The sequence below is a fragment of the Streptomyces sp. NBC_00259 genome (assembly GCF_036181745.1).
Lineage (GTDB): Bacteria > Actinomycetota > Actinomycetes > Streptomycetales > Streptomycetaceae > Streptomyces > Streptomyces pratisoli.
The window spans coordinates 4,028,908-4,254,769 of record NZ_CP108080.1; the positions used below are offsets into that span (position 1 = coordinate 4,028,908).

The following is a 225,862-nucleotide window of genomic DNA, read 5'->3' on the forward strand; positions in this document are numbered from 1 at the left end:
ACTCGCACCAGCACGGCATCGTGCACCGCGACATCAAGCCCGCGAACGTCATCATCACCAACGGCGGTGCCGTGAAGGTGATGGACTTCGGCATCGCGCGCGCCCTGCACGGCGCGCAGTCGACGATGACGCAGACCGGCATGGTCATGGGCACGCCGCAGTACCTCTCCCCCGAGCAGGCGCTCGGCAAGGCCGTCGACCACCGCTCCGACCTGTACGCCACCGGCTGCCTGCTGTACGAACTGCTGGCGCTGCGTCCGCCGTTCACCGGCGAGACACCGTTGTCGGTCGTCTACCAGCACGTCCAGGACATGCCGGTGCCGCCGTCCGAGGCCTCGGACGTGGCCCCTCCGGAGCTGGACGGGCTGGCGATGCGCGCGCTCGCCAAGGACCCGGACGACCGGTTCCAGAGCGCCGAGGAGATGCGCGGGCTGGTGCAGTACGGGCTGCAGATGCTCCAGCAGGCGGGCAGCCACACCGGTACGTGGAACACCGGCCCGGTCGAGATGCACGAGGGCGGCCACACCCCGACCCACGGAATGACCTCGACGACGGTCATGGGGCACCCGCAGCACGGCGAGACCTCGCAGGGCCCGATCCTGCCGCCACCCAATCCGAACGACGGGGCGTACACCGTCGGGCACGGCGGGGCCAAGGGCGGCGGTGGCCGCGGCAAGGTGTGGCTCTTCGTCGCGCTCGCCGTGATCGCGATCGTCGCGGGTGTGGCCTTCGCCGTGGACCGGGCGAACAACACCGGGACGAAGGAGAAGGACGACCCCGGCATCTCCAACACCCCGTCCTCGCCGGACGATTCGCCGTCGACGCCGTCGCAGAGCGAGGAGAGCGACCAGAGCGAGGAGCCGGACTCGTCGTCGGGCGGTAACCAGGATCCCTGGACGCCGTCGGACGACCCGGGGAACAACTCGCCGTCGGCGCCGTCGGACGACCCGACGGACGGTCCGACGGATCCGCCGTCGACGACGGACGGGACGAGCGAGGGTACGACGGAGGGCAACACCGACGAGGGCACGACGACGGGCCAGGACGCGGGCACGACGACCGGCCAGGACGCGGGTACGACGACGGGTCAGGACGCGGGTACGACGACGGGTCAGGACGCCGGTACGACCACGGGCCAGGACGCCGGTACGACGACCGGCCAGGACTCGGGCGCGACCGTCGGCCAGGACGCCGGCGGCACCACCCCGTAGCGACGGATTCCGCCCCCGCTCACCCCGCGAACGCCTCGCACACCGCCTCGTACTCGCGCGTCCACCACACCGCCAGGGCCGACACCGCAGGAAACTGCGGGTCGGCCCTGCGGTCGTGCAGCTGGTAGCGCCAGCGCAGTATCCAGAAGTCGTTGAGCCGCTCCCACCACACCCGTTGCACCGCGGCCGCCAGCTCCGCGCAGTCCGCCCCCGCCGCCCGACGGTAGGCGCGCGCGTAGGCCCGCACCTTCGCCAGCTCCAGCTCCCCGGCGGGCTGGACGAAGAAGATCGCCGCGGCCCGTACCGCCTCCTCGGCGCGGGGCTGCACCCCCAGCCGGTCCCAGTCGACGATCGCGGCCGGCTCCGCGCCCCGGTCGTCGCCGCGGTAGAGCACGTTCAGCGGGTGGAAGTCGCCGTGCACCCAGCCGCCGGCCTCGGCGGGCGGCGGACGGCGGTGCGCATGGCGTTCCAGCAGGGCCCGGCGCTCCAGCAGCCGGTGCTCGGCGAGGGCGTCGAAGCCGTCCCGGGGGCGCCGGCCGCGGGCGAGGTCCAGCAGTTCGTCGATGAGCGCGAAGGTCTCGTCGGGGTCGGCGCTCTCGTACGGACGGGCCGTCCCGCCGCGCTCCGCCTCCCTGCCCATGACCTGCTCCAGGCCGGTGTGCACCAGGCCGAGCAGCGCGCCGAGCCGGCGGGACTCGGCGGTGGTCAGCTGGGCGCCGTCGCGGTGCCGGCCGTCCACCCAGGGATGCAGGGCGTAGCAGCGGCCGCCGATGACGGCGACGGTGTCGCCGGTCGTGTCCTCGACGGGCGGGGCGACGGGGACGCCGAGGGACTGGAGCCGCTGGGTGGCGCGGTGCTGGCGGACGATGGTCTCGCGGTCGGCGGTCGGCGCGTCCAGATGGTGCTTGAGGAAGTAGTCGCCGCGGGTGGTGGCGAGCCGGTAGCCGCGGTTCAGGAGGCCCTGGGTGACGGGTTCGCAGGAGAGGGGTTCCCCGGCGTCCTCGTACCGGCGCAGCAGCGGACCGAGCGGGGGTGGGGCAATAGCAGATGAGCGCGGCACTCGCCAGATGTTAGATCACCCAGCGTGTCGATGATGTCGCTCCTCGAAATAGTCGAGGGTGTGCACCGTGACGAACTGGGGCCTGATGCGCATATAGACCGGTTCGAAGGGCTCCCCGTCCACATGGTGCGGGGTGGGGCCGAAGCTCTCGATCTGGGCGTCGGTCGGCTGGATGAGTTCCGCGGTGCCGGTGAACTGGACCGACCAGGGGACCGCCGCGCCGGAGTTGAAGTTGTCCGCCCCGTACGCCACCACGCTCCCGGCGCACGCCTGGTGGTAGCCGGGGCCACCGTGCAGTCGCAGCAGGACGCAGCCGTCCGAGACGACATGGCGTGCGGGTGCCACCGTCAGGATCGCGCGCATGCTGGTCGCCAGTCGGCCGTACGGGACCCGGGTGAGCAGCTCGACGGCGCGGCGTTCCTCGTGGGAGCAGGGATCCTCGGGCGACATGGATCCACTGTCCGCCGCCCGCCCGCGGCAGGAACAGAGCCGCTCGCCCCCTCCCCGCGGGCCGTTGGTCCCTTGTGCGGGCCGTTGGTCCCTCGCATGCGTCGTGTGCGCCCTCAGTGCCGCTCGGCCTGCATCCTCGCCACGTACGCGGCGGCCTGCGAGCGCCGCTCCATCCCCAGCTTGGAGAGCAGGCTGGAGACGTAGTTCTTGATGGTCTTCTCGGCCAGGTGCAGCCGCTCGCCGATGACGCGGTTGGTGAGGCCCTCGCCGATCAGGTCGAGGATCTTGCGCTCCTGCTCGGTGAGCCGCGCCAGCTTGTCGTCGCTCTTCGGGTTGTTCCCGTCGCGCAGCCGCTCCAGGACGCGCGCGGTGGCGACCGGGTCGAGCAGTGACTTGCCCGCCGCCACGTCCCGTACCGCCGACAGCAGCTCGGAGCCGCGGATCGCCTTCAGGACGTAGCCCGAGGCGCCTGCCATGATCGCGTCGAAGAGTGCCTCGTCATCCGCGTACGAGGTGAGCATCAGACATTTGACGTCCTCGTTGTTGGACCGCACCTCACGGCAGACCTCGACCCCGCTGCCGTCCGGGAGGCGTACGTCGAGCACCGCCACATCGGGGCGGGCCGCGGGGATCCTGACCAGCGCGTCGGCGGCCGTACCGGCCTCGCCGACGACCTCGATGTCGTCCTCCACGGAGAGCAGCTCGTACACGCCACGCCGAACGACCTCGTGGTCGTCAACCAGAAATACCGTGATTTTTCGTTCTTCGTGCACGGGGTAAGTCTCACATACTCACTCTTCCAATGCCCGGGGTGCCCGGGATAACGTGCCGGTGTTCCGGCAGCCTGCAGGGCTGTGACCAGTGGTTGTTCCCGAATTTCTCGATTTACTTGGAAATCCAAGCAAAATCGCAGGTCAAATGGGGTTTCGCAGTAATGCTCCCCACTGGGTAACGTGCCTTTGGCAGGCCGCTCGCCGGGGCACCTGTCACGCCTGTTCCCGGCCGAGCCGCACCCACCCCGTGCACCGTACGGATACAGGCGAGCCGCACTGGACCCCGGCGGACCCCGGGGGCCGGACAGACGGAGGAGCACGCACGTGACCGTGGAGAGCACTGCCGCGCGCAAACCGCGCCGCAGCAGTAAGCGCGTCAGCGCAGCGAAGAAGCCAGCCAGTTCCGAGCCCCAGCTCGTACAGCTGCTGACGCCGGAGGGTGAGCGGGTCGAGCACCCGGACTACGACATCGACCTCAGCCCCGAAGAGCTCCGCGGGCTCTACCGGGACATGGTCCTCACCCGTCGTTTCGACGCCGAGGCCACCGCTCTCCAGCGGCAGGGCGAGCTGGGCCTGTGGGCCTCGCTGCTCGGCCAGGAGGCCGCCCAGATCGGCTCCGGCCGCGCGCTGCGCGACGACGACTACGTCTTCCCGACGTACCGCGAGCACGGCGTCGCCTGGTGCCGCGGGGTCGACCCGACGAACCTGCTGGGCATGTTCCGTGGCGTGAACCACGGCGGCTGGGACCCCAACAGCAACAACTTCCACCTGTACACCATCGTGATCGGTTCGCAGACGCTGCACGCGACCGGCTACGCGATGGGCGTGGCCAAGGACGGCGCCGACTCCGCGGTCATCGCGTACTTCGGTGACGGTGCCTCCAGCCAGGGAGACGTCGCCGAGTCCTTCACCTTCTCCGCGGTCTACAACGCCCCGGTCGTGTTCTTCTGCCAGAACAACCAGTGGGCGATCTCCGAGCCCACCGAGCGCCAGACCCGGGTGCCGCTCTACCAGCGCGCCCAGGGCTTCGGCTTCCCCGGCGTCCGGGTCGACGGCAACGACGTGCTCGCCTGCCTCGCCGTGACCCGCTCCGCGCTGGAGCGCGCCCGCCGCGGCGAGGGCCCGACCCTGGTCGAGGCCTTCACGTACCGGATGGGTGCCCACACCACCTCCGACGACCCCACCAAGTACCGGCACGACGACGAGCGGCAGGCCTGGGAGGCCAAGGACCCGATCCTGCGTCTGCGCACGTACCTGGAGAACCAGGGCCTCGCCGACGAGGCGTTCTTCACGGAGCTCGACAAGGAGAGCGACGTGCTCGCGAAGCGCGTCCGCGAGGCCGTCCGTGCCATGCCCGACCCGGACCACATGGCGATCTTCGACAACGTCTACGCCGACGGGCACGCCCTCGTCGACGAGGAGCGCGCGCAGTTCGCCGCGTACCAGGCGTCGTTCGCCGACGCTTCCGAGGAGGGCAAGTAAGCCATGGCCGTAGAGAAGATGTCGCTCGCCAAGGCGCTCAACGAGTCGCTGCGCAAGGCCCTCGACACCGACCCCAAGGTCCTCATCATGGGTGAGGACGTCGGCAAGCTCGGTGGGGTCTTCCGCATCACCGACGGGCTCCAGAAGGACTTCGGCGAGGAGCGGGTCATCGACACCCCGCTCGCCGAGTCCGGCATCGTCGGCACCGCGATCGGTCTCGCGCTGCGCGGCTACCGCCCGGTCGTCGAGATCCAGTTCGACGGTTTCGTCTTCCCCGCGTACGACCAGATCGTCACGCAGCTCGCCAAGATGCACGCCCGTGCGCTCGGCAAGATCAAGCTGCCCGTCGTCGTCCGTATCCCGTACGGCGGCGGCATCGGCGCGGTCGAGCACCACTCCGAGTCGCCCGAGGCCCTCTTCGCGCACGTCGCGGGCCTCAAGGTTGTCTCCCCGTCGAACGCGTCCGACGGCTACTGGATGCTGCAGCAGGCCATCCAGAGCGACGACCCGGTGATCTTCTTCGAGCCGAAGCGCCGCTACTGGGACAAGGGCGAGGTCGACATCGAGTCCATCCCGGACCCGCTGCACGCCGCCCGCGTCGCCCGCACCGGCACGGACCTCACGCTCGCCGCCTACGGGCCGATGGTGAAGGTCTGCCTGGAGGCCGCCGCGGCCGCCCAGGAGGAGGGCAAGTCGGTCGAGGTCCTGGACCTGCGCTCGATGTCCCCGATCGACTTCGACGCCGTCCAGCGGTCGGTGGAGAAGACCCGCCGGCTCGTCGTCGTCCACGAGGCCCCCGTCTTCTACGGCTCCGGAGCGGAGATCGCCGCCCGCATCACGGAGCGGTGCTTCTACCACCTCGAGGCGCCGGTGCTGAGGGTCGGCGGCTTCCACGCCCCGTACCCGCCGGCGCGGCTGGAGGAGGAGTACCTTCCGGGACTTGACCGGGTGCTCGACGCCGTCGACCGCTCGCTGGCGTACTGAGGAGAACTGCTGTGATCCGTGAGTTCAAGATGCCCGACGTGGGCGAGGGTCTCACCGAGGCCGAAATCCTCAAGTGGTACGTCCAGCCCGGCGACACCGTGACCGACGGACAGGTCGTGTGCGAGGTCGAGACGGCGAAGGCGGCGGTGGAGCTGCCGATTCCGTACGACGGCGTCGTGCACGAGCTGCGCTTCGACGAGGGCACGACGGTGGACGTCGGCACCGCGATCATCGCCGTCGACGTGGCGCCGGGACCGGGCGAGGAGCCGCCGCCGGCGGCGACCGAGCCCACGCTCGCCGCCGCCGAGCCGGAGGCCGAGGCCAAGCCCGCGGGCCGCCAGCCCGTGCTCGTCGGCTACGGCGTGGCCGAGTCCTCCACCAAGCGCCGTCCCCGCAAGGGCACCTCGGTGCCGGAGCAGGCTCAGGCCGCGCAGGTCCAGGCCGCCGTACAGGCCGAGCTGAACGGACACGGGACCGCGGCGCCCGAGGCCCCCGCGGCTCCCACCGCACGGCCGCTCGCCAAGCCGCCGGTCCGCAAGCTGGCCAAGGACCTCGGCGTGGACCTCGCCATGGTCGTGCCCAGCGGCCCCGACGGGATCATCACCCGCGAGGACGTCCACGCGGCGGTGGCTCCGGCCGCGGTCCCCGCTCCCGTCCAGGCTCCCGAGCCCGTGGCGGCGGCGCCGGTGGCGGCGCCCGCCCCGGTGGCCGGCGCCCGCGAGACCCGCATCCCGATCAAGGGTGTCCGGAAGGCCACCGCGCAGGCGATGATCGGATCGGCCTTCACCGCGCCGCACGTCACCGAGTTCGTCACGGTCGACGTCACGCGCACGATGCGGCTGGTCGAGGAGCTGAAGTCCGACAAGGACATGGCCGGGCTGCGGGTGAACCCCCTGCTGCTCATCGCCAAGGCGCTGCTCGTCGCGATCCGGCGCAACCCGGAGGTCAACGCCGCCTGGGACGAGGCGAACCAGGAGATCGTGCTCAAGCACTACGTCAACCTGGGCATCGCCGCCGCCACTCCGCGCGGTCTGATCGTGCCGAACATCAAGGACGCGCACGACAAGACCCTGCCGCAGCTGGCCGAGGCCCTCGGCGAGCTGGTGGCCACGGCCCGTGAGGGGAAGACGACGCCCGCGGCCATGCAGGGCGGCACGGTCACCATCACCAACGTCGGCGTCTTCGGTGTCGACACCGGTACGCCGATCCTCAACCCCGGCGAGTCGGCGATCCTCGCGGTCGGCGCGATCAAGCTCCAGCCGTGGGTCCACAAGGGCAAGGTCAAGCCCCGTCAGGTCACCACCCTGGCGCTGTCCTTCGACCACCGACTGGTCGACGGCGAGCTGGGCTCCAAGGTCCTGGCGGATGTCGCCGCGATCCTGGAGCAGCCGAAGAGGCTCATCACCTGGGCCTAGGCCGGACACGGCGGCCCCTCAGGGGCTGCCGCACCGCCGGACGAGGACACGAGAAAGGTCCCGGGACGCCGCCGCGTCCCGGGACCTCTTCGTCTGCAAGGAGGTGCGGTGATCAGTCCCGCTGGGCGCCGGCCGGGAGCGAACGCAGCTCCATCGTGCGGGCGGTGGTGGAGGCGAAGCCGAAGTCGAGCAGCTTCGCCGCGTCCGTGAAGCGCGCGTCCCCGCTGGACGACGCCAGGATGACGCCGGTGTACGTCTTGCCGTTGCGGGTCGCCGCGAAGACGAGGCAGGGGCCGGCCGACGTGCCGGTGCCGGTCTTCACACCGATGGCACCGTTGTAGGAGCCCAGCAGCTTGTTGGTGTTGTACCAGGTGTACGTGCGGGTGGTGCCGGTGCTGGTCGTCGCGGGGGCCTTGTACGACGTCGGCTTGACGACCTCGCGGAAGACGGAGCTGCTCATCGCGTGGCGGGCGAGCTTCGCCAGGTCCCACGGGGTGGTGTAGTTGTTCCCCGTCGTCGAGATGCCGTCGAACGAGTCGAACTTGGTGTTGACCAGGCCGAGCTGCTTGGCCTTCGTGTTCATCTTGCCGATGAAGGACTTCGTGCGGGCCGCGGTCGTGGTGCCGGTGCCGAAGGTGTCGGCGAGGGCGTACGCGGCGTCGCAGCCGGACGGCAGCATCAGGCCGGACAGCAGCTGGCGGACGGTCAGCTTGTCACCGGTGCGCAGGTCCGCGGTGCTCGCGCCGTTCCTGGTGACGTAGTCCCGGTACACCTGCTTGACGGTGACCTTCTTGTTGAGGTCCACGCCGGGCTGGGTGAGGACCGTGATGGCCGTCACCAGTTTCGTCGTGCTCGCCATCTGGCGGCGCGTGTTGTTGGCCTTGCCGTATATCGGCTTGGCGTCCGCCTGGTCGAGCAGGAACCCGCCCTTGGCGGTGATGGACGGGATCGGCGTCGCCGCCTGCGCGGGGGCGGCCAGGGGCGAGGCCGTCAGCAGCAGACCACCCGCGAGAGCGACGGTGGCGGCGCGGCGCAAGCCCTTGTGGCTGTTATTCAAAGGAAACGCTCCGAATGATCGCGAATGCGTCGAAAGCCATGGCTTTCAGAGTCGATTGAGGCCACTGAGAAAGAAGGGTCCCGACACCAGACCCGCGAGTGAGGTGAATGGTTGTACGGGTGTCGTACATATCCCATCGACGCTTCCGGTGCCCAATCGGGCCGGCGCCGGGCCGGCCGCGTCCTGAATGGTGGACGGCACCTCCTGATGCACCCCTGTTGTATCTATGCTGTGCGCATGCCCGCCGCTCCCGTGAGACAGCCCCCTGCCGCCGACCGTGTCTACGCCCACATCAAGCAGGCCGTGCTCGACCGGCGCTACGAGGGCGGCACCCTCCTCACCGAGGGCGAACTCGCCGAGGCCGTCGGCGTCTCCCGGACGCCCGTGCGCGAGGCGCTCCTGAAGCTGGAGATGGAAGGGCTCCTCAAGCTCTATCCGAAGAAGGGCGCGCTCGTCCTCGCCGTCTCCGCGCAGGAGATCGCCGATGTCGTCGAAACCCGCCTGCTGGTCGAGGAGTTCGCCGTCCGCCGCGCCGTACCGGCACCGCCCCGGCTGATCGAGCGCCTGGAGGAGCTGCTGGAGGAGCAGACGCGGCGCGCCGAGTCCGGCGACCTCGCCGAGGTCGCCATCACCGACCGCAGCTTCCACGCGGAGATCGTCCGCCACGCCGGCAACGAGATCCTCTCCCGCCTCTACGACCAGCTGCGCGACCGCCAGCTGCGGATGGGCGTCGCCGTGATGCACTCGCACCCCGACCGGATCGCCAAGAACGTCACGGAGCACGCCGAGATCCTGGAAGCCATCAGGGACGGCGACACCGAGCGGGCCGCGGCCTGTGTGCGCCGGCACCTGAGCTGGGTCAAGGTGCTGGTCCGGGGTGAGGAGCGATGAGCTCGGCGTCCGTCTCCCTGCCCGGTGATCCTCCGGGCGGCCGCCGCGCCTTCCTCGTCTGGGGCATCGGCGTCGCCGTCTACTTCGTCGCCGTCATCTTCCGTACGTCCCTGGGGGTCGCCGGGCTCGACGCCGCCGACCGCTTCGACGTCAACGCCTCCGCGCTCTCGACGTTCTCCATACTCCAGTTGCTCGTCTACGCGGGCATGCAGATACCCGTCGGCCTGATGGTCGACCGGCTCGGCACCAAGAAGGTCCTCACCCTCGGCGTCGTCCTGTTCACCGCGGGACAGCTGGGCTTCGCGCTCTCGCCCTCGTACGGCATGGCCCTCGCGTCGCGTGCACTGCTCGGCTGCGGCGACGCGATGACCTTCATCAGCGTGCTGCGGCTCGGCTCACGCTGGTTCCCGGCCCGGCGCGGACCGTTCATCGCCCAGATCGCCGCCCTCTTCGGCATGGCGGGCAACCTCGTGTCGACGATCTTCATCTCCCGGCTGCTGCACGGCGTCGGCTGGACCGCGACGTTCGCCGGCAGCGCGGGGGCCGGAGTCCTCGTCCTGGTGCTGCTCGTGCTCTTCCTCAAGGACCACCCCGAGGGCCATGAACCGGCACCCGCCGAGCATGCCGGAGCCGCCTACGTCCGCCGGCAGATCGCCCGCTCCTGGCGCGAGCCCGGCACCCGGCTCGGTATGTGGGTGCACTTCACCACCCAGTTCCCGGCCATGGTGTTCCTGCTGCTGTGGGGCCTGCCGTTCCTCGTCGAGGCCCAGGGGCTGTCCCGGGAGACCGCGGGCGGGCTGCTCACCCTCGTGGTGGTCTCCAACATGATGGTCGGCCTCGTGTACGGGCAGGTCATCGCCCGGCACCATGGCGCGCGGGCGCCGCTCGCCCTCGGCACGGTCGCGGCGACGGCCACCGTATGGGCCACCACCCTGGCGTACCCGGGCGACCAGGCCCCCATGTGGCTGCTGATCACCCTGTGCGCCGTCCTCGGCGCCTGCGGCCCGGCCTCGATGATCGGCTTCGACTTCGCACGGCCCGCCAATCCGCCGGAGCGTCAGGGGACGGCGTCCGGCATCGTGAACATGGGCGGCTTCGTCGCCTCCATGACCACGCTGCTGGCGGTGGGCGTGCTGCTGGACGCGACAGGCGACAACTACCGGATCGCGTTCTCCTGCGTCTTCGTCCTGGAGGCGCTGGGCGTCGTCCAGATCCTGCGGCTGCGCTCGCGCACGGCGCGGCTGGAGCGGGAGCGGCTGGTGGCGAGCCGCGTGGAGGCGGTGCACGTCCCGGCGTGAGGTACGCGGTCGCCCGAACGACCTCTGTCCACCGCGTGACCACCGAGACGGTGCACACCGCGCGACTGTCGCATGCGGCGCACACCGCCTCGCGTTACGGCGTGACCGTGAACGACTCCAGGATCGCCGCCGCCAGGTCCGCGTCGCCCTCGACCTTGATCCGGTCGGCGACGGCCGCGGGCCTCACCCGGCCGGCCGCGAGACGCACGTACGTCTCCCAGTCCAGCGCCAGCGTCGCCGCCGGGCCCAACGAGGGCGCACCGTCTATCGAACCGCGCCCGTCGGCGTCCACCCGGACCGTCCGCAGGAACTCCACCGGACCGTGCACATCGAAGACGACGGCCGAACCGGGGGGCGCGCCCGCGTCCTTGGCGACGACCTTCGGCAGGACCGCGAGGAAGTTGTCACGGGTGACGAGCGCGCCGGGGGAGTCGAGGTTGCCCGGCCTGTTGAGCGCGACGCGGAGGTCCTGCTCGTGCAGCCAGACGTCGAACGCCCGCATCCGGTAGGCCAGTTCCAGCGTCTGCTCGGCGCCGAGCGGGGCACGGACCTTGGTGTCGGGCGTACGGCTCTCGTTCCGCAGCTGCCGGTTCCGCCGGATGATCGTGTACTCGAGCTCGGAGGTCATCTCCGGCGCCGTGTGGTGGCGGCGCACATCGACCTGCATCTCCATGTAGCGCGAGAACTCATCGCGTACGTGGTAGAGATCGCGCGGCAGCGTATGGATCGGCCGGGGGTCACCGAGCATCTCGCACTCCATGCCGATGACGTGCGACACGATGTCGCGCACCGACCACCCGGGGCACGGCGTTGCGCGGTTCCACTCACCCTCGGCGAGTGGCTGCACCAGCTCGGATATCGCTTCGATGGAGTGGGTCCAGGCGTCGGCGTAGGTCTGGAGACTGGGATGGACGGTCACGGAACCCCTCGGCGGTTGTGCGCGGGCTGGGAGCTGGGCAGCTGCCGGGGGTCCTGGGGGTGACCCCCGGGAGAGAACAGTACGCTGCCCTTGGGCACCCCGGCAGTGCTTTCGTGTGACGATCGTAGGCCCGTGTTGACGGCTCGAATGCCAGGACGGTGGTAGTGTGCGCGCCTCACTCATCCAGATCGCAGTAGACCGGGACGAATCCATCGATTCCCGTCGGAAGCGAGTGGCTGCTCTCGTACGCGAACAGCGCGGCGCCGACCTGGTCGTCCTCCCCGAACTGTGGCCCGTCGGAGCCTTCGCGTACGAGTCGTTCGAGGCGGAGGCCGAACCGCTGGACGGCCCCACGCACGACGCCATGGCCAAGGCCGCGAGCGACGCGGGCGTCTGGCTCCACGCGGGCTCCGTCGTCGAGCGCGGTCACGAGGGCCGCCTCTACAACACCTCGCTCGTCTACTCCCCCGACGGACGCCTCGTCAGCGTCTACCGGAAGATCCACCGCTTCGGCTTCGACAAGGGCGAGGCGGTGATGATGGCCGCCGGCGAGGACCTGGTGACCGTACGGCTTCCCGGCACCACGCTCGGCCTCGCCACCTGCTACGACCTGCGCTTCCCCGAACTCTTCCGCGGGCTGGTCGACGCCGGTGCGGAAGTCCTCGTCGTCCCCGCGGGCTGGCCGGAGCGCCGCCGCGCCCACTGGACCCTGCTGGCCCGCGCCCGCGCGGTCGAGAACCAGGCGTACGTCCTCGCCTGCGGCACCGCCGGCACCCACGCGGGCGTCGAGCAGGCGGGGCACAGCATCGTCGTCGACCCCTGGGGCGAGGTCCTCGTGGAGGCGGGCGCGGCGGAGGAGATCCTCACCGTCGACCTCGACCCGGCGAAGCCGTCCCTGACACGCGAGCAGTTCCCGGCCCTCAAGGACCGCCGCCTGGGCCTGGACGCCCCGCGCCACTGACTCCGCCGCTCGACACGGCCGGCCAGGAGACGGACAGGCGCCCCGTACTCGGCGTACCGCTTGCGCTCGATGACGGGGCCGGTCACGGCGATGGCATGCTTGAAGCATGGACGATTCCACCCCCGCGCCCCGCCGCCGTGCCCGTGTCCGTGCTCCCGAGCTGATCGGCAAGGGTGGCTGGCTGAACACGGGTGGCAAGGAACTGACGCTCGCCGGCCTTCGGGGACGGATCGTCGTGCTCGATTTTTGGACGTTTTGTTGCATCAATTGTCTGCACGTCCTGGACGAGCTGCGTGAGCTGGAGGAGAAGCACCGCGACACGATGGTGATCATCGGTGTCCACTCGCCGAAGTTCGTGCACGAGGCCGAGCACCAGGCCGTCGCCGACGCCGTCGAGCGGTACGAGGTGCACCACCCCGTCCTCGACGACCCCGAGCTCGCCACGTGGAAGCAGTACGCGGTACGGGCCTGGCCGACGCTCGTGGTGATCGACCCCGAGGGGTACGTCGTCGCGCAGCACGCGGGGGAGGGGCACGCGCACGCCATCGGGCGGCTCGTGGCGGAGCTGGAGGCCGAGCACGAGGCGAAGGGGACGCTGCGGCGCGGGGACGGGCCGTACGTACCGCCGGAGCCGGTCGCGACGGATCTGCGCTTCCCCGGGAAGGCGCTGCGGCTGCCGTCCGGGCACTTCCTGGTCTCGGACTCGACCCGGCACCAGTTGGTCGAGCTGGCGGCGGACGGCGAGAGCGTCGTGCGGCGGATCGGTGACGGGGAGTTCCGGGAGCCGCAGGGGCTCGCGCTGCTGCCGGACGGACGGGTGATCGTCGCCGACACCGTGAACCACGCACTGCGTACGTACGACCCGGGGACCGGCGCGATCGAGCGGGTCGCCGGGACCGGGCGGCAGTGGTGGCAGGGGTCGCCGACGTCGGGGCCCGCGCTGGAGGTGGATCTGTCGTCGCCGTGGGACGTGGCCTGGTGGCAGGGCAAGGTCTGGATCGCGATGGCCGGCGTCCACCAGCTGTGGACGTACGACCCGGAGAGCGGCACGGTCGAGGTGGCCGCCGGGACGACCAACGAGGGGCTCGTCGACGGGCCGGCCGCCGAGGCGTGGTTCGCGCAGCCGTCCGGGCTCGCCGCCACCGAGGACCGGCTGTGGATCGCCGACTCGGAGACGTCCGCGCTGCGCTGGATCGACACCGAAGGCGTCGTCCACAGCGCTGTCGGCACGGGTCTCTTCGACTTCGGGCACCGGGACGGGGACGCCGGACAGGCCCTGCTCCAGCACCCGTTGGGCGTGACCGCGCTGCCGGACGGCTCGGTGGCCGTGTCCGACACGTACAACCACGCGCTGCGTCGTTACGACCCGGCGACGGGTCAGGTGACGACCCTCGCCATGGATCTGCGTGAGCCGTCCGACGCCGTGCTGGACGGGGACGAGATCGTCGTCGTCGAGTCGGCCCGGCACCGGCTGACCCGGCTGCGGCTGCCCGAGGAGGCGGTACGGGTCGAGGCCGTCGCGCACCGTACGCAGCGCGCCGCGACCGAGGTGGCGCCCGGGACGCTGCGGCTCGACGTGATCTTCCAGGCTCCCGCGGGGCAGAAGCTCGACACCCGCTACGGGCCTTCGACGCGGCTGCTCGTCTCCTCGACGCCGCCGGAGCTGCTGGCGGGCGGTGAGGGCGCGGGTACGGATCTGTTCCGCGAGCTGGAGCTGAACCCGGCGGTGACGGAGGGCGTGCTGCACGTCTCGGCGATGGCCGCGTCGTGCGACGACGATCCTGCGAACGAGTACCCGGCCTGCCATGTGCACCAGCAGGACTGGGGTGTTCCGGTCCGGGTGACGGAAGGCGGGGCGGCGAGGCTGCCGTTGGTGCTCGCGGGCATGGACGGGTAGGTGCGGGTGGGTGCTCGGCCTCGGGCGACCGGGTGCCGGGCCTGCCGGGCGGTGCCGGGGCGACCGGGTGCCGGGCCTGCCGGGCGGTGCCGGGGCGACCGGGTGCCGGGCCTGCCGGGCACAGGAGGACGCCGGCGTCAGTGGAACAGTCCCTGCTTCGCCGATATGTGTCCCGTCGCTCCGTCGAGGCAACCGGCCACCCACAACCCCGGGTCGTGGGTGGCCCTGCGGCCGCCGAATCCCTCGGCCAGCATCCGTGCGCAGCCGCCGCTCAGCAGCTCCTTCGTCCGCTCCCCCGACACGTCGGCCTGCCGGATGCGTGTGGCGAGCAGATATCCGCCCTCGTAGGCGACGTCGTCGCCCCAGGGCGGACGGTCGTTGTACTGCCCGACGAGTACGGCGGCCAGCGCGCCGGCCAGTGCCACGATCGCGGTGAGCGTGGCGGTCAACTTCCCGCGTGACGGGCCCCGATGACGTACGAGAGCCGTCTGCTGTCCCAGCAGAACCATGCCGGACACGGTGTCAGGCGGGGGGTTTCGCGGATGTTGCCGTCGGCCGTGGTCAGGGGCGGTGTCCGGGCGTGCCTCCCTCGTCCACGTACGTCGGCGCGACCGGCGGGACGACCGCGCGCCGCCGCTTGGCGATGCTCGTGAAGGTGGCGACGCCGATGACGCCCACCGCCATCATGATCAGTCCGACCAGGTCGAGGTTGACGCTCTCGGTCTGCCAGTCGGTCGCGAAGGTGAGAATGGCCCCCGCGCCGATCAGCAGAATGCAGCCTCCCAGGCCCATGATGTCCGCCTCCTGAAAGCAGTTGGCTTCTTCGGGTACCCCGGTCCGGAACAGCCATGCCCCGACGGCGGGTTCATCCCTCCAGGAAGGCCACCAGCGCGTTGGCCAGCAGATACGGGTCCTTCGCGCCGCACAGTTCGCGGGCGCTGTGCATCGACAGGATGGCCACGCCGATGTCGACGGTCCGGATCCCGTGCCGGGCGGCGGTGATCGGGCCGATCGTCGTCCCGCACGGCATCGCGTTGTTGGAGACGAACGTCTGCCACTCCACCCCGGCACGCTCGCACGCGTCGGCGAACACGGCCCGGCCGCTGCCGTCCGTCGCGTACCGCTGGTTCACGTTGACCTTCAGGATGGGGCCGCCGCCCGCGCGGGGGTGGTGCGTCGGGTCGTGCCGCTCGGCGTAGTTGGGGTGGACGGCGTGCCCGGTGTCGGACGAGAGGCAGATCGTGCCCGCGAAGGCGCGCGCCCGGTCCTCGTACGTACCGCCGCGCGCGAACACCGAGCGCTCCAGCACCGATCCGAGCAGCGGGCCGTCGGCGCCGGTGTCCGCCTGGGAGCCGTTCTCCTCGTGGTCGAAGGCGGCGAGGACCGGGATGTACGGCAGGTCGGCCCGGCGGGACACGGCGGCGAGCGCGGCCGTTCCCGCGTGCACGGACAGCAGGTTGTCCATTCGTGGCCCGGCCACGAGTTCGCGGTCGCGCCCGAGGAACGCGGGCGCCTCCAGCGCGTGGGTCATCAGGTCCCAGCCGGTGACGTCCCCGGCGGTCAGGCCGGTCTCCTCCTCCAGGAAGGAGATCAGGTCGCGCTCGCCGACGGTGTTGCCGAGGCCCCAGATGGGCTGCATGTGCTTCTGCTTGTCGAGCTGCAGCCCCTTCTCGTAGATCGAGCGGTCCATGTGGATGGCCAGCTGGGGCACGCGCAGCAGCGGGCGGTCGATGTTGACCAGCCGGGTCGTGCCGTCCCGCAGGGAGAGCCGGCCGGCCAGGCCCAGGTCGCGGTCGAGCCAGGAGTTGAGCAGCGGCCCGCCGTAGATCTCGACGGCCACCTGGCGCCACCCGTGCGCGCCCATGTCGGGCTGCGGCTTCACCCGCAGGTTCGGCGAGTCCGTGTGTGCGCCGACGATGCGGAAGGGCGTGTGCGGCGTCGCGCCCTCCGGCACGTACCAGGCGATGATCGCGCCGCCCCGCAGCACGTACGTGCCGCCGGTTCCGCCGTCCCAGGCGTCGGTCTCCGCGACCTGCCGGAAGCCGGCCTTCTCCAGGCGCTCGGCGGCGTTCGCCACGGCGTGGTACGGCGACGGGCTCGCCGCCAGGAAGGACATCAGGTCCTCGGTGTGTGCGCGGTCGAAGCGGTCGACGCGGGAGGGTGCGCTGCTGCTCATGGTGTTCACCTTAACGACGGCCGGGGGCCCGCTCCCAGGAAGGGAAGCGGGCCCCCGGACCGAGCGCTGCTCGGGTGCGGACCTGGCGGTGGTTCTAGAACGCCGCCTCGTCCAGCTCCATCAGCTCGTTGTCGACGCCCTCGGCGATCTCGCGGGCGAGCGAGACGCCCGGCAGGACGTCGGCGGCGAAGAACTTCGCGGCCGCGATCTTGCCCTGGTAGAAGGCCTTGTCCTTGGCCGAGGCGGTCTCCAGTGCCTCGGTGGCCACGGCCGCGCCGCGCAGCAGCAGGTAGCCGACGACGACGTCGCCGGAGGCCATCAGCAGGCGGGTGGTGTTGAGGCCGACCTTGTAGATGTTCTTGACGTCCTCGCCGGTGGCGGTGAGGTCGGTCAGCATGCGGCCGACGATCGCCTCCAGGTCGACGGCGGCCTTGGCGAGCGCGTCACGGGCGCCGGCCAGCTCGTCGCCGCCGGTGCCGACGGCGAGGAACTTCTTGATCTCCTCGGCCAGCAGGTTCAGCGAGGCGCCCTGGTCGCGGACGATCTTCCGGAAGAAGAAGTCCTGGCCCTGGATCGCGGTCGTGCCCTCGTACAGGGTGTCGATCTTGGCGTCGCGGATGTACTGCTCGATCGGGTACTCCTGCAGGTACCCGGAGCCGCCGAAGGTCTGCAGCGACTGGGCGAGCTGCTCGTACGCCTTCTCGGAGCCGTAGCCCTTCACGATCGGCAGCAGCAGGTCGTTCAGGCCGTGCAGGGTCTTGGCGTCCTCGCCCGAGGCCTCCTTGACCGCGATCTCGTCCTGCACCGCGGCGGTGTAGAGGACGAGGGTGCGCATGCCCTCCGCGTACGCCTTCTGCGTCATGAGCGAGCGGCGCACGTCGGGGTGGTGGGTGATGGTGACCTTGGGCGCGGACTTGTCCATGAACTGCGACAGGTCGGAGCCCTGGACGCGCTCCTTGGCGTACTCCAGCGCGTTCAGGTAGCCCGTCGACAGGGTGGAGATCGCCTTCGTGCCGACCATCATCCGGGCGAACTCGATGATCATGAACATCTGGCGGATGCCGTCGTGCTTGTCGCCGATCAGCCAGCCCTTGGCGGGGTGCTGGTCGCCGAAGGTCATCTCGCAGGTGTTGGACGCCTTGAGGCCCATCTTGTGCTCGACGTTCGTCGCGTAGACGCCGTTGCGCTCGCCGAGCTCGCCGGTCTCCCAGTCGAAGTGGAACTTCGGCACGAGGAAGAGGGACAGGCCCTTGGTGCCGGGGCCGTGGCCCTCGGGGCGGGCCAGCACGTAGTGGAAGATGTTCTCCGACATGTCGTGCTCACCGGACGTGATGAAGCGCTTCACGCCCTCGATGTGCCAGGAGCCGTCCTCCTGCTGCACGGCCTTGGTGCGGCCGGCGCCCACGTCCGAGCCGGCGTCCGGCTCGGTGAGGACCATGGTGGAGCCCCACTGCTTCTCGACGGCGATCTGCGCGACCTTCTTCTGCGCCTCGTTGCCCTCGGTGAAGAGGATCCCGGCGAAGGCGGGACCCGAGGAGTACATCCATATCGCGGGGTTGGAGCCCAGCAGCAGCTCGGCGTAGGCCCAGATCAGGGAGCGGGGCGAGGTGGTGCCGCCGATCTCCTCGGGGAGGCCGAGGCGCCAGTACTCCGAGTCCATGAAGGCCTGGTAGCTCTTCTTGAAGGACGCGGGGACCGGCGCGGTGTTGGTCTCGGGGTCGAACACCGGCGGGTTGCGGTCGGCGTCCTCGAAGGACTCGGCGAGGTCGTTCTCCGCGAGGCGGGCGATCTCGTCGAGGATGCTCTTGGCGGTCTCGACGTCCATCTCCGCGAACGGGCCGGTGCCGTACAGCTTGTCGCGCCCGAGGACCTCGAAGAGGTTGAACTCGATGTCGCGGAGATTCGACTTGTAGTGCCCCATGGCGACGGCTCCGTAAGGATCGGGGAGGCAGGGTTCCTCGTACATCTACCAGCAAGTAGCTACGATGATGCTACCCGCCGGTAATAAGAAGCAACCCCTATGGGGCATCTGTGACGCGCCCCGCACATGACGGTGCGTCCGACCCCACGACGGGGCGCCAACCTAGCCGACCCGCCGGGCGCGCTCCAGGGAGTTGACGAGGCGGCGCTCACGCGACGGCGGGTCCGGGCCCGGAAGCCGTGACCGGCGGGTGCGCTCGGGATCGATGGCGCCCCGCTTCACCCAGTAGGCTCAGGGCTCATGTACGGCTACGACCAGAACCCTGGCGCTCAGCAGCACTACGGCGGTCCGCCGCAGCAGCCGATGCCCGGTGCGGGCTACGGTGAGCAGCCGCTGTACCCCGAGCCGTCACCCCCGTCGCTCGCCGACGCGGTGCGGGCCTTCACGACGGGGTCGCTGTCCGCGGAGGACTTCCAGCAGATCTTCGCCACGTCGAAGGTGTACTGCCCGCGGGGCGACAACCCCGGGTTCCTGGCGCTGCACAACACCCAGCAGCCCGTGATCCCGATGTTCAGCTCGCTCAAGGAGCTGCGGCGGTACGCGGGCAAGGAGTCGAAGTACTTCGTGATCACGGGCGCGGAGGTGATCGACCTGCTGCCGACCGGGTACGGCTTCGTCCTCGACATGGAGGGCGAGCACCGGATGGTCTTCGACGCGAAGGCCGTGGAGCAGATGGTCGACTTCGCGATGCGGCGCATGTACGGCTGATCGCGCACCGCGGACGCGGCGGGCAGCGTGCCCGCACGGCGGACCGCGCACCGCAGGCACCTGGCGACAGCGCCCGGGGGGAATTCCTCCCGGGCGTTTCCCGTTACGGGTGGCAGGAAGTTCAGCTTTCAACTAAAGTTGGACGCACAAGGAGGTTCCCCCATGCCTGCAGTGACTGTTGAGAACCCGCTGACCCTGCCGCGCGTCACCGCGCCCGTCGATGCCCAGCCGCGTCCCGTGCTCGCCGTGACCACGGCGCCCACCGGTTTCGAGGGGGAGGGCTTCCCGGTGCGTCGCGCCTTCGCCGGGATCAACTACAAGTACCTCGACCCGTTCATCATGATGGACCAGATGGGCGAGGTGGACTACGCGCCGGGCGAGCCCAAGGGCACGCCCTGGCACCCGCACCGCGGCTTCGAGACGGTCACCTACATCATCGACGGCATCTTCGACCACCAGGACAGCCAGGGCGGCGGCGGCACCATCACCAACGGCGACACTCAGTGGATGACGGCCGGCTCGGGCCTCCTCCACATTGAGGCGCCGCCGGAGTCGCTGGTCATGTCCGGCGGTCTCTTCCACGGCCTCCAGCTGTGGGTGAACCTGCCGGCCAAGGACAAGATGATGGCCCCGCGCTACCAGGACATCCGCGGCGGCAACGTCCAGCTGCTGACCACGCCCGATGGCGGCGCGCTGCTGCGCGTCATCGCCGGTGGGCTGGACGGACATGCCGGTCCCGGCATCACGCACACGCCGATCACGATGATCCACGCGACGGTGGCGCCGGGTGCGGAGGTGACGCTGCCGTGGCGGGAAGACTTCAACGGGCTGGCGTACGTGCTGGCGGGCAAAGGCTCGGTTGGTGCCGAGCGTCGTCCGATCCATCTGGGCCAGACTGCGGTCTTCGGCGACGGCGGTTCGCTGACCGTCCGCGCGGACGAGAAGCAGGACTCCCATACGCCGGACCTGGAGGTCGTCCTCCTCGGCGGGCAGCCGATCCGCGAGCCGATGGCGCACTACGGACCGTTCGTCATGAACACCCGCGAGGAGCTGCAGCGGGCCTTCGAGGACTTCCAGAAGGGGCGGCTGGGGACGGTCCCCGCCGTGCACGGGATGTGACCTGGAGGGCGGCCCGCCCGTGGCCGGGCCGGCCGCCCTTCGCTGACGGTATGTCACCCGTCCGGCCCGGACGGGCAGGACGACCGGGCCCCGGCGTGATCGGCTGGGGCCCGTGCCGCCGACACGGACGACCCTCCTGCCCCGGCCAGTGCAGCGCCTCGCCGCCTGGTGCCTCGTCGCGCTGCTGGTGGCCGGGGTCGGCGGCGTCGGCATCTGGCTGATCAACGTCCTGCGGACGGCCGTCGTCCCCGTGCTCCTGGCACTGCTCGGCACCGCCCTTCTCGGCCCGCTGCACCGGCGGCTCATCATGATGAAGGTGCAGCGCTCCCTCGCCGCCGGGCTGACCTGCGCCGCGGTGGTCGCCGTCGTCGGCGGGGCCGGGTACATCGTGGTCAACGCGCTGATCGAGAGCGGGGACCAGATCATCACCTCGGTGAAGCGGGCCGCGGCGGACCTCGCGAAGCACTTCGGCGCCGTCGGGACCTCGCTGGACGACCTGGCGACCAACTCCAAGGAGCTGCTGAGCAAGTTCGGCGGGACGGCCGCGTCAGGGGTGATCTCCGGGATCGGCCTGGTCGCCGAAGGCATCGCGATCGCCGTGCTCGCCCTGCTGCTGATCTTCTTCTTCCTCCGGGACTCCGACCGCGCGGTGGGCACCCTGCGCGCCCTCGTGCCGCGCTCCACGGGCGACATGGCGGAGGCGATGGGCCGCAGGGCCTTCGGAGCCGTCGAGGGCTTCATGCGCGGGACCACGTTCATCGCCCTGATCGACGCCATCTGCATCACCGTCGGACTGCTGATCCTGCGCGTGCCCGGCGCGGTCGGGCTGGGCGCGCTCGTCTTCGTCTTCGCCTACATCCCGTATCTGGGGGCGTTCATCTCGGGCTCGCTCGCCGTGCTCGTGGCGCTCGCCGACCGGGGGTTCGTGATCGCGCTGTGGGCGCTCGGCGTCGTCCTCGCCGTACAGGTTCTGGAGGGGCACGTCCTGCAACCGATGATCCAGAGCCGCACCGTCCAGATGCACCCGGCGGTCGTGATGCTCACGATCACCGCAGGTGCGGGCATCGCCGGGATCCTCGGGATGCTGCTGGCCGTGCCGCTGACCGCCGCCGCCTTCGGGGTGATCGGCGAGCTGCGGAAGCGTTACGAGGCCGTCGGCGACCCCACCGAAGGACCGGGCGGCACCGGCTCGGCCGGGCCCTGGGCGAGTCCGCCCGGTTCGTAGAGCTCGAACCAGATCGACTTGCCCTCGCCCCTCGGGTCCACGCCCCACAGGTCCGCGAGCATCTCCATCAGCACCAGCCCGCGTCCGGACGACGCCATCTCGCCGGGCCGCCGCCGGTGCGGCAGCTCGTCGCTGGTGTCCGAGACCTCCACCCGCAGCCGGCGGCCGCCGTGCTCGCCCGCCGCCTCCGCCACCATCAGCGCGTCGCCGTCGGTGTGCACGAGCACGTTGGTGACCATCTCGGAGACCATCAGCACCGCCGAATCGATCTGCTCCCCGTCCGCCCAGTCGTGCAGCAGATCGCGCAGCTGCTGCCGTGCGATCGCGATCCGCTCCGGCTCGGCCTGGGCGACGGTGAGGACCGTACGGCGCGGGGCCCGGCGGGCGGGCCTGCCGTGCCGGGAGAGCAGGACGACGGCGATGTCGTCCTCACGCCGGTCCGCGAGCGGCCCGGTCGTGTAGTGCGAGGCGGGACCGTGCACGGCCTGCACCAGGGCGTCGGCGAGCTTCTCCAGCGTGTCGCCGTCGGCCTGGTGCTCCTCCAGCACGGCACGGATGCGCTCCCAGCCGCTGTCCAGGTCGTGGCCGCCGGTCTCCAGCAGCCCGTCCGTGCAGATCATGATCGTCTCGCCGGGTTCCAGCACGATCCGGGTGGTCGGATAGTCGGTGTCCGGATCGATCCCGAGCGGCAGTCCGCCGGCCGTCGGCCGCATGATCACCGTGCCGTCGGCCAGTCTGATCGCGGGGTCGGGATGCCCGGCCCGTGCGATCTCCAGCGTGCCGGTCGCCGGATCGCACTCCAGATACAGACAGGTCGCGAAGCGCGGAGCGCTGTACGTGCCGACATGGTCGCCGTCGTCGAACGCCTCGCTCTCCGTGTAGTCGTGCAGCCCCGTCAGAAAGCGGGAGGCGCGGGACAGCACGGCGTCGGGGCGGTGCCCCTCGGCGGCGTACGCGCGCAGGGCGATCCGCAGCTGTCCCATCAGCCCGGCCGCCCGTACGTCATGGCCCTGGACGTCGCCGATGACCAGCGCGAACCGGCCGCCCCCATGGCCCGTGGCGTGGGCGGGGCCCCCGGGCAGCGGGATGATGTCGTACCAGTCGCCGCCGACCTGGAGACCACCGCCGGTCGGCACGTACCGCGCGGCCACCGACATGCCCGGGATGCCCGGCCCCAGCGTCGGCATCATCGAGCGCTGGATGCCGCGCGACAGCTCCCGCTCGCTCTCCGCGACACCGGCGCGGGCGAGCGCCTGCGCCAGCATCCGCGCCACGGTCGTCAGCACGGACCGCTCGTCGGGGGTGAAGGCGACGGGATGGCTGAAGGCCGCCATCCAGGTGCCCATCGTGCGGCCCGCGACGATCAGCGGGAGGAAGGCCCAGGAGTGCCGGCCGAAGCCCCTGACGAGCGGCCAGATCGTGGGGTACCGGCGCTGGTACTCGTCCGGGTTCGGGATGTACAGGGCCCGGCCGTTGCGGATGACCTCGGCGGCCGGGTACTCGGTGTCCAGCGGCATGTCGGCGAGCGGGCCCGCGTCGGTCGGGTCGTACCCGTGGTGGCCGAGGACCTTCAGCCGGTCCGCCGTGACGCCGAAGACGGCGAGACCGTCGGGGGAGAAGCCCGGCATGGACAGCGAAGCCGCCACCCGCAGCACCTCGGCGGTGGACCGGGCCTCGGCCAGCGCACGGCCCGCGTCCAGCAGGAAGGCCTCGCGGGAACGGCGCCAGTCGCCGGTGACGGGGGTGCGGGCGCTCGTACCGGGCTGCGGCTCCGCGACCTCCTGGATCGTGCCGATCAGGTAGTGGCTCTCCCCTTCGGCGAGGACAGGCTTGGAGCGGCTGCGTACGGTGCGCCGCACACGCCCCTCCTCGTCCACGATCCGCAGCCGGAACTCGGCGAGGGTCCCTTCGGCCACGGCGAGCCCGATGATGCCGTCGACCTCGTTCCAGTCGACCGGGTGGAAACGGGAACGCACGGCGGCCTGGGTGACGGTGCCGCCGTCGCGAGGAAGCCCGGACAGGCCGAGCAGCCGGGCCGCCTCGGCGTCGAGGGTGACGGTCCCGGAGGCGTTGTCCCAGCGCCACAGGCCGGTCGCGATCGCGGCCAGGACGTCCTCGGTGCGCATTTTCCTACTGTATTCGGGTTGCTCCCGGCTTCACCCGCTGGGTCCCGCGGCCGGACCTGCGGCCGGCGGGGGCCCGGAAGCCGCGCCCTGATACAGGAAAGGGGATCATGAGCCGGACGGTAACCTGGGTGGGTCTGCCCACATCCCCCATCGCGAAGACTGGATGAACGACGATGCATCGGTACAGGTCCCACACCTGCGGCGAGCTCCGCGCCTCTGACGTCGGCACCGACGTCCGGCTGAGCGGCTGGCTGCACAATCGCCGAGACCTGGGCGGCATCCTCTTCATCGATCTGCGCGACCACTACGGTCTGGTCCAGCTCGTCGCCCGTCCCGGCACCCCGGCCAACGAGGCCCTGAGCCATCTCTCCAAGGAGTCCGTCGTCCGCGTCGACGGCAAGGTCTCCGCCCGTGGCGCGGACAACGTCAACCCGGACCTGCCGACCGGCGAGGTCGAGATCGAGGTCACCCAGGTCGAGGTGCTCGGCGCCTCCGCCCAGGTCCCCTTCACGATCAACACGGACGACGGCGTCAACGAGGAGCGGCGACTGGAGTACCGCTTCCTGGACCTGCGCCGCGAGCGCATGCACCGCAACATCATGCTGCGCACCGCCGTCATCTCCGCCATCCGGCACAAGATGACCGCGCTCGGCTTCAACGAGATGGCCACCCCGATCCTCACCGCGACCTCCCCCGAGGGCGCCCGTGACTTCCTGGTGCCGTCCCGGCTGAACCCCGGCAAGTTCTACGCCCTGCCGCAGGCCCCGCAGCAGTTCAAGCAACTGCTGATGATCGCGGGCTTCGACCGCTACTTCCAGATCGCGCCCTGCTTCCGCGACGAGGACGCCCGCGCGGACCGCTCGCCCGGCGAGTTCTACCAGCTCGACGTGGAGATGAGCTTCGTCGAGCAGGAGGACGTCTTCCAGCCGATCGAGAAGCTGATGACGGAGCTCTTCGAGGAGTTCGGCGGCGGCCGCCACGTCACCTCCCCGTTCCCGCGGATCCCGTTCCGCGAGTCGATGCTGAAGTACGGCAACGACAAGCCCGACCTGCGCGCCCAGCTCGAGCTGGTCGACATCACCGACGTCTTCGAGGGCTCGGAGTTCAAGGCGTTCGCGGGCAAGCACGTCCGCGCCCTGCCGGTGCCGGCCGTCCAGGACCAGCCGCGGAAGTTCTTCGACCAGCTCGGCGAGTACGCGATCGAGCAGGGCGCCAAGGGCCTGGCCTGGGTCCGTGTCGGCGACGACGGCGCGCTGTCCGGCCCGATCGCCAAGTTCCTCACCGAGGAGAACGTCAAGGTCCTCACCGAGCGCCTCGGCCTCAAGGCCGGTCACGCGGTGTTCTTCGGCGCCGGCGAGTTCGACGAGGTCTCCAAGATCATGGGCGCCGTGCGGGTCGAGGCGGCACGCCGCGCGGGCCACTTCGAGGAGAACGTCTTCCGGTTCTGCTGGATCGTCGACTTCCCGATGTACGAGAAGGACCCGGAGACCGGAAAGCTCGACTTCTCGCACAACCCCTTCTCCATGCCCCAGGGCGGCCTGGAGGCCCTGGAGACCCAGGACCCGCTGGACGTCCTCGGCTGGCAGTACGACATCGTCTGCAACGGCGTCGAGCTGTCCTCCGGCGCCATCCGGAACCACGAGCCCGACATCATGTTCAAGGCCTTCGAGATCGCGGGCTACGACCGTGAGACCGTCGAGCGCGAGTTCGCCGGCATGCTCCGCGCCTTCCAGTACGGCGCCCCGCCGCACGGCGGCATCGCCCCCGGCGTCGACCGCATCGTGATGCTCCTGGCCGACGAGCCCAACATCCGCGAGACGATCGCCTTCCCGCTGAACCAGAACGCGCAGGACCTGCTGATGGGCGCGCCCGCGGAGGTCGAGGATGCCCGTCTGAAGGAGCTCCACATCGCCCTGTACAAGGGCCCGGCCAAGCCGACGCCGTACAAGCCCACCAAGTGAGGCGATGAGGCCGGCCCCCCGAGGGGCGGCACGGCCGACAGGTCATGAGGAAGGGCCCGGAACCCTCAGGTTCCGGGCCCTTCCGCGTTGTTTTCGTGCTCCTTCCGAGTCTTTCGCGGCGACGCGCCGACGACGAGCGGCAGCAACGGGAAGCACCAGCACCATGACAGGACCACGCGGAGTGCTCAGCACCCTACTGATCAGAGCAGCGCTGCCCCTGCTGGCCGCCGGACTGCTGCTCGGGGGCTGCGCGAAGCCCTCGTCGCCGCCGCCCCCGGCCGGGGGCCCCAGCCACGCGGCCGACAACGCCGCCGCCCGGCCCGGCCCGCCCGCGGCGCAGCGGGCACATCCCGGCGAGATTCCCGCGCTTGGAACCAGGACCAGGGCGCTCGTTCCCGACGGCACCGACCAGGCCCTCGTCGTGACCGGCCGGGCCACGTACTCCAGCGACTCGACGGCCACGATGTACGAACGCGATCCCGTGCGGGGCTGGATGGCGGTCGCCGGGCCCTGGAAGGCGCGCAACGCCCTGAAGGGCTGGACCGACGAGCACTGGGCCGGGGACAAGCGCTCCCCGATCGGCGTCTTCGGGCTCACCGACGCGGGCGGCCGGCTGCCCAACCCGGGCACGAAGCTGCCGTACCACCAGTCCGAGGAGTTCCTCGCCACCGGCAGGGGCTTCCGGGGCGAGACGCTCGCCGGCTCCTTCGACTACGTCATCGCGATCAACTACAACCGCGCGTCGGGGCTGTCCCCGCTCGACGAGCAGCGCCCGATGGGCTGGGACCGGGGCGGCGGTGTCTGGATCCACGTCGACCACGACGGGCCCACCCAGGCGTGTGTGTCGCTGGGACCGGACCACATGCGGGAGCTGCTGCGCCGGCTGGACCCGGCGAAGCGGCCGGTGATCGTGATGGGGGACGGTGAGTCGCTGGCGCGCTGAGACTGTCGCGCCGAAACGGGTGAAGGGCCCGGGGAACCGTGCCGGTTCCCCGGGCCCTTCGGACGCCGGGCTGCGGTGTCGGGCTCAGTGTGCGGGTGCGTCAGGCCTTCTTGGGGTCCTCCAGGCGCGGGAAGAGCACCGCGCCCTTCGTCACCGTCGAGCCGGCCGGCAGCCCGCCCCAGGCCGCCGCGTCCTGGACGCGCTGGTCCGCGAGGGCGCCGACGGACGCCTCCGCGCCGAGCGAGTCCCACAGCTTCTGCGAGGTGTCCGGCATGACCGGGTTCAGCAGGACGGCCACGGCCCGCAGCGACTCGGCCGCCGTGTACAGGATGGTCGCGAGGCGGGCCCTGCCCTGCTCGGACTCGTCCTTGGCGACCTTCCACGGCTCCTGCTCCGTGATGTAGCCGTTGACCTGCTTGACGAAGTCGAAGATCGCCAGGATGCCGCCCTGGAAGTCCAGCTCCTCGCCGATCTTCCGGTCGGCCTCGGCCACGGCCTTCGCCAGGCCCTGGTGGATCTTCTTCTCGGCCTCGCCGTTCGCCGTCGCCTCCGGCAGCGCCCCGTCGAAGTACTTGCCGACCATCGCGGCGACCCGGGACGCCAGGTTGCCGTAGTCGTTGGCGAGTTCGCTCGTGTAGCGGGCGGTGAAGTCCTCCCAGGAGAACGAACCGTCCTGGCCGAACGCGATCGCGCGCAGGAAGTACCAGCGGTAGGCGTCCACGCCGAAGTGCGAGGTCAGGTCCTGCGGCTTGATGCCCGTCAGGTTCGACTTCGACATCTTCTCGCCGCCGACCATCAGCCAGCCGTTGGCGGCGATCTTCCCCGGCACCGGCAGGCCCTGCGCCATCAGCATCGCCGGCCAGATGATCGCGTGGAAGCGGAGGATGTCCTTGCCGACGAGGTGCACGTCGGCCGGGAAGGTCTCCTCGAACTTCGCCGGGTTCTCGTTGTAGCCGACCGCCGTCGCGTAGTTCAGCAGGGCGTCGACCCACACGTAGATGACGTGCTTCTCGTCCCACGGGATCGGGATGCCCCAGTCGAACGTCGACCGCGAGATCGACAGGTCCTGCAGGCCCTGCTTCACGAAGTTCACGACCTCGTTGCGGGCGGACTCGGGCTGGATGAAGCCGGGGTTCGACGCGTAGAACTCGAGCAGCTTCGGACCGTACTCGCTGAGCTTGAAGAAGTAGTTCTCCTCCTTGAGGATCTCCACCGGCTTCTTGTGCACGGGGCACAGCTTCTGCCCGGCGTAGTCACCCTCGCCGTCCAGCAGCTCGCCGGGCAGCTTGTACTCCTCGCAGCCCACGCAGTACGGGCCTTCGTACCCGCCCTTGTAGATCTCGCCCTTGTCGTACAGGTCCTGCACGAACTCCTGGACGCGGTCGGTGTGCCGGCGCTCCGTCGTGCGGATGAAGTCGTCGTTCGCGATCTCCAGGTGCTCCCAGAGGGGCTTCCAGGCCTCCTCCACGAGCTTGTCGCACCACTCCTGCGGGCTGACGCCGTTCGCCTCTGCGGTGCGCATGATCTTCTGACCGTGCTCGTCCGTGCCGGTGAGGTACCACACCTTCTCGCCGCGCTGACGGTGCCAGCGCGTGAGCACGTCGCCTGCGACGGTCGTGTAGGCGTGGCCCAGGTGAGGAGCGTCGTTGACGTAGTAGATGGGGGTCGATACGTAAAAGGCCTTCACGCCTTCGCTCGCCCCCTGCTTCTCGGATCCAGTGGCCGCCATGGTCGAAATCCTAACGGCCGCCGGAAGATCGACTCACACGCATGAACCCGGGCCACCGGATCGGGGCATCCGGCGGAGACGCTGCGGAAACATCGTGTCCGGTAGGAAGAGGGCATGAGGGTACTGGTCGCGGAGGACGAGGAAGTGCTGGCGGAGCTGGTCGCCACCGGGCTGCGGCGGGCCGGTTTCGCCGTCGACACCGTGCACAGCGGCGACGCGGCCCTCGCGTACCTCGGGCTGCACGACTACGACGTCGTCGTCCTCGACCGCGATCTGCCGCGGATGCACGGGGACGACGTCGCGCGCGAGCTGATCACCTCGGCCTCGCGGACGCGCATCCTGATGCTGACGGCGGCCGCGTCGATGGAGGACCGGGTGGAGGGGCTCGACCTGGGCGCCGACGACTATCTGACCAAGCCCTTCGAGTTCCCCGAGCTGGTCTCGCGCGTACGGGCGCTGCGGCGGCGCACGGCCAGGCCCCCGCTGCCGCCGCTGCTGGAGCGGCACGGGATACGGCTCGACACGGTGCGGCGGACGGCGCAGCGGGACGGCCGGGACCTGGAGCTCTCCCCGAAGGAGTTCTCGGTCCTGCAGATCCTGCTGGAGGCGGACGGGGCGACGGTGTCCGCGGAGGAGCTGCTGGAGCGGGCGTGGGACGCGCACGCCGATCCGTTCACGGGGGCGGTACGGGTGTGCATGAGCAAGCTGCGCGGGAAGCTCGGGGAGCCGCCGCTGATCCGGACCGTGCAGGGTGTGGGGTACGTGCTGTGAGCCGCTCGCGCGGGCCGGGTGCGCTCGGGCCGGGCCCGCTGGGGCCCGGTTCCACCATCCGTACCCGCATCGCGCTCGTGTTCGGCGGGGTCTTCCTGGTCCTCGGGGCCTGCCTGCTCGGCATCGTGAACCTGCTGTCGCGGGCCGGCACGCGCGGCGAGGCGGCGGCGATCGCCCTGCGCGAGACGACCCTCCTGGAGCCCGGCACCGTCCACCAGGTGACCGAGACCGTCTCGGACGCGGCCTCGGAGCAGGTGCTCATCTGGTCGGCGTTCGCGCTGCTGGGGACGGCGGTGTGCGCGGTGGTCGTGGGGTGGTGGACGGCGGGCCGGGTGCTGCGTCCGGTGCACGAGATGACCGCGAAGGCGCGACGGCTCTCGGAGCACACGCTGGACCGGAGGATCGCCGTGCGCGGCCCGGACGACGAGCTGAAGGAGCTCGGCGACACGATCGACGCGCTGCTGGCGCGACTCGAGAAGGCGTTCGACAGCCAGCGGCGGTTCATCGCGAACGCGTCCCACGAGCTGCGGACGCCGCTGGCGACGCAGCGGGCGGCGATCCAGGTGGGCCTGGACGACTCGGGCGTGAAGCAGGTCCTGCTCGACACCAACCGCCGCAGTGAGCGGCTGATCGACGGTCTGCTGCTGCTGGCGCGCAGTGAGCGGGGCCTGGAGGAGAGGGACGACGTCGACCTCGGGGAGGTCGTCGAGGAGGAGTGCGAGCGGTACGGGGTCTTCGCGGAGGTCTCGCGGGGTGTCGTCGTCCGGGGGAACCGGCTGCTGCTGGGGCAGTTGGTGCGGAACCTGGTGGCGAACGCGGTGACGTACAACGTGCCGGACGGGGTGGTGGAGGTGTCCGTGGACGTCTCGGCCGGCGGGGGGCTGCTGACCGTCACGAACACCGGGCCGGTGGTGGCCGCCTCGGACGTCCCCGGGCTCTTCGAGCCGTTCCGGCGCGGGGAGGGGCGGGACCGGATGGGGCCGGGGGCCGGGCTGGGCCTCTCCATCGTGCGGTCGATCGCCGTGGCGCACGGGGGGACGGTGGAGGCGGAGCCGAGGTCGGTGACGGAGGCGGAGACGGAGACGGAGACGGAGGCGGGGCCGGGGCCGAAGAAGGGGCCGGGGCCGGAGGGCGGGCTGGTGGTGCGGGTGTTGCTGCCGGTGCCCTCCGGCCGGGCTTCGTCGTCCTAGCTGCCGCGGACAGCCTCGGCGGTCAGCCGTTGCGGCTGCTCAGCCACTTCGGGAAGGCGCCGAGCAGACCTTCGTACAGCTCCTCGTCGGTGAGCTCACGGGGGTCGGGGCCCGCGTGGAAGAACGCGGCGTTGGCCACGCTCTCGTCGGTGTGGAGCTTGCGAAGGAAGTCGAAGCCCTTGGCGTCGTACTCGCCGAACGCCACGAACTGCCAGAAGATCGGCTTCCCGGCCGCGTCCGCGAGGGCCTGCTTGGCCGGCTGCTTGGCGTCGGGCGGGCCGTCCGTCTGGAACACGACGAGGGCGGGCACGTCGTCGCCGGACTTCTCGTAGTGCTCGACGATCTCCTCGACGGCCCGGTGGTAGCTGGTCCGTCCCATGTGGCCGAGCCCCGAGTGCAGCTCGTCCACGTGGCCCTCGTAGCCGGCGAGGGTCAGCTCACCGGTGCCGTCGATGTCCGTCGAGAAGAACACGACCTGCACGGCCGCGGCCTCGTCGAGGTGGGCGGCGAGCGCGAGCGTCTGCTCGCCGAGCTGCTGGGCGCTGCCGTCCTTGTAGTACGGCCGCATCGAACCGGAGCGGTCCAGCACCAGGTAGACCCTGGCCCGCGCCCCGAGCCCGTCGGCGGCCTCGAGCGCGGCACCGGCCGCCTTGTACGCCCCGACGAGCCCGGCGGCTCGGGCCCGCACCCGAGCGAGCGACATCGCGGACTTGCCGGCCGCCGCCGGCTCCGAGGCGTCGGCCACCTCGTCGGCGACCTCGGCGACGGCGGCGGGCTCTGCGGCTGCCGGTTCTGCGGCTACGGGTTCTGCCGCGACGACGTCCTCGGCGGTGTCGGCGGCGGGCTCGTCGGCCACGCCCGACGTCTCGTCGGACTCGGCCTGTGCGGCTACGGGTTCTGCCGCCTCGGCCTGCTCGGCGTCAGCCGGGACCTCGGCCGGCTGAGCGGCGGCCTTCGGCGTCTCCTCCGCGACGGGCTCCGCGACGGGCTCGGCAGCGTCCTCCGGGGGAGCAACAGCGGTGGCGGCCTCGGCCTCGACCGCTTCGTTCTCAGCGGCTTCGGTGCTCGTCGGCTCCGCCTGTGCGGCGGTGTCCGTGGCGGCGGGCTCGGTCTCGGAGGGCTCCGGGGCGGTGTCAACCGACGCGTCGGCGGCCGGGTCGGCCGGCTGCTCCTCCGCGGCCAGGGTCTCCGTGGCCTCGGTGGCGGCCTCGGCAGCCTCCGGAGCGGTCTCGACCGCTTCGTTCTCAGCGGCTTCGGTGCTCGTCGGCTCCGCCTGTGCGGCGGTGTCCGTGGCGGCGGGCTCGGTCTCGGAGGGCTCCGGGGCGGTGTCAACCGACGCGTCGGCGGCCGGGTCGGCCGGCTGCTCCTCCGCGGCCGGGGCCTCCGTGGCCTCGGTGGCGGCCTCGGCAGCCTCCGGAGCGGTCTCGACCGCTTCGTCCTCAGCGGCTTCGGTGCTCGTCGGCTCCGCCTGTGCGGCGGTCTCCGTGGCGGCGGCCTCGGCCTCGGCAGCTTCCGGAGCGGTCTCGACCGCTTCGTCCTCAGCGGCTTCGGTGCTCGTCGGCTCCGCCTGTGCGGCGGCGTCCGTGGCGGCGGGCTCGGCGGCGGCCTCGGCCTCGGCAGCTTCCGGAGCGGTCTCGACCGCTTCGTCCTCAGCGGCTTCGGCGCTGGTCGGCTCCGCCTGTGCGGCGGCGTCCGTGGCGGCGGGCTCGGCGGCGGGCTCGGTCTCGGAGGCCTCGGGGGTGGTCTCAACCGCCGCGTCGGCGGCCGGGTTGGCCGGCTGCTCCTCCGCGGCCGGAACCGACGCGGACGGTGACGGCGTCCGCGCCGGCGGAATCGTGGGGCGCTGGGGCGGGTTGTCGAAGGCCGCGGCCACCAGATCGGCCGCGTGGTCCTGGGAGGAGGGGGCCTCTGCCTGGGGCGGGACGGAGGTGGTGGAGGCGGGTTTCGTCGTCGTGGCCGGTGAGGACGACTCCGTACGCTCGCGTCCAAACACCTTTCGCAGCAAGCTCCGAATGCCCATGGGCGAGGCCTTTCGCGTGAATTGGGTGCGATCATTGTCCGGCATTGTCCGTTCCAGGTGCGGCAACGCCGCAGCCCCGGCCAGCGCGGACACGTAAGGTTAGCGGCCGCCCGTTGTGTACCGCCGCAACCCCCTCCCGCGTCAAGACCGCCCCGGTCGCTCCGCATTCATTCCGTGTTCACTTCGTCGCTGCCGCGTTGCACATGTGTGCCCCTACCGTCACGGCCGGAGATATTCCGACACGATGTCGGCGCAGGGTGCGCCGAAGGGGGAGATGGGGACGAAGTGCGCAAACTGCTGCCACTCCTGAGCTCTAACCACGCGGGCGGCCGGTCCGCTCTCACCTGCCGCTACCGGTGTGGTGACGCCTGCTTCCACGAAGTGCCGAACACCAGCGACAACGAGTACGCGGGCGACATCATCGCCGGTGCGCTGTCCCGCCGTTCGATGATGCGCACCGCCGCGGTCGTGACCGTCGCCACCGCCGCCGGCGGCGCCGTCCTCACGCAGAACGCCCCGTCCGCCCAGGCCGCCGCCGTGCCCGCCACCGACGGCATAAGCCACGGCGGCCACGGAGGCAGCGGTTCCGCCGACGGCGCCCGCGGTCTGCGCTTCACCCCCGTCGCCCCCAACACCGCCGACCAGGTGACCGTTCCCGCCGGCTACGCCCAGAACGTGGTCATCCGCTGGGGCGAGCCCATCCTCCGTGGCGCGCCCGCCTTCAACGCCGACAAGCAGACGGCCGCGGCGCAGGCGGGCCAGTTCGGCTACAACAACGACTTCCTCAGCCTGCTCCCGCTGCGCGAGCACGGCCGTCAGGTCCTCGTGGCCAACCACGAGTACACGGACGAAGTCCTGATGTTCAAGGGCTACGATGCCGCCAACCCGACCCGCGAGCAGGTCGAGATCGCCTGGGCCGCGCACGGGCTGTCCGTCGTCGTCGTCCAGGAGGAGCGCAGGAGCGGCAAGCTCACGCCGGTCAGCCGCCACTACCTCAACCGCCGTCTGACGGCGACGAGCGTGTTCCGGCTCACGGGTCCCGCCGCGGGCAGCGATCTGCTCAAGACGTCCGCCGACCCGACCGGCACCAAGGTCCTCGGCACGCTCAACAACTGCGCCGGCGGCACCACCCCGTGGGGCACCACGCTCCACGGCGAGGAGAACTTCAACCAGTACTTCGCCAACGGCACCAGCGCCACCGACAAGCGCTACGGCCTCGGCACCGGCGCCACCGAGCGCAAGTGGGAGCGTTTCGACAAGCGTTTCGACGCCGCCCAGGAGCCCAACGAGTCGCACCGCTTCGGCTGGGTCGTCGAGCTCGACCCGTACGACCCGGACTCCACGCCCCGCAAGCGCACCGCGCTGGGCCGCTTCAAGCACGAGGCCGCGCAGCCGCGCCTCACGCGTGACGGCCGTCCGGTCGTCTACATGGGTGACGACGAGCGCTTCGACTACTTCTACAAGTTCGTCTCGTCGAAGCGGATGAAGAAGGGCAACAGCCGCTCCGTCCGCGAGCACAACCTCACCCTGCTCGACGAGGGCACGCTGTACGTCGCGAAGCTCACCGGCGACTCCCCGGCCGCCGAGATCGACGGCACCGGCAAGCTCCCGAACGACGGCGAGTTCGACGGCAGCGGCGTGTGGATCCCGCTGGCGACCGGCGATGTCTCGCACGTCGAGGGCATGACCGCCGAGGAGGTGTACGTCTTCACCCGCCTCGCCGGTGACAAGGTCGGCGCCACCAAGATGGACCGTCCCGAGGACGTCGAGCCGAGCCCCCGCACCGGCCGGGTCTACGTCGCGCTGACGAACAACACCGACCGCGGCAAGGCCGGCAAGGCCGGCGCGGACGAGGCCAACCCGCGCAACCTCAACAAGCACGGCCAGATCCTGGAGCTCGCCGAGCACTGGGACGACCCGTCGGCCGACGGCTTCGCCTGGCGGCTGTTCCTGGTCGCCGGTGACCCGGAGGACCCGGCCACCTACTTCGCCGGGTACCCGAAGGAGACGGTCAGCCCCATCTCCTGCCCGGACAACGTGGCCTTCGACCCGCACGGCAACCTGTGGATCTCCACCGACGGTGCCCAGCTGGGCTCCCACGACGGTCTGTTCGGTGTCGCCACGCTGGGCGAGCGCCGCGGTGAGCTGAAGCAGTTCCTCACCGTCCCGAAGGGTGCCGAGACCTGTGGCCCGATCATCCAGGACCGCCGGGTGATCGTGGCCGTGCAGCACCCGGGCGAGATCGACGGCGCGACCGTCGAGAAGCCCGCGTCGGTGTGGCCCGACGGGCCGGGCAAGATCGTTCGCCCGTCGGTCGTCGCCGTCTACCGCAAGGACGGCCGCGACATCGGCGTCTGACTCCGGTGACCCCTGTGGGCCCGGCAGCTCCCGCCGGGCCCACGGGGAGGGGGCCCTTCAGGCACTTCCGTGCCGGCTTCGGGCACTTCGGCGTCAGCCCTGCTCCGTCGCCGAGCGGAAGCGGACGAACTGCTCGGCCGGGTCTCCCGTGTACGACCACGGCACCCGCGCCGCCCTCGTCCCCAGCATCATGAACAGCCTGCGCGCCACTTCCATCTCCCCGGCGTAACAGGCCGCGTGCGTCAGATAGTTGAGTTCGGCGACCTCCTCCGGGAGGACCGGGCCGTTCTCCCGCCCGCCGATCCACCGCTCCCAGGTGCGCCGCACCTCGGTCACCGCCAGCTCGTGCTTCCAGTGCTGGCCGAAGTCGCGGACCGGGGCACGGCCCCGGGCGCCCTCCGCGACGTACCGGAACTCCTCGACCCGTGCGATCTGCACGAGCACCGGCAGCGGCGATCCCGGCGGTGCCGCGCCCGCCGCGTCCCGCGCGACGTCGTACATCGAGCCGTGCGTGCCGTGCCAGCGCGCCGACCAGTAGCGCAGCAGCTGCACGTGGCCCTCGATGTTGTCCGCGTCGCGACGCCGCAACTCGTCCCACCAGGTCCGCAGTTGGCGCCGACCGACGCCGCCCTCGTACAGCCGGGCCACGGTCAGCAGCGACACCCACGGCATCGGGTCGGCCGGTGCCGCCTCGGCCGCGCCGAGGCAGGCCATCACCGCCACGTCGATGCGTCCGCGGTCCATGGCCGACCCGCGGCCCTGCGCGATGGCGTGGTCGAAGACCCGGACCACCTCGGTCGCGGCCCGCAGCACGGCCGCGTCGGGGCTGGCCGGTTCGGCCGCCCGCCAGGCCTCGACCGCCGAGGAACCCGCCGCGGCGTGCGAGAGCTGGCGTACCCGGTGCGTGCGGCGCGGCCAGTCCTGGCCGGTGGTGTGCAGCAGATCCCGTACGCCCTGCCAGCGGCCGATCACGATGTCGTGGCGGGCCTCCGTGAGCGCACGGTCACCCAGGTCCGGATCGAAGACCGGCTCGAAGCGGCGGCGAGCAGCAGCCATGTCCCTGCCTGCTTTCTGCCGTCAGAAGTCCGTGGCCATGGCGTCGCGCGGGCCCGGCGCGGCACCGGCGTAGGGCACCTCCGCCTCGATCGACCGGGCCGCGTCCAGTTTCGCCGGCCGGTAGTACGTACTCCCCTGCCGCCAGTACCAGAGCATCGGCACCACACCGACGACCAGCCCGCCGAGGCCGATCGCGATCGAGGCCGTGCTCAGCTCCCCCAGCGACTCGAAGAAGATCCAGAACATGAAGGCCGAGCCGAGCAGCGGCCACGCCCCGCCGAGCAGGAAGTTCTTCACGGACGTCAGCAGCATCCGGCGGTACGCGGCGACCGCGGCGAGGCCCGCGAGCCCGTAGTAGACCGCGATCTGCAGCGAGATCGCGCTGACCGCGTCGGACAGGATGTCGCCGACCGTGCCGAGCGCGGTCGCGGCGACGAACATCACCAGCGCGACCACGCCGACCACGCCGATCGCCACCCAGGGCGTGTTCCAGCGGGGGTGCACCGAGCCGAGCGCGGCAGGCATCGTACGGTCGCGGCCCATCGCGAACAGCGAGCGCGTGACCTGGATGAGCGTGGTCTCCAGGGTGGCGACCGTCGACAGCAGCACCGCGATGATCAGCAGCTTTCCGCCGACGCCCGGCCAGATCTCGTCACCGAGCACACCGAGGACGTTTCCGCTGCCCGCCTTGATCTGCTCCGAGGTGAGGATGACGTTGACCGCGACCGTGAACGCCACGAAGAGGAGGAGGACCACGCCGACGCCGACGAGGGCGGCGAGTCCGGCGGTCCTGCGGCTGTTGCGGGTCTCCTCGCTGAGGTTGCTCGTGACGTCCCAGCCCCAGTAGTAGAACGCGGCGATCAGCGCACCCGAGGCGAATCCGGACGCCCCGTCGAAGTGGGAGAAGCCCAGCCAGGACCAGTCGAAGGAGATCGCGGAGCCCTTGTGCAGCAGGGCGGCGAGCAGGAAGAGCAGCAGGAGCAGGATCTCGACCCCGGACATGAGCAGCTGGGCCCGTACGGTCAGCCGGGCGCCGCCGAGGACCACCAGCAGCATCACCAGGAACCAGCAGGCGCCGACGGCCGTGGCGAGCGCGGTGTTGCCGGCGAGGCCCGGGTCGAAGAGGGCGAGGGTCATCGCGCCGGCCGGAAGCGAGCCCGCCACCATGAAGATCGTCGCGGAGACGACCAGCGCCCAGCCGGAGATGAAGCCCAGGAACGGGTGGAGGGTCCGGCCCACCCAGGAGTAGCTGGCTCCCGCGTTGACGTCGATCCGGCCGAGACGGCTGAAGGCCAGGACGATGCCGAGCATGGGTATCGCGCAGTACAGCAGTGCGGCGGGGGCGGCCAGGCCGACGGCCCCGACCAGGACGGCGGTGGTCGCCGCGAGCGAGTACGCGGGGGCGCTCCCGGCGACCGCCATCACGATGGTGTCGAACGTACCGAGGACGTTGGGCTGGAGCCCTCTGCCGGAGTTGCTGCTCATCGAATGTCCTTGTGTGGCAGGGCATGTGGCGATGGATCAGAGTCGTCGGCCGCGCTGAAGGGGTTGTTCCGCAACGGGAGACGGAAGCGCATCGTAGTCGTCCCCCCGTACTCTCGTCGGTATGGCGGATGAAGCAGGGACCCCGGGGGGCACGGAAGGGACCGTACGGGTCGACAGCTGGATCTGGTCCGTGCGGCTCACCAAGACACGCTCCCAGGCGGCGGCGGCCTGCCGCGCCGGTCATGTCCGGGTGAACGGCGAGCGCGTCAAGCCCGCGCACGCGCTGAAGGCGGGGGACCAGGTGCGGCTCTTCCACGCGGGCCGCGAGCGGATCGTCACCGTCTCCCGCATCATCCGCAAACGGGTCGGCGCCCCGGCGGCGGTCCAGTGCTACGTGGACAACTCGCCGCCGCCTCCGCCGCGCGAGCTCACGGCCCCCATGGGCGTCCGCGACCGCGGCACCGGCCGCCCGACGAAGCGCGAGCGCAGGGACCTGGACCGCCTCCACGGCCGCGACGCGTGACCGACGCGGCGCGTGACCGCAGCGGCGCAGGTCGGGGCGGGGCCAGTCGGTCAGGGCCGGGCGAGGCGGTCAGGGCCGGGGTGAGGCGATCGCGCGGGCCGCTGTGACCTCCTGGCGCAGGGGTTCGACGACGCTCTCGTCGTCGCCCTTCAGATCCGCGCGCACCTCGACGAGCTCCTCGCTGGAACGGATCCCGTCCGCGAGCGCCCGCAGCTCGCCCACCACCGCCGTGACCTCGGCCGCCGCCGGCGGCGGCGCCCCGTGGTCCACCCGCACCCTCGCCGCGGTCGTCGCGTCCGCGATCCGCTCGACCGCGACGACGAGCGGCCACCACGCGGCCGCCCGCGTCCCCGTCGGGGGCGGCTCGGTCAGCGCCCGCTGGAACTCCGACCGCACCGCCGACAGGTCCCGGTACAGCCGCCGCCGGGACCGCACCCGCTCGACCTGGTCGCCGTCCCGGCCGAAGGCCAGCTCCACATACCGCGCCGCCGCGTCGACGGTGTCCGCGAGCCGGTCGCCGATGCGGGTGTGCCAGCTCTCCGGCCAGAGCAGATAGCCCACGATCAGCGCGATCGCGCAGCCGATGAGACTGTCCACCAGACGCGGTCTGATCAGGCCGATGCCCTGGCGGTTCAGCAGGTCGGAGAGCAGCAGGATCACCGGTGTGATCGCCGCGGTCTGGAACGCGTACCCCTTCGCCGTGAACGCCGGGATCAGTGCCGCCAGCACCATCATCACCGGCACGTCCCACCAGCCGCGGGGCACCTCCGCCAGCACGGCCGCCGCCACCACCAGCCCCGCCGCCGTGCCCAGCCCGCGTGCCACGGCCCGGGAGAAGACCGACCCGAAGTCCGGTTTGAGGACGAAGGTGACGGTGAGCGCGATCCAGTAGGAGCGGTCCACCACGACCAGCGAGACCAGCGCCTGGGCGATGCCGATGCAGAGCGCGAGCCGCAGCCCGTACCGCCACGACGCCTCGGAGAGCAGCGCGCTGCGGGCCGTGCGGCGGATCCGGATGCGCAGCGCGGCGGGGCGGCCGAGGCGGTCGTCCACGTTGTACGGATCGGGGTCGGTCTCCTGGACGACGGTCGCCGCGTGCCGCAGGGCGTCGTCGACGGCACGCTCGGTCGGGGTGGCGGGCCGCGGCAGGTCCGGACAGGGCAGGTCGGTCCTGCCCTGCTCGACCGCGTCCGCCAGCGCCCGCACCACCGCGGGGATCGCCTCGGGCAGGGGTCTGCCGCGCTGATGGGCGGCCGGGGCGGCCTCGACGACCGGGATGACGGCGTTGAGCTGGGCCAGCAGCCGTACGAGGGTCGGATTCCGGCCGTGGTCGCGGGTGCGGCGGGCGAGAACGAGGTCGTAGGAGGTGTTGAGGGACTGGGTGACGTCCTGGCGGCGCTCGTCGTAGGCGTCACTGCCGGCCGCGGCCAGCAGATCCGCGACCGCCCGGTAGGCGCCGGCGACCGCCGCCCGCTCGGGCACCCCGCCGCGCAGCGGCCAGCCGAGGAGGGCGAGGGCGAGGACGACCATGCCGCCGAGGCCGAGCAGCAGCGGGGCCTTCCACCAGGGGCTGGGCAGCGGGAGGCCCGCCCCGACCACCGCGTTGAGCAGGAGCAGCAGTCCGGACACGGAGGCGACCGCGCCGATCGACGAGATCATGCCGGAGACGAGCGCGACGAGGGTGAGCACGCCGACCGCGAGCCACCCCTCGCCGTACACGAGCGTGCCGAGCGTGACGCCGATCGCGCCGAAGAGCTGCGGTACGGCGATGTTGAAGATCCGCATCCGGTAGGCGTCGGCGGTGTCGCCGATGACCCCGGACAGTGCGCCCATCGACACCAGTGCCCCGTACGCGGGCCGGTCCATGGCGAAGCCCACGGCCAGCGGTGCCGACATCGCGACGCAGGCGCGGGCGACGGCGGCCCAGTTGACCGGGGCGGTCTGCGGGCGCAGCCCGGACACCAGCCAGGGCGGTGGGGCCAGCCGTGATCGTTCCCTCATGTCACCCCCCGTGCAGTGCGAGGCCGACGAGCAGTGCGCGGTGGTCGGTGCCGGAGAGGTCGAGGAACCGGGCATCGCGTACGTCGAAATCATCGCTCACCAGCACATGGTCGATCTGTGTGCCGAGCGGTGCGGGTGTGGTGGCCGGCCAGGACGGGGTCCGGAACGCGCCGCCGAGCCGGGCGCTGTCGTACAGGCCGCCGGAGTCGAGGACGTCGCGGAAGGCGGCGTGGTCCTGACCGGCGTTGAAGTCGCCCGCGAGGATCGTCGGTGTCCCCCGGCCCGTCGCCGCGTAGGCCCGCACGCGGCGGAGATCCTCGCGCCAGGAGCCGAGCCCGCCGGGGACGGGCGGCAGGGGATGCGCGAGCTGCAGCCGGACCGTGCGCCCGCCGATCCTCGCCTCGGCGCCCGGCATGGCGAGGATGCCCGGGATTCCGGCGGTGTCGCTGAGCGGGTGGGCGGAGAGGATCGCGGACCCGGCGGCGAGATCGCCCTCGACGACGTTGCGGTAGGGGTAGTCGGCGCGCGGGATCGCGGCGTCGAGCGCGGCGGCGCAGGCGCGGTCGCACTCCTGGACGAAGACGAGGTCCGGCTTCTCGCGCCGGACGGCGGCGATCAGACCGGGCGTGGCCCGACCGAACTCGACGTTGGCGGTGAGCACTTCCAGCCGGGCGACGACCGGGCCGCGCGGCGGGCCGGGCTCCGGTCCGTACGGCTGGACGTACCAGCCGGTCGCGGCGAGCACGACGAGCGCCCACGCGATGAGCACGTGCCGCCGGGCGAACAGGGCGAGACCGAGGCCGAGCCCGGCGGGCACCAGCAGCCACGGCAGGAAAGCGAGCAGCTGCGGCACGGGCGTGCATCCGTCGACACCGGCGATCCGGCATCCGACGACCACGGACACCGCGCCGAGCATCAGCCCACCGGCCCACGCGGCGACGCGCCGCCATCCCGTTCCAGGCCCCATGCCAAGCCAACGCCCCAGCCGCCGGAAGAGTTCGTCGGGCCGTGCCCGCTTCCCCCGGTCGCACCGGCCGGCCCCGGTCACCGGGCGGGGGCCGGAGCTCGTCCGTGCGTCCGGCGGTGGGGACGGCCGGCGCCGGTGCCGTCAGTGCCGTACCGCTTTCCCGATGTCCGCCGCCGGAGTGCCCGTGAGGCTCCTGTTGCTGCGGGCCGTCGCCGACTTCGTGCCGCCCGCCGGGACGCCGTCGATGGAGACGACGGTCGCGTCGAGCAGATTCCCGTCGCTGTCCTTCCAGTTCACCAGGACCGTGTAGTCCGTGGCCTCCCCGGTCGGGTTCGTCGCCGTGATCTCCGAGGTGACGCGGTCGCCGTCCGGCGTCGTGGGTCCAGCCTTGACGTCCGTCGCGGCGTTGAGGCCGCCCTTGACCTTGGCCATCTCGGACGCCGCCGCGGCCGTCGCGGACTCGATGGCCGCGCCCGCCTTGGACGCCGCGGACTTGGGTGTCTCGTCAGTGTCGGAACAGCCGGTCATCCCCGCCGTGACCACCACCGCGGTCACGGCGGCCATGACGGCGTTGCGTATGCCATGGCCTGGTCTCATACGCCCAGACTGCGGTACCGCCATCCGTTCGGCCACTCGGCCGGTGGCACAGCGGGCCGGGCCCGGTTCAGTCCTGTCCCACCGGGGCGAGTTCCCGCAGCGCCGTGATCAGCAGTTCCACTCCGAAGGCGAACTCGGCCTCGTGGTCGTTCACCGCGAGGATCGGCGCGACCTTCGCCACCGCGGGGAAGCCGGAGGCCGCGAAGTACGCGCTGCGGACGCTCTCCCGCTCCGCCCCGTCCTTGTCGTCGCCGACGGGTCCCGACGTGCTGTGGAACTGCCGCAGCAGCGTGCCGACCTGGAAGGAGATGAACAGCCGCAGCGCGTGCACCGCGGTCTCCTCGTCGAAGCCGTGGTCGAGCATCATGGCGATCATCGTGTCCACGGGCGCGAGCGCCGTCGGTGTGGACAGCTGGCGCATGAGGACCAGTTCGCAGGCGCGCGGGTGGCGCAGCGACGCCTGCCGGAAGCCGTACGCGATGGAGCGGATGCCGTCCTCCCAGCTGCCCGTCATCCGCTGCGGCATGTGCATGTCCGTGGTGATGAACTCCGTGACCCCGTCGAGGATGTCGTCCTTGCTCCGCACATGGTTGTAGAGCGACATCGCCTGGACGCCGAGCCGGGCAGCGATCCGCCGCATGGACAGGGCGTCCATGCCTTCCTCGTCGATGATCACGAGTGCCGCGCCGACGATCCGGTCCCGGCTCAAGGGCTCCCGGGGGCCGGGGACTTCGGGTCTCGATCGCTGCGCCATGGACAACGGCTCCTCTTTCGGGTGGCTACGCGCGGTAACGCTTGACGACTTACAGCGTAAGTGCTTCGCTCCTGTCTCGTACTTACGGTGTAAGTGGCGCAACTGCTGTGGAGGCAGGGCGAGATGTCGGACGGATCGGCCGCGCACGACGGGGCCGTCCGCACGAGCGCCTTTCAGGACCGGAGCCACGAGCAACCGGTTCGCCGAGCACAACAGCACGGCCACCATCCTCTCCCAGCCCGGCCGTCTCGCGCCGGGTATCCCCCTGTGAGCAGGAGGCACAGATGTCTGTGCGCACGACCCCGACCCGCCAGCGACGCTCCGCCTTCACCATCCATCACCTCGACTGCGCGCCCATGCGCCCCCTGGGCGCCGAACCGCTCGTCGCCCACTGCATGCTGATCGCGACCGGCAGCGGTCTCGTCCTCGTCGACACCGGCATCGGCGCCGCCGAGGTCTCCGACCCCCGGCGCCTCGGCGCGCTCTTCCGCCACACGATGCGGCCGGTGCTCGATCTGTCCCGTACGGCGGTGCACCAGGTCCGGGCACTGGGTTACGACCCGTACGACGTACGGGACATCGTCATGACCCATCTCGACCTGGATCGCGCGGGCGGCCTCGCCGACTTCCCGCACGCACGCGTCCATGTGATGGCCGACGAGTACCGGGCCGCGATGCGCCGCGACACGCGCCTGGAGGCGAACCGCTATCTGCCCGCCCAGTGGGCGCACGGCGTCGACTGGGTCGTCCATGACGCCGCCGACTCGCACTGGCTGGGCTTCCCCGCGTCCCGGGTGCTGCGGTCCCCCGACATCATGCTGGTGCCGCTGCCCGGCCACACCCGGGGGCACAGCGCGGTCGCCGTCCAGGAGCCGGACCGCTGGCTGCTGCACGCGGGCGACGCGTACTTCTTCCACGGCGAGACCGATCTCCGCCGCCCGCGCTGCCCCCGCGCGCTCGCGCTCCACCAGCGGCTCGTCGCCGACGACCACGAACAGCGGCTGGGTCAGCTGGAGCGGCTGATGGAGCTGCGCCGCGCCCATCCGCGGCTGGTCAGGATCTTCTCGTCGCACGACGCGCACGAGTTCGACCTGCTGGCGGGCGGCGACTGACGGCGGGCGGCGCCGGCCGTCGGCCGTTGATCGCGGCCGACGGCGATCCGGTGCCGGACGCTCAGGCCGTGGTGCGGGACTCGGTGGTGATCAGTGCCCAGATGATGAACACCGAGATCGCCATCGAGAAGATCGCCCACACCGGCTGGTACGGCAGGAACAGGAACTGGACGATGATGTTGAGCGACGCCAGGGCGACACCCGTATACCGTGCCCATTCCATGTTCTTCAGGATTCCCCAGCCGGTGATCCCCACGAGGATCCCGAGGATCAGATGGACCCAGCCCCAGGCGGTCAGGTCCCAGGAGAAGACGTAGTTGCCGACCCTGGTGTAGACCTCGTCCTCGGCGATGCCGGCGATGCCCTCGAAGATGCTGATGATGCCGGTGACCATCATCAGGACGCCGGCGAAGAGCGTGCCGCCCGCCGCCCAGCCGGTGTGGGTGTTCGGGCCGGCACTCCGGGGTGCACTCGGTGCAGTGTTCTGGCTCATGGCGCCAGCATGGTTCAGACGGCGTATATCGGATATTTCAGTTGAGCCGTTCGAGGTACGCCCGCAGTGCCGCGTTGAACTCCTCGGGCCGCTCCAGGTTCGGCATATGGGCGGCCCCCTCGATGACGCGGAGCGTCGAGTCAGGGAGGGCCGCGTGCATCGCCTCGGCGTCCGCCACCGGGGTGTACGCGTCGTCCCGGCCCACGACCACCAGCGCCGGCACCGCGACCCCGGTGAGCAACGCGCGGTAGTCGGGCCGCTCGGCCCGCCCGCGCAGCGCGGCCGCCGCGCCCTCCGGCGGCGCCGCGAGCATCATCCGGTGGACGGTCTCCGAGGCCGCGGTGTTGTACGGGGCGACCATCCGGTCCCGTACCTCGTCCGCGTATCCGCGCATCCCCTCCGCGAGCAACCGGTCCGCCATGGCGTTGCGCCGCGCCCTGCCCTCGTCGGTCTCGGCGGCGGGGAAGGTGTCGGCGAGCACCAGTCCGGCGATCCGTTCCGGGAAGAGGCGGTAGCACTCCATCGCGATCTGGCCGCCCATGGAGAGGCCGCCGAGGACGAAGCGCCGGATGCCGAGGTGGTCGAGCAGCGCGGCCAGATCGGTGGCGAAGTCGCCGAGCAGGGTGACGCCGGGGACGACGGACGAGGTGCCGTAGCCGCGCAGGTCGGGAGTGACGACCCGGTGCGTGGCGGAGAAGGCCGCGAGCTGCGGCGCCCACATGGTGCGGTCGAAGGGGTGGCCGTGGACGAGGACCAGGGCGGGACCGGAACCCTTGTCCTCGTAGCCGACGACCAGGGGTTCGTGACCGGTGGCCGGGGCGTCGATGAGTGCGGAGGGCATGGTCACGAGGCTAGGCGCCCCAACTTGTCGGTGCAATAAGATCTTTGCTCTCGGTGCAATGCTGACGGGGGTGCACGGTGCAGGACTTCAGACGGCTCGCCGACGAGATCGCGGCCGACATCGCGGCCGGCCGGCTCCGGCCCGGCGACCGGCTGCCGCCGCAGCGGACGTACGCACGCGGACGCCGGATCGCTCCGTCCACGGCGATAAGGGTCTACGGCGAACTGGTGCGGCGAGGGCTCGTCGTGGGCGAGGTGGGGCGGGGGACGTTCGTCCGCGCGGCGCCCGCGGAGCACGGGGCGTCCGCGCCGCCGGGAACCGCGCTCACCGAGGCGACCGGCGGCGCGCCGGTCAACCTGGAGCTCAACTATCCGGTCGTGGCCGGTCAGTCGGAACTGATGGCGCGGGAACTCGCCGCCCTGGCCCGCCCCGACGTCCTCGCCGTGGCGACCCGGCCGACGGCTCCCGACGGCACCCCCGAAGCGCGTGCCGCCGCGGCCGCCGTGCTCGCCAGGAACGGCTGGACCCCCTGCCCCGAGCGGATCCTCTTCGCGGGCAACGGGCGCCAGGCGATCGCGGGCGCCCTCTCCGCACTGGTGCCGCCCGGCGGCCGGCTCGGCGTCGAGACACTGACGTATCCGCTGGTCAAGACGATCGCCGAACGGCTCGGTGCCGTCCTCGTCCCGATCGCGACCGACGCGGAGGGTATACGGCCCGACGCGCTCGCCACGGCGCACCGCACGGCCGCGCTCTCCGCCGTCTACGTCCAGCCGACCCTGCACAATCCGCTGGCCGTGACCGCGGGCGCGGCGCGGCGGGCCGCCGTCGCGGAGGTGCTGGAGTCGACGGGGCTCGTCGCGGTCGAGGACACCACCTGGGCGTTCCTCGCGCCGGACGCCCCGGCGCCGCTCGTCGCGCACGCGCCCGAACGCACCCTGCTGGTGGACAGCCTCTCCAAGCGGCTCGCACCCGGGCTGACCGTCGGCTACCTCGTCCCGCCCGCCGCGTACCGGGAGGCGCTGGCCCGGGCCCTGCGCTCGGGTGGCTGGAGCGCGGCCGGGTTCGCGCTGGCGGCGGCGGCGCGATGGAGCGGGACGGGCGTCGTCGAAGCGGTGGTCGCGGCCAAGCGGGCCGATGCGGCGGCGCGCCACCGGCTGGTGCGCCAGGTGCTGGGCGGCTTCGACATCAGCACCGATCCGCGGGCGTATTTCTGCTGGTGGCGGCTTCCCGCGCCATGGCGTGCCGAGACGTTCGTCGCGGCCGCGGCGGAACGCGGGGTCGCGGTGACGCCAGGATCGGCCTTCGCGTCCGGTGCGCGCTCGGCGCCGGACGCGGTCAGGATCGGGCTGGCCTCGCCACCGGAGGAGGAGCTGGCGCGGGCGCTGCGGCAGCTGGCCGCCCTGGCCTCGTAGCCGGATCAGCCTCCGGCCGCGGGTCAGGGCCTGATCCACTTGCCGCGGCGGCCGTGCGGGTGTCCGCTGGTGGATGGAGAAGTGGATGGAGCGGAAGGAGCTCTGCCATGGCCCACACGACGGTGCCCGCGCGGCACCTCGGATCCCTCGGCATCGCGCTGCCGGTCGTGATCGGAGTCCTCTACGGCCTCTACACGTCCTTCATCGCCCGTACGTCCGGAGAGTCCGCAGGCGCGCAGTTCGCGATCGGGCTCATCTCCTGCCTGGTGCTGGCAGGGCTCTGCTATGCGCTCGGCCGCTATCAGCACCTCCTGCCGCGAGGGCTTCGCGCGGTGGCGTACGCGGCGCTCGTCGGCGTCGCGGTCGGCTATCTGAACAGCCTGTCCGGGGACAGCGTCCTCACGGCGATCGTCCTGTCCGTGATCATCGCGGCGGCGACGTTCTGCGTGATGTTCTACACCTTCTACGTGCACGAGGACTGACCCCGCCGCTGTCCCCGCCCTGCCCCTGATCAGCTGTGCCCTGCGAGGCGCGGCCGCCGGATCACGGTCCGGTCGCCGTGCCTCGTCATGTCGTGACGTGCCGGGTCCGGCGTGCCATCGTGTCCTGCCATGCGGTGAGTTTTCGGGGCAGCACCAGTCTGTACCCCTTGGAAGCCCTTTTCGCGTCCGCTTCAGCGAAGGAACCGAAGGAACCGATGAGTACAGATCTGGCCATCGAGACGACCGGCCTGGTGAAGGTGTTCGGCGACAACCGGGCCGTCGACGGCGTCGACCTCCGCGTCCCCGCCGGCACCGTCTACGGCCTCCTGGGCCCGAACGGAGCGGGCAAGACGACCACGGTGAAGGTGCTGGCCACCCTGCTGAGACCGGACGGCGGTGAGGCGCGGGTCTTCGGCCACGACGTGCTGAAGGACGCCGACGCCGTACGCGGCAGGGTCAGCCTGACCGGGCAGTACGCCTCGGTCGACGAGGACCTGACCGGCACCGAGAACCTGCTGCTGCTCGGCCGGCTGCTCGGCCACGGCAAGCCGGCCGCGCGGGACCGCGCCGCCCAGCTGCTGAGCGCCTTCGGGCTGTCCGACGCCGCCGACCGCCAGGTGAAGAACTACTCGGGCGGTATGCGGCGCCGTATCGACATCGCCGCGTCCATCCTCAGCACGCCCGACCTGCTGTTCCTGGACGAGCCGACGACCGGACTCGACCCGCGCAGCCGCAACCAGGTCTGGGACATCGTGCGGGCCGTCGTGGCCCAGGGCACGACGGTGCTGCTGACCACGCAGTATCTGGACGAGGCCGACCAGCTGGCGTCCCGTATCGCCGTCATCGACCACGGCAGGGTGATCGCCGAGGGCACCAAGGGCGAGCTGAAGGCGTCGGTCGGCTCGGGCGCCGTCCACGTCCGGCTGCGCGACGCCCACCAGCGCCCGGACGCCGAGCGCGTCCTGACCGTCGCACTGAACGCGACGGTCCAGCTCGACCCGGACCCGGTCGCCCTCACGGCCCGGGTCAACGGCCACGGCACGGAGCTCGGCGCCGCGGAACAGGCCGCTTCGGCACTGGCCGAACTGGCCCGGGAGGGCATCACCGTCGACAACTTCTCGCTGGGCCAGCCCAGCCTGGACGAGGTCTTCCTCGCCCTCACCGACCGCAGGCCCGACACGGGGACCGCGGGGACCGCGGCGAACGCCGAGAACGCGGAGACCACCGAGAAGGAGCCCGCCGCATGAGCACCATGAGCACCACGGCCACGCAGGAGGCCGAGGACGTCACCTTCGCCGGCCCGAGAACCGAGGATCTGGCCGCCCTCCTCGTCGCCAAGGAGCGCCCGCCGCGGCCGAGCGCCCTCTCGGCGTCGATGACCTTCGGCTGGCGGGCCATGCTCAAGATCAAGCATGTGCCGGAGCAACTCTTCGACGTCACGGCGTTCCCGATCATGATGGTGCTGATGTACACGTACCTCTTCGGAGGGGCGCTGGCCGGCTCGGTCGACGCGTACATCCAGTTCCTGCTGCCGGGCATCCTCGTGATGAGCGTCGTGATGATCACGATGTACACGGGCGTGGCCATCAACACCGACATCGACAAGGGTGTCTTCGACCGCTTCCGTACGCTGCCGATCTGGCGGCCCGCGCCGATGGTCGGGTATCTCCTCGGCGACGTGGTCCGCTACGTCATCGCGTCCGCCGTGATGCTGACGGTCGGCGTGATCATCGGCTACCGGCCGGAGGGCGGGTTCGTCGGTGTGCTGCTCGGCGTCGCGCTGCTGCTCGTCTTCTCCTTCGCCTTCTCCTGGATCTGGACGATGTTCGGGCTGCTGCTGCGCACGGAGAAGTCCGTGATGGGCGTCAGCATGATGGTGATCTTCCCGCTGACCTTCCTGAGCAACGTCTTCGTCGACCCGAAGACGATGCCGGGCTGGCTGCAGGCCTTCGTCAACAACAGCCCGGTCACCCATCTGGCCACGGCGGTACGGGAGCTGATGGCGGGCAACTGGCCGGCGGCGGAGATCGCCTGGACGCTGGGCTGGGGCGCGCTCTTCGTGATCGGCTTCGGCGCGGTCACGATGCGGCTCTACAACCGGAAGTGAGACCGGGCGGCGGCCGGTGGCTCCCACGGGGGTGGAACCACCGGCCGCCGCCGTGCTCTCCTCGACGACGTCCGGCTGTTGACCTTCCCGGCGGGGGAAGCCCCAGCATCGGTCGTACCGGGCGAGGCGCCCGGTACGAGGAGGAACGCGGGGGGGGCGGGGACATGGGGCCGGAGACGGGTCTGCTGACGATCGGAGCGTTCGCACGCGCCTCGCGGCTGTCCGCGAAGACCCTGCGGCGCTACGACGAACACGGCCTGCTGTGTCCGGTCCACGTCGACCCGTTCACCGGCTACCGCTACTACGCCCCGGCCCAGCTGGAACACGCCCGGCTGGTGGCCTGGCTGCGCCGCATCGGCATGCCGCTCGCCCGTATCCGCTCCGTCTGCGAGCTGTACGCGACGGACGCGGACGCGGCGGCGCGGGACATCCGTGCCTACTGGGCGCGGGTGGAGGCCGAGACCGCGGCACGGCGGGACCTCGCGGCCTTCCTCGTCGACCGGCTGTCCACCGAGACAGCAGGGAAGGATGATTCGATGTCGCAGCTCAACGCCCCTCTGGGGCTGCGTTGTGCGGCCCGCTCCGACCGGGGCCTCGTCCGTGACACCAACCAGGACTCCGTGTACGCGGGCCCGCGTCTGCTCGCCGTGGCCGACGGTTACGGCGGCGGGGGCGCGCGGGCCGGCAGCGCGGCGATCGACGCGCTCCGCCCGCTGGAGAGCGTGTCCGCGGACTCCGGCGAACTGCTGAACCTCCTGACCGACGCGGTCCGGATGGCCAACCACGCGGTCCAGGACCTCCCGGACTCCGGCACCACGCTGACCGCCCTGCTGTGGACGGGCTCCCGGCTCGGCCTGGTGCACATCGGCGACACCCGCGCCTATCTGCTGCGCGGCGGGCAGCTCTTCCGTATCACCCACGACCACACGGTCGTCCAGTCGATGATCGACGACGGCAGCCTCACCGAGGACGAGGCCCGCTCCCACCCCCAACGGGCCCTGCTCCTCAAGGCACTCGACGGCGCTCCGTCCCCCGCGGTCCCCGATCTGCATCTGCACGACGCCCAGGCCGGCGACCGCTACGTCCTGTGCACCGACGGCCTCTTCACCGTCGTCCCCGAGGCGGAGCTGCGCCGTGTGTCGGCGACGGTCGCCGACCCCGACGAGGCGGCACGGGCGTTGATCGCGCTGGCCAACGAGGCGGGCGGACCGGACAACACGGGGTGTGTGGTGGCGGACGTGGTGGAGCTGTGACCCGCTGAGCCCGTGTGCGCCAAGGGCCCGGCTCCGTTGGACGCGGGGCCGTGCCCTGGCCGGGCCCTGCCGGGTCAGGGGAGTTCGCCCCGTGTTCACGGGCGACGCGCGAGCGTCAGTCGAAGCGCAGGTCCGCCAGTTGCCGCTCGTACTCCGTCAGTTCGCCGGACTCCTCAGCCCGTGCGTCGCGAGCATCCCGGGTGGTGACCATCAGCCCGGCCAGTTCACCGCCGGCCCTGCGTATCCGCGCGGGCAGGCCCTCGGTGTACTCGTCGCCGCCCGAGCCCCAGTCCTCCGACGCCGCGTACACGGCGGTCGGTACGACCAGCGCCCGCAGATACGCGAAGAGCGGCCGCAGCGCGTGGTCGAGGACGAGCGAGTGGCGGGCGGTGCCGCCGGTGGCCGCGATCAGCACCGGCTTTCCGGTCAGCGCCTGCGGGTCGATCAGGTCGAAGAACGACTTGAACAGCCCGCTGTACGAGGCCGTGAAGACCGGCGTCACGGTGATCACACCGTCCGCACCCGTCACCGCGTCGATCGCGGCCCCGAGTGCGGGCGACGGAAAGCCGGTCACCAGGTTGTTGGCGATGGCGGTGGCCAGGTCGCGGAGTTCGACGACCTCGACCTCCACCTTGCGGTCCTGCTCGGCGAGCCGCTCCTGCGCCGCGTCCGCCAGCCGGTCGGCCAGCAGCCGGGTCGACGAGGGGCTGCTCAGCCCCGCCGATACGGCGACGAGCTTCAGCTGCTCCATGGTCAGGCCTCCTTGGCGGGAGTGGCGGCAGGAGTGGCGGGAGTGGCGTCGGGGGTGGTGGCGGTCCGGCGGGCGGCGACGGCCGGGTGGACCGGCGCATCGGGGACCCCGGCGGGCCGCAGGTTGGCGAACTCCTTGCGCAGCACCGGCACGACCTCCTCGCCGAGGATGTCGAGCTGCTCCAGGACGGTCTTCAGCGGAAGGCCCGCGTGGTCCATCAGGAACAGCTGGCGCTGGTAGTCGCCCACGGACTCCCGGAAGCCGAGGGTCCGGTCGATGACCTGCTGAGGGGAGCCGACGGTCAGCGGTGTCTGCTCGATGAAGTCCTCCATCGACGGGCCGTGCCCGTAGACGGGCGCGTTGTCGAAGTACGGGCGGAACTCCCGGACCGCGTCCTGCGAGTTCTTCCGCATGAACACCTGTCCGCCGAGGCCGACGATCGCCTGCTCCGGGGTGCCGTGCCCGTAGTGCGCGTACCGCTTGCGGTACAGCTCGACCATCCGCTTCGTGTGCTCCGCGGGCCAGAAGATGTTGTTGTGGAAGAAGCCGTCGCCGTAGTACGCGGCCTGCTCGGCGATCTCCGGCGAGCGGATCGAGCCGTGCCACACGAAGGGCGGGACGCCGTCCAGCGGCCGCGGCGTGGACGTGAAGCCCTGCAACGGCGTACGGAACTTGCCCTCCCAGTCGACGACGTCCTCCCGCCACAGCCTGCGGAGAAGGGCGTAGTTCTCGATGGCGAGCGGGATGCCCTGACGGATGTCCTGACCGAACCACGGGTAGACCGGTCCGGTGTTGCCGCGGCCCATCATCAGGTCGACCCGGCCGTCCGCGAGGTGCTGGAGCATCGCGTAGTCCTCGGCGATCTTCACCGGGTCGTTGGTGGTGATCAGCGTCGTGGACGTGGACAGGATCAGGTTCTCGGTGCGCGCCGCGATGTGGCCCAGCATGGTGGTCGGCGACGACGGCACGAACGGCGGGTTGTGGTGCTCGCCGGTCGCGAAGACGTCGAGTCCGACCTCCTCGGCCTTCAGCGCGATGGCGACCATCGCCTTGATCCGCTCGTTCTCGGTCGGGGTCCGGCCGTTGGTCGGATCGGTGGTCGCGTCACCGACGGTGAAGATCCCGAACTGCATCGCGCTCGCCTCCAGGGGGTTCGATTTGGTTGAACCTTAAACTGTACGGGGGGAACGACGGCGACCCGGGGTTCTATTCCGCCCGTAGTCTGGGGCGGCGTGACCGTCCCCTCAGGAGGCCGTGAATGAGCGACAGCGAGCGCTGGAAGGAGCGCGGCGTCGCGCTGCGCGTCTTCGTGTACGTCTTCGCCACGCACGCGTTCGCGGGCTTCGTCTGGCTGCTCTTCTACGTGGGCGAGCACGCCCGGAAGTGATCAGCCGCTCCGCCGCGACGACGCGACCTCGTCCGGCGCCGCCTCGCACGCCGTGCCGTGCGGTGGCAGCGGGCTCGGCCCGTGCCGGAGCCAGGACTGGACGCGACGGACCGTGGGCTCCGTCCAGCGGGCGGTGAGCGGGCCGAGGATCACCAGGATCAGCACGTACGCGGTGGCGAGCGGCCCGATCCGTGGCTCGACGGCGACCGCGAGACCCGCGATGACGATCGAGAACTCGCCGCGGGCGACGAGCGCGCCGCCCGCCCGGAGCCGGCCGCGCGAGCCGATGCCGGCCCGCCGGGCCGCGTACCAGCCGGTGGCGATCTTGGTGACGGTGGTCGCCAGCGCCAGCAGCAGCGCGGGCAGCAGGACCGGCGGGATCGCGGTGGGATCGGTCGACAGCCCGAAGAAGACGAAGAAGACCGCCGCGAAGAGGTCCCGCAGCGGGCTGAGCAGCCGGCGCGCACCCTCCGCGACCTCGCCCGACAGCGCGATGCCGACCAGGAACGCGCCCACCGCCGCCGACACCTGCAGCTCCTGCGCCAGCCCGGCGACCAGCAGGGTGAGACCCAGCACCACCAGGAGCAGCAGCTCCGGGTTGTCGGAGGAGACGGCGCGGCTGATCATCCGGCCGTGGCGGATCGCGAGGTACAGGACGACGGAGACCGTGCCCACGGCGATCAGCAGAGTGATGCTGCCGCCGGCCAGGCCGAGGCCGGCGAGCAGCGCCGTGAGCAGGGGCAGATAGACGGCCATCGACAGGTCCTCGATGACGAGGACGCCGAGGATCACCGGGGTCTCGCGGTTGCCGAGCCGTCCCAGGTCCGTCAGGACCTTCGCGATCACGCCCGAGGAGGAGATCCAGGTGACTCCGGCGAGTGCCACGGCGCCCACCGGCCCCCAGCCGAGCAGCAGCGCCGCGCCCGCGCCGGGCAGGGCGTTGAGGACGAAGTCCACGAGGCCCGACGGGTACTGGGTGCGCAGGCTCGTCACCAGCTCGGACGCGCTGTACTCCAGGCCGAGCAGCAGAAGCAGCAGGATCACGCCGATCTCGGCGCCTGCGGCGATGAAGTCCTCGCTGGCGCTGAGCGGCAGCAGGCCGCCCGTGCCGAACGCGAGACCGGACAGCAGATAGAGCGGTACCGGGGAGAGCCCGATGCGTCCGGCGAACCGGCCGATCAGTCCGAGCGTCAGGATGATCGCGCCGAGTTCGATGAGCAGGGAGGTCGTGTTGTGCACGGTCAGCCTCCCGGCGCGGGGGTGGATCCGGGTCCGCTCCGGGGTCCGCTCTCCGGTCCGGGTCCAGGTCCAGCTTCAGGTCCACGGCCAGTTCCAGGTCCAGGTCCAGGTCCGTGTTCCGGACCGGACCCGGATGCGCACTCGGACTCGGACTCGGACTCGGGCCCGGCATCCGGTCCGTAGATGATCTCGACGAGCGAGTCCACCCCCTCCCGGGTGCCGACCACCACGAGCGTGTCCCCGAGCGCGAGCCGGAAGTCCGGCCCCGGGGACGGATGGGCGCTGGTCCGGCGCAGTACGGCGACGATCGAGGCGCCGGTGCGGGTGCGGGCACGGGTGTCGCCGAGCAGCCGCCCCGCGTAAGGGGAGCGGGCCGAGACGGGGATGTGCTCGGTGACGAGGTCGATCCCGTCGGTGCGCACGGCCTCGATGGGGGCCGGGTCGATGAGGTGGGCGAGCGCGGTCGCCTCGTCCGGTGAGAGCGGCACGGTGGCGTCGCACGCGTCGGGGTCGTCGGCCGAGTAGAACCCGAGGAAGCGGCGGCCGTCCTGGTGGATGACGACGGAGAGGTGGCGGCCGCTCTCGGTGGTGAAGTCGTACTGCGTGCCGACGCCCGGCAGGGAAGTGCGTCGTGTACCCATGGCTGCCTCCCGGGGCGGTACAGGAGTTGAGCAGTGGGCCGTACGGATGCCGAACGGATATTTCTTTACCGTACCATTACATGATCTTTGATGGCCGTGCACGCCGGTGACCGGGGTCTCATGCCCGCGCACTGGCGCCCACCTGCGCGGACAGTAGAGTCACGGTCCGTGAGTGCCGACCGTCGTCCGACCGACCCCGCCGTTTCCGTCGTCGGGATCGGTGCCGACGGCTGGGACGGGCTGAGTCCCTCGGCGCGGGCGGTCCTGCGCGACGCCGACGTCCTCATCGGGGGCGCACGACAGCTCGGACTCCTGCCCGCCGCCGAGTGCGCGGGCGAGCGGCTCACCTGGCCGTCACCGCTGAGACCCGCCGTGCCGGGTCTGCTCGCCGCGCACGCAGCACGGCGCACGGCGGTCCTCGCGAGCGGCGACCCGATGTTCTACGGCATCGGCCGCACGCTCGCCGAGATCGCGGGCGCCGGCGCGCTGCGCGTCCTGCCGCATCCGTCCTCCGTCTCGTACGCCTGCGCCCGCCTCGGCTGGCCGCTGGAGGAGACCGAGACCGTGACCCTGGTCGGCAGGCCGCCCGGCTCGCTCACCGCCGCGCTGCACGACGGGCGCCGGGTGCTGGTGCTGAGCGCGGGGGCGTCGACCCCGGGCGAGGTGGCGGCGCTGCTCACCGCGAAGGGCTTCGGTCCGAGCCGGCTGCGGGTGCTGGAACAGCTGGGTTCCGGGCGGGAGCACGAGCGGTCCGGCACCGCCGAGGGGTGGGACCACCCGCCCGGCGACCCGCTCAACGTCATCGCCGTCGAGTGCGTCCGCGCAGCGGGCGCCCTGCGCCTCGGCGCCGTCCCCGGACTGCCGGACGAGGCGTACGAGAACGACGGCCAGCTCACCAAGCGCCATGTGCGGGCCGCGACGCTCGCCGCGCTCGCGCCCGCGCCCGGGGAACTGCTGTGGGACATCGGCGGCGGATCCGGCTCGATCGCGATCGAGTGGATGCGTACGCACCGTTCGTGCCGGGCGATCACGGTCGAACGAGACGCGGGCAGGGCCGAACGCATCGCCCGTAACGCGGAGGCGCTCGGCGTGCCGGCCCTGCGGGTCGTGACCGCCGCCGCGCCTTCGGGGCTCGCGGGACTCCCCACCCCCGACGCGGTGTTCATCGGCGGCGGGCTCACCGCGCCCGGCCTGCTGGACGCCTGCTGGGACGCGCTGCCGGAGGGCGGACGGCTCGTCGCGAACACCGTGACGCTGGAGTCCGAGGCGCTGCTGGCCGACCGCTACCGGCGGCACGGCGGCGAACTGGTACGGCTCGCGGTGGCCCACGCCGTACCCGTCGGCGGCTTCACCGGCTGGCGCCAGGCGATGCCCGTCACGCAATGGACCGTCACCAAATCCCCCGATGGAGCCTCCACATGACCGTCTACTTCATCGGCGCGGGCCCCGGCGCCGCCGACCTGATCACCGTGCGCGGCGCGCGGACGCTCGCGTCCTGCCGGGTCTGCCTGTACGCGGGCTCCCTCGTCCCGCGCGAACTCCTCGCCGAATGTCCCCCGGACGCGCGCCTCGTCGACACCGCCCGGCTCGATCTCGACGCGATCACCGCGGAGTTCGTCCGTGCCCACGAGGAGGGTGACGACGTCGCCCGGCTGCACTCCGGCGACCCCTCGGTCTTCAGCGCCGTCGCGGAACAGATGCGACGGCTCGACGCGGCGGGCATCCCGTACGAGGTCGTCCCGGGCGTCCCGGCCTTCGCGGCCGCCGCGGCCGCGCTGAAGCGCGAACTCACCGTCCCGACCGTCGGCCAGACCGTCATCCTGACCCGCATCGCCCAGCAGGCCACGCCCATGCCGCCCGGCGAGGACCTGCCCACGCTCGCCCGCAGCGGCGCCCTCCTCGTCCTCCACCTCGCGGCCCGTTACGTCGACCGCGTCGTCGAGGAGCTGCTGCCGCACTACGGCGCCGACTGCCCGGCCGCGGTGGTGGCCATGGCCAGCCGCCCGGACGAGGTGGTGCTGCGGGGCACGCTGGAGGACATCGCGTCCCGGACGAAGGCGGCGGGCATCACGAAGACCGCGGTGATCATCGTGGGCCGCACGCTGGCGGCGTCCCAGTTCCGGGACAGCCACCTGTACGACCCGGCCCGCGACCGGCACGCCTGCACCGAGTGAGAGCGGTACGCCTGCACCGACTGAGAGCAGTACGCCCGCACCGGGGCCCGGCAGGGGCGGTCACACCCGCGTCGCCACCCAGGCCAGCGCCTGTGCCGGAGTCGTCGCCACCGGGACGCCCTCCGGTACCGGAGGGCGGCGGACCACGAGGACCGGGATGCCCGCCTCGCGGGCGGCGGTGAGCTTGGCGGAGGTCGCCGCCGCGCCGCTGTCCTTCGTGACCAGGACGTCGATGCGGTGGTGCCGGAGCAGTTCCCGTTCGCCGTCGAGGGTGAAGGGGCCGCGGTCCAGGAGGATCCGCATCCGGGGCGGGTGCGGGGGTTGTGGGGCGTCCACGGAGCGGACCAGGAACCAGAGGTCCTCCAGCCCGGCGAACGCCGCCAGGCCCATGCGGCCGGTGGTGAGGAAGACCCGTCGGCCCAGCCCCGGGAGGACCGGCGCCGCCTCCTCCAGGGAGTCGGCGAAGTGCCAGTCGTCGCCCGCGACCGGGGCCCACCCGGGCCGCCGCAGGGCGAGCAGGGGAACATGGGCCTGGTCCGCGGCGCGCGCCGCGTTGAAGCTGATCGTTCCGGCGAAAGGATGGGTGGCGTCGATGAGCACGTCCACCTGGTGCTCGCGCAGCCAGGCGGCGAGGCCCTCCGCCCCGCCGAAGCCGCCGATCCGGACCTCGCCCGGCGGCAGCCTCGGCGCCGCGACCCGTCCGGCCAGCGATGTCGTCACACGTGTCCCCGAACCGTCCGCGTGCAGCGATTCGGCGAGGGCGCGGGCCTCCGTCGTACCGCCGAGGACGAGGATGTGCACGGGGGACCTCCATGGGTGAGCCGACGGCCGCGGGCGGGCGCAGCGCCCAACTCAAGCACACCGGTCTCCGCTCCGGCTGGACCACCGGCGCCTGTGCGACCGCCGCGACGACCGCCGCGTACACCGCGCTGCTCACCGGCGACTTCCCCGACCCGGTGACGATCACGCTGCCGAAGGGGCAGACGCCGGCGTTCGCGCTGGCCGCGGAGGAGCTGACGGCCGAGTACGCGATGGCGGCCGTCGTGAAGGACGCCGGCGACGACCCGGACGTCACCCACGGCGCGCTGGTCCGGGCGACGGTACGGATCCTGCCGCCCGGTTCCGGTGTGGTGTTCCGGGCCGGGCCCGGCGTCGGCACCGTCACCCGCCCCGGGCTGCCCCTCGACGTCGGCGAGCCCGCGATCAACCCCGTGCCGCGCCAGATGATGCGCGACCACGTGGCGCGGGTCGCGGCCCGTCACCGCGGCACCGGGGACGCCGAGATCACCGTCTCCGTCGACCACGGCGAGGAGATCGCCCGTTCCACGTGGAACCCGCGCCTCGGCATCCTCGGCGGACTGTCCGTCCTCGGCACGACCGGGATCGTCGTCCCCTACTCCTGCTCGGCCTGGATCGACTCGATCCGCCGAGGCGTCGACGTGGCGCGGGCGGCGGGCCGTACCCATGTCGCCGGGTGCACTGGATCGACGTCGGAGAAGACGGTCGTGGGGCTCTACGGCCTCCCGGAGGACGCCCTGCTCGACATGGGCGACTTCGCCGGCGCGGTGCTCAAGTACGTACGCAGGCACCCGGTCGACCGGCTCACCGTCTGCGGCGGCTTCGCCAAGCTGTCGAAACTCGCCGCCGGGCACCTGGATCTGCACTCCGCCCGCTCCCAGGTCGACAAGGGTTTCCTCGCGGAGCTCGCACGGGCGGGCGGCGCGGACGAGGAACTGGCGGCGGAGGTGGCCACCGCCAACACCGGCCTCGCGGCACTCCAGTTGTGCGCCGCCCGCGGCGTGCCACTCGGCGACCTCGTGGCCCTGGCCGCCCGCGACCAGGCGCTCGCGGTGCTCCGAGGTGCGCCGGTCACGGTGGACGTGGTGTGCATCGACCGGGCGGGCACGATCGTGGGACGCAGCACGTCGGCGGGACCGGGGACCGCCACCCCGGACCTCACCACCCCGAAGCCCTGACGGATCTCTCCCAAGCCCGGACGAACCGGGGACTTTCGCCCCCGGCTCCGGCCCTGGACCCCGCCTCCGGCTCCTGTCCTCGGCTCCCGCCCGCTCAGTCCGGATACGTCCGCGGAGTCCAGGCCACCGTCGTGCCGTCGCCCCGCGCCACGGTCCGCGTCTGTGACGAGCCGACCAGCAGCAGCGTCCTCATGTCGACGACCGCCGGGTCGAGTTCGGCGAGGCGGACGATCCGTACGCTCTCCTCCGGACCGCCGACGTCGCGGGCGACGACGACCGGGGTGTCCGCGGCACGATGGGCCAGGAGCACCTCGCGGGCCTTCGCCACCTGCCAGTTGCGGCTGCGCGAGCCCGGGTTGTAGAGGGCGAGCACGAGATCGGCCGCGGCCGCCGCGCGCAGGCGTTCCTCGACGACCTCCCACGGCTTGAGCCGGTCGGAGAGGGAGATCGTGGCGTAGTCGTGGCCCAGCGGGGCCCCGGCCCTGGCCGCCGCCGCGTTCGCCGCGGTGACGCCCGGCAGGACACGTACGGGCACGTCCGCGTACGCCTCCTGGGAGGCGACCTCCAGCACCGCCGTGGCCATGGCGAAGACGCCGGGGTCGCCGCCCGACACCACGGCCACGCGCCGCCCCCGCCGTGCGAGGTCCAGCGCGAACTCGGCGCGTTCCGACTCCACCTTGTTGTCGGAGCCGTGGCGTCGCTGCCCGGCCCGTACCGGCACCCGGTCGAGGTAGGTCGTGTAGCCCACCAGGTCGTCGGCGCCCGCCAGCGCTCCCCGCGTCTGCGGCGTCAGCCACAGCGGCCCGGCCGGGCCGGTGCCGACGACCACGACCTCGCCCCGGGGACGCGCGGCGGGCGGCACGGCGTCGATACGGCTCGGCAGCACCGCCACCGAGAAGTACGGCACCGACTCCGGGTCCACGTCCGCCAGCCGCTCGGTGCGCTCGCCGTCCATCGTGGCGCGCTCGACGTACCGCGCGTCGTCCAGCCGCCCTGCCCGGTGCAGCGCACGCCGCACGGCGGGGAAGGTGCGCCCCAGCTTCATCACCACCGCGGAGTCGGTGGCGGCGAGGCGGGCCGTCAGCTCCTCCTCGGGCAGTGTGCCCGGGATGATCGTCAGTACTTCCTCGGCCTCGCACAGCGGCTCCCCGAGCCGTGCGGCCGCCGCGCTCACCGAGGTGACCCCGGGGATCACCTCGGTCGGATAGCGATGGGCCAGCCGCTTGTGCATGTGCTGGTACGAGCCGTAGAAGAGCGGATCGCCCTCGGCGAGCACGGCCACGGTCCGCCCGGCGTCGAGGTGCGCCGCGAGCCGCTCGGCCGCCTCCTCGTAGAAGTCGTCGAGCGCGCCGCGGTACCCGCCGGGATGGTCGGTGGTCTCGACCGTGATCGGGTACATCAGCCGCTCCTCGATGTGGTCGGAGCGCAGGTGCTTCGCCACGATGGAGCGCGCGATGGACCGGCCGTGGCGGGCGCTGTGGTACGCCACGACGTCGGCCTCGGCGATGACTTCGACCGCTCGCAGGGTCATCAGGGACGGGTCGCCGGGACCCAGCCCGACTCCGTACAGTCGGCCGACCTGCTGCGTGCTCACTCTGCCTCACTCGCTATCGCGTTGATCGCTGCCGCGGCCATGGCGCTGCCGCCGCGGCGCCCCCGTACCACCAGGTGCTCGATGCCGCCGCCGTGTCCGGCGAGGGCGTCCTTGGACTCGGCGGCGCCGATGAAGCCCACCGGGACGCCGATGACGGCCGCCGGGCGGGGCGCTCCCTCGTCGATCATCTCCAGGAGCCGGAAGAGAGCCGTGGGCGCGTTGCCGACGGCGACGACCGAGCCCTCCATCCGGTCGCGCCACAGTTCGAGGGCGGCGGCGCTGCGGGTCGTTCCGAGGTCCGCGGCGAGCGCGGGCACGGAGGGGTCCGACAGCGTGCATATCACCTCGTTGTCGGCGGGCAGCCGCTTGCGGGTGACACCGCTCGCGACCATCTGCGCGTCGCAGAGGATCGGCGCACCGGCGCGCAGGGCCGCGCGGGCGCGGGCCACGACGGCGGGCGAGTACGCGAGATCGCGGACGAGGTCGACCATGCCGCAGGCGTGGATCATCCGCACCGCGACCTGGCTGACGTCGGCGGGCAGCGCGGCGAGGTCGGCCTCGGCGCGGATCGTGGCGAAGGACTGGCGGTAGATCTCCGCGCCGTCCTTCTCGTAGTCGAACACTGTGGTCTCGCTCATTTCGTCGTACTCGTACGGTCCTGGGCCCGGGTGTCGGTCGGGTCGGTGGCGGTGGCGGAGGTCTGGGCGGCGGCGGAAGTGGAAGTGGAGGTGGTGCCGGTGCCGGTGCCGGAGAACGGCTCGGTGACGCGGTACGTGCCGTCGGCCGTGGCCACGACGTCCAGGTACGCGCCGTGGGGCCGGCCGCAGCGGCGCTCGCAGCCGGACCAGTACACGGGCGGTCCGCCGTGGCGGGCAGCAGTGCCGGCCCGGGCGCCCGCCGTCGCGTCGGCCCGTACGTCGGCCAGCGACTTGGCGCACCCGGGGCGGCCGGTGCAGGCGCCGACCCCGTACCAGGGGGAGCCGGCGTCCGTGACGAACCCCGCGTCGGCGAGCCGCCCGAGCCGGGCCCCGGCCGCGTCCCGGCTGCCGAACCCGGGCACGACGACCCCGCGCCACGGGGTGAGCCGCACCTCGCCGCCCGGAGCGGGGAGAAGGTCCCGCAGTTGTGCGACGCCGAGCCGCCCGAGCGGCGCGGCCACGGAAAGGGACCAGCCGCCGGGCCCCTTCACGATCCCCGGCAGAGGTCCCGCCCGCACGGCATCGATGGTGTCGCGGACGCCGGGGTCCGGGGGCCGGGTCTCCGCCGGGACGCCCGCTCGTTCCAGGTGCGCCCCCAGCGCGGGCTCCCGGTCCGTCGGCAGTTCCCGTACCCGCCACGCGCCCGTGTCCGACGCCGCTTCCAGGAACGCGCCCGCCGCCGCCAGCGCGGCCCGCGCCGCGTCGGCCGCGCGTACGCGGAAGGCGGCGGCGCCCACCCGCAGGACCGCCGAACCTCCCGCCTCTGCGAGCAACGTCACATCCGCGCCGAGCCCCGCCACATCCCCCCGCCCGTCGTCCAGGGCGAACAGGAAACGGCCGGAGAGCCGCGCCGCCCAGCCGTTCGCGCACAGCAGCGCGTCCAGCTCCCGCGCCCACAACTGCACGTCGCCACAGCCGAGTCCGTCGAGTCCGGCCAGTGGCGAGGCCACGACATTGCGCACCCGCTCATGGGTGTCGGACGGCAACAGGCCGGACTCCCGCAGCAGCCCCGCGAGCTCCGCCCCGCATCCGTCGGCGAGGCCGCGCAGTTCCACGTTCCCCCGGGACGTGATGCTGACCGCACCGTCGCCCAGTCGCTCCGCCGCATCGGCCAGCACCATGAGCTGATGCGACGTCAGAAGCCCTGCGGGTACGCGGAGTCGGGCCAGTCGTCCGTCGTCCGCCGCGTGCAGCCGCAGCGCGCCGGGGCAGGCGTCACCTCGGTCCCGTATGCGAGGTTCGCCCGGGTCCGCCGGGGTTGTGGGTGTGGGCGGCATGGCCGCGAGCATACCCACGGCGCAGGCAGCCTCTACTATGCAGACGGCACAGGGTCCCAGGACCCTAGGGAGGAAGCCCGGTGAGATTCCGGCGCGGTCCCGCCACTGTGAACCGGGCCTCGACACGGAGGCCGGGTGAGTCAGGAACTCCCGCCGACGACGACCACCCGGGGCGCGGAAACCCCGAGGAAGGCCTGCGCACGCGATGACGCACGCGACGACGCCCCCGGCGACGCCCACGATCCTGCTGCTGTCGACCTCCGACACGGACCTGCTCAGCGCCCGCGCGGCCGCGGGACCGGTTCCGTACCGCTTCGCGAACCCCTCCCGCCTGCGCCTCGACGAGCTGCCCGAGCTCCTCGAGGGCACCGCCCTCGTCGTCGTACGCCTCCTCGGCGGCATCCGCGCCTGGCAGGAGTGGATCGACGCGGTACTCGCCCACGACCGGCCCGTCGTCGTGCTCACCGGCGAACAGGCTCCGGACGCCCAGCTGATGGAGGCCTCCACCGTCCCCATCGGCATCGCGGCCGAGGCGCACGCCTACCTCGCACACGGCGGCCCGGACAACCTGGAGCAGCTCGCCCGGTTCCTGTCCGACACGGTCCTGCTCACCGGCCACGGCTTCGAGCCCCCGGCTCCCGCCCCCACCTGGGGCCCCCTCGACCGCGCCCCGCGCGGCACGACCGGCCCCACGATCGCCGTGCTCTACTACCGCGCCCACCACATGAGCGGCAACACCGCCTTCGTCGGCGCCCTCTGCGACGCCATCGAGGACGCGGGCGGCCAGGCCCTTCCCCTCTACGTCGCCTCGCTCCGCGCCCCCGAGCCCGAGCTGGTCGACCGGCTCGGCGGCGCCGACGCCGTCGTGACCACGGTCCTCGCCGCCGGCGGCACGAGGCCCGCCGAGGCGCAGGCCGGCGGCGACGACGAGGCATGGGACGCGGGCGCGCTCGCCGCGCTCGACGTGCCCGTGCTCCAGGCGCTGTGTCTGACCGGGTCGCGCAGCGCCTGGGAGGAGAACGACGAGGGCCTGTCCCCGCTGGACGCCGCCAGCCAGGTCGCCGTGCCCGAGTTCGACGGGCGACTGATCACCGTCCCGTTCTCCTTCAAGGAGATCGACGAGGACGGCCTCCCGGCCTATGTCGCCGACCCCGAGCGCGCGGCCCGCGTCGCCGGGATCGCGGTACGCCACGCCCGGCTCCGCCACATCCCGAACGCCGAGAAGCGCATCGCGCTCGTCCTGTCCGCGTACCCGACGAAGCACTCCCGCATCGGCAACGCGGTCGGCCTCGACACCCCCGCGTCCGCCGTCACGCTGCTGCGCCGACTCCGCGACGAGGGCTACGACTTCGGCACGGACGAGATCCCCGGCTTTGTCTCCGGCGACGGCGACGAGCTGATCCGCGCGCTCATCGAGGCCGGCGGCCACGACCAGGACTGGCTCACCGAGGAACAGCTCGCCCGCAACCCCGTCCGTATCCCGGCCGCCGACTACCGGCGCTGGTACGCGACCCTGCCCGCGGAGTTGCGCGAGCACGTCGAGGAGCACTGGGGCCCCGCGCCCGGCGAGATGTTCCTGGACCGCTCCCGCAACCCCGAGGGCGACATCGTCCTGGCGGCCCTGCGGCGCGGCAACCTGCTGATCGTCATCCAGCCGCCGCGCGGCTTCGGCGAGAACCCGATCGCGATCTACCACGACCCCGATCTGCCGCCCTCGCACCACTACCTCGCCGCCTACCGCTGGATCGCGGCCGCCGCGTCGGACAGGGGCTTCGGCGCCGACGCGATGATCCACCTCGGCAAGCACGGCAACCTGGAGTGGCTGCCCGGCAAGAACGCCGGACTGTCCGCCGCCTGCGCACCCGACGCCGCACTCGGTGATCTGCCGCTCATCTACCCCTTCCTCGTCAACGACCCGGGCGAGGGCACCCAGGCCAAGCGCCGGGTGCACGCCACCCTCATCGACCACCTCGTCCCGCCGATGGCCCGCGCCGACTCCTACGGCGACATCGCGCGCCTGGAGCAACTGCTCGACGAGTACGCGCAGATCTCCTCGATGGACCCGGCGAAGCTCCCCGCCATCCGCGCCCAGATCTGGACCTTGATCCAGGCCGCGAAGCTCGACCACGACCTCGGCCTGGACGACCGCCCCGACGACGACGGCTTCGACGACTTCCTGCTGCACGTCGACGGCTGGCTGTGCGAGGTCAAGGACGCCCAGATCCGCGACGGTCTGCATGTCCTCGGCGGCGCCCCCACCGGCCCCGAGCGGGTCAACCTGGTCCTCTCCATCCTCCGTGCCCGCCAGATCTGGGGCGGTGCGACGGCCCTGCCCGGACTGCGCGAAGCCCTCGGCCTCGACGAGTCGGCCGCGACCCGCACCACCGCCGACGAGGCGGAGGCGGCCGCCCGCGCGCTGGTCGAGGCGATGGAGGCGGCCGACTGGAATCCGGCCGCCGTCGCCTCCGTGTCCCAGGGGCACGGGCAGGCCGTCGCCGACATCCTCGACTTCGCCGCCCGTGAGGTCGTTCCGCGCCTCGCCGCGACGACCGACGAACTCGACCACGCCGTCCATGCGTTGAACGGCGGCTTCGTACCGGCCGGACCCTCAGGATCGCCGCTGCGCGGCCTCGTCAACGTCCTGCCGACGGGCCGCAACTTCTACTCCGTCGACCCCAAGGCCGTGCCCTCCCGCCTCGCCTGGGAGACCGGCCAGGCACTCGCCGAGTCCCTGCTCACCCGCTACCGCACCGACAACGGCGACTGGCCCTCCTCCGTCGGCCTCTCCCTGTGGGGTACGAGCGCGATGCGCACGGCGGGCGACGACGTGGCGGAGGCGATGGCGCTGCTCGGCGTCCGCCCGGTCTGGGACGACGCCTCGCGCCGCGTCAACGGCCTGGAGCCGATCCCGCTCGCCGAGCTGGGCCGCCCGCGCATCGACGTGACCCTCCGTATCTCCGGCTTCTTCCGGGACGCCTTCCCGCACGTCATCGGTCTCCTCGACGACGCCGTCCGGCTGGCCGCCTCGCTCGACGAGCCCGCCGCCGACAACTTCGTACGGGCCCACGCCCAGGCCGACCTCGCCGCCCACGGCGACGAACGCCGCGCCACCACCCGTATCTTCGGCTCCCGGCCGGGTACGTACGGCGCGGGACTGCTCCAGCTCATCGACTCCCGCGACTGGCGCACCGACGCCGACCTCGCCGAGGTCTACACGGTGTGGGGCGGCTATGCGTACGGCCGGGGCCTCGAAGGCCGCCCGGCCCGCGACGACATGGAGACGGCGTACAAGCGGATCGCGGTCGCGGCGAAGAACACGGACACCCGCGAGCACGACATCGCCGACTCCGACGACTACTTCCAGTACCACGGCGGCATGGTCGCCACCGTGCGTGCCCTGCGCGGGACCGCGCCCGAGGCGTACATCGGCGACTCCACCCGCCCCGAGACGGTCCGCACCCGCACCCTCGTCGAGGAGACCTCGCGCGTCTTCCGCGCCCGGGTCGTCAACCCCAAGTGGATCGAGGCGATGCGCCGCCACGGCTACAAGGGCGCCTTCGAACTCGCCGCGACCGTGGACTACTTGTTCGGCTACGACGCCACGACCGGCGTGGTCGCCGACTGGATGTACGACAAGCTCACCGAGGCGTACGTCCTGGACCCCGAGAACCGCGAGTTCCTCCAGCAGGCGAACCCCTGGGCCCTGCACGGAATCGCGGAGCGGCTGCTGGAGGCGGAGTCCCGCGGCATGTGGGAGAAGCCCGACCCGGCGGTGATCGAGGCCCTGCGCCAGGTGTTCCTGGAGACGGAAGGGGACCTGGAGGAGGGCGGCGCGTAGTCGCCGACGCGGTTGCCGAATCGGGTTGCTCTCGGCGAGCCCGGTCGGATAGGAAGCTTGCATGCTAAAGGGCGGCAAGGTAGGACTCCGGGCCAGGCACGAGGATGACATCCCGATCCTGCGGGCCGAGCTCTACGACGACGTGGTCAACTCCTCGCGGGCCGACAGCCGGCCGTGGCGGCCGATCACGCCCGGCTCGGACGACGCGCGGCTGGTCGTGGACGACACGGAGCAGGGGAACGTCCCGTTCTCCGTGGTGGAGTTGGACGGCGGCACGCTGCTCGGCACCGCGACGCTGTGGGGCATCGACCTTCACAATCGGTCCGCGCACATCGGACTGGGACTGCTGCCGTCCTCCCGCGGCAAGGGCTATGGCACCGACGTGGTCGCGGTGCTGTGCCACTACGGCTTCGTCGTGCGCGGCCTGCAGCGGCTGCAGATCGAGACGCTGTCGGACAACGCCGCGATGCTGCGCTCCGCCGAGCGCAACGGCTTCGTCCGCGAGGGCGTACTGCGCTCCTCGGCCTGGGTGCTGGGCGAGTTCATGGACGAGGTCCTGCTCGGGCTCCTCGTCCAGGACTGGAAGCCTGACTCGAAGGGCTAGCGAAGGACTAGCGAAGGGCTGGCGACGGGCCGGCGAAGGGCCGGAGGCTTTCGCCCCCCGGCCCCGTGCCCGGCCCGTCCGGGTGGTGTCAGGCCCGCCCGGTCCCGGACTCGGCCTGGATCTCCGCGAGGTCCAGGCGCTCGATGTCCTGGACGATGACGACGTAGCTGACGACCGCCATCGCCGCGCACACGCTGACGAACGCGAGCGCCAGGTCGAACGAGCCCGTCGCGTCGAGGATGTAGCCGATCACCAGCGGTGTGACGATGCCCGCCACCGCACCGAACGTGTTGAACACGCCGCCCGCGAGCCCCGCGATCTGCTTCGGGGACACGTCCGCCATCACGGCCCAGCCCAGTGCTCCGAGTCCCTTGCCGAAGAAGGAGAGGGACATGATCAGCACGACGAGCCAGTCCGCCGTGACGTAGTTGCAGACGATGATGCCGGTGGACAGCAACAGGCCCGTGACGATGGGGAGTTTGCGGGCCGCGGTGAGGCTGACACCGCGGCGGTTGAGCAGGTCGGAGAGGAAGCCGCCGAGCACTCCGCCCGCGAAGCCGCACAGCGCCGGCAGCGAGGCGACGAAGCCGGCCTCCAGGATGGTCATCCCGCGCTCCTGGACCAGGTAGACGGGGAACCAGGTGAGGAAGAACCAGGTGATCGTGTTGATGAAGTACTGACCGACGAAGACGCCGAGCATGGTGCGGTTCTTCAGCATCGCCCTGATGTGGCGCAGGTTCTGCCTGCCGGAGTCGGCGGCGCCGCTCTTCGGTGCCTCTTCGCCGCCCACGGCGGACTCGTCCATGTCGATCAGCGCGCCTCCGGCGCCGATGTGGTCGAGCTCGGCCCGTGTCATGCGCGGGTGGCTGCGCGGCGGGTGGATGACCCGGGTCCAGACCAGCGCCAGCACGACGCCGACGGCGCCGACGACGGTGAAGACGTGCTCCCAGCCCAGGGAGACCACGAGCCAGCCCATGAGCGGGGCGAAGGCCACGGTCGCGAAGTACTGCGCGGAGTTGAACAGGGCGGCGGCGAACCCGCGCTCCTTCGTGGGGAACCAGGCCGCGACGATACGGGAGTTGCCGGGGAAGGACGGCGCCTCCGCGAGGCCGACGGCGAAGCGCAGAACGAACAGCAGGGCCACGGCGGCGCCGGTGAAGAAGCCGATGGCGCCCTGGAGCATGGTGAAGACGGACCAGAGGAAGATCGCCGCGCCGTAGACCTTCTTCGAGCCGTAGCGGTCGAGCAGCCAGCCGCCGGGTATCTGGGCGATGAGGTACGACCAGGAGAACGCGGAGAAGAGGACGCCCAGTTCGCCGGCGCTGATGCCGAGGTCCTTCTGCATCGCGTCACCGGCGATCGAGAGCGTGGCCCGGTCCGCGTAGTTGATCGTGGTGACGAGGAACAGCATGGCCAGGACCACGTACCTGAGCCGGCCTGTCGCTGATGCGGTGCGGACGGCGGTGGCCGGTTCGTCCTGCCGGTCGAGTGCTGTCATGACGGTCGGTCTCCTGCGTCGTGCGGTCGGCGGCTCCCGCAGCGGTGTGGTCCGGACCACAGCACCAGCGGCTGGGTGTCGACCGTAGGTTCGCTTCCGATTCCCGTCCACATCGACTTTTGTAGGCTGCGATACCTTTCGCGCATCACCGGTGTCCGGGCGGCGGCATCACCGGCGCCCGGACCACCTCACAGATGACGCAGCAGCGCGTGCAGCGCGGGATTGTCGTTGGCCTTGCGCCACACCAGGTTCAGCTCGACCGGCTGTGGCACGGGCAGCGCGACGGCCCTGAAGGTGATGCCCGCGAACCGCATCTGCGCCGCCGCCTCGGGGACGAGCGCGACGCCCCAGCCCGCGTTGACCATCGCCAGGATGCTGTGGACCTGGCTGAGGTACTGGATGAAGACGGGCGCGACCTGCGCGGTGCGGAAGACGCTGATCAGCAACTCGTGGAAGTAGCGCGCCTCCACGGGCGAGTACATCAGGAACTCCTGCCCGTCGAAGTCCTCGACCCGCAGCGGCTCCTCGCCGCCGGTGAGCGGGTGGCCGGTGGGCAGGGCCGCGAGCAGGCCCTCCCGGATGGCCGGCCGGGTCTCCAGATCGGGACCGATCGCCGCCGGACGCACCATGCCGAGGTCGAGTGCGCCTTCGGTGAGGGCCTCCAGCTGGTCGCGGGTGACCATCTCGCGCAGCACGATCTCGGTGCCCGGCATGGTCTCGCGGGCGATGCCGAGCAGCTTGCCGAGGGTGGAGCAGGCGCTCGCCGCCGTGAAGCCGATGGCGATGGCGCCGGCCTCCCCGGCGGAGACCTGCCGTACGGCGAGGGCGGCGTGCTCCGCCTGGCGCAGGATGCGGCGCGCCTCGTTCAGGAAGGCGCGTCCCGCGGGCGTGAGCCGCACGGACCGGTTGGTGCGGTCCAGGAGCTGGACGCGCAGCTCGCTCTCCAGCAGCTGGATCTGCCGGCTCAGTGGGGGCTGGGTCATCCGGAGCCGTTCGGCGGCCCGGGTGAAGTGCAGCTCCTCTGCGACGGCGACGAAGCTCGTCAGTTGCGTCAGCGTGAACAACCATGCCCTCCCGGTATCAGTACATCCAAAACTAATGTTGGACGTGGATCAATCGCCGACCTTAGCGTCGTAGGCGTAGTCGAGTGACCGACGCAAGGACCGCCCCGCCTCACACCCAGGGACACGATGTGGTGACCACGACGCAGACGACCACGAAGACCGCGCACGCCGCGCACGGCGCGGGCGAGGCGACGCTCGACACGATCTCCTGGATCAAGCTGTCCTCGGTGACCCTGCCGCTGGCCACCCCGGTCAGCGACGCGAAGGTGCTGACCGGGCGCCAGAAGCCCATGACCGAGGTCGCGTTCCTCTTCGTGGAGCTGGCCACCGAGGCCGGTCACCAGGGCATCGGCTTCAGCTACTCCAAGCGCGCCGGCGGCCCCGGCCAGTTCGCCCACGCCCAGGAGATCGCCCCGAACCTGATCGGCGAGGACCCCAGCGACATCGGCAGGCTCTGGACCAAGCTCGTCTGGGCCGGAGCCTCGGTGGGCCGCAGCGGACTGGCCACGCAGGCCGTCGCCGCGTTCGACATCGCCCTGTGGGACCTCAAGGCCAAGCGCGCGGGCCTGCCGCTGGCCAAGCTCCTCGGCGCTCATCGGGACTCCGTGCGCTGCTACAACACCTCCGGCGGCTTTCTGCACACCCCCACCGAAGAGGTGCTGGAGAACGCCACGGCCTCGCTCGCCAGCGGCATCAGCGGCCTGAAGATCAAGGTGGGCCACCCCGACGGAAAGCAGGACCTGCGCCGGCTGACCGCCGTGCGCGAGCACGTCGGCGACGACGTGCCGCTCATGGTCGACGCCAACCAGCAGTGGGACCGGCCCACCGCCCAGCGCATGGGGCGGGCGCTGGAGGAGTTCGGCCTCGTATGGATCGAGGAGCCGCTGGACGCGTACGACGCCCAGGGCCACGCCGCGCTCGCCGCCTCCCTGGACACGCCGGTCGCCACCGGCGAGATGCTCGCCAGCGTCGCCGAGCACTGGGAGCTGATCCGCACCGGCGCCGCGGACATCATCCAGCCCGACGCCCCGCGCATCGGCGGCATCACCCAGTTCCTCAAGCTGGCCGCGCTCGCCGACCACCACCAGCTGCAGCTCGCACCGCACTTCGCCATGGAGATCCACCTCCACCTGGCCGCCGCCTACCCCTCCGAGCCGTGGGTGGAGCACTTCGACTGGCTGGAGCCGCTCTTCAATGAGCGCCTGCACATCAGCGACGGCCGTATGCACGTCCCCTCCCGCCCCGGCCTCGGCATCACCCTCAGCGACCAGGCCCGCGCCTGGACCCGGGCCACGTACGAGACCGGCACCCGAGCCTGACGCGCCGCCCACCGCGGCCCGGTTCTCCACCGGAGCGCTTCAGCCACCCGCCGCCTTCCCCTTCACCTCTGGAGCAGTACGCAGATGACGTCCTTCACCCCGGCCGAACTCGGCCGTCGCATCGGGTCCGGGCTGCTGTCCTTCCCGGTGACCCACTTCAGACCGTCCGACCTGGCCTTCGACGAGAGCGCCTACCGCGACCACATCGCCCGGCTCTCCGCGTACGAGACCGGCGGCCTGTTCGCCGCGGGCGGCACCGGCGAGTTCTTCTCGCTCACCCCCGGCGAGGTGGAGCAGGTCGTCCGCGCCGCGGCCCGGACCGCGCCCGAGTCCACCCCGGTCCTCGCCCCGGCCGGCTACGGCACCCGCACCGCGGTCGAGTTCGCCGCCGCCGCGGAGCGCGCCGGCGCCGACGGGATCCTGCTCTTCCCGCCGTATCTCACCGAGACCGGACAGGAGGGCCTGGCCCGCCATGTCGAGGCCGTCTGCCGCGCCACCTCGCTCGGCGTCATCGTCTACAGCCGTGCCAACGCCGTCTACACCGCCGACACCCTCGCCCGGCTCGCCGACAGCTGCCCGAACCTCATCGGCTACAAGGACGGCGTCGGCGACATCGACACCATGACCCGGATCTACACCCGCCTCGGCGAACGGCTCACCTACATCGGCGGCCTGCCCACCGCCGAGACCTTCGCCCTGCCGTATCTCGAACTCGGCGTCACGACCTACTCGTCCGCCATCTTCAACTTCCTGCCCGACCTCGCCCTGGACTTCCACCGCGCCGTGCGCGAGCGCCGCCACGACACCGTCGTCAAGCTGCTCGGCGACTTCGTCCTGCCCTACACCACCCTCCGCAACCGGCAGCCGGGATACGCCGTGAGCATCGTGAAGGCGGGCATGACCGTCACCGGACACGGCGCGGGACCGGTCCGCCCGCCGCTGACCGACCTCACCGCGGACGAGCACGACGAGCTCGCGGTGCTCATCGAGGGCGTCTGCGGCCCCGGCGCGCCGGCCGCGCCGGCCGCGCCGTAAGGATTCCGTCACCGGCCCGAACGCCCATGAAGCCCGTCAGCTGGACTTCAATGGACCCATGAGGAAGAAATCAGCGATCTCCGTCGGTCTGGCCGTCGGCACGCTACTCGTCGCGGCCGGGCTGTACTGGTTCCAGCCCTGGAAACTGTGGGTGGACGAGACCGTACGGGAGGAGCTTCCGGCGGCGGCCGTGTCCCCGTCCTCTCCTGCGTCCCCGGATTCCCCGGCTTCTCCCGCCGGACCGAAGGTCCTGGCCTCGGGCACCTTTATCAGCCATGAGCACCCCACCGAGGGCAAGGTCAGGATCGTCGAGCTGCCCGACGGCTCCCGCACCCTGCGGCTGGAGGGCCTGGACACCAGCAGCGGCCCCGCCCTGCGGGTCTGGCTCACCGACGCGCCCGTGAAGGAAGGCAAGGACGGCTGGCACGTCTTCGACGACGGCGCGTACGTCAGCCTCGGCGAGCTGAAGGGCAACAAGGGCGACCAGAACTACGCCCTGCCCGCCGGTGTCGACCTGAACAGGTACACCAGCGTCAGCATCTGGTGCGACCGCTTCGACGTCTCCTTCGGCGCGGCCGAGCTGTCCGGGGCGGCCGCGTAGCCTGAGAGCACGATGAACATCTTCACCACGTCATGGGGCGACCTCGGGCTCACCCGCTTCCCCGAGGACCCCCGTGACCAGCTCCGTGCCTGGGACGCCTCCGACGAGTACCTGCTGCGCCACCTGGAGGGCGAGGCCGTCGCGGGCACGGTCGTCGTCCTCGGCGACCGCTGGGGCGCCCTGGTCACGGCGCTCGCCGCCGAGCACCGGCCCGCGCAGATCAGCGACTCGTATCTGACCCAGCAGGCGACCCGCGCCAATCTCGCCCGCAACCGCACCCCCGCCGAGGCCGCCGGCGTACGGCTGCTGTCGACGCAGGACACACCGCCCGACCGGATCGACGTCCTGCTGGTCCGGGTCCCCAAGAACCTGGCGCTGCTGGAGGACCAGCTGCGGCGCCTCGCGCCGCGGCTGACCGCGGACACGCTCGTCGTCGGCACGGGCATGGTGACGGAGATCCACACCTCCACGCTGAAGCTGTTCGAGCGGATCGTCGGGCCGACCCGGACCTCGCTGGCCGTGAAGAAGGCCCGGCTGATCTTCTGCACCCCGGATCCCGCGCTGCTCGGATCCGCCCCCGCCGGCGATCCCTGGCCGCGCCGCTACGACCTGCCCACCGACATCGGGGTGATGTCGGGACGGCCGGTGACCAACCACGCGGGCATCTTCTGCGCCGAGCACCTCGACATCGGCACCCGCTTCCTCCTCCAGCACCTTCCGCACCGCCGCGGCCCGCTCCGGGTCGTGGACCTGGGCTGCGGAAACGGTGTGGTCGGTACGGCGATGGCGGTCGCGAACCCGGACGCCGAGGTGGTGTTCACGGACGAGTCGTTCCAGGCCGTCGCCTCCGCCGAGGCGACGTTCCGGGAGAACGCGGGACCGGCGGCCAAGGCCGGATTCCTGGTCGGTGACGCGCTGTCGGGAGTGGAGCGCGAGTCGGTGGACCTCGTCCTGAACAATCCGCCGTTCCACACCCATCGCGCCCTGACCGACAGCACGTCCTGGCGCATGTTCAGCGGCTCGCGCAGAGCACTGCGCCCCGGAGGTGAGCTGTGGGTGATCGGCAACCGGCACCTCGGCTACCACGTCAAGCTGCGGCGGCTCTTCGGCAACTGCGAGACCGTGGCGAGCAACCCGAAGTTCGTGGTCCTGCGCGCGGTGAAGCGGCGCTGAGCACCCACGGCGAAGGGCCCGGTCCGGCGATCGACGAGCGATCCTTCGAACCGGGCCCCTGGGCCGGGCCGTGGCAGGGCTGGCTCAGTGGTTCTCAGTGGTTGTTGACGCCGTTGCCGGACAGCACCGGGATGTCGTCCAGGACGTGCGACAGCGGCTCGTCGCCCTTGGCCTGGGTCGAGTTCTCCGCGCACTGCTGGCTCTGCGGGTTCGACAGCACGTTGACGTCCTGGACGGCCACCGGCACGAGGCCGACGAGCGAGCCGGCGTTGGCCTTGGCGGGCACACCGACGCAGAGCTTGTTCAGCGAGCCCTGAACCGCGCTGAGCTGCGGGCTCTGGTTGCCGTACGTGGCCGAGTTGCCGAAGACCTGAGAGGCGTCGTTGCCGCTCAGCGACGTGGTGCCGGCGTCGTCACCGATGGCGAGTGCCTGCGGGGCGGCAGTCAGCGAGACTCCGGCCACAGACGCGGTCACGGCCGCGGCTGCCCACAGCTTCTTCATGATGATTCCCTTCAGGGCTTCTTCAGGACGCGCACTCCACCGATGAAGTGACGCAATGATCAACAGCGCCGTCCGGGTGGCGGTTGCGGCCTGTAACCCGAACAGCGGAGCGCGGAACGGCGCCGGACGGAGCGGTTCGGTTCTTTTGCACCCAGAACAGGAGCGGTACGGGATATTGGGGGCATGGCGGAGCACAAGGGCCGTTGGGAACGGCAGGGGCTGATTCCGGCGAGCCGTAGAGAACCGGAGAGCCCCACGGCGCCGGCGGATCGTGGGAGGCCGGCGCCCAGGCCGTTCGCGGACCGTTCGGCGGAGCCCATCTACGCGTCTCTCATGACCAGTTGGTACGCCCAGGGCAGAACCCTCCCCGGCGTCCAGGACCGGGAATGGGCCGCGCTCGTCTCCTGGTCCTGGCCGCGCTGGTGAGGCGCCGCGCCCCATGACCGCACGAGGCCGGACAGCACGAGGCCGGACAGCACGAGGCCGGGCCGCCGCGGCGTACCGCGACGGCCCGGCCCTGGACTGCGCGAGAGCGGTCAGCCGTTGCCCTGGCCGTTGCCGGACAGCACCGGGATGTCGTTCAGGATGTGCGACAGGGACTCGTCGCCCTTGGCCTGGGTCGAGTTCTCCGTGCACTGCTGGTTCTGCGGGTTCGACAGGACGTTGACGTCCTGGACGGCCACCGGCACGAGGCCGACGAGCGAGCCGGCGTTGGCCTTGGCGGGCAGGCCGATGCAGGGCTTGTTCAGCGAGCCCTGGATGAGCGCCATCTGCGGGCTCTGGTTGCCGTACGTGGCCGAGTTGCCGAACACCTGCGAGGCGCCGACGCCGCTGGCCGAGGTGGTACCCGTGTCGTTGCCGATGGCCAGGGCCTGCGGTGCCGCCGCGGCCGAGACGCCGACGACGGACGCGGTGACGGCGACGGCCGCCATAGCCTTCTTGATCACGACTGATCCCTTTCTGGGGGTTCTGAGAGGGGACTGAGAGCCCGACCGAGAGCCCGTTCCCGAAGCCTCCTGACCAACTCCGGGCCCCGGACTTGGTTCTTCCGCTTCACTCCAAAGGGCTGTCCGCAACGCCCGCCCGGAGCGTGCGGAAATGATTCGCCGATCCGGTCGAGCCCATGTCGCGCAGGCGGCGCCATGAGGGCTGTTCGGGTGAAGTCCCGAAACCAAACGGCTGCCGTTCAGTTTGAGTCGGTGCGCAGACGAGCTCGTGTGTTCCTGCAGAAAGGCAATCAAGTGATGATCAAGAAGGTTATGGCTGCAGCTGCGGTCACGGCCTCCGTAATCGGTGTCTCGGCCGCCGCAGCGCCCCAGGCCCTCGCGATCGGTGACGACACCGGCACCACGTCCGCCAGCGGCGTCGGCGCCTCGCAGGTGTTCGGGAACTCCGCCACCTACGGAAACCAGAGCCCGCAGCTCGCCCTGGTCCAGGGTTCGCTGAACAAGCCCTGTGTCGGTCTGCCCGCCAAGGTCAACGCGGGTTCGCTGGTCGGCCTCGTGCCGGTGGGTGTCCAGGACGTCAACGTCCTGTCGAACCCGCAGAACCAGCAGTGCACGGAGAACTCGACCCAGGCCAAGGGCGACGAGCCGCTGTCGCACATTCTGTCCGACATCCCGGTGCTGTCCGGGAACGGCGAGGGCAACGGCTGAGGTCATCTCCACCCCCAATACCGGGAATTGCCGGACGGGCATCCGAGTGAATGCGCGGAGTCTGTATAGCCTGACGGTTTCTTCGGCGGGCACTCTTCGTTGTCAAGGCGTCAGTGGTATTGCCCCGTGCATTACCACGGCGCCGAGATGACCGCCAAACAGAAGGAACCCGAAATGAAGTTGAGGAAGACCACGACGGTGCTGGCGGGGCTGGTGTTGGCCATGGGCATGGCCGCTCCCGCCTTTGCGGACTCCGGTGCGACCGGTGTCGCAACCGGTTCGCCGGGAGTGCTGTCCGGGAACGTCATTCAGATTCCCGTACACATTCCGGTCAATGCGTGCGGCAACTCCGTCAACCTCCTCGCCCTGCTGAACCCTGCGTTCGGCAACACCTGTGTGAACGGCTGACGATCAGCCCTCGCACGCAGCCCTGAAGGGTCGTTTTCCGCCGGTCCTGGGGTGTGCCGCCCGGTGCACCCCAGGACCGGCTCGCGAAGCGGAAGCGGGAAAGAAATAAGATGCGACAGGTCATGACCAAGGGAATTCTGACGGCCGCTGCGGCCACCGGCATTCTTTCCTTGACAAGTGTGTACGCCAGCGCTGACTCCAGCGCCGACGCGGAGGCCGCGAACTCGCCCGGCGTGCTGTCGGGTAACAACGTCCAGGTACCCGTGGACGTGCCGGTCAACCTCTGCGGCAACACCGTCAACGTCGTCGGTCTGCTGAACCCGGCCGGCGGCAACGCCTGCGCCAACGGCGGGGGCGACGCGGCGGGAGGAGGGTCCGGCGCGAGCGCCGAGAGCTCCGTCACGGACTCGCCGGGTGTGGCGTCCGGCAACAGCGTCCAGGTCCCGGTCAGCGTCCCGGTCAACGCCTGCGGGAACACCGTCGACGTCGTCGGTCTGCTGAACCCGGCAGGCGGCAACGCCTGCGCCAACGGCGCGGTCGAGCCTCCGGTGACGCCGAACACCCCGGACACGCCCGACACCCCGGACACGCCTGACACCCCGGTCACTCCGAACACGCCGGAGACGCCCGACACCCCGGACACTCCGAACGTCCCCGAGGTGCCGGAGATCCCCGACCTGCCGGAGCTTCCCGAGGTGCCCGAGGTCCTGGTGCCCGTCGTGGACACCCCGGACGACGGCCAGATCGTCGACACGACCGGTACGTCCGGTCAGCTGGCGCAGACCGGCGGCGACGCCGGCATGCTGGCCACCGGTGCCGCCGCGGTCGCGCTGCTGGCCGGTGGCGCGCTGCTGTACCGGCGCGGGGCGGCTGCCGCGCGGCGCTGAGTGACCGCGATCCCCGCCTGATTCCCGGCCGGGAGAGTCCTCTCATCGGACTCTCCCGGCCGGTGCGTCGTGTACGGCCGCGCTCGTACGCGCGAGCTCGTCAGCGGGTCCTCGTACCGGGTCCTCCTGCGTGGGTCCTCGTACGCCCACCGGGCGCACCGCGCTCAGCCGCCGACGGGACTCCCGCTGCGGGACCGTACGGCCGTCACGTCGCGGTACACGTCCGCGACCGCGCCCGCGGTGTGCCGCACGTCATGCGCGCACAGGACGTGCTGATGGCCCTGGTGGCCCAGCGTGGTCCGCAGCGGGGCGTTGAGCAGCAGGTCTCCGACGGCCGTGGCCAGCGCGTAGGGATCCTGAGAAGGCGTCAGGCAGAAGAGCGCGTGCCCCGGGGGCAGGCTCTCCCTGGCCCCGTCGACATCGGTGACGACGACGGCACGGCCGCAGGCCATGGCCTCGAGCGGCGCCAGTGCCATGCTCTCCCGGCGGGACGGGAGGACCACGAGGTCGGCCGCCCGGTACCAGGGCGCCACGTCCGCCTCGGCGCCCGCGAACCGTACGGACGCGGGCGCCTCCACGCGCAGGGCCTCGGCCCCGGGTCCGTCGCCGACCAGGACGAGACAGGCGTTGGGCAGTCGGCGCAGGACGTGCTCCCAGGCCGCGAGCAGCACGTCCTGGCCCTTGCGCCGGCACAGCCGTCCCACGCACACCACGAGGGGCGCGGACTCGGGCAGATCGGCGACCAGGGGCGGCAGGGCACGCGGCCGGTCCTCCGGGGCGGGCCGGAACCGCTCGGTGTCCACGCCGTTGGGGACGACGGTCCACCGGGCGTCGATGCCCGCCCGTGCGCCGGCGTGCTGCTCCGCCTCACTGACACAGACGATCCGGTCCGTCCAGCGTGCGCCGTAGCGCTCCCAGTGGCGTGCGAGCCGGGCGCCGATGCCGTCGGCCGCCTCGAAGGCCCAGGCGTGCGGCTGGAACACGGTGGGGATCCGGCCGCGCACGGCGAGACGGGCGGCCAGTCCGGCCTTGGCGCCGTGCGCGTGAACGACCCGCGGGCGTACCCGTTCCAGGATCCCCGCGAGTTGCCCCACCTGCGGGAGCAGCAGCGGCCCGGCCGCCCGCCCGGCCCGCCACCGGTGCACGTCGGCGCCGAGCGCGCGTGCGGTGTCCCCGAGGACCCCGCCGCCGGGGCAGGCCACGGCCACCCGGAGTCCGGTGCGCACCTGGTCGGTCACCAGATCCGTGACGATCCGGGCCACCCCGCCGTCGACGGGCTGCACGACATGGAGCACTTCCGGAAAGGATTTCGGACCGTCGCGCATCGGGAATCGATCCGGCTGCTGCCGGAACTCAGCATGCTGCGCAGATCGTCGATTCCGGTTCATATCCAAGGGTATTCACATGAGCGGGCCGGTGAGCAGTTTGCTTCGTGTGCTCTTTGCCTGTGCGGGACGCGAGGCGACTCTAGCCCCTTTTTCTTTCCGGAACCGCACGGGAAGTCAGAGGCCGGATTAATCCTTTTGGCGCGCATCCGTGTCCGGAGTTCCCATGTCGTCGTTGATGGTTGCGCCTCATCGGTTACCCGGAAGGAAGAATGATGAAGCGAATCGCCAAGTCGGTCATGTTCGTGGGCACGGGTGCCGCCCTGATGATGGGCGGCGCGGGCGCGGCCGTGGCCGACAGCGGGGCCAACGGTGCCGCCACGGAGTCGCCCGGTGTCGGGTCCGGCAACGTGGTCCAGGTTCCGGTCCACGTCCCGGTCAACGTCTGCGGCAACACCGTCGACGTCGTCGCCCTGCTGAACCCCGCGTTCGGCAACGCCTGCGCCAACGACTGACGCGTGCCCAGGCGTCCGGCGGCGACCCGCCGCCGGACGCGGGGCATTCGTACCGGCCGACCGGTATTCACTCCTTCGGCCGCACAACCTGGCAGTCCCCGCTGCCGTTGAACCAAGGACCGGGCAGTCATGCACGGCCACTGAACATTTTGACCAAGGAGTGCTTCTCCATGTCGCGTACCGCGAAGGCTTTCGTTCTGTCCACCCTCGCCGCTGCCGCTGTTGCGGGCTCCACCGGCATTGCCTCTGCCGACGCCGGCGCGGAGGGCGCTGCGGCGGGCTCGCCGGGCGTGCTCTCGGGCAATGTCGTCCAGGTTCCGGTCCACGTGCCGGTCAACGTCTGCGGCAACACCGTGAACGTCATCGGCCTGCTCAACCCGGCCTTCGGCAACGCCTGCGTCAACGACTGACCGTCCGGCGCGTCGTCCCCGGGCCGCTCCCCCCGCCACGGCGGGGGGAGCGGCCTTTTCCTTGCGCCGCCGCCGTCCCCGCTTTTGATACGAACATCCGAACGGAGAACTTCATTCGGGTGGGGATAGGAGAATCCCGGGGATTCGGAGTTTCTGACCTGATGTCGGATCGTTACAGAGCATGTAACAGCACGACAGGCACGCACGACAGGCATGCTCAGCATCCGCAATGTGCCTGAAGGTACGTCACATGTGCGCGCGACACGCGTTGCCGAAGGAGAGATTCACTGATGAAGCCCATGAAGGTCGCCGCGGTCGTCGCCGGTTCCCTGGTCGCCGCGGGTGCCTCGGCCCCGGCTTTCGCCGCTTCCGAGCTCACTCCGACCAGCCTCAACGGGGCCGTGGGGACGGTCGCGAGCCAGACCACCTCCGCCGTGGAGCCGATCACGAACCGGACGCTGGACACGGAGCAGAAGGGCTCGCTGCTCAACTCCGTCCAGGGCGCCACGAACGACATCAACAAGCAGGGCAAGGGCGGCGCGGGCCAGCTCCTCGGCGGACTTCCGCTGGGCTCCTGACCGCCCCGTGGCGCGTCCTGTGCGCCGCTGCCGGGCCGCCGTGCCGGTGCGTACGAGTGAGCGGGCGCGACCCCTTCGGGGTAATCAGCGGGCCGGCTCCCCCGCGAGTGTGACATGGGCGCCCGGAGTATCCAGATAAGTCGCTAAGGTCCGACCGTGACCTCAACCCCCAGCGCTGTACGCGCCTTCCGCCCGGCCCAACTGGGCACTCTCGTCGTCATCGCCTGGAGCGGCGAACATCCCGACGACGAGCGCGACATGCCCTTCCTGCTGGCCTACGCACTCGGGGACGGCACCGGCGGCCCCGAGGCGGCGGGGGCGGCCGCCCGGCAGCTGCTCGAAGAGGTGGGGCTGCCGGTCGGGAGCGAGTACGTGGACGCCGCGGAGGCCGTCGGTCTGCCCGTCACGCTGCTCGTCGAGGCGGGCCAGGCGGTCCTGACGATGCCTCATCTCAGCGCCCAGTGCCCGGTCCCGCAGGAGTGGCTGGCCGCGGTACGCGACCGGGGTCACGTGTACTTCATCTTCGCCACCCGGCCCTGGCCGGAGGCGGCGCCCGGGGTGCCGGTCTCGGAGGACACGCTGCGGGAGTTCGTCGGCGACGAGGCGGTGCTGTCGACCGCCGCGCACTGCTTGCTGCCGGTGCGTCAGCTGCGTGGGTGACGCCGGCCCGGACGGCTCATGACGTCGGGACGGCAAAAGGCCCGGCGGGCGGCTGTATGACCGCCTGCCGGGCCTTGATTACGCCTTGCGGATCAAAGGTGCCGGGGCCCGCTCGCCGGGCGGTCGGCCGCGGGGGTCGCGACCGGCCGGATGGTCCCGGCGAGCTCGAGTGGTATCCAGGCGGCCGGGGCGGCGGCCGCCCCCGGGTGGCGAAGCGTCAGCTTCATGGTCGGTCTCCTTGTCAACAAGGGTCAGGGACATCCGCGACGCTAATCGGAATCTGACGATCCGTCGTGTTGAGCGGGACGGCGATTACTGCGTGTGCGCATCGGCCCAGGTGACGACGGGCCGGGGGTACGGACCCGCGGAACCGGTCGGCGGAAAGGAAACAGGGGAGAGACATGGGGACACGAGCAAGGACGCGCGTCCCGCGCCCGGCGACGGCAGCGGACGACACCACGGCGGTGGAGGCCGGCGGCAGCCGGGGCTTCGCCCTGCTGCTCGTCCTCGCGGGGGCGGCGGGACTGCTCGCCTCCTGGGTCATCACGATGGACAAGTTCAGACTGCTGGAGGATCCGGGCTTCACCCCGGGGTGCAGCCTCAACCCGGTGGTGTCCTGCGGCAACATCATGAAGAGCGAGCAGGCCGCGGCCTTCGGATTCCCCAACCCGATGCTGGGCCTCGTGTCGTACGCCGTCGTGATCGGCGTCGGGGCCGGGCTGCTGGCGGGCGCCCGCTACCGCCGCTGGTTCTGGCTCGCCCTCAACGCGGGCACCCTCTTCGGCGTCGTGTTCTGCACCTGGCTCCAGTTCCAGTCGCTGTACCGCATCGGCGCGCTGTGCCTGTGGTGCTGTCTCGCCTGGGCCGCCACGATCCTGCTGTTCTGCTACGTCACCCGGCACACCGTGGAACACCGGATGCTCCCGGCGCCGGCCGGCCTGCGCAGAGGTCTGCGCGAATTCGGCTGGGTGCCGCCGGTGCTCTGGGCCGGGATCATCGGAATGCTGATCATGACGCGCTGGTGGGACTTCTGGACGAGCTGACGCCGCACTCCGTCCTCACACCTCCGGGACTGCGTCCTCACACCTCCGGGACACGGGCGAAGCGGCCCGCGACATGGAGGTCGGACTCGATGTGGGCCGCGGTGGCCCGGAGTTGGGGCAGCAGCTGGGCCAGGCACTCGTCGGCGGTGCGCCGTGTGGTGTGCATGGCGACGTTGAGAGCCGCGACGGTCCGGCCCGTGTGGTCGCGGACGGGGACCGCCAGCGAGCGCAGCCCCTCTTCGAGTTCCTCGTCGACCAGCGCGAAGCCGTCGTCGCGGACCCCGTCGAGGAGTGCGGCGAGATGGGCGGGGTCGATGACGGTACGACGGGTCAGGGGCCGCAGCTCGGTACGGCCGATCCGGTCCTCGCGCTCCTCGGCGGGCAGGCCGGCGAGCAGGACCCGGCCCATGGACGCGGCGTACGCGGGGAAGCGGGTGCCGATGGTGATGTTGACGCTCATGATCCGCTCGGTGGCGACGCGCGCCGTGTAGCGGATGTCGTCGCCGTCGAGGACCGCGAGGGAGGCGGAGTCGTGGACCCGGCCGACCAGTTCCGCCATGTGCGGTACGGCGATGTCGGGGAGCGGCGTCCGGGAGAGCGCGGGGCAGCCGAGGGAGAGGACGCCGGGGGTGAGCCGGAAGAGGCGCTCCCGTGAGGTGACGTAGCCGAGGTGCTCCAGGGTGATGAGCGCGCGTCGGGCGGTGGCGCGGGCCAGGCCGGTGGCCTCGGCGACGGAGGTGAGGGGGAGTTCCGCGCGGCCCTCGCCGAAGGCGGTGACGACGGTCAGGCCGCGGGCCAGGGACTCCACGAAGCCGGCGCCGAGTTCCCGCTTGGACGCCGTGGTCCAGTGGGCGAGGCCGCTCGGGACGGGCCTCTCGCCGGCCGGCCGGGGCCGGGCAAGCTCCGCCTCCATCGCGGCGACGGTCTCCCGTAGCCGGGGCAGCACGGCCTCACCCAGCGACCGCGCCGTGTGGCGGCTGGTGTGGCTGACCACGCTCACCGCGCAGACCACCGCGCCCTGCGGGTCGCGTACGGGCATGGCGACGGCGACCAGCCCGGGCTCCATCAGCTGGTCGTCGACGGCCCAGCCGGCCTCCCGGGCCCGTGCCGTCCGCTGCCGGAAGGCGTCGTCGGCGTGAGCGCCGTGAGCGCCGTGAGCGGCCCGTCCGGTGTCCCCGGCGGAGGCGTCACGACCGCGCCGGGCCGCCCATTCCTCATCCGTCCAGGTGGTCGCGAACACCGCGCCCGCCGCCGTGCGTTCGTACGGCAGCAGATCGCCGATCCGGAAGGTCAGCGACATGGCGCGGCGCCGGGTCGTCTGGTGCACGAAGCGGATGCCGTCGCGGTCGGGTACGGCCAGCGACACCGATTCGTCCAGCTCCTCGGCGAGGCGCTCGGCGAGCGGACCGAGCCGTCCCGGGAGTCCGAGCGAGGCGAGATAGGCGTTGCCCAGTTCCATGAGCCGGGGCGCGAGCCGTGCCTCGTGGCCCTGGAGGCGTACGTAGCCCATGCGCGCGAGCGTGGCCGCGATCCGGTCGACGGTCGAGCGCGCCAGCCCCGTCGCGCGCACGAGGTCGCTGAGGTCCATCCGGCCGCCCGCGTCGGTGAGCTCGCGCAGCACGGCGATACCGCGCATCAGCGGAGCCACGGCCTCGGCGGGGGGAGCGGCCGGCATCGGTTCTCCAGGGCGTTGACATGTGTGCCAGGTGCACGCAGACTCATGGCGAGTCGTAGATGAACTGTAGTTCATCTGGCGAACGAATCGGGCGGAAGTCTCCATGGACAAAGTCGAGCGGTCCGCCGCCGAGGCGGTCGGCGGCATCGCGGATCACGCGTCGCTCGCCGTCGGCGGCTTCGGTCTCAGCGGTGTGCCGAACGTGCTGATCGAGGCGGTGCACGCGACCGGAGCGAGCGCGCTCCACGTGGTCTCCAACAACTGCGGGGTCGACGGCGGCGGACTGGGCGTCCTCCTCGCAGCGGGCCGTATCGCCCGGGTCACCGGCTCCTACATCGGCGACAACAAGGAGTTCGCCCGCCAGTACCTCGCCGGTGAGATCGAGGTGGAGCTCGTCCCCCAGGGCACGCTCGCCGAACGCCTGCGTGCCGGAGGCTGCGGCATCCCCGCCTTCTACACCCCGGCCGGGGTCGGCACCCAGGTCGCCGACGGCGGACTGCCCCGGCGCCACGGGCCGGGAGGCACGGTCGTCGTGGCCTCGCCCGCCAAGGAGATCCGGACCTTCGACGGCCGCGACCACGTGCTCGAACACGGCATCACCACCGACTTCGCGCTCGTACGCGCCGCCCGCGGCGACCGCCTCGGAAACCTCGTCCTGAACAAGGCCGCCCGCAACTTCAACCCGCTCGCCGCGATGGCGGGCCGGGTGACGATCGCCGAGGTGGAAGAGCTGGTCGAGCCCGGCGAACTGGACCCCGACGCGGTCCATGTGCCCGGCATCTTCGTCCAGCGGGTGGTCCCGCTCACCCCCGGACAGGCGGCGGCGAAGGGGATCGAGAAGAGGACGGTACGGGGCCGATGAGCTGGACGCGCGACGAGATGGCCGCCCGCGCGGCCGCCGAGCTGGCCGACGGCTCGTACGTGAACCTCGGCATCGGTCTGCCCACGCTCGTACCGAACTTCCTCCCGCCCGGCGTGGACGTCGTCCTCCACTCGGAGAACGGCATCCTCGGCGTCGGACCGTACCCGTACGAGGAAGACGTCGACCCGGACCTGGTCAACGCGGGCAAGGAGACCGTCACCACGCTTCCCGGTGCCGCGTTCTTCGACTCCGCCCTCTCCTTCGGCATGATCCGCGGCGGCCACATCGACATCGCCGTCCTGGGAGCCATGCAGGTCTCCGCGGGCGGCGACCTCGCCAACTGGTCCGTCCCGGGGAGGACGGTCAAGGGCATGGGAGGCGCCATGGACCTCGTCCACGGTGCCCGCCGGGTCGTCGTCCTGACCGAGCACACCACCAGGGACGGCTCCCCGAAGCTCGTCCAGGAGTGCACGCTGCCGCTCACGGGCAAGGCGTGTGTGCACCGCGTCATCACCGATCTCGGGGTGCTCGACGTGACCGCCGACGGGTTCGTGCTCGTCGAGACGGCACCGGGCGTCACCCCCGCCGAGGTACGAGAGAAAACAGGAGCTGAGCCGGTATGACCGACCGCCTTCGTGACGTCTATGTCGTGGACGCCGTCCGCACCCCCATCGGCAAGTACGGCGGCGCCCTTTCCGGGGTGCGTCCCGACGACCTCGCCGCCGGAGTGCTCGGCGCCCTCGTCTCCCGGACGCCCGACCTCGACCCGGCCCGTATCGACGACGTCTTCTTCGGCGACGCCAACGGCGCCGGCGAGGACAACCGCGACGTGGCCCGGATGGCCGTGCTGCTCGCCGGGCTGCCGGTGACCGTGCCGGGCACGACGGTGAACCGGCTGTGCGGCTCCGGTATGGAGGCCGTCATCCAGGCCGCCCGCGCCATCGCCGTCGGCGACGCGTCGATCGCCGTCGCCGGCGGCGTCGAGTCGATGAGCCGGGCGCCCTGGGTGCTGCAGAAGCCGGCGCGCGGCTTTCCTGCCGGGCACCAGCAGATGTACTCGACGACGCTCGGCTGGCGCATGGTCAATCCGCGGCTGCCCGACGAGTGGACGGTCGGACTCGGCGAGGGCGCCGAGCTGCTCGCCGACCGGTACGGGATCGGGCGGGACGAGCAGGACGCGTTCGCCCTCGCCAGCCACCGGAACGCGGCCCGGGCCTGGGCCGAGGGGCTGTACGACGGAGAGGTCGTGCCCGTCGACGGCGTGGACCTGGCGCGGGACGAGTGCATCCGCGACAGCACGTCCACGGAGGCCCTGGCCAAGCTGAAGCCGGTCTTCCGCAAGGACGGGACGGTCACCGCGGGCAACTCCTCCCCGCTCAACGACGGCGCCGCCGCGCTGCTGCTCGTCGACGAGGACGGGCTGCGCGCCACCGGCCGCGAACCCCTCGCCCGCATCGGCGCCTCCGCCGTCACCGGCATCGAGCCGCAGTACTTCGGCGCCGGGCCGGTCGAGGCCGTCCACCGCGCCCTGAAGAAGGCCGGTCGGGAGCTCGGCGACCTGCGCACCGTCGAGCTCAACGAGGCCTTCGCCGCCCAGTCGTTGGCGTGTCTGCGCCAATGGCCGGGACTCGATCCGGCCGTCGTCAACCCGCGCGGCGGCGCCATCGCCATCGGTCATCCGCTCGGCGCCTCCGGAGCGCGGCTCACCGGCGCCGTCGCCCACCAGCTCGCCGCCGCGGGTTCCGGCACCGGCCTGGCCACGCTGTGCATCGGCGTCGGGCAGGGGCTGGCCCTGGTCCTGGAGAGGTGACGGGGCCGATGACGGCCGGGGGGATTCCGGGTCAGGAGCGGATCAGCGCGGAGATCGCCGCGGCGCACGAGGAGGCGGTGAAGCCCGCGCACCATCCGCGGCGCGACTTCGCCCCGTACCGCAGCACCGTCCTGCGGCATCCGCGCCTGCCTCTCGTCCCCGTCGGCGACCCGGAGGCCGCCGAACGGCACGGGCCGGTCCTCGGCGCCCGGAGCGCGGGCGCAGGGGACGCGGATCTGACGCGGCAGCACACGGGGGAGCCGCTGGGCGAGCGGATCACCGTCACCGGGCGGGTGCTCGACCGGGCCGGACGGCCGGTGCGCGGCCAGCTCGTGGAGGTCTGGCAGGCCAACGCGGCGGGCCGTTACGCACACGAGCGCGACCGGCATCCGGCGCCGCTCGACCCGAACTTCACCGGGGTGGGCCGCTGCGTGACGGACGACGAGGGACGGTACGCGTTCACGACGATCCGGCCCGGCGCGTACCCGTGGCGGAACCACGTGGGCGCCTGGCGGCCCGCGCACATCCACTTCTCGCTGTTCGGGACGGCGTTCACCCAGCGCCTGGTGACCCAGATGTACTTCCCGGGCGACCCGCTCTTCCCGTACGACCCGATCCTCCAGTCGGTGACCCACCCGGCGGCCCGCGAACGGCTCGTCGCCGCCTACGACCACGGGCTGTCGCGGCCGGAGTGGTCGCTCGGCTATCGCTGGGACATCGTGCTGGACGGCCCTGCGGCGACGCTTCCGGATCCCGGGGAGGACGTGTGACGCCGCCGCCCGGCCTTCCTCCCACGCCCTCCCAGACCGTGGGCCCGTTCTTCGGCCACGCACTGCCGTACGAGGGCGGAGGCGACATCGCCCCGGCCGGGCATCCCGAGGCGATCACCGTGCACGGCCACGTACGCGACGGGAACGGCGATCCGGTGCCCGACGCGCTGCTGGAGTTCTGGCAGCCCGGTACCGGGTTCGGGCGGGTCGCGACCGGCCCGGACGGGCGGTGGTCGCTGCGGACGCTGCCGCCGGCCGCCTCGAGGCCGTACCTGTCGGTGTGCGTGTTCGCCCGCGGGCTGACGCACCATCTGTTCACCCGGGTGTACGTGGGCGAGGCCGGGGACGACGCGCTGCTCTCCGCGGTGCCGCAGGAGCGCCGGCCGACGCTGCTGGCCCGGCCCGACGGGGAACGGACGTACCGCTTCGACATCCATCTGCAGGGGGAGAAGGAGACGGTCTTCCTTGACTTCGACGACGCCGAAGACTCCGGCGACTCCGACGACATCGGCGGCATCGGGGATACCGGGGACTCCTCCGGGTGACGACGCGGGGCTGTTCTCGCCGGTACGGGCGGGCAGCCCCGTCGAGGCCGCGACCGGCGACGCGGCCTTCCTCCAGGCCCTGCTGGACGCCGAGGCGGCGCTGGCGCGCGTCCTCGACGCGGCGGCCGGGGGGACCGTCACGGCCGTGGCACGGGCCGAGCGGTTCGACGCCCGGTCGCTGGCGCTGCGGGCACGGGAGGGCGGGAACCCCGTGATCCCGCTGGTCGCCGACCTCACGGCGGCGGTGGCCGAACGGGATCCGGGGCATGCGGAGTTCGTGCACCGCGGCGCGACCAGCCAGGACATCCTCGACAGCGCCCTGATGCTGGTGGCCGCGCGGGCACTGGACATGATGACCGCCGATCTGGAACGGACCGCGGCGGCGCTCGGCACACTCGCCACCGCGCATCGCACGACCCCGATGCCGGGCCGCACCCTCACCCAGCACGCCGTGCCGACCACCTTCGGTCTCAAGGCGGCGGGCTGGCGGGCGCTCGTCCTGGACGCGCGCGAACGGCTGACCCGGGTACGGCACTCGCTGCCGGCCCAGCTCGGCGGCGCGGCGGGCACCCTGGCGGCGTTCGGTGCGGACGGCCTGTCCGTGGCATCGGCGTACGCGCGCGAACTCGGCCTCGCCGCACCGCAGCTGCCCTGGCATGTGCTGCGTACACCGGTCGCCGACCTGGGCGCGGCGCTGGCGTTCGGCGCGGGAGCGCTGGGGAAGCTCGCGGCGGACGTGCTGGTGCTGTCCCGCACGGAGGTGGGGGAGCTGGCGGAGGGCACGGGCGGCGGTTCGTCCGCCATGCCGCACAAGAGCAACCCGGTGCGGGCGACGCTGATCGCCTCCACGGCCCGTCAGGTCCCGGCCCTCGCGGCGGTCCTCCTCGGCTCGCTCGTCGCCGAGGACGAACGCCCGGCAGGTGCCTGGCACGCGGAGTGGCAGCCGCTGCGGGAGGCACTCCGGCTGGTGGGGGGCGCGGTGCGGGTCGCGGCCGAACTGTGCGAGGGGCTGGTGGTACGCGGTGACCGGATGCGGGAGAACCTCGAACTGACCGGCGGGCTGGTGGTCTCGGAGCGGGTGGTGGAGGAGCTCGCGCCGACGATGGGCCGGGCGGCGGCACGGCGGAGGATGACGGAGCAGGGCACGGCCCTCTTCCAGGTCCCGGCCCTGGCACCGCTCGCCGATCCGACGGCGTACCTGGGCTGCGCGCCCGCGCTGGTGGACCGGGCCCTGTCACGCGGAGCAATCCACGCCGATCCCAAGACCGGGCGTCCCACAGGAACGGACGGGGGCGAGGGGCCGGAGGGGTCCGAGGGGCTGGACGGGCAGGAGGGGCGGGCCCGGACCCACCCACCGCAGACCCACCCAGCGGGCCGCACCCGGACCACCACCACCGGTGCCGACCACCTGCTCCACCACCGTGCCGAGGGCCCGAAGGACGCCCCCGTCCTCATCCTCGGGCCGTCCCTCGGCACCTCGCTGCGCGTCTGGGAACCCCAGGCGTCCGCCCTCGCCCGCGACCACCGCGTCATCCGCTGGGACCTCCCCGGCCACGGCGGGTCCCGCCCCGGCCTGCTCCCCGCCGAAGGAGCGACCGTCGCCGACCTCGGCCGGCACGTCCTCCGGCTCGCCGACGCCGCCGGCGCCGAGACCTTCGCCTACGCCGGGGTCTCCCTCGGCGGTGCCGTCGGCACGTGGCTGGCCGCGCACCGTCCCGCCCGGGTGACGGGCCTCGCCCTGGTGTGCTCCTCCGCGCGCTTCGGCGCACCCGGCCCCTGGCTGGAGCGGGCCCGACTCGTCCGTACGCAGGGCATGGCACCGCTCGCCGAGAGCGCCCCCGCCCGCTGGTTCACCCCGGCCTTCACGGAGCACCACGCCCTCGTCGCCGATCTGCGGTCCGCCGACCCGGCCGCCTACGCGGCCTGCTGCGAGATCCTGGCGGGTCTCGATCTGCGGCCCGAGCTGCCCCGGATCAGCGCACCCACCCTCGTCGTCGCCGGCCGCGACGACCGGGCGACGCCGCCCGCCCACGCCCGTGAACTCGCCGACGGCATCAGGGACGCCCAGCTCCTCGAACTGCCACGCGCCGGACACCTCGCGGGAGTCGAGCAGCCACAATCCGTACTCACGGCCATGCAGGCCCACTTCGGGTAGTCGCCCACCCGGGCGGAGGAGCGAGGAACACTGATGCACACCACCACCGTCGGCATCATCGGCGGCGGCCCTGCCGGGCTGCTCCTGGCCCGGCTCCTGCACAACGCGGGCATCGACAGCGTGGTCCTGGAGCTCCGCGACCGCGCCTACGTCGAACAGCGCCAGCGCGCGGGGATCCTCGAACAGGCCACCGTGGACGCGCTGCGCGCCGCCGGCGCCGGGGCGCGCATGGACGCCGAGGGCATCCCGCACGACGGCATCGAGCTGCGCTTCGGCCGACGCGCGCACCGGATCGACTTCCCCTCCCTCACCGGCGGCCGGAGCGTCATGGTGTACGCGCAGACCGAGGTCGTGAAGGACCTCGTCGCCCTTCAGCTCGCCGAGGGCGACCGGCTCCTCTTCGGGGCCGAGGTCACGTCCGTCGAGGGCGCCGACAGCGACACCCCGGTCGTCCGTTTCGTACACGAAGGCCGCGAGCAGACCCTGAGCTGCGACTACGTCGTCGGCTGCGACGGATTCCATGGCGTGACCAGGGACTCCGTCCCCGAGTCCCTGCGCACCACGTACGAGCGGACGTACCCGTACTCCTGGCTGGGCGTCCTCGCCGAAGCGCCGCCCGTGTACGACGAGTTGGTCTACGCCCATTCGGAGCGCGGCTTCGCCCTCGCCAGCATGCGCTCGGCCACCGTGAGCCGCCTCTACCTCCAGGTGCCGAACGGCACCGACCCCGCCGACTGGTCGAGCGAGCGGATCTGGGACGAGCTCGACGCCCGTTTCGCCCTCGACGGCGACCCGGGCTGGAAGCTGGAGCGCGGCAGGGTGACGTCCAAGGCGGTGCTCCCGATGCGCAGCCATGTCACCGAACCGATGCGGTACGGCCGGGTCCTCCTCGCGGGCGACGCGGCGCACATCGTCCCGCCGACCGGGGCGAAGGGGCTCAACCTGGCCGTCGCCGATGTGGTCGTACTGGCCCGTGCCCTGGCCCGGTGGCGCGAGACCGGCGGGACGGAACTGCTGGACGCCTACTCGGACACGTGCCTGCGGCGGGTCTGGCGGGCGGAGCACTTCTCGTACGCCATGACGACGATGCTGCACACCGGTCCGGCTCAGTCGCCCTTCGAGACGAAGCTCCAGCTGTCGCAGCTGGAGCGGATCGCCACCTCGCCCCACGCGGCAGCCGAACTGGCCGAGAACTACACAGGGTTGCCACTGCCCCGCTGACCCGGCGGGGCGGCGGGCGCGGCGGCCGCCCGGCCCGCACTACGGCTCCTGCGGCGTCAGGTGCATCGTGAACCAGTCGCGGGCGAGCACGGAGACCTCGTCCAGGGCTCCCGGCTCCTCGAAGAGATGCGTCGCTCCCGGCACGACCTCCAGGCGGCACTCGCAGCGCAGCGCCGACCGCGCCTGGCGGTTGAGGTCCAGGACCGTGGTGTCACGGCCCCCGACGATCAGCAGCGTCGGCGCACGTACGCCGGGCAGCCGGGGCCCGGCCAGATCGGGGCGGCCTCCGCGCGAGACGACGGCGCCGACCTCCGGGCCGGCGCCCGATGCCGCCCACAGCGCGGCGGCCGCCCCGGTGGACGCCCCGAAGTAGCCGATCGGAACGGGGGTACGGGTGCGCAGCCACTGGGTGGCGTCCGCGAGCCTGCGGGCGAGGACCTCGATGTCGAAGACGTTCGCACGGTCGTCGGCCTCGGGCTCGGTGAGCAGATCGAAGAGCAGGGTGCCGAGGCCCGCCCGGTTCAGGGCGGTCGCGACCGCCCGGTTGCGCGGGCTGTGCCGGCTGCTCCCGGAGCCGTGGGCGAACATCACTACCGCGGCCGCCCCGTCCGGCAGGGCGAGTTCACCGGCGAGTACGGCCCCGCCCGCGTCCACCGCGACCTCCTCGGACTCCGCCGCCCCCGGCGGATCGGCGGCCGACCGCGCCAGCAGCGTGACGACCTCCTCGTCGGCGGTCTGCGAGAAGTCCCGGTACCACTCCCCGACCGCCGAGAAGGCGCGCGGTGTCGACAGACACACCACCTCGTCCGCCTCGGTGGCCAGCCAGGTGATCGCGTCCGGCGGGGCCACGGGCGCCGCCAGCACCACCCGGGCCGCGCCCTGCGCCCGTACGACCTCGCAGGCCGCCGCGGCCGTCGCCCCGGTCGCGATCCCGTCGTCCACGACGATCACGGTCCGGCCCTTGATGTCGATCCGCGGCCGGTCGGCCCGGAACCGCTCCGCCTGCCGCGTGAGTTCGGCCGCCTCGGCCCGCTCGACCGACGCGATGTCCTTCTCCGAGACATGCCCCCGGCGGACGATGTCGTCGCTGATGATCCGTACCCCGCCCTCGCCGATGGCCCCGAACCCGAGCTCACGGTGGTACGGGACGCCCAGCTTCCGAACGACGATCACATCCAGTGGCGCTCCGAGGGCCCGCGCCACCTGGAAGGCCACCGGCACTCCGCCCCGGGGCAGTCCGAGCACCACGGGATCGGCCTCCCGCAGATGCCGCAGTGCTTCGGCGAGGCGCTGCCCCGCGTCGACGCGATCGGTGAACAGCACGATGGCTCACCCCCAACAGGGGCTCTCCTTCGAACCAACCCCATGGGGGGCGGCTTCGCAACTCGGGAAGATCGGGGAGGCCAGATCGGGAGGGAGGATCGGGAGGATCGGAGGTGCCCCGGCCGCAGCCGGTCTCAGCCGGCTTCCGGCACGCACAGCACGGGCACCCGCTGGACCAGGTTGTTCCCGAAGCCGCCCCGGTTCCACGGCTGCTCGACGGGCTGGGTGCGGCCGTCGCCGTCGGTGGCGCGGGCCACCAGCACATGGTTTCCGGGGGTGGCCGTCCAGGCCGTGTGCCAGTGGCGCCAGGCCCAGGGGTGGCCCTCGGGCGCGGCGAGTGCGGCGTCGTGCCAGGTGCGGCCGTCGTCGGTGCTGACCTCCACCCGTACGACCGGAGCGTGGCCGGACCAGGCCCGCCCCTCCAGCCCGATCCGGCCGGGGCGTACGGCGCGGGCGCGGGTCATGAAGTCGGGAAAGCCCGGCGGGATCATGAGGGCGCGGGGCGCGATGCGTGTGACGGGCTCACCGGGGTCGTCGGCGGACTGCTTGTAGCGGTAGGCGACCGACTGCTGGAAGCCGGTGAAGGGGGTGCTGGTCAGGCTGATGTCCCGCAGCCATTTCACGTGGGCCATGCCGTACCAGCCGGGTACGACCAGCCGCACGGGGTGGCCGTGCTGCGGCGGCAGGGGCGCGCCGTTCATCGCGTACGCCACCAGCACCTCCGGATCGTCACCGGTGGCCACCGGCAGCGGCAGGCTGCGCCGGTAGTCCTGCTCGACGCCGCGCTCCACTCCGTGGTCGGCGCCCGTGAGGACCGCTTCGACGGCGTCCGGCTCCACCTCGGCCTCCTCGAGCAGCACGCGCAGCGGCACACCGGTCCACTCCGCCGTGCCGACCGCCTCCACCAGCCAGGGCTGGCTCACCGGCCGCGGGGTGAGACGGGCGCGGCCGTTGCCGGCGCACTCCATCGTGACGCGATGGGTGACGGAGGGGTACGACCTCAGGGCGACCACGTCCAGCCGCAGCGGTGTCCGCACACGCCCGCCGACGGTGAGGCGCCAGTCGGCGGCCTCGGCCGCGGGAATGTCGTAGTGGACGAGGACGTAGTGCAGTCCCGCGGGCGTCAGCTCGTACCGCAGCGCCTCCAGCGGCATTCCGTGGTTGCGGGCCGCGAGCGCCAGCTCCTCCATGCTGATGCCCTCGCCGGGTTCGGCGACGCGCCCCGGGGCGCTGAAGCCCTCGATGTCCCGGGCCGTGCCCCTGTCCACGTCCATGCCTTCATGGTGCGCCGCCGGGACGTGCGCGGCAGAAGTCATGACCAGGACGCGGTGGAGAACAGGCCACCCAGGCCGAACGATCCCGTGTCGGAGAACTCCATCGGTTCGTCGTTGCGGCGGTGGCGGCCCGAGTACTCGCGGGTGCCGCCCACGTACTCCCGGGAAGACGCCCCCGCGTACTCCCTGGAAGGGGTCGGGTAGTCCCTCGACGTGGTCGTGTAGTCCCTCGGGGTCACCTGGTCGGCCTTCGCCAGCTGGCCCTCCGCCGCGAGGGTCTGCACGCGCTGGAGAACCGTTCTCAGCTCAAGACCCAGTTCGTTCGCGACGACCTGCAGATCCAGGCCCGAGTGCCAGCTCCACACCAGGACCGAGTCCATCGAGGGCGACCAGACGGGACCTGTCGTCTGAGCCGGCTCGGCCCAGATCGGCTCCTCGGGGGGCGCGGCGGGATACGAGGTGGTGGACGTGGGATATGAACTGCTCGGCTGGGAATATGAACTGCCCGTCGGGGAATAGGAACTGCCTGTCTGAGAATAGGAAGTGCCCATCTGGGGCGGCGGTGCGGGGTAGGGAGGCGACGCCGGCGCCGGATTCGGGTCGGTCCGGGGAAACGGCACCTGAACCTCCGGGACCGGCTGCCCGGGCTCACCGTTCATATCGGCAGACGAGTCCGACATTCGCGTCAGCAGATTAGCCGCCACGGTGCGCGCTCCTTCCCGGCCGACCGTTCTGCGGGCAACCCTGACCTCGCGTTCGGCCAGGCCCATCATGCCGGCGACGGTGCCGTCGTCGCCGACGACCACGGCGAATGCGGCCAGCATCCTCGTACGGTCGGCCTGGGCCTCGTCGAGTGCGCTCTGCGCCAGTCGCACCCGGTCGTCGCTGGTGCAGAAGGCATTCGCAAGGACTGTATTTCTTTCCCACAACTCACGCGGTTCCACATACGCACAAACGCTCCTCCTACCCCCGGGACTCGCGGTTGCGCCAGAATTCACACGAAGAGCTCCAATGGCTCAAGTTTTCGCGATTCCGTGCCGTAGACAGGAGCCGGCGCACTACCGGGGCCTCGGGAGGCGCCCGACGGCGTTCGGCGGGACCGGCCGTCCGCGCCTGCCCGACCCCATCTCCGCCTCGTCCCCGGGCACCGGCGGCGCGGGGTCCCGTTCGAGTCGCAGCATGCACAGGGTCCGCTGGGTGTCCTCCTCGAAGGCCCTGCTGGAGGCGAGCCTGTCCCACTGCAGATCGCGGGCGCCGGGCAGCATGGCTCCGCGCGCCCGCCATTCGGCCACCAGCTGTACGTACAGCGGTGTCTGCGTGAGTTCGCCCGGGCTGTAGGGGCGAGGCAGGGAGGCTTCCGGGTGGACCGGGCGGCGTTCCCAGACGCGCACCCCCGTCTGAGGAGCGGGCGGGGCGAGGGGATTCGGGCCGTCGGAAGAGACCGGTGAAGTGCTGGAAGAATTCATCAATGACGAAACGATTTCCCGTGCCGATGGACACGTCGGCCCCCTGAGCACAGCATAGGGTGGTCGTTGGCGAGGCCAGTTGATAGGGAAAGCAGATCGCGCGGCGGGGCCGAAAGGAACTGCCCGGACGTCACCCGTTTGGATCGAACCCGGGTGCAGTTCACCGCACTTTTGCGGTAGTTGTAGAGCGGCATTTGGGCGCATACCGCGAAGGGGTGCAATAGTGTGAACGTTGCGGAATCGGTAGCGGTGCATTCAGGTCCGACCGATCCTGGCCGATGCGGCGCGCCCGACCGGCGGAACGGCCTGCCGGCGATCTCCGACTGCCGGACGATCGACCGCACGCTCGTCATTGCCCTGCGAGGCGTGATCGACGAGGACAGCGTGTACCCCTTGCGGCTGATGCTGACGGTCGGCGTGAAGTCCGGCTACACGCGTCTCGTGGTGGATTGCGCGGACATCACGGAATGCGACAAGGAGCTGCTCGAACTATTTCTGTCCTGGAAGCGCAACGGGCGGAATATCGTCCTCGTCCATCCGTCCCGCTCGGTGTGCAATCTGATTGCGACCGAGATTTCTCGGCGGCTTTTCATCTGTGCGCTTTCGGTCAAACAGGCGCTGGATCTGATGGGGCGATGAAGGGGAATTCCGGGCCGTAGTGCGTGGCGGTCCCTTATACGGCAGCAGTGGACCTATGGTGACGCCATGCGCGGAATTCTGTTGGCCGGCGGCACCGGCTCGCGACTGTGGCCGTTGACCCGCTCGGTGTCCAAGCAGCTGCTGCCGGTCTTCGACAAACCCATGGTCTATTATCCGCTTTCCACACTGGTGATGGCCGGGATCAGCGAGATCCTGATCATCACCACCCCCGAGGACCAGCATCAGTTCCGGCTGCTTCTCGGGGACGGCGACCAACTGGGTCTGCGACTCTCCTATCTGACGCAGGAACGCCCGGAGGGCATCGCCCAGGCGTTCCTGCTGGGCGCGGACTTCATCGGTGACGAGTCGGTCGCCCTGATCCTGGGCGACAACATCTTCCACGGCAGCGGCCTGGGCACGCGGCTGGCCCACCACGAGGGGATGACGGGCGGCAGGGTGTTCGCCTATCAGGTCGCCAATCCCTCCGCCTATGGAGTGGTGGAGTTCGACGAGCTGGGCCGGGCGCTGTCCATCGAGGAGAAGCCGGCCCGGCCGAAATCCCGCTACGCCGTGCCCGGACTCTATTTCTATGACAATCATGTCGTGGACATCGCCCGGAGCCTGCGTCCCAGCGCACGGGGCGAGTTGGAGATCACCGACCTCAACCAGGTCTATCTGAGGTCAGGAACCCTGCAGGTCACCCGGCTGGACCGGGGCACCGCCTGGCTCGACACCGGAACCTTCGCGTCGATGGTGCAGGCCTCGGAGTTCGTCCGGGTGATCGAGGAGCGTCAGGGCTTCAAGGTCGGCTGTGTCGAGGAAGCGGTCTGGCGGGCCGGCCTGATCGACGACGACCGGCTCCGGGCACTGGCCGAGCCACTGCTCAAGAGCGGGTACGGACAGTACCTGCTGGGTCTGCTGGACGACTCCTGGTCCACGGTCACGCCCCAGCGGGGAAGCGGTTCGCCGCGCCACCTGTGGAAGGAGCCCGTCTCGTGAGACCGCTCGGCATCGAGGGCGCCTGGGTGGACACACCCAGAGTCTTCCCCGACCACAGGGGCCGCTTCCACGAGTGGTTCAGGATCGACCGGTTCCGTGAGGTCACCGGCCAGGAACTCCGGCTGGAGCAGGCGAACTGCTCCCGCTCCGTGCGCGGCACTCTGCGGGGCATTCACTACGCCTCGGTCCCGCCCGGGCAGGCCAAATACGTCACCTGCGTCAGCGGCGCCGTCCTCGACGTGATCGTCGACATCCGTACCGGCTCCCCAACCTTCGGCGCCTGGGAGGCGGTTCGCCTCGACGATGCGGACCACCGTTCCGTCTACCTCTCGGAGGGACTGGGCCACGCCTTCATGGCTCTGGAGGAGCACTCCACCGTCGTCTATCTGTGTTCCCGGGGATATGCGCCGCAGCGTGAGTTCGGGATTCACCCGTTCGATCCGACGCTGGCCATCGACTGGCCCGACGGACTTGTGCCCGAGCTCTCGGAGAAGGACGCCGCGGCGCCCACGCTCGTGGAGGCCGAGCGACAGGGATTGTTGCCCTCCTACGAGGAGTGCGTCGCCCATCGCCGGGATCTGCGGGCCGGTGGATCGACGGGACGATCGGCGGCGGTGACGCCGGCGTAGCGCATGTGCGGCGTTCTTTCTTTCATTCTGCAACTGCAATTTCACCGACGAGTCTTGAGTTCGCCCGGGCAATCGCCGCCGCTCGGGTGATCTCTACTGCGACACGGGCTCGGCTCGTAATCATGAAATCGCGGAGAGTGAAGAATGAGCCTTGTCCGTGGCTATGGGCGACGTGACCCGCATGCGAATTGAACGCGCTTGATGGAGCGCGTGCGCCTGCGCTGTGGTCACTCCAAGTTCCGTGAGGAAAGGTTCTCTGGTGAGCCGTAAAACCATCCGTAGTTCCCGCATGAAATCCGCAACGCTGGTTTCGGCGGGCGTCCTTGCCGTTGCGCTCAACGTTGTCCCGAGCACGGTGGCCATCGCCGACGCGATCGACCGGTCCGGTACCGGGCACAGTATGGGTCTGCCGGGCCCGAACGGTGTCACGACCGCGGACCGCGACAGGGACCGCGACCGCGGACCGCAGGGCAGGCCGGGTGTCCAGGGCCCCCAGGGTGTTCCGGGTGCGCCGGGCGTCCAGGGCCCGCAGGGGGATGACGGCGTCGGTACGCCGGGTCCGCAGGGCCCGCAGGGTGCGTTCGGCGGCCCGCAGGGGCCCCAGGGCGCCCCGGGTCTTGACGGCGACGACGGTGCCCAGGGCCCGCAGGGTACCGCGGGTCTTGACGGCGACGACGGTGCCCAGGGCCCGCAGGGTACCTCGGGCGTTGACGGCGACGACGGTGCCCAGGGCCCGCAGGGTACCTCGGGCGTTGACGGCCTCGACGGTGCCCAGGGCCCGCAGGGTACCTCGGGCGTTGACGGCCTCGACGGTGCCCAGGGTCCGCAGGGCGCACTGGGCCCGCAGGGTGTCCAGGGCGGGGCCGAGCTCGACACCTACGTGGTCACCGCGACGGAGGACCTCCCCCTCGTGAGCGTTCCGGCCACGGCGACCGTTGACTGCATCGGCAACGACGTCGCCCTCGGCGGCGGGCACAGCATCGACTACGTCCTCGGCCTCGGCGTCAACGTCGAGCAGAGCGCTCCGGTGGTGGCCGGCGACGTTGCCACGGGCTGGCAGACCCGCGTCACCGGCGCGGCCGGTGTGCAGGGCACCTTCACCGTCCACGCGATCTGCCACGACGTGTAGTGACCGTGTGAGCGGCGGTGCGGTTCCGGCCGCCCGCCTCGTACCGGAACGATTGACGGTGCCCCGGGGCTTCGGCTTCGGGGCACCGTCGCCGTTTTCCCGTTCCAGCGGGAAAAGGCAGAAGACGACAGAGAATTCGGAGAACCATGCGCATCCTCGTGACCGGCGGCGCCGGCTTCATCGGTTCGGAATTCGTCCGCCGGCAGCTGAATTCGGACCCGGCGGTGCGGATCACGGTCCTCGACAAACTCACCTATTCCGGGGTCGAGGCCAATCTGGCACCGGTGTCGGGGCACCCGGGATACCGCTTCGTACGGGGTGACATCTGCGACCCCGACATGGTCGACCACGTCATGGCGGGCCAGGATGCGGTGGTGCATTTCGCGGCCGAGTCGCACGTGGACCGGTCGATCGAGGGAGCCGGCCCCTTCGTCCGCACCAATGTGCTCGGTACCCAGGTGCTGCTCGACGCGGCCCACCGCCACGGCGTCGGACGCTTCGTGCACGTCTCCACCGACGAGGTGTACGGCTCGATCAGCGAGGGCTCGTGGACCGAGGAGTGGCCGCTCGCGCCGAACTCGCCGTACTCCGCGTCCAAGGGCGGGGCCGATCTGCTGGCGCTCGCCTGCCACCGCACCCACGGCCTGGACGTCGTGGTCACCCGCTGCTCCAACAACTACGGGCCGTACCAGTTCCCGGAAAAGGTCATTCCGCTCTTCATCACCAACCTGATCGACGGCAGCACGGTCCCCCTGTACGGGGACGGCCGCAACATCCGTGACTGGCTGCACGTCTCCGACCACTGCCGGGGCATCGAACTGGTCCTGCGTGGCGGGAAGCCCGGGGAGGTCTACAACATCGGCGGCGGGACCGAGGTGAGCAACCACAAGCTGACCGGCCTGCTGCTGGACGCGGTGGGCGCGGGCTGGGACCGGGTCGAGTACGTGGCCGACCGCAAGGGCCACGACCTGCGCTACTCACTCGACGACAGCAAGATCCGTGAACAGCTCGGCTACGCCCCGCAGGTCGACTTCGCGGAGGGCCTGGCCGCCACCGTCGCCTGGTACCGCGAGCACCGCTCGTGGTGGGAGCCGCTCAAGGGGACGGCGTCGCGCGGATGACGACGAGCTGGCTGGTGACGGGCGCGGGCGGAATGCTCGGCCGGGACGTGCTGGCGGAACTCGCCGCCGATCCGGACGCGATGGCGACGGGAGCGGGCCGCGACCGGCTCGACATCACCGACCCGGTGGCCGCGCACGCCGCCGTCGCCGGTCACCATGTGGTCGTCAACTGCGCGGCCTGGACGGACGTCGACGGCGCCGAGTCGGCCGAGGCGGCGGCCACCGCCGTGAACGGCACCGGCGTGCGCCATCTCGCACGGGCCTGCGCCGGAGGCGGCGCCGTCCTGGTACACGTTTCCACCGACTACGTCTTCCCCGGCGATGCCCGGCAGCCGTACGTCGAGGACGCGCCGACCGGCCCCGTCAACGCCTACGGGCGAGGCAAGCTGGCGGGGGAGCGGGCGGTGGCCGAGCTGCTGCCCCGCACCGGCTACACCGTGCGCACCGCCTGGCTCTACGGCGCGCACGGCCGCAACTTCGTGAGCACCATGCTGCAGCTCGCCGCCCGGCGCGAGACCCTGGACGTGGTGGCCGACCAGTACGGCCAGCCGACCTGGTCCCGCGCGCTCGCCCGGCAACTGGTCGCGCTCGGCCGTGCCGCGCTGGCGGGCCGGGCACCGGCAGGCGTCTATCACGGCACCGCGGCGGGCCGCACCACGTGGTACGGCCTGGCCCGGGAGACCTTCCGGCTGAGCGGCCTCGATCCCGAGCGGATCCGCCCGGTGGGCTCCGGGGCTTTCCCGCGCCCCGCCACCCGCCCGGCGTTCGGCGTCCTCGGCCACGAAAGCTGGTCGCGTACCGGGCTCGCGCCCCTGCCGCAGTGGGACGAGCAGCTGACAGCGGCCCTGGACACCCCGGCCTTCGCCGCTCTGGCCGCCACGGCACGCATCGGCGGCTGACCCGGCGGCGGCCAGGCCCACGACGACAAGCAGAGGCGCCCGGTGGAAGCTGTCAGCTTCCGCCGGGCTCCTCTGCGTCAGGCATCGGGGATCAGACCCGCAGCGGGCCGCCGCAGCGGGCCGCGCCCTCCTTCATCGCGATGAGGTTCGCCACCACGTAGGAGATGTTGTTCTTGGAGTGCCAGTCGGTCGGGTAGTAGGTGACCAGCCGGGAGTTCTGGAACCTCGCCTCGATCTCGGGGACGAAGGTCCGGTACTGGTTGTCCGTGTAGTACCAGAAGGAGTTCTCGTTGTAGAACGCGACGTGCGTCGGGTCCTGGTACGCGCCGCGGCCGTCCGCGCTGGGCGTCATGGTGAGGAGCATGCCGCCGGGCGCCAGCAGCCGGTACAGCTCGTTGATCAGCGGCACCTTGGCGGGCACGTGCTCCAGGAAGTCCACCGCCCGCATCAGCCCGACCGAGTTGTCGGGCAGGTCCAGCTGGTCGGGCAGGGTCGCGACGATGTCGACGCCCTCTCCCGGGTACTGGTCCACGCCCAGGTAGCCCGGCGGCTTGCGGTGGGCCGCACCGAGGTCCAGCGCGAGCAGGCCGCGGCGCTGGGTCCAGGCGAGTGCGTTGGCCTCGATGTACTTGTCGTAGAGGGCGACCGTCTCGCGCTGGATGTGCGCGTTGATCTCCGGATCGCGCTGGGTGTTGGCGGGGTGGATCCGCTGCAGGTAGAGGCAGCGCGGGATGTGGTGGAAGTCGCCTGCCTGGAAGAGCCGGCACATCAGGTCCTGGTCGTCCAGGACCGTGCGGGTGGCGTCGTAGCCGCCGACCTTCTCGTAGGCGTCCTTGCGGAACGCCCGTACGTGGTTGGGCGCGTACCAGATGTAGGAGACGTTGTGCGGCGTCGGGGCCATGGACATCGCGGCCAGCAGCTTGCGGCCGTCGACCGTCACCTCTTCGTACTGCCAGCCGTGCGACTCGTTGAAGCGGGAGTCGTCCCGGTCCCCGTCCTCGGTGATCTGCGCGGTGTTGCTGTAGACGAAGACGGTGTCCGGGTGCTCGTCGAACGCCTCGGCGAGCTCCGCCAGGCAGTCCTTCGCCAGGAGGTCGTCGTGGTCGAGTTCCACGAGGATCTCGCCGCGAGCGATCTCACAGGCCCGCCGCTTGGCGGCCCCGACGCCGCGGACGTCGTCCGCGATCTCCACACGGACCCGGTCGTCGGGTTGCTCCGGCCGCCAGCGGGCGCCGTTGTTGAGCAGGACGATCCACTCCCAGTCCGAACAGGTCTGTGCCTGCAAGGTCGTCAGGCACTCGTCGAGAAAACGCGGCCGGTGACTGGGGGTGAAGACGGAGAACCTCGGTGTCGCAGTCGACGTCATCTGGTGCTACCTGCTTGGCTCGTGGAGGGTGATGGGCTGGCGGAATCCTTGAACGGTTCCGGTACTTGGGAGTGCAGCGACGGATCGAGCGCGACGGCGCGGCGGAACGAGTCCCGCGCGTCGTCGTCCTGGTCCTTCTTCGCCAGTGCCAGCCCGAGGCGCAGATGGGCCGTGGAGGCCTTCGGGTTGACGGCAATGGCGCGCCTCAGAAGCTGGACGGCCCGTTCGGGCTCGCTCGATTCGAGCAGCACCGCCTCGTTGAACAGGGCGGATGTGTACGCGGGGTCGATCTTCAACGCCTTGTCGTAGGCGTCGCGGGCGTCGGTCGCCTTGCCGTCCTGGTGAGCCAGGACGCCCAGGTTGTACCAGGCGATCTTGTTCCGGGGATCCAGCTTCAGCACGCGTCTGAAGGTCCTCTCCGCGCCTTCGCGGTCCTGGTACCGGGACTGGGCGAGACCGGTCTCCAGGAGCACGTTCACCCGCGTCGCCTTCCCGGTCGGCGCCGAGTCGGATCCGGAGAGCGAGGTCGCGTCCGGCCGGGACTGGACCGCCCAGACGGAAGCTCCGCCGGCAATCACGGCCGCTGCGCCGAGCCCTGCCCACAATCGCCTACGTTTCACTGGGTCACATCTCAGGGGTCGGGAGGGACGGTGAACCGGAGTCCGAACCACCGCCATTGCCGCCAAAGTTACGAGGTGACCGTTATGTCGTCACCTGTCGCCCGGGAGTTGGGCCGTACATACCACCCGAACGTACGCATCCCGGATGTGGTGTCCCGTGAATTTCGGGGTATCTGTGGCTTCTTGGCTACTCGCCGATGCGGACCAGCGCGAGGGTGATGTTGTCCGGGCCCCCGGCCTCGATCGCCGCCTTCCACAGCTCGTAGGCGGCCCGGCCGTCGTCGTGCACCCGCAGCAGGCTGTGGATGTCCTCGTCCGGCACCGGATCGGTCAGGCCGTCCGTGCACACCAGATAGCGGTCACCCGTGTTCAGCGCGGTGGCCGAGACATGGGGGGTGACGGCCGTGTACGCGGTGCTGCCGCCGAGCGTCTGGGTGACCGCCGACGTGGTGCGGTGTCCCGGTCGTGGCGGCGGGCTGTCGTCCACGCTCACCTGACGCAGGTCGTCCTTCGACGTGTGGAAGACCTTGCTGTCGCCGACGTTGAACGTCAGCATCGAGTCCCCCAGGACGACGGTGCCGGCGATCGTCGTGCCCATCGTGACCAGGTCCGGATCGCCCTCGGCGGCCGAGTACACGAGGCGGTTGCACAGGGTCAGGGCCTCGCGGACCGCCTCCTCGCCGGTCAGTGAGGCGCCGAGCGAGGCCAGCCGGCGGACGACCAGCGCGCTCGCCACCTCCCCGGCCGGCTGTCCGCCGAGCCCGTCGGCGACCGCGACGACGAGAGGTGTGCCGAGAGGGAACAGCAGCGTCTGCGGGTTCTCGGTCACGGTGCCGCACAGCGTCCAGGGGCCGATGACCAGGCTGTCCTCGTTGTGCTCGCGGATCAGCCCGACATCGCTGAGGGCGGTGACGGCTACGTACGGCATCGCGGGCCCCGTCTCACAGCCAGTCCCGGTGCTTGAAGACCACGTACAGGCTGATGCACACGAGGATCATCAGCGCGAGGGCGAACGGGTAGCCGAACCGCCAGTCCAGCTCGGGCATGTTGACGAAGTTCATGCCGTAGACGGTGCCGATGAGGGTGGGCGCGAAGAGGATGGCCGCCCAGCTGGAGATCTTCTTGATCTCGTTGTTCTGCGCGTGGCCGGCCTCCGCCAGCATCTTCATCTCCTCGTTCTGCGCCTGGGAGACCAGCGTGGCGTTGACGGTGAGGATGTCGCCGAGCATCTGCCGGAAGCCGTTCACCCGCTCCACCACGGTCGTGGCGTGGTCGGCCACGTCCCGCAGATAGCGCTGCAGTTCCTCGTCGGTGCGGTACTTCTGGAAGCCCGCCTGAAGCCCGTTCATGATCGTCAGGAGTGGCCGGGTGGCGCGCTGGAAGTCGACGACCTCGCGCGACAGCTCGTAGATCCGGCGGGACACCTTCGGGTCGCCGCCGAACACCTCGGTCTCGATCTCGTCGATGTCGTGCTGGAGACCGGCGACGACGGGCGCGTATCCGTCGACCACCGCGTCCAGGATCGCGTAGAGCACGGCCTCGGGGCCGAGTGCCAGCAGCTCCGGATCGCCCTCCAGGCGGTGGCGGACGTCCGCGAGGTCCGGGGCCTGGCTGTGCCGTACGGTCAGCACGAACTCCGGGCCGACGAAGATGTGGATCTCCCCGAAGTCCACCTCCTCGACCTCGTCCATGTAGCGGGCCGAGCGCAGCACCACGAAGAGCGTCTTGCCGTACCGCTCCAGCTTGGGGCGCTGATGGGCCACGATGGCGTCCTCGACGGCCAGCTCGTGCAGTCCGAACTGCTCCGCGGCTTCCCACAGCTGCGCGGGCGACGGGCGGAACAGTCCGATCCAGGCCATGGTGCCCGGCTCACCCGGAAGCCGGTCGTAGATCTCGGCCAGCGAGGAGGGCGTCTCCACCCGCTGCCCGTCGCGGTAGATCGCGGCGTCCACGACGCTGCGTTCCAGCGGTACGGGCTCCTGGGGGCCGTGCTCCGTCCATGGATCCATCGAGTGCTCGGGGGCCGGGTCGGTCTGCTGCCCGGTCCCGTGAGCGGGCGGGCGGAGCGGCCATCTGCCCGCCCGTGCCGCGCGTGCACGCCAGTCGGACATCACCTGCACCTCGCTACTTCAGCGCCAGCACGATGACGGCGCCGACGACTCCGGCGACCAGGGCGAATCCCGCCGGGAGCCAGCCGCCGTCCCGCCATGGGAAGCGGGCGTCGAGCGAGAGGCGGCGCGGGCCCACGGCAGCGATGGTGAGCGCGCCGACGGCCAGGGTCATCGGGTACGAGAAGGCGGGGCCGGCGGCGGACCACAGCGCGATGGCGGGAGCCACCGACATCGCGTTGATCATGACGCCGACCGCGGCCGCCGCGGCGAGCGGGGTCAGGAAACCCACGGCCAGTCCCAGGCCGCCGAGGAACTCGGAGATCCCGGCCAGCGCGGCGAAGAAGATGCCGGGGTCGTAGCCGATCTGGTCGAATCCCTTGGCCGTGGCGTCCAGGCCCGGCCCGCCGAACCAGCCGAAGAGTTTCTGGGCGCCGTGGCCTGCCAGGATCACGCCGACGGTGAGCCGGAGCAGGAGCATCCCGACGTCGGTGGCGCTCAGCGCCGCCGGTGCGGCGCCCGTGCCGGGGCCGCCGGAGTGACGGGCACGCTCGGTGGGGGGTTTCATGGTGGTGTCACCTCCTGAGCCGGGACCGCGGGTCCCGGCGATCGTGCTCCGGCGGTCGTGCGCCAGGTGTCGGAGCCTCACCACCGATACTGCCCCCCTCGACGGAAGTGGGCCAAGTTCACGACGTGCACACGCGGTCACCGTGTGCCGGACGCCGGGCGGTCACCTCCCGCTTCCACGCTCACCGGGAAGTCGTCATGTTCCCGACATGGAGGAGTGCTCTGTGAGCAGGCCCCATCCCGCCCGGGCGGTCACCGTCGCCCTGGGCCTGGTTCTCGTGGCGTCCGGTGCGGCCATGCCGGCCGTGGCGGGTACCCCCGCTCCACTGCCGGCCGTCACCCCCCGGGCCGAGGCGCCCACGCTGTACGACGACGAGGCGGGCGGCAACGCCAACGCGGACGACCCCGCGATCTGGCGCAACACCGCCGACCCGGGCCGCAGCCTGGTGATCGCGACGGCCAAGGAAGGCGGACTGCGCGTCTACGACCTCGACGCCCGCCAGGTGCAGTCGATCCCGGCGCCCCCGTCCGCCCGTCCGGGTGACGCGCCCGGTCGCTTCAACAACGTGGATCTGGTGCACCGGCTGCGGCTTCCGTCCGGACGGGCGGACATCGCCGTGACCACCGACCGCGGCCACGACCGCCTGCGCTTCCACCGCATCGACCGCGGGCGCCCCGGCGGGCCGCTCACCGACATCACCGACCCCGCCGCGCCCCCAGTCTTCTCAGCCGGTCAGGACGAGATCAACGAGCAGCGGACCGCCTACGGCCTGGCCACCTGGACCGACCCGGCGAGCGGCCGCGCGTACGCCCTGGTCAGCCGCCGCAACCGCACCGGCCTCGCCCTGCTGGAGCTGCGTCCCACGGCCGCCGGCACGGTCACGTACCGCACGGTCCGCACCCTGGACCTCCCGGCCTCCTTCCGGCTGCCGAACGGCACCACGTGGGCGCCGTGCGGCGAACCCGGCGAGCAGGCCCAGGTCGAGGGCATGGTCGTCGACCCGGCCAACGGCATGCTCTACGCGGGTCAGGAGGACGTCGGTATCTGGCGCGTACGGGCCGATCTCACCGGCACGCCGAAGCTCGTCGACAAGGTGCGTGAGTACGGCGTCCCGGGTGTCTACGACGAGGCGACCGAGGAGTGCGTCCCCGGCGCCGACCCGGGCTTCGGCGGCGCGCGCCTGTCGGCCGACGTCGAGGGGCTGACCCTGCTCACCGAGCCCGAGGGCGACGGCTACCTCCTGGCCTCCAGCCAGGGCGACGACACCTTCGCCGTGTACGACCGCGACCCGCGCGACGGCAACGACTACGAGGGCGGCTTCCGCGTCACCGCCGCCTCGGCCGCCCTCGACGGCTCCGAGGAGTCCGACGGCGCGGCCGTGCTCAACGCGCCCCTCGGCGCGAAGTACCCGAAGGGGCTGCTCGTCGTCCAGGACGGGCACGACACCCCGGGCGACGGCGACCGTGAGGCCACGGGCTTCAAGTTCGTCGACCTCGGCGAGGTCGTGAAGCGCATCGACGACTGACGTCACGACGGCCGTCCGTGACGGTACGGCGAGGGCGCCCCGGCCGGTGGGCCGGGGCGCCCGTTCCGTACCGCTAGCGCGCCACGAACTGCGTGAGGATGGCCTGCACCTCGTAGATGTCGACGCCCTTGGTGAAGGTCTTCTGGATCGGCGCGGGGCTGCCCGAGATCCAGATCTTGAGCTCCGCGTCCATGTCGAACGTGCCCGCGGTCTCCACCGCGAAGTGCGTGATGCTCCGGTACGGCACCGAGTGGTACTCCACCTTCTTGCCGGTGATCCCCTGCTTGTCCACGAGGATGAGCCGGCGGTCGGTGAACAGGATGGTGTCGCGGATCAGCAGGAACGCGGCGTGCACCTGCTCCCCCTGCCCCAGCAGCCGCGAGAAGTCCTGCTGTGCCTTTGCCGGATCGACGGTGTGCGCGTTTCCGAACAGTGCCATGAGAGGCCCCCCACTCATTGAAGTTGCACGATCTTCGCACTGTAGTACGGAAGGTCAGGTAGGGGGCGTACGGGTCACCGTTCGGCCCGCCGTGGCCGCGGCCCGCGCGAAGGCCACGGCGTCCACGACGGCCGCACCGCCCACGTCGTTGTTGAAGTACACGTGCACGTCGGCCTCGTCGGGCCAGGCCTCGGCGATGCGCCCGACCCAGGACGTCAGGGCCTGGCGGCCGTAGCGCGGCGGGGGCTGGGCGAGGCCCCCGTGGAAGCGCACGTATCCCCAGGGCGCGGTACGCCAGAGCGGTGCCACGGGACGCGACCCCCGGTCCGCCCAGCACAGCGCGCTGCCGTGCCGTTCGAGCACCGAACGCAACTCCCGCTCGGCGTCCCACCAGGAGGGGTGGCGCAGCTCGACGGCGACCCGGACGCGGCCGGGGAAGCAGCGGAGGCATGCGTCCAGAGCGGCGGTGTCCTCGCGGAAGTTCGGCGGCAGTTGCAGCAGGACGGGTCCCAGGCGGCCGCCGAGGCCCTCGGCCCGGTCCATCAGCCGGCCCACCGGCTCCTCGGGGTCGTGCAGCCGTTTCAGATGCGTCAGATAGCGGCTGGCCTTGACCGCCATGACGAATCCGTCCGGCGTGCGCTCCCGCCAGGAGGCGAAGACCTCCCTGGTGGGGAGCCGGTAGAAGGCGTTGTTGTTCTCCACCGTGGCGAACCGGTGTGCGTACTCCTCCAGCCACAGCCGTTGCGGCTGCCGGGGCGGATAGAGAACGCCGCGCCAGTCCTTGTACTGCCACCCCGAGGTTCCGACGAGCAAGGGCATGGCCGGATCCGTGCCCGGGGGGCGACGGGACGTACCGCGGTGGCGGTCCGGTGGCACCCGTACGCGGCGCCGCCGGATCTCAGGGCGCCGTGAAGAGCGTGGGGAACCGGGGCGCGAGCCAGGGCTTGCGGCCCCAGGCCAGAATCCGGCCGGAGGCGATCGCGCCCCACGGCTCGCGGCGGCCGAGCGCCATGAGCAGGAACGTGACCGGCTCGATGAGGATGGTGCAGTCCGGGCGGCCGGGCGGCGTACCCACGGTCGGCGTACCGACCGTCGGCGTCCCTACGGTCGGTGTGCCGTCGGCGAAGGCGACGCCGAACGCGGCGCCGCCCCGGAGCCTGATCGTGTAACGGGCCGTCAGTCCGGCGGCGGCCGGGGCGCTGACGACGCGTGGCATGGCCGTGGTCATGAAGGGCAGGGTCAGCTCGACCCTGCCGCGGTCGATCATGTGCGGCCGGCGCAGCGCGCGGGCCAGGTCGTAGCCGTGGCCGAGCATGTGCGTGAGCAGGTACGAACCGAGCGTCGCGTGATCCATGGGGCCCAGCGGGGTGCTGAGCGTTCCCCGCGCCGTGGTCCCGTTCACCGCGTCGAGGAACGCGCCGGCCCGATCCGTGATCATCTGCGCCAGCGGGCCGGCCCCGCGCTCCCCGAACTCGGCGAGCACCCGCTCGTTCGCGGCGGCCAGGCTCTGCGCGGTGCCGTCTCCGTGGGGGCGCTCGATCCCGGCAGCGAGGTCGGCCATCAGCGCGTTGGCCTGCGCCAGATGAGCCGCCGCCTCACCCAGGGTCCAGCGCGACCCGGGCACCGGGACACCCGTGTCGGCGCTCCCGTGCAGCAGCGCGGCGATCTCCTCGGCCGTGTCGCGTATCGCGTCACCGAGACCTTCGGGCAGAGTGCCCTCTGTCTCCTGCCTCTCCTGCCCTGCGGCCGCTGTCATGTCGCTCCCTGCTCGTCCTCGGGTCCGCGGTACCCAACCAGGTGGCGGGAGGCCGTGGCAAGAGCGAAGCGACGAGGAGTGTGATCGGCCGTGCCCCACGACGAGGAACGGATCAGGACCCTGATCGAGGACTGGGCCGCCGCGGTGCACGCGGCCGAGCTCGAAGGCGTCCTGGCGCACCACTCCGACGACATCGTGATGTTCGACGTGCCGCCGCCCTTCGAAGGCGTCCGCGGCATCGACGCCTACCGCGCGTCATGGCCGCCGTTCTTCGCGTGGCAGCGGCAGGGCGCCTCGTTCGAGATCGTGTCGCTGGACATCACCGCCGGCGACGACGTCGCCTACGCCCACGCCCTGCTGCGCTGCGGTACCCCTCGGGAACTCGCGGAACAGCCGGACCTGCGCCTGCGGCTCACGCTCGGCCTGCGCAAGGAGCGGGGCGGCTGGGTCGTCGCGCACGAGCACCACTCGTTCCCCGACACCTCCGTCGGGACGTGAGTCGTCTCTGACGAACGACGAACGACGAACAGCGGATCCCGGAACGGGAAGCCGCTCCGTACGCCGTCACGGGGGATGCCACTCCGCCAGGACGATCGTGGCGTCGTCGTCCAGGCGCCCGTGCTGGTGCTCGAGGATCGTGTGGATCAGACGGCGCAGCGCCTCGGGCGACTTCTCGCCCGCCGCCGTCGCGCGCACGATGTGGTCGGCCAGACGCTGCTCCCCGAAGTAGTCGCCGTCCGGCGAGTGGGCCTCGGTGACACCGTCGGTGTGGATCAGCACCCGGTCGCCCGGCTCCAGATGCGCGGTGTGCACGGTGCGCGGGGCGTCCGCGTGCGCGGGCCCGAGGCCCAGCGGCAGCTCGGACTCCCGCTGGAGGGCGCCGGCGATGACGTGCTGACCCCGGATCAGCAGGGGCGGCGGGTGCCCGCAGTTGATCCACGTGAACACGCCCCCGTCCAGATCGAGATCGGCGAAGACGGCGGTCAGCAGCCGGTCCGGGATCCACCGGCCGAGCGCCTCGTCGACCGTGACCGCGATGCCGTCCAGCGACTGCCCGGCCCGGCGGGCACAGCGGCAGCCGGCCATGGCGACGGCGGACGCCAGCCCCGAGGCCAGGTCGTGGCCCATGGCGTCGACCACGGACAGATGGAGACGGCCGTCCATGAGGCTGTGGTCGAAGGCGTCCCCGCCGATCTCGTACGCGGGCTCCAGCACCGCGCTGGACGTCACCCGGCCGGTGCCCAGCGTGCGGGGCGGCAGGAACGCCCACACCATCTCGGCGGCCAGGCTCATCGGGCGGCTGCGCACGGTCTGCAGGATGGCGTCGCTGTACTCCGTCCTGGAGACCACGACGAGGGCACTGAGATCGGCCAGGGCCTTACAGCGCTCCAGAAGGGCCGGGTCCAGGGAGTCGGAGACGATCTCCAGGACACCGATGCGCTCGATGCCGTCGACGAGGGGCAGCCACACCTTCAGCGCCCCCTCCGACTGGCTGAGCCGCATCGACACCGTCCGGTACGCCCATCCGGCCAGGGTCCCGTCCACGGCCAGGGCGCCGTCCTCCGGTTCGTGGTGCCGGTCGTCCCGCTCGTCCGTCCGGCCCGGCGGTATCAGCGGTACGAGCCGGTGCTGCTGGATGTCCGAGAGGAGGATCCGGGCACTGCGCAGGCCCAGCGCCGCCGCGGCCCGTTCGACGAGCACCGGCAGCTGACCCGGTTCGGTCTGATGGGACTCCTCCAGGATCCTGGCCAGCAGCGACCCGTACTCGGCATCCTTCACCACCCACCACCGCCCTGCGTGCGGCCTGCCGCCGTGCGCGGTACAACGACCGGCCTGCGCGGCCGGCTCTCGCTTTCTCAGTATGCGGCCGCCCGGCGGCCCGCACGCGCCGGGCTTCCCGCCACGGTGGCCGGGCCGCGCTCACGTGGCGGACGGCCGTACGTCGACTGATGTTCGCCTCGGCGTCACCCGTCTCCCCGAAACATTGACGAGCATCTGTGCCAGCGGACGTGGTGAAGGGAATGACGGTGCAGCGCAGAGGCAGCAGAGGTACGAGACGCACACGACGCGTCAACCGTTGGACCCGGTGGACCGGCCCGGTCGTGGCCATGGTCACGGGCGCGCTGCTGCTGACCGCGTGCGGAGGGGAAGAGCCGCAGGACGACAAGCCCGAGCCCAAGCCCGTCGCGATGAACATCGACTGCGCCGCCGCCGGCATGGTGCAGGGCTCCGGATCGACCGCCCAGCAGAACGCGATGAAGCGCTGGATCGACCAGTACCAGCGGGCGTGCCCCGGAGTGCGGATCGCCTACAACCCGATCGGATCCGGCGCCGGTGTCGCGCAGTTCCTGCGGGGAGCCACCGCCTTCGGCGGAACGGACAGTGCCCTGGGCGAGCAGGACGTCGAGATCTCCCGGACGTTCTGTCCCGGCGGGCGGGCCATCGACCTGCCGATGGTCGGTGGCCCCGTGGCCGTCGGCTACAGCCTTTCCGGCATCAACGACCTGGTCCTCGACGCGCCCACCCTCGCCAAGATCTTCGACACGCGCATCACCATGTGGAACCACCGCGACATCCAGCGCCTCAACCCCGGGATCAAGCTGCCCGATCTGGCGATCACCGCGGTGCACCGCTCGGACGACTCGGGCACGACGCAGAACCTGAACGCCTATCTGTCGGGTGCGGCGGCCGACGAGTGGCCGTACGAGGCGAAGAAGGCGTGGCAGGCCAAGGGCGGTCACTCGGCGTCCGGTTCGGACGGTGTCTCGTCGGCCGTGGCGGGGACGCAGGGTTCGATCGGCTACTTCGAGCTGTCCTTCGCGGCCACCCAGAAGATCGACACGGTCCGGATCGCGACCGGCGCGTCCGAGCCCGTCGAGCCCAGCGCCGAGAGCGCCTCGCGCGGCATCGCCCAGGCCAAGGACGTCGGCAAGGGCAACGACATGAAGCTGAAGTTCAACTACAGGACGTCCGCCGACGGCGCGTACCCGATCGTCCTCGTGACGTACGAGGTCGTGTGCGACACGGGAAACCAGCCGTCGAGCCTGAGGGCGCTGAAGTCGTTCCTGACGTACACCGCCGGCGAGGAGGGGCAGAAGCTGCTGCCCTCGATCCACTACGCGCCGCTGCCGGACGGCGTGGCCGCCAAGGTGCGGAAGGTCATCGCCGCCCTGTCCTGAGGGCGCTCAGCCGAACCTGCCCGAGATGTAGTCCTCGGTGCGCTGGTCGGACGGGTTGCTGAAGAGGTTGCCCGTCTCGTCGTACTCGACCAGACGCCCGTGCCGTACGCCGTTCTTGTCGACGTCGGCGGAGAAGAAGGCGGTGCGCTCGGACACCCGGGCCGCCTGCTGCATGTTGTGCGTGACCACGATGATCGTGAACTCCTGGGCCAGGTTCTCCATCAGGTCCTCGATCTTCGCGGTGGCGATCGGGTCGAGGGACGAGCACGGCTCGTCCATGAGGATCACCTCGGGCTTGACCGCGATGGTGCGCGCGATGCACAGGCGTTGCTGCTGGCCGCCGGAGAGGGCGAGCGCGGAGGCCTTGAGCTTGTCCTTGACCTCGTCCCACAGGGCGGCGTGGGTGAGGGTCTCCTCGACCAGGTCGTCGATGTCGCCCTTGAAGCCGCCCACCCGGGGGCCGTAGGCGATGTTGTCGTAGATGGACTTCGGGAACGGGTTGGGCTTCTGGAAGACCATGCCGATGCGCCGGCGGACCTCGATGGGGTCGACGTCGCGGCCGTAGAGGTCTTCGTTGTGGTAGCGGATCTTGCCGACCACCCGGGCGTCGGGCAGCAGGTCGTTCATCCGGTTGAAGCAGCGCAGCACGGTGGACTTGCCGCAGCCCGAGGGGCCGATCATCGCCGTGATCTGGCGGGCCCCGATGTTCATGTTGACGTCGCGCACGGCCTCGTGGTCGCCGTAGAAGACGGACAGGCTGCCGACCTCGAAGACCGGGCCGGCCAGCGGCGGCGCGGCGTCGCGGTGGGCGACGTCCGGCGGCCGGGTGCCGCCGGAGGCGTGGCTGGGGGGAGGGGTCATCGCGTTCTCCACCTCGGGGACCTCGGGGTCGGTAGCGGTGCCACGGCGCTCACCAGTGGCGGGAGAAGTGGTTGCGCAGCCAGATCGCGAGCGAGTTCATGGCCAGCAGGATCACCAGCAGGATGACGATCGCCGCGGAGGCGAGCGCGGTGAACTCGGCGCGGGACTGGCTGATCCAGTTGAAGATCTGGATCGGCAGGACGGTGAACTGGCTGTGCACCCCGGTCGGGTTGAACGTGATGAACGTCAGCCCGCCGAGCAGCAGCAACGGCGCGGCCTCCCCGATGGCGCGGGACAGCGCGAGGATCGACCCGGTGGCCATGCCGGGCACGGCCGCCGGGAGCACCTGGCGCCATACGGTCTGCCACCGGGTGGCGCCGAGGGCGAGGGAAGCCTGCCGGATGGACTGCGGAACGGCCCGGATCGCCTCGCGGGACGAGATGATCACGATGGGCAGCACCAGCAGGGACAGCGTGAGCGACGCGGTCAGCACGGTCTGGCCGAAGCCCAGGCCGCGGGAGATCACGCCCAGGCCGAGGATGCCGTAGACGATCGAGGGGACCGCTGCCAGGTTCTGGATGTTGATCTCGATGGCCCGGTTCCACCAGCGGTCGCGGTCGGCGTACTCCTCCAGGTAGATCGCGGTGAGGACGCCGGTGGGCAGACAGTAGAGCGCCGTGAAGGCGATGACCCAGATCGTGCCCGTGATCGCCGACTGGGCGCCGGCGTTCGAGGGGTCGATGATGTCGGGGAAGTTGGTCCACAGCTTCGGGGTGAGCCGGGACCAGCCTTCGACGACCACGTAGGTGAGCAGACCGACGAGGAAGACGACCCCGATGGCCAGCGAGGCCCACAGGCCGGCCCGGAAGAGCCGCTCCCGCAGGGGCGTGCCGCGGCCCTTGAGCCGGGGGGCGCCGGGCGTGGCCGTCGGGAGGGCGGTGCCGGTGGTCATTCGTACACCTCCCGGTATCTGCGCACCAGACGGATGCTGATCAGGTTCATCACCAGCGTGATGGCGAAGAGCAGCAGGCCCACCGCGAAGATCGTCTGGTAGCCGGTGGAGCCGGTGGGCAGATCGCCGATACCGGCCGCGGCGATGAACGCGGTCATCGTCTGCATGCCTTCGAGGGGGTTGAAGGTCAGGTTCGGCCGGCCGCCGGCCGCGATGGCCACGATCATCGTCTCGCCGATCGCGCGGGAGATGCCGAGCACGATGGCGGCGACGATGCCGGACAGCGCGGCGGGGAACACGACCTTGGTGGAGACCTGCATGCGCGAGGAGCCGAGGGCGTACGCACCGTCGCGCAGGGAGCGGGGCACCGCGGTCATGGAGTCCTCGGCGAGCGAGGCGATCGTCGGGATGATCATGATGCCCATGACGAAGCCCGCCGAGAGGGCGTTGAAGACCTGCGGGGGGTCGTTGCCGGGCCAGATCTGCTGGAGGAACGGCGTGATGGCCTTGAGGGCGAAGAATCCGTAGACCACCGTCGGGATGCCGGCGAGGACCTCCAGCACGGGCTTGAAGACGCTGCGTGCCCGGCGGCTCGCGTACTCGCTCAGATACACGGCCGCCCCCAGGCCGAGCGGGACCGCCACCAACAGAGCGATGCATGTGACCACCAGCGTGGCCGTCACCAGCGGGATGACACCGAAGTGCGGTGGCTCGAACAGCGGTGACCAGTCGGTTCCGGTGATGAACTCCCCGAAGCTCACCTTGCCGAAGAACGCGACGACCGGCGGGATCAGCGCGATGACGATGCCGACCGTGGTCAGCAGCGAGACCAGCGAGGCGATCACCAGGAGGGCCTTGACGGCCTTCTCCCCGTAGCGGGGCTGGGACCGCCTCAGGAAGCCGGGGCTTCCCGGTGCGGCTCGCTTCCGAGGCGCCGGGGAACTCATGGCTTGTGCTGCTCGCGCAGTCTCTGGAGGGCCTTGTCCAGCTCGGCCTCCTGCTGGGCGTTGAGCGGGACGAACTGGGCGGCCTCGGCGATGTCGGCGTTGTTCTCGACGTAGTACTCGACGAACGCCTCGACTTCCCTCCGGTCGAGCGCGGCGGCGTTCGGGTAGATGAACAGCGGACGCGACAGGGGCTTGTACGTGCCGTTCTGGACGGTGGTCCGGCTGGGCGCGACGCAGCCGTCGCCGCCGTCGATCTTCAGGACCTTCAGCTTGTCCTGGTTCTCCTCGTAGTACGACAGACCGAAGTAGCCCATGCCGCCCTTGGAGCCGGCGACGCCCTGGACGGTGACGTTGTCGTCCTCGCTGGGTGTGTAGTCGGTGCGGGAGCGGCCCTCTTCACCGTTGACGGCCTGGGTGAAGTAGTCGAAGGTGCCCGAGTCGGTGCCGGCGCCGAACAGCTCCAGCTCGACGTCGGGGAAGGCGGGGTCGACCTGGTTCCAGTTGGTGACCTCGGAGCCGGGCTCCCAGATCTTCCTCAGCTGCTCGACGGTCAGGCACTCGGCGAAGTCGTTGTCCTTGTCGACCACCACGGACAGGCCGTCGTTGGCGACCTGGAACTCCTCGAACCTCACGCCGTTCCTGTCGCAGCGGGCCTTCTCCTCGGGCTGTATCGGGCGTGAGGCGTCGGAGATCTCCGTCTCGCCGTTGCAGAACTTCTCGAAGCCGCCGCCCGTCCCGGAGGTGCCGACCGTGACCCGGACGCCGGGATTCTGCTGCTGGAAGAGCTGGGCCGCCGCCGTGGAGAGCGGGGCCACCGTGCTGGAGCCGTCCACCCTGATCGTGCCGGAGAGCTTGTCGCCGCCGCCCTGGGAGCCCGCGTCCGCACCGCCGCACCCGCCGGCGGCCAGCACGACGGCCGCCGCCAGGGCCGCGGGGGCGATGGCCCGGCGCGGTGAGGGGAGGATGTTCACGTCAACTCTCGATCCTCATGTGCGCACTCGCCTCATAGATTGACAAAGTACCCCATAAGGTCATCGGGAGTGGTGCGGCCGCCGGGCGTTCGGCCGCCGGAGTGATCATCGACGGCGGCCCCGTGCCGCCGCTGGTGTCGCCGCCCGTGCCGCCGAACCGTTCGCCGCGGCGGCCCGCCCGGCGCGACGGGCGGCGCCGCACCGGCTCACGACTGGTCGGCGGCGCGGTCCAGGTGCGGCAGGTGATGGCCCAGGCGCTCCCGCTTGGCCCGCAGATAGAAGATGTTCTCCTCGCGCGGCTGCGTCAGCAGCGGAACCTGTTCGGTGACCTTGATGCCGTGCTGCTGCAGCGCCTCACGCTTGCGCGGATTGTTCGACATCAGCCGCACGGACCGCACACCCAGGTCGTGCAGGATGTCCGCCGCCACCCCGTAGTCGCGGGCGTCGACCGGCAACCCGAGCGCGAGGTTGGCCTCCACGGTGTCCAGCCCCTCCGCCTGCAGCTGCATCGCCCGGAGCTTGGCCAGCAGGCCGATCCCCCGGCCCTCGTGGCCCTGGAGGTAGACGAGGACGCCGCGTCCCTCGCTCACGATGGCCCGCAGCGCGGCGGACAGCTGGTCCCCGCACTCGCAGTGCCGGGAGCCGAAAGCGTCCCCGGTCAGGCACTCCGAATGCAGGCGGGTAAGCGCGTCGTCACCCTCGATGTCGCCGTACACCAACGCTATTTGTTCGTCACCGCGAATGCGATCCAGGTAGCCGATGGCAAGGAAAACACCGTATTTGGTGGAGAGTTGGACAGTTGCCATGCGTTCGGTGTCTTTTGAACTCACGCCTACGCGGAGCGTGCCATCGCTGTCTGTCATGACCGGATCCTATCGGGTAGCCTCTGGTGGGGAACTCGGAATCGGTGAGGAGATCTCAACCGGTGTGTTGATTCAGCCGGTTAGGACCGGCCGTATCTCGTGGAACGAATAAAGAGCGAAGAAGGAAAGGGGCGGGAACATGAGCGGCCCGCATGTGCGACCGCCGGAGCCGGGACTGCTGCCGTGGGACACGACGGCGGACGCCGGTTCGCGGCGTGCCGATGTCGCCGTCCTGCCCATCGGCAGTTTCGAGCAACACGGTCCCTACCTCCCTCTGTTGACGGATACGGTCATCGCCTGCGCGATCGCCAGGGAGGTCGCCGCCGCGTACCCGGTCCTGCGACTGCCCCCGGTGACGATGTCCTGCTCGCACGAGCACGCGGCCTGGCCGGGCACCGTCAGCATTTCCGCCACGACGCTCCATGCTGTCGTACGGGACATCGCCGAATCCCTTCGCCGCTCCGGAATCGGCAATCTGATTCTGATCAACGGACATGGTGGAAACTACGTGCTGCGCAACGTGGTTCAGGAATCCGCCGGCAGCGGCACCCGAATGGCGCTCTTTCCCGGTTCGGCCGACTGGAGTGCGGCGCGGGACCGGGCCGGTGTACGGACGCCGTCGCACAGCGATATGCATGCGGGTGAAGTGGAGACGTCGATCCTGCTGCACGAGCAGCCGGAACTCGTTCGCCCCGGACATATGACCTCCGATTTCCTCGCCGACGACCGGGAGCATTTGCTCACCCTCGGTCTGCGGGCCTACACGGAGACCGGCGTGGTCGGCCGTCCGTCCCTGGCATCGGCCGAGAAGGGTAAGGAATTGCTGGCAGGACTCGTGGATTCCTTCGCCGGGTATTTCTCGCTCATGGTTCCGGCGGACTCCTCGGGCGCGTTCGCGGCGGAGCCTGCCGCCGCGGCCGACTCCCCGGCTCCCGCCCGGCAGGTGACCCGATGACCGGCCGTGCCGCCGGGCACGGTGCCGGCGCCGGACCGCTGGACGCGCCGGGCGCCTGGGAGCAGTTGCTCGGCATACGGTCCCAGGAGCGGGCCGACGCCGCCGGACTGCACCGCGACGCGGACGGCAGGCACGTGTGGCGGAACGCCTCCCCCGAGGCGGACGTCCTCGCCGACCGCTATCTGTCGCTGTGCCTGGCCGGCCCCCGCTTCACCTTCGCCCAGCTGGGCCAGAGCCTGGACGGCTTCATCGCGACCCGGAAGGGCGACGCCGACTACGTCACGGGAGCCGAGGACCGCGAGCATCTGCACCGGCTGCGCGCGCTCGCCGACGCGGTGGTCGTCGGTGCCGGTACCGCCGTCGCGGACGATCCCCGGCTGACGGTGCGCGCCTGTACCGGCCCCAACCCGGTGCGCGTCGTCCTCGACCCGCACGGCCGGGTGCCGCTGCGGCGGCAGGTGTTCACCGACGGCGCGGCCCCCACCCTGTGGGTGGTGGGCGCCGACTGCGAGCGCGGGCAGGCCGGTCCGGACGCCGAGCGGATGCCCGGAGTCGACGTACTGACCCTCCCCGACAGGGCCGCGTTCGCCCCCGGCCGCCTGGTGCACGAGCTCGCGCGGCGCGGCCTCGGCCGGGTGCTGGTCGAGGGCGGCGGCGTCACCGTGTCGCGTTTCCTCCACGAGGGCGCGCTGGACCGGCTCTACGTCACCGTCGCACCGGTCCTGATCGGCGACGGCGTCCCGGGACTGGGCTTCCCCGGCCCCGAACTGATGCGGGACGCGCTCCGTCCGCCGACGCGCCGCGCCTTCCTCGGCGAGGACACCCTCTTCGAGTTCGATCTGCGGACGCCGCATCCCGGCGAACCACTGGACGGCGAGAACCCCGATGCCGGGCAGGCTCGCGGCGAAGGCCAGTAGCCCGTACACGACGGCGGTCGTCAGCCCCTGGGCCGCGCCCAGGCCCGCGGCTCCGAAGGCCCAGGCGGTGACGCCCTCCCTGGGCCCCCAGCCGCCGACGTTCAGCGGCAGCGCCATGGCCAGCAGTGCCAGCAGCATCAGGGGCAGCAGGTCGGCCGCGGGCGCCGTCGATCCGGCGGCCCTGGCGGCGAGGAGGAACATGGCGAGATGGCCGGCGAGTACCGCCACGGACGAGACCAGCACCCCCGGCCAGCTGCGCCGGCCGAGCAGCCCGAGCCGTGCCTCGGTCAGCGTGGTGCGGACCGCCCGGCGCCAGCGCGAGGTGTCCCGCCTCCCGCGGAGGCGGACGACGGCCGCGGCCGCCGCGCCGCACAGCACGGTGAGGACCGCCGCGGTGGCCGGTGTCGTGACGAGGTGCCGAGCGAAGCGGCCGGCCTCCACCAGGGGCCGGGACGGGTGCGCGACGAGCAGCGCCACGCCGGCCGCGACGAGGACCCCCTGGCCCGCGATCCGTTCGAGCAGGACCGCGCGGACGCCCCGGCCCACGGCACCGGTGCTCCGGCCGTGCCGAACGGCACGGTGCACATCGCCGAGGACGCCGCCGGGCAGCGCCGCGTTCAGGAACAGGGCACGGTAGTAGTCCGCGACGGCCCGGCCCAGCGGCAGCCGCATGCTCAGGGCCCGTGACACCAGGCACCAGCGCCAGGCGCTGAGCACGGTGGTGAACAGACCGAGCCCGAGGGCCGCCAGGAGCGTGGGGCCGTCGATGCCGTGCAGGCCGTCCAGGAAGGCGCCGGTGCCCTGCCACCACAGCATCGCCGCGAGGATGGCCGCCCCGGCCAGCATGCCGAGCCGCGCGCGCAGCGCCCGTACGGCCCGGACCGCGCCGTCCGCCCGGATCACGAGGCGCCGCCCGCCGGCCGGGGCAGGGCCAGCACATCGCTGTGGTGCAGCGTGACCCGCAACTCGCCCGCCTCGCACTGCTCCAGACGGCGTCGCAGGTACGCGTCGGCGCGCGACGCGAGGTCGGGCCGGTGCTCGACGGCGGCGCCGACCCAGCCCCGGAGCCACTCCGCCGTCAGCGGCGCCGTTCCGGGCCCCAGCCGCCACGGGCTCGCCTGCACCTGTACGGTCATGCCGCGCCGCGCGAAGGCCACGGAGGCCGCCGCGACGGCGTCGGGTCCGAGGAGCCGGCGGCCCTGGTCCACCCGGCGCTGGTGTGCGTTGAACGCGTCGGCGATCTCGGCGTCCATCGGGTGCGCCGGGGCGAGATCGACCCGTCCCACCACGGACAGCGCCAGCAGGGCCGGGCAGCCGGCCCCGGCGCAGGCCGCGACGAGACCGTCCAGCTCCTCGCGGGTGAGCAGGTCCAGCAGGGCGGAGGCCGTCACCAGCGACGTGCCGGCGAGACCCTCCGCGGTCAGCCGGGCGACGTCACCGCGGTCCGTCGACACGGTCACGGGGCTGCCGTCGTCGGCCGTACGGGGCAGCCGTGTCGCGGCGAGTTCGAGCAGCGCCGGGTCGTGGTCGTGCAGGATCCAGTGCTGAGGGCCGGGCAGCCGGGGAGCGAGCCAGCGCCCCATGGAACCGGTGCCGCAGCCGAGGTCGCGGATCACCAGCGTCGCGTCCTCGTCCGGCAGCCGCGAAGCGTCCGCGGGAACCCGCAGACCGTGCCGCAGCGGATCGAGGAGCTCGGCGGCGCGGGCGGCGGCGTCGGCGGCCTCCCGCAGCGCCAGCCATTCGGGGGCGAAACGGGTGACATCGGTCGCGCTCACACGGCCTCCAGGGGGTTCAGCCGGACTTGTTCCAGCGCCTTGGCCAGGCTCCGCGCCGTCGTCTCCCAGCCGGCCAGGGCTGTGCGCCGCCGGCGCGCGGCCGCTTTCGAACGGCGGCGTTCGCCGGGCTCGGCGAGCCAGTGACGCAGTGCCGCCACGAGGGCCTGCGGGTCCTGCGGCGGTACGAGGACGCCCGGCACGCTGCCGTCGGGTGTCCGCCCGACCGCTTCCGGGAGTCCGCCGACGGCCGTCGCGAGTACGGGAACGCCCCGCGCGAGCGCCTCGGTCGCGACCATGCCGTACGTCTCGTTGTGCGAGGCGAGCACGAGGAGGTCGGCGGCGGCGTAGCTCGCGTTCAGCTCGGGGCCGGTCCGGGGGCCGGCGAGGTGCACCCGGTCGCCGAGGCCGTGTTCCTCGACCAGCTCCCGCAACCGGGCGACGTAGTCGGGGGCTTGGCCCAGGCTGCCGACGAGGACGCAGCTCCACGGCAGGCCGGCGACGGCCGCCAGGGCCTCCACCAGTTCGTGCTGTCCCTTGCGCGGGGTCACCGAGGCGACGCACAGCAGACGTGGGGCGGCGCTGTCCGTGTCGTCGTACGCGGCACCGGCCGGATCGCCGTTCGCGATGCTGTTCGCGGTGCTGTTCGCGGTGCTGTTCGCCAGGGGCGCGACATCGGCTCCCGGGGCGGCGACATGGACCCGGCCGGGGGCGAGCCCGTGGAGCTCCACGAGCCGGCGCGCCGCCCATTCGCTGGTCGCCACGACCGCCGCAGCGGCCCGCAGCGTCCTGCGTTCCCCGGCCTCCAGCGCCGCGGCCGCCTCCGGGGCGAGCCCGGTCTCGTCGCCCAGCGGCAGATGCACCAGCACCGTCAGGCGCAGCCGTTCGGCCTCGGGGACGACGATGTCGGGCGCCGCGCAGGCGACCAGTCCGTCGAGAAGGACGAGGCTGCCGTCCGCCGACTCACGGAGCACCCGGGCCAGTTCGGCGCGCGCGCCGTCTCCGGGCCGCGGCCAGTCGCCCGTGACGGTGTGCTCGTGGAGCTGCCAGCCGAGCTGGGGCAGCTCCCGGCACACCCTGCGGTCGTAGGTGTTGCCTCCGCTCGGCGCGGCCGGGTCGTCGACGGTGCCGGGCATCACGATCCGGACCGAACGCTCGGGCACCGGTGTGCCGGCCGCCTCGTTCACAGAGTCCGCTCGTAACTGGCCCAGGCGATGTGGGACTCGTGCAGCGTGACCGTGATGCCGGTCAGGCCGCGTGCTCCCTCGCCCAGCGCCCCCTCGTGCACCCGGTCGGCCAGGCGGTCGGCGATGACCTTCGCCAGGTACTCGGTCGAGGTGTTGACGCCGGCGAAGGCGGGTTCGTCGTCGAGATTGCGGTAGTTGAACGCGCCCACCACGCCGTTCAGTTCACTGGTGGCCAGTCCGATGTCGACCACGATGTTGTCGGCGTCCAGCTCGGGACGGCGGAAGGTGGCGTCCACCAGAAACGTCGCTCCGTGCAGTCGCTGCGCGGGTCCGAAGACCTCGCCGCGGAAGCTGTGAGCGATCATGAGGTGTTCGCGGACTGTGACGCTGAACAACGGCTGTGACCTCCGGGTCCGATGGATCTGGCCTGCGGTTCCTGCCCTTCACTACGGCTGGAGCATGCCGCGTGTTCATCCGCGTGTCAGGCGTGATCCACGGCGGCGTGTCGGACCCGATCCGCGGTGGAGCGTCAGGCGTGACCGCCGGTGGGCGTCAGGCGCGATCCCCGGTGGCGGGCGTGTCGTACAGCACGCGGTGGCACAGCCCGGGAAGCTCGCCCGCGGCGATCCTGGCCATGGCCTTCGGCAGGTCCTCGAAGGCGCACTCGCCGGTGACCAGGGCGTCGAAGGCGGGGTCGGCGAGCAGTTCGAGCGACAGCGCCAGCCGGTCGGCGAAGCTGCGGCGCGAGCGGCGGGCCTCGGACACCCTGCCCACCTGGCTGCCGCGGAGCACCAGCCGCCCGGAGTGGAAGGCCTCCCCGAGCGGCACGCTGATCCGGCGGTCGCCGTACCAGCTCAGCTCCAGGACGGTGCCCTCCGGGGCGAGGAGCTCCAGTGCACGCGTGAGCCCGGCCTCGGTGGCGCTCGCGTGGACGACGAGGTCGCAGTCGCCCAGGGCGTCCTCGGGCAGCGCGAAGTCGACGCCCAGCGCGGCGGCCACGGCGGCGCGCGCGGGTTCGGCGTCGACCAGCTGGACGCGGACGCCGGGGAACCTGGCCAGCAGCGCGGCGACGGAAGCGCCGATCATGCCGGCCCCGACGACGGCGATCCGGTCGCCGACCAGCGGTGCGGCGTCCCACAGGGCGTTCACCGCGGTCTCCACCGTCCCGGCCAGCACGGCCCGCCCGGCGGGGACGGTGTCCGGCACCGGGGTCACGGCGCTCGCCGGCACGACGTACCGGCTCTGGTGCGGATAGAGGCAGAAGACCGTACGGCCGACGAGATGTTGCGGCCCCTCCTCGACGATGCCCACATTGAGGTAGCCGTACTTGACGGGCCCGGGGAACTCGCCGTCCTGGAACGGCGCCCGCATGGCCGAGTGCTGACTCTCCGGTACGCCGCCGCGGAAGACGAGGCTTTCCGTGCCCCGGCTCACCCCGGAACAGAGCGTGCGCACCACCACGTCGTCATCGCCCGGCTCGGGCAGGACGACGTCCCGGATCACGCCGTGACCCGGGGAACTGAGCCAGAAGGCGCGGGCGGTGAGCTCCATCGGCGTCCTCCTGCTGAACGCTCGGGTGTCGATTTACGTTCTGAAAATCATGAGACCGCGCACACGCTACGCGGCGGTCATGGACTCTGTCACTCAGCCGGAGGGTGGTACACGGTGGCCCTGAGCAGCGCTTTCGAAACACGGGTGTGGCGCACGGAGACGGCTGCGGGGGCCGGCGCCCAGGCCCTGCTGCTGCTCCTTCTGGGCGCGTCGGCCGGACTGGGGGCCGTGGGCTGGCTCACGGGGCTGGCGTTCACCGTGGGCACCTGGGCGTTGCTCACGCGTGCGCTGCACCGGTCGTGGCCGCCCCGGCCGTTCGGTCCCGCCAACGGCGTGACCCTGGCCCGTACGACCCTCGTCGGCGGTGTGACCGCGCTGGTCGCGGACTCCTTCGTCGGCGCGCCCCCGGTCGCGACGCTGGTCGCGCTGACCACCGTGGCGCTGGTCCTCGACGCGGTCGACGGCCAGGTCGCCCGGCGCACCGGGACGGAGTCCTCCCTGGGCGCACGCTTCGACATGGAGGCGGACGCCTTCCTCATCCTGGTGCTGAGCGTGCACGTCGCCATGTCGCTGGGCGTCTGGGTGCTGTTGATCGGCGCCATGCGGTACGTCTTCGTGGCGGCGGCCCGGGCCCTGCCGTGGCTCAACGGGCCGCTGCCGCCGAGCATGGCCCGTAAGACGGTGGCCGCGGTGCAGGGGATCGTCCTGCTGGTGGCCACCGCCGGGATCCTCCCGATGCCGGCCGCCTACGCGGTGGTCGGCATGGCGCTGGCGTCACTCGTCTGGTCCTTCGGGCGGGACATCAGGGGGCTGTGGTGCCTCAGGGTCCGTGAGGGGGCACCGCTGGTCCGGCCGGCCGTGGCCCGGGCCGTGACGCACGAGCGGGTGTGACCCCGGAGCCGGTGGCGCCGCCCGGGCCGTACGCGGTCAGGAAGCGGTCGCGGAAGGTGTCCATCCGCCAGACCGGGGCGTCCGGGCCGGGCTCCAGGCCGTCGTGCCAGCCCCATCCGGCGATCCGGTCCAGCACGGCCGGGTCGCGCGCGAGGATCGAGACCGGTACGTCCCGCCCGAGCCTGCCGCCGGTGACGGTCGTGACGGGCTGGTGGTCGCCGAGGAAGACGAGGACGGTGTTCTCGTCGCCGTACTTCTCCACGTAGGAGATGAGGCTGTTCAGCGAGTACTCGATGGAGCGCCGGTACTCGGTGCGCACCTGCGCGTCGTCCTTCCACACCTCCGTGGGGTCCTTGCCCTCCTCCTTGATGGAGTCGTAGACGGAGCCGTCCCCGAGTTCGTCCCAGCCGATCATCCTGGGGATCGGCGCCCAGGGGTTGTGGCTGGAGGTGAGGATGACCTCGGCCATCAGCGGCCGGTGTCCCGGCTTGCCGTGCTCAAGCCGCTCGAACGCCGCCAGGCTGAACTGGTCGGGTACGGGTGTCCAGCTGAACTTGGGGCCCTCGTACCCGAGCTGCCGGGAGTCGTAGACGTTGTCGAGGCCGTAGAACTTCCCCTCGGGCCAGGACTGGGTCACACCCGGCATGATGCCGACCGTCCGCCAGGCGCCCGTGTGCCGGAAGGCGCTCGTGAGGGTGAGGCGGTCGCTGGAGGTCAGGGTGCGGTAGCGCTGCTGGTTGCTTATCCACAGGCCCGAGTTGAAGGTGGAGTGGGCCAGCCAGCTGTGACCCCCGTACGTGGGGGAGGTGAGGAAGGCGCTCCGGGAGGAGAACCCGGCCGAGCGCAGCCGGCGCGTCCCGTCCGCGAGCACCGCGTCGACCTCCGGCGCCATCTCCGGGTCCTCGATCGCGCTGCGGCCGTAGCTCTCGACGAAGGCGAAGATGACGTCCTTGCCGCGCAGCCCGGTCAGCAGCCGGTCGGGCGGGGTGTCGCGGAAGGCGTCGGCGGAGGACTCCTCGGCGAACTCCTGTGTGTCCCGCAGGCCCGCCCGTACCTGGTGCACACGGTCCTGGACCTGGCCGGCCGTGCTCCCGGAGGCGATCGGCAGCCCGACCGCCGTGTGGAGCCCGAGTGCGGCCAAAGCCATCCAGACGGTTCCGAGTACGAGCGTGCCCCCGGCCGCGACGGCACTGTGCCGGACGACGAGATCGCTCACCCGGACGACCGCCAGCACGACGAGGACGAGCAGGGCGAGGACGAGGACCACGACCCCGATCTCGGCGCCGATCGCGCCGGCCGGGCCGATGGCGTCCTCGAGGAACGACTCGGCGTCGTCGAGCAGCGCCCAGTCGAGCACCAGGTCGAACGGCCGGCCGAGGACGGAGAAGAAGCCCATGTCGAGGAACTTCAGGACGGTCACCACGCCCAGCCCCGCGCCGGCGAGCACCGCCACGACGCGCCGCGCCCGCGGTGGCAGGACGAGCAGGAGGGCGGTGCCGAAGAGCGCTTCCACGGGGATGCGCGTGAAGACGCCGGGCGTGATGTAGGGGAGCTTGTTCGGCAGGAGGAGGGCGAGCAGCACCAGCAGCACGGCCAGCGCCGTGGTCACGCTCCTCACCGTGAGGCGGCGCCGCGGCGGTGGGCTCTCCTTCCCGGCCTCCGTGTCCCTGTCCGTATCGGTGTCCAGTACCTGGCGAGAGCGTGTCAAGAGCGACACCCGAAGGTCCTTCCGCGCGGGGCCCGGTGGTTGGCGCGGGCGGCTCGGGACGCCGGGGCCGCGGTTACCTGTACGGCTCACAGGCGGTTTCAGTTCAAGCGCCGGGAAACGCCTCCCAGCTTCCCTCACTCCAGCGGGAGTTGCGGAAACCGTACGGGGATCCGGCGCACGGTCGACGGCTGGTCCGGCGGCCGGTTGGGCGCCGGTTCGGCGGAACACCGGCACTTAACATGGCTATTCGTCCCGGTATCAAGGAGAGCAGCGCGGCGCCGCCGCGGAGGCGGCGGGCCGGCTGCGCGGGCGCGGGCTCAATGTGGAGCTGTACCACCAGCCGGACAAGGTGGCGAAGCAGGTGCGGTACGCCTCGCGCAAGGGCATTCCGTTCGTGTGGTTCCCTCCGTTCGCGCCGGGCCGCCCGCACGAGGTGAAGGACCTCGCGACCGGCGAACAGGTCGTGTCCGACGTCGAGACCTGGCGGCGCCCCTGGCGGCGCCCCTGACGGTGGTCCCGGCGGTGGCCGCCGGAACGGATGTGCGCCGGGCCCGTGCGCTCGCGTCGGCGTGCGCACGGGCCCGGGCTTCCCCCGTCCCACCCCCGTATGTCCGTCCCCCGGGCTCCCCGTTCCCGTTCCCCGTGGGGCCGGACTAGCCGGTGATCTCGATCGACCCGTTCGCGCTCGCCGAGGGCGAAGCGGCGGCCTTGCCGCCCGACCGTGCGGTCAGGCCCTTCAGCAACTCGGCGAGATCGACACCGGTGGTCGCGCCGAGCAGTTCCATGCCCTGGGCGACGTTGTCGGCGACCGTGCGCGGCAGTTGGCCGGCGCCGTCGGTGGAGATGACGGTCAGCTTGTCGATCGCGGCGAGCGGCTCGGCCGCCTTCCCGACGACCTGCGGCAGGACCTCGACCAGCATCTGGAGGACGGCCGCGTCGCCGTACCGCTCGAAGGCGTCGGCCTTCTTCTGCATGGCCTCGGCCTCGGCGGAGCCCTTGGCGGCGATGGCGGAGGCCTGCGCCTCGCCCTCGATGCGTACGGCGTCGGCGAGCGCGGCACGGTGGGCCTTCTCGCCCTCACCGGTCAGACGGGCGCGCTGGGCGTCCGCCTCCGCCTCCTTGACCAGGGCGATACGACGGGCCTCCGCCTCCTGCTCCGCCTGGTAGCGGGCGGCGTCGGCGGGCTTGCGCACCTGGGTGTCCAGCTCCCGGTCCGTCAGCGCGGCCTGCCGCTCGGCGACCTTCTCCTGCTGGCTCAGGATCTCCTGCCGGCGGTCGGCCTCGGCGAGCGGACCGGCGGCGGCGGCCCTCGCGGCCGCCTCGTCCGTCTCGGCCTTGATCTCGGCCTGCTTGAGCGCGAACGTCCGCTGCGCGATCGCGATCTCCTCCTCGGCCTTCAGCCGCGCCTGTTCCGAGGCCCGCCGCGCGACGGCCTCGGCGATGTCCGCCTCCTGCTTGGCGCGGGCGGCCTCGGGCCGGCCGAGGTCCTCGAGGTAGGAGCCCTCGGTGGTGATGTCCTGGATCTGGAAGGCGTCGAGCACCAGGCCCTGCCCGGACAGGCTCGCCTCGGCCTCTTCCGCGACCTGTCCGGCGAACGCCGCACGGTCACGGATGATGTCCTCGACCGACATCCGGCCGACGATCGACCGGAGCGCGCCGGAGAGCACTTCCTGGGTGAAGCCGACGATGCCGTTCTGCTGCATCAGGAAGCGCTGGGCGGCGGCCCGGATGGAGTCCTCGGTCCCGCCGACCTTGACGATCGCCACGCCCTCCAGATTCGCCTTCACACCGCGCAGGGTGACCGCTCCCCGCACGGCGACGGGGATGTGCCGGCTGGACAGGTCGAGCGTGAACTTCTGCTGGACGAAGGGGACGACGAAGACACCTCCGCCGACGACGACCTTCTGGCCGCTGTTGTCGGTGAAGACCCGGCCCGTCGCCGGATCGGTGGCCTTCTTGCCGCGGCGTCCGGTGATGATGAACGCCTCGCTGGGGCCTGCGACCTTGTAGCGGGTGACGACGACGAGGGCGAGCAGTACGGCGAGTACGACGATGCCCACCACGGCGGCGAGAACTGGGCTCATGCAAATCCCCTAGCGTGAAGAACGGTTCGGACAGAAGGCCAGAAGGTCAGAAGGCCGCAGTGGCCGGGTCGGCCGGGCCGGGCCGCTGGCCCAGGCCCTTGAGCCGGGTCGAAGCCGGCTCCTGGGGCGGGTCCGGCGGCGGGGCCTGAGGCGGTTTCGGAGGCGGGTTCGGAGCCGGTCAGTGTTCGACGGGTCGCACCACGACGGACGTCGCCGACGGAGTCGACTCGACCCACACCTCGGCGCCGCGGGCCACCGGGGCCGAGCTTCTGGCCGCGTACTTCGTGGGCCGGCCCCCGTGGTACAGCAGCACCTCGCCGTATCCGTCGGCAGGGATGCCCGTGACCACCGTGCCCGTGCTGCCCACGAGGTCTTCGCCACGTGGCGCGTCGGCGCCACGGTCGCTCATCAGCGCCCGGCTGAACCGCCACGTCGCCCAGCCGGCCCCCGCTCCGGCCACGGCCCCGATCCCTGACGCGGCGGCCGTCCCCAGGCTCGTGGTGCCGAGCGTGAGGGCGCCGGCGAAACCGAGCATCGACACGAACCCGGCGATCACGGGCAGCGACAGCAGCCCGTCGAGACCGGCCGGCGCGTCGAAGATCCCGTCGAGCACCCCGTCGAAGATCAGCGCGAGCACCAGCAGGACGAGACCGGCGATGCCGAGACCAAGAAACCAGCCCACTTCCCCCGCCTCCCCGTACTCGTGGACTCCCGAGGCCATCTCGATGCTGACACAGAAGGGATGGTTCAGACATTGCCTGGTTCCGGCAATCTTTACGCGTTCTTGATGCCGCAGTCGCACCGGGGACCCGCCTCCGCCCGTCTGACACCCTGGTGAAACCTCGCGCCAGGAACTCGTCATCGGCGCATCACGATTCAGGGGGACGCGTGACACGGCAGTCCGTTCCGGAGGACTATCTCGTCGGCTATGCCCGGATCCTGGCCGAGGTGGCCGCAACGGGCCGCCGACTCAACCGGGATGAGGTGCAGTCCCGCCGAGCGCTCGGTGAGAAGGCCGCGGAGGCCGGACACAGCCTGCGAACCCTCGTCGGCGAACACCTCGCCGCCACCCGCGCCGCCTGGCCGAACACCGCCGCCGACACGGTCCTCGTGGCAGTGGAACAGGCCATCGACGCCTTCGCCGAAGGCTACGAACGTGCCCAGCGTCTCGCCGTACGCCAGGAAGAGGCCGCCCGGCGCGAGTTCATCGACGACCTCCTCTACGGCGGCAGCGACCTGGGCCGCCTCGCCGAGCGCGCGGAGCGCTTCGGACTGTGGCTCTCCCACGCCCACGCCGTCGCGGTGGCCGGCGACCCGGCCTCCTACGACGAGACCGGTTCCGTCCTGCGCCGGGTGGAGCAGGCCGTCTTCACCCGCTTCGCCGACCGCCGCATACTGCTCACCACCAAGGACGGTAGGCTGGTCTGCATCGCCCCGGGCGACCAGGACGAGATCCTGGCCTTCTTCGCCAAGCACGCGCACGCCGCCACGGACGGCGGCCAGGTCGCCATCGGCCGGCCCCACCCCGGCCCCGGCGGCGTGGTCCACTCGTACGAGGAAGCTCTCAACGCCCTCGACCTGGCCGCCCGCATGAACCTGGACTCACCCGTGCTGCGCGCCGCCGACCTGCTCGTCTTCCCCGTCCTCGCCCGCGACCGGGCGGCGATGACCGATCTCATAGGCAGCGTCCTCGGGCCTCTCCAGCGGGCCCGCGGCGGCGCCGGTCCGCTGCTCGACACGCTGAACGTCTACTTCGACGCCGGCTGTGTCGCGGCGGAGGCGGCCCGCAGACTCAACCTCAGCGTCAGGGCGTTGACGTACCGCCTCGCGCGCATCCACAGCCTCACCGGCTCCGATCCGGCCGACCCGATGCAGCGCTACACCCTGCAGACCGCGGTCATCGGCGCCCGCTTCCTCGACTGGCCGGCTCAGGGCCTAGGCCAGGACTGACCGGGGCGGGCGCGGAGGGCGTTGCTCCCACCGGCCGTGACGCCTGGTGGAGCGCGGGCGACCGCTCCGGGTTCAGCTCGTGGTGGATGGCCTTCGCCACGCGCTCGATCGTCCTCGTGCCGTATTCGTATCCGACGTCCGGCGACTCGCCTTCAGGGACCCTGTTGTTCTCGGTGAGGATCACGAGGCCGTAGTCGTACGAGGAGCCGGTGACCGCGCTCATGCTGTGGACTTTCCAGTCCCCGCGGTCCCAGGGGTTCTTGATCCCGCTTTCGGAACGCTGAAGCCATCCGTTCTTGACCTGGACGACGGCGTCCGTCGGCGCCCCCGCCGGAGTCCCCCACCGCTGGTCGTCCTGCACATCACGCATGAGGCGCAGGATGTAGGCGCGCTCTTCGGCATCCAGTACCGAGTCGTCGTCACCGGTGAGCAGGCGAAGCAGTTTCGCGTGGTCCCTCGCGGTGATCTGAGTCAGTCCCATGACGCCCGCCCTGTTCAGGTCGGTGTCGTCCATTCCCGCCTCGTCCAGGAATTCCTGGATGTGGTGGCGCCCCAGTACCTTCCACAGGAGGTACGTCGCGTCGTTGTCCGAGCTCACGATCATTTCCCTGGCGAGCTTCCGCTCGCTCTTGGTCAGGCGGGTTCCTCTGGCCAGGAGCAGAGCTCCCAGGACGATCGGCTTGACCGTGCTCGCGGAGTCGTAGTGCGCGTCGGCGCGGTAGCTGCACGACGTACGGGTGGTCCGGTCGTACAGCGTGATCGAGGACCGACTCTCCCGATTCTTCAACGACTTCGCCATGCTCCGCACGAGGGACCCGGCCAGGCCGGTCTTTCCGGAGGTGCATTCGATGAGCCGGCCCTTGAGCCGCTGCGTCGCGGTCTCGATTCTGCGGGCATGGTCGGGATTGGCCTTGACCGCGACCGGGAGCACGGGGTTGACGAAGATCGCCAGGGCAACTACCCCAGAAGTCGCCGCGGAAGTCGCCCTGTTGAGTGTCAACTCTCTCCCCTTCCGCTTCCGGTCCACAGGCTGTGGACACCGCAGCACGTCCGGGTCGTTCCGATCCGTTGCCGGTCGGGTGGCCACCGACTGGAGAATTCGATCGTTCACCGCTTGTGGCCCGACGCTACAAGCCGGGTACGCGCCGTGCCTGCCGGGCCAGCCAATAGGTGTACCGGCCCTTTCCAAGGCGGCCGATCAGGCGAATGTCAGGCACCGGGGCGGCGGATCGCGACGCCCGGCCGGTGTCGGACGGCCGGGTGTGGAGGGGGTGCCGCTGTTCCGGGCTTCCGGGGCTTCCGGGTTTCCGGGCTTCCAGGTTTCCCGGGCCTCGCACCGAAGGCCCGGAACAGCGACGGGAGACCGGTGTCAGAGCCGGTCGAGGATGCTCCGCAACTGCTCGACCTCGGCGGACTGGGCCTTCACGACAGCGCCGGCGAGTTCCCTGGCGTCGGCATTGCGGCCGTCGGCCTGCTCGGTCCTCGCCATCTCGATGGCGCCGTTGTGGTGGTCGATCATCATCCGGGCGAACGTGCGGTCGAAGTCCGTGCCCTTGGCGGCGGTGAGGTCCGTCATGTCCTGCTCGGACATCATCCCGGCCGTGCCTCCGCCGCCGTGGTCCCCGTGCTCCGTGCCGGACGACTCGGGCTCACCCCAGGCGCCGAGCCAGGACCGCATGGTCCTGATCTCGGGGTCCTGGGCCTTCTCGACCGCCCGGGCCAGTGTCCTGATCTCCTGGTCGGACGCGCGGCCGGCGGCCAGTTCGGCCATCTCCAGGGCCTGCTGGTGGTGCGGGATCATCCCCTGCGCGAACGCGACGTCCGCGTCGTTGAACGCGCCGACGGCGGTCGGCGCGGTGGCCTTCGGAGCGGCGGCGCGGGAGTCCGTGGTCCCGTCCCCGCCGCAGCCGGCGAGGAGCAGGGCCCCGGCGGCGACGGCTGCCGTCACCACCATGCGGCGGTGCGGTGGCCGAAGGTGGGCGCGGCAGGACAGAGGGGCGTGCTTGAACGCGGTCATGACTGTGTACCTCGTGGTCGATTCCGAACGAGTTGAGGGAAAGGCGTCTCGGCGGGCGGTCCGCAAGGGACCGCCCGCGCAGGGAGACCGGCCTATGTCCGCAGAATCGACAGTTGTGCGAGGTCAGGGGCGCGCGGCGGTGGATCGGCCCGTACGTGGGCGACGACCGCGGAGGCGAGCCCGGCGAGCCGGTCGCGCCGGCCCGCGAACGCGGCGTGCAGCAGGGCGGCGAGAGCCCAGGCGCCGAGGACGGCCAGACACAGCGAGGCCATGTCCATGGCCATGCCGCCGGGCTCATGCCGCGGCGCGTCGGTGACGGGATTCGTGACGGGACCGGTGCCGGGACCCATGACGGCGACGCCCAGGGCGTCCGCAGGGTGCCCGTGCGCCGGCACCGCACCAGTGCCGGCCGTGTGCGAAGTCGTGTGCGTGGTCGTGTGCGTGGTGGAGGACATCCCCGAGCCGGAGCCTTCGCCGGGGTGGCCGACGGTGTGCATGACGAACACGCCGAGAACGAGCACGACGACCAGCAGGAGGCGCGTCGTCACGCCCACCGCTCGCCCGTACCGCCGCACCGTCACGCTCACCTCCGCTGCCTGCCTGACCGCCTGACCGCCTGACCGCCTGCGTGCCTGCGTGCGTGGATGCAGGCCTCCGCCGACGATAACCGACGCCGCTCGTCGTGCTGCTGTGTGCCGGTCAGCCGACGTGGACGCGGGGTCGGTTCGCGCGGTCCGGCTCGGCCTCGCGGAGTACCTCGCGGGTGACGGGGGCGACCTCGCCCTGGCCGAAGAGGAAGAAGCGGAGGAAGTTGGTGAACGGGTTGCCCTCGGACCATTCGAAGTAGATGTGCGGACGCCGCCCGGTGGCGTCGCGTACGTGCAGGAGGAGCGCGGCCAGGGCGTTGGGGATGGAGGAGCTCTCCAGGGTGAGGACGCGGTAGCGGCCGTGGAGCACCTCTCCGCGTACGGCCAGATGCGCCTCGAACTCCGAGGGGTCGACGACGGTGACCTCGACGAAGACGAGGTCGTCCTCGGCCGGGATGTCGTTGTCGGCGCGGATCTGGCGGATCTTGTCCCGGTACTCGGCGATGTCGCGCGGGCCGGGCTCGTTGGCGATGAAGCGTGCGGTGCGATTCGAGACGTCGCGGACGAACCGCTCGGCCATGGGGTCCAGCGTCATGCCCGTGACCCGCAGTTCGAAGGCGCGTGCGAGCCGCGACGCCAGGGAGAGCAGGATGATGCCGGCGATGAAGCAGGCGCCGATCTTCACGCCGTCGGGGCGTTCGACGATGTTGAGTGCGGTGGTGTAGAGGAAGACCGCCGAGATGACGGCGAAGGCGATCGTCCAGTTGCGCTGCCCGGCGCGGTGGGCGGCGATGGTCACCGCGATCGACGCGGAGCAGATCAGCACGAGCACACCGGTGGCGTACGCGCCGCCCTGGGCGTCGACGTCGGCGTCGAAGATCCAGGTGACGAGGAACGCCACCAGGATGAAGACGATCACCATGGGGCGCACGGCGCGCGCCCAGTGCGGGGCCATGCCGTAACGGGGCAGGTACTGGGGCATCAGGTTCAGCAGCCCGGCCATGGCGGAGGCGCCGGCGAACCAGAGGATGGCGATGGTGGCGACGTCGTAGACGGTGCCGAAGGCGCTGCCGAGGTAGTCGTGCGCCAGATACGCGAGCGCACGTCCGTTGGCCTGGCCGCCCGGCTCGAACTCCTTCGCCGGGATGAGCAGGGTGGTGATGAAGCTGGTGGCGATCAGGAACACGCTCATGATCAGCGCGGCGGTGGTCAGCAGCTTCTTCGTGCCCCGGATACGTCCCGCGGGTTTCTCCTCGGTGTCGCCGGGCTCGCCCTCGACGTGCGGCATGACCGCCACACCGGTCTCGAAGCCGGAAAGGCCCAGCGCCAGCTTGGGGAAGACGATCAGCGCCACTCCGATCATGGCCAGAACGTTTCCGTGCTGGGTGGTCAGGGCGGTGGACCAGTCGGTGACGACATGGGACTCGGTGGCGATGTGCCACAGGCCCACCACCACGATGACCGCGTTCAGGGCCAGATAGGCCCCGACCAGCGCGACGGCGACGCCGATCGCCTCCAGGAAGCCCTTGAGGAACACCGCCCCGAGCAGCGCGATCAGCAGCAGGGTGACGAGCAGTTGCTGCCCGTGCAGAAAGCCGGGCACATGCGGGTTCTCCACCAGGTGGATGGAGGAGTCGGCGGCCGACAGGGTGATGGTGATGAGGAAGTCGGTGGCGGCGAAGCCGAGCAGGGTCAGGACGAACAGCTTGCCCTTCCAGAACGACAGCAGCCGCTCCAGCATGGCGATCGAGCCCTGGCCGTGCGGGCTTTCCTCGGCCACCCGCCGGTACACCGGCAGTGCGCCCGCCAGGGTGACGATGACCAGGACGATGGTGGCGATCGGCGACAGCAGGCCCGCGGCGAGCGCGGCGATGCCTGGCTGGTAGCCGAGCGTGGAGAAGTAGTCGACGCCGGTCAGGCACATGACCCGCCACCAGCGCTGCCCCTTGTGCGCGGCCGGCGGCCCGGCGGGCACTCCCTTCTGGTGCCTGGCCATGTCGGACAGGCCTTCCAGCATCCACGCACGAAAGCGGCTCGTACGAGTGGGGAGGGGCGTGGCCATCGGTGCTCCTGACCTACGACGGATGTTTTCGGCCATCGCGGGAGACGGCCCGATCAGCGTAGGCAGGGATGGCCCCGCCGACCCACGTGAGCCCGCGTGGGTCGAGGGGCGGATGCGGGGCGCCCGCGAGGGGCCGTGAGACGGCGCAGAAGGGCGAGGAGGAGGGCTGCGCGGCCGCTGAATCGCCTCAACTTCGGGCATAGCGCCGCCTCGCGGCTGCCGGTGATCGGCGCGTGTGTGGCTGCGCCGTACGCCCGATCCCGCGATTCGGGAAGGTGTCAAGAAAGCGTTAGGGATTCCCGCGGGGGCGCACATATGGCGCAGTCGCGCCCATAGCTCCCCCGGCGGTTCCGTTCCGACGTCCTGCCGACCGCGGAAGCCCGAGCATGCTGGATCATCGGCCCTGACCGGCCCGCACCGAACCGAACAGCCCGCTCAGGACGTCGAAGGGGAGTTGCCGCGTGAGTGATCAGCCGAAGAAGCCGTTCCTGTACGTCGTGGTGTGCGCGGCCGGTATCGCCGGGGACGTCGGCACGCTCATCACCGCCGCGCAGGAGCAGGGCTGGGACGTCGGCGTGGTCGCCACCCCGCAGGGTCTCGGCTTCCTCGACCGGACCGCCGTCGAGGAGCGGACGGGTTACCCGATCCGTTCCGCCTGGCGCAGGCCAGGCGACCCGCGGCCGCTGCCGCCGGCGGACGCCATCGCGGTGGCACCGGCCACGTTCAACACCATCAACAAGTGGGCGGCCGGCATCTCCGACACCCTCGCGCTGGGCATCCTGTGCGAGGCGTACGGCGTCGGCATCCCCATCGCCGCGCTGCCGAGCCTGAACGCGGCGCAGGCGGCCCACCCCGCGTACCGGCGGAGCCTGGACGGGCTGCGCGAGATGGGCGTCCTGATCGGCGACCATGAGCCCGGCCTGACCGAGGCAGGTGGCGGCGTCGGCCACTTCCGCTGGGAGCAGGCGCTGGAACTGCTGGCACCGCACGTCCGGTCCGGTCGTCCGGCGCCGGCCGGCCCGACGGACCTCGGTTCAGCCGATGCACACACCGATCAGGCACACCTGCACCGGTGAGGACGGCTGCCCCGGCGGCGATGTCGGCAGGATGCCCAGGATCGGTGTGCCGCTGCCGCTGCCGGTGCTGGGAGCGTCGTTGGACGCCGGTGCCGTCGTCGCGGGAGCCGGGGGCGTGACGGCCGCCGGGGCCTCGGCGTCGCCGGCGTGCGTTCCCTGTGCCGGCGGGGGTGTGGTGTGCTGCCCGGTGCTCGCCGGCGCCGTGGACCGGACCGTGGCGCCGGTGTCCTGCTGACGGCTCGTCGCCGCGGCGGAAGGCGAGGTGGTGCCGGTGGCGTTCTGCTGTCGGCCGGTCGTCGTCGGCGGCCGACTGCCGGGGTGCCGCGCCCCCGTGGTGTCCGGCTGCTCCGTCGACGAGCCGGTGGGCACGGTCCGGGGCATCTCCGCGGTCACCGGCTCCGGCGGCGGAGCCGCGTGCGCGTGGCTGGTGGACGGCTTGCCGGACGGCAGTGCGGCCACGGTCAGGCCGCCGCCGACGAGGGCGACGGCCGTCGCCGCCAGGGCCCGGCGCCGGTTCTTCTTCCAACGGGCCAGCTGCCGGCGCCGAGCCGCCCGGCCCTGCCCGGTGGACGCGGTGCCTTCGAGGCCGTCGGACGCGTCGGTGCCCGCTGCCTCCGCCCCGGCTTCCGTCCCCGCCTCCGGCTCCATGTCGACGAACGCGCTGCCGCCGATCGGTGCGGAGCCGGAACGGCGAGTGCCGGCGTAGGGCCCCGGAGCGGGGAACTCGTTCGCGGCGGGGAACTCCTCCGCACGCCATGCCTGCCGCGCCGTTCCGGTGGCGGCGAACCCGCCGTGGGGGCGAGCGCCGGCAGGGGCGATGTCCGGAGCGTATGCGCCGCACCCCGGACACACGAGTGCCCCGTTGAGGTTCCGTCGGCACGTGGAGCAGTAGTCCATCTGCGAATCCTTCTGGTCCGACTGCGTCGCCAGGGACGCCGACGACCTGTTTCGCGTTCGCACGCGGGATCGAGTGGGCAGTAACGCTACTGGCGGCCCCCGGCGTTGTTGCGCAGCGCTTGTGACGCTGCTGCGAAGGTTTGCCGTCCGTGGCATCCCGTACTCCCGGACATGTCGTCACGAATGCCGGGATGGGACACCGGACGTGGCGGTGCGGCGTCCGTGGGCCCCTCACACTTCGGTCATGACTCCGGTCTCCGGCCGGGAGCGGCGCCCGGCAGCGCCTGTTCGGCCCAGATGGTCTTGCCGCGGCGGCCGGGACGGATGCCCCAGCGGTCGGTGAGCTGCGCGGTGATGTAGAGGCCGCGTCCGCCCTCGTCGCTGTCCAGGGCGCGGCGCAGATGCGGGGCGGTGCTGCTGTCGTCGGTGACCTCGCAGGTCAGTGCCCGGTCGCGGATGAGTCTCAGCTCGATGGGGCAGTCGGCGTACCGGACGGCGTTGGTGACCAGTTCGCTGACGATCAGTGCGGTGGTGTCCGCCCGGTCCGCGAGGCCCCACCGGCCGAGTTGGCCGACGGTGAGTCTGCGTGCCGTGGCGACGACTTCGGGAGTGTTGGGCAGCGACCAGGAGGCGGTGTGGTCGGCGTCGAGCGCCCGGGTGCGGGCCAGGAGCAGGAAGGCGTCCTGCCGGGGGTGCGCAGCGGCCACCTCGTCGAAGATCGCGTCGCAGGTCTGCTGCAGTGACTCCCGGGGTGCCGTGGAACGGACGGCGTGGCGTACCCGGTCCAGCGGAAGCCGGGCACCGTTAGGGCCTGCCGGGAGCATGGCCTCGTTGTAGAGGACCAGGGTGCTGCCTTCCGGGAGGGCGCACTCGGCGACGGTGTACTGGGCGAGCCCCTCACCCAGGGGCGGGCCTTCGGGGACGTCGGCGAGTTCCACGCCGCCGGGGTGGACGACGGTCGGTGAAGGGTGCCCGGCCCGGGCCATCGCACAGCGACGGGTCGCCGGATCGTAGACCGCGTACAGACAGGTGAGGAGACGCGGGGCCCGGTCGTCGGGATCGCCCCCGGATCCCCGCGTCGGTCTGCTCACCAGGTCGTGCAGCCGCTCCAGAAGCTCGTCCGGCGGCAGTTCCAGGTCGGACAGCGCCGTGATCACGGCACGGAGTTCCGCCGTGGCCGCGACGGCCTCGATGCCGTGCTCGGCGGTGCCGCCCGTGGCGAGTGCGACCCGGGCTCCGGACAGCGGGATCACGTCCGCCCAGGTGCTGCCCGCCCCGGCCGGCAGGGAGTTCTGCGCGGTCTCCACGGCCGTGCACATCTCGAGCTCCGAGGGCCGCCGGCCCCGCTGGAGGAATCCCGCCACCGAGCGTTCGCGGCTGTAGAGGCGGGCGTTGTCCAGGCACAGCGCGGTGCCGGCGGCCAGCTGCCGTGCGAGCGCCAGGTCCTGCTCGTCGAACGGCGTCGCGTTGCGCCATCGGTAGAAGCAGGCGAGCCCGAGCACCACCCCGCGGGCGCACATCGGCACCACCATCATCGAGTGGGCGCGCGCCGCGAGCAGCCGTGCGTCGCGGTCGCGCTTCGGATCCAGCCAGGGGGCGTCCGCATCGAGGTGGCGGTCGAGGTGCGGCCGCAGACTCGACATGGCGTCACGGAACGGGCTGCCGACGGGGTAGGCGCTCACCTCTCCGACCTTGGGCACCCCGTGCCGGGCCTTGTCGGCGCAGGAGCGGAAGCCCGCGCGCCGCAGCGTGAGGTTCCCGGGCACCGTGCCGGGAGTCGGGGCCTGGCCGTGCAGGACGGAGTCCAGCACGTCCACGGCGACCGAGTCGGCCAGCTCCGGCACGGCCACCTCGCACAGTTCCGCGGCGGTGCGGAAGACGTCCAGGCTCGTCCCGATCGAGGTTCCGGCGCGGTTCAGCAGCTTCAGCCGCCCCTCGGCCCTGGTCCGCGTGGTGATGTCGGTGATGGCGTTGGCCAGACCGAGCACGGTGCCGTCGGTGTCCTGGATGCGGAAGCAGTGCGCGCAGACCATGCGCTCGACGGCCGGGACCCGGGGGCTTCGTACCCGGAACCGCAGATCGAGCAGGGGCATTCCGGTCTCCAGCACGATGCGGGCGCGGCTCTCGATGTCCTGGGCGTTCTCGACGCCGAAGGCGTCCAGTACGTCCCGCAGCGGCCGGCCGAGCATCCGGTCGAGGGGAAAGTCCCGGATGAGCCGTGCGGCCGCGTTGACCCGTACGAGCCGCAGCCCGGTGTCCATGATGTGCAGGCCGATCGGCGACTGCGAGAAGAGCGCCGCCAGCACGGCCTCGTCCAGGCGCGGCCCTGCGGGACCCGACGAGTGCTGCGGAGTACTCACGACGTACGCCTGCTCTCCCTCACGGACGCCGGTGCCGGACATCCGTCCCGACCAGTACGAGCAAACCACCGCATCGCCGTCGATCGCCACCGGCGCCGACCGTCGGAGTTACCCGGCTTCGCCGTCGAGGAGGTGCCCGTCCCGGCCCCCGGCCCCCGGGCGACGTCCTTCACACCCTGAGAGCCGTTGATCAGAGCCGTACGACGACGAGAGCGGTGTCGTCGTCAGGGCCTTCGGCGACGGGAGAGAGGTCGACGAGCAGGGCGTCGGCGAGGCTTTCCGGCGCGAGGCCGTCGTGCCGGGCGAGGCTTCGGGCGAGGCGCTCCAGTCCCGCGTCGATGTCCTCGTCGCGGCGTTCGATCAGGCCGTCCGTGTACAGCACGAGGGTGGCGCCGGGCTCGTAGCAGTGGGTGGCCTCGGACCTGGCGCTGTCGTCGTCCAGGGCGCCGAGGGGCGGATCCGCTGCTTCGTCCAGGACGTCGACGGTGCGGCCGTCGGGGCGAAGCAGCATCGGGGGCGGGTGGCCGGCGCGGCTGTAGGTGATGGTGCGGGCTCGCTGATCGATGACCGTCTGGACGGCGGTCGTCGCCAGGGCGCCCTCGACGGTGAGGGCGTACAGGGCGAGGGCCTTGAGCGCGGTGGCGGGCTGTCCGGTGGCACGGATGGCCGTGCTGAGGGCGCTGCGGAGCTGGCCCATGAGACTGGCGGCCTCCAGACCGTGGCCGACCACGTCGCCGACCGCGACCATCAGCCGGTCAGGGGGGACGTCGATGAAGTCGTACCAGTCACCGCAGACGTTGAGGGCACTGGTCGCCGGGCGGTAGCGCACCGCGACATTGCTGTGTCCCAGCGGGGCGGTCGGGAGCATGGCGCGCTGCAGGCCGACGGCGATCTCGCGATCGCGGCGGTGGGCACGGCGCAGCTGTTCGTTCAGCTCCTGCAGGCCCTGGAAGCGTGCGAGCAGGGCGGCCGTCGTGGACTCCTCGTCGCTGAGCGCCTCTTCGGACTCCTGCAGCGCCGTACGGGCCCGGACCATGTCGGTGACGTCGTCGACCCGGGAAAGGATCAGCACCACCTGCCCGTCCGGACCGAGTACGGGTGCGTTGACGGGACTCCAGTACCGCTTCTCGACCGCTTCCGACGGCATCGCGAAGTCGTACCTCTGCAGCGCCATGCTGTCCGGTTCCCCGGTGGCGAGCACCCGGTCGACGGACGCGCGCAGCCGGGTACCGGGCGCCTCCTGGTCGGCAGGGTTGGTGGGAAACACCTCGAACACCGAACGGCCCACGAACTCGTCCCGACCGCGCCGGGACAGCGTCAGGAGTGCCTGGTTGGCGTCCACGATGACCAGGCCGGGGGTGAGCAGCAGCGCGGGTCCGGGGGACGCGCGGAAGACCGCCTCGTAGTCGACCGCGCGTCGCGGAGCCTCACCGCCGGCCTCGGGTTCGCTCACCCTCAGACGTCTACCGCGCGACCGGACCGCACGCCGCTCCGACACTCCCACAGGACCGACGAAAGCATCGCGTCGTCCGTACCGGCAGCTTTCTCAACGGGGGTACCGCGTGGCCCGCCCCACGCCCATGTGGGTGAAGCCCGCCGACAGGAGGACGGAGGGGTCGAGCAGGTTGCGGCCGTCGAGGAGCAGAGGGTTCCGCATCCGGCGGGCGGCGGCCGGCCAGTCGACGTCGGTCAGCTCGGGCCACTCGGTGACCAGGATCGCCGCATCCGCGTCGGTCATCGCCCCGAGGGGGTCCGGCAGGCGGGTGGTGGAGGACCAGGGCTCCTGGTGGCCGTCGGCGCCCGGCGCCATCGGGTCCCAGCAGGTGACCGTGGCGCCCTCGGCGAGAAGGCGGGAGGCGATGATCGCGCTCGGGGCCTCGCGCATGTCGTCCGTGCCCGGCTTGAAGGTCATGCCCAGCAGCGCGATCCGACGGCCCTTCAGGCCGTCGAGCTCGGTCTTGAGCCGCTGGATGGCGCGCCTCGGCTGGAGCTCGTTCACCTCGATGACGGCGTTGAGCAACTGGAAGGGGTAGCCGGAGTTGCTGGCCATGGCACGCAGCGCGCGTGAGTCCTTCGGGAAGCACGATCCGCCGTAGCCGAGCCCCGCCTTCAGGAAGTGGGGCCCGAGGCGGTGGTCGAGGCCCACGGCGCGGGACACGTGCCCGATGTCCGCGCCGGTCGCCTCGCAGACGGTCGCGATCTCGTTGATGAAGGTGATCCGCGTGGCGAGCAGGGCGTTGGAGGCGAGTTTGACCATCTCCGCCGAGGCGACGTCCATCAGCTCCACCGGGGAGTCCACCGCGCCGTAGAGGTCCGCCACCCACCGGGCCACGCCGGCGTCCGAGGCACCGATCACCACGCGGTCGGGGCGCAGGAAGTCCTCGACCGCCCTGCCCTCCGCGGTGAACTCGGGGTTCGCGGCGTATCCCACGTGGCCGAGGCCCCGCTCGTCGAGGGCGGCCCGCACGCGCGCACCCGTACCGACCGGCACGGTGCTCTTGACGACGACCGCGACGAGATGGGACGCGTCACGGAGGGCGTCGACGACCGCCCAGACGCGCGAGAGGTCGGCGTCACCGGAGGCGGTGGGCGGGGTGTCGACACAGACGAAGACCACCTCGGCGTCGCGTACGGCTTCGTGCACGTCCAGCGTGAACGCCAGCCGCTCCTTGTTCTGGCTGATCAGGTCGCCCAGGCCCGGTTCGAAGAAGGGCACTTCGCCGGAGTTGAGCAGCCCGATCCGCTCGGGCCGGATGTCACGTACGACGACACGGTGACCCAGCTCCGCGAAGCACGCTCCCGTGACCAGGCCGATGTAGCCCGCACCGAAGACGGCGATTCTGCGGGACGTGCCAGTCATCAATCGATTCCATTCTCTTGTTCCGGTGGGACATCGCTGTCCGAGTGGGACCGCCCGCGCCGCCGGGGGCGGTTCAGGCGCGACGTCCCTTGTTCCTGGGGTGGTTGCGGGCGGTGCGCTCGTTGCCGAACTTGTACGAGCCCGTCCAGCGCGCCATCACCTCCTGCGCGTCGCCGGACTCCACCTCCGCGGCGAACTGCTCGGCACGGTCGCCGCGCAGTGTCGTGGCCTTACGGCCGCGATGGGTGATGACGATGGTGCCGTCGGCGCGGGTTTCGTAGCTGAAACCGGAAGGGCGTGGCATGAGCGGACCTGCCTCGTTTCTCGGGGGTTCTTCGGTGGGCTCGCGGACCGGACGTCAGGCCGTGTCGCCTGTTCTGGCCAGTGCCCAGGAGGAGCGCACCGGCAACACGTGGGGGACGGCGCCTTCCTCATCGGCCAGCATGTCGCGGGCGAAGAGCCGGACCAGCGGGTGCAGCCGGTACGCGTAGCCGCCGGGCTGCCGGACCACCTCGGCCCAGTGGGCGGCCGCGAGGTCGGCGAGCAGTTCCTCGGCCTCCTCGTGGCCGGTCCCCAGGGCGCGGGCGGCCGTGCGGGCCTGCACCGGATGCGGGCCCAGCTCGGAATGGAAGCGCAGGGCCCGGCGCGCGGAGGGCGTGAGGCGGCGGTACGCCTCCATGAGACGGTCGCGCAACGACAGGTCGGAGAAGGCCAGTTCCGCCAGCGTCCGGCCGGGGTCGGTGAGCCGGTCGGCGTGCCGGGACAGGGGCCAGTGCCCCCGGGCCGCGACCTTCGCGCCGGCGATGCGCAGGGCGAGCGGCAACCCGGCGCAGGCGTCGACGACGGCGGCCGCGGAGGCGGGTTCGGCGCCCGTGCGCAGGCGCCCCGCCAGCTTGTCGAAAAGGCTCCCGGACTCGGGCGGCGAGAGCGGCCCCAGTACCGTGCGGCTCACACCCTCCAGCGCGTAGAGCCCCGATCGGCTGGTGATGAGCACCGCGCACCCGTCGGTGACGGGCAGCAGCGGGCGCAGCGTGCGTTCGTCGGCCGCGTCGTCGAGCACCAGCAGCACCCGCCTGTCCGCGGTACGGGTGCGCCAGGCGCGCATGCGCTCGTCGAGGGTGCCCGGTATCCGGGCCGCGGGAACGCCGAGCAGCCGCAGCAGTTCGGCGAGCGCGTCCGCCGTGTCCAGCGGCCGCGGGCCGGAGCCGCGCAGATCGAGGTGGATCTGCCCGTCCGGGTAGGAGGGTTTGACGCGGTGTGCCGTCTGGAGCACGACGGCCGTCTTGCCGATGCCGGGCATTCCGGTCACCACGTGGACCGCCTGATCGGGGCGGCGCGGACGGCGGGTGGTCAACGCGGTGCCCAGCCGCATCACTTCCTGGTCGCGTCCGGTGAAATCGGCGGGTGGGGGCGGCAGTTCGGCCGGCCTGAGGGGGCGCTCCCCGTGCGGCGCCGACGCCGGGGCCGTGGCCGTCACCGGCCCTGCCGGAGCGGACGCTCGCCCGGCCGCCGCCGCCACCGCCGCTCCCACCGCGACCGGCTCCCGCGCCGTCGGTGCCACGGCGGGAGCCGGCTTCGCGGACGCCTTCGGCACCGCGCCCCGCGAGGCCCGCGGGACTCGCGGCAGCAGGGCCGGATCGCCGGACAGCAACGCCTGGTGCAGGCGGCGCAGTGCGGCCGAGGGCTCCAGGCCCAACTCGTCGGCGAGCGTGGCCCGGGCGGCCCGGTAGGCGGCGAGCGCGTCGGCCTGCCGTCCCGACCGGTACAGCGCCGTCATCAGCTGGCCGCGCAGTCCCTCACGCAGGGGGTCGGCGGCGATGAGCGCGATGAGTTCGGGGATGAGCGCGGCGTGCCGACCCAGCTCCAGATCGGCGTCGATACGCCGCTCCAGGGTGACGAGGCGCTCCTCCTCCAGCCGGTCGCGCTCGACATCGGCGAGCGCGTCGCAGACCCCGCCCAGTGCCACGCCCCGCCAGACGGCGAGGGCGCGGCGCAGTTCGTCGGCCGCGGTCGCCGCACGGCCCGCGGCCAGGGCCTCGGCGCCGCGCGCCGCCCGCTCCTGGAACTCCAGGAGGTCGACGCGTACGCCCCGGTCGGGCAGTCCGAGGAGATAGCCCGGGCGGCGGCGCTCCACCTCGACGCCGGGGCCGAGCAGATGCCGGACCCGGGAGGCGTAGGTGTGGAGCTGGGCCGGGCAGGTCGTGGGCGGGCGCTCGTCCCAGAGCAGGGCGGTCAGTCTGCTGTCGCTCACCACCCGGCCCCGGGCGAGGAGCAGCGCGGCCAGCATCGTGCGGGGCTTGGGCCCGCCCAGCTTGACCGGAGTGCCGCCGCGGTGGGCCTCGACCGGCCCGAGGAGGTTCAGATGAAGCGTCTCCGCGGAACCCACCGCGGTCACGGGCCCCATATGTTGCCGTTCCTCGACTCGTGAGCCGGCTTGCCGTGCTTGCCGTGCGTGCCGTGCGTGCCGTCGGCCACGATCGTGCCCGGGTGCCCCGCGGGTCCTCCGTGGGCGCCGGCAGCCGTGGTGGCGACCGCCCCGGCCACCGTCCCGGTCCCCACGAGGACGGCGGCGAGCGTGGCGGCCGCGAACGCCGTCTTGCGCTTGGCACGGATGGAAGTCTGCATGGGTCCCCCTGGAAGCATCGGCTGAGCGGAGTCATCCGGGTCCCCCGGCCGACCGCATCGGCCAGGTTTGCGCGCCTTCACCCCTTGACCGGCGCTCTGTCCCGGTGAGACCACTCTGCTCGGGACCGGAAGCTTTGCCCAGGGGTTTCCCATGTCAGGGACCTGCAATGGCAGGACGAGGACACGCCCGCCGGCCCGGGCGCACCCGAGGCGCACCCCGGGCGCCCCTCGTCAGCCCTCCAGGGCCAGCAGGTCCACGAGCAGCGTCAGCGGCATCGTGGAGAGCCTTCTGAACCGCAGGCCCCGGACCGTGCAGCGCCTCAGCACCGCGTCCGCGGCCCGTTCCGACTCGGTCAGCGTGCGATGGGAGAGGAAGAGCACCACGTCGAGGGACGGCGCGGCGCCCCGGGGGAGCGGTCCCGTGGGCGACGGCGCCGGCTGGACGTAGATGTGCTCCACCCCGTCGTCCGGACGGGCCGCCTCCGACAGCAGGATGCGGACGTCCGACGGGGAGAGGCGCGCGGTGGACTCCAGCCGGACGTCTACGAGATACATGACCGCCCCGCCGTGCCGCGCCGGACCGGTTCCCCGAACTCCGCGCCGCCCGTGGTTCCGTCATCGGCACCGGCGGTAACAACCGTGTCGCCGAGGCCGGAAACAGCTCCGTCCGGATTCCGCCATCGCGTATCGTGTGCGGCCGCGTCCCCGACCACGGACGCGGGCGCGGGAATGATGTGCGGTGCGACCCACCGCCGCCCTGGGGGAGGGGAATCATGCTTGGTCGATTGGGGATCGGCCCGGATGAGGAAGCGGTGTATCGCGTCATGCTCAAGGACGGGCCGGGGGCGGTTTCCGGCCTTGCCGAGGCTTTGGGGTGGACCGAGGAGCGTGCGCGTTCGGCCCTGGACCGGCTGGCCGCACTGTCGCTCGTACGGCCTTCGGCGGACGGCGGCCCGGACCGTCCCGTCGACCCCGAGCTGGGCCTGACGTCGCTCCTCGCCAGCCAGGAGACCGAACTCCTGGAGCGCGAGAGACAGATCAGGGCGAGCCGGGTCGCGGTGGCGGGCATGCTCGCCGACATCCGTGCCACCGGCGGACATGACGTCACCGAGGTGCAGAAGCTGCGGTCCATGGACCAGATCCAGTCGAAGATCGAGCATCTGGCCGAAACCTGTACCACCGAGATAGCGGCGTTCGTTCCGGGCGGAGGCCAGAGCGAGGAGCATCTGGAGGCCGCCCGGCCGCTGGACACCTCGACCAGCGACCGAGGCGTACGCCTTCGGTACATCTTCCTCGACAGTTGTCGTAACTCTCCTGCGACCAGGGAGTACGTGGCCTGGCTGGGGGAGCGCGGTGGTCTGGTGCGCACCGTGCCCCGGCTGCCGCTGCGGATGCTCATCTACGACCGCAGCAGGGCGATCGTGCCGATGGACCCGGCCGCGGCCGACATGGGGGCGCTGGTGCTGGACGGCACCGGCGCGCTGACCGCGCTGCTCGCCCTCTTCGATCTGACCTGGCAGCAGGCGCAGCCGCTCGGTGAGAGCGCGGCCGAGGCCGCGGCCGACACCGGCAACGATCTGACCCCGCCGGAGCGGGCCGTGCTCGATCTGCTCACGGAGGGGATGACGGACGAGGCGATCGCCCGCCAACTGGGCGTTTCCGTACGGACGATACGGCGCGTCACCGCCGATCTGTCGCAACGCCTGGGAGCGCGCAGCCGGTTCGAGGCGGGGGTGCTCGCCACCAGCAAGGGCTGGGTGAACCTCTGACCGCTGCCGTCCCACGACCGCCGACGTCCGACGCACCACGCCTGCCCCCGATCCGGTTGGCCCTCGGCCGAACGGTGCCAGCGGGTTCTACATTTCCTCTGCACCGGCGAGCTGCAGGCCCTGAAGGCCGGTGTCCAGCCGGGTGCGGAACCAGTCGATCGTCTCGGTCAGACCGCGCTCCGTCGTGAACCGCGCCGTCCAGCCGAGCTCTTCGCGCGCCTTCGCGGTGTCGGGCCGGCGCAGCGACGGATCGTCCGTGGGGCGCGGCACATGCACGATGTCGGAGGTGGATCCGGTGAGTTCCCGGATCCACTCGGCGAGCCTGAGGACCGATATCTCCTCCTGGTTCCCGAGGTTGACCGGTCCCGCCACCTCCGACTCCGCCATCCGCACGATGCCGTCGATCAGGTCGGGCACGTAGCACAGCGAGCGCGTCTGCGAGCCGTCGCCGGCCACGGTGATCGGCTGCTGGTCGAGTGCCTGCCGGATGAAGGTGGGCACGGCGCGGCCGTCGTGGGCGCGCATCCTCGGCCCGTACGTGTTGAAGATCCGGACGATGCCCGTGTCGACGCCGTGCGTGCGGCGGTACGCCATCGTGATCGCCTCGGCGTAGCGCTTGGCCTCGTCGTACACCGAACGCGGCCCGACCGGGTTGACGTTGCCCCAGTAGGTCTCCGGCTGGGGGTGCACCAGGGGGTCGCCGTACGTCTCCGAGGTGGAGGCGAGGACGAACCGAGCGCCCTTCTCGCGGGCCAGGTCGAGCAGATGCCGGGTGCCTTCCGAGCCCACCCGCAGGGTCTCCAGGGGCAGTTCGAGGTAGTCGGCCGGCGAGGCCGGTGAGGCCAGGTTCAGCACGGCGTCGACCTGGCCCTCGATCGCCGGTGGTCCCGCCGTGACATCGGCCTCGACCAGCCGGAAGGCGTCGCCGACGAGATGAGCCACGTTCTCGGGGGACCCGGTGACGAAATTGTCCACGCAGAAGACCTGCCAGCCGTCCGCGAGCAGCCGTTCGCACAGATGTGAGCCGAGGAACCCCGCACCTCCGGCCACCACCGCTGTTCTCGTCATCGTTGTTTTCCTCTCCGGATTTGCACGCCATTTTCCGTGGCGGAGTTCCATGAGTCCCCCGCCTCTTTTGGGATTTGACAGCAACAAGCCAACTCCTGCAAGCGTGTGTATTTCATGGCGGAGCGGCCCATGAGTTCCTCATACGGCAGGTGAGATCTTCATGTCCGGGTGGGCGCATGGCTTCCTCATGCGCAATCGGTGAGGCCGGCACTACCGGACCGCGGGGGCGTTCACAAGAATCGAGGAGTCAACAGCGGAGAACCGGTCCGGTGCAGAGCCGCAGCGATGCCGGGGATTCCGCAGCTCCTATTCGAGGGGAAGTTCACCGTGTCCGAGAAGACCATCACCGCCGCGAATGTCGAAGAGCTGATCGCGAAGAACATCACGGAACGGTTCGCCGACGACCACGAGGTGCTCGGGCTCTCCCAGCAGTTCCGCCGCGAGGGCTACGTCAAGCTCCCCGGCCTGGTCTCGCCCGAGATCTTCGCCGCGGTCGCCGAGGAGACCCACCAGCTGAGCGACACCCACCAGAAGCGCATCGACATCCGTCTCAAGGAGACCGGCGACTCCCCGCGCTACATGTCCACGGTCGGCCAGAAGGCGATCGCCACGGACGGCTCGCTGATCCCGGCCGTGTACGAGTCCCCCGCGCTCAAGGCCTTCCTGTCCCGCCTGGCCAAGGAAGAGGTCATGGGCTGCCCGTGGGACGAGGAGAAGTACATCATCACCCGCCAGCACCAGAAGGGTGACACCCACGGCTGGCACTGGGGCGACTTCAGCTTCACCGTCATCTGGCTGATCGAGGCCCCGTCGCTGGAGTACGGCGGCATGCTGCAGTGCATCCCGCACACCGACTGGGACAAGGACGCCCCGCGCGTCGAGGAGTACCTGCAGAAGCACCCGATCCGCAGCTACGGCCACGCCAAGGGCGACCTGTACTTCCTGCGTTCGGACACCACGCTGCACCGCACCGTCCCGCTGAACGCCGACAAGACCCGCATCATCCTCAACACCTGCTGGGCCAGCCGCGCGGACCAGGAGAAGGCCGCCACGCACGAGACGATGAATGCGATGTTCGACTGACCCGGACCGGGTTGCGGACAGAAAGGCGACGGACGATGGCCAGGATGCCTGCCACGCTTTCGATCACCGCGATGGTGCCCTGTTTCAACGAGGAGGAATGCATAGAGCAGGCATACCTGCGCATCAAGGAGGAGGTGTACCAGTACGAGGATTCCGAAATCCTCTTCGTCGACGACGGCAGCACGGACGGAACCCTCGGCATCATCAAGCGGATCGCCCGCGAGGATCCGCGCGTCAGCTACATCTCGTTCGCCCGCAATTTCGGACTCGAATCGGCCTTCACCGCCGGGTTCTCGTACGCGTCGAAGGAGTGGACCGTACAACTCGACGCCGATCTGCAGTCCCCGCCCCCCGAGCTCCACAAGCTGGCCCGGCGGGCCGTGGAGGGGGACTACGACGCGGTGTTCGCGGTCCGCACCAGCCGGCAGGACCCCTGGTACCGCCGGCTGGGCACGGTCGCCCACCAGGCCATCGCCACCCGCATCCTCGGCATCGAACTGCCGGTCCACGCCTCGGTGTTCCGGGTGGTGCGCACCTCGGTGGCCCGCAAGGTCGCCGCATGCAAGGTCAGCACCCCCTACTTCATCGCCACCCTGCCGCTGATCGGCGCGCGCTACACCACGGTGGAGACGGCGCACTCGCCGCGCACGGCGGGACGGGCCAAATGGTCGCTGGGAAAGCTGTTCCGGCACGCCGCCGATCTCTTCGTCGGCTTCTCCTACCGGCCGCTCGCCCTCATCTACCTCGCGGCGCTCGGGGCCGCGGCGGCGGCCGTGACGCTGGCGGCGGCGGGCAGCGGCGTCCGGCCGCTGGCCCTGGCCTCCGTCGTGCTGCACACGGCAGGACTGGGCTCGCTCGCCCTGCTCGCCCGCTACATGGTGCGGATCATGCGGGGCAGCGCCGGGCTGCCCCGCTACCAGATCCGCGAGGCCAACGTGCCCGTCCGGCCGCAGGACGACCTCTACGCCTACCGAAACGAGTCCACCGGCCGGGCGGCGCCCGCGCCGCTGCTCCAGACAGGGAACCTGCCATGACAAAGCCTCACATCCTCGTGCTGGGCGGAGGCGAGGACCAGCTGCCCGCCTACCACGAGGCGCGCCGCCTCGGGTACGGAGTCGTCGGCGTCGACCAGCGCCAGGACGCCCTCGGTGCCTCGGCCGCCGATCTGTTCCTGTGCATGACCACCCGGGCCCCGGAGCGGATCGCCGCCATGGTCGGCCACCTCGACATCGCCGCGGTGATCTCACCGGCGAGCGACGCGGCCCAGGAGTCGGTGGCCGAGCTGAGCCGGCTGCTTCAGACCCCGTACCAGCCGGCACCCGACGCGGTCCGGGCCTCGGTCGACAAGGGGTACTTCCACGAGGTGCTGGAGCGGCTCGGGCTGCCCACGTACGCCTACGTCCAGTCCGCCGACCCGGTGGAGCTGCGGCTCGCCGCGGCGGCGTTGCCGCTGCCCGTCATCGTGAAGCCGAGCGACTCCTCCGGCAGCAAGGGCGTCCAGGTCGTCGCCGACCAGGCCGCGCTGTCGGGAGCCGTCGCCGAGGCCCGCACGTACTCCTTCTCGGGCGAGGTGATCGTCGAGGAGATGCTGCTCGGCCGGCATCTCTCCGCCGAGGCGTTCCTGCGCGACGGCAAGCTGGGGACCATCGCGGTCACCGAGCGCGGCACCACCGGGGCGCCCCACATGATCACGACCGGCCACATGGTCCCGGCCGAGCTGGCGCCGGCCACCGAGATCGCCCTGCGCTCCATGGTCATGGACATCTGCGGCGCGCTCGGACACACGGACGGCCCGGTCAACTTCGACTTCGTGGTGGACCGCACCGAGGAGATCCGCTTCATCGAGATGGGTGCCCGGCTCGGCGGCAACGGAATGCCGCTGCTCGTCCGGCACGCCTACGGCATCAACACCTACGAGGCCGCGCTCCGCCTCGCCCTCGGGCTCCCCTTCGACCTGCAGGCCCGCCACGACAAGAAGACGGCGCTGCAGATCCTGACCACGGACACCGACGGCATCCTCCGCGCCGTCGAGGGCGCCGACGAGGTCCGCGCCCTGCCGCAGACCGCCGAGCTGAAGCTCTTCGCGGGCCCCGGCAACCGGGTGCGGCGCTACACCCAGGCGGGTCACAAGCTCGGCTACCTGCTGCTGGTCGCCGACAGCTACGGCGAGCTCCGGGAGGCGCAGGCCAGGGCGAGGTCCCTGCTCCGCTTCGACGTGGAGCCCGACGCTCCGCGCAACCCCGCACCGCCGGCGGCCGCGACCGCGACCCCCGTTCGACCCCGACTGCTTACGGAGAAGCGTTGACCACGCTCCGGCGCCATGCGCCCTTCCTGATACTCACCGCGCTCAGCCTCGCCTTCGCCGGCGTCGTCTGGTTCGCGATGCCGCACGACCGCGAGGTCAAGAGCCTCGCCGTCATGCTCTTCAAGCTGGTGCCCTTCGTCCTCGCCGCCGAGGCGATCGCCCAGCTCGACCCGGAGTGGGCCAAGAAGCTGAGACTGCACCTCTTCGTGCCGCTGTGCTTCCTGATCTACTTCATCTACTTCGTACCGAAGATCTTCTTCTACGCGGAGAACCACCCCGAGCTGTACTACTACGTCCTGACGCTGACGCCGTTCCTGATCCTGACCTTCGCCTTCTGCTTCCGGATCGGCGGCGGTGCGGCCCACCTGGTGCGCCGGCTCGCCTACGCGATGCTCCTGCTCATGCTCTCGGGCCTGGAGGACCTCGCGTATCTCACGGTCAACGACCACACCGACCCGCAGTGGCAGACCATCCCCGAGGTGTGGACCTGGGCCTCCCACATGACGGTCCGGCTCGGTCACCCGGCCAGCAAGTACGAGGCGTTCGCGCTGATCATCACGCACGTCGTGCTCGCCCTCTTCGTGCTGCTCGCCCCGACCCGCTGGTTCAGCGCGCTGGGCCGGTTCGTCCCGCGCCGCTCCGCCGTGTCCCGCACCGCCGCCTGACGGCCCGCCCCCCGAAGGGGAGTTGACGAGATGTTCCTCCGAGAGGCCTGGTACGTGCCCGTCACGTTCGCCCGGCAGTACGGTTCCCGGCGCTCACTGCGCCGGCGCCAGCTCTCCTCGCTGAACCGGATGCTGGCACACGCCCGGGCGCGGGTCCCGTACTACCGGGACGAGCCCGACTACCGCACCGGACCGCTGCGCTCCCTCGACGAGGTGGCGAAGCTGCCGGTCATCGACAAGGAGGTCCTGCGGGGCCGGCCTCTGGAGGAACTCCTCGCGGACGGGGTGGTGCCGGGCACCGTACCGACCTTCCGCACCAGCGGCTCCACCGGACGCCGGGTCACCGTCGTCCACGACCAGCACAGCCACGACTACCACATGGCCTCGTGCGTACGCCGGTTCCTGGCGACCGGCCGCTATCGGCCCACGGACCGGCTCTCGCACATCAGGCCGTTCGCGCCGCCCTCGCGCGGCTTCCAGAAGGCCGGGCTCTTCCGCCGCCACGTGCTGCTCACCGACCGGCCGATGGACGAGATCAAGGCCGAACTGCTCGCCGCGGCACCCCAGGTGATCATCGGGTACCCGGTGCATCTGCGTGCCCTGCTCAGGGCCCTGACCCCGGCCGAACTCACCGCGCTGCGGGGCATGCTGAAGCTGGTGATGACGGAGTCCGAACTCCTCGTCCCGGAGCACCGTGCGCTGCTGGAGCGGGAGTTCGGGGCACCCGTGCACGACGAGTACTCGGCGTTCGAGGTGCTCAACATCGCGTACGAGTGCGTCCACCAGCGGGCCCATCTCGCCGAGGACCGGCTGCTCGTGGAGATCCTCGGACCGGACGGGCAGCCGGTGCCGGACGGCACCGAGGGGCGGGTGGTGGTGACCGCGTTCATGGAGCGCGCGATGCCGCTGATCCGCTACGACCTGGGCGACGTGGGCCGGATCGACACCGACCCGTGCCCCTGCGGCCGTCGCTTCAGGACCCTGCGGCTGACCGCGGGCCGCGTCAACGACGCGGTGCTGCTGCCCACCGGCCGCCAGCTGTACCCGGACACCTTCCTGCATCTGGCCGCGACCTTCCCCGGCATCGCCGAGTGCAGCGTCGTGCAGAGCCGCGAGGGCGCGGTCCGGCTGAACGTGGTCCCGTCCACGCCGCTGTCCCGCACCGCATGGGACGAACTGACCGCAGCGGTACGGGAACGCCTGCTCACCGTGGCCGGCTGCGACTTCCCCCTGGAGGTCGTCCGCACGGACAGCATCGAGATCACCGGAGGCGGCAAGGGCCGCTTCGTCACCTCCGACGCGGTGGTCCCCCGGCCGGCCCACTCCGCGCCGGCATGACGGCGCCGTCCGGCGGGCCGGGCCGGCGCCCCACCGCCCGGTCGCTGGCCTCCCTGCTCGCCGGACGCACCGCCTTCCGGCTGGCGCTGCTCGGGACCAACGCCGCACTGCTGGCGAGCTGGGGGGAGGGGACGTACGAGCCCTACGCCGCGGCCATGGGCACGGCACAGGTGCTCACGACCCTCACCACGCTCGGCATCGAGAAGTCCGCGCTGAAACTCGTGCCCAGGGCACGGCGCACCGGGCCCCAGCTCATCACCGTCCTGCTGGTGTCCGCGCTGCTGCTCGCCGGCGCGGCCGTGCTCTGGCTGGGCTGCGCGGCGCTGTTCCTCCCGGCCGGGGACACGGGCATGCTGAGGCTGCTCGCAGGTCTCTACGCCGCGCTCCTCGGACTGAACACCGTGCTGGTCGGGCTCTGCCGGGCACTGGACAGGAACCGTGCCGACGTCCTGAACTTCGCGATCCTGTCGCTGGTCATCGCCACCGGTGCCGGGGGAGCGAGCCTGCTGGGCTGGGGGCCCGTGGCCTTCACCGGCTGGATACTCGCCGGCACCGCCCTGCTCAACCTGGCCCACCTGCCGGCCCTGTACCGGGCCACCCGCCGGCCGGTGCGCCGCGGGATCACCCGGCCCGTGGTGTCCACCTCCGTGCTGATGGCCTGCGGTGACATCGCGGCCGCCGGCACGGTCAGCCTCCTCTTCGCGATGCTCGGCGCCTCACGGCACCACGAACAGACCGGCCATCTGTATCTGATGGTCCTCGCCTCGTCCGTGCTGCTGAACGGCTTCGGCTATCTGATGCGGCTCTTCCAGCCGCATGTGTCCCTGACCCTCCGGTCGGTGGACCCCGCCTCGCTGGACCGCCGGGTGGTACGGCGTCTGCTGCCCGTCGCCGCCGTCGGAGCGGTGTGGACCGCACTGGCCCTGTGGCTGGCACGGTCGGCCGAACAGGCCGCGCTCGTACCGTCGTCGGTGGCCGTCCTGCTGCTGTACGTGCTGTGCGTCCCGCTGTTCTTCGCCGTCGGCAGCCTCAACTACCTGCTGGAGAACGCGACCTCCCGCACCCTGCGGGCCACCGCGGTGAGCGCGCTGGGCGGACTGGTCTGCGCCGTCCTGCTCGGCCTGGTTCTCGTACCGGCCCTGGGCGCGCTCGGCGCGGTGACCGCCCTCGCCTCGGGAGAGGTGGCCCACGCCGTGCTGGCGCGCCTCCTGCTCCGGAGCCGTCTTCGCGGCCCCGCGACGCCGTCCGCGGGCGCTTGCGCGTCCCGTACGACCGCGTCCCGTACGACCGCGTCCCGTACGACCGTCTCTCGCGCGACCGCGTCCACCACCCCCGCACCCACCATGCCCACCGCGCCGACCGCGGTGCCGACCGACCTTGGAGCCTCATGATGAACGACCTTCCGCCGCGCCCCGCGGGAACGCCCGCCTGGCGCGGCATCGTCTATCCCCTGCTGATCTCCGCCGTGGCCGTCGGTGTGCTCGTCGCCGTCCTGGGGTTCGGCCTCGGGGTGCCGGATCCCGGCGGGGCGGGTGGTGCGGGCGGCGGGCCGCCCTCCGGAGGCACGCACGTCAGCGAAACGGTGCTGCGGGTCGTCGCCGCACTCGCCGCGGTGGCCGCGGTCGCCACCGCGGGCGGCTGGCTGGCCCGCAAGCTGGGCCAGCCCCCGGTCATCGGGGAGATCGCCACGGGCCTGCTGCTCGGACCGTCCTTCCTGGCCGGACTGCTCCCCGGCTCGGTCGAACTGTTCTTCCCCACGGCGGCGAAGCCGCTCCTCGGGCTGCTCGCCCAGGTCGGCCTGATCCTCTTCATGTTCGCCGTCGGTTCCGAGTTCGACGCCTCCCAACTGCGCCGCAGCGGCCGGATCGTGGGCGCGGTCAGCCAGGGCAGCATGATCATTCCCTTTGTGCTGGGCGTGCTGTCCGCGGCCCTGGTGTACCGGGAGTTCGCCGCGGGCGGCATCGGGTTCGTCCCCTTCGCACTCTTCCTCGGGACGGCGATGAGCATCACCGCCTTCCCCGTGCTCGCCCGCATCGTCCAGGAGTCGGGCCTCGCCCGCCATCCGCTGGGCACCATGGCCATGACCTGCGCCGCCGCCTGCGACGTGATCGCCTGGGGCGCCCTCGCCACCGCCATGGCCGTGGCGAGCGCGGGCAGCATCTGGGGTGCGGGCGGCACCGTGCTGCTCGCCGCGGGGTTCGCCGCCGTCGTGCTGATCGCCGGTCGCCCCCTGGTGCGCGCCGCCGACCAGTGGGCGGACCGGGCCCGGGTGTCGTCCGCGGCCCGGCTGCTCGCCCTGCTGCTGCTCGCCTTCTCGCTGGCCTGGCTCACCGACCTGATCGGCGTCCACTCGATATTCGGCGCCTTCCTGGCCGGAACGCTGGTACCGCACCGCAAGGGATCCGCGCTCACCGCCGTGCAGACCCGGCTCGACTCCGTGAACCGCAGGCTGCTGCTGCCGCTGTTCTTCGTGTCCGTCGGCATGACCGTGGACCTCACCCAGGTGACCGGACACGCCGGTCTGCTGCTGGCCGGGGCCGTCGCGGTCGTCACCGCCGTCGTGGGCAAGCTCGCCGGGACCACCGTCACCGCGCGGGCGGCGGGGCTGCCCTGGCGGCTGTCGCTCGGACTCGGCGTGCTGCTGAACGCCCGCGGTGTGACCGAGATCGTCGTGCTCCGTGCCGGTCTGGACGCCGGGCTCATCAACCAGAACGCGTTCACCGTGCTGGTCGTGATGGCGGTGCTGACCACGGTGATGACCGGACCCGCGTTGCATCTGCTGAAGCTCTCCCGCCGGCCCGGCGCCGGCTCCGTCCACGAAGGCACCACACCCGCGTCCCCCGCCCCGGCGGACACCGCCTCCGCCACCCCCGCCAAGGAAATGGAACCCGCATGAACCTCGACTCCCCCGCCCCCGTCTCCCTCGTCACCGGAGGCGCCGGCTTCATCGGATCCCATGTGGCGCGTGAACTGCTCGCCGCCGGCCACCGGGTGATCGTCCTCGACGACCTCAGCGGAGGCGTGCACGGCAATGTCCCCGACGGCGCCGAGTTCCGGCACGGCAGCGTCTGCGATCCCGAGGTGGTCGACGCCGTCTTCGCCGCCCATCGCGTCGACTACGTCTTCCACCTCGCCGCGTACGCCGCCGAGGGACTGAGCCACTTCATCAAGCGCTTCAACTACATGAACAACGTGGTCGGCAGCGTCAACCTCATCAACGCGGCCGTCAACGCGGGCACGGTCAAGTGCTTCGTCTTCACCTCGTCCATCGCGGTCTACGGCGCCAACCAGCTGCCGATGAGCGAGGACCTCGTACCCGCGCCCGAGGACCCGTACGGCATCGCGAAGTTCTCCGTCGAACAGGAACTCCGCGTCACGCACGAGATGTTCGGCATGCCCTACATCATCTTCAGGCCGCACAACGTCTACGGCGAGTACCAGAACATCGGCGACCGCTACCGCAACGTCATCGGCATCTTCATGAACCAGGCGCTGCGCGGCGAGCCCTTCACGGTCTTCGGCGACGGCGAACAGACCCGCGCCTTCAGCTACATCAAGGACGTGGCGCCCGCCATCGCCCGCTCCGTGGAGACGCCCGAGGCGTACAACGAGGTCTTCAACGTCGGTGGCGACCAGGTGTACAGCGTCAACCGCATCGCGGCCGCCGTCTGCGACGCCATGGACGTGGAGCTGCGCGTCAACCACCTGCCGGAGCGCAACGAGGTGCGCGACGCCTACGCCACCCACGAGAAGGCCCACAAGGTCCTGGGCACCCCCGAGCAGCCCGTCGGCCTCGAGGAGGGCATCGGCCGCATGGCCGCATGGGTCAAGGAGGTCGGCCCGCAGGAGCCCTCGGTCTTCTCCGGTATCGAGGTGGTCCGGAACCTGCCGCCGTCCTGGCGGGCGGCGCTGGAGGAGCGCCGCGCCATCTGAAGCGGAACGCCGCCCGACGGCGAGGACAGGAATGAAGGGGACAAGGAAAACCGGGAGGAGGGACGGCTCGTGACGGCGGTCCCTCCTCCTGTTCAGCCGACCGGACCCTCCCGGTCAGTCGGCCGCTCCGGCCGGCAGTACCTTCACGACCCTGATCTTGCCGTTGGCCTCGGGTGCGATGGAGGACACCTGCTCGACGACCACGTCGAAGCCGGGAACCGCCTCCCGCACCGCCGACCCGATCCGCTCCGTCACCGAGGCGCAGGACCCGGGCGCGAGGACCACACGGACGGTGACCTGCGCCGGCCGCTCCTGAACCAGCTGCATCCGGGAGACCTCGGGGAAGTCCTGCACTCGGCTGGTGAGGAAGTCGGCATAGAACTCACGGCCGTCCTGGCCGCGGAAACGGTCCTGGCTGCGCCCCTGCACCCGGAGCACGACGGGGGTGCGCCGCCCGCAGGCGCAGTCCGCGGGCCCCACGGCCACCCGGTCGCCGAGCCGGTAGCGGATCAGCGGCATCGCCTCGCTGTGCAGCCGGGTCACCAGGATCTCGCCCTCCGCCGCGCGGATCCCGTCGACCGGCACGACGGAGCCGTCCTCCTGCTCCAGCTCGACCACGACGTCCGCGGACCGCAGATGCAGCGAGCCCAGGCGGCACGTGCGGGCGATGGTGAACACCTCGACGGACGCGTACACCTCGTGGCAGCGCGCGCCCAGATGTCCGACCACCCGCGCCCGCGCGGTCGGCGTCAGCCGCTCCCCGCCGAACAGCACCCGGCGGGCGCCCCGGTAGCGCAGGCCCCGTCGCTCCAGCTCCTCCACCACGGAGGCGATCACATGCGGGAAGCCGACCAGGAAGGTCGGCCGGGCCGCCAGGAACGCCTCGACCTGTTCGTCCAGCGTCCTGCTGGTGTCGATGTGGAAGGTGCGCAGCAGACCGAACCGCTCCAGCGGGTGCCGCAGGAAGGGAGCGACCCGGAAGTACGCGATCCGGTCCCATGGGCGCAGCCCCGTGGCCAGCATGTCGTACAGGTACGACGCCCGCAGATAGCCCAGATCGCGCTCGGAGTTGCGGATGGTGATCGGGATACCGGAGGAGCCGCTGGTGGTGCCCGCCTTGGTGTTCGCCGTGGTGAAACCGTCCGCGAGCAGGTCCTCGGGCGCCCGGTCGTGGAGTTCGGCGCGGTCCAGCGTCGGCAGCGACGGAAGGTCCTCCGGCCCCCGGAAGGCGGCCGCGGTCTCCGGCGCGATCAGCTCCCGGTAGCGCGGCACACCGGCCTGCGCGTGCCGGACCAGCCGGACCAGCCGGCGCCGCCGCTCGGGTTCGAGACGGGCCGGGTCGGCCCGCTCCAGCCGGTGGGTCCGTACGAGATTGCGCAGCACCGGCACGAGCCGCATGACGGGTGAGACGGCCGCGGTCACAGGGGTCTCCGGAGGATGGGTACGCCGTGCAGGGGGCACCGCCCGGGACCGAAGAACTCGGCACCCTCGGGCCGGACATGGACGAGCGTGGGACGGCGTCGGCGCAGCAGCGTCAGCACCGTTTCCCCGTCGAGCAGCCGCGCATGAACGCGGGACGGGTTGAGATGCAGCTCCCCGCAGGCGCCGGGGACCCCGCCGAGGTGGCCGAGCCAGGGCTCGTACCAGACCGAACCGGCGGCCGGGCGGGTCCGGGCGGCCGCCGCCAGGGTGACGCGTTCCACGGTCACCGGACCCGCCGCCACGCCCGCGAGCTGCCCGGCGTCGCCGACCACGAGCGCGTGCCCGTCCGGCACCGGGCGGCCGGTGCCGGGCCGTTCGGCGCCGGAGCGTTCGGTGCCGGAGCGTTCGGTGCCGGAGCGATCGGTACCGGACCGTTCGGCGTACCGCTCCGCGTACCGTCCGGCGTCCGCCGTGGTCGCGAGCAGCACCCGCCAGTTCGTGCCGTACGCCCGCACGGGATCGCGCAGCGCGGAGGCGATCTCGTACACGTCCCTGCCGCCGTCGGTCCGGTGTCCGGCGAGCCGCAGCGCCTCGTGCAGTTCGGCGATGTGCTCGCCGGCCGGCCGGCCGGGGTCGCGCCGCGCGAGCAGGGCCGAGCCGAGCGGCATCAGCAGATGCCGCCGCAGCTCGGCCTCGTCGCGGGTGAGCGGCGGCAGGGTCCCGGTCGCCGCGTACCGCTCCCTGTAGTGCGGCACCGTGGCCACGGCACGGCGCACGGTCCGTGCGTAGCGCTGTCGGCCGCGCATCTCAGCAGTGGGTGTTCTGGTCGTGGACGAGCATCCAGTTCCCGTCGGTGCGGGCGAAGACCAGGCTGAGCAGATAGCGCAGCTCGTACGGCTTGCCGTGCTGGTCCAGGTCCCGGTAGTCGACGGTCAGCACGGCCACCGCCGTGTCCTGGTGCACCACCGTGCGGCTGGTCTCGGTCTCCATCGTCCAGTCGGGGTCCTCGAACCAGCCCTTGTGGAAGGCCCGGATGGCGTCGGCGCCCTCCACGGTCTTCCCGTTCGGCAGGATGATCGTCGCCTCGTCGTGGACGGTGGCCATGTAGGCGTCCAGGTCGCGGGTGCGGACGGCCGCGAGATGCTGGTCGAGCGCGGTGGTGAAGTCCATGGGATCTGCTTTCGTGGTCGGTGGTCGGTGGTCGGTGGTCGGTGGTCGGTGGTCGGTGGTCGGTGGTCGGTGGTCTTGGTCGGTAGTTGATCGTGTTCGTGCGCGGGTCAGAAGGGGACGGCCACCGCGTGGCGCGGTATCGCCGTGGCGCCGAAGGACTCCTTCAGCTGCCGCATGCCGGGGCCGAGTTCGACGGCAGGCACTCCCGTGTCGATCATCCTGCTGATCTCCCTCAGGTACAGGTCGAGATAGAGATCCCGGCCGCCCGCGGATCCGGTCACCGTGGTCACCCAGCCGCCGGGCACGTCCAGCACCAGGTCGAAGGACACGGGCCGGCCGGAGCTCTTGTCGCGGTGGACGAAGTACGAGGCGCCGGAGGACCGGTTGAGCCGCTCGAAGTAGGAGGGCAGCAGCGGCACGACCCCGCCCGGGCGGCTCGTGTGCTTCATCCGGGTCAGTTGGTCCAGCCGGCTGGCGTGCACCGGGTCGATCGTCGGAACCGCCACGTCCACGACCAGATCCGGGTCGGCGCCGATCCGTTCGTGGAGCGCCGACAGTCTGCGTCGCCGGCCCCGCGGCAGCCCGGCGAAGTACGCGTCCATGCTCTCCCAGCCGTTGTGCAGCACGGCGTTGGAGGCGGTGTCCCTCTTCAGCCGCAACGCGCCGTCGAGATACGCGAGGTCGGGTGACTCGACGTCGAGGTGCAGGATCCCCAGACAGCGCGGGCCCAGCCGGCGGCGCACCGCCCGCTCGAAGGCGCGCGTGGCGGCCCGGCGCCCGGCGGTTGCGAGACCGGGGGCGTACAGCCGTCCGGCGCTGAAACTGTTCGGCAGATGGACCTGGAACCAGCCAGGTACGGCCGCCCGGCCGGGCGGGCGGAACCGCTGGGCGAGCGGCCGAACCCCGAGCCGCCCGCAGAATGCCGCCACCGGTTCGCCCGCGTCCCGGACCAGTCCGGCGAACAGCGGCCGCCGGTTCCCCCGGCCGGCCGCCTCCAGCAGGTCTTCCTCCCACAGGACGCAGGCGCGCCGGTCCCGGACGAAGGCGTCCCAGCCGTCGGGCGCCGGCCCGCCACCGGGGGTGAAGATCTCAGCTCGCACGGCTCAGGGCCTCCTGACGGGATCGGTCGGATCCGCCGGACAGCCGTGCGCGCAGAGGGCGTTCACCGCGGTCGCGGTAGGCGGCCAGCGCGTCGGCGACCAGGGCGGGGGTGAAGACGTCGGCGAGGGTGTCCAGCCGGGGACCGTGCGCGGTGCCGAACAGCGCCCCGTAGATCTCCCGGAAGTCCTCCCGGGTGCGGCCGGCCCGCGGCGCGCCGGCTCCGGTGTGCTGCCTCAACTGCTCGATCAGCAGGTCGACCGCGGGGCCGGCCGGTGTGTCACCGGTCGGCGCCCAGTAGTGGTCCCGGCCGTGCTCCGTGAGCCAGGCGAGCGCGTGGCCGAGCCGTTCGTCGAGCAACGCCCGGTCGGCGCCCGGGTGCAGGGCGACGAGGTGCCGCCGCGCCGCGTCCGCCGAGGAGCCGTGCGCGTACAGCGCCCCCAGGACCGAGCGCATCCGGGGCAGGGTCGCGTATCCGCCGGGCTCCTCGTCGGTCAGCAGCTCCCAGAGGATCCGGGCGCGCTCGTCCCGGCCGACGGCCCGGACGAACCGGTCGAACTCGTCGTACGCGCCCAGGAACGGGCCCGGGCCGAAGCCCAGCCGCAGATCCGACAGGCAGTTGCGGCGGGCGTACAGCCACAGCACCAGCGGCGCGGGATGGACGGCGAGCAGATCGCGTACGAACGGGCCGCCGCCGAGCGACCCGGAGATCTTGCCGCCGCCCCGCTCGCCGCGGACCAGCCCGTACGGGACGATGACCGGCTGCGGGGAGCCGAGATAGCCGTCGTACACCGGCCGCGTCCGGTCCATGGTGCTGCCCGCGCTGCAGTGGTCCTGACCCGCCGGCTCGCAGTCGATGCCCTCGTACGCGACGCGCAGCGTCCAGTCCAGCGCCCAGGACGGTTTGACGTCCGCGGGGTCGTGGGCGGTCAGTTCGGCACCGCAGGACAGGCACCGGTAGCGCGCGGCATGACCGTCCAGCCGGTGGATCTCCGTGGTGTTGCGGCCGCACTGCAGGCAGTAGACGGCGAAGAGGTCCCGCCCGTCGCCCTTGCCGAGCAGCGTCGCGAGCCGTTCGGCGTCGCGCTGGTAGCGGCGCTGGATCTCCCTGTACGCACCGGCCCGGTAGCGCTCGTACTGGTAGTGCGTCTCCCAGTCGCCGCCGGGCGGCGTCCGCCCGTCGTCGTCGGCCTCCGCGGGCAGGATGCCCACTGCCCGGAGCTCCGCGAGGTAGGCGCGGCAGATGCGGGCGGCACGCTCCCGGCGTTCGGCGAGCGGCCGCCCTCCGCAGTCCGCGAGCTCCGGGTCCCGGGCGGCCTGGCTCTCCCGTACGGGGTCGTAGTCGTCGAAGCTGAGCAGGATCGCGGAGCGGCGGCCCATGCGGGCGAGGGCACGGTGCACCAGGTGGGCGCAGACGGTGTCCCGGAAGTTCCCGATGTGGAAGTAGCCGGTCGGCGACATGCTGGTCTGGATCAGGATGCGGTGGGCCGGCGGATGGCGGTCGGCGAGCCGGCGCGCGTAGTCGAGGGCCCAGTGCGCCGCGGTGCGGTCCTGTGCGTGCAGCCCGCCGGAGCGGGCCTCCTCCCGCGGCTCCGGGCTCTGCTTCCGCGCACGTCGTCTCCTTGGCATGGCAGGAGTACAGCGCGCGCTCCGATAAAGGCCCTATACGTCGCACGGCGACGTCGGACCGCCCGGGGCGCTCAGGGCAGCCAGCCGTTCTCCTTCGCGGTGCGCAGGGCGTCGATGCGGTTGCGTGCGCCGAGTTTGTTCACGATCGTCGTGAGGTAGTTGCGGACCGTCCCGACGGACAGGTTCGTGGTGGTGGCGATCTGCGCGGTCTCCGCGCCCGCCGCGATGAGGCCCAGCACCTCGACCTCGCGCCTGGTGAGCGGATTGTCACCGATCTCCCAGGCGGACATGGCCAGTTCGGGGTCGATGACCCGGCGGCCCGCACCCACCCTGCGCACCCCCTCGACGAGTTCGTCCGGTGAGGCGTGTTTGGGGAGGAAGCCGCTCACCTGCGCGTCGAGCGCCCGCCACAACTGCCCGGGCAGTGCGACGCCCGTGAGGATCAGAGTGCGGCAGTCGGGGACCTGGTCGCGCAGCAGTCCGGCGGCGGTGATGCCGTCCATGCCGGGCATGTCGATGTCGAGCACCGCGGTGTCCGCCTCCGTCCGGATGACCGCCGGTACGACCTCGCTGCCGCTCGCGACCTGTGCGACCACCTCCATGTCCGGCTCCAGTTCCAGGAGCGCGGCCAGCGCCACCCGGATCATGTGCATGTCCTCGGCCAGCACGATCCTCTGCATCGGTTCCCCCGTCGTCCGTCCGGGGCCCGCCCTGTGTCCCGCCGGACTGGTCCGACGACGGGCCCTCTGCGAGTCAAGGCGCCCTGTGTACCACCGGGGAGGGTCGCAGCAGCGGGGCTCGTATAGCGGAGTGATAGCGGGACCGGTGACGCTCTCGCGGTACCAGACGCAGAATGGGGGCGACATGTCACAGGCTCTGCCCGCACCGTCCGCGCTGTGCTCACGGGCCAAGGCCGGTGCCGGCACCGCCACGACGGCCGACACCGCCACGACCGTGTCCGCCGTCGTGACCGACACCGCCCAGCGCCGTGTCGTCGTACGGGAGCGGCTGCGCTTCGCCCGCGATCTGCACGATCTGCTCGGGCCGCGGCTCCTGGCGATCACGCTCCAGTGCGAGCTGGCGCTGCGTCTGATGGACCGCACACCGGACTCGGCCCGGAGCCGGCTGGCCGAGGCGCTCTCCGGGATGCGCGAGATCCACGAGGAGGCCCGGCGGGTGGCGCACGGCTACCACTGCCTGTCTCTCGACACGGAGATCGAGTCCGTCCGGAACCTGCTGGAGTCGGCCGGGATCCGCACCGAGGCGGGACCGGTGAGCGCGCCGCTTCCCGCGCCGCTCCAGACGGTCCTGGCGACGACGGTCCGGGAGGCGGCCGCCAATGTGCTGAGACACAGCCGCGCCCGCACCTGCCGGGTGGCGGTGGACACGCTGCCGGGCGAGGTGCTGCTGACGGTGGCAAACGACGGTGTCCGCGCCCCGAACCAACCGTCCCCTCCCGAGGCTGCCGGGGAGCCGGGCCTGGGACTGCGCAGCCTCGCCGAACGCATCACGGCCGCCGGCGGCCGACTGACCCACGGCCCGTACCCTTCCGGGCACTACACACTGGAGGCCCGTTTCCCGCTCCCCGACCGCGGACCTCAACCTCCGTACACGCGGACCTCAACCTCCGTAGCGGTTTCGTAGGTCCGTCGTGATCCGCGACATGATGCCCATTGCCTGCTGCGGAGGCGTATCCGCCAACGGCATCTCCACCTGGGGATCATAGGCAGTCAGGCCGGTCTCCTTCTCCACGATCGCGGAGAGAGCAAAGAGCGTGCCGAGCACTGTTGCAGCACCGTCGCCGACGTGCCAGTAGGGCACCGTGACGCTGACCTCGTCACCGAACACTGACAGGTTGATACCGGTGCCGGAGTGGCTCAGGTCCCGCGACTCCTGCTCGTACTCCGTGATGTCCACATCGCCGAGCAGGGTTCGGGCCTGTGGCTCTATTCGCTGCCACGCTTCGAGGAGCTCGTCGGGGATCGGCTCGCTGTCTTCGGCAGCCGCGTCCTCCATGGCCTCCAGGACCTCATCCCAGGACTGGCCCTCGCGTCGGCTCAGAAAGTAGATGTCGTAGCTCACCGCGAGATCGTAGAACCACCCGGTTCGCGTTGTCGGCAGCGGTCGCGAAGGCCGTCGTTGCAGTGATGGCACCGTGGGTTCGAATCCCACACCCACCGCAGGTGAACGTTCCCGGGCCAGCCGATTCGGACAGGGGTCGTCGTGCCAGTAACGCAAGGGGGTCGCCTCCTTTCCGTCGTCGGCGGCGCCAAGATCACCACAGCTGTGGCCGCTCAGTCGGTGGCCGTCACCTGAGCGCTGCCGATGAGGTATGTCACCCAACTATCGGTAAAGAGCGATCAGTTGGGAGATGTCAATGCAACTTGCGGTGGACTTCACTCGTCTCCCGGTAGGACGCAACCCGTGATCACGCCTGGATATCTTCACCTGTTGGAAGATCCGTTCCAACGGGGAGAGTGCATGACCAGCACACTGAAGAAGTTCGGGACGACCGCCTCGGCGATAGGCCTGCTGACCGCGGGCATGACGTTCGGCATCGCGCCGTCGGCCCAGGCCGCCGTCGGGCCGACCGGCTGCACGGCATACGTGTCGCACACCAACGACCATGTCGCCGTGGGCGCCTGCAGGTCCGGCAACGGCACCTGGAACGTCCAGGCCTGGTGCGGCGGCCCGGGAGGCGCGAGGGGCCCCTACAAGGGCACCCCCGGCTACCGAACCCGTGGCGTGGAGAAGATGGCGACGATCAACTGCGGCTCCTCCGGCTACCCGTACAACATGAAGGTTGTCGACATCAAGTCCTGATCCGACTACCGGAAGGCCGGCCTCGGGCCCGGAACGCCTGCGCGACGACCGTCAGGCCCCGGCCCGGGGTTCCGGCCGGTCGGCCCACGCCTGCAAGGGACGATCGCGACCGCGCCTACGGGAGTCGCTCCGCAGGCGCCACACCGCGCCCCCGCATCACTCGCAGTCTTCGGGGCGCCCTGTCCCCGGCCCGGCTCGGCGGCGACACCGCTGGGTCGTAGAACGCCCCGATGCCTGAACTCGTGGCGCGAGGGAGCGCTCTGCCCTTCACGTGGATGCGTGCGTACGCGTGCGCCGCGACGAAGCGGGCAACGTCCTCGGCAACGACCAGGCGGGGCACCACAAGGCCCCCCGCTCGGGCTCAGCTCGCCTTGCGTCAGACCGAGCGCGAGGCTCACGAGGAGACGTCGGTCAGCCGTCTCCTCGTCTGGAAGGGGCAGGCCTGCACGGTCGGAGTCTGAAGTCGCTGGTCAGATACGGTGACGAGATGACCGAGAGCCTGCCTGCCGACGTAGCCGACGTGCTTGCGGCAGTCCTGAACGGGGACACTCCGGTTCATATCGCACGCCAAAGGCGGGTTGCACACCTCAGCGTGCGAGCCCGCTGCACATGTGGTGTGGCACCGTCTCCTTCGAGCTCGACACCAGCAAGGCGGACCCTGCACCCACCGGCTCCAGCACGGTCGTGGCGGCCGAAGCGCAGCTCGTCACCGAAGCCGGCGAGTGCCCAGGTGAGGTCCTGGTCTTCACCCAGGGCGGCTACCTGTCCTGGCTGGAAGTCTGTTCATGGAGCGACGACATAGAAGTGACACTGGCTGCCGCGCGTCGCTGGTTGCAGACACACTCGTGATCCCGAACGACGAGTGCCCAGCGGGCGTGGCTGCCGATTGCGCCGCCGTCCGTGGTCGTTGATGTCAAAGTTGATGTCAGCGGAACAGCTCCGGGACCGGGCAGACCTCCAATGACTCATCCGTCCGGTCTGCCCAGCGCCACCAGACATGCCGATCGGCACACCTCCACAGCGACCGGCAGGTTCGCAGGTCGTCGTCTTCCCGCCTGGAGAGCACGAAGCCGCCAGACTTCATGGGCCGGCTGTACTCGGGACAGGCCAGGGCATCGTCGGGCATGCGGCGCGCCTTAACGGAGCGACCGCTACGCGGTGCCGGCGCTTTGGGCCTCGGAGCACGAGATTGGAAGACGGCGTACGCGGATGGCGGCTGATCTGGCAACTCCTTGCCCCGGGCCGGAGCACGGTCGGCGCCCCGGTTCTCCGGTCCCGAAGGATTGCGCACACAACGGGCACGGCTAGGCTGCAGCTCATGCCTGACGTCGAGCCGACAGATCCGGAAGCCGAGAGGGCCAGGGGGCGTGTCTCACTGTGGCTGGACGCCGAGGATCTTCGTCGGCTCGCGTCCCACTGCTGCTGCTCTGAGGACACTTCGCAGGAAGATCGTGAGCAGGCCCCAGCCACAGCGGGTTGCCGTCCACTGCATCTGGTGTGCTCGCTCTAGCCGCGCGGTCGGCGGCGAGCGGAGCTGCCCGTCCATGTCTCCGCACTCTTCGGCGAGCCGAATCTGGTCGCGGATGCGGACCCGTGCCCCACACCACCATCAGCCCTCGGCGAGAAATCGGACCTCGGAAACATAGGCCGGTGGATCCGGGCTGAGTGCTCCGTTTCTCCGTCTCTCCGTTCCCTCAAGTCAAGTCTTGCGCATTCCTTGCGGTCGGCCGGGAAACGCCGAGGTCGGGGGATCGCTGGGTCGCCGTAAGAAGTCCGTAAGGCACTCGGACCGGTATTCGCGGCCATATGGCCAGTAGCGTCGTCAACTGGCAGGCGGCATCCCTGTGTTGGGGACGCGGATTACGCCTGGACGAAGGGGACGGCCGGGCAATGAGGAATGCAACGGGTGGAGCCGCGCCGCGAAAGGGGCGGGTCAAGCGCGCCATGGTGGCCGCGTGCGCCATGGCCGCAGTGGCGGGTGGCGGGCTGATAGCCGCCCCGGCGGTACACGCCGACGGCGCGGGCGGCGATCAGCGGGCGAATCCTGGGCAGGTGTTCGACGGCACGTTCCGTGCGGGCGACAACCAGACCCAGTTCATCGGCAGCTGCTTCACCGCGCGGGGCAGTGCCACCTTCGGCGGTCCACGGCACACCGACTGCGGGGTGGACCGCGTGACGTACAACGTCACCGGTGAGGCGTTCCGGACCAATCGCGCCCAGCACACGTACATCGGCAACGTGATCGATGTACGCGGCGGCTCGGTCACCCTGGCCGGTGGCGTCTACGAGGGGAATCGCATCATCGCGGACCGGATCCTCATCCTCGGGAACGCCGTACTCGTGGGCGGCAATCAGCTCGAAGGAGAGGTCGAGGTCGCCAATCCCGACTCGGTGGCCGGTGAGCTCTATACCGACCGTGTGGTGACCGACGATATCCAGCGGATCGCGGACGGTCTCAACGAGGCGGAGCGTGCCACGGGCTGGTTCCTTTCCGAAGCGGAATTCAATCGCCTTGACACCGAAGGGGAAATCGGTGGCCAAGGCCCGGACGGCCGGGTCGGACTGCACAATGTGCTGGCGGCCACGGGCAGTCAGGACGAATACGGCAACCAGGCCCGGGTCCTCGCCCGAAACGACTCCTCGCTCTTCAGCGCGGTCGTGACCGCGAACGGGCCGCGCGACCCGGACGAGGAGGACCCCACGGCCACGCGCGAGGACTTCCAGCTCCTCAACAGCCACATCCGGGAGTGCCGCGAGGAGATGGAGCGCACGTTCCCGCAGGGTGCGGGGGCGGCCTTGAACGCACTCCTTGCCTGCTCGTCACGGAGCACCACGGCGGCGACGCTGGTCGACGACGTCAACGACCGGCTCGAGAGCAGCCGGCGCTGACCGACACCGGAGTGAAGGACGCCGGGGTGACCGCCGATCCGGCGGTCACCCCGGTGACGTTGGCCGACTGGCTCTCTGAGGGTCGGCTTCGCCGACGGGCTGCAACACCCATGGTGTTGCAGGCGGTTTGTGACCGGACACTGTTGAGCAGGTGGACGCCCTCGCGGACGCGATCGGGCTGCGCTGGCGCCTCATGATCTACCTCGGGGCTTACGGCCGGCTGCGTCCAGAGGAGCAGGCAGAGCTACGGCGCAACGACGTCGACCTGGCCATGACGATCCGCGTTCTCAAGGCGGCTCCAGAGCTGAGCACGGGGAAGCGTGCCGAGGGCCCGACCCAGTCCGAGGCGGGCAAGCGGGTCCTCCTGCTGCCGGGGTTCGTCCACGCGGACCTTGAGTGCCACTTGGATTGGTTCGCGGAGAAGGGGCCGGACGGGCTGCTGTTCGTGGGGGAGCGGGGTAAGCCGTTCCGGCGGTCGACCTTCGGGCGGAAGTGGCGCAAGGCCCGGACCAAGGCCGCTGACGTGCCCGACGATCAGGCATCGGGCACGGAACGGGCACGCGACGCCCAGGCCGGTCCAGACAACAAAGAAGCCCCGGGCTGTCTGCCTGGGGCCTTTACTGGAGCGGGTGACGGGAATCGAACCCGCGCTCTGAGCTTGGGAATCAACCAGTACTCCTCGTCGTAGGTGGCCTTGACCAGCGAGAATGCTGCGCTGGTGCGATGTCGGCCAGTGGTCGGGCGGTGCCACTGGTAACCGCTGTTTGCCCATACGGATGGCACGTAGTGGCACGGCGTACTGTAAAAGGCGCCGCGTCGGCGGCAGTCGGGCGGTTGCGCGCGAGGTGTGGGCCGCGCGCTGCTGTCATCGATCGCCCCGCCGAGCCTCACCGCGGTGTCGCTGGGCGGCCCCGGAGTTTCCGGCAGAGACCGAGGCGCTCCGCTGCGGTAGCAGCCCAGGTCCTGGACCCAGCCCGCAGGTCGTGTCAGTCGCGGTCCTCCTCTTCGGACTCCATGAGCCGGATTCCCTGATGCGTCAGCGTGACCGTTGCGGGCGTGTTGCGGGTTGTCCAGTCGACCAGGACCAGTCCCTCGCCCGCCAGGTAGGCGCAGGCAGCGGCCAGGTCCTGTTCGGGCATGCCGAGGTCGTCGCGAAGCTTGGCCCCTGTCATGCCTGGACGATTGCCTTCCATGGCGTTGTACAGGGCCCTCATGATCGTCATGCGGTAGTTCTGTCGCTCGTGCAGTGTTGCCATGACTGCCGCTCTCTCGTTCCGGTACCGATACGGTGCGAAGTGTCGGAGAGGCACCTGCTCTCCCGGCCGTACGTGGGCGCCTGCGGCATGGCTCCTCACACCTCGTCGGCCTGCGCGCTGTCGTCCCGGGTGGACTCGCTGGCCAGTAGCCATGACCGCGCCGCCTCGGACGTATTGGTGGTGTCCACCGTGAGATGGAGGCGGGTCCCGCCGTCAGGAGTGGCCGGGTAGCTGCGCTGCTCGGAGGCGGCGAAGCAACGACGGAGCACCTCCGCGACCCGGCGGGCGATCTCGGGATCCGCCGCGACAATACGCACCTCGGCGTGTCCGGCAGAGGGCATGTGATGCGGGGAATTCATCCTGGGGTCTCCGTGTGCTCGTGGACATGGACTGCGGCCGGGCGCGACGCCTCAAGATCCCGTCCGCCTCTCGCGACCACGGACCTGACCCTTGTAGCTGTAGCTGTAGCTGTAGCTGTAGCTGTAGCTGTAGCTGTAGCTGTGCATGCGATGCGCATGGATGCCGGGCGGACCGGTGAGGCCGACTGCTGGCTGCCGGCGCTGGAGGTCGTTCCAACGGTGATCACGGCAATGATCACGGTCACAGCGATGACGCTCTCGACGACGACTTCACCTCTGCATGCCCTTGCGCACTTCGATCGGCACCCCCGTCGCCGATGCGGCCCCACCGTCGGTCTCCCACTCCTCTTCTCGGTTCAGCATCTCCCTTGCGTCGTGAGTGGTGTCCTCGCTCGTCATCAGACCGCTGGCGGTGAGGCTCGCGGGGGTGGCCGTGGTGGACAGCAGCCGGGCGCCGGCAGCACCCGTTTCCGGCGGGATGATCAGCAAGTCCCAGCAGCCTGCGGCGTACGAGAGCAGGATCAGCTTTTGCGGGTCCTGCTCATCCTTGAACGAGCCCACGTGCGAGGGCGGGGAGTTCATCGGCAAGAACGTGGGAGCGAGGCCACCAGGCGTCGTCCAGGAGGTCGCGATCATGGCGGGGGATCTGTCCCCGGGCGCATCTTCATGTCCCGGTGTTGTCGCTCGCCGAGAACGACACCGGCGTGGGAGCCGGTGTGCGACGTGCTCCCGGTAGCTCCACCCTACTCCGGTTGGCGTACCTGGGATGTGCGTGTGACCAGGAGCTTTTCGGGTCCGGAACGTCCGGAGCGGGAAGCTCGCGGGTCGGATGCACGGAGTACGGTTGAGCTGGCGAGGTCACTTCCTATCGCGGGTGTACTGCCCCGCGGACGGGCGGACGTCATGGCCGACTCCGACACCCCCGACACCCCCAGGCTCCTGCCTGACGCGATCCACCAGTCCGTGAGACCGGGGACGGCCCTGCTCAGGCTGGAGACGAGGCATGCCCGCGAGGGAATTCTGGACGGCGCGTGGTGGCCTCGATCCAGGGACATCGGTGCCGAGCTTCCCTCACTGGTCAGCGCGCTGACCGATCACGTCGGACCGGTCACCCGCGTCGGACTGGACGCCACTGCCTGGGAGGGACTGCCGACACGGCTGACTGTCGACGACCGGGTCGTGCACATCGACTCCTTTCCGGTCGGTGACGACACCGTCCTGATCACCCGGGGCGATCGGGACTACTTCACCCTGCTGGTGATCCCGCCGGACACGACTCCTGACGCGGCACGCGCAGCCATGGCCAGGGCGGTCCGCGCCGACAACATCACCGACGCCCACCAGATCCTCATCGAAACCACCACCGATCCGGTACGTCGCCCGACGTGACCCCTGTCGGCGGCCGGACGCTCCCGGCGCGGCTGACGCTCCCGGACGCGGCTGACGTTCCGGGGTAGGGCGTCAGATACGGGCGAACCTCTCGCTCTGGTCGGCGAACTCCTGGGCCATGGCGCTGCTGACCGTGGGCTGGGTCTCATGGATGGTGCCCAGGTAGTCGGCCGTGGTGGGGCGGGCCCGGGTTCCGGTGTCGAAGGTACGCTCGAACTGATCCTGCGAGACGGTACGAGCGACGTGAGCGATGTCGGCGGGGGTGAACCCCTCACTGGCTGACGCGAGTGCCGTGCTGTCGGCCTCCGCGCCCGCTCGGGCAAGGTAGCTCTCCCACAGCGCGGTCCTGGCGCTGTGGTCGGGAGGGCCGATGGGCAGTACGTAGTCGAACCGGCCGTGGCGCAGGAATGCCGAGTCCAGTGTGGTCACATTGTTGGTGGCGCAGACGAGCAGCCGGCCGTCCTGGCTCCGGAACCGGACGATCGCCTTGAGCAACTCGTTGACGACGCCGACCGCGGCCGCGTCCGCGCCGCTCCGGGTGCCCGCGACTTCCTCGACCTCGTCGATAAAGACCAGGACGTGGTCGAGCCGGGCGATCTCGTCGAAGCGCCGGTTCAGCCCGGCCGCCAGCCCGTACTCGGCAGCCAGGCGTGCGGGGAACAGTTCGAGAAAGGGCCACCCCAGACGGCTGGCGATCGCATGGGCGAAGGTGCTCTTGCCTGTTCCGGGCGGACCGAACAGCATGACCGCGCGCGGCAGCTCCACTCCGTGCTGGGCGGCCATTTCGGGGTGGGCCAGCGGCAGGACCAGTCGGCGCTCGATGAGCTGTTTCTCCTGTTGCATGCCCGCGACTTTCTGCCACAGCCCTCCAGGCGGCAGCTCCGCGCCGAGCGAGGACAGCATGCTGATCGCCTGAGGGGTCACCGGCCCGCGTTTTTCGAAGAAGTCCAGGCCCGAGCGGGCGTCGAAGTCGCAGTTGCGCAGCGCGGCGGCACCGGTCTCCCCCTGGGGCAGGACCGCGTACACCGTGTGCACGCCGCCGGCGAACAGCCGGTGCTCAAGAGCCGTGATCAGGGCACTGCCCAGTCCCATGTGCCGCCAGGCCGGTGCCATGCAGATCCGCAGGATCCACGCCCCTTCGCCCTCGACTCTGCTCACCGCGGCCCCGACCACCACATCGTCCGCCACCGCCACCACGGCCGGATGGGCGGCCTGGAGGGCTGCCACGGCGTCGGAGAGCGGGAAGACCGGAGGCTCTCCGGTCGTGCCGCTCTCCGTATCGACGCGGATCACCGCCTCGAGATCGTCCTGGGAGTAGTCCCTGACAAGCCAACCCGTCATGATCAGCTCCGCGCGCTCGGCCGTAGTCCCATCATCAACCGCTGCCTGCGGTGCTACGACCGGGCCACGGGCACCTGGGCCACGGGCACCCGGCCGTGCACGCGGGAGCTCGCTTCACAGGACAGCCAAGTGATCAGCGGCGCCCCCTCGCCACTCGATCAGGAAGAGGGTCGCGTCGTCACTGGTGCTTCCGCCCCGTTCCTGTTTCAGGGTGTGGGAGAGGGAGCGCACCACCGCCCGCACTCCCTTCTCTGTCTGCTCGATGCGGTCGACCCAGTGGATGAGTTGTTCCTCGCCGAACTGCTCTTCGCCGGCTTCGTGCTCCTCGATCAGGCCGTCGGTGAAGCACAGCACCCGGTCGCCGCGCTGGAGCATTTGCTCGCTGACCTGGGGCTCTTCACCTCCGAAGCCGACCGGCAAAGTGGTCGGGCTTTCCAGCTGCCGCAGGACCTGGTGGTTGCGGATCAGCAGTGGTGCGGGGTGGCCCGCGTTGACCCACTGCAGGTGGCCCGTTGTGATGTTCAGGCGCATCATCTGCGCGGTGACGAAGTGTTCGGGCCCGAACTGCTCGGCGATGGCCCGGTCCATGAACGCGTAGATCTCGGACAGGCCGATGCCGGCACGTCTGGAGTGCCGGTAGGCGCCGACGGCGACAGTGGCCATCGTGGCGGCATTCAGGCCGTGACCCATCGCATCGACCACGGCCACGTGCAGGATGTCGTCGTTGAGCGCGTAGTCGAAGCTGTCACCGGCGACGCTGTAGGCGGGCTCCAGGATTCCCGCCACAGCGACCTGCGGGACGGACATCGCCAGCGGCGGCAGCAGAGACCACTGGATCTCCGCGGCCACGCTCATGGGTTCGCGGCGCCGGGCGAGGAAGAACTGGTCGGTGTAGCTGTGCTTGGTGACCAGTATGTCGGCGATCAGGCCGGCGAGCCTGCGCAGCAGGCGCCGGTCGTCGTCGTCGACGGATTCCAGGGTGAGGGCCAACACTCCCACCTGGTCGCTGCCGTCCAGCAACGGCAGATACATCCGGACGCCGTCGGCCTGCGACACCTCGACCGGGGTCGCGTTCAGGAAGGCCGTGCCGGCGTGGGAGTCACCGATCGGCTCGGGTTCACCGACGTCCAGCCCCCTGCCCGGCAGTGGCACGAGCAGGAGCTGTGCGTAGTCCTGCAGGAGGATCGAGATACCCCAGCCACCGACCCTGGCCACCTCTTCCGCGATCAGCGGGGCGATCAGCTGCGGCGGCATCTCGTGCGCCCGGTCCAGCAGCACCCCCAGCAGCCGCTCACCGAACCCCTCCGACCGGTCCACCGCATCGTTGCCGGACGGCCGATCACCCTCCGCCATATCCGTGCCTTTCACAGCCGCCAAACGCATCGGCATCCGGTCGATTCCTGCCGTCACGCGCCGATGGCGCGCAACGGCTCCGGTGTGTAGACACCGGAGCCGCCCTTCCGGGTCGGTCGCACGTGAGAGTGCACCGGCCCACTGACCATGCTATGCCGGTGCCGCGTTTCTGGCATAAGGGACTTTTGAGTGGCGTGCGATTGCCGCCCACTCGTGCCGGGCGTCGTCGAGAGCCTCACCTTGGACCTCGCCCGTCGGTGCGCCGTGGTTCTGTACGGCGTGCCGCCTGGCTCCCCGTAACAACAGCGTGCGGGCTCGCTGTCGCTGTCGACGTGGGTACTGCGTCTTTCGGTGGTGCGAAGCGACGGCGGAGCACCTCTGCGACCCGACGGGCGGCCTCGGGGGACGATACGGATCTCGGCACGCCCGAGCGAAGGCGGCTGCGGTGGCTTCATGGGGACCTCGCTCATCGGGAGGACGTGCCGGTGGGCGGGGCGCCGTAGCACCACACCCACCGCCCCCGGTCAGGAGAAGGTCAGCGTCATCCGGGGCCCTCGTCGGAGTGCTTGCGGTGAGGTGCGGCGACGGGTGCTCCGGCCGGTCGTGCAGTACGTCGACTCTTCCGGCTCCGTCGGCCGATTCCCGGCCTGGTGTCGCCGTAGTGGAATGCGGCGATCCGTTCGTCGTGCTGCCCATTGAGCAGATGGATCATCAGCACTCCGATGATGATCATGGCGATGATCACGGACACCGTGATGGCGATCTCCACGTCCTCACATCCCTGGGGCGGAACTCAGGGGACCGGCCGGGTCCGGACGTTCGGCGGTCGGGGCGTCCGTGCTCTCGGCGGTCGCTGAGGCGTGTCCGCCGTCGGTCTCCCACTCCTCTTCCCGGCTCAGGGTCTCCGTTGCGTCACGTGTGGTGTCTTCGCCCGCCATGAGGCCGCTGGCGGTGAGGAGGCCGCCGGGGGTGGCTGCGGCGGACATGAGCCGGGCGGCGGCGTCCGCGCCGGTCTCGGGTGGGATGACCAGCAGATCCCAGCGGCCGGCGGTGTAGGAGAGCAGGATCAGCTTGTGCGGGTCCTGCTCGTGGGCGAACCAGCCCACGTGCACCATCCGCCCCGGTACAGACACTTTGTGCGGGATCACGGGCCAGTGGGCAGGGTTCACGGTGACACGCGTGATCCGGCCCCAGCGTGCGTCCAGTACGTCGACGAGGGCGGGGAGTTCGCGGGACAGGTCGCGGGAGCGGGGCCACCAGGCGCCGTCCAGGAGACCCGGGGCGGACCCCGGCGGGGTCAGGGACAGGCGGGCGGGTGGTGAAAGCGCGCGTTCTTTGATGATCGTGGGGTCAATGGTCGCGGTCATGGCGCGGACCCGTCTCGGGCTCTGTCTTCGACGTCCCGGTGTTTTTGCTCGCCGAGAACGAATCCGGCGGTGTGCCGGAGTGCGAAGTACTCCCGGTGATTTCAGCCTACTCCGCTGGTGGTCCACGGGATGTACATGTGACCACCCATTTTTCCGACGTGCAGGGACGTCGCACCATCTGTCCATTCCGAGGCTGGTTCCGGGACTCGGGCGAGTCGGAGAAACTCGGCACCCTGACGTGCTCGTGATCCGGCCGGTGGGGCGAATGGGCGAATGGCAGACCATTCCTCACTCCTTCAGCCTCCTGTGATTCGTTTTGTCTTGATATGAGTCATTTCTCTGGTTAAGTGACGGGGTGTCACTGCCTCTAGCTGTCGGTCGTTTCCTGGCCCTGCGCTCGGGTGGGGACGTGAGATCTCGTTGGCGGCGGTGCCGACCGAGGTCGATGGCGAAAGAAAGGACTCGTCCCATGGCAGTGAATGCCACCCCCTCCGCCCCACCGGGCAGGCGAAAAGCCAGATTCAGAACGACTCTCTTCTTGCTGCCCGCAGCCGCGCTGGTGATGGCGATCACCATGGTCTCCAACCTCGCGCGCGCAGCTGAGGCCCCTGTGGGGCTGGGAACTGCGACGAGTTACGCGGTGCTTGCCGGTTCAGGGGTCACCAATACGGGTCCCACGGTCATCAATGGCGACCTGGGAGTCAGCCCTGGGTCCTCGGTGACGGGCTTTCCGCCCGGAATCGTCAACGGAGTGCAGCACGTAGCCGATGTGCCTGCCGCTCAGGCCCAGTCCGACCTGACCATTGCCTACAACGATGCGGCCGGCCGGGCACCCACCGCCAGCCTGACCTCTCCGGGCGACCTCGGCGGACTGACGCTGACGCCCGGCGTCTACAACGCTTCGTCGTCGCAGAATCTCACCGGGACCGTCACCCTCGACGCCCAGGGCGACCCCAATGCCGTCTTCATCTTCCAGATCGGCTCCACGCTGATCACCGCTCCGGGGAGCAATGTCCTGCTCGTCAACGGAGCGCAGGCGTGCAACGTGTTCTGGCAGGTGGGAAGCTCCGCCACCCTGGACGTCAATTCCTTCTTCAAGGGCAACATCCTCGCCCTGACGTCCATCACGGTGAACACCAACACGGCCGTCGAGGGCCGGACGCTGGCGCGTAATGGTGCGGTCACGCTGGACAGCAACGTGATCACGAGGGCGGTCTGCATGACAGGCCCGCCCGGGCCTCCTGGACCCACCGGGCCGACGGGGCCTGCTGGACCCACTGGTTCCACCGGGCCGTCCGGGCCTGCCGGACCGTCTGGTTCCACCGGGCCGTCCGGGCCGTCCGGGCCTGCCGGACCGTCTGGGCCTGCCGGGCCGTCCGGACCTGCCGGAGGGCCGTCCGGGCCTCCCGGACCTACCGGGCCGACGGGGCCTGCTGGACCCATCGGTTCCACCGGGCCGTCCGGGCCTGCCGGACCGTCTGGGCCTGCCGGGCCGTCCGGACCTGCCGGAGGGCCGTCCGGGCCTCCCGGACCTACCGGGCCGACGGGGCCTGCTGGACCATCCGGACCCGCTGGACCGTCGGGACCTGCTGGACCGTCCGGTAAGCCAGGCCGTGACCACGACCACGGCCCGAAGAAGGATGGCCCCAAGAAGGGCGGCCCGAAGAAGGGCGGTCCCAAGAAGGGCGGTCCCAAGGACTGACAACAAGGTCGTTCTCGTGGCTGTACCGCAGCGCCGTAACTCCTGAGAAGCGCGGAGCCTCACGTTCGCCAAGAGAGCCCTGTTCCGCCCGCAGTGCGGCGGACTGCGCCGCTGGACAACCCGTCCAGCGGCGCAGTTGCGTCCCAGGTCGGCCGGAGCGCTCAACGGTCGCCTTTTCGGCCGATGATGCCGCCGACCCTGAACGAACGGGGGAGCCTGACCCTGTGGCCAGGCCCCACACATTGCAACCTTCTGATCCGTAGCGCTGCAGAGTTCGTCAACGAGGGTTGGTGATGGAGCAGTGCTGGGCCTGGGCCGCTGATGGGGCCGCTCAGGCCGCAGGGATCACCGGCAGCAGCAGGTACGACGGATGCTCGTCGCCGCTGACGAGGGTCGTCCTGCCGTCGTACACATCGGGGTCGCGGTCCCGCTCGTCCGTGTGGACGGAGATGCCGTTGCCGCGCATGGTGACCCGTGCGATATGACGACCACGCCCGATGGATGCCGGACCATCGCGCAGGAGCGGGTCGCGGAGATCCTCGGCCGCTACGGGCGCGAGAGCATCGTCGGGCGGTTCATCCGTCGAGCATCGCCGGAAATCGCCGCCGCCGTGGAACGGGTGGAGGCGGCGTTGGCGGCTCAGCCCAGATAGGGGTAGGCGGTAGGCGGTAGGCGCCGGCGAGGTAGTCGTCGATCTGCTGGCGCATGCTGGGGTGGATGTCGTACTCATCGAGGCTGGCCGGCTGGATGAAGCGGACGCCGTCGGCCTCGTCGTTGATGGTGGGTTCGCCGCCGACGGGGCGGCCGATGTAGGTGTTCTCGTACTGCTGGCGGATCTCGCCGTCGGTGTAGGCGACGATGTGGTTCGGGTTGGTGTAGACGCCGAGGAATCCGGTGATCTCGGCGACGATGCCGGTCTCTTCCAGGCACTCCCGCACCGCGCACTGTGCCGCGGTCTCGCCGATGTCCTGGGCGCCGCCCGGGAGAGCCCACTGGCCGGTGTCGCGGCGGCGCTGAAGCAGGATGGCGCCGCTGTCGTCGACGACGAGCAGGTTGCTGGCGGGGATGAGGGTGTTCGCCTTCGGTGCGGCCGAGCCCGACGGCCGGCTGCGCGTCGCTTGCGGCAACCGCCGTGCGTCCCGCTGCCCTGCCTGCGCCTGGATGTACGCGGCCGACACCTACCACCTGATCCGCGCCGGACTCGCGGGAGACCAGGACAAGGACGTCCCCGCCACCGTCCGCGACCACCCCCGGGTCTTCGCCACGCTCACCGCACCGTCGTTCGGCCGCGTCCACAACCGCCCCGACTCCGGCCGCTGCCGCTGCGGCCTCCAGCACCCGGCGGACGACGACGCACTCGGCACGCCGATCGACCCGGCCACGTACGACTACGCCGCCGCCGTCCTCTTCAACAACCACGCCGGGGAGCTCTGGCAGCGCTTCACCAACCGGCTCCGCCGCGAGATCGCCGCCCGCGCCGGCATCACGCAACGCGAACTCAAGGAATGCGCCCGGGTCTCCTACGGCAAAGTCGCCGAGTTCCAGAAGCGCGGCGCCGTCCACTTCCATGCCGTCATACGCCTCGACGGACCGGACGGCCCCGAATCCCCGCCGCCGTCGTGGGCCACCGTGCAGCTGCTCACCGATGCCATCCGCGCCGCCGCCGCGCACTCCTACACGACCATCACCGTCCCGGCTGCCGCCGACCACCCCGCCCGCACACTGCGCTGGGGCACTCAACTCGACATCCGGCCCGTCCGCGCCTTCGAGGCCGGCACCGCCATCACCGAACAGGGCGTCGCCTCCCACGTCGCCAAGTACGCGACCAAAGCGGCCGAGACGACCGGCACCGTGGACCGCCGCGTCGGCAACCGCGAGGTCCTGGTGCTCCTCGACGTACCCGACCATCCGCGCCGACTCATCGAAGCCTGCTTCGACCTCGATGCCGTCTACCCCGACCGGCGGCTGAGGGCCTGGGCCCACATGCTCGGCTTCCGCGGCCACTTCTCCAGCAAGTCCCGCCGCTACTCCACCACGCTCGGCGCCCTCCGCCAGGTCCGCGCCGACTACCGCGCCGCCCAGCAACGCGACGAACTCGGTCTGCCCGACCCGGACCAGGACCCGACCGTCCTCGTCCTGGCCGACTGGCGGTTCGCCGGACAGGGGCGCAGCCCCGGCGAGTCCGTCCTCGCCGCGTGCATCGCCAGAGACATCCAGCTCAACCGCCAAACCGCCCGTGAAGCACTCGCCTTGGAAGGAGACCGGTCTTGAGTGACCTCCTGCTGACCGTCGAGCAAGCCGCCGAACGCCTCGGCACCACCGCCCGCTTCCCGCGGCGGCTCATCGCCGAACGCCGGATCGCCTTCGTCAAGATCGGGCGCCACGTACGGATCCCGGAGAGCGCGCTGAACGCCTACGTCGACGGCAACACCGTCCAGGCCCTCCGCCGGCGGCGCGTTCGGTACGGGAGGGCTGCCTGATGCCTCCGACGAAGAAGCGCCGCTTCGGCCGAATTCGCAAGCTCCCATCCGGCCGCTATCAGGCCCGCTACCGCCGGGCAGTCCTTCGAGCGGGCGGCACTGATCTACCAGCACTCCGACCTGGAGCGGCAGAGGGAAGTAGCCGGCGGTATCGACGCCCGCGTTCGCGCCGAGCGGGAGAAGGCCGCTGACGTGCCCGACGATCAGGCATCGGGCACGGAACGGGCACGAGACGCCCAGGCCGGTCTGGACAACAACAAAGCCCCGGGCCTTCGGCCTGGGGCTTTCGCGTGGAGCGGGTGACGGGAATCGAACCCGCGCTCTGAGCTTGGGGATCATCTGGCACTTGGGGCCGCACATAGCCGCTGAGCTGCGGGAACGCCAGTTCAGAGCCGCTCACTCGCCGCCTGCCCTGCTGCTGTCCGCTGTTGACCGCCTCTACTGGCACGTAGTGGCACGGGCTCTCGCAACCGGCCGTCGGTCACGAGGGCCGGATCAGGCGCCGGACAGCGTCGTCGCCACTGACTGGAGCCAGGCGCCGTAGGAGAAAGGCTCGGGCGGGCCGACCTCCACGCCGAGTTCGGCGGCGGCCAGGGCGTAGTCGCCCTCGTCCAGGGGGAGCGCGAGCAGCTCGTGGAGCTCGCCCACGAGGCGTGCGACCAGCTGGGGGTGGGTGGTGGCGGCATAGTCGGCGAGGGCGGCGTCGTGGTCGGGGAACTCGTCGACGATGTCCTGGGAGAACCAGCCGCCGAGCAGTTGCGCGGTCTCCGGGAAGCGGGCGTGCCACTCCCAGTGCGTCTGGGGGGACGACGGTTCCGGTACGTCGCCCTCCTCGATGCTCTTCTTCAGGTGGTCGGCCAACACCATCAGCCAGCCGCCGATCTCCGACTGGTGTATCCCGGTGTCCGGGATCGCGTAGAACTCGCCCAGGCCATGCCGGATGCGGCCCGGAGGGTTGCGGCTGTACTCGCGCAGCTGGCGTTCCGCCTCCGCGATGGCCGAGGGGCGGGTGTGCCAGGTGTGCCGGAGGTAGGCGTCCAGCGCGCGACTGCGCCGTTCCGGGGTGTCGTCGGCCGGCTGCCCCAGGTACGCGCGCATCACCTGGTCCAGCTCGCCGTACCGGCGGTCGTGTTCGAGGGGCTTCATGGACATGTGCGTGCGGCCCCTACAGGTAGAACGGGATGGTCGTGTGCACGACGAAGCCGTGCGGGCTCGACGGCTCGCGGCGCAGCACCACGCGCGCCGCGCGGACGTCGACGGGGCCGCGCCCGGCCAGCAGCTCGGCTTCCAGCTGGACCCGGCCGACGGCGTCGCGGGACGGCCAGGCGGTCTCGATCGTGAGGCGGGCACGGGTGCCCTGCGCGAGCCAGCGGTGGATGGCCTGCTCGTTGGCGGTCACCACCTGCTGGGTGGCCCAGTGGGCGGTCTCCCGGTCGGGATACGTCGCAGATCGCGTCAGCATGGTCACCATCCTCCAGGATGCCGGGAACGGTTGATCACCGGCGCCTTGTGCGTGTGCTCAGTTCGCGTTGAACGACCAGAAGACCCCGACCTCGTCCGCGCTCACGGCGATCAGTCCGAGGTCCATCAGGTGGTCGGTGAAGGCCCGGCCGCCGGCGAGTTCGCCGGCGAGGAAGTCCGGCGAGGAGGACGTCCGCGCCAGGTCGGAGGAGGTACGGAAGACGGCGTCGGCACCGAACCGGCCGAGCAGCGTCCAGGCGTCGGCCAGCACATCGTCCCGGTCGGCGCGTGCCCGGACGGGGCGGACTTCGAAGAACCACTCCTGGGTCATGGAGGCGAGCAGCTCAGCAGCAGCGGGGGCCGTGACGGGATACGTCCACGCGTGTACCTCCTCGACCGTGAGCGGCAGGAACGGGTAGGAGGGACGGACGTTCTCGCGCCCCTCCTTGTCGATCTGCCACTCCAGTGTCCGCCAGCCCCGGGGGTCGGTGACCGTCCGGTCCATGACGGCCAGGACATCCCGTCCCCAGTCGTCGTGCCGTCGGGGCCCGGTCATCGCAAAGGTGTAGACGTCGTCGAGGAGCCGCTCCAGCGCGGCGTCCCAGGCAGTGCCTGCAGTGCTGTCGTCGGGATGCATTCGGCTTCCGGTCGGTCGGTCATGGGGCGGGCATGGACGTGTAGATGATGTAAGGCGGATCGAGCCTGGAATCGTACTTCAGGATCGTTTTCACGTTCTTGACGTCGACCGCCTTCGCGTCGAGCCCGTGATCCCTGTACCCGGTCCCCGGGATGTTCTTGCTCGGATCGTTCGGATCGGGAGTGGGCTGCTTACCCACGTACTTGCCGCTGGCCTCGCCGTTGGGGGCCGGGCTGGTGAACGCTTCGGTCTTCCCTTCCGGCGGATTGGTGGCCAGCCACGCGTCGATCTCGGACTGTTTGGCCCGCAGATTGTGTTCCGTCAGTCGCTGCGCGCTGGCCATGTCCTTGAAGGACGACGAGCCGCCGATCGTGGGCCTGCGCTGCTCCGGCCAGTTGCTGTGGTCCTGGGCCTGGTCGCGCAGGCGTTGGGCGAGCTGCTCGTCGGTCTTGCCCACGTGCTTGTCCAGGGTGTGGCCCCCACCCAGGTACTCGTTGCTCGCCAGGTCGAAGGCGTGATTGCCGGTGGCGCCCGCTTCGGTCCACCGCTGCTCGTGCTTGAACTCGTCCAGGGCCCGGGCGCCGAAACCGTGGGCACGGGCGACGCCGGCTTCGAACTTGGGGGCGCTCCGATGTGCCTCGTCCAGCGGCCCCTTCAGTGCCTCCATGCGGGTGGTCAGACCGCCCAGGATGCCGGTGTACGTGTTGACGATCCGGTTGAGCTTAGCCGTGTTGATGTTGAGCACGGTCTTGACGTCGAACGAGAGGATCAGGCCCGCACCCTTGCCGATGGCGGACGTGACGGTGCCGAGCAGGCTCTTGGGGCCCTTCGGTTTGGCCAGGTCTTCGATGATCTCCTTGGCGGCCTGCAGCATGGCGCGGTGGATCTCGTCCTCGACGTCGCGGTTCAGGTCGACGGCGGCTTCCGCGTACTCGCGCAGGATGGTGGCGATGTTGTCGGCCGTGTCCTTCAGCACGGCCAGCACAGGCTCGCTGCCCGTGGGGACGCGGGGCGTGCCCGGGCCGGAGTTCGCGGTCTGCCCCCACTGGTAGCCGCTTTGCTGCCGCCCCCAGGCCGTCCCGCCCCACAGCGCGCTGCAGAAGGTCCGCATGGCGGCTTCCCAGTCGGCCTGATGGTGGTTGGTGATGGTGCCGACTGCCTGGGTGAGCTGGTCCGCCCCCAGCGACGCCGTGATGGAGACGTTCATCCAGCTGTGGCAGAGGGAGTTGAGGTAGTGCTGCTGTGGGAAGGGGTGGACGTCCGCCACCCTTCCGACCCGGAACACGTGCTTGCACAGCGGCTGGAGCACGTCCCGGACGATCTCGGGGATGGCCTCCATCGCGCCGCGCATGATGTCGTCGCCACCGTCGTCGTCGCCCCACTTGATGTCGGGTATCGAGTCGAACTTCGGGGCCTTGTCGACGACCGCGGGCCGCGGGCGCTGCTCGGCCGTTTTCCCCGGCTTGGGGTTGGCCGCCGCGTCCGCCTGGGTGTAGGCGTTGGCAGTCTCGGTGAATCCGACGGCTACGCCGCCGACGCTGAGTACGGACTTGCCCCAGACCTCCAGCCAGCGGTCGCCGATCTTCTTGTACGCCTGGGCGAACTGCTGGGCCTCGGTGCCGGCGCCTCCGGCGTCGGGGTATTCGCGCAACTCCTCCAGGAGCTTGTTGGCGCCGCGTATCAGGAAGTCCTGCTGCGTAGCGACCCGGCCGGAGACCGACCAGAGGTCGCTCGGTTTGACGTCGATGGTGCCGTTGCCGCCCGGTGACTGGGTCGGGGTGGACGGTCCGGCCATCAGGCGCCGCCTCCCCAGCCTTCGAGTACCGACCTGTTGGCCGCGGCGTAGTTGAGGTGTCCCGTGACCACGACCTCGTGGAGCCAGGCCTGGGCGGCCTTGAGGTCGTCGGCGGAGCGGCTCCACTTGTCCAGTTCGTCGATGAATGCCTCGCGGGCCTCGCCGTCCCAGGTCAGCACGACCTTGGTGGCCCGCCCGTACAGCGTGTCCAGCTTCTCGTTGAGGGTGCGGAGGATGTCCTCCAGGTCCCCCGAAAGCCGCTGCAGGGTAGCGAAGTCGACGGTGATCCGGTCTTCGTCCGGCATAGTGCTGATCCCCCGTGGTTCAGACGTCCAGAATGCGGCTCTTCGGCTGACCCGCGTCCGGCGCGGGCGCCGGGTCGGGCACGGTGAGGGCGCGGGCGGCGGCCGACACGTCCTCGCCCTCCTGCATCCGCCTGATGCGGGCCAGGGTGTCGAGCTCCTGCTCGGTGAAGCCGTCGCGCGAGGCGCGCATGGCCGCTTCGAGAAGGATCACCACCTGGCGGATGCGGACGGCGTCCTCGGCGACACCGCGGTGCAGGGAGCGGTACGCGGTGGCGGTGGGTTCTTGCCAGCCCGCGGCGATCTGTCGACGACCACGTCCATGGCGCGGGTTTGCTGTTCCGGATAGCGCTGCATCTCGTCGAGATCGTTCGCCAGCCTGGTGAGGCCGTCCTCCGAGACGTCCAGATCGGCGTTCCGCATCCTGAGCCCCCGCTCGTCGCGCCTTTCGTACGCCTATTGCATGTACGGGTGTTCACCCTAGCGAGTGGGAGCCTGTCGATCAGGGCTGGGGTGTGGAGGGCCGGGACGACGAAGGGCCCCGGGCAGTCCTCCGAGCGGGCAGCGCTGATCTGCCAGCACTCGAACCTGGAGCGGCAGAGGGAAGTGGCCGGCGGGATCGACGCCCGCGTCCGGGCCGAGCGTGACAAGGCCGCGAACGTGCCCGACGATCAGGCATCGGGCACGGAACGGGCACGAGACGCCCAGGCCGGTCTGGACAACAACAAAGCCCCGGGCCTTCGGCCTGGGGCTTTCGCGTGGAGCGGGTGACGGGAATCGAACCCGCGCTCTGAGCTTGGGAAGCTCATGTTCTACCATTAAACTACACCCGCGTAGCGGCTCGGTGATCAATGCCGCAGCGTTGCACACTGTACCCCATCGAAGGCCCCCGGTGTATTGCGCCGAGGGTCTTCCGTGCGTTTCGGGGAGGGTTCCGGCGGAAGGTGGTGGGTGGCCAACCGGGGCTCCGGTGAGGGGGCGTGGGGTGGGGGATGTGGGTGCGGGGTGGAGGGGTTGGGGCGTACCTTTGGCGGCGGAGTGCCGCGTGGAGTGGTGTCCTGTTCATCCCCTAATGTGGCTATCTCGTCCGTGCTTGTTGGGGAAGGGACTTGATGGACCCGATGAACTCGAAGAACTTGATGGATCAAGGGGATTCACTGGGACGCACCGTCGTCCGGTGTGCCGAAGGACATGTCTTCACCACCCCGTCGTTCCCGATGCAGCAGCTCGGCAGCGGCCGGATCGGCCCCGGGCGGCTCATCCGGTGCCCCAGGTGCGCGCGGCTGCGGCAGGCCGTGCCTGTGGAGCTGCAGAACCGCTAGGGCGGTGCCGGAGAAGCGGCGGCGAAGAGCGGAGAAGGCAGGGGAGTGAGGCGCGCGGGATCCGCCCGATTGGGGTGGGCCCGCGCGCTCTGCGTATCCTCGGGGCGTGCTTCTCTCAGACAAGGACATCCGGACCGAGATCGACGCGGGACGGGTCCGTATCGACCCGTTCGACGATTCGATGGTGCAGCCCTCGAGCATCGACGTGCGGCTCGACCGCTACTTCCGGGTGTTCGAGAACCACCGCTATCCGCACATCGACCCCGCGGTCGAGCAGGCGGATCTGACGCGGCTGGTCGAGCCGGAGGGTGACGAGGCGTTCATCCTGCACCCCGGCGAGTTCGTGCTCGCATCGACGTACGAGGTCATCACGCTGCCCGACGACCTCGCCTCCCGCCTGGAGGGCAAGAGCTCCCTGGGCCGGCTCGGGCTGGTCACGCACTCCACCGCGGGCTTCATCGACCCGGGCTTCTCCGGGCACGTCACGCTGGAGCTGTCGAACCTGGCGACGCTCCCGATCAAGCTGTGGCCGGGGATGAAGATCGGGCAGCTGTGCATGTTCCGGCTGAGCTCGCCGGCGGAGCACCCGTACGGATCCGAGAAGTACGGATCGCGCTATCAGGGCCAGCGAGGGCCGACGGCCTCGCGGTCCTTCACGAATTTCCATCGGACGCAGGTGTGAGGACCGGTACGCGATGAGTGAGGTACGCGAGAACCTGACGTACGAGAGGTTCGGCGGCGCGATCCGTGAGCTCGCGCAGAGCATCGCCGACGACGGGTACGAGCCCGACATCGTCCTGTCCATCGCCCGCGGCGGTGTCTTCGTCGCCGGCGGCCTGGCGTACGCCCTGGACTGCAAGAACATCCACCTCGTGAATGTGGAGTTCTACACCGGGGTGGGGACCACCCTGGAGATGCCGGTCATGCTCGCGCCCGTGCCGAACGCGATCGACTTCTCCGACAAGAAGGTCCTGATCGCCGACGACGTCGCCGACACCGGCAAGACCCTGAAGCTCGTCCACGACTTCTGCGTCGACCATGTCGCCGAGGTGCGGTCCGCCGTGATCTACGAGAAGTCGCAGTCGCTCGTGAAGTGCGAGTACGTCTGGAAGCGCACCGACGACTGGATCAACTTCCCCTGGAGCGTCGAGAAGGCCGTCGTGCAGCGCAGTGGGCAGGTTCTGGACGCCTGAACCCTCTGCCCCGTTCGCAGGCAGCAGAAGGCCCCCGCCGGTGTCCGGCGGGGGCCTTCTCGCGTACGGGGCGTACGGGTGTATCGGGCGTATGGGGCTAGGGGATCAGATCGTGCCGAGCTTGATGATCGCCAGCAGCGCGATCAGCTGGAGCGCCGACGCGCCCAGCGCCTTCGGCCAGGGCAGGTCGTGCGACTTGCTCACCATCGAGGTGAACAGCGCACCGGCCGCCAGCCAGGTCAGCCAGCCCACCACCTGCACCAGCGAGTTCTCGCCGCCCAGGAAGAGGGCGAAGACGAGCCGTGGGGCGTCCGTGAGCGACATGATCAGCATGGAGAGGCCGACGGTCGGCTGCCAGGCGCCGTCGCCGCCGAGCTGGCGGGCCAGGGTGTGGGTGACCGCGCCGAGGATCAGGCCGCCGATGACGAAGACCACGCCCGTGATGACGACCGACATGAGGGCGCTCATGAACGGGGCGTTGAGCGCCTCGTCGCGGGTCTGGTCGAAGCCGAAGATCGCGAGCAGGCCGTAGAGGAAGGTGACGCCCAGGGCCGGGCCCCAGACCGGATAGTCCCGCATCTGCAGGAACGTCGGGCCGGGGCGCAGCACTATGCCGCTCAGCAGCTGCTTCCAGTGCAGGCGCGGGCCCGCGGGGGCGGGGGCGGTGCCTGCGCGGTACATGGAGCCGTCGCCGTACGGGTCGTCGCCGACGGTGAAGGCCTGGGTGTGGCCGGGGTTGTTGGCGTACGGGTCACCCGGCGCGTACCCACCCGGTGGCTGCTGCGGGTGCTGCTGGTGGTGGTACGGGTCGCCGAAGTACTCCGGCTCGCCGTGTGCGTGCGGTGCCTGCTGCCCCGGAGGGTACGAAGGCGTCGCCTGACCACCCCCGTACGGGCCGTACGACTGTCCGTACGGCGGGGGCGCCTGCTGCGGTTGTTGTTGCGGGGTGCGGTTGTTGTCCCGGCCGCGTCCGATCCTGAATCCAGCCACGCATTCGAACGTACCCGGTCGCGCTGTGTCCGGCGTCCTCGGTCCGGGAACAGGAGGGCCTTTGCTGCCGACCTGTGACATCCCCTACGGGATCTCCAGGAAGATCGACGTGCTGAAGGTGATCAAGGGGCGGATACGGTCCCCACCGCCCGTACCTGCGCCCGTACCTGCGCCTGTACCTGCGCCTGTGCCGGTGTCCGCTCCCGAGTAGACCGCGATGACGTCCGCGCTCTCGCCCCTGTGCGTGCGCGTCACGGTGTCGGCGCGCTTGTCGCCGTCGAAGTCCGCGTACCGCAGCAGCTCGGTGACGGGTGCGGTCTCGCCGGCCGGGAGCGGCGGCGCGGGCGGCAGGGGGACGGCCTTGAAGGTGTACGTGCCGCCGGGGCGTCCCGGGCCGTCGGGGCCGCCCCGCAGGAGCCTGCCCTTGGCCGCGGTGCCGGGCGTGAGGGCGCGGGTGGCGTGGACGAGGTCGTCGTAGCCGTCGCCGTCCGTGTCGGCCCGGGGTGAGGGGGCGGCCAGTACCGGGCCGGCGCCCTGGACCGGTGCCCCGGCGGCGCGGGGGGCACCGGTGCGGGCGAAGGGGCCGCGCAGGAAGCTGACCCGGCCGCCGCTCGCGGTCACGGCGAGGTCCTGGGCGCCGTCACCGTCGTGGTCGCCGCACACCGGGTGGTCGGGCCACTCGTTGCCGTACCTGGCCTGCTCGGGGATCCGCAGGACGACCGCCTTGCCGGTGAGGCCGGCGGGACCGCCGAAGAGCAGCTGGAGGGGGACGGGTGGCCGCCCGATGCCGTCGTACGGGGGGTCGGTGGTGACGACGAGATCGCTGAAGCCGTCCTTGTCGAGGTCGCAGGCGGCCGCGGCGTCGAAGGCGGAGGGGAGGGCGCCGGCGACGCGTGCGCCGTTCGCCCGCGGGGTCAGGAGCCGGCGTACGGAGGGGGCCAGGGAGCTGGTCGCGGTGCCGTAGACGATGCCTATGCCCGCGTCGTCGTCATGGCCGGCGCCCGGCGCCTTCACCAGGTCGTTGAGGACGAGGTCGCGATGGCCGTCCCCGTTGAAGTCCTCCGGGACCCCGCTGCCGTCGCCGTGCGGTACGGGGAGGGCGCGCGGCGCGGCCTTGCCTGCCAGGGCGGAGGTGGCGGGCGTGGGGCGGTCGGGCGCGGGCGTGGAGTCCCCGATGAGCCCGCAGCCCGCCAGCGGGGCCAGCAGCAGCGCGGCCACGCAGGCCGGCGTGGTTGTGCGCAGTCGACGCATCACCGGCGGCACCCACCCCATCCGTCTCTCGGCGGGCCGGTCCATCGGCCTCATCCGTCTCCCGGGCCGCCCGAGGGCGTCTCCGGGGCCCGTTCCGTCGCTCGGGAACCAGCCGCCTCATCATGCTCTTGTCAGGCGCACGGGCCAATGGCCGGGCACTGAGTAATGGACCACTCGGCGGAGATCCGCACGGAGGCGCATGAGGACGCCACAGAGGCGCGTGCGGATGCACGGAAACGCCTGGGCCCGCTGACAGAAGCGGCCGGTCCTGCCCCCGAGGCAGGTCCGGCCGCTTGCTGCTCGTCTATTCAGACGGCTGAGTCACTTCACCGGTTCCGGCTCCGGAGCGTCCGCCGTCGCCGCCTCACCCGCGTCGCCGGGGTCCGCCGGCGTCTTCACGGAGTCGAGCAGCAGCTGGGCGACGTCCACGACCTGGAGCGACTCCTTGGCCTTGCCCTCGCCCTTCTTGCCGTTGACCGAGTCGGAGAGCATGACGAGGCAGAACGGGCAGGCGGTGGACACGATGTCCGGGTTCAGCGACAGCGCCTCGTCCACCCGCTCGGTGTTGATGCGCTTGCCGATCCGCTCCTCCATCCACATGCGGGCACCACCGGCGCCGCAGCAGAAGCCGCGCTCCTTGTGGCGGTGCATCTCCTGCTGGCGCAGGCCCGGGACGGCCGACATGATCTCGCGCGGCGGCGTGTAGACCTTGTTGTGACGGCCCAGGTAGCAGGGGTCGTGGTACGTGATCAGACCCTCGACCGGCGTGACCGGGATCAGCCTGCCCTCGTCGATGAGGTGCTGGAGCAGCTGGGTGTGATGGATGACCTCGTACTCGCCGCCGAGCTGCGGGTACTCGTTCGCGATGGTGTTGAAGCAGTGCGGGCAGGTCGCGACGATCTTCTTGGAAGCCTTCGGCTTCTTCGTCGACTCGTCCTCGTCGTCCTCGCCGAACGCCATGTTCAGCATCGCGACGTTCTCCTGGCCGAGCTGCTGGAACAGCGGCTCGTTGCCCAGGCGGCGGGCGGAGTCACCGGTGCACTTCTCGTCGCCGCCCATGATCGCGAACGAGACGCCCGCCGTGTGCAGCAGCTCCGCGAAGGCCTTGGTGGTCTTCTTGGCCCGGTCCTCCAGGGCGCCGGCGCAGCCGACCCAGTACAGGTAGTCGACTTCGCTGAGGTCCTCGACGTCCTTGCCGACGACCGGGACCTCGAAGTCGACCTCCTTGGTCCACTCCAGGCGCTGCTTCTTCGCCAGGCCCCAGGGGTTGCCCTTCTTCTCCAGGTTCTTGAGCATCGTGCCCGCCTCCGACGGGAACGAGGACTCGATCATCACCTGGTAGCGGCGCATGTCGACGATGTGGTCGATGTGCTCGATGTCGACCGGGCACTGCTCCACGCACGCACCGCAGGTGGTGCAGGACCACAGGACGTCCGGGTCGATGACGCCGTTCTCCTCGGCGGTGCCGATCAGCGGGCGCTCGGCCTCGGCCAGAGCCGCCGCGGGCACGCCGGCGAGCTGCTCCTCGGACGCCTTCTCCTCGCCCTCCATGGTCTTGCCGCCGCCGGCCAGCAGGTACGGGGCCTTGGCGTGCGCGTGGTCGCGCAGCGACATGATGAGGAGCTTCGGCGAGAGCGGCTTCCCGGTGTTCCAGGCGGGGCACTGCGACTGGCAGCGGCCGCACTCCGTGCACGTCGAGAAGTCGAGGATGCCCTTCCAGGAGAACTGCTCGACCTGGCTGACGCCGAAGACGTCGTCCTCGCCCGGGTCCTCGAAGTCGATCTCCTTGCCGCCGCTCGTCATCGGCTGCAGGGCGCCGAGCGCGGTCGAACCGTCCGCGTTGCGCTTGAACCAGATGTTCGGGAAGCCGAGGAAGCGGTGCCAGGCGACACCCATGTTGGTGTTCAGCGAGACCGTGATCATCCAGATCAGCGACGTGCCGATCTTGATCATCGCGACGAGGTAGACCAGCGTCTGGAGGGTCGGGACGCTGAGCCCCTTGAAGGCCAGGACCAGCGGGTACGAGGCGAAGTACGCCGCCTCGTAGTGCTCCACGTGGTGGAGCGCGCCCTCCAGGCCGCGCAGCACGTAGATCGCCAGGCCGATGGTGAGGATGACGTACTCGACGAAGTACGCCTGCCAGGCCTTGGAGCCCGCGAACCGCGACTTGCGGCCGGCGCGCGAGGGGAGGTTGAGCAGCCGGATCGCCATGAGGACGACGATGCCGACGATCGTCATCACACCGATGAACTCGATGTACATCTCGAACGGCAGGAAGCCGCCCAGGATGGGCAGGGTCCAGTCGGCCTGGAAGAGCTGGCCGTACGCCTGTGCGAGCGTCGGCGGAAGCGTCAGGAAGCCGATCGCGACGAACCAGTGGGCGAAGCCCACGATGCCCCAGCGGTTCATCCGGGTGTGGCCGAGGAATTCCTTGACCAGGGTGACCGTACGGGCCTTGGGGTCGTCGGTGCGGCTGCCCGCAGGCACGGGCTGACCGAGCTTCACGAACCGGTAGATCTGCGCGACGGCTCGGGCGATGAGCGCAACGCCGACCACGGTCAGGACCAGCGACACGATGATCGCGGCGAGTTGCATGGAAGGCTCCTCGGGCCTGCGAGGGATCAGGTGGTGAATCAGCACTTACTAAGCGGTAACTTATGCAGTCCGTGCTGAGAGTACCCACTTATTCCGTCGCACTGTAGCCAGGCAGGCGGTGATCTGCGTCGCTCAGGTGACCCTGAGTACGAGGCGGGCGCAGGGCCGGAATCGTGCGCACCAGGACGGCCAGATCCAGCCCGATCCAATGGTGCTCCACGTAATCCTGGTCGAGCAGCTCGGGCTCGTCCCACGGGAGCGACGAATGCCTGCGCAGCTGTGCCGGGCCCGTCAGTCCCGGTCGTACGGTCTGCCGCCAGGGTACGGCCGCGCGCGGGTCGTCGGGCGCCAGGGCCGCCGGGCCGACGAGGGACATCTCACCCCGCAGCACATGGGGCAGCCTGGAGAGCAGGTCCAGCCGCCAGCGCCGGGTGCGCAGGGAGCGGACGGTGAACGGGTAGCCGTGCAGTCCGGTCTTGAGTTCGCGTACGAAGACGCCGCCGGGCGGGCGGCCGAGCGCCGTGGAGCAGGCGGCCGCGGCCAGTAGCGGGGCGGCGAGAAGCAGCAGGAGTGTGCCGAGGGTCAGATCGAGAAGGCGCTTGGGCTGCACGGAGTGCACGGCTCTCACCTGACCGTTCTGTCGGTTCTCTATCGATCTCTGCTGTTTTCTGTCCAGTGCGTCGCGTCTGTGAACCTTTCGCGTGCTTTGCAGAACGATGGCACGGTGGAAGCGGGCGAGGGTGCAGGCCGCGCCGGACCGTGCGCGCAGGGGGGCGCGCACCATAGTTGAGTCACCCCGACTCAGGTCTGTTGACTCTGTGGGACGGGTGGTGCATCCTTGAGCCAGTTCCGCTCAAGTTCACTGGAGGAATCGAAATGGCACGTGCGGTCGGCATCGACCTGGGCACGACTAACTCCGTCGTCAGCGTTCTGGAGGGCGGTGAGCCCACCGTCATCACCAACGCCGAGGGCGCCAGGACCACGCCGTCCGTCGTCGCCTTCGCCAAGAACGGTGAGGTGCTCGTCGGAGAGGTCGCGAAGCGTCAGGCGGTCACGAACGTCGACCGGACCATCCGGTCCGTGAAGCGTCACATGGGTACCGACTGGAAGATCGAGCTGGACGGGAAGACCTTCAACCCCCAGCAGATGTCCGCCTTCATCCTGCAGAAGCTGAAGCGGGACGCCGAGTCCTACCTCGGTGAGAAGGTCACGGACGCGGTGATCACCGTCCCGGCGTACTTCAACGACTCCGAGCGCCAGGCCACCAAGGAGGCCGGCGAGATCGCGGGACTGAACGTCCTGCGCATCGTCAACGAGCCGACGGCCGCCGCTCTGGCGTACGGCCTCGACAAGGACGACCAGACGATCCTCGTCTTCGACCTCGGTGGCGGCACCTTCGACGTCTCGCTGCTGGAGATCGGCGACGGCGTCGTCGAGGTGAAGGCCACCAACGGTGACAACCACCTCGGTGGTGACGACTGGGATCAGCGCGTCGTCGACTACCTGGTGAAGCAGTTCGCCAACGGTCACGGCGTGGACCTGTCGAAGGACAAGATGGCTCTCCAGCGTCTCCGCGAGGCCGCGGAGAAGGCGAAGATCGAGCTGTCGTCCTCGACCGAGACGACGATCAACCTGCCGTACATCACGGCGTCCGCCGAGGGCCCGCTGCACCTGGACGAGAAGCTCACGCGCGCCCAGTTCCAGCAGCTGACCTCGGACCTGCTGGACCGCTGCAAGACCCCGTTCCACAACGTCATCAAGGACGCGGGCATCCAGCTCTCCGAGATCGACCACGTCGTTCTCGTCGGTGGCTCCACCCGTATGCCGGCCGTCGCCGAGCTCGTCAAGGAGCTGACCGGCGGCAAGGAGGCCAACAAGGGTGTGAACCCGGACGAGGTCGTCGCCATCGGCGCCACGCTCCAGGCCGGTGTCCTCAAGGGTGAGGTCAAGGACGTCCTGCTCCTCGACGTGACCCCGCTGTCCCTCGGTATCGAGACCAAGGGCGGCATCATGACCAAGCTCATCGAGCGCAACACGACGATCCCGACGAAGCGCTCGGAGATCTTCACGACGGCCGAGGACAACCAGCCGTCCGTGCAGATCCAGGTCTACCAGGGCGAGCGCGAGATCGCGGCGTACAACAAGAAGCTCGGCATGTTCGAGCTGACCGGCCTTCCGCCGGCCCCGCGCGGCGTCCCGCAGATCGAGGTCTCCTTCGACATCGACGCCAACGGCATCATGCACGTGACCGCGAAGGACCTGGGCACGGGCAAGGAGCAGAAGATGACCGTCACCGGCGGCTCCTCGCTCGCCAAGGACGAGGTCGACCGGATGCGTCAGGAGGCCGAGCAGTACGCGGAGGAGGACCACCGCCGCCGCGAGGCCGCCGAGACCCGCAACCAGGCCGAGCAGCTCGTCTACCAGACGGACAAGTTCCTCAAGGACAACGAGGACAAGGTCCCCGGCGACGTCAAGACCGAGGTCGAGACGGCGGTGACCGAGCTCAAGGAGAAGCTGAAGGGCGAGGACACCGCGGAGATCCGCACCGCCACCGAGAAGGTCGCGGCCGTATCCCAGAAGCTCGGCCAGGCCATGTACGCCGACGCCCAGGCCCAGCAGGCCGCGGGCGGCGACGGTGACGCCGGTGCCTCGCAGGCGAAGGCCGACGACGACGTCGTCGACGCCGAGATCGTCGACGACGAGAAGCCGAACGACGCGAAGGGCGGCGCTGCCTGATGACGGAGGAGACCCCGGGTTTCGAGGAGAAGCCCGACGTCCCCTCCGGCGCCACTCCCGACGAAGCGGCGCAGGCCGCCTCCCCCTCCGCGGAGGAGGGGGCGGCCCCGGCCGGGGACGCAGCACAGAACGCGGTTCAGGCCGGCCTGACGGCCCAGCTGGACCAGGTCCGCACCGCGCTCAACGAGCGCACGCTGGACCTCCAGCGGCTTCAGGCCGAGTACCAGAACTACCGTCGTCGCGTGGAGCGGGACCGGATCACGGTCAAGGAGATCGCCGTCGCGCAGCTCCTGACCGAGCTCCTGCCCATCCTCGACGACATCGGCCGGGCCCGTGAGCACGGCGAACTGGTGGGCGGCTTCAAGTCGGTGGCCGAATCGCTGGAGACGGTCGCCGCCAAGATGGGTCTGCAGCAGTTCGGCAAGGAGGGCGAGCCCTTCGACCCGACGATCCACGAAGCCCTGATGCACAGCTACGCGCCGGACGTCACGGAGACGACCTGCGTGGCGATCCTGCAGCCGGGCTACCGGATCGGCGAGCGGACCATCCGCCCCGCGCGCGTCGCGGTGGCCGAGCCCCAGCCGGGGGCCCAGCCGAAGGACCAGGCGGAGCAGGCGACGGACGAGGAGAGCGGTGGCCCGGACGAGGGCTGACGCAGGGACCGGTGCGGTGACGTACGGGAAGGAGGGACGTCGATGAGCACGAAGGACTTCGTCGAGAAGGACTACTACAAGGTTCTCGGCGTCCCCAAGGACGCCACCGACGCGGAGATCAAGAAGGCGTACCGGAAGCTCGCCCGGGAGAACCACCCGGACGCCAACAAGGGCGACGCCAAGGCCGAGGAGCGCTTCAAGGAGATCTCCGAGGCCAACGACGTGCTCGGCGACCCCAAGCGGCGCAAGGAGTACGACGAGGCCCGCGCCCTCTTCGGCAACGGTGGTTTCCGGTCAGGACCCGGGGCAGGCGGAACGTTCAACTTCGACCTGGGTGACCTCTTCGGAGGCACCCAGGCCGGGGGTGGCGGCGCCGCCGGAGCCGGCGGCTTCGGCGGCGGGCTCGGAGACGTCTTCGGCGGGCTGTTCAACCGCGGCACCGGACCCGGTCCGCGGACGCAGCCGCGCCGCGGCCAGGACATCGAGTCCGAGGTGACGCTCAGCTTCACCGAGGCGGTGGACGGGGCCACGGTCCCGCTGCGGATGTCCAGCCAGCAGCCCTGCAAGGCCTGTTCGGGCACCGGCGACAAGAACGGCACGCCGCGGGTGTGCCCGACCTGCGTCGGCACCGGCCAGGTCTCGCGCGGCGGCAGCGGGTCCTTCTCGCTGACCGACCCGTGCGTGGACTGCAAGGGCCGCGGCCTCATCGCGGAGAACCCGTGCGAGGTCTGCCACGGCAGCGGGCGCGCCAAGTCGTCCCGGACCATGCAGGTCCGCATCCCCGCGGGGGTGAGCGACGGCCAGCGCATCCGGCTGCGCGGCAAGGGCGCACCGGGCGAGCGCGGTGGCCCGGCCGGCGATCTGTACGTCGTGGTCCGTGTCGGCGAGCACCCGGTGTTCGGCCGCAAGGGCGACAACCTCACCGTCACCGTGCCGGTCACCTTCACGGAGGCCGCGCTCGGCGGCGAGGTGAAGGTCCCGACGCTCGGCGGGCCGCCGGTCACGCTGAAACTGCCCGCCGGCACGCCCAACGGCCGTACGATGCGGGCCCGCGGAAAGGGTGCGGTCCGCAAGGACGGCACCCGCGGCGATCTGCTGGTCACCGTGGAGGTCGCGGTGCCGAAGGACCTCGGCGACGAGGCCCGTGAGGCCCTGGAGGCGTACCGGAAGGCGACTGAGGACGTCGATCCGCGGGCAGAACTGTTCCAGGCCGCGAAGGGAGCATGATGCGATGGACGGCCGACGTCGACAGCCTGGATTCGGTGGCAGGGCTTACGAACTGACCGACGAGACGCCGGTGTACGTCATCTCGGTGGCGGCCCAGCTGTCCGGTCTGCACCCGCAGACGCTGCGGCAGTACGACCGCCTCGGCCTGGTCTCCCCGGACCGGACCGCCGGCCGCGGCCGGCGGTACTCGGCCCGTGACATCGACCTGCTCCGCCAGGTGCAGGCCCTGTCGCAGGACGAGGGCATCAACCTGGCCGGTATCAAGCGCATCATCGAGCTGGAGAACCAGGTCGCGGCCCTGCAGTCCCGGGTCGCCGAGCTTTCGGCGGCGGTCGAGGGCGCGGCGGTCGCGATGCAGCAGCGCGAGGCGCAGGTGCACGCGTCGTACCGGCGCGACCTGGTGCCGTACCAGGACGTGCAGCAGGGCAGCGCGCTGGTGGTCTGGCGGCCCAAGCGGGACGGCTGACCCCGTCCGCCGGGGAACGCTCTGGAACGAACGGCGAAGGCCCCCACCCGGGAGACCGGGCGGGGGCCTTTGGCCGTGCCTGTCCGCGTCACGGCCGGCGAGGCGGACCGTTCGCGGCCCTGCGGACCGTCGTCACTCCTCGGGCTCCGGCTCGCCGGGCTCGGTCACGGTGACGTAGCCGCCGGGGATCTCCTGCCAGGGCAGCGCGTTGCCGTACACGTCGACGGCCACCACGAAGAAGGCCCAGGTCTCGCCGTCCGGTACGGGCTCGTAGAGGAACTCCGAGGTCTCGGCGCCGAAGTATTCGGTCGTCACGACCTCCAGGACGATGCCGTCCTCGGTCTCGTGGACCCGGGCGCGGCGCAGCTCGTAGCGACGGAGGTCCGCCTCGGGGCTGTCGTTCCAGTCCACCGCGATGGCGCCGGTGTCCGTGAGGGCGGCCGTCAGGCCGGTGACGGCGGCCGGCGGGTCGGAGTCGCCGGGCCGGGTGAAGGTCACCTCGTTGGACCGCTTCGACTCCACGCCGTCCACGTTCACCTGCGTGACGACGTAGTGGTACGTCTCCCCGCGCTTCAGGTCGCCCTCGTCGCTGCACGAGTGGCTCAGGTGGTCCACCCGGCAGGTGGTGACCGGGGTGGCGCCGGCCGGGACGGGCGACACGGTGGAGCGGTAGACGCGGACGTCCCTGCCGCTGTCCCCGGCGGGCACGGTCCACGCCAGTCGCACACCGTCCCAGTACCCGTAGGGCGCCGCCGTGAGGGTGGGTGCGGACGGTACGCGGTGGTCGCCCCGCCGGATCTCCCGGACGCTGCTGCGGGCGGACTCGTTGCCGTGTCCGTCGAGGGCCTGCACCGCGTAGAAGTACACGGTGTTGTCCTTGGCCGTGACGTCCGTGTACGTGGGCGCGGTGCCGGTGCCGATCGGCTGCAGGAAGGCCTGGTCGGTGCCGCGGAGCACGCGGTAGGTGGTCGCGCGGGCGGAGGCCGTCCAGCCGAGGGTGACGCCCTTGGCGGTGTCGGTGGCCGTCAGTCCGGCGGGCACGGCGGGGTCGGGCAGGTCGGTCGTCGTCACGGACGCGGCGCCGCCCAGGGGCGATTCGTTGCCCGCCTTGTCGACGGCGGCGACGGCGTAGGCGTACCTGCGTCCGTTCGCCAGCGGCACGTCGGTGAACGAGGCGCCGGTCAGCAGGGCGGTTCCGCTCACCGTCTGCCAACTGCAGGGATCCGTGCACCGCTTGACGCGGTATCCGGCGAGGTCCATCTCGCGGTTGCGGGTCCAGCTGACGGTGGGCCGGTAGGTCGTCGTCGAGTACGCCGTCCAGCCGCCGGCCGGGGCGAGCGGCTTGACCTTGTCGGCCGCGGCGGTGGTGACCGGGGTGTAGGCGAAGCCGATGTTGGCGGCGCCCGTCCACGCGGCGAAGTCCACCCGCAGCGTGTGGCGGCCCTTGGGGATGGTGAGGTTCAGCTTCCTGGTCTGGGTTGAGCTGACGTTCCGCCAGGAGTCGATCTTCCGGACGCCGTCGACGTAGACACGGACTCCGTCCTGTGCGACGGCGGTGAGGGTGAACGGCCCGCCGAGCCGAAGTCGCGGGCGGTGGTCCAGCGCACGGAGAAGTTGTCCTTGGGCAGGGTGGTGCCGGCCGGGGCGCCCGTGCCGTAGTTCTCGCTGATGGCCGCGTCGCACACGGTCCGGCGCGGCGTGCCGGTGAGGGTGGTGTTGGCGTGGTACGTCGCCTTCCACACCCCGTCCGCGCAGGTGACGGTGGCGGCGTGGGCGGGGGAGGACAGGCCGGGTACGGAGGCGGCCATGAGGGCCGCGACGGTGGCGCAGGCAGCGCGGAAACGCTGGGGCATGGGCTGGGGGTGGTCGCTCTCGGTCCGAAGGAGGCGTGGGGAGGGCACCGGAGGGTGTGGGGGGAGCGCCGGGCGGGATGATCGCACATCCTGTCGAGCCCTGTCACCCGACCGGAGCGGTGCCCGGCTGCTCCGAGGTCAGTGATCCTGTTCCAGGATGCCGGACTGGGCGATCAGGTAGCCGAGTTGGGCGCGTGAGCCGCTGCCGAGGGCGGAGGCGAGCTTGGCGATATGGGCGCGGCAGGTGCGGACGTTCATCCCGAGACGGCGGGCGATCGCCTCGTCGACGTGGCCCTCGATGAGGAGCTTGGCGATGGAGCGCTGCACACCGCTGATGCCGTCCATCTCCGGGGCGTAGGCGACGACTTGGTCGTCCCAGGGCACGCCGTGGAGCCAGAACTGCTCGAAGACGCCGACCAGGTACTGCACCAGGCCCTCGTGACGCAGCTCCAGGGCGACCCGCCGGTCGCTGCGCGCCGGGATGAAGGCGACCTTGCGGTCGACGATGATGAGCCTGTCGATGATCTCCTCGAGGGTGCGGACCTCCGCGCCGTAGGGGGCGACGCGCTCCACGTACGCCATCGTCGCGGGGTGGTGGCGCGAGGTGTGCTGGTACAGCGTTCGCATGACCACGCCCCGGTCGACGAGCATCTCGACGCGGCGCAGCCCGTCCTCGAGGGTCGCCGGTCTGCGCCCGCTGCCGGGCTGCACCGTCAGGAGCTCCTCCGTGCAGTCGGCGATGACCCGGTCCAGCGTCGTGTTGATCAGGCTCAGGCCTTCGAGCACGGTGATCGCGTGTGTGGCCGACGAGCTGTGCGCGTTGATCGACATGAATGGCTCAAAGGCGTCCGCCAGGGAGGCCGTGAGACGCCTTCGTTCCTGGATCTCCCGCTCTATGGGGTGTATCAGCTGGTGCAGAGCGACGGACGGTGGAACCGGACGCAACCATTCACTGTCGTCGGGATCCGGGCGCAGCATGGCCAGGTCGATGAGACACGGAGTGTCGGCCACCTCGGCGCGGGCTATGCGGCCACTGCGCAGCGCGGACGCATAGAGGTTTCTCCCGGCCTCGCACAGCTCGTCGTGACTGTGCTTGTCTCCCGAATCGCTCCCTTTCGCCTGCATTTGCACCCCCCTCAGGGTCCTGAATTACAGGAACATGATGCCTGGACTCGCTGGTGGAAGCGTTCGGAGTGAGCCATCGTCTTATGCGCGGGGGAGGAGGTAGTGATTAAAAGAGGTGGAGATCGGCCATGACCAGGATGGTTCGTGCACTTTGCGCTATAGCCGTTGCGGCTGCTCTCGGCGGTCTCGCGGGGAGTGGTGAGCCCACGTGGGAGTCGACCCCCGGGTCGGTGACCGCGTCCCCGGGTGAGCCCACCTGGGAATCCGCATCCACGACGGTGATCGCGTCGCCGGGTGAGCCAACCTGGGAGAGCGGGCCGGCGGACGTCGACGCATGAGCGCTCCCCCGGACGACCGCGTCTTCCGACGGGAGATGGCGACGGCGTACCGATCCGGGTGGCACTTCATCGATCTCGTCACGGCCATCCCCCACCGTGGCGACTCGCTGATGGTCACTCTCTTCGGGGAACCGATCGTCGTCGCCCGAGAGGACGACGAGGACGTCCGTGCCTACCGGTGCCTTCGTCGGCCTCGTGGGGCCCCACGCCCCGTTCGCTGTGCCATCAGGTACGGCATGATCTTCGTCAATCTCGACCGGCGGGACCACCAGCTGGTCGAGCCCGAGACCACCACCGCCACCCCCCGCAGTGCCTGAGCGGTTCCCCCGTCGTTCAAAGATCGCTCAGGCGCTTCCCCCACACAGCGGCGCCATCGTGGACCTGAAACACGATGGCGCCGCTGTGCTTTGCCCTGTCCCGGATGCCGACGCCCTCGCTCCCTGTCCTGACGCCCTCGCTCCCCGGATGCCTAGGCCCGGCCCATCGCCCGTGTCAGGGCGATCTCGATGACCACGCGGTCCGGGTTCGGGGCCGGGGTGCGCTCGTAGCGCGCCGCGTAACGGGCCACCGCGTCCGCCACGACGTCCGGCTCCGTGCGGATCGTGGCGCGGCCCTCCAGCGTCGCCCAGCGGCCCTTGTCCACCTGGCAGACCGCGACCCGTGCCCCCTCCGGGCCGGCTGCCAGGACGTTCGCGACCTTGCGGCTGTGCTTGTTGGTGATCACTCGTGCGACGCCCCGCTCGCCGCCCTCCGGGTCGTACGTGACGCCGACCGCGACGACGTGCGGACTGCCGTCCGGGCGCGGGGTCGTGAGCGTGCACATGTGGTACTCGCGCCAGAAGCTGAGATAGGACGCGTCGGGGTGTCGTGGGTCGATGGCCATGCCCAAAAACCTACCGGGGGCGCCGGTCCCGGACTACTCTGGTCAGTGCCTTGAGTGGAATAGACTCAACTTTGTGTACCTTGGAAGAGTCATAGCGAAGTCATCGCCGAGGACGAGGAGGAGAGACCGCACGTGGACGCCGAGCTGACCAACAGGAGCCGGGACGCGCTGAACGCCGCGAGCACCCGGGCCGTGTCCGACGGGCACCCCGATCTGACGCCCGCCCATCTGCTGCTGGCGCTGCTCGCGGGCCAGGACAACGAGAACATCACCGATCTGCTGGCAGCCGTCGACGCCGACCAGGCCGCGGTACGGTCCGGTGCGGAGCGGGTGCTCTCGGACCAGCCCAGCGTGACCGGGTCGACCGTCGCGCCGCCGCAGCCCAACCGTGAGCTGCTCGCCGTCATCGCCGACGCCGCGCAGCGCGCCAAGGAGCTCGGTGACGACTACCTCTCCACCGAGCATCTGCTCGTCGGCGTCGCCGCCAAGGGCGGCCGGGCCGGCGAGGTGCTCTCCGGGCAGGGCGCCACCGCGAAGAGACTGCAGGAAGCGTTCGAGAAGGCACGAGGAGGGCGCCGGGTGAGCACACCCGACCCCGAGGGTCAGTACAAGGCCCTGGAGAAGTTCGGCACCGACTTCACGGCGGCGGCCAGGGAGGGCAAGCTCGACCCCGTCATCGGCCGTGACCAGGAGATCCGCCGCGTTGTCCAGGTGCTCTCCCGCCGCACCAAGAACAACCCCGTGCTGATCGGTGAGCCCGGCGTCGGCAAGACCGCCGTCGTGGAGGGCCTCGCCCAGCGCATCGTGAAGGGCGACGTCCCCGAGTCGCTGCGCGACAAGCGGCTGGTCGCGCTCGACCTCGGTGCCATGGTCGCCGGCGCGAAGTACCGCGGTGAGTTCGAGGAGCGCCTGAAGACCGTCCTGTCCGAGATCAAGGAGAGCGACGGCCGGATCATCACCTTCATCGACGAGCTGCACACCGTCGTGGGCGCGGGCGCCGGCGGCGACTCCGCCATGGACGCGGGCAACATGCTGAAGCCGATGCTCGCGCGCGGCGAGCTGCGCATGGTCGGCGCCACCACCCTCGACGAGTACCGCGAGCGGATCGAGAAGGACCCGGCGCTGGAGCGCCGCTTCCAGCAGGTCCTGGTCGCCGAGCCGACCGTCGAGGACAGCATCGCGATCCTCCGCGGGCTCAAGGGCCGCTACGAGGCCCACCACAAGGTGCAGATCGCGGACAGCGCGCTGGTCGCCGCCGCGACCCTCTCCGACCGGTACATCACCTCCCGCTTCCTCCCCGACAAGGCCATCGACCTCGTCGACGAGTCCGCCTCCCGGCTCCGGATGGAGATCGACTCCTCACCGGTCGAGATCGACGAGCTCCAGCGCTCCGTCGACCGGCTCAAGATGGAGGAGCTCGCGCTCTCCAAGGAGACCGACGAGGCCAGCAAGCAGCGTCTTGAGAAGCTGCGCCGCGACCTCGCCGACAAGGAGGAGGAGCTGCGCGGCCTCACCGCCCGCTGGGAGAAGGAGAAGGAGTCCCTCAACCGCGTCGGTGAGCTGAAGGAGAAGGTCGACGACCTGCGCGGCCAGGCCGAGCGGGCCCAGCGCGACGGCGACTTCGACACCGCTTCCAAGCTGCTCTACGGGGAGATCCCGGCGCTGGAGCGGGAGCTGGAGGCCGCCAGCGAGGAGGAGGCCCAGCAGGAGGCCGCCAAGGACACCATGGTCAAGGAGGAGGTCGGCCCCGACGACATCGCCGACGTCGTCGCCGCCTGGACCGGGATCCCGGCCGGCCGGCTGCTGGAGGGCGAGACCCAGAAGCTCCTGCGGATGGAGGACGAGCTGGGCAAGCGCCTGATCGGTCAGACCGAGGCGGTGCGGGCCGTGTCCGACGCGGTGCGCCGCTCGCGGGCCGGGATCGCCGACCCCGACCGGCCGACGGGCTCGTTCCTCTTCCTCGGACCGACCGGCGTCGGCAAGACCGAGCTGGCGAAGGCCCTCGCGGACTTCCTCTTCGACGACGAGCGGGCGATGGTCCGCATCGACATGTCGGAGTACGGCGAGAAGCACAGCGTCGCGCGGCTCGTCGGAGCCCCGCCCGGATACGTGGGCTACGAGGAGGGCGGCCAGCTCACCGAGGCGGTCCGCCGACGCCCGTACAGCGTGGTCCTGCTCGACGAGGTGGAGAAGGCGCACCCCGAGGTCTTCGACATCCTGCTGCAGGTCCTCGACGACGGCCGGCTGACCGACGGACAGGGCCGGACCGTCGACTTCCGCAACACCATCCTGATCCTGACCTCCAACCTCGGCAGCCAGTTCCTCGTGGAGCCCCTGACGAGCGAGGAGGAGAAGAAGCAGCAGGTCCTGGAGGTCGTACGGGCCTCGTTCAAGCCGGAGTTCCTCAACCGGCTCGACGATCTCGTCGTCTTCTCGGCCCTGTCCAAGGACGAGCTGGCGCACATCGCCGAGCTCCAGATCGCCCGCCTCGCCCAGCGGCTCGCCGAGCGCCGGCTCTCCCTGGACGTCACCCCGCCGGCCCTGGAGTGGCTGGCCGACGAGGGCAACGACCCGGCCTACGGTGCCCGGCCGCTGCGCCGCCTCGTCCAGACCGCGATCGGCGACCGGCTCGCCAGGGAGATCCTCTCCGGCGAGGTGAAGGACGGCGACACGATCCGCGTCGACCGCTTCGACGGCGGCCTGATCGTGGGACCGGTGCAGTAAGCCACGCCCGGGTGGGGGTTGCCAGCCCCCGCCCGGGATGGGAGAGGATGGCCGCATCCGTACGAAGGGAAACACCCGGTGAGCATCGACCCGTCCTCGATTCCGAATTTCGGGGGCCAGCCCCAGCCTCAGTCCGCACCCCCCGCGGGCCCGGTCATCCCCGACCAGGACCTGGTCAAGCAGCTCCTCGACCAGATGGAACTGAAGTACGTCGTCGACGACGAGGGTGACCTCGCGGCGCCGTGGGAGGAGTTCCGTACGTACTTCATGTTCCGCGGCGAGGACGAGCAGCAGGTCTTCTCGGTGCGGACGTTCTACGACCGCCCGCACGCGTTCGGCGACAAGGCGAAGATCCTCGACGCCATCGACGACTGGAACCGCCGCACGCTGTGGCCGAAGGTCTACACGCACACCCACGAGGAGGAGGGCGAGCCCACCACCGTCCGCCTCATCGGCGAGGCCCAGATGCTGATCGGTACCGGTGTCAGCCTGGAGCACTTCGTCTCGTCGACGGTGAGCTGGGTGCGCGCGGCCATCGAGTTCGACAAGTGGCTGGTGGAGCTGCTGGGCCTGGCCCCGGCCGCTGAGGACGCCGCGGACGAGAAGCCCTCCGACGAGGGCTGAGCGCCGCAGCGTTCCTCACAGGGCCATAGGGGCGACCGTCAGATACGTCCCATAGGCGAACGACAGCCCGGCCAGGGCGACGATCACCGTGATCGCCGCCCTCGGCCGGGCTTTCGTCAGTGCGCAGGCCAGCGGCAGCAGCAGCGGGAACGCCGGCAGCAGAAAGCGCGGCTTGGACTCGAAGTAGCCGGATCCGCCGACCGTGATCAGCACGAGCACCGCCGTGTACACGAGCAGCGCGAGGGGCGGGCGGTCCAGCACGAACAGCGCGAAGAGCAGGACACCCGCGGCCGCGATCACCAGCGCCATCGGGAAGCCGAAGAACGCCGGCGCCGTCACCATGCCGCGGATCACCCGCAGGGACCCGAGCCCCAGATCGAACCGTGACGTCCAGCCGCTCTGCACGGCGAAGTACCCGCCGAGCACATCGCCCTTGCGCGCCCCGACCCACAGCAGGTACCCGAGCCATCCGGCGGGCGCCAGCACGGCCGCCGCCCGGATCCCGGCCCGGCCGCCCTTCGTGCCCCGCCGCTTCCACAGCTCGCAGCCGGCCACCGCGCACACCGCCGCCGCGACCGCGATCCCGTTCGGCCGGGTGAGCCCGGCGAGCGCCGCCAGCACCCCCGCCCACAGCCAGCGGTGGGTGAGCACCGCGTACAGCGACCAGGCGGCGAACGCCGTCAGCAGGGGCTCGGTGTACGCCATGGACAGCACGATCGCGTGCGGCAGCAGCCCCCACAGCAGCACGACGACGGTCGCGGTCCTCCGGTCGTGCAGCCGCTCGACGACCGCGTAGATGCCCCATGCCGCCGCGCCCGCCGCGATCCAGGAGAGCACCAGCCCCGCGGTCCCGCCCGTCACGGGCAGTACGGACGTCACGGTCCGCACGAGCCCCGGGTAGAGCGGGAAGAACGCCAGGTCGGACTGGACGGCGCCGTCCGGCCAGTACAGCGTGCGGCCGTAGCCGTGCGCCGCGATGCGGACGTACCACAGGGAGTCCCAGGAAGTGGCGAGCAGCGCCCGCGGCGACCGGCCGATGTGCCAGGCCCACAGCGCCATGACGAGCATCCCGGTGAGCCTGGCGGCCGCGAACAGCCCGAGCGCGGGGGCGGCCCGGTGCAGGGCGGCACGACAGCGGGAGACGGCCCGGCCGGCGGCCGGCGATGCCTTGTCGAAGGTCTCGGCGAACAGGGGGCACCTCCGAGCGCGCGTGAGCGGTCACCCCGACCTTCCGTGGTACGCGCAGGTGGCGCGAGCGCTGGGCAGCCGCGCGGGTGGATTCCCTCCCCGAAGGACCGGCGCACGCGTGTCGCCGTGACAGCGGGCCGCCGGCGCGGTACGGGCGGTGCGGCGCGGCGTCCGTGCGGATCTGACGAGAGGTCAGTTCAGGCGGAGGAGAGCCTGCGCGGTGGCCGACAGGTGGGTGCGGACGGTGTCCCCGCCGTCGAGGTAGCCGCCCGCCAGGGCGCCGTCGCGCAGCAGCACCAGCGCCGCCGCGGCCTCATCGGGTGCGGGGTGACCGCAGGCGGCGGCCAGGTCGGCGAGCGCGCCACGGAACCACGCGCGGTGCTCCGCGATCAGCCGCCGGACCGGATGCTCCGCATCCGGGTACTCGGCGGCGGCGTTGATGAAGGGGCAGCCGCGGAAGCCCGGACCGCAGACCTCCTCGGCGAGGCCGCCCACCAGCAGCTCCACGACCGTCCGCGGCTCCTTCGCGGCGGCCGCCGCCTGCGCCGTGCGGGCGCGGATCTCCTCGTCGCGGACCCGCAGGTAGGCCAGCACCAGCTCGTCCTTGCCGCGGAAGTGCCGGTAGAAGGTCGCCTTGGTGACCGCGGCCGTGGCGATCAGCCGGTCGACGCCCACGGCCTGGATGCCCTCCGCGTAGAAGAGCTCTGCGGCCGTCTCCAGTAGGCGCTGCCGCGGGTGGGAGACCCGCGCGGTCGGTTCCGTGCTCATGGCGCCAAACGTAACCGACCGGTCTGGCCTGCTTGTTTTGACAGTGCTCCGCCGACGGTCCAGACTCCAAGCAGAAAGAACGGTCTGTCTCCCTCTCTTCGCCGTCACCTCAGGAGTTCTCGTGTCCGATCGGACCATCCTTCTCATCCACGGTCTGTGGATGACCCCGCACAGCTGGCAGCCCTGGATCGACCGCTACACCGCCCAGGGCCACACCGTCCACGCGCCCGGCTGGCCCGGCGTGTCACAGCTCGGCGAGCCGCTCGACCACGCGAAGGCTCCGGCAGGGCTCGGCGTGCAGGAGATCGCGGACCACTACGAGGCGTTCCTGCGCACCCTGCCGGAGCAGCCGGTGATCATCGGACACTCCTTCGGCGGGCTGGTGACCCAGATCCTGCTCGACCGCGGCTACGGCCGGGCGGGCGTCGCGATCCACCCCGGGCAGCCGCGCGGGGTCCTGGCGCTGTCGCTGTCCACGCTGCGTGCCGCGTGGCCGGTCCTCGGCAACCCCGCCAACCGCAGGCGCACCGTGGCCCTCACCGACCGGCAGTTCCACTACGCCTTCGCCAACACCGTCTCCGCGGAGCAGGCCGCGCGGGAGCGTGCGACCTGGGCGATTCCCGGCCCGGGGCGCCCGTTGTTCCAGGCGGGACTGGCCAACTTCACGCCCAAGGCCCGGGCCGCGACCCGCATCGACTACCGCAACGACTCCCGCTCCCCGCTGCTGCTGGTGGCCGGCGGCGCGGACCACATCGTCCCGCGGGGTGTGGTGCGCGAGAACTACCGCCGGTACGCGAAGTCTGGGGCGGTCACCGAGTTCCGCGAGTATCCCGGACGCGACCACGGCACCTGCTTCCACGACGGCTGGGAGCAGGTCGCGGACGAGTCCCTGGCCTGGGCGCTGGCCTACTGAGACCGTCGGCCGGCGGGCTCCCCCGGGCCCGCCGCGAGCCCCTTGAGCCGTGAGACGGCCTCCTCCAGGACGTCGGTGCGCTTGCAGAAGGCGAACCGGACGAAGGGTGCCCCTTCGTCCCGGTGGTCGTAGAAGACCGCGTTGGGGATCGCCACGACCCCGCAGCGTTCCGGCAGCGCGCGGCAGAAGGCGAAGCCGTCGCTCTCGCCGAGCGGGCGGATGTCGGTGGTGACGAAGTAGGTCCCGGCGGGCCGGTACACCTCGAAGCCGGCCGCGGCGAGACCGGAGCCCAGCAGGTCCCGCTTGGCCCGCAGATCGTCCCGGAGCCCGTCGAAGTACGTCCGCGGGAGCGCGAGCGCCTCGGCGACCGCGTACTGGAGCGGGCCGGACGCGACGTAGGTGAGGAACTGCTTGGCCGAGCGGACGGCGGCGACCAGCGGCGCCGCCGCCGTGACCCAGCCGACCTTCCAGCCGGTGAACGAGAACGTCTTGCCGGCCGAGCCGATGGTGACCGTGCGCTCGCGCATGCCCGGGAAGGTCACGATCGGCGTGTGCTCGCCCTCGAAGACGAGGTGCTCGTACACCTCGTCGGTGACGACCAGCAGATCCCGCTCGACGGCGAGCGCCGCGACCGCCGCCAGCTCCTCGCGGGTGAGGACGGTGCCGGTGGGATTGTGCGGGCTGTTGAGCAGGATGAGGCGGGTGCGATCGGTGACCGCGTCGCGCAGTTCGTCCAGGTCCAGTACGTAGGCGCCGTCGCGCGGATGGAGCGTGACGGGTACGCGCGTCCCGCCCGCCATCGCGATGCAGGCCGCGTAGGAGTCGTAGTAGGGCTCCAGGGCGATCACCTCGTCACCGGGCTCGACGAGGGCGAGCAGCGCGGCCGCGATCGCCTCCGTGGCGCCGGCCGTGACCAGCACCTCGGTGTCGGGGTCGTACGCGAGGCCGTACCACTCCCGCTGGTGGCGGGCGACGGCGGTACGCAGCTCGGGGACGCCGGGGCCGGGCGGGTACTGGTTGCCCCGGCCGTCGCGCAGCGCGCGCACCGCCGCCTCACGGACCTCGTCGGGGCCGTCCGTGTCCGGGAAGCCCTGGCCCAGGTTGATCGAGCCGGTCCGCACGGCCAGCGCGGACATCTCGGCGAAGATCGTCGTCCCGAACTCGGCGAGGCGGCGGTTGAGCAGCGGTCGGTGACCGGGTGCGCGTCCTGTCATGCGGGCCATCCTGCGCGCAACCTCTGGAGTAGCTCAAGTCCGCTTTGGGCCGCGAGAGCCGGGGGCATCCCCCAGGCACACCAGAAGCAGCCTCGCTTCGGGGGAAAGGACGGTGAGGTCAGTGGTCGGAGTCTGGATCGTGCTCGGGTTGATCGTGCTCGTCGTGTTCGTGGGGATCGCGTCGGGTGGTGGGCGTGGTGGCGTGAGCCGCTCGCGCCGTCGCAGGAGCTGGTGGGCCGGCGGGGACGGCGGTTCGTCCTGCGGCGGCGGCTCCTCCTGCGGCGGTTCGTCGTGCGGTGGTGGCGGGGGCGGCGGCGACTGACCGCGGCGTCGGCGGGGGGCGGCTGACACGGGGCAGCCGACCGCGCCGCGACCGAAGGCGCCCGGGGGGACGAACTCCCTCCGGGCGCCTTCCTGTTGACGCCTGATGCATGTGGGCGGCGAGATTGTGCACCCCGGAGAAGGATTTCCGTTGAACAGTTGAACAGACAGGCCCCCGGGGGGATGGAAACCACGTCATGTTGGGTAAAAGCGCTGTGAGCGTCTCCCACTTCATGATTCCCTCGCTGTTGAGAACATCCAGCCCTCGGACCTCCTGTGGACCCGAGCCGGCAGATCCCCCACCTCCTCTGTGCTGCCTCCGGGGTGCCCCGGTCCACCCGTCACGCATGTTTGCGGAGCCGATCCATGCTCACGACCCTGAAGACCTCCTACACCGACACCCGCGCGGCCGATCTGGCCTGGGCGCTGGGCCGGGAGCCGCTGCCCGCCCTCGCCGAGCTCGACCTCGAACTGTCGGGCGCGAAGCTGCAGTTGAGACTGCTGGGCGCTTCCCACCAGGTGCTGCTCGAGGAGGACCGGGGCGCCTGCTCCGAGACCGTCGCCTGCATGCCGGGCAGCAGCACCCCCCTGCCGCTGGGCGTCGAACGGCGGCTCGGTGACTGGGAGTACGAGTTCGCCGCGCGCGTCGAGACGCTGTCGCAGGACTCCTTCGCGGGCCGTGCGCAGGAGGTGATCGCGCTGGTGACCGACCATCCGCACGGGCTCGCCGGCACGTTCCCCGGCTCGCCGCACGCGTTCACGGCGATGGTCGCCCAGCGCCTGGACGGCCAGGTGGGGTGGCGGACCTGGCACGCGTACCCGCAGGAGGGCCAGCTCGTGGTGACCCGCACCCGGGTCGGCGCGCGACTGCCCGCCGGGCGCTGACTCCATGCGTCGCTACGGCATTTTGTGGCAGTTGCACCCTTGTGGGTGACCATGCGCGACAGGTGTATAACGTAGCGTGACGACATGATCGACCCGCCTCTGCCCGCACCGGTTCAGGGCGGGGTGCGGCCGCCCGTACGTCCGGGCGCGGGCCGGTTCCTCGTCCTCCTCGTGGTCTTCGTCTGCGCGGCCTGCGGACTCGTGTACGAACTCGAACTCGTCGCCCTCGCCTCGTACTTGATCGGCGACTCGGTCACCCAGGCGTCCGTCGTGCTGTCCGTCATGGTCTTCGCGATGGGCATCGGCTCCCTGCTCGCCAAGCGGCTGCGCTGCCATGCGGCCGTCGGCTTCGCCCTGGTGGAGGCGGCGCTCGCGCTCATCGGCGGCTGCTCGGCACTGGTGCTGTACGCGGCCTTCGCCTGGCTCGGCGAGGCGCGACACGCGCTGGTGGCGTTCTCGCTCGCCATCGGGGTGCTGATCGGCGCCGAGATCCCGCTGCTGATGACCCTGATCCAGCGGGCGTCACGACGCGGGGGCGCAGGCGAGGGCGACGAGGACGCCGCGGGCACCGTCGCCGACCTGTTCGCCGCGGACTACGTGGGCGCGCTCGTCGGCGGACTCGCCTTTCCCTTCCTGCTGCTGCCGTGGCTGGGCCAGCTGACGGGCGCGCTGCTCACCGGCGCGGTCAACGCGGTGGCGGGCGGCGCGCTCGTGCTGTGGCTGTTCCGGCGCGACATGTCGGCCCGGTCGCGGTGGTGGCTGCTCGTGGCGAACCTGACGGTGCTGGCCGTGCTGGCCACCGCGACGGCCCTGGTCGACGACTTCGAGTCGGCCGCGCGGCGCGCGGTGTACGGCGAGCCGGTGCGGGTCGCCGTACGGACCGGGGTGCAGGAGGTCGTGCTGACCGGGGCCGAGCACGGGCCGGTCAAGCTGTTCCTGGACGGCCGGCTGCAGGTCAGCGGGGGCCCCGAGGACCGGCACCACCGGGCGCTGGTGGACCCCGCGATGCGCCGGGGACCGCATGCGCGCGTCCTGGTCCTCGGCGGGGGCGACGGTCTCGCGGCGCGCGAAGTGCTCCGGCACCCCGGGGTGCGGTCGGTGACCGTCGTCGAGCTCGACCCCGGAATGGTGCGCCTCGCCCGCTCGGACCCGGCGCTCTCGGCGCTCAACGGGTCCGTGTACCGGGACCCGCGGCTGAAGGTCGTGTACGCGGACGCGTTCTGCTGGCTGCGGGGGCCGGTGCCGCACCACGCGTACGACGTGGTGATCTCGGACCTGCCCGATGCGGGCTTCGCGCCCAGCGCCAAGCTGTACTCCCAGGAGTTCTACGGGCTCGCGGCGGACGTCCTCGCGGACGGCGGACGGCTCGCCGTGCACGCCGGGCCCGTGACGGCGCGGTCGCACGCCTACTGGACCGTCGAGGCCACGATCCGCGCGGCCGGGTTCACGACGCGGGCGTACCGTGCGCCGGGCCGGCCCGACCGGGGCTTCGTCCTCGCCGTCGCCGCGGCGGGGGGCGCGCCGCCGGCCCCGGGACCCGGGGTGGTCGGCGTGGAGGACGAGCGGCCGCGGGGACTTCCGCCGTCGACGCTGCTGCGTCCGCGGTACGCCGAGTGAGCGCCGCCGACTGTGCCGGTTCTGCGCAGAAGGTCTCCTGGCGGGCCGGGGCTGAGTAGGCTCGGCTTCCATGGAGCATGAGGTGTTCGTTCCGGTTCCGGCAGAGACCCTCCGGCAGACGCTGGCCGACCCTGCGCGGGTCGCCCGGTGCGTCCCCGGGCTCCAACAGGACGCCGACGCGTCGGCGGGCCCGCTCGCCGGCCGGCTGAAGATCCGTGTGGGCGGCCACACGATCACCTACCGCGGTGCTCTCCGGATCACCGGGCAGGACGACGACTTCGCGGTCGAGGGCGAGGGCACGGAGGCCCGCGGTTCCGGCTCCGCCAAGCTCGCCCTGACCCTTCGCCTCACCCCCGCCGAAGGCGGCACCACCCTCACCTTCACCGGCACGGCCCACGCGGACGGCCGACTCGCGGAGGCGGACGCCGCCACGGTCGCCCAGGCGGGCACGCGCCTGCTCGACCGGTTCGCGTCGTCCCTCGCGTCCAAGGCGACGGCGGACGGCAAAGCCACGGACGTGCCGCAGGACCCGACGCGGCCGGACGACTCCACCGAGCCGGGACGGTCGGGCGGCCGCCCGGAGGACGCCGGCGCGACGCGGGCGTCCACGGAGGCGCAGGCCGGTCCGGGGAAGGCCGACGCCGATGGCACCCCCGGCGGGGAGCAGGAAGGACCTGCCGGCGCCGGGAGCACGGACGACGCGGTGACGCGGCCGTCAGGGGACGACGGCGGCACGCCCGCCGCGGATGCGGAGCCAGGGCCCGGGGAGAACGGTGCCGATGAGGCGCAGCGCGCCGACGCGGCTGACGCGCCCGGTGCCGATGCGTCCGGTGCCGACGCGTCCGTCTACGACGTGGAGGTGCCGCCCTCGGCGCTGGACCCATTGGCGGACGAGGCGTTCGGGGACGGCGAGGAGCCGCCGGCGGAGGCCGCCCACGCCCGCCGGACGATGATCGGGCGCAGCGCGGAGGAGGTCGACCACGCGCCGCCGCGGGGACGGTACGCCCCGGTGCCCGCGCCGGGGACCGGCACCGCGGGGAGCACCCTGCGGTGGGTCGCCCCGGCCGCCGCGCTCGCGCTCGCCTCCGCCGTGGTGGTCGGGCGCGCTCTGCGCCGCCGCAAGTAGCCCGCTCGGGCGCGGGCGCGCCGAGCCGCCCCCCAGTAGGGTCGGGGTGTGAGTAGCGAAGAGAGCGTCCGGCTCACCGCCGGCGACGTCGAGTTGACCGTGGCCCCGGCGAACGGGTGCCGGATCAGCAGCCTCCGCATCGCCGGGACCGAGCTGCTGCGGCAGGGAGAGCGCTACGGCTGCTTCCCGATGGTCCCGTGGTGTGGTCGCACCGAGAACGGCCGCTTCCGCAACGGCGGTGTCGAGCACCAGCTCCCCATCAACGACCCGCCGCACGCCATCCACGGCACCGCCCGCGAATCCGCCTGGCGCACCGCGCGCACCGGCCCGGCGGAGGCGGTCTTCACCTACGAACTCGCCGACCCCTGGCCGTACACCGGGCTCGTCACCCAGACGTTCGAGCTGACCGAGGACTCCCTCGCGCTGCAGCTCGGCATCGAGACGTACGACGACTCGTTTCCCGCCCAGGCCGGCTGGCACCCGTGGTTCCTGCGCAACGCCTTCCCCGAAGGCAAGGGCGCCCGGCTCGACTTCATCGCCGACTGGCAGGAGGAGCGCGGCCCGAACTACCTCCCCACCGGCCGGCGCATCGAGCCCACGCCCGGCCCCTGGGACGACTGCTTCGGCATGGAGGACGGCCTCGACGTCACCGTCACGTGGCCGGATCAGCTGGAGCTCACGGTGAAGAGCCGCACCGAGTGGGTCGTCGTCTACGACCAGGAGGACGAAGCGGTCTGCGTCGAGCCGCAGTCCGGCCCGCCGAACGGGCTGAACACCCACCCCCGTCTGGTCACCCCCATCGACCCCCTCGAAATCGCCGCGACCTGGACGTGGCGCCGCCTCGCATAAGCTCAGGGCCATGACTGACGTACGCGCTGAGCTGCTCCAGCAGATCAAGGACAAGGCCGTGGTGCACGGCAAGGTGACCCTCTCCTCGGGGATCGAGGCCGACTGGTACATCGACCTGCGCCGGATCACGCTGGACGGCCAGGCGGCACCGATGGTCGGACAGGTGATGCTCGACGCCACCGCGGAGCTGGACTACGACTGCGTGGGCGGTCTGACGCTCGGCGCCGACCCGGTCGCCACCTCGATGCTGCACGCGGCAGCGGCTCGCGGGCAGCGTCTCGACGCGTACGTCGTCCGCAAGGCGGGCAAGGCGCACGGGATGCAGCGCCGCATCGAGGGCACGGACGTGAAGGGCCGGCGCTGCCTGGTCGTCGAGGACGTCTCCACCACCGGTGGCTCCCCGCTGACCGCCGTCGAGGCGGTACGGGAGGCCGGTGGCGAGGTCGTCGCGGTCGCCGTGATCGTGGAGCGGGGCGCCGCCCCCAAGATCGCCGAGGCGGGCCTCCCGTACGTCAACGCGTACTCGCTCGACGACCTCGGTCTGGCCTGACCTGCGGTTTCGCGGCAGGGCGGGAGTTTCACGTGAAACGTCCCGCCCTTGGACCGGGAGCCCGCATGGGCGTCTGGAAAGATAGGTGCGACGATGACGTCGCCCCCAGGTCAGGGCCAAGCACGCAAACCGCACATCACAAGGAGCGGACAGATGCCCATCGCAACCCCCGAGGTCTACGCCGAGATGCTCGACCGGGCGAAGGCTGGCAAGTTCGCCTACCCGGCCATCAACGTCACCTCGTCCCAGACCCTGCACGCTGCGCTGCGCGGCTTCGCGGAGGCCGAGAGCGACGGCATCATCCAGATCTCCACGGGTGGTGCGGAGTTCCTGGGCGGCCAGTACAGCAAGGACATGGTGACCGGCGCGGTCGCGCTCGCCGAGTTCGCGCACATCGTCGCCGCGAAGTACGACGTCACCGTCGCCCTGCACACGGACCACTGCCCCAAGGACAAGCTGGACGGCTATGTCCGCCCGCTGCTCGCGATCTCCGCCGAGCGCGTCGCGAACGGCCAGAACCCGCTCTTCCAGTCGCACATGTGGGACGGCTCCGCCGAGACCCTCGCCGACAACCTGGCCATCGGCCAGGAGCTGCTGGCCCAGGCCGCCGCAGCCAAGATCATCCTTGAGGTCGAGATCACCCCGACCGGCGGTGAAGAGGACGGCGTCACCCACGAGATCAACGACGAGCTGTACACCACCGTCGAGGACGCCATCCGCACCGCCGAGGCGCTCGGCCTGGGCGAGAAGGGCCGCTACCTGCTGGCCGCGTCCTTCGGCAACGTCCACGGCGTCTACAAGCCGGGCAACGTCGTGCTCCGTCCGGAGCTGCTCAAGGACCTCCAGGCCGGTGTCGCCGCCAAGTTCGGCAAGGCCGACCCGTTCGACTTCGTCTTCCACGGTGGCTCCGGCTCCACGGCCGAGGAGATCGCCACCGCGCTGGAGAACGGCGTCGTGAAGATGAACCTCGACACCGACACCCAGTACGCCTTCACCCGCCCCGTCGCGGACCACATGTTCAAGAACTACGACGGTGTGCTGAAGGTCGACGGCGAGGTCGGCTCCAAGAAGACGTACGACCCGCGCACCTGGGGCAAGGCGGCCGAGGCCGGCATGGCCAAGCGCGTGACCGAGGCGTGCGCGGCGCTGCGCTCGACCGGTACGAAGCTGAAGTAAGCACGAAGCCCACGCAGGCACACGGCTCAGCAGGCACACGCCTCAGCAGTCACCTGGCTCAGCGGCCACCCCGCTGAGCCGGCCACAAAGCTCAGGCAGGCAGAGGCCCGGCACCGACTCGGTGCCGGGCCTTCGTCCTGCCGTCCTGCCCGAAGGGGACCCCGAGGATGACGACGTACGACTTCGACACCCCCGTCGACCGGCGCGGCACCGCGAGCGTGCAGTGGGACGGTGTCGCCGACCGCTTCGGCGTGCCCGGACTGCTGCCGTTCACCATCTCCGACATGGACTTCCCCTGCCCGCCGCAGGTGCTGGACGCCCTGCGTGAGCGCGTTGCGCACGGGGTGTTCGGGTACACCGACTGGCGGCTCGGCGAGTTCCGTGAGGCGATACGCGGGTGGTACGCGGGGCGGCACGACACCGCGCTCGATCCGGAGTGGATCGTGTACGCGCCGTCCGTGCTGAGCCTGCTGTCGCAGCTGCTGCAGATGTGGACGGAGCCGGGGGACGGGGTGGTCGTCCACACGCCCACGTACGACGGCTTCCGCAAGGCGGTGACCGGGCTCGGGCGGGAGCTTCGAGGAGTGCCGATGAGGGACGCGGCCGGGCTGGAGCGGGAGCTCGCCCGGCCGGACGCGAAGGTGCTGCTCCTGTGCTCGCCGCACAACCCGACCGGGCGGGTGTGGACGGAGACGGCGCTGGGCGAGATGGCCCGGATGGCGCGGACGCACGGCGTCGCCGTGATCGCCGACGAGATCCACGCGGACTTCGCACACGACGGGCACCGGCATCTGCCGTGGACGCGGTTCGTGACGGACCGGGGGCGTGGGCCGGGGCGCTGGGCGCTGATCACGTCCGCGTCGAAGGCGTTCAACTTCCCCGGGCTGAACGGCTCGTACGGGATCATCGGCGATCCGGAGGAGCGCGCGACGTTCGTCCGCCGGATGGAGACGGGGGAGGGCCTCGCCTCCCCGGCGGTGCTCTCCCTGACCGCGCACATCGCCGCGTACCGGGAGGGGGCCCAGTGGCTGGACGCGGCGCGAAGCTATGTCGCCGGGAACATGACGATGCTCGCGGACCGGCTGCGGTCCGCGTTCCCCGAGCTGCGCTGGGAGCCGCCACAGGCCGGATACCTGGCGTGGATCGACCTCCGCGCGCTCGGCGTGGACGATGAGGCGCTCCAGCGGGAGCTGGTGGAGCGGGAGCGGGTCGCGATCATGCGGGGCGGGGTCTACGGGGCGGAGGGCTTCGTCCGCGTGAATCTGGGCTGCCCGCGGAGCAAGGCGGAGGCCGGCGCCGACGCTCTCGTCCGCGCCCTGACCCGCCTGAGGGCGTGACCGCGTGACCGCCTGACCGGCCGACCGCCTGACCGCGTGACCGGCCGTCCGACCGCCTGACCTGACGGCGCCGGGCCGGGGGCGGTGGCTCCGTACCCGGCCGGGTCGCCAGAGGGACGAGGGGACGCGATGATCGCCCTATGGACATCAGGCTCGCGTCGGCCACCGGGCGCTGGGTGGTCCTGACGACCGTCCTCGGGTCCAGCATGGCCCTGCTCGACTCGACCGTCGTCAATGTCGCCCTGCCCCACATCGGCGACGACCTCGACGCGGACCTCGCCGACCTCCAGTGGATCGTCAACGCCTACACGCTGACCCTCGCCGGGCTGATCCTGCTCGGCGGGGCGCTCGGGGACCGGTACGGGCGGCGAAGAGTGTTCGTGATCGGGGTGGTGTGGTTCGCGCTGGCGTCGCTCGCGTGCGGGCTGGCACCCAACGACCTGGCGTTGATCATCGCCCGGGCCCTCCAGGGCGTCGGCGGCGCGCTGCTCACCCCCGGGTCGCTCGCGCTCATCGAGGCGAGTTTCCACCCGGACGACAGGGCGAAGGCCGTGGGCCTGTGGTCCGGGTTCGGTGGCGTCGGCGCGGCGATCGGGCCGTTCGTCGGCGGGTGGCTGGTCGACGGGCCCGGCTGGCGCTGGGTGTTCCTGCTGAACGTGCCGCTGGCCGCGCTGTGCGTGCCCGTGGCGCTGCGCCACGTCCCCGAGTCGCGGGACCCGGCGGCGCACGGCCGGTTCGACGTGCTGGGCGCGGCGCTCGGGGCCCTGAGCCTCGCGCTGGTGACGTACGCGCTGATCGAAACGACGTGGTGGACCGGGATCGCGGGCGTCGTCGTGGGCGTGCTGTTCGTGTGGGTCGAGCGGCACCGGCCGGATCCCATGCTCCCGTTGTCGGTCTTCCACTCCCGGCTGTTCACGTCGGTCAATCTGGTGACCATGTGCGTGTACGCCGCGTTCGGCGGGTTCTTCTTCCTCGCCGCGCTGCAACTCCAGGTCGTCCTCGGCTACTCGGCCCTGGAGGCCGGCGTCGCGCTGCTGCCCACCACGGTGCTGATGCTGCTGTTCTCCGCGCGCTCCGGCGAGCTCGGCCAGCGGATCGGCCCGCGTATCCCGCTCACCGTGGGCCCGCTGCTGTGCGCCGCCGGGATGCTGCTGATGCTGCGGGCCGAAGCGGGCGCCGCGTACGTCACGCACGTGCTGCCGGCGCTGGTGGTGATGGGCCTCGGCATGGTGACCGTGGTGGCGCCGCTGACCGCGACCGTCCTGGCGTCCGTCGAGAGCTCGCGGGCGGGGCTGGCCAGTGGCATCAACAACGCGGCGGCCCGCGCGGCGGGCCTGCTCGCGGTGGCCGCGCTGCCGCTGCTGACCGGGATGGGACCGGAGGCGTACCGGATACCGGAGGAGTTCGCGGCGACGTTCCGGCGGGCGATGCCCCTGTGCGCCGGGGTGCTCGTGGTGGGGGCGGTGCTGGCCTTCGCGACGGTGCGTACGCCGGAGAAGTACTCCCGCGCCAAGTGCAAGCTCCACTGCAGTGTCGGCGCACCGCCGCTGGAACCACAGAGGAGGACGACGGGGACGACCGGGCAGGAGCCTACGGGCGGTCGATCCGGTTGAAGATCCGGATGATGTCGTCGCCGGCCGCAGGTTCCACGGATCCCGCGCCGACCTGTGACACTGGAACCCATGGTCATCCACGAAAACCTGCTGGGGGGACCGCCCCCCACTCATCTGCCCGACGTCCCCGAGCCGCGGGAGATGCTCGCGAACGGCACGGCGCCCGCCGACGTCGCCGCGAAGTACCCGACCTCCTCGCTGGCCTGGGCCCAGCTCGCCGACGACGCGTTCGCGGGCGGCCGGGTCGTCGAGTCGTACGCGTACGCGCGTACGGGCTACCACCGGGGCCTCGACGCGCTGCGCCGCAGCGGCTGGAAGGGTCACGGCCCGGTGCCGTGGGAGCACGAGCCCAATCGTGGCTTCCTGCGTGCCCTGCACGCGCTCGCCCGTGCCGCCCGGGCGATCGGCGAGCAGGACGAGTACGAGCGCTGCACGACGTTCCTGCGGGACTCGTCCCAGACGGCGGCGGACACCCTCGGCTGATCCCCGGCCCCGGCCGCACCGGCCCTCGGGGGCGGATGTCCTTCCCGGGCATCCGCCCCTCGCGTCACCGGCGGGACCCGTGTTTATGATGCGCGCAGGGGACCGGAGCTCCGACACCACCAACGGAAAGGGGCGGACCGCTACCCGGACACCTGTGTCAGGAGACAGCGAATGTCGCAGTATCCCGATGCCTCCGGAGCCGGTTCGGTCACCCCGAACCTCGACTTCGCGGGCACGACCCCGTACGAGGACTACGTCCAGGCCGACGTGCTCACCCACCTCCAGCACCCCCTCTCCGACGATCCCGGCGAGATGGTGTTCCTGGTCACCACCCAGGTGATGGAGCTGTGGTTCACCGTCATCGTCCACGAGTGGGAGACCGCCTCCCGCGCCCTGCGCCGCGACGAAGTGCCCGTCGCGCTGGACGCGCTCAAGCGCTCCGTACGGGAGCTGGACGCGCTCAACGCCTCGTGGCGGCCGCTCGCACAGCTCACGCCCATGCAGTTCAACTCGTACCGCAGCGCCCTCGGTGAGGGCTCCGGCTTCCAGTCGGCGATGTACCGGCGGATGGAGTTCCTGCTCGGCGAGAAGTCGGCGTCGATGCTGGTGCCGCACCGCGGCGCCCCGCGCGTCCACGCCGAGCTGGAGAAGGCCCTGCACGAGCCGAGCCTCTACGACGAGGTGCTGCGGCTGCTGGCCCGGCGCGGGCTGCCCGTGCCGCAGTCCGTCCTCGACCGCGATCTGTCGCAGCGCTACGAGCCGTCGCCCGAGATCGAGCAGGTGTGGGCCGCCGTGTACCGGGACGACGACCAGCATGCCGAGCTGGTACGGCTCGGCGAGGCGCTCACCGACGTCGGCGAGCTGGTGTGGCGCTGGCGCAACGATCACCTCGTCGCGACCCGGCGGGCCATGGGCTCCAAGACCGGCACCGGTGGCTCCGCGGGCGTCGCCTGGCTGGAGAAGCGGGCGACGAAGAACGTCTTCCCCGAGCTGTGGACGGCGCGCAGCCATGTCTGATACCACACTCGCCGACACGGCGGCGGCGCTGGACGCCGCGGACGAACTGGCCGAGCGACGCGAACTGTTCGCGCTCGAAGGCTCCGTGGTGTACCTCGACGGGAACTCGCTCGGCGCGCTGCCGCGCCACGTCCCGGACCGGCTGGCCGATGTCGTCACCCGTGAATGGGGCGAGCTGCGCATCCGCTCCTGGGACGAGAGCGGCTGGTGGACGGCGCCCGAGCGGATCGGTGAGCGGATCGCCCCGCTCGTCGGCGCGGCGCCCGGCCAGGTCGTGGTCGGCGACTCGACCAGCGTCAACGTCTTCAAGGCGGTCGTCGCGGCGGTACGGATGGCCCCGGACGACCGGGACGAGATCCTCGTCGACGCGACGACGTTCCCCACGGACGGGTACATCGCTCAGTCCGCGGCCCGGCTGACCGGCCGCCGCCTCGTGCCCGTCACCCCGGCGGAGCTGCCCGCCGCGCTCGGGCCCCGTACCGCCGTCGTGCTCCTCAACCACGTCGACTACCGCACCGGCCGGCTGCACGACCTGCCGGCGCTCACCGCGGCCGTCCACGAGGCGGGCGCCCTGGCCGTGTGGGACCTGTGCCACAGCGCGGGCGCGCTGCCCGTCGGCCTCGACGAGCACGGCGTGGACCTCGCGGTGGGCTGCACGTACAAGTACCTCAACGGAGGCCCGGGTTCGCCGGCGTACCTGTACGTCGCCGAGCGCCACCAGGACCGGTTCGACTCGCCGCTGCCCGGCTGGAACTCGCACGCCGACCCGTTCGCGATGGCAGCGGGATTCGCGGCGGCTGACGGAGCGGTGCGCGGCAGGGTCGGCACGCCGGACATCCTGTCGATGCTCGCGCTGGAGGCGGCCCTCGACGTGTGGGACGGGGTCACGGTGGAGGCGGTACGGGCCAAGAGCCTCGCCCTCACGGACTTCTTCCTGGAGTGCGTCGAGGCGTACGTGCCGAAGGGCAGGGTCACCTCGCTCACCCCGGTCGCGCACGCCGAGCGCGGGAGCCAGGTCGCGCTGTCCTGCCCGGACGCCCCGGCCGTGATGGAGGAGCTGATCGCCCGCGGGGTCGTCGGCGATCTGCGCCGCCCTGACGTGCTGCGATTCGGGTTCACTCCGCTGTACGTCGGATTCGCGGACACCGAGCGCGCGGCGCGGACTCTCGCCGACGTCCTCGCCGAGGTGCCCGCCCCGCAGATCGGCTGACAGCAGGGGGCCGGGGGCCTGGTACCGTCCCCGCTGGTCAGGCCAATTCGGCCCCCTCACCGAAAGGTTGGAGCAGCATGCCGGACTCCGCCGCCGCTCGCGACGCCGCCGAGGAGGCCTCGGCCATGTCGCATCCGGCCGTTGCCCCGGACGCCTCGGCCGCGTACGGCGAACACCCCGACCAGGTCGTGGACTTCTACGCGCCGCGCGACGGCCGGGACCGGGCACCGCTGGTGGTGGTGCTGCACGGCGGGGCGTGGCGGGCGCCGTACGACCGGCAGCACATCACCCCGTTCGCGGACTTCCTGGCGCGGCGAGGTTTCGCCGTGGCCAATGTGGAGTACCGCAGGGGCCCTTCACTGCCCCAGCAGCGCGACGACGACGCGGCCGGCGACGGCCCGGTGGCGGGCCGCTGGCCGGACACGTTCGACGACGTCGCGGCAGCGCTCGACGCGCTTCCGGAGCTGGCCCGTACGACGCTGCCGCAGGCCGACCCGCGGCGCACGGTCGTCACCGGCCACTCGGCGGGCGGGCATCTCGCGCTGTGGGCGGCGGCCCGGCATGTGCTGCCGACCGGCTCGCCGTGGCGGCTGACGGCGGCACCGCTGCTGCGCGGTGTCGTCCCGCTCGCCCCGATCGCGGACCTGGGGCGGGCGGTCGAGCTGGACGTGTGCGGTGGCGCGGTGCTCCAGCTCATCGGTGGTGAGGGCGAGTTCGACAAGCGTGCCGGGTACGTGGACCCGGCGGCGCTGCTGCCCACCGGGATCGCGACGGCCGTCGTCCAGGGCCGTGAGGACACCGTCGTACCGCAGGCCGTGGCCGAGGCGTACGTCGACGCGGCCGCGAAGGCGGGCGAGACGGTGGGGCTGACGCTGCTGGAGGACGTCGGTCACTTCCCGCTGATCGATCCGGCGGCGGACGCGTGCGCGGTGGTGGCGGAGGAGATCGCCCAACTGGCCTGGTGAGCGCGGCCTGGTGAGCGCGGCCCGGTGACAGCGTTCGGCTTGGCGGCAGCGGCCTGGTGACCGCGCCCGCCGGGTGACGGCGGCCGGGCCGGACCGTGCCAGGGGAAGCTCCGCCTCGCGGACAGAAGATGTCCGCGAGGCTTCCTACGGTGAGGCCATGCCGAACCCCATGGACCCCCAGAAGATCCTTGTCACCGGAGCCACCGGCACCGTCGGCCGCCAGGTCGTCGCCGAGCTGGTCGACCGCGGCCACACGGTCCGCGCCCTCACCCGCGACCCCGCGAAGGCGAGGACGGCGCTCCCGGAGGGCGTCGAGGTCGTCCAGGGCGATCTCACCGATCCGCCGAGCCTCGTCCCGGCCCTCGACGGTGTCACCGGACTGCACCTCATCACCTTCGACGGGCCGTACATGGCCTCGCTGGAGACCGGAGCGCAGATCGTCGAACTCGCCCGCACGGCCGGGGTGCGGCGCGTCACGGTCCTGCACGGCGGCGGTCCCACGCCGCTCCAGGACGCGGTGGAGGCGAGCGATCTGGCCTGGACGGTGCTGATGCCGGTCGAGTTCATGGCGAACGCGCTGGAGTGGGCCGGGGCGATCCGGGCCGAGGACGCGGTCGGCGAGCCGTTCACCGAGCGGCTGAGCGCCATGGTGCACGAGGCCGACATCGGCGCGGTCGGCGCGGTCGCGCTCACCGAGGACGGCCACGGCGGACAGTCGTACGTGATCACCGGGCCCGAGGTGCTGAGCCTTAAGGACAAGGTGGACACGCTCGCGGACGCCCGGGGCAGGGCGATCCGGCTGGTCGGGCTCACGCCGGACGAGGCCATGGCGAAGTGGCGGGCCGGCGGTCTGCCGCAGGACGTGATCGACTTCCTGATCGAGGTCTACGGGAACACCCCGCCCGAGGGCAGGACCGTCACCGGCACCGTGCGGAGGGTCACCGGGCGCCCGGCTCGTACCTTCGCCCGGTGGGCGGCGGAGCACGCGGCCGCGTTCCGCGTCTGACCAGGGCGGACCCGTGTAGTACCTGCGACGGACGCGGAAGGATCCGCATCACAGGTGACGACCGCGTCCGTCCGCGCACGTACCTTGGCTGACGTGACCGACACGCAGCCCACGCAGCGCATACCGCGCTCACCGCGCACCGATGCCGAGAGCCGCACCCCCGAGTTCCGCCTGGCCATGGGCGCGCTCGGCGGACTGCGGCAGGACCTCTTCCACGACGCCTTCGCCTACCGCCCGCTGCAGCCGAGGCCGGCCGACGGGCCGGTGATCCGCCGGCTGCCGCAGCGGATACGCAGGTACGCGGTCTGGACCCCGCACGCGTTCGTCGCGTTCGTCGCGCTGATCGTGCTGGCCGCGAGCAGCACGACGAACGGTCTGAACGGTCTCGTGTCGATCGTCTTCGGCGCGATCCCCGCGGCCGTGGTGCTGATGACGCTGGTCCGTCCGGTGCTGGCGTTCTGGGCCTCGCTGGCCACCTCGCTCTTCTTCGGGGTCCTTGCCAACCCGTGGGGCGACTGGCCCTGGTCGGGCGCCACGATCACCTTGCACGTCGCCGTCCTGACCTTCGTCGCGGCGCGCACCCGTCCGCGCACCGCCATGTGGATGTGGCTGCTGACCGGCGCGTACGGACTTGCCGCCGAGACGCTGCTGAGCAGTGGGTACGGCGCCGGCAGCACCGGTCCGCTGATGGTCGTCTCGGCGTTCGTGCTCCTCGTGGTCGCCATGGTCCAGGTCCGTCGCGAGGCGCGTGAGGAGGTCGCCGTCCAGCAGAGCGTCACCGCGGTCGAGCGCGACCGGCGCACACTCCTGGAGGAGCGCACCACCATCGCCCGTGAGCTGCACGATGTGGTCGCCCACCACATGTCGGTCGTCGCGATCCAGGCGGAGGCCGCCCCCTACCGGGTGGAGAACCCGCCGCCCGAGCTGGAGCAGGCCTTCGTGACGATCCGGGAGAACGCGGTCGCGGCGCTGACCGAACTGCGCCGGGTCCTCGGAGTCGTACGGGCCGAGGACTACGAGGCGCCGGACGCGCCGCAGCCGACGCTCGCCGATCTCGACGGGCTGCTGGGCAATGTCCGTGACGCCGGTCTCGAGGTCGACCTCGCGATCACCGGCGCGGTGCGTGAACTGCCGCAGGGCGTCGAGCTGTCCGCGTACCGCATCGTCCAGGAGGCCCTCAGCAACGCGCTGCGCCACGCGCCCGGCGCGCCCGCGAAGGTCGAGGTCTCGTACGTCCTCGGCGGGCTGGGGCTCCGTATCGTCAACGGACCCGCGCGCGGGCTGGTCAAGCCCTCGCCGGGCGCAGGGCACGGCATCACGGGCATGCGGGAGCGGGTGACCATGCTGAACGGCGAGATGACGGCCGAGCAGACCGAGGACGGCGGCTACGAGGTCGCCGCGTTCCTCCCCGTCGTGAAGGACGAGACCGCATGAGCATCCGTGTGCTGATCGTCGACGACCAGGCGATGGTCCGCGAGGGCTTCTCCGTCCTGCTGAACGCCATGCCCGACATCGAGGTGATCGGCGAGGCGGTCAACGGCCGCGAGGCCGTCGCCCAGGTCGCCGCCCTGCGCCCCGATGTCGTCCTCATGGACATCCGCATGCCCGAGCTGAACGGCATCGAGGCCACCCGGGAGATCGTCGCGGCCGACGAGGACGCGAAGGTGCTGGTCCTGACCACCTTCGACCTCGACGAGTACGTGTACCAGGCCCTGCGCGCCGGGGCTTCCGGCTTCCTCCTGAAGGACGCCTCCGCCCGGCAGCTCGCCGACGGCGTCCGGGTCGTGGCGGCCGGCGAGGCGCTCCTCGCCCCGACGGTCACCCGCCGTCTGATCACCGAGTTCTCCCGCATCTCGGCGGCGCCCCGGCCCCCGGCGCTGGCCCAGATCGGCGATCTGACCGAACGCGAGACGGAGGTCCTCGTCCTGATCGCCCAGGGCCTGTCCAACGCGGAGATCGCCTCCCATCTCGTCGTCGCCGAGTCCACGATCAAGACCCACGTCAGCCGGATCCTGGTGAAACTGGGGCTGCGGGACCGGACGCAGGCGGCGGTGTTCGCGTACGAGGCGAGGCTGGTCACGCCGGGGTAGCCCGGCTAGCGTCCGCGTATGGATGCTCCTGTGTTCGCTCCCTGGTCGCCCGCGTTCGTCGCGGACCCGTATCCCGCGTACGCGGACCTGCGTGCGCGGGGGCGGGTGCACTGGTTCGAGCCGACGAGGCAGTGGCTCGTCCCGCACCACGCCGACGTGTCGGCCCTGCTGCGGGACCGTCGCCTCGGCCGGACGTATCTGCACCGGTTCAGCCACGAGGAGTTCGGGCGTACGCCGCCGCCGGCCGCGCACGAGCCGTTCCACACGCTGAACGACAACGGGCTGCTGGACCTGGAAGCGCCGGACCACACGCGGATCCGGCGGCTGGTGACGAAGGCGTTCACGCCCCGGACCGTGCAGGAGCTGGAGCCGACCGTGCGGCGGCTGGCCGCCGGGCTGGTGGGGAAGCTGGTCGGCAACGGCGGGGGCGATCTCCTCGCGGAGGTCGCCGAACCGCTGCCGGTCGCCGTCATCGCGGAGATGCTCGGCATCCCAGAGGCGGACCGTGACCCGCTGCGGCCCTGGTCGGCGGACATCTGCGGGATGTACGAGCTGAACCCGTCCGAGGAGACCGCGGCGCGGGCCGTCCGGGCGTCGCTCGAATTCTCCGCGTATCTGCGGGAGCTGATCGCCGAGCGGCGCAAGGAGCCCGGCCAGGACCTGATCTCGGCACTGATCGCCGCGTACGACGAGGGCGACCGCCTCAGCGAGCAGGAGATGGTCTCCACGTGTGTGCTGCTGCTGAACGCCGGGCACGAGGCGACCGTCAACACGACCGCGAACGGCTGGTGGACGCTCTTCCGGCATCCTGAGCAGCTGGCCGTCCTGCGGGCCGACCCCGCGCTGCTGCCCACGGCCGTCGAGGAGCTGATGCGGTACGACACCCCGCTCCAGCTCTTCGAACGCTGGGTCCTCGACGACATCGAGATCGGCGGCACGGTCGTCCCGCGCGGCTCCGAAGTCGCCCTGCTCTTCGGCTCGGCCAACCGCGACCCCGCCCGCTTCGCGCGCCCGGACGAACTGGACCTCGCCCGCCCCGACAACCCGCACATCACCTTCGGCGCGGGCATCCACTACTGCCTGGGCGCGCCGCTGGCGCGGGTCGAGCTGGCCGCGGTGTTCGGTGAGTTGCTGCGTCAGGCTCCGTCGATGCGGTTGGCGTCGGAGCCGCAGTGGGGGCCGGGTTTCGTGATCCGGGGGGTACGGGAGCTGCGCGTCGAGCTGTGACCGGGGTCCGGGGCGAACGGAACCCCGGACGGCGCGGGCGCGGCGCCCCCACTCCGCTACAGGTGGAGGCGCCGCGCGTCCGGGGAACGGGACGTCGGGTCCGACCGGATCGTCGGGTCCGACCGGGACGTCAGGTCTGGAGGTCACGGCGGCGCAGGCCCGCCAGACCGGCCGCCGCCAGCCCCGCCGCCAGCGCCGTCAGCAGCACCACCGGCGTCCACGACATCTCGGGACCCGGCAGCTTCGGCAGATGTCCGAAGGGGGAGAGGTCCAGCACGGACCGGGGCAGGTTCAGCGCGGGTCCGATCCAGCCGAGTGCCAGGCACAGCCCCGCCACTCCCCACGCCGCCACGGCCGCCTTGGGGAAGGCTCCGTACAGCAGCAGCGCGAGGGCTGCGAGCGTCCACACCGCGGGTACCTGGACCAGAGCGGCGCCCAGGAGCGCGGGGAGTTCGCCGCCGTGGCCGATCGCCATGCCGGCCCCGCTGAGGAGCATGACGAGCGCGGCGCCGCCGAAGGCGATGGCGAGGTGGCCCGCCGCCCACGGGAGACGGCCGACGGCGTTCGCGAGGATCGGCTCGGCGCGCTGGGACGTCTCCTCGCCGTGCATGCGCAGGACCGACGCGACCGCGTACAGCGCGGCGATCATCCCGAACATCCCGGTCATCGCGCCCAGGAAGGCGTCGGTGAGTGCCGCCTGCCCGCCCATGCGCTGGAAGATCTCCCTGGCCTGTTCGTTGTCGCCGACCAGATCGGCCGCACCGCTCGCCATGCCGCCGAAGACGATCCCCGCGAGCAGGAAGCCCGCCGCCCAGCCGAGGAGGGTGGCGCGCTGGAGCCGCCAGGCGAGGCCGCCGGCCGTCGCGATCCGGCCCTCGGCCGGACCCGGTCGGGTGGGCAGGAAGCTCATGCCGACGTCGCGTCGCCCGGCCAGGGTGAACGCGACGACGCACTGCCCGGCCACCGCCGCGGCGATCAGCAGGATCACCCACCACCGCTCGTCGGCGAAGGCCCGTACGTTCTCGGCCCAGCCGATCGGCGACAGCCACGTCAGCACGGACGACCCGTCGGCCGTGCCCGCGTCCCCGGAAGCCCGCAGGACGAAGGCCAGACCGAGGACCCCGGACGTCAGTCCCTTGGCGAGCCGGGCGCTCTCGCTCAGCTGGGCGGCGATCGCCGCCATCGTGGCGAACAGCACGCCGGTCCCGCCGATCGCGAGGCCGAGCGCGAGCGCACCGCCCGCGCCCAGCCCGGACAGACCCGCGGTGACCATCAGCGCCACCGCGGCGTTGGCGATCACCGCGGTCAGCAGCGCCGCGGTCAGCGGCGCCCGCCGGCCGACCATCGCCGACGACAGCAGTTCCTGACGGCCCGTCTCCTCCTCCTCGCGCGTGTGCCGTACGACGATGATCAGGCTCATCACCGCGGCGAGCACGGCGGCGAAGGTGCCGAACCGCCAGGCGACGAGACCGCCGATGTCGTGGTCGAAGACCGGTCCGTACATGCTGCGCATCGAGCTGTTCGCGGCCATCGACGCGGCGAGCTGCGCCCGCTCGGCCTCGGTGTCGTACAGCGTCTCGAGCGAGCCGACACCGCTGACGACCATCAGGGCGACCACGAGCACCCAGATGGGGAGCAAGAGCCGGTCACGGCGCAGGGCGAGCCTGAGCAACGCCCCCGTGCCGGCCAGCGGCCGGGAACCTCCGCCGCGCACGGCGAAGGTGCCGGCCTCCGCTACGGCGGTCATCGTGCCATCGCCTCTTCCGCGCGTACGTCGTCCTGGTAGTGGCGGAGGAACAGCTCGTCCAGCGTGGGCGGCGTGCTGGTCAGCGACCTGACGCCCGACTCGGTGAGCGAGCGCAGCACGGCGTTCAGCTTGTCCGTGTCGACCTGGAGCCTGACCCGCTTTCCCTGGATGTCGAGGTCGTGCACGCCGGGCAGCCGGGCCAGTCCGTTGGGCGCGCCGACGAGTTCCGCGCTCACGCTGGTACGGGTCAGATGGCGCAGGTCGGCGAGCGAGCCGCTCTCCACGGTGACGCCCTTGCGGATGATGCTGACCCGGTCGCAGAGGGCCTCGACCTCGCTGAGCACATGGCTGGAGAGCAGGATCGTCCTTCCGCGGTCGCGCTCCTCGGCGACGCAGCTCTGGAAGACCTCCTCCATCAGCGGGTCGAGACCGCTCGTCGGCTCGTCGAGGATGAGCACGTCGACGTCGGAGGCGAAGGCGGCGACGAGGGCGACCTTCTGCCGGTTGCCCTTGGAGTACGTACGCCCCTTCTTGGTCGGGTCGAGTTCGAACCGCTCGATGAGCCGGCCGCGCCGCGTCGTGTCGAGACCTCCGCGCAGCCGCCCGTAGAGGTCGATGACCTCGCCGCCGGAGAGGTTGCGCCAGAGCGTCACGTCGCCGGGCACGTACGCGACGCGCCGGTGCAGCTCGACCGCGTCCTTCCAGGGGTCCCTGCCGAGCAGCTGGGCGGCGCCGGAGTCGGCACGCAGCAGTCCCAGCAGGACCCGGATGGTGGTCGACTTGCCGGCGCCGTTGGGGCCGAGGAAGCCGTGGACCTCACCGGTCTCGACCGCGAGGTCGAGGCCGTCCAGTGCGTGGGTACGCCCGAACGACTTGTGCAGTCCGGCGACCGTGATTGCCTTCGTCATGATTCAGAACGTACGCTAGCTTCACAAATTTGTGAAGTTAAGGAAGCGTATAAACTGGGCGACGGGCCGTGAGCAGGGGAGATGATCCAGGGGTGACGCAGATGACCGACAAGGCGAGGGACGAAGAGGCGGTCTCGCGGTTCGTGGAGAGCTTCGCCGCGCAGCTCGTCGAAGCCGGGATGACGCGCATGCCCGCCCGGGTCTTCGCCGCGCTGCTCGCCTCCGAC

214 protein-coding genes, 1 tRNA gene, 8 pseudogenes and 1 riboswitch (2 of these 224 running past the window's edge) are annotated in these 225,862 nt (G+C 71.3%); of the genes and pseudogenes, 112 read left to right on the forward strand and 111 right to left on the reverse strand.

Going from position 1 to position 225,862, the window contains the following annotated elements; all coding sequences use genetic code 11:
- Positions 1-1,211 carry the 3' portion of a protein kinase domain-containing protein gene (locus OG766_RS18120; protein ID WP_266380498.1) on the forward strand. It extends 439 nt beyond the left edge of the window, so 1,211 of the gene's 1,650 nt are visible here — the last part of the coding sequence; its start codon lies beyond the left edge, outside the window; its stop codon occupies positions 1,209-1,211.
- 19 nt (positions 1,212-1,230) lie between these two features.
- Here OG766_RS18120 and OG766_RS18125 read toward each other — a convergent pair whose 3' ends face one another.
- From OG766_RS18125 to OG766_RS18135, 3 genes are all read right to left on the reverse strand, one after another.
- On the reverse strand, positions 1,231-2,271 hold the full coding sequence (locus tag OG766_RS18125; RefSeq protein ID WP_266380501.1) for a phosphotransferase: 1,041 nt from the start codon (positions 2,269-2,271) through the stop codon (positions 1,231-1,233).
- A gap of 15 nt (positions 2,272-2,286) precedes the next feature.
- The gene (locus OG766_RS18130; protein ID WP_266380503.1) at positions 2,287-2,721 is read right to left on the reverse strand and encodes a pyridoxamine 5'-phosphate oxidase family protein; all 435 of its coding nucleotides are present in this window, start codon (positions 2,719-2,721) and stop codon (positions 2,287-2,289) included.
- 113 nt (positions 2,722-2,834) lie between these two features.
- Positions 2,835-3,494 carry a response regulator transcription factor gene (locus OG766_RS18135; protein WP_328725771.1) on the reverse strand — a complete coding sequence of 220 codons (660 nt, stop codon included), beginning with the start codon at positions 3,492-3,494 and terminating at the stop codon, positions 2,835-2,837.
- Positions 3,495-3,818: 324 nt separating this feature from the next.
- On the opposite strand from OG766_RS18135, the gene pdhA reads away from it, so the two are divergent.
- Genes pdhA through OG766_RS18150 form a run of 3 tightly spaced genes read left to right on the forward strand, consistent with a single transcriptional unit; the run spans position 3,819 to position 7,375 of the window.
- Positions 3,819-4,976 (forward strand): pyruvate dehydrogenase (acetyl-transferring) E1 component subunit alpha, encoded by a 1,158-nt coding sequence (gene pdhA / locus OG766_RS18140; protein ID WP_266380508.1) that lies wholly within the window; start codon positions 3,819-3,821, stop codon positions 4,974-4,976.
- 3 nt (positions 4,977-4,979) lie between these two features.
- Positions 4,980-5,960, forward strand: coding sequence for an alpha-ketoacid dehydrogenase subunit beta (locus OG766_RS18145; RefSeq protein ID WP_266380511.1), 981 nt, complete (start codon positions 4,980-4,982; stop codon positions 5,958-5,960).
- Between the two features lie 29 nt (positions 5,961-5,989).
- A complete protein-coding gene (locus tag OG766_RS18150) occupies positions 5,990-7,375 on the forward strand; it encodes a dihydrolipoamide acetyltransferase family protein (protein WP_328727493.1) in 1,386 nt (461 codons plus the stop codon).
- Positions 7,376-7,487: 112 nt separating this feature from the next.
- Here OG766_RS18150 and OG766_RS18155 read toward each other — a convergent pair whose 3' ends face one another.
- On the reverse strand, positions 7,488-8,411 hold the full coding sequence (locus tag OG766_RS18155; RefSeq protein ID WP_328727494.1) for a D-alanyl-D-alanine carboxypeptidase family protein: 924 nt from the start codon (positions 8,409-8,411) through the stop codon (positions 7,488-7,490).
- A 258-nt stretch (positions 8,412-8,669) separates the two neighbouring features.
- On the opposite strand from OG766_RS18155, the gene OG766_RS18160 reads away from it, so the two are divergent.
- A complete protein-coding gene (locus OG766_RS18160; RefSeq protein ID WP_266380514.1) occupies positions 8,670-9,323 on the forward strand; it encodes a GntR family transcriptional regulator in 654 nt (217 codons plus the stop codon).
- Positions 9,320-10,621 (forward strand): MFS transporter, encoded by a 1,302-nt coding sequence (locus OG766_RS18165; protein ID WP_328725772.1) that lies wholly within the window; start codon positions 9,320-9,322, stop codon positions 10,619-10,621. The genes OG766_RS18160 and OG766_RS18165 overlap by 4 nt, the downstream gene beginning before the upstream one ends.
- A gap of 94 nt (positions 10,622-10,715) precedes the next feature.
- Here OG766_RS18165 and OG766_RS18170 read toward each other — a convergent pair whose 3' ends face one another.
- Positions 10,716-11,540: a maleylpyruvate isomerase family mycothiol-dependent enzyme gene (locus tag OG766_RS18170; RefSeq protein WP_266380519.1), complete on the reverse strand. Its 825-nt coding sequence runs from the start codon at positions 11,538-11,540 to the stop codon at positions 10,716-10,718.
- Between the two features lie 166 nt (positions 11,541-11,706).
- Between OG766_RS18170 and OG766_RS18175 the strand changes: the two genes are divergently transcribed.
- Positions 11,707-12,501 (forward strand): carbon-nitrogen family hydrolase, encoded by a 795-nt coding sequence (locus tag OG766_RS18175; RefSeq protein WP_328725773.1) that lies wholly within the window; start codon positions 11,707-11,709, stop codon positions 12,499-12,501.
- 106 nt (positions 12,502-12,607) lie between these two features.
- Positions 12,608-14,398 (forward strand): NHL domain-containing thioredoxin family protein, encoded by a 1,791-nt coding sequence (locus tag OG766_RS18180; protein WP_266380525.1) that lies wholly within the window; start codon positions 12,608-12,610, stop codon positions 14,396-14,398.
- Positions 14,399-14,535: 137 nt separating this feature from the next.
- On the opposite strand, the gene OG766_RS18185 is transcribed toward OG766_RS18180, so the two are convergent.
- From OG766_RS18185 to OG766_RS18200, 4 genes are all read right to left on the reverse strand, one after another.
- A complete protein-coding gene (locus OG766_RS18185; RefSeq protein ID WP_266380528.1) occupies positions 14,536-14,907 on the reverse strand; it encodes a hypothetical protein in 372 nt (123 codons plus the stop codon).
- Positions 14,908-14,959: 52 nt separating this feature from the next.
- Positions 14,960-15,190 carry a hypothetical protein gene (locus tag OG766_RS18190; protein ID WP_266380531.1) on the reverse strand — a complete coding sequence of 77 codons (231 nt, stop codon included), beginning with the start codon at positions 15,188-15,190 and terminating at the stop codon, positions 14,960-14,962.
- 73 nt (positions 15,191-15,263) lie between these two features.
- A complete protein-coding gene (locus tag OG766_RS18195; RefSeq protein WP_266380534.1) occupies positions 15,264-16,574 on the reverse strand; it encodes a M18 family aminopeptidase in 1,311 nt (436 codons plus the stop codon).
- A 94-nt stretch (positions 16,575-16,668) separates the two neighbouring features.
- The gene (locus OG766_RS18200; RefSeq protein ID WP_328727495.1) at positions 16,669-18,495 is read right to left on the reverse strand and encodes an acyl-CoA dehydrogenase; all 1,827 of its coding nucleotides are present in this window, start codon (positions 18,493-18,495) and stop codon (positions 16,669-16,671) included.
- A gap of 300 nt (positions 18,496-18,795) precedes the next feature.
- Between OG766_RS18200 and OG766_RS18205 the strand changes: the two genes are divergently transcribed.
- The 3 genes from OG766_RS18205 (at position 18,796) to OG766_RS18215 (ending at position 21,607) form a co-directional block, all read left to right on the forward strand.
- Positions 18,796-19,263, forward strand: coding sequence for an SseB family protein (locus tag OG766_RS18205; RefSeq protein WP_266380545.1), 468 nt, complete (start codon positions 18,796-18,798; stop codon positions 19,261-19,263).
- 162 nt (positions 19,264-19,425) lie between these two features.
- Positions 19,426-20,382, forward strand: coding sequence for a pirin family protein (locus OG766_RS18210; RefSeq protein ID WP_266380548.1), 957 nt, complete (start codon positions 19,426-19,428; stop codon positions 20,380-20,382).
- A 112-nt stretch (positions 20,383-20,494) separates the two neighbouring features.
- The gene (locus OG766_RS18215) at positions 20,495-21,607 is read left to right on the forward strand and encodes an AI-2E family transporter (protein ID WP_266380551.1); all 1,113 of its coding nucleotides are present in this window, start codon (positions 20,495-20,497) and stop codon (positions 21,605-21,607) included.
- On the opposite strand, the gene OG766_RS18220 is transcribed toward OG766_RS18215, so the two are convergent.
- Positions 21,526-23,733, reverse strand: coding sequence for an ATP-binding SpoIIE family protein phosphatase (locus OG766_RS18220; RefSeq protein ID WP_328725774.1), 2,208 nt, complete (start codon positions 23,731-23,733; stop codon positions 21,526-21,528). The two genes, OG766_RS18215 and OG766_RS18220, sit on opposite strands and share 82 nt — an antisense overlap.
- A gap of 173 nt (positions 23,734-23,906) precedes the next feature.
- Here OG766_RS18220 and aspS point away from each other — a divergent pair, with 173 nt between their 5' ends.
- Together aspS and OG766_RS18230 are read left to right on the forward strand one after the other, a co-directional pair.
- Positions 23,907-25,694 carry an aspartate--tRNA ligase gene (gene aspS, locus OG766_RS18225; protein ID WP_266380559.1) on the forward strand — a complete coding sequence of 596 codons (1,788 nt, stop codon included), beginning with the start codon at positions 23,907-23,909 and terminating at the stop codon, positions 25,692-25,694.
- Positions 25,695-25,875: 181 nt separating this feature from the next.
- Positions 25,876-26,637 (forward strand): hypothetical protein, encoded by a 762-nt coding sequence (locus OG766_RS18230; RefSeq protein WP_328725775.1) that lies wholly within the window; start codon positions 25,876-25,878, stop codon positions 26,635-26,637.
- A 100-nt stretch (positions 26,638-26,737) separates the two neighbouring features.
- Here the strand turns inward: OG766_RS18230 and metG are convergent, their stop codons facing one another.
- Entirely contained in the window at positions 26,738-28,366 is a 1,629-nt protein-coding gene (metG, locus tag OG766_RS18235; RefSeq protein ID WP_266380564.1) for a methionine--tRNA ligase, read from the reverse strand.
- A gap of 114 nt (positions 28,367-28,480) precedes the next feature.
- Between metG and OG766_RS18240 the strand changes: the two genes are divergently transcribed.
- On the forward strand, positions 28,481-29,137 hold the full coding sequence (locus tag OG766_RS18240) for a response regulator transcription factor (RefSeq protein ID WP_266380566.1): 657 nt from the start codon (positions 28,481-28,483) through the stop codon (positions 29,135-29,137).
- Complete coding sequence (locus tag OG766_RS18245) at positions 29,134-30,327, forward strand: sensor histidine kinase (protein WP_328725776.1); 1,194 nt, start codon at positions 29,134-29,136, stop codon at positions 30,325-30,327. Before OG766_RS18240 ends, OG766_RS18245 begins: the two co-directional genes overlap by 4 nt.
- A 22-nt stretch (positions 30,328-30,349) precedes the next feature.
- On the opposite strand, the gene OG766_RS18250 is transcribed toward OG766_RS18245, so the two are convergent.
- Complete coding sequence (locus tag OG766_RS18250) at positions 30,350-32,320, reverse strand: VWA domain-containing protein (protein WP_328725777.1); 1,971 nt, start codon at positions 32,318-32,320, stop codon at positions 30,350-30,352.
- 312 nt (positions 32,321-32,632) lie between these two features.
- On the opposite strand from OG766_RS18250, the gene OG766_RS18255 reads away from it, so the two are divergent.
- On the forward strand, positions 32,633-34,705 hold the full coding sequence (locus tag OG766_RS18255) for a PhoX family protein (protein WP_328725778.1): 2,073 nt from the start codon (positions 32,633-32,635) through the stop codon (positions 34,703-34,705).
- A 93-nt stretch (positions 34,706-34,798) separates the two neighbouring features.
- Here OG766_RS18255 and OG766_RS18260 read toward each other — a convergent pair whose 3' ends face one another.
- Together OG766_RS18260 and OG766_RS18265 are read right to left on the reverse strand one after the other, a co-directional pair.
- Positions 34,799-35,761, reverse strand: a complete 963-nt coding sequence (locus OG766_RS18260) for a hypothetical protein (RefSeq protein WP_328725779.1) — start codon at positions 35,759-35,761, stop codon at positions 34,799-34,801.
- 21 nt (positions 35,762-35,782) lie between these two features.
- Complete coding sequence (locus OG766_RS18265) at positions 35,783-37,246, reverse strand: APC family permease (RefSeq protein WP_266380577.1); 1,464 nt, start codon at positions 37,244-37,246, stop codon at positions 35,783-35,785.
- Between the two features lie 121 nt (positions 37,247-37,367).
- Between OG766_RS18265 and OG766_RS18270 the strand changes: the two genes are divergently transcribed.
- Positions 37,368-37,769: an RNA-binding S4 domain-containing protein gene (locus tag OG766_RS18270; RefSeq protein ID WP_266380580.1), complete on the forward strand. Its 402-nt coding sequence runs from the start codon at positions 37,368-37,370 to the stop codon at positions 37,767-37,769.
- A gap of 69 nt (positions 37,770-37,838) precedes the next feature.
- Here OG766_RS18270 and OG766_RS18275 read toward each other — a convergent pair whose 3' ends face one another.
- The 4 genes from OG766_RS18275 to OG766_RS18290 all read right to left on the reverse strand — a co-directional run bounded on the left by OG766_RS18275 (position 37,839) and on the right by OG766_RS18290 (position 42,088).
- On the reverse strand, positions 37,839-39,770 hold the full coding sequence (locus OG766_RS18275) for an FUSC family protein (RefSeq protein WP_328725780.1): 1,932 nt from the start codon (positions 39,768-39,770) through the stop codon (positions 37,839-37,841).
- A gap of 1 nt (position 39,771) precedes the next feature.
- Positions 39,772-40,737: an endonuclease/exonuclease/phosphatase family protein gene (locus tag OG766_RS18280; protein ID WP_328725781.1), complete on the reverse strand. Its 966-nt coding sequence runs from the start codon at positions 40,735-40,737 to the stop codon at positions 39,772-39,774.
- Positions 40,738-40,878: 141 nt separating this feature from the next.
- Entirely contained in the window at positions 40,879-41,334 is a 456-nt protein-coding gene (locus OG766_RS18285) for a hypothetical protein (RefSeq protein ID WP_328725782.1), read from the reverse strand.
- Between the two features lie 67 nt (positions 41,335-41,401).
- Positions 41,402-42,088, reverse strand: a complete 687-nt coding sequence (locus tag OG766_RS18290; protein WP_328725783.1) for a TetR/AcrR family transcriptional regulator C-terminal domain-containing protein — start codon at positions 42,086-42,088, stop codon at positions 41,402-41,404.
- A gap of 284 nt (positions 42,089-42,372) precedes the next feature.
- On the opposite strand from OG766_RS18290, the gene OG766_RS18295 reads away from it, so the two are divergent.
- Positions 42,373-43,200, forward strand: a complete 828-nt coding sequence (locus OG766_RS18295) for an MBL fold metallo-hydrolase (RefSeq protein ID WP_266380597.1) — start codon at positions 42,373-42,375, stop codon at positions 43,198-43,200.
- 61 nt (positions 43,201-43,261) lie between these two features.
- Here OG766_RS18295 and OG766_RS18300 read toward each other — a convergent pair whose 3' ends face one another.
- Positions 43,262-43,693: a DUF7144 family membrane protein gene (locus tag OG766_RS18300; RefSeq protein ID WP_266380602.1), complete on the reverse strand. Its 432-nt coding sequence runs from the start codon at positions 43,691-43,693 to the stop codon at positions 43,262-43,264.
- Positions 43,694-43,730: 37 nt separating this feature from the next.
- Positions 43,731-44,534: an alpha/beta fold hydrolase gene (locus OG766_RS18305; RefSeq protein WP_266380606.1), complete on the reverse strand. Its 804-nt coding sequence runs from the start codon at positions 44,532-44,534 to the stop codon at positions 43,731-43,733.
- Between the two features lie 77 nt (positions 44,535-44,611).
- Here OG766_RS18305 and OG766_RS18310 point away from each other — a divergent pair, with 77 nt between their 5' ends.
- The 5 genes from OG766_RS18310 to OG766_RS18330 all read left to right on the forward strand — a co-directional run bounded on the left by OG766_RS18310 (position 44,612) and on the right by OG766_RS18330 (position 49,788).
- Positions 44,612-45,946: an aminotransferase-like domain-containing protein gene (locus tag OG766_RS18310; RefSeq protein WP_328725784.1), complete on the forward strand. Its 1,335-nt coding sequence runs from the start codon at positions 44,612-44,614 to the stop codon at positions 45,944-45,946.
- A gap of 107 nt (positions 45,947-46,053) precedes the next feature.
- Positions 46,054-46,428 carry a hypothetical protein gene (locus tag OG766_RS18315; protein WP_266380616.1) on the forward strand — a complete coding sequence of 125 codons (375 nt, stop codon included), beginning with the start codon at positions 46,054-46,056 and terminating at the stop codon, positions 46,426-46,428.
- Between the two features lie 215 nt (positions 46,429-46,643).
- Positions 46,644-47,675: an ATP-binding cassette domain-containing protein gene (locus OG766_RS18320; protein WP_266380621.1), complete on the forward strand. Its 1,032-nt coding sequence runs from the start codon at positions 46,644-46,646 to the stop codon at positions 47,673-47,675.
- A 5-nt stretch (positions 47,676-47,680) separates the two neighbouring features.
- Positions 47,681-48,535, forward strand: coding sequence for an ABC transporter permease (locus OG766_RS18325; RefSeq protein WP_266384252.1), 855 nt, complete (start codon positions 47,681-47,683; stop codon positions 48,533-48,535).
- Between the two features lie 164 nt (positions 48,536-48,699).
- Positions 48,700-49,788: a MerR family transcriptional regulator gene (locus OG766_RS18330; RefSeq protein ID WP_328725785.1), complete on the forward strand. Its 1,089-nt coding sequence runs from the start codon at positions 48,700-48,702 to the stop codon at positions 49,786-49,788.
- Between the two features lie 115 nt (positions 49,789-49,903).
- Here the strand turns inward: OG766_RS18330 and OG766_RS18335 are convergent, their stop codons facing one another.
- Together OG766_RS18335 and OG766_RS18340 are read right to left on the reverse strand one after the other, a co-directional pair.
- The gene (locus tag OG766_RS18335) at positions 49,904-50,539 is read right to left on the reverse strand and encodes an FMN reductase (RefSeq protein WP_266380625.1); all 636 of its coding nucleotides are present in this window, start codon (positions 50,537-50,539) and stop codon (positions 49,904-49,906) included.
- Between the two features lie 2 nt (positions 50,540-50,541).
- A complete protein-coding gene (locus OG766_RS18340; protein ID WP_266380627.1) occupies positions 50,542-51,672 on the reverse strand; it encodes an LLM class flavin-dependent oxidoreductase in 1,131 nt (376 codons plus the stop codon).
- 125 nt (positions 51,673-51,797) lie between these two features.
- Between OG766_RS18340 and OG766_RS18345 the strand changes: the two genes are divergently transcribed.
- A complete protein-coding gene (locus tag OG766_RS18345; protein WP_266380630.1) occupies positions 51,798-51,926 on the forward strand; it encodes a DUF6126 family protein in 129 nt (42 codons plus the stop codon).
- Here the strand turns inward: OG766_RS18345 and OG766_RS18350 are convergent, their stop codons facing one another.
- Positions 51,927-53,165, reverse strand: coding sequence for a cation:proton antiporter (locus OG766_RS18350; protein WP_266380633.1), 1,239 nt, complete (start codon positions 53,163-53,165; stop codon positions 51,927-51,929).
- A 182-nt stretch (positions 53,166-53,347) separates the two neighbouring features.
- Positions 53,348-53,806 (reverse strand): annotated as a pseudogene (locus OG766_RS18355) (cation:proton antiporter regulatory subunit); the annotation flags it as partial.
- 168 nt (positions 53,807-53,974) lie between these two features.
- Here OG766_RS18355 and cbiE point away from each other — a divergent pair.
- Together cbiE and cobM are read left to right on the forward strand one after the other, a co-directional pair.
- Entirely contained in the window at positions 53,975-55,228 is a 1,254-nt protein-coding gene (gene cbiE, locus OG766_RS18360) for a precorrin-6y C5,15-methyltransferase (decarboxylating) subunit CbiE (RefSeq protein ID WP_328725786.1), read from the forward strand.
- The gene (cobM, locus tag OG766_RS18365; RefSeq protein WP_266380637.1) at positions 55,225-55,980 is read left to right on the forward strand and encodes a precorrin-4 C(11)-methyltransferase; all 756 of its coding nucleotides are present in this window, start codon (positions 55,225-55,227) and stop codon (positions 55,978-55,980) included. Before cbiE ends, cobM begins: the two co-directional genes overlap by 4 nt.
- Positions 55,981-56,040: 60 nt before the next feature.
- Here cobM and OG766_RS18370 read toward each other — a convergent pair whose 3' ends face one another.
- Positions 56,041-56,781, reverse strand: a complete 741-nt coding sequence (locus OG766_RS18370; RefSeq protein ID WP_266380639.1) for a cobalt-precorrin-6A reductase — start codon at positions 56,779-56,781, stop codon at positions 56,041-56,043.
- 11 nt (positions 56,782-56,792) lie between these two features.
- On the opposite strand from OG766_RS18370, the gene OG766_RS18375 reads away from it, so the two are divergent.
- Positions 56,793-57,956 (forward strand): cobalt-precorrin-5B (C(1))-methyltransferase, encoded by a 1,164-nt coding sequence (locus OG766_RS18375; RefSeq protein WP_328725787.1) that lies wholly within the window; start codon positions 56,793-56,795, stop codon positions 57,954-57,956.
- A gap of 94 nt (positions 57,957-58,050) precedes the next feature.
- Here the strand turns inward: OG766_RS18375 and OG766_RS18380 are convergent, their stop codons facing one another.
- Genes OG766_RS18380 through OG766_RS18390 form a run of 3 tightly spaced genes read right to left on the reverse strand, consistent with a single transcriptional unit; the run spans position 58,051 to position 61,537 of the window.
- The gene (locus OG766_RS18380) at positions 58,051-59,550 is read right to left on the reverse strand and encodes a precorrin-2 C(20)-methyltransferase (RefSeq protein WP_266380643.1); all 1,500 of its coding nucleotides are present in this window, start codon (positions 59,548-59,550) and stop codon (positions 58,051-58,053) included.
- Complete coding sequence (locus OG766_RS18385; protein WP_266380646.1) at positions 59,547-60,188, reverse strand: precorrin-8X methylmutase; 642 nt, start codon at positions 60,186-60,188, stop codon at positions 59,547-59,549. Before OG766_RS18385 ends, OG766_RS18380 begins: the two co-directional genes overlap by 4 nt.
- Positions 60,185-61,537 (reverse strand): cobalamin biosynthesis protein CobG, encoded by a 1,353-nt coding sequence (locus tag OG766_RS18390; protein ID WP_443045608.1) that lies wholly within the window; start codon positions 61,535-61,537, stop codon positions 60,185-60,187. Before OG766_RS18390 ends, OG766_RS18385 begins: the two co-directional genes overlap by 4 nt.
- A 19-nt stretch (positions 61,538-61,556) precedes the next feature.
- A riboswitch (cobalamin riboswitch) is annotated at positions 61,557-61,693 on the forward strand.
- A gap of 37 nt (positions 61,694-61,730) precedes the next feature.
- Between OG766_RS18390 and cobN the strand changes: the two genes are divergently transcribed.
- Both cobN and OG766_RS18400 read left to right on the forward strand, forming a co-directional pair.
- The gene (gene cobN / locus OG766_RS18395; protein WP_328725789.1) at positions 61,731-65,363 is read left to right on the forward strand and encodes a cobaltochelatase subunit CobN; all 3,633 of its coding nucleotides are present in this window, start codon (positions 61,731-61,733) and stop codon (positions 65,361-65,363) included.
- Positions 65,364-65,424: 61 nt separating this feature from the next.
- Entirely contained in the window at positions 65,425-65,967 is a 543-nt protein-coding gene (locus OG766_RS18400; protein ID WP_266380654.1) for a GNAT family N-acetyltransferase, read from the forward strand.
- A gap of 88 nt (positions 65,968-66,055) precedes the next feature.
- Here OG766_RS18400 and OG766_RS18405 read toward each other — a convergent pair whose 3' ends face one another.
- Together OG766_RS18405 and OG766_RS18410 are read right to left on the reverse strand one after the other, a co-directional pair.
- The gene (locus OG766_RS18405; RefSeq protein ID WP_328725790.1) at positions 66,056-67,465 is read right to left on the reverse strand and encodes an MFS transporter; all 1,410 of its coding nucleotides are present in this window, start codon (positions 67,463-67,465) and stop codon (positions 66,056-66,058) included.
- A gap of 188 nt (positions 67,466-67,653) precedes the next feature.
- The gene (locus OG766_RS18410) at positions 67,654-68,529 is read right to left on the reverse strand and encodes a LysR substrate-binding domain-containing protein (protein ID WP_266380658.1); all 876 of its coding nucleotides are present in this window, start codon (positions 68,527-68,529) and stop codon (positions 67,654-67,656) included.
- A 128-nt stretch (positions 68,530-68,657) separates the two neighbouring features.
- Here OG766_RS18410 and OG766_RS18415 point away from each other — a divergent pair, with 128 nt between their 5' ends.
- The 4 genes from OG766_RS18415 (at position 68,658) to OG766_RS18430 (ending at position 72,657) form a co-directional block, all read left to right on the forward strand.
- A complete protein-coding gene (locus OG766_RS18415) occupies positions 68,658-69,848 on the forward strand; it encodes an L-talarate/galactarate dehydratase (RefSeq protein ID WP_328725791.1) in 1,191 nt (396 codons plus the stop codon).
- Between the two features lie 84 nt (positions 69,849-69,932).
- Positions 69,933-70,883 (forward strand): 5-dehydro-4-deoxyglucarate dehydratase, encoded by a 951-nt coding sequence (gene kdgD, locus OG766_RS18420; RefSeq protein WP_328725792.1) that lies wholly within the window; start codon positions 69,933-69,935, stop codon positions 70,881-70,883.
- Between the two features lie 58 nt (positions 70,884-70,941).
- A complete protein-coding gene (locus OG766_RS18425; RefSeq protein WP_328725793.1) occupies positions 70,942-71,484 on the forward strand; it encodes a DM13 domain-containing protein in 543 nt (180 codons plus the stop codon).
- Between the two features lie 12 nt (positions 71,485-71,496).
- Complete coding sequence (locus OG766_RS18430) at positions 71,497-72,657, forward strand: methyltransferase (protein ID WP_328725794.1); 1,161 nt, start codon at positions 71,497-71,499, stop codon at positions 72,655-72,657.
- 94 nt (positions 72,658-72,751) lie between these two features.
- Here the strand turns inward: OG766_RS18430 and OG766_RS18435 are convergent, their stop codons facing one another.
- Positions 72,752-73,159 carry a rodlin gene (locus OG766_RS18435; protein WP_328725795.1) on the reverse strand — a complete coding sequence of 136 codons (408 nt, stop codon included), beginning with the start codon at positions 73,157-73,159 and terminating at the stop codon, positions 72,752-72,754.
- Positions 73,160-73,695: 536 nt separating this feature from the next.
- Positions 73,696-74,106 (reverse strand): rodlin, encoded by a 411-nt coding sequence (locus tag OG766_RS18440; RefSeq protein WP_328725796.1) that lies wholly within the window; start codon positions 74,104-74,106, stop codon positions 73,696-73,698.
- Positions 74,107-74,403: 297 nt separating this feature from the next.
- Between OG766_RS18440 and OG766_RS18445 the strand changes: the two genes are divergently transcribed.
- The 3 genes from OG766_RS18445 (at position 74,404) to OG766_RS18455 (ending at position 76,109) form a co-directional block, all read left to right on the forward strand.
- Entirely contained in the window at positions 74,404-74,814 is a 411-nt protein-coding gene (locus OG766_RS18445) for a rodlin (RefSeq protein ID WP_266380680.1), read from the forward strand.
- 174 nt (positions 74,815-74,988) lie between these two features.
- Positions 74,989-75,222 carry a chaplin gene (locus tag OG766_RS18450; protein WP_266384257.1) on the forward strand — a complete coding sequence of 78 codons (234 nt, stop codon included), beginning with the start codon at positions 74,989-74,991 and terminating at the stop codon, positions 75,220-75,222.
- 110 nt (positions 75,223-75,332) lie between these two features.
- Complete coding sequence (locus OG766_RS18455; RefSeq protein ID WP_328725797.1) at positions 75,333-76,109, forward strand: chaplin; 777 nt, start codon at positions 75,333-75,335, stop codon at positions 76,107-76,109.
- Between the two features lie 164 nt (positions 76,110-76,273).
- Here the strand turns inward: OG766_RS18455 and OG766_RS18460 are convergent, their stop codons facing one another.
- Positions 76,274-77,434 carry a glycosyltransferase gene (locus OG766_RS18460; RefSeq protein WP_328725798.1) on the reverse strand — a complete coding sequence of 387 codons (1,161 nt, stop codon included), beginning with the start codon at positions 77,432-77,434 and terminating at the stop codon, positions 76,274-76,276.
- Between the two features lie 275 nt (positions 77,435-77,709).
- Here OG766_RS18460 and OG766_RS18465 point away from each other — a divergent pair, with 275 nt between their 5' ends.
- The 4 genes from OG766_RS18465 to OG766_RS18480 all read left to right on the forward strand — a co-directional run bounded on the left by OG766_RS18465 (position 77,710) and on the right by OG766_RS18480 (position 79,597).
- Positions 77,710-77,949 carry a chaplin gene (locus OG766_RS18465; RefSeq protein ID WP_266384260.1) on the forward strand — a complete coding sequence of 80 codons (240 nt, stop codon included), beginning with the start codon at positions 77,710-77,712 and terminating at the stop codon, positions 77,947-77,949.
- A 170-nt stretch (positions 77,950-78,119) separates the two neighbouring features.
- Positions 78,120-78,359, forward strand: coding sequence for a chaplin (locus OG766_RS18470; RefSeq protein WP_266380688.1), 240 nt, complete (start codon positions 78,120-78,122; stop codon positions 78,357-78,359).
- A gap of 290 nt (positions 78,360-78,649) precedes the next feature.
- Entirely contained in the window at positions 78,650-78,937 is a 288-nt protein-coding gene (locus OG766_RS18475; protein WP_266380691.1) for a hypothetical protein, read from the forward strand.
- Between the two features lie 156 nt (positions 78,938-79,093).
- Positions 79,094-79,597: a DUF5949 family protein gene (locus tag OG766_RS18480; RefSeq protein WP_266380696.1), complete on the forward strand. Its 504-nt coding sequence runs from the start codon at positions 79,094-79,096 to the stop codon at positions 79,595-79,597.
- Positions 79,598-79,689: 92 nt separating this feature from the next.
- On the opposite strand, the gene OG766_RS18485 is transcribed toward OG766_RS18480, so the two are convergent.
- On the reverse strand, positions 79,690-79,824 hold the full coding sequence (locus tag OG766_RS18485; protein WP_328725799.1) for a hypothetical protein: 135 nt from the start codon (positions 79,822-79,824) through the stop codon (positions 79,690-79,692).
- Positions 79,825-79,998: 174 nt separating this feature from the next.
- Here OG766_RS18485 and OG766_RS18490 point away from each other — a divergent pair, with 174 nt between their 5' ends.
- A complete protein-coding gene (locus OG766_RS18490; protein WP_266380703.1) occupies positions 79,999-80,640 on the forward strand; it encodes a vitamin K epoxide reductase family protein in 642 nt (213 codons plus the stop codon).
- Between the two features lie 37 nt (positions 80,641-80,677).
- Here the strand turns inward: OG766_RS18490 and OG766_RS18495 are convergent, their stop codons facing one another.
- Positions 80,678-82,315, reverse strand: coding sequence for an IclR family transcriptional regulator domain-containing protein (locus OG766_RS18495; protein WP_328725800.1), 1,638 nt, complete (start codon positions 82,313-82,315; stop codon positions 80,678-80,680).
- Positions 82,316-82,418: 103 nt separating this feature from the next.
- Between OG766_RS18495 and OG766_RS18500 the strand changes: the two genes are divergently transcribed.
- The 8 genes and pseudogenes from OG766_RS18500 (at position 82,419) to OG766_RS18535 (ending at position 89,678) form a co-directional block, all read left to right on the forward strand.
- A complete protein-coding gene (locus tag OG766_RS18500) occupies positions 82,419-83,177 on the forward strand; it encodes a CoA transferase subunit A (RefSeq protein WP_266380709.1) in 759 nt (252 codons plus the stop codon).
- On the forward strand, positions 83,174-83,800 hold the full coding sequence (locus OG766_RS18505; RefSeq protein ID WP_266380712.1) for a 3-oxoacid CoA-transferase subunit B: 627 nt from the start codon (positions 83,174-83,176) through the stop codon (positions 83,798-83,800). The genes OG766_RS18500 and OG766_RS18505 overlap by 4 nt, the downstream gene beginning before the upstream one ends.
- A complete protein-coding gene (locus OG766_RS18510) occupies positions 83,797-84,987 on the forward strand; it encodes a thiolase family protein (RefSeq protein WP_266380714.1) in 1,191 nt (396 codons plus the stop codon). The genes OG766_RS18505 and OG766_RS18510 overlap by 4 nt, the downstream gene beginning before the upstream one ends.
- Positions 84,988-84,995: 8 nt before the next feature.
- Complete coding sequence (gene pcaH, locus OG766_RS18515) at positions 84,996-85,757, forward strand: protocatechuate 3,4-dioxygenase subunit beta (RefSeq protein ID WP_266380716.1); 762 nt, start codon at positions 84,996-84,998, stop codon at positions 85,755-85,757.
- Positions 85,754-86,302, forward strand: coding sequence for a protocatechuate 3,4-dioxygenase subunit alpha (locus OG766_RS18520; protein WP_266380718.1), 549 nt, complete (start codon positions 85,754-85,756; stop codon positions 86,300-86,302). Before pcaH ends, OG766_RS18520 begins: the two co-directional genes overlap by 4 nt.
- Positions 86,280-87,545: pseudogene (gene pcaB / locus OG766_RS18525) on the forward strand (3-carboxy-cis,cis-muconate cycloisomerase); the annotation flags it as partial. The gene OG766_RS18520 and the pseudogene pcaB, both read left to right, overlap by 23 nt.
- Complete coding sequence (gene pcaD / locus OG766_RS18530) at positions 87,522-88,457, forward strand: 3-oxoadipate enol-lactonase (RefSeq protein WP_328727496.1); 936 nt, start codon at positions 87,522-87,524, stop codon at positions 88,455-88,457. The pseudogene pcaB and the gene pcaD, both read left to right, overlap by 24 nt.
- A gap of 33 nt (positions 88,458-88,490) precedes the next feature.
- Positions 88,491-89,678 carry a 4-hydroxybenzoate 3-monooxygenase gene (locus tag OG766_RS18535; protein ID WP_266380720.1) on the forward strand — a complete coding sequence of 396 codons (1,188 nt, stop codon included), beginning with the start codon at positions 88,491-88,493 and terminating at the stop codon, positions 89,676-89,678.
- Between the two features lie 39 nt (positions 89,679-89,717).
- Here OG766_RS18535 and OG766_RS18540 read toward each other — a convergent pair whose 3' ends face one another.
- From OG766_RS18540 to OG766_RS18555, 4 genes are all read right to left on the reverse strand, one after another.
- Entirely contained in the window at positions 89,718-91,001 is a 1,284-nt protein-coding gene (locus OG766_RS18540) for a phosphoribosyltransferase family protein (RefSeq protein WP_266380723.1), read from the reverse strand.
- 134 nt (positions 91,002-91,135) lie between these two features.
- A complete protein-coding gene (locus tag OG766_RS18545) occupies positions 91,136-92,275 on the reverse strand; it encodes a sulfite oxidase (RefSeq protein WP_266380726.1) in 1,140 nt (379 codons plus the stop codon).
- A gap of 38 nt (positions 92,276-92,313) precedes the next feature.
- Positions 92,314-93,150, reverse strand: coding sequence for a hypothetical protein (locus tag OG766_RS18550; RefSeq protein ID WP_266380729.1), 837 nt, complete (start codon positions 93,148-93,150; stop codon positions 92,314-92,316).
- 183 nt (positions 93,151-93,333) lie between these two features.
- Positions 93,334-93,741: a hypothetical protein gene (locus OG766_RS18555; RefSeq protein ID WP_266380731.1), complete on the reverse strand. Its 408-nt coding sequence runs from the start codon at positions 93,739-93,741 to the stop codon at positions 93,334-93,336.
- 225 nt (positions 93,742-93,966) lie between these two features.
- Between OG766_RS18555 and OG766_RS18560 the strand changes: the two genes are divergently transcribed.
- The 6 genes from OG766_RS18560 (at position 93,967) to rfbD (ending at position 99,157) form a co-directional block, all read left to right on the forward strand.
- Positions 93,967-94,380 (forward strand): STAS domain-containing protein, encoded by a 414-nt coding sequence (locus OG766_RS18560; RefSeq protein WP_266380734.1) that lies wholly within the window; start codon positions 93,967-93,969, stop codon positions 94,378-94,380.
- Between the two features lie 66 nt (positions 94,381-94,446).
- On the forward strand, positions 94,447-95,379 hold the full coding sequence (rfbA, locus tag OG766_RS18565) for a glucose-1-phosphate thymidylyltransferase RfbA (protein WP_266380739.1): 933 nt from the start codon (positions 94,447-94,449) through the stop codon (positions 95,377-95,379).
- Positions 95,376-96,008, forward strand: a complete 633-nt coding sequence (locus OG766_RS18570; RefSeq protein ID WP_266380742.1) for a dTDP-4-dehydrorhamnose 3,5-epimerase family protein — start codon at positions 95,376-95,378, stop codon at positions 96,006-96,008. The genes rfbA and OG766_RS18570 overlap by 4 nt, the downstream gene beginning before the upstream one ends.
- Positions 96,009-96,297: 289 nt before the next feature.
- On the forward strand, positions 96,298-97,137 hold the full coding sequence (locus tag OG766_RS18575) for a hypothetical protein (protein ID WP_328725801.1): 840 nt from the start codon (positions 96,298-96,300) through the stop codon (positions 97,135-97,137).
- 146 nt (positions 97,138-97,283) lie between these two features.
- Complete coding sequence (gene rfbB, locus OG766_RS18580) at positions 97,284-98,258, forward strand: dTDP-glucose 4,6-dehydratase (RefSeq protein WP_266380749.1); 975 nt, start codon at positions 97,284-97,286, stop codon at positions 98,256-98,258.
- Positions 98,255-99,157 (forward strand): dTDP-4-dehydrorhamnose reductase, encoded by a 903-nt coding sequence (gene rfbD, locus OG766_RS18585; RefSeq protein ID WP_328725802.1) that lies wholly within the window; start codon positions 98,255-98,257, stop codon positions 99,155-99,157. The genes rfbB and rfbD overlap by 4 nt, the downstream gene beginning before the upstream one ends.
- A gap of 91 nt (positions 99,158-99,248) precedes the next feature.
- On the opposite strand, the gene OG766_RS18590 is transcribed toward rfbD, so the two are convergent.
- From OG766_RS18590 to OG766_RS18610, 5 genes are all read right to left on the reverse strand, one after another.
- Positions 99,249-100,523: a glycosyltransferase gene (locus OG766_RS18590; RefSeq protein WP_328725803.1), complete on the reverse strand. Its 1,275-nt coding sequence runs from the start codon at positions 100,521-100,523 to the stop codon at positions 99,249-99,251.
- Positions 100,520-101,002 carry a tetratricopeptide repeat protein gene (locus tag OG766_RS18595; RefSeq protein WP_328725804.1) on the reverse strand — a complete coding sequence of 161 codons (483 nt, stop codon included), beginning with the start codon at positions 101,000-101,002 and terminating at the stop codon, positions 100,520-100,522. Before OG766_RS18595 ends, OG766_RS18590 begins: the two co-directional genes overlap by 4 nt.
- Before the next feature lie 328 nt (positions 101,003-101,330).
- Positions 101,331-102,071, reverse strand: a complete 741-nt coding sequence (locus OG766_RS18600; protein WP_328725805.1) for a PP2C family protein-serine/threonine phosphatase — start codon at positions 102,069-102,071, stop codon at positions 101,331-101,333.
- 13 nt (positions 102,072-102,084) lie between these two features.
- Complete coding sequence (locus tag OG766_RS18605) at positions 102,085-103,254, reverse strand: magnesium and cobalt transport protein CorA (RefSeq protein WP_328725806.1); 1,170 nt, start codon at positions 103,252-103,254, stop codon at positions 102,085-102,087.
- 13 nt (positions 103,255-103,267) lie between these two features.
- Positions 103,268-103,819: a DoxX family protein gene (locus OG766_RS18610; RefSeq protein ID WP_328725807.1), complete on the reverse strand. Its 552-nt coding sequence runs from the start codon at positions 103,817-103,819 to the stop codon at positions 103,268-103,270.
- Between the two features lie 223 nt (positions 103,820-104,042).
- Between OG766_RS18610 and OG766_RS18615 the strand changes: the two genes are divergently transcribed.
- Positions 104,043-105,344, forward strand: a complete 1,302-nt coding sequence (locus tag OG766_RS18615) for a phytase (protein WP_443045508.1) — start codon at positions 104,043-104,045, stop codon at positions 105,342-105,344.
- A 73-nt stretch (positions 105,345-105,417) separates the two neighbouring features.
- On the opposite strand, the gene OG766_RS18620 is transcribed toward OG766_RS18615, so the two are convergent.
- The 3 genes from OG766_RS18620 to OG766_RS18630 form a co-directional block, all read right to left on the reverse strand.
- Positions 105,418-105,783 (reverse strand): PH domain-containing protein, encoded by a 366-nt coding sequence (locus tag OG766_RS18620; protein WP_328725809.1) that lies wholly within the window; start codon positions 105,781-105,783, stop codon positions 105,418-105,420.
- A gap of 54 nt (positions 105,784-105,837) precedes the next feature.
- The gene (locus OG766_RS18625) at positions 105,838-106,602 is read right to left on the reverse strand and encodes a DUF72 domain-containing protein (RefSeq protein WP_328725810.1); all 765 of its coding nucleotides are present in this window, start codon (positions 106,600-106,602) and stop codon (positions 105,838-105,840) included.
- A 79-nt stretch (positions 106,603-106,681) separates the two neighbouring features.
- The gene (locus tag OG766_RS18630; protein ID WP_266380779.1) at positions 106,682-107,539 is read right to left on the reverse strand and encodes a maleylpyruvate isomerase family mycothiol-dependent enzyme; all 858 of its coding nucleotides are present in this window, start codon (positions 107,537-107,539) and stop codon (positions 106,682-106,684) included.
- A gap of 90 nt (positions 107,540-107,629) precedes the next feature.
- On the opposite strand from OG766_RS18630, the gene OG766_RS18635 reads away from it, so the two are divergent.
- Entirely contained in the window at positions 107,630-108,037 is a 408-nt protein-coding gene (locus OG766_RS18635; protein ID WP_328725811.1) for a YybH family protein, read from the forward strand.
- A gap of 66 nt (positions 108,038-108,103) precedes the next feature.
- Here the strand turns inward: OG766_RS18635 and OG766_RS18640 are convergent, their stop codons facing one another.
- Positions 108,104-109,321 carry a PP2C family protein-serine/threonine phosphatase gene (locus OG766_RS18640; RefSeq protein ID WP_328725812.1) on the reverse strand — a complete coding sequence of 406 codons (1,218 nt, stop codon included), beginning with the start codon at positions 109,319-109,321 and terminating at the stop codon, positions 108,104-108,106.
- A gap of 326 nt (positions 109,322-109,647) precedes the next feature.
- Between OG766_RS18640 and pstS the strand changes: the two genes are divergently transcribed.
- A complete protein-coding gene (pstS, locus tag OG766_RS18645) occupies positions 109,648-110,718 on the forward strand; it encodes a phosphate ABC transporter substrate-binding protein PstS (RefSeq protein WP_328727497.1) in 1,071 nt (356 codons plus the stop codon).
- A gap of 6 nt (positions 110,719-110,724) precedes the next feature.
- Here the strand turns inward: pstS and pstB are convergent, their stop codons facing one another.
- The 5 genes from pstB to ribA all read right to left on the reverse strand — a co-directional run bounded on the left by pstB (position 110,725) and on the right by ribA (position 115,312).
- Complete coding sequence (gene pstB / locus OG766_RS18650) at positions 110,725-111,579, reverse strand: phosphate ABC transporter ATP-binding protein PstB (protein ID WP_266380788.1); 855 nt, start codon at positions 111,577-111,579, stop codon at positions 110,725-110,727.
- A 49-nt stretch (positions 111,580-111,628) separates the two neighbouring features.
- Positions 111,629-112,531 (reverse strand): phosphate ABC transporter permease PstA, encoded by a 903-nt coding sequence (pstA, locus tag OG766_RS18655; protein ID WP_266380791.1) that lies wholly within the window; start codon positions 112,529-112,531, stop codon positions 111,629-111,631.
- Entirely contained in the window at positions 112,528-113,478 is a 951-nt protein-coding gene (gene pstC, locus OG766_RS18660; RefSeq protein ID WP_328725813.1) for a phosphate ABC transporter permease subunit PstC, read from the reverse strand. The genes pstA and pstC overlap by 4 nt, the downstream gene beginning before the upstream one ends.
- On the reverse strand, positions 113,475-114,449 hold the full coding sequence (locus tag OG766_RS18665) for a PstS family phosphate ABC transporter substrate-binding protein (RefSeq protein ID WP_328725814.1): 975 nt from the start codon (positions 114,447-114,449) through the stop codon (positions 113,475-113,477). Before OG766_RS18665 ends, pstC begins: the two co-directional genes overlap by 4 nt.
- A gap of 206 nt (positions 114,450-114,655) precedes the next feature.
- Positions 114,656-115,312, reverse strand: coding sequence for a GTP cyclohydrolase II (gene ribA / locus OG766_RS18670; RefSeq protein ID WP_443045509.1), 657 nt, complete (start codon positions 115,310-115,312; stop codon positions 114,656-114,658).
- A 139-nt stretch (positions 115,313-115,451) separates the two neighbouring features.
- Here ribA and OG766_RS18675 point away from each other — a divergent pair, with 139 nt between their 5' ends.
- Together OG766_RS18675 and OG766_RS18680 are read left to right on the forward strand one after the other, a co-directional pair.
- A complete protein-coding gene (locus tag OG766_RS18675) occupies positions 115,452-116,267 on the forward strand; it encodes a creatininase family protein (protein WP_266380803.1) in 816 nt (271 codons plus the stop codon).
- Positions 116,264-117,184 (forward strand): RibD family protein, encoded by a 921-nt coding sequence (locus tag OG766_RS18680; protein ID WP_266380807.1) that lies wholly within the window; start codon positions 116,264-116,266, stop codon positions 117,182-117,184. The genes OG766_RS18675 and OG766_RS18680 overlap by 4 nt, the downstream gene beginning before the upstream one ends.
- On the opposite strand, the pseudogene OG766_RS18685 reads toward OG766_RS18680, so the two are convergent.
- From OG766_RS18685 to OG766_RS18705, 5 genes and pseudogenes are all read right to left on the reverse strand, one after another.
- Positions 117,116-118,030 (reverse strand): annotated as a pseudogene (locus OG766_RS18685) (lysylphosphatidylglycerol synthase transmembrane domain-containing protein); the annotation flags it as partial. The gene OG766_RS18680 and the pseudogene OG766_RS18685 sit on opposite strands and share 69 nt — an antisense overlap.
- 53 nt (positions 118,031-118,083) lie before the next feature.
- Complete coding sequence (locus tag OG766_RS18690; protein ID WP_266380812.1) at positions 118,084-118,959, reverse strand: methyltransferase domain-containing protein; 876 nt, start codon at positions 118,957-118,959, stop codon at positions 118,084-118,086.
- Entirely contained in the window at positions 118,956-120,092 is a 1,137-nt protein-coding gene (locus OG766_RS18695; protein WP_328727499.1) for a glycosyltransferase family 4 protein, read from the reverse strand. The genes OG766_RS18690 and OG766_RS18695 overlap by 4 nt, the downstream gene beginning before the upstream one ends.
- Positions 120,093-120,139: 47 nt before the next feature.
- Positions 120,140-120,538 (reverse strand): 6-pyruvoyl trahydropterin synthase family protein, encoded by a 399-nt coding sequence (locus OG766_RS18700; RefSeq protein ID WP_266380815.1) that lies wholly within the window; start codon positions 120,536-120,538, stop codon positions 120,140-120,142.
- Positions 120,539-120,695: 157 nt separating this feature from the next.
- On the reverse strand, positions 120,696-121,694 hold the full coding sequence (locus tag OG766_RS18705) for a zinc-dependent alcohol dehydrogenase (RefSeq protein WP_328725815.1): 999 nt from the start codon (positions 121,692-121,694) through the stop codon (positions 120,696-120,698).
- Positions 121,695-121,808: 114 nt separating this feature from the next.
- On the opposite strand from OG766_RS18705, the gene OG766_RS18710 reads away from it, so the two are divergent.
- Positions 121,809-122,585: a CDP-alcohol phosphatidyltransferase family protein gene (locus OG766_RS18710; protein WP_328725816.1), complete on the forward strand. Its 777-nt coding sequence runs from the start codon at positions 121,809-121,811 to the stop codon at positions 122,583-122,585.
- Here OG766_RS18710 and OG766_RS18715 read toward each other — a convergent pair.
- Positions 122,515-124,194 (reverse strand): sulfatase, encoded by a 1,680-nt coding sequence (locus tag OG766_RS18715; RefSeq protein WP_323137295.1) that lies wholly within the window; start codon positions 124,192-124,194, stop codon positions 122,515-122,517. The two genes, OG766_RS18710 and OG766_RS18715, sit on opposite strands and share 71 nt — an antisense overlap.
- Positions 124,195-124,573: 379 nt before the next feature.
- Between OG766_RS18715 and OG766_RS18720 the strand changes: the two are divergent.
- Positions 124,574-124,801 (forward strand): annotated as a pseudogene (locus OG766_RS18720) (His/Gly/Thr/Pro-type tRNA ligase C-terminal domain-containing protein); the annotation flags it as partial.
- 145 nt (positions 124,802-124,946) lie between these two features.
- Here OG766_RS18720 and OG766_RS18725 read toward each other — a convergent pair.
- On the reverse strand, positions 124,947-126,377 hold the full coding sequence (locus OG766_RS18725; protein WP_266380826.1) for a flotillin family protein: 1,431 nt from the start codon (positions 126,375-126,377) through the stop codon (positions 124,947-124,949).
- Between the two features lie 178 nt (positions 126,378-126,555).
- Complete coding sequence (locus OG766_RS18730) at positions 126,556-127,059, reverse strand: hypothetical protein (RefSeq protein WP_328725817.1); 504 nt, start codon at positions 127,057-127,059, stop codon at positions 126,556-126,558.
- Positions 127,060-127,265: 206 nt separating this feature from the next.
- Here OG766_RS18730 and OG766_RS18735 point away from each other — a divergent pair, with 206 nt between their 5' ends.
- Complete coding sequence (locus OG766_RS18735) at positions 127,266-128,327, forward strand: PucR family transcriptional regulator (RefSeq protein WP_266380828.1); 1,062 nt, start codon at positions 127,266-127,268, stop codon at positions 128,325-128,327.
- Here the strand turns inward: OG766_RS18735 and OG766_RS18740 are convergent.
- From OG766_RS18740 to OG766_RS18755, 4 genes are all read right to left on the reverse strand, one after another.
- Positions 128,275-129,327 carry a serine hydrolase gene (locus OG766_RS18740; protein WP_328725818.1) on the reverse strand — a complete coding sequence of 351 codons (1,053 nt, stop codon included), beginning with the start codon at positions 129,325-129,327 and terminating at the stop codon, positions 128,275-128,277. The two genes, OG766_RS18735 and OG766_RS18740, sit on opposite strands and share 53 nt — an antisense overlap.
- Before the next feature lie 369 nt (positions 129,328-129,696).
- Entirely contained in the window at positions 129,697-130,344 is a 648-nt protein-coding gene (locus OG766_RS18745) for a DUF305 domain-containing protein (RefSeq protein WP_328725819.1), read from the reverse strand.
- Between the two features lie 92 nt (positions 130,345-130,436).
- Positions 130,437-130,925, reverse strand: coding sequence for a hypothetical protein (locus OG766_RS18750; RefSeq protein WP_328725820.1), 489 nt, complete (start codon positions 130,923-130,925; stop codon positions 130,437-130,439).
- A 118-nt stretch (positions 130,926-131,043) separates the two neighbouring features.
- Positions 131,044-132,993 (reverse strand): amino acid transporter, encoded by a 1,950-nt coding sequence (locus OG766_RS18755; RefSeq protein ID WP_266380836.1) that lies wholly within the window; start codon positions 132,991-132,993, stop codon positions 131,044-131,046.
- A 461-nt stretch (positions 132,994-133,454) separates the two neighbouring features.
- On the opposite strand from OG766_RS18755, the gene OG766_RS18760 reads away from it, so the two are divergent.
- Positions 133,455-134,069 (forward strand): flavoprotein, encoded by a 615-nt coding sequence (locus OG766_RS18760; protein ID WP_328725821.1) that lies wholly within the window; start codon positions 133,455-133,457, stop codon positions 134,067-134,069.
- Here OG766_RS18760 and OG766_RS18765 read toward each other — a convergent pair.
- The 8 genes from OG766_RS18765 to OG766_RS18800 form a co-directional block, all read right to left on the reverse strand.
- Positions 134,028-134,966 (reverse strand): SCO2400 family protein, encoded by a 939-nt coding sequence (locus tag OG766_RS18765; RefSeq protein ID WP_328725822.1) that lies wholly within the window; start codon positions 134,964-134,966, stop codon positions 134,028-134,030. The two genes, OG766_RS18760 and OG766_RS18765, sit on opposite strands and share 42 nt — an antisense overlap.
- Positions 134,967-135,208: 242 nt before the next feature.
- On the reverse strand, positions 135,209-137,326 hold the full coding sequence (locus OG766_RS18770; protein WP_328725823.1) for a SpoIIE family protein phosphatase: 2,118 nt from the start codon (positions 137,324-137,326) through the stop codon (positions 135,209-135,211).
- A 190-nt stretch (positions 137,327-137,516) separates the two neighbouring features.
- A complete protein-coding gene (locus tag OG766_RS18775; protein ID WP_266380847.1) occupies positions 137,517-138,779 on the reverse strand; it encodes a PP2C family protein-serine/threonine phosphatase in 1,263 nt (420 codons plus the stop codon).
- A 93-nt stretch (positions 138,780-138,872) separates the two neighbouring features.
- A complete protein-coding gene (locus OG766_RS18780; protein ID WP_266380849.1) occupies positions 138,873-140,186 on the reverse strand; it encodes a UDP-glucose dehydrogenase family protein in 1,314 nt (437 codons plus the stop codon).
- 73 nt (positions 140,187-140,259) lie between these two features.
- Positions 140,260-140,490 carry a hypothetical protein gene (locus OG766_RS18785; protein ID WP_266380851.1) on the reverse strand — a complete coding sequence of 77 codons (231 nt, stop codon included), beginning with the start codon at positions 140,488-140,490 and terminating at the stop codon, positions 140,260-140,262.
- A 54-nt stretch (positions 140,491-140,544) separates the two neighbouring features.
- The gene (locus OG766_RS18790; protein ID WP_328725824.1) at positions 140,545-142,590 is read right to left on the reverse strand and encodes a BTAD domain-containing putative transcriptional regulator; all 2,046 of its coding nucleotides are present in this window, start codon (positions 142,588-142,590) and stop codon (positions 140,545-140,547) included.
- Positions 142,578-142,811 (reverse strand): hypothetical protein, encoded by a 234-nt coding sequence (locus tag OG766_RS18795; RefSeq protein WP_328725825.1) that lies wholly within the window; start codon positions 142,809-142,811, stop codon positions 142,578-142,580. The genes OG766_RS18790 and OG766_RS18795 overlap by 13 nt, the downstream gene beginning before the upstream one ends.
- A gap of 231 nt (positions 142,812-143,042) precedes the next feature.
- A complete protein-coding gene (locus OG766_RS18800; protein WP_328725826.1) occupies positions 143,043-143,366 on the reverse strand; it encodes a hypothetical protein in 324 nt (107 codons plus the stop codon).
- A 218-nt stretch (positions 143,367-143,584) separates the two neighbouring features.
- Here OG766_RS18800 and OG766_RS18805 point away from each other — a divergent pair, with 218 nt between their 5' ends.
- On the forward strand, positions 143,585-144,580 hold the full coding sequence (locus OG766_RS18805; protein WP_328725827.1) for a LuxR C-terminal-related transcriptional regulator: 996 nt from the start codon (positions 143,585-143,587) through the stop codon (positions 144,578-144,580).
- An 87-nt stretch (positions 144,581-144,667) separates the two neighbouring features.
- Here the strand turns inward: OG766_RS18805 and OG766_RS18810 are convergent, their stop codons facing one another.
- Complete coding sequence (locus tag OG766_RS18810) at positions 144,668-145,648, reverse strand: UDP-glucuronic acid decarboxylase family protein (RefSeq protein WP_266380864.1); 981 nt, start codon at positions 145,646-145,648, stop codon at positions 144,668-144,670.
- Positions 145,649-145,975: 327 nt separating this feature from the next.
- Here OG766_RS18810 and OG766_RS18815 point away from each other — a divergent pair, with 327 nt between their 5' ends.
- Genes OG766_RS18815 through OG766_RS18850 form a run of 8 tightly spaced genes read left to right on the forward strand, consistent with a single transcriptional unit; the run spans position 145,976 to position 154,972 of the window.
- Positions 145,976-146,731 (forward strand): HalD/BesD family halogenase, encoded by a 756-nt coding sequence (locus OG766_RS18815; protein WP_266380869.1) that lies wholly within the window; start codon positions 145,976-145,978, stop codon positions 146,729-146,731.
- 44 nt (positions 146,732-146,775) lie between these two features.
- Positions 146,776-147,765: a glycosyltransferase family 2 protein gene (locus OG766_RS18820; protein WP_266380873.1), complete on the forward strand. Its 990-nt coding sequence runs from the start codon at positions 146,776-146,778 to the stop codon at positions 147,763-147,765.
- Positions 147,762-149,036 (forward strand): ATP-grasp domain-containing protein, encoded by a 1,275-nt coding sequence (locus OG766_RS18825; protein WP_266380877.1) that lies wholly within the window; start codon positions 147,762-147,764, stop codon positions 149,034-149,036. The genes OG766_RS18820 and OG766_RS18825 overlap by 4 nt, the downstream gene beginning before the upstream one ends.
- Positions 149,033-149,701: a hypothetical protein gene (locus OG766_RS18830; protein ID WP_266380882.1), complete on the forward strand. Its 669-nt coding sequence runs from the start codon at positions 149,033-149,035 to the stop codon at positions 149,699-149,701. The genes OG766_RS18825 and OG766_RS18830 overlap by 4 nt, the downstream gene beginning before the upstream one ends.
- A 30-nt stretch (positions 149,702-149,731) precedes the next feature.
- Positions 149,732-151,039: a phenylacetate--CoA ligase family protein gene (locus tag OG766_RS18835; protein WP_328725828.1), complete on the forward strand. Its 1,308-nt coding sequence runs from the start codon at positions 149,732-149,734 to the stop codon at positions 151,037-151,039.
- Complete coding sequence (locus tag OG766_RS18840) at positions 151,036-152,430, forward strand: hypothetical protein (protein ID WP_328725829.1); 1,395 nt, start codon at positions 151,036-151,038, stop codon at positions 152,428-152,430. The genes OG766_RS18835 and OG766_RS18840 overlap by 4 nt, the downstream gene beginning before the upstream one ends.
- Positions 152,427-153,935, forward strand: a complete 1,509-nt coding sequence (locus OG766_RS18845) for a cation:proton antiporter (protein ID WP_328725830.1) — start codon at positions 152,427-152,429, stop codon at positions 153,933-153,935. The genes OG766_RS18840 and OG766_RS18845 overlap by 4 nt, the downstream gene beginning before the upstream one ends.
- The gene (locus OG766_RS18850; protein WP_328725831.1) at positions 153,932-154,972 is read left to right on the forward strand and encodes an NAD-dependent epimerase/dehydratase family protein; all 1,041 of its coding nucleotides are present in this window, start codon (positions 153,932-153,934) and stop codon (positions 154,970-154,972) included. Before OG766_RS18845 ends, OG766_RS18850 begins: the two co-directional genes overlap by 4 nt.
- A 114-nt stretch (positions 154,973-155,086) precedes the next feature.
- Here OG766_RS18850 and OG766_RS18855 read toward each other — a convergent pair whose 3' ends face one another.
- The 6 genes from OG766_RS18855 to OG766_RS18880 form a co-directional block, all read right to left on the reverse strand.
- Positions 155,087-156,394: a phenylacetate--CoA ligase family protein gene (locus tag OG766_RS18855; RefSeq protein WP_328725832.1), complete on the reverse strand. Its 1,308-nt coding sequence runs from the start codon at positions 156,392-156,394 to the stop codon at positions 155,087-155,089.
- Positions 156,391-157,200, reverse strand: coding sequence for a hypothetical protein (locus OG766_RS18860; protein ID WP_328725833.1), 810 nt, complete (start codon positions 157,198-157,200; stop codon positions 156,391-156,393). Before OG766_RS18860 ends, OG766_RS18855 begins: the two co-directional genes overlap by 4 nt.
- A 1-nt stretch (position 157,201) precedes the next feature.
- Positions 157,202-157,564: a YybH family protein gene (locus OG766_RS18865; protein WP_266380900.1), complete on the reverse strand. Its 363-nt coding sequence runs from the start codon at positions 157,562-157,564 to the stop codon at positions 157,202-157,204.
- A gap of 107 nt (positions 157,565-157,671) precedes the next feature.
- On the reverse strand, positions 157,672-158,664 hold the full coding sequence (locus OG766_RS18870) for a hypothetical protein (protein ID WP_328725834.1): 993 nt from the start codon (positions 158,662-158,664) through the stop codon (positions 157,672-157,674).
- Positions 158,654-160,291: a lysine--tRNA ligase gene (locus OG766_RS18875; protein WP_328725835.1), complete on the reverse strand. Its 1,638-nt coding sequence runs from the start codon at positions 160,289-160,291 to the stop codon at positions 158,654-158,656. Before OG766_RS18875 ends, OG766_RS18870 begins: the two co-directional genes overlap by 11 nt.
- Positions 160,292-160,362: 71 nt before the next feature.
- Positions 160,363-160,971, reverse strand: a complete 609-nt coding sequence (locus OG766_RS18880; RefSeq protein WP_266380908.1) for a response regulator transcription factor — start codon at positions 160,969-160,971, stop codon at positions 160,363-160,365.
- Positions 160,972-161,155: 184 nt separating this feature from the next.
- On the opposite strand from OG766_RS18880, the gene OG766_RS18885 reads away from it, so the two are divergent.
- Positions 161,156-161,935 (forward strand): sensor histidine kinase, encoded by a 780-nt coding sequence (locus OG766_RS18885; RefSeq protein WP_266380911.1) that lies wholly within the window; start codon positions 161,156-161,158, stop codon positions 161,933-161,935.
- Here the strand turns inward: OG766_RS18885 and OG766_RS18890 are convergent.
- Complete coding sequence (locus OG766_RS18890) at positions 161,912-162,373, reverse strand: hypothetical protein (protein WP_266380913.1); 462 nt, start codon at positions 162,371-162,373, stop codon at positions 161,912-161,914. The two genes, OG766_RS18885 and OG766_RS18890, sit on opposite strands and share 24 nt — an antisense overlap.
- 399 nt (positions 162,374-162,772) lie before the next feature.
- Between OG766_RS18890 and OG766_RS18895 the strand changes: the two genes are divergently transcribed.
- From OG766_RS18895 to OG766_RS18910, 4 genes and pseudogenes are all read left to right on the forward strand, one after another.
- Positions 162,773-163,114, forward strand: coding sequence for a hypothetical protein (locus OG766_RS18895; protein ID WP_266380916.1), 342 nt, complete (start codon positions 162,773-162,775; stop codon positions 163,112-163,114).
- A 609-nt stretch (positions 163,115-163,723) separates the two neighbouring features.
- Positions 163,724-163,963: a hypothetical protein gene (locus OG766_RS18900; RefSeq protein ID WP_328725836.1), complete on the forward strand. Its 240-nt coding sequence runs from the start codon at positions 163,724-163,726 to the stop codon at positions 163,961-163,963.
- A 957-nt stretch (positions 163,964-164,920) separates the two neighbouring features.
- Entirely contained in the window at positions 164,921-166,003 is a 1,083-nt protein-coding gene (locus OG766_RS18905; RefSeq protein ID WP_266380923.1) for a hypothetical protein, read from the forward strand.
- 139 nt (positions 166,004-166,142) lie between these two features.
- A pseudogene (locus tag OG766_RS18910) lies at positions 166,143-166,517 on the forward strand (tyrosine-type recombinase/integrase); the annotation flags it as partial.
- Positions 166,518-166,989: 472 nt separating this feature from the next.
- On the opposite strand, the gene OG766_RS18915 reads toward OG766_RS18910, so the two are convergent.
- The 4 genes from OG766_RS18915 to OG766_RS36750 form a co-directional block, all read right to left on the reverse strand.
- Positions 166,990-167,259, reverse strand: coding sequence for a hypothetical protein (locus tag OG766_RS18915; protein WP_328725837.1), 270 nt, complete (start codon positions 167,257-167,259; stop codon positions 166,990-166,992).
- Positions 167,260-167,354: 95 nt separating this feature from the next.
- Entirely contained in the window at positions 167,355-167,618 is a 264-nt protein-coding gene (locus tag OG766_RS18920) for a hypothetical protein (protein WP_266380932.1), read from the reverse strand.
- Between the two features lie 270 nt (positions 167,619-167,888).
- Positions 167,889-168,200: a hypothetical protein gene (locus OG766_RS18925; RefSeq protein WP_328725838.1), complete on the reverse strand. Its 312-nt coding sequence runs from the start codon at positions 168,198-168,200 to the stop codon at positions 167,889-167,891.
- Entirely contained in the window at positions 168,160-168,264 is a 105-nt protein-coding gene (locus OG766_RS36750) for a DUF5994 family protein (RefSeq protein ID WP_353961733.1), read from the reverse strand. Before OG766_RS36750 ends, OG766_RS18925 begins: the two co-directional genes overlap by 41 nt.
- Before the next feature lie 257 nt (positions 168,265-168,521).
- Between OG766_RS36750 and OG766_RS18930 the strand changes: the two genes are divergently transcribed.
- A complete protein-coding gene (locus tag OG766_RS18930) occupies positions 168,522-169,007 on the forward strand; it encodes a DUF5994 family protein (RefSeq protein WP_266380934.1) in 486 nt (161 codons plus the stop codon).
- A 72-nt stretch (positions 169,008-169,079) separates the two neighbouring features.
- On the opposite strand, the gene OG766_RS18935 is transcribed toward OG766_RS18930, so the two are convergent.
- The 4 genes from OG766_RS18935 to OG766_RS18950 all read right to left on the reverse strand — a co-directional run bounded on the left by OG766_RS18935 (position 169,080) and on the right by OG766_RS18950 (position 173,068).
- On the reverse strand, positions 169,080-170,348 hold the full coding sequence (locus OG766_RS18935) for an ATP-binding protein (RefSeq protein ID WP_266380937.1): 1,269 nt from the start codon (positions 170,346-170,348) through the stop codon (positions 169,080-169,082).
- 114 nt (positions 170,349-170,462) lie between these two features.
- The gene (locus OG766_RS18940) at positions 170,463-171,701 is read right to left on the reverse strand and encodes a PP2C family protein-serine/threonine phosphatase (RefSeq protein ID WP_328725839.1); all 1,239 of its coding nucleotides are present in this window, start codon (positions 171,699-171,701) and stop codon (positions 170,463-170,465) included.
- A 541-nt stretch (positions 171,702-172,242) separates the two neighbouring features.
- Positions 172,243-172,470, reverse strand: coding sequence for a hypothetical protein (locus OG766_RS18945; protein WP_266380941.1), 228 nt, complete (start codon positions 172,468-172,470; stop codon positions 172,243-172,245).
- Between the two features lie 4 nt (positions 172,471-172,474).
- Positions 172,475-173,068, reverse strand: a complete 594-nt coding sequence (locus OG766_RS18950; protein WP_266380945.1) for a DUF5994 family protein — start codon at positions 173,066-173,068, stop codon at positions 172,475-172,477.
- Between the two features lie 574 nt (positions 173,069-173,642).
- Between OG766_RS18950 and OG766_RS18955 the strand changes: the two genes are divergently transcribed.
- Positions 173,643-174,770, forward strand: coding sequence for an ice-binding family protein (locus tag OG766_RS18955; protein ID WP_328727500.1), 1,128 nt, complete (start codon positions 173,643-173,645; stop codon positions 174,768-174,770).
- Positions 174,771-175,101: 331 nt separating this feature from the next.
- Here the strand turns inward: OG766_RS18955 and OG766_RS18960 are convergent, their stop codons facing one another.
- Entirely contained in the window at positions 175,102-175,236 is a 135-nt protein-coding gene (locus tag OG766_RS18960; protein ID WP_266380948.1) for a hypothetical protein, read from the reverse strand.
- Between the two features lie 9 nt (positions 175,237-175,245).
- On the opposite strand from OG766_RS18960, the pseudogene OG766_RS18965 reads away from it, so the two are divergent.
- A pseudogene (locus tag OG766_RS18965) lies at positions 175,246-175,422 on the forward strand (metal-dependent phosphohydrolase); the annotation flags it as partial.
- 16 nt (positions 175,423-175,438) lie between these two features.
- Here the strand turns inward: OG766_RS18965 and OG766_RS18970 are convergent.
- Positions 175,439-175,897 (reverse strand): annotated as a pseudogene (locus OG766_RS18970) (NUDIX hydrolase); the annotation flags it as partial.
- On the opposite strand from OG766_RS18970, the pseudogene repSA reads away from it, so the two are divergent.
- Together repSA and OG766_RS18980 are read left to right on the forward strand one after the other, a co-directional pair.
- Positions 175,863-177,041, forward strand: a pseudogene (gene repSA, locus OG766_RS18975) (replication initiator protein RepSA); the annotation flags it as partial. The pseudogenes OG766_RS18970 and repSA sit on opposite strands and share 35 nt — an antisense overlap.
- Positions 177,038-177,250 carry a helix-turn-helix domain-containing protein gene (locus OG766_RS18980; protein WP_266380951.1) on the forward strand — a complete coding sequence of 71 codons (213 nt, stop codon included), beginning with the start codon at positions 177,038-177,040 and terminating at the stop codon, positions 177,248-177,250. The pseudogene repSA and the gene OG766_RS18980, both read left to right, overlap by 4 nt.
- A gap of 495 nt (positions 177,251-177,745) precedes the next feature.
- Here the strand turns inward: OG766_RS18980 and OG766_RS18990 are convergent, their stop codons facing one another.
- The 7 genes from OG766_RS18990 to OG766_RS19025 form a co-directional block, all read right to left on the reverse strand.
- On the reverse strand, positions 177,746-178,402 hold the full coding sequence (locus OG766_RS18990; RefSeq protein WP_328725840.1) for a contact-dependent growth inhibition system immunity protein: 657 nt from the start codon (positions 178,400-178,402) through the stop codon (positions 177,746-177,748).
- Between the two features lie 13 nt (positions 178,403-178,415).
- Positions 178,416-178,712, reverse strand: coding sequence for an RNase A-like domain-containing protein (locus OG766_RS18995; protein ID WP_328725841.1), 297 nt, complete (start codon positions 178,710-178,712; stop codon positions 178,416-178,418).
- 57 nt (positions 178,713-178,769) lie between these two features.
- Positions 178,770-179,348 carry a hypothetical protein gene (locus OG766_RS19000; protein WP_328725842.1) on the reverse strand — a complete coding sequence of 193 codons (579 nt, stop codon included), beginning with the start codon at positions 179,346-179,348 and terminating at the stop codon, positions 178,770-178,772.
- A 19-nt stretch (positions 179,349-179,367) separates the two neighbouring features.
- Entirely contained in the window at positions 179,368-181,143 is a 1,776-nt protein-coding gene (locus OG766_RS19005) for an RNase A-like domain-containing protein (protein WP_328725843.1), read from the reverse strand.
- Positions 181,143-181,448, reverse strand: a complete 306-nt coding sequence (locus OG766_RS19010) for a WXG100 family type VII secretion target (protein ID WP_328725844.1) — start codon at positions 181,446-181,448, stop codon at positions 181,143-181,145. Before OG766_RS19010 ends, OG766_RS19005 begins: the two co-directional genes overlap by 1 nt.
- Positions 181,449-181,467: 19 nt before the next feature.
- Positions 181,468-181,662: a hypothetical protein gene (locus OG766_RS19015; protein WP_328725845.1), complete on the reverse strand. Its 195-nt coding sequence runs from the start codon at positions 181,660-181,662 to the stop codon at positions 181,468-181,470.
- Between the two features lie 542 nt (positions 181,663-182,204).
- Positions 182,205-182,278: transfer RNA gene (locus tag OG766_RS19025), tRNA-Gly, on the reverse strand.
- 279 nt (positions 182,279-182,557) lie between these two features.
- On the opposite strand from OG766_RS19025, the gene OG766_RS19030 reads away from it, so the two are divergent.
- From OG766_RS19030 to OG766_RS19040, 3 genes are all read left to right on the forward strand, one after another.
- Positions 182,558-182,767, forward strand: a complete 210-nt coding sequence (locus OG766_RS19030; protein ID WP_328725846.1) for a hypothetical protein — start codon at positions 182,558-182,560, stop codon at positions 182,765-182,767.
- A 106-nt stretch (positions 182,768-182,873) separates the two neighbouring features.
- A complete protein-coding gene (gene dcd / locus OG766_RS19035; protein WP_266380955.1) occupies positions 182,874-183,449 on the forward strand; it encodes a dCTP deaminase in 576 nt (191 codons plus the stop codon).
- A gap of 13 nt (positions 183,450-183,462) precedes the next feature.
- On the forward strand, positions 183,463-183,960 hold the full coding sequence (locus tag OG766_RS19040) for a phosphoribosyltransferase (RefSeq protein ID WP_266380958.1): 498 nt from the start codon (positions 183,463-183,465) through the stop codon (positions 183,958-183,960).
- Between the two features lie 105 nt (positions 183,961-184,065).
- On the opposite strand, the gene OG766_RS19045 is transcribed toward OG766_RS19040, so the two are convergent.
- The 4 genes from OG766_RS19045 to OG766_RS19060 form a co-directional block, all read right to left on the reverse strand.
- Positions 184,066-184,950, reverse strand: a complete 885-nt coding sequence (locus OG766_RS19045) for a Yip1 family protein (protein WP_266380961.1) — start codon at positions 184,948-184,950, stop codon at positions 184,066-184,068.
- Between the two features lie 84 nt (positions 184,951-185,034).
- On the reverse strand, positions 185,035-186,201 hold the full coding sequence (locus OG766_RS19050) for an FG-GAP repeat domain-containing protein (protein WP_328727501.1): 1,167 nt from the start codon (positions 186,199-186,201) through the stop codon (positions 185,035-185,037).
- A gap of 321 nt (positions 186,202-186,522) precedes the next feature.
- Entirely contained in the window at positions 186,523-188,796 is a 2,274-nt protein-coding gene (locus tag OG766_RS19055; RefSeq protein ID WP_328725847.1) for a (Fe-S)-binding protein, read from the reverse strand.
- Positions 188,797-188,884: 88 nt separating this feature from the next.
- Entirely contained in the window at positions 188,885-189,415 is a 531-nt protein-coding gene (locus OG766_RS19060; protein ID WP_266380966.1) for a sugar transferase, read from the reverse strand.
- A 257-nt stretch (positions 189,416-189,672) separates the two neighbouring features.
- Here OG766_RS19060 and dnaK point away from each other — a divergent pair, with 257 nt between their 5' ends.
- From dnaK to OG766_RS19080, 4 genes are read left to right on the forward strand one after another with little or no spacing between them, the layout of a single operon-like run.
- Positions 189,673-191,532 carry a molecular chaperone DnaK gene (gene dnaK, locus OG766_RS19065; protein ID WP_266380969.1) on the forward strand — a complete coding sequence of 620 codons (1,860 nt, stop codon included), beginning with the start codon at positions 189,673-189,675 and terminating at the stop codon, positions 191,530-191,532.
- Positions 191,532-192,185 carry a nucleotide exchange factor GrpE gene (gene grpE, locus OG766_RS19070; protein WP_266380972.1) on the forward strand — a complete coding sequence of 218 codons (654 nt, stop codon included), beginning with the start codon at positions 191,532-191,534 and terminating at the stop codon, positions 192,183-192,185. The genes dnaK and grpE overlap by 1 nt, the downstream gene beginning before the upstream one ends.
- Positions 192,186-192,227: 42 nt before the next feature.
- On the forward strand, positions 192,228-193,412 hold the full coding sequence (gene dnaJ / locus OG766_RS19075; RefSeq protein ID WP_328725848.1) for a molecular chaperone DnaJ: 1,185 nt from the start codon (positions 192,228-192,230) through the stop codon (positions 193,410-193,412).
- A gap of 4 nt (positions 193,413-193,416) precedes the next feature.
- Positions 193,417-193,878, forward strand: coding sequence for a heat shock protein transcriptional repressor HspR (locus tag OG766_RS19080; RefSeq protein WP_266380978.1), 462 nt, complete (start codon positions 193,417-193,419; stop codon positions 193,876-193,878).
- Between the two features lie 132 nt (positions 193,879-194,010).
- On the opposite strand, the gene OG766_RS19085 is transcribed toward OG766_RS19080, so the two are convergent.
- From OG766_RS19085 to OG766_RS19095, 3 genes are all read right to left on the reverse strand, one after another.
- Complete coding sequence (locus OG766_RS19085) at positions 194,011-195,303, reverse strand: fibronectin type III domain-containing protein (protein WP_328725849.1); 1,293 nt, start codon at positions 195,301-195,303, stop codon at positions 194,011-194,013.
- A gap of 35 nt (positions 195,304-195,338) precedes the next feature.
- Entirely contained in the window at positions 195,339-195,731 is a 393-nt protein-coding gene (locus OG766_RS19090) for a hypothetical protein (protein WP_328725850.1), read from the reverse strand.
- A gap of 138 nt (positions 195,732-195,869) precedes the next feature.
- On the reverse strand, positions 195,870-196,856 hold the full coding sequence (locus OG766_RS19095; protein WP_266380984.1) for a helix-turn-helix transcriptional regulator: 987 nt from the start codon (positions 196,854-196,856) through the stop codon (positions 195,870-195,872).
- A 334-nt stretch (positions 196,857-197,190) separates the two neighbouring features.
- On the opposite strand from OG766_RS19095, the gene OG766_RS19100 reads away from it, so the two are divergent.
- On the forward strand, positions 197,191-197,511 hold the full coding sequence (locus OG766_RS19100; protein ID WP_328725851.1) for a (2Fe-2S)-binding protein: 321 nt from the start codon (positions 197,191-197,193) through the stop codon (positions 197,509-197,511).
- A 152-nt stretch (positions 197,512-197,663) separates the two neighbouring features.
- Here the strand turns inward: OG766_RS19100 and OG766_RS19105 are convergent, their stop codons facing one another.
- Positions 197,664-198,077, reverse strand: a complete 414-nt coding sequence (locus OG766_RS19105) for a pyridoxamine 5'-phosphate oxidase family protein (protein ID WP_266380989.1) — start codon at positions 198,075-198,077, stop codon at positions 197,664-197,666.
- A 132-nt stretch (positions 198,078-198,209) separates the two neighbouring features.
- Between OG766_RS19105 and clpB the strand changes: the two genes are divergently transcribed.
- Positions 198,210-200,801, forward strand: a complete 2,592-nt coding sequence (clpB, locus tag OG766_RS19110; protein WP_328725852.1) for an ATP-dependent chaperone ClpB — start codon at positions 198,210-198,212, stop codon at positions 200,799-200,801.
- 78 nt (positions 200,802-200,879) lie between these two features.
- Complete coding sequence (locus OG766_RS19115; RefSeq protein ID WP_266380995.1) at positions 200,880-201,425, forward strand: YbjN domain-containing protein; 546 nt, start codon at positions 200,880-200,882, stop codon at positions 201,423-201,425.
- 15 nt (positions 201,426-201,440) lie between these two features.
- Here OG766_RS19115 and OG766_RS19120 read toward each other — a convergent pair whose 3' ends face one another.
- Together OG766_RS19120 and OG766_RS19125 are read right to left on the reverse strand one after the other, a co-directional pair.
- Positions 201,441-202,493, reverse strand: coding sequence for a glycosyltransferase family 39 protein (locus OG766_RS19120; RefSeq protein WP_266380998.1), 1,053 nt, complete (start codon positions 202,491-202,493; stop codon positions 201,441-201,443).
- 312 nt (positions 202,494-202,805) lie between these two features.
- A complete protein-coding gene (locus OG766_RS19125; protein ID WP_266381000.1) occupies positions 202,806-203,381 on the reverse strand; it encodes a TetR/AcrR family transcriptional regulator in 576 nt (191 codons plus the stop codon).
- 121 nt (positions 203,382-203,502) lie between these two features.
- On the opposite strand from OG766_RS19125, the gene OG766_RS19130 reads away from it, so the two are divergent.
- Positions 203,503-204,294: an alpha/beta hydrolase gene (locus OG766_RS19130; RefSeq protein WP_328725853.1), complete on the forward strand. Its 792-nt coding sequence runs from the start codon at positions 203,503-203,505 to the stop codon at positions 204,292-204,294.
- Here OG766_RS19130 and OG766_RS19135 read toward each other — a convergent pair.
- Complete coding sequence (locus tag OG766_RS19135; protein ID WP_266381005.1) at positions 204,288-205,508, reverse strand: pyridoxal phosphate-dependent aminotransferase; 1,221 nt, start codon at positions 205,506-205,508, stop codon at positions 204,288-204,290. The genes OG766_RS19130 and OG766_RS19135 overlap by 7 nt on opposite strands.
- A gap of 112 nt (positions 205,509-205,620) precedes the next feature.
- Between OG766_RS19135 and OG766_RS19140 the strand changes: the two genes are divergently transcribed.
- The 17 genes from OG766_RS19140 (at position 205,621) to OG766_RS19220 (ending at position 222,980) form a co-directional block, all read left to right on the forward strand.
- Positions 205,621-205,830 carry a hypothetical protein gene (locus OG766_RS19140; protein WP_266381008.1) on the forward strand — a complete coding sequence of 70 codons (210 nt, stop codon included), beginning with the start codon at positions 205,621-205,623 and terminating at the stop codon, positions 205,828-205,830.
- 365 nt (positions 205,831-206,195) lie between these two features.
- Entirely contained in the window at positions 206,196-206,714 is a 519-nt protein-coding gene (locus OG766_RS19145) for a DUF2617 family protein (RefSeq protein WP_266381011.1), read from the forward strand.
- 84 nt (positions 206,715-206,798) lie between these two features.
- A complete protein-coding gene (locus OG766_RS19150) occupies positions 206,799-208,331 on the forward strand; it encodes a polyamine aminopropyltransferase (RefSeq protein ID WP_266381014.1) in 1,533 nt (510 codons plus the stop codon).
- A 70-nt stretch (positions 208,332-208,401) separates the two neighbouring features.
- Positions 208,402-209,457: an SRPBCC family protein gene (locus tag OG766_RS19155; RefSeq protein ID WP_266381017.1), complete on the forward strand. Its 1,056-nt coding sequence runs from the start codon at positions 208,402-208,404 to the stop codon at positions 209,455-209,457.
- Positions 209,458-209,505: 48 nt separating this feature from the next.
- Positions 209,506-210,306 carry an aldose epimerase family protein gene (locus OG766_RS19160; protein ID WP_266381020.1) on the forward strand — a complete coding sequence of 267 codons (801 nt, stop codon included), beginning with the start codon at positions 209,506-209,508 and terminating at the stop codon, positions 210,304-210,306.
- A 10-nt stretch (positions 210,307-210,316) separates the two neighbouring features.
- Positions 210,317-210,856, forward strand: a complete 540-nt coding sequence (pyrE, locus tag OG766_RS19165; protein WP_266381023.1) for an orotate phosphoribosyltransferase — start codon at positions 210,317-210,319, stop codon at positions 210,854-210,856.
- Positions 210,857-211,009: 153 nt separating this feature from the next.
- Positions 211,010-212,032, forward strand: a complete 1,023-nt coding sequence (gene fbaA, locus OG766_RS19170; RefSeq protein ID WP_266381026.1) for a class II fructose-bisphosphate aldolase — start codon at positions 211,010-211,012, stop codon at positions 212,030-212,032.
- Positions 212,033-212,199: 167 nt separating this feature from the next.
- Positions 212,200-213,369 carry a MalY/PatB family protein gene (locus OG766_RS19175; protein ID WP_266381029.1) on the forward strand — a complete coding sequence of 390 codons (1,170 nt, stop codon included), beginning with the start codon at positions 212,200-212,202 and terminating at the stop codon, positions 213,367-213,369.
- Between the two features lie 140 nt (positions 213,370-213,509).
- Entirely contained in the window at positions 213,510-214,982 is a 1,473-nt protein-coding gene (locus OG766_RS19180) for an MFS transporter (protein WP_266381032.1), read from the forward strand.
- 69 nt (positions 214,983-215,051) lie between these two features.
- Positions 215,052-215,465, forward strand: a complete 414-nt coding sequence (locus tag OG766_RS19185; protein ID WP_266381035.1) for a DUF3151 domain-containing protein — start codon at positions 215,052-215,054, stop codon at positions 215,463-215,465.
- A gap of 171 nt (positions 215,466-215,636) precedes the next feature.
- On the forward strand, positions 215,637-216,482 hold the full coding sequence (kynA, locus tag OG766_RS19190; RefSeq protein WP_266381038.1) for a tryptophan 2,3-dioxygenase: 846 nt from the start codon (positions 215,637-215,639) through the stop codon (positions 216,480-216,482).
- On the forward strand, positions 216,475-217,692 hold the full coding sequence (gene kynU, locus OG766_RS19195) for a kynureninase (protein WP_266381041.1): 1,218 nt from the start codon (positions 216,475-216,477) through the stop codon (positions 217,690-217,692). Before kynA ends, kynU begins: the two co-directional genes overlap by 8 nt.
- 77 nt (positions 217,693-217,769) lie before the next feature.
- Positions 217,770-218,657, forward strand: a complete 888-nt coding sequence (locus OG766_RS19200; protein ID WP_328725854.1) for an alpha/beta hydrolase — start codon at positions 217,770-217,772, stop codon at positions 218,655-218,657.
- A gap of 157 nt (positions 218,658-218,814) precedes the next feature.
- Positions 218,815-219,663: an NmrA family NAD(P)-binding protein gene (locus OG766_RS19205; RefSeq protein ID WP_328725855.1), complete on the forward strand. Its 849-nt coding sequence runs from the start codon at positions 218,815-218,817 to the stop codon at positions 219,661-219,663.
- Between the two features lie 84 nt (positions 219,664-219,747).
- Positions 219,748-221,097 (forward strand): sensor histidine kinase, encoded by a 1,350-nt coding sequence (locus tag OG766_RS19210; protein WP_443045609.1) that lies wholly within the window; start codon positions 219,748-219,750, stop codon positions 221,095-221,097.
- On the forward strand, positions 221,094-221,753 hold the full coding sequence (locus tag OG766_RS19215; RefSeq protein ID WP_266381050.1) for a response regulator: 660 nt from the start codon (positions 221,094-221,096) through the stop codon (positions 221,751-221,753). The genes OG766_RS19210 and OG766_RS19215 overlap by 4 nt, the downstream gene beginning before the upstream one ends.
- Positions 221,754-221,771: 18 nt before the next feature.
- The gene (locus tag OG766_RS19220; protein WP_328725856.1) at positions 221,772-222,980 is read left to right on the forward strand and encodes a cytochrome P450; all 1,209 of its coding nucleotides are present in this window, start codon (positions 221,772-221,774) and stop codon (positions 222,978-222,980) included.
- Between the two features lie 130 nt (positions 222,981-223,110).
- Here OG766_RS19220 and OG766_RS19225 read toward each other — a convergent pair whose 3' ends face one another.
- Positions 223,111-224,727 (reverse strand): ABC transporter permease, encoded by a 1,617-nt coding sequence (locus OG766_RS19225; protein ID WP_328725857.1) that lies wholly within the window; start codon positions 224,725-224,727, stop codon positions 223,111-223,113.
- Positions 224,724-225,635 (reverse strand): ABC transporter ATP-binding protein, encoded by a 912-nt coding sequence (locus tag OG766_RS19230; protein ID WP_266381056.1) that lies wholly within the window; start codon positions 225,633-225,635, stop codon positions 224,724-224,726. The genes OG766_RS19225 and OG766_RS19230 overlap by 4 nt, the downstream gene beginning before the upstream one ends.
- A 101-nt stretch (positions 225,636-225,736) precedes the next feature.
- On the opposite strand from OG766_RS19230, the gene OG766_RS19235 reads away from it, so the two are divergent.
- Positions 225,737-225,862 carry the 5' portion of a GbsR/MarR family transcriptional regulator gene (locus OG766_RS19235; protein ID WP_266384285.1) on the forward strand. It continues 360 nt past the right edge of the window, so only the first 126 of its 486 coding nucleotides appear in the window; it begins with the start codon at positions 225,737-225,739; the stop codon falls past the right edge of the window.

Excerpts from the sequence above, each read along its gene's own strand:
- OG766_RS18240 (WP_266380566.1), top strand. The coding sequence starts at position 28,481 with ATGAGGGTACTGGTCGCGGAGGACGAGGAAGTGCTGGCGGAGCTGGTC.
- OG766_RS18835 (WP_328725828.1), top strand. The coding sequence starts at position 149,732 with ATGTTCCTCCGAGAGGCCTGGTACGTGCCCGTCACGTTCGCCCGGCAG.
- OG766_RS18805 (WP_328725827.1), top strand. The coding sequence starts at position 143,585 with ATGCTTGGTCGATTGGGGATCGGCCCGGATGAGGAAGCGGTGTATCGC.
- OG766_RS18810 (WP_266380864.1), bottom strand. The coding sequence starts at position 145,648 with ATGACGAGAACAGCGGTGGTGGCCGGAGGTGCGGGGTTCCTCGGCTCA.
- OG766_RS18795 (WP_328725825.1), bottom strand. The coding sequence starts at position 142,811 with ATGCAGACTTCCATCCGTGCCAAGCGCAAGACGGCGTTCGCGGCCGCC.
- OG766_RS18425 (WP_328725793.1), top strand. The coding sequence starts at position 70,942 with ATGAGGAAGAAATCAGCGATCTCCGTCGGTCTGGCCGTCGGCACGCTA.
- OG766_RS19225 (WP_328725857.1), bottom strand. The coding sequence starts at position 224,727 with ATGACCGCCGTAGCGGAGGCCGGCACCTTCGCCGTGCGCGGCGGAGGT.
- cobM (WP_266380637.1), top strand. The coding sequence starts at position 55,225 with ATGACCGTCTACTTCATCGGCGCGGGCCCCGGCGCCGCCGACCTGATC.
- OG766_RS18495 (WP_328725800.1), bottom strand. The coding sequence starts at position 82,315 with ATGCCGGCCGCTCCCCCCGCCGAGGCCGTGGCTCCGCTGATGCGCGGT.
- OG766_RS18800 (WP_328725826.1), bottom strand. The coding sequence starts at position 143,366 with ATGTATCTCGTAGACGTCCGGCTGGAGTCCACCGCGCGCCTCTCCCCG.
- OG766_RS18335 (WP_266380625.1), bottom strand. The coding sequence starts at position 50,539 with ATGGAGCAGCTGAAGCTCGTCGCCGTATCGGCGGGGCTGAGCAGCCCC.
- OG766_RS18475 (WP_266380691.1), top strand. The coding sequence starts at position 78,650 with ATGAAGCCCATGAAGGTCGCCGCGGTCGTCGCCGGTTCCCTGGTCGCC.
- OG766_RS18895 (WP_266380916.1), top strand. The coding sequence starts at position 162,773 with ATGACCAGCACACTGAAGAAGTTCGGGACGACCGCCTCGGCGATAGGC.
- OG766_RS18695 (WP_328727499.1), bottom strand. The coding sequence starts at position 120,092 with ATGCCCGGCACCGTCGACGACCCGGCCGCGCCGAGCGGAGGCAACACC.
- OG766_RS18300 (WP_266380602.1), bottom strand. The coding sequence starts at position 43,693 with ATGAGCCAGAACACTGCACCGAGTGCACCCCGGAGTGCCGGCCCGAAC.
- OG766_RS19175 (WP_266381029.1), top strand. The coding sequence starts at position 212,200 with ATGACGACGTACGACTTCGACACCCCCGTCGACCGGCGCGGCACCGCG.
- OG766_RS18610 (WP_328725807.1), bottom strand. The coding sequence starts at position 103,819 with ATGAAACCCCCCACCGAGCGTGCCCGTCACTCCGGCGGCCCCGGCACG.
- OG766_RS18680 (WP_266380807.1), top strand. The coding sequence starts at position 116,264 with ATGACCGGCCGTGCCGCCGGGCACGGTGCCGGCGCCGGACCGCTGGAC.
- OG766_RS18465 (WP_266384260.1), top strand. The coding sequence starts at position 77,710 with ATGAAGCGAATCGCCAAGTCGGTCATGTTCGTGGGCACGGGTGCCGCC.
- OG766_RS18960 (WP_266380948.1), bottom strand. The coding sequence starts at position 175,236 with ATGCGCGGCAACGGCATCTCCGTCCACACGGACGAGCGGGACCGCGAC.
- OG766_RS18500 (WP_266380709.1), top strand. The coding sequence starts at position 82,419 with ATGGACAAAGTCGAGCGGTCCGCCGCCGAGGCGGTCGGCGGCATCGCG.
- pcaH (WP_266380716.1), top strand. The coding sequence starts at position 84,996 with ATGACGGCCGGGGGGATTCCGGGTCAGGAGCGGATCAGCGCGGAGATC.
- OG766_RS18545 (WP_266380726.1), bottom strand. The coding sequence starts at position 92,275 with ATGGACGTGGACAGGGGCACGGCCCGGGACATCGAGGGCTTCAGCGCC.
- OG766_RS18590 (WP_328725803.1), bottom strand. The coding sequence starts at position 100,523 with ATGACGTCGACTGCGACACCGAGGTTCTCCGTCTTCACCCCCAGTCAC.
- OG766_RS18900 (WP_328725836.1), top strand. The coding sequence starts at position 163,724 with ATGTGGTGTGGCACCGTCTCCTTCGAGCTCGACACCAGCAAGGCGGAC.
- OG766_RS18165 (WP_328725772.1), top strand. The coding sequence starts at position 9,320 with ATGAGCTCGGCGTCCGTCTCCCTGCCCGGTGATCCTCCGGGCGGCCGC.
- OG766_RS18880 (WP_266380908.1), bottom strand. The coding sequence starts at position 160,971 with ATGCAGAGGATCGTGCTGGCCGAGGACATGCACATGATCCGGGTGGCG.
- OG766_RS19180 (WP_266381032.1), top strand. The coding sequence starts at position 213,510 with ATGGACATCAGGCTCGCGTCGGCCACCGGGCGCTGGGTGGTCCTGACG.
- OG766_RS18315 (WP_266380616.1), top strand. The coding sequence starts at position 46,054 with ATGGCCCACACGACGGTGCCCGCGCGGCACCTCGGATCCCTCGGCATC.
- OG766_RS18885 (WP_266380911.1), top strand. The coding sequence starts at position 161,156 with ATGTCACAGGCTCTGCCCGCACCGTCCGCGCTGTGCTCACGGGCCAAG.
- OG766_RS18505 (WP_266380712.1), top strand. The coding sequence starts at position 83,174 with ATGAGCTGGACGCGCGACGAGATGGCCGCCCGCGCGGCCGCCGAGCTG.
- OG766_RS18620 (WP_328725809.1), bottom strand. The coding sequence starts at position 105,783 with ATGGCACTGTTCGGAAACGCGCACACCGTCGATCCGGCAAAGGCACAG.
- OG766_RS18195 (WP_266380534.1), bottom strand. The coding sequence starts at position 16,574 with ATGAGCAGCAGCGCACCCTCCCGCGTCGACCGCTTCGACCGCGCACAC.
- rfbB (WP_266380749.1), top strand. The coding sequence starts at position 97,284 with ATGCGCATCCTCGTGACCGGCGGCGCCGGCTTCATCGGTTCGGAATTC.
- OG766_RS18865 (WP_266380900.1), bottom strand. The coding sequence starts at position 157,564 with ATGGACTTCACCACCGCGCTCGACCAGCATCTCGCGGCCGTCCGCACC.
- metG (WP_266380564.1), bottom strand. The coding sequence starts at position 28,366 with ATGGCGGCCACTGGATCCGAGAAGCAGGGGGCGAGCGAAGGCGTGAAG.
- OG766_RS18850 (WP_328725831.1), top strand. The coding sequence starts at position 153,932 with ATGAACCTCGACTCCCCCGCCCCCGTCTCCCTCGTCACCGGAGGCGCC.
- OG766_RS19215 (WP_266381050.1), top strand. The coding sequence starts at position 221,094 with ATGAGCATCCGTGTGCTGATCGTCGACGACCAGGCGATGGTCCGCGAG.
- OG766_RS19090 (WP_328725850.1), bottom strand. The coding sequence starts at position 195,731 with ATGCCCCAGCGTTTCCGCGCTGCCTGCGCCACCGTCGCGGCCCTCATG.
- OG766_RS18130 (WP_266380503.1), bottom strand. The coding sequence starts at position 2,721 with ATGTCGCCCGAGGATCCCTGCTCCCACGAGGAACGCCGCGCCGTCGAG.
- OG766_RS19100 (WP_328725851.1), top strand. The coding sequence starts at position 197,191 with ATGAGCGCTCCCCCGGACGACCGCGTCTTCCGACGGGAGATGGCGACG.
- OG766_RS19000 (WP_328725842.1), bottom strand. The coding sequence starts at position 179,348 with ATGCATCCCGACGACAGCACTGCAGGCACTGCCTGGGACGCCGCGCTG.
- rfbA (WP_266380739.1), top strand. The coding sequence starts at position 94,447 with ATGCGCGGAATTCTGTTGGCCGGCGGCACCGGCTCGCGACTGTGGCCG.
- OG766_RS18575 (WP_328725801.1), top strand. The coding sequence starts at position 96,298 with ATGAAATCCGCAACGCTGGTTTCGGCGGGCGTCCTTGCCGTTGCGCTC.
- OG766_RS18290 (WP_328725783.1), bottom strand. The coding sequence starts at position 42,088 with ATGGCGCAGCGATCGAGACCCGAAGTCCCCGGCCCCCGGGAGCCCTTG.
- kdgD (WP_328725792.1), top strand. The coding sequence starts at position 69,933 with ATGACGTCCTTCACCCCGGCCGAACTCGGCCGTCGCATCGGGTCCGGG.
- OG766_RS18180 (WP_266380525.1), top strand. The coding sequence starts at position 12,608 with ATGGACGATTCCACCCCCGCGCCCCGCCGCCGTGCCCGTGTCCGTGCT.
- kynU (WP_266381041.1), top strand. The coding sequence starts at position 216,475 with ATGTCTGATACCACACTCGCCGACACGGCGGCGGCGCTGGACGCCGCG.
- OG766_RS18320 (WP_266380621.1), top strand. The coding sequence starts at position 46,644 with ATGAGTACAGATCTGGCCATCGAGACGACCGGCCTGGTGAAGGTGTTC.
- OG766_RS18450 (WP_266384257.1), top strand. The coding sequence starts at position 74,989 with ATGAAGTTGAGGAAGACCACGACGGTGCTGGCGGGGCTGGTGTTGGCC.
- OG766_RS18285 (WP_328725782.1), bottom strand. The coding sequence starts at position 41,334 with ATGAGACCAGGCCATGGCATACGCAACGCCGTCATGGCCGCCGTGACC.
- pstC (WP_328725813.1), bottom strand. The coding sequence starts at position 113,478 with ATGAGTTCCCCGGCGCCTCGGAAGCGAGCCGCACCGGGAAGCCCCGGC.
- OG766_RS18995 (WP_328725841.1), bottom strand. The coding sequence starts at position 178,712 with ATGCTGACGCGATCTGCGACGTATCCCGACCGGGAGACCGCCCACTGG.
- OG766_RS18325 (WP_266384252.1), top strand. The coding sequence starts at position 47,681 with ATGAGCACCACGGCCACGCAGGAGGCCGAGGACGTCACCTTCGCCGGC.
- OG766_RS18745 (WP_328725819.1), bottom strand. The coding sequence starts at position 130,344 with ATGACCGCGTTCAAGCACGCCCCTCTGTCCTGCCGCGCCCACCTTCGG.
- OG766_RS18955 (WP_328727500.1), top strand. The coding sequence starts at position 173,643 with ATGGTCTCCAACCTCGCGCGCGCAGCTGAGGCCCCTGTGGGGCTGGGA.
- OG766_RS18990 (WP_328725840.1), bottom strand. The coding sequence starts at position 178,402 with ATGTCCATGAAGCCCCTCGAACACGACCGCCGGTACGGCGAGCTGGAC.
- OG766_RS19005 (WP_328725843.1), bottom strand. The coding sequence starts at position 181,143 with ATGGCCGGACCGTCCACCCCGACCCAGTCACCGGGCGGCAACGGCACC.
- OG766_RS18340 (WP_266380627.1), bottom strand. The coding sequence starts at position 51,672 with ATGCAGTTCGGGATCTTCACCGTCGGTGACGCGACCACCGATCCGACC.
- OG766_RS18145 (WP_266380511.1), top strand. The coding sequence starts at position 4,980 with ATGGCCGTAGAGAAGATGTCGCTCGCCAAGGCGCTCAACGAGTCGCTG.
- OG766_RS18940 (WP_328725839.1), bottom strand. The coding sequence starts at position 171,701 with ATGGCGGAGGGTGATCGGCCGTCCGGCAACGATGCGGTGGACCGGTCG.
- OG766_RS18270 (WP_266380580.1), top strand. The coding sequence starts at position 37,368 with ATGGCGGATGAAGCAGGGACCCCGGGGGGCACGGAAGGGACCGTACGG.
- OG766_RS18150 (WP_328727493.1), top strand. The coding sequence starts at position 5,990 with ATGCCCGACGTGGGCGAGGGTCTCACCGAGGCCGAAATCCTCAAGTGG.
- pyrE (WP_266381023.1), top strand. The coding sequence starts at position 210,317 with ATGACTGACGTACGCGCTGAGCTGCTCCAGCAGATCAAGGACAAGGCC.
- OG766_RS18305 (WP_266380606.1), bottom strand. The coding sequence starts at position 44,534 with ATGCCCTCCGCACTCATCGACGCCCCGGCCACCGGTCACGAACCCCTG.
- aspS (WP_266380559.1), top strand. The coding sequence starts at position 23,907 with ATGCATCGGTACAGGTCCCACACCTGCGGCGAGCTCCGCGCCTCTGAC.
- OG766_RS18755 (WP_266380836.1), bottom strand. The coding sequence starts at position 132,993 with ATGGCCACGCCCCTCCCCACTCGTACGAGCCGCTTTCGTGCGTGGATG.
- OG766_RS18725 (WP_266380826.1), bottom strand. The coding sequence starts at position 126,377 with ATGAGCCCAGTTCTCGCCGCCGTGGTGGGCATCGTCGTACTCGCCGTA.
- OG766_RS18445 (WP_266380680.1), top strand. The coding sequence starts at position 74,404 with ATGATCAAGAAGGTTATGGCTGCAGCTGCGGTCACGGCCTCCGTAATC.
- OG766_RS18510 (WP_266380714.1), top strand. The coding sequence starts at position 83,797 with ATGACCGACCGCCTTCGTGACGTCTATGTCGTGGACGCCGTCCGCACC.
- OG766_RS18190 (WP_266380531.1), bottom strand. The coding sequence starts at position 15,190 with ATGGGCCTGGGAGGCTGCATTCTGCTGATCGGCGCGGGGGCCATTCTC.
- OG766_RS19185 (WP_266381035.1), top strand. The coding sequence starts at position 215,052 with ATGGTCATCCACGAAAACCTGCTGGGGGGACCGCCCCCCACTCATCTG.
- rfbD (WP_328725802.1), top strand. The coding sequence starts at position 98,255 with ATGACGACGAGCTGGCTGGTGACGGGCGCGGGCGGAATGCTCGGCCGG.
- OG766_RS19230 (WP_266381056.1), bottom strand. The coding sequence starts at position 225,635 with ATGACGAAGGCAATCACGGTCGCCGGACTGCACAAGTCGTTCGGGCGT.
- OG766_RS18630 (WP_266380779.1), bottom strand. The coding sequence starts at position 107,539 with ATGACAGCGGCCGCAGGGCAGGAGAGGCAGGAGACAGAGGGCACTCTG.
- OG766_RS18435 (WP_328725795.1), bottom strand. The coding sequence starts at position 73,159 with ATGAAGAAGCTGTGGGCAGCCGCGGCCGTGACCGCGTCTGTGGCCGGA.
- OG766_RS18345 (WP_266380630.1), top strand. The coding sequence starts at position 51,798 with ATGAGCGACAGCGAGCGCTGGAAGGAGCGCGGCGTCGCGCTGCGCGTC.
- fbaA (WP_266381026.1), top strand. The coding sequence starts at position 211,010 with ATGCCCATCGCAACCCCCGAGGTCTACGCCGAGATGCTCGACCGGGCG.
- OG766_RS18780 (WP_266380849.1), bottom strand. The coding sequence starts at position 140,186 with ATGACTGGCACGTCCCGCAGAATCGCCGTCTTCGGTGCGGGCTACATC.
- OG766_RS18600 (WP_328725805.1), bottom strand. The coding sequence starts at position 102,071 with ATGCCGTACGTAGCCGTCACCGCCCTCAGCGATGTCGGGCTGATCCGC.
- OG766_RS18825 (WP_266380877.1), top strand. The coding sequence starts at position 147,762 with ATGACAAAGCCTCACATCCTCGTGCTGGGCGGAGGCGAGGACCAGCTG.
- OG766_RS19120 (WP_266380998.1), bottom strand. The coding sequence starts at position 202,493 with ATGCTCGTCATGGCGCTGTGGGCCTGGCACATCGGCCGGTCGCCGCGG.
- OG766_RS18820 (WP_266380873.1), top strand. The coding sequence starts at position 146,776 with ATGCCTGCCACGCTTTCGATCACCGCGATGGTGCCCTGTTTCAACGAG.
- OG766_RS18490 (WP_266380703.1), top strand. The coding sequence starts at position 79,999 with ATGGGGACACGAGCAAGGACGCGCGTCCCGCGCCCGGCGACGGCAGCG.
- OG766_RS18950 (WP_266380945.1), bottom strand. The coding sequence starts at position 173,068 with ATGACCGCGACCATTGACCCCACGATCATCAAAGAACGCGCGCTTTCA.
- OG766_RS19010 (WP_328725844.1), bottom strand. The coding sequence starts at position 181,448 with ATGCCGGACGAAGACCGGATCACCGTCGACTTCGCTACCCTGCAGCGG.
- OG766_RS18260 (WP_328725779.1), bottom strand. The coding sequence starts at position 35,761 with ATGGCTGCTGCTCGCCGCCGCTTCGAGCCGGTCTTCGATCCGGACCTG.
- OG766_RS18455 (WP_328725797.1), top strand. The coding sequence starts at position 75,333 with ATGCGACAGGTCATGACCAAGGGAATTCTGACGGCCGCTGCGGCCACC.
- kynA (WP_266381038.1), top strand. The coding sequence starts at position 215,637 with ATGTCGCAGTATCCCGATGCCTCCGGAGCCGGTTCGGTCACCCCGAAC.
- OG766_RS18185 (WP_266380528.1), bottom strand. The coding sequence starts at position 14,907 with ATGGTTCTGCTGGGACAGCAGACGGCTCTCGTACGTCATCGGGGCCCG.
- OG766_RS19155 (WP_266381017.1), top strand. The coding sequence starts at position 208,402 with ATGGAGCATGAGGTGTTCGTTCCGGTTCCGGCAGAGACCCTCCGGCAG.
- OG766_RS18400 (WP_266380654.1), top strand. The coding sequence starts at position 65,425 with ATGCTAAAGGGCGGCAAGGTAGGACTCCGGGCCAGGCACGAGGATGAC.
- OG766_RS18790 (WP_328725824.1), bottom strand. The coding sequence starts at position 142,590 with ATGGGGCCCGTGACCGCGGTGGGTTCCGCGGAGACGCTTCATCTGAAC.
- OG766_RS19125 (WP_266381000.1), bottom strand. The coding sequence starts at position 203,381 with ATGAGCACGGAACCGACCGCGCGGGTCTCCCACCCGCGGCAGCGCCTA.
- OG766_RS18785 (WP_266380851.1), bottom strand. The coding sequence starts at position 140,490 with ATGCCACGCCCTTCCGGTTTCAGCTACGAAACCCGCGCCGACGGCACC.
- OG766_RS18875 (WP_328725835.1), bottom strand. The coding sequence starts at position 160,291 with ATGCCAAGGAGACGACGTGCGCGGAAGCAGAGCCCGGAGCCGCGGGAG.
- OG766_RS19055 (WP_328725847.1), bottom strand. The coding sequence starts at position 188,796 with ATGCAACTCGCCGCGATCATCGTGTCGCTGGTCCTGACCGTGGTCGGC.
- OG766_RS18390 (WP_443045608.1), bottom strand. The coding sequence starts at position 61,537 with ATGCTCGCGGCCATGCCGCCCACACCCACAACCCCGGCGGACCCGGGC.
- OG766_RS19150 (WP_266381014.1), top strand. The coding sequence starts at position 206,799 with ATGATCGACCCGCCTCTGCCCGCACCGGTTCAGGGCGGGGTGCGGCCG.
- OG766_RS18460 (WP_328725798.1), bottom strand. The coding sequence starts at position 77,434 with ATGCGCGACGGTCCGAAATCCTTTCCGGAAGTGCTCCATGTCGTGCAG.
- OG766_RS19145 (WP_266381011.1), top strand. The coding sequence starts at position 206,196 with ATGCTCACGACCCTGAAGACCTCCTACACCGACACCCGCGCGGCCGAT.
- OG766_RS18920 (WP_266380932.1), bottom strand. The coding sequence starts at position 167,618 with ATGAATTCCCCGCATCACATGCCCTCTGCCGGACACGCCGAGGTGCGT.
- OG766_RS18210 (WP_266380548.1), top strand. The coding sequence starts at position 19,426 with ATGCCTGCAGTGACTGTTGAGAACCCGCTGACCCTGCCGCGCGTCACC.
- OG766_RS18605 (WP_328725806.1), bottom strand. The coding sequence starts at position 103,254 with ATGTCCGACTGGCGTGCACGCGCGGCACGGGCGGGCAGATGGCCGCTC.
- OG766_RS19135 (WP_266381005.1), bottom strand. The coding sequence starts at position 205,508 with ATGACAGGACGCGCACCCGGTCACCGACCGCTGCTCAACCGCCGCCTC.
- OG766_RS18375 (WP_328725787.1), top strand. The coding sequence starts at position 56,793 with ATGGGTGAGCCGACGGCCGCGGGCGGGCGCAGCGCCCAACTCAAGCAC.
- cobN (WP_328725789.1), top strand. The coding sequence starts at position 61,731 with ATGACGCACGCGACGACGCCCCCGGCGACGCCCACGATCCTGCTGCTG.
- dnaJ (WP_328725848.1), top strand. The coding sequence starts at position 192,228 with ATGAGCACGAAGGACTTCGTCGAGAAGGACTACTACAAGGTTCTCGGC.
- OG766_RS18205 (WP_266380545.1), top strand. The coding sequence starts at position 18,796 with ATGTACGGCTACGACCAGAACCCTGGCGCTCAGCAGCACTACGGCGGT.
- OG766_RS19220 (WP_328725856.1), top strand. The coding sequence starts at position 221,772 with ATGGATGCTCCTGTGTTCGCTCCCTGGTCGCCCGCGTTCGTCGCGGAC.
- OG766_RS18555 (WP_266380731.1), bottom strand. The coding sequence starts at position 93,741 with ATGAATTCTTCCAGCACTTCACCGGTCTCTTCCGACGGCCCGAATCCC.
- grpE (WP_266380972.1), top strand. The coding sequence starts at position 191,532 with ATGACGGAGGAGACCCCGGGTTTCGAGGAGAAGCCCGACGTCCCCTCC.
- pstB (WP_266380788.1), bottom strand. The coding sequence starts at position 111,579 with ATGACCCCTCCCCCCAGCCACGCCTCCGGCGGCACCCGGCCGCCGGAC.
- OG766_RS18220 (WP_328725774.1), bottom strand. The coding sequence starts at position 23,733 with ATGCGCACCGAGGACGTCCTGGCCGCGATCGCGACCGGCCTGTGGCGC.
- pstS (WP_328727497.1), top strand. The coding sequence starts at position 109,648 with ATGGTCACGGGCGCGCTGCTGCTGACCGCGTGCGGAGGGGAAGAGCCG.
- OG766_RS18915 (WP_328725837.1), bottom strand. The coding sequence starts at position 167,259 with ATGGCAACACTGCACGAGCGACAGAACTACCGCATGACGATCATGAGG.
- OG766_RS19030 (WP_328725846.1), top strand. The coding sequence starts at position 182,558 with ATGGACCCGATGAACTCGAAGAACTTGATGGATCAAGGGGATTCACTG.
- OG766_RS18485 (WP_328725799.1), bottom strand. The coding sequence starts at position 79,824 with ATGAAGCTGACGCTTCGCCACCCGGGGGCGGCCGCCGCCCCGGCCGCC.
- OG766_RS18840 (WP_328725829.1), top strand. The coding sequence starts at position 151,036 with ATGACGGCGCCGTCCGGCGGGCCGGGCCGGCGCCCCACCGCCCGGTCG.
- OG766_RS19105 (WP_266380989.1), bottom strand. The coding sequence starts at position 198,077 with ATGGCCATCGACCCACGACACCCCGACGCGTCCTATCTCAGCTTCTGG.
- pstA (WP_266380791.1), bottom strand. The coding sequence starts at position 112,531 with ATGACCACCGGCACCGCCCTCCCGACGGCCACGCCCGGCGCCCCCCGG.
- OG766_RS18295 (WP_266380597.1), top strand. The coding sequence starts at position 42,373 with ATGTCTGTGCGCACGACCCCGACCCGCCAGCGACGCTCCGCCTTCACC.
- OG766_RS18705 (WP_328725815.1), bottom strand. The coding sequence starts at position 121,694 with ATGGAGCTCACCGCCCGCGCCTTCTGGCTCAGTTCCCCGGGTCACGGC.
- OG766_RS18675 (WP_266380803.1), top strand. The coding sequence starts at position 115,452 with ATGAGCGGCCCGCATGTGCGACCGCCGGAGCCGGGACTGCTGCCGTGG.
- OG766_RS19050 (WP_328727501.1), bottom strand. The coding sequence starts at position 186,201 with ATGCGTCGACTGCGCACAACCACGCCGGCCTGCGTGGCCGCGCTGCTG.
- OG766_RS19040 (WP_266380958.1), top strand. The coding sequence starts at position 183,463 with ATGAGTGAGGTACGCGAGAACCTGACGTACGAGAGGTTCGGCGGCGCG.
- dnaK (WP_266380969.1), top strand. The coding sequence starts at position 189,673 with ATGGCACGTGCGGTCGGCATCGACCTGGGCACGACTAACTCCGTCGTC.
- OG766_RS18470 (WP_266380688.1), top strand. The coding sequence starts at position 78,120 with ATGTCGCGTACCGCGAAGGCTTTCGTTCTGTCCACCCTCGCCGCTGCC.
- OG766_RS19200 (WP_328725854.1), top strand. The coding sequence starts at position 217,770 with ATGCCGGACTCCGCCGCCGCTCGCGACGCCGCCGAGGAGGCCTCGGCC.
- OG766_RS18625 (WP_328725810.1), bottom strand. The coding sequence starts at position 106,602 with ATGCCCTTGCTCGTCGGAACCTCGGGGTGGCAGTACAAGGACTGGCGC.
- OG766_RS19080 (WP_266380978.1), top strand. The coding sequence starts at position 193,417 with ATGGACGGCCGACGTCGACAGCCTGGATTCGGTGGCAGGGCTTACGAA.
- OG766_RS18160 (WP_266380514.1), top strand. The coding sequence starts at position 8,670 with ATGCCCGCCGCTCCCGTGAGACAGCCCCCTGCCGCCGACCGTGTCTAC.
- OG766_RS18535 (WP_266380720.1), top strand. The coding sequence starts at position 88,491 with ATGCACACCACCACCGTCGGCATCATCGGCGGCGGCCCTGCCGGGCTG.
- OG766_RS18930 (WP_266380934.1), top strand. The coding sequence starts at position 168,522 with ATGGCCGACTCCGACACCCCCGACACCCCCAGGCTCCTGCCTGACGCG.
- OG766_RS18200 (WP_328727495.1), bottom strand. The coding sequence starts at position 18,495 with ATGGGGCACTACAAGTCGAATCTCCGCGACATCGAGTTCAACCTCTTC.
- OG766_RS18845 (WP_328725830.1), top strand. The coding sequence starts at position 152,427 with ATGATGAACGACCTTCCGCCGCGCCCCGCGGGAACGCCCGCCTGGCGC.
- OG766_RS18280 (WP_328725781.1), bottom strand. The coding sequence starts at position 40,737 with ATGGGGCCTGGAACGGGATGGCGGCGCGTCGCCGCGTGGGCCGGTGGG.
- OG766_RS19095 (WP_266380984.1), bottom strand. The coding sequence starts at position 196,856 with ATGCAGGCGAAAGGGAGCGATTCGGGAGACAAGCACAGTCACGACGAG.
- OG766_RS18330 (WP_328725785.1), top strand. The coding sequence starts at position 48,700 with ATGGGGCCGGAGACGGGTCTGCTGACGATCGGAGCGTTCGCACGCGCC.
- OG766_RS18860 (WP_328725833.1), bottom strand. The coding sequence starts at position 157,200 with ATGCGCGGCCGACAGCGCTACGCACGGACCGTGCGCCGTGCCGTGGCC.
- OG766_RS18925 (WP_328725838.1), bottom strand. The coding sequence starts at position 168,200 with ATGAACTCCCCGCCCTCGCACGTGGGCTCGTTCAAGGATGAGCAGGAC.
- OG766_RS18275 (WP_328725780.1), bottom strand. The coding sequence starts at position 39,770 with ATGAGGGAACGATCACGGCTGGCCCCACCGCCCTGGCTGGTGTCCGGG.
- OG766_RS18905 (WP_266380923.1), top strand. The coding sequence starts at position 164,921 with ATGGCCAGTAGCGTCGTCAACTGGCAGGCGGCATCCCTGTGTTGGGGA.
- OG766_RS18430 (WP_328725794.1), top strand. The coding sequence starts at position 71,497 with ATGAACATCTTCACCACGTCATGGGGCGACCTCGGGCTCACCCGCTTC.
- OG766_RS18765 (WP_328725822.1), bottom strand. The coding sequence starts at position 134,966 with ATGGACTACTGCTCCACGTGCCGACGGAACCTCAACGGGGCACTCGTG.
- OG766_RS19205 (WP_328725855.1), top strand. The coding sequence starts at position 218,815 with ATGCCGAACCCCATGGACCCCCAGAAGATCCTTGTCACCGGAGCCACC.
- OG766_RS18935 (WP_266380937.1), bottom strand. The coding sequence starts at position 170,348 with ATGACGGGTTGGCTTGTCAGGGACTACTCCCAGGACGATCTCGAGGCG.
- ribA (WP_443045509.1), bottom strand. The coding sequence starts at position 115,312 with ATGACAGACAGCGATGGCACGCTCCGCGTAGGCGTGAGTTCAAAAGAC.
- OG766_RS18405 (WP_328725790.1), bottom strand. The coding sequence starts at position 67,465 with ATGACAGCACTCGACCGGCAGGACGAACCGGCCACCGCCGTCCGCACC.
- OG766_RS18385 (WP_266380646.1), bottom strand. The coding sequence starts at position 60,188 with ATGAGCGAGACCACAGTGTTCGACTACGAGAAGGACGGCGCGGAGATC.
- OG766_RS18265 (WP_266380577.1), bottom strand. The coding sequence starts at position 37,246 with ATGAGCAGCAACTCCGGCAGAGGGCTCCAGCCCAACGTCCTCGGTACG.